The sequence below is a fragment of the Bacillus sp. MAG717A genome, from assembly GCF_036884855.1.
In the GTDB taxonomy this organism is placed as follows: domain Bacteria; phylum Bacillota; class Bacilli; order Bacillales; family Bacillaceae; genus Bacillus; species Bacillus safensis.
Genome location: NZ_CP145733.1, coordinates 285529 through 516214, shown reverse-complemented (window position 1 = coordinate 516214; position 230686 = coordinate 285529). Strand labels below are relative to the sequence as shown.

General features: G+C 40.9%; 237 protein-coding genes, 1 tRNA gene, 3 pseudogenes, 3 riboswitches and 1 other annotated feature (2 of these 245 running past the window's edge). Of the genes and pseudogenes, 149 read left to right on the top strand and 92 right to left on the bottom strand.

Annotation, left to right across the window (positions count from 1 at the left end):
• A protein-coding gene (locus V6Z54_RS02725; RefSeq protein ID WP_041089598.1) for a SpoVR family protein crosses the window boundary here: on the top strand, positions 1–952 show its 3' portion. The gene continues 461 nt to the left of window position 1, outside the view; 952 of the gene's 1413 nt are visible here — the last part of the coding sequence; its start codon lies off the left edge, out of view; the stop codon is at positions 950–952.
• Positions 953–999: 47 nt separating this feature from the next.
• Here the strand turns inward: V6Z54_RS02725 and V6Z54_RS02720 are convergent, their stop codons facing one another.
• A complete protein-coding gene (locus V6Z54_RS02720; RefSeq protein WP_041089600.1) occupies positions 1000–2364 on the bottom strand; it encodes an alkaline phosphatase in 1365 nt (454 codons plus the stop codon).
• 353 nt (positions 2365–2717) lie between these two features.
• Between V6Z54_RS02720 and V6Z54_RS02715 the strand changes: the two genes are divergently transcribed.
• Positions 2718–3548 carry a C40 family peptidase gene (locus V6Z54_RS02715; protein WP_025093318.1) on the top strand — a complete coding sequence of 277 codons (831 nt, stop codon included), beginning with the start codon at positions 2718–2720 and terminating at the stop codon, positions 3546–3548.
• 451 nt (positions 3549–3999) lie between these two features.
• Positions 4000–5400 carry an amino acid permease gene (locus V6Z54_RS02710; RefSeq protein WP_041089603.1) on the top strand — a complete coding sequence of 467 codons (1401 nt, stop codon included), beginning with the start codon at positions 4000–4002 and terminating at the stop codon, positions 5398–5400.
• 63 nt (positions 5401–5463) lie between these two features.
• Here V6Z54_RS02710 and V6Z54_RS02705 read toward each other — a convergent pair whose 3' ends face one another.
• The 3 genes from V6Z54_RS02705 to V6Z54_RS02695 are packed head-to-tail and all read right to left on the bottom strand — an operon-like array spanning position 5464 to position 7284.
• The gene (locus V6Z54_RS02705; protein ID WP_024425288.1) at positions 5464–5754 is read right to left on the bottom strand and encodes a hypothetical protein; all 291 of its coding nucleotides are present in this window, start codon (positions 5752–5754) and stop codon (positions 5464–5466) included.
• Entirely contained in the window at positions 5742–6800 is a 1059-nt protein-coding gene (locus V6Z54_RS02700; RefSeq protein ID WP_041089604.1) for an anti-sigma factor, read from the bottom strand. The genes V6Z54_RS02705 and V6Z54_RS02700 overlap by 13 nt, the downstream gene beginning before the upstream one ends.
• Positions 6793–7284, bottom strand: coding sequence for a sigma-70 family RNA polymerase sigma factor (locus V6Z54_RS02695; protein ID WP_024425287.1), 492 nt, complete (start codon positions 7282–7284; stop codon positions 6793–6795). The genes V6Z54_RS02700 and V6Z54_RS02695 overlap by 8 nt, the downstream gene beginning before the upstream one ends.
• Positions 7285–7654: 370 nt before the next feature.
• Between V6Z54_RS02695 and V6Z54_RS02690 the strand changes: the two genes are divergently transcribed.
• Complete coding sequence (locus tag V6Z54_RS02690) at positions 7655–8257, top strand: 1-acyl-sn-glycerol-3-phosphate acyltransferase (RefSeq protein WP_039177489.1); 603 nt, start codon at positions 7655–7657, stop codon at positions 8255–8257.
• 40 nt (positions 8258–8297) lie between these two features.
• Here the strand turns inward: V6Z54_RS02690 and V6Z54_RS02685 are convergent, their stop codons facing one another.
• Together V6Z54_RS02685 and V6Z54_RS02680 are read right to left on the bottom strand one after the other, a co-directional pair.
• Entirely contained in the window at positions 8298–9629 is a 1332-nt protein-coding gene (locus V6Z54_RS02685; protein ID WP_039177491.1) for a hemolysin family protein, read from the bottom strand.
• A 58-nt stretch (positions 9630–9687) separates the two neighbouring features.
• Complete coding sequence (locus V6Z54_RS02680; protein ID WP_034667702.1) at positions 9688–10128, bottom strand: MerR family transcriptional regulator; 441 nt, start codon at positions 10126–10128, stop codon at positions 9688–9690.
• 335 nt (positions 10129–10463) lie between these two features.
• Between V6Z54_RS02680 and V6Z54_RS02675 the strand changes: the two genes are divergently transcribed.
• Together V6Z54_RS02675 and V6Z54_RS02670 are read left to right on the top strand one after the other, a co-directional pair.
• Positions 10464–11846, top strand: coding sequence for a hemolysin family protein (locus tag V6Z54_RS02675; protein ID WP_075611094.1), 1383 nt, complete (start codon positions 10464–10466; stop codon positions 11844–11846).
• 89 nt (positions 11847–11935) lie between these two features.
• Entirely contained in the window at positions 11936–12328 is a 393-nt protein-coding gene (locus V6Z54_RS02670) for a hypothetical protein (protein ID WP_034282242.1), read from the top strand.
• On the opposite strand, the gene crcB (V6Z54_RS02665) is transcribed toward V6Z54_RS02670, so the two are convergent.
• Genes crcB (V6Z54_RS02665) through V6Z54_RS02655 form a run of 3 tightly spaced genes read right to left on the bottom strand, consistent with a single transcriptional unit; the run spans position 12315 to position 13807 of the window.
• Entirely contained in the window at positions 12315–12689 is a 375-nt protein-coding gene (crcB, locus tag V6Z54_RS02665) for a fluoride efflux transporter CrcB (RefSeq protein ID WP_338527671.1), read from the bottom strand. The two genes, V6Z54_RS02670 and crcB (V6Z54_RS02665), sit on opposite strands and share 14 nt — an antisense overlap.
• Complete coding sequence (crcB, locus tag V6Z54_RS02660) at positions 12690–13085, bottom strand: fluoride efflux transporter CrcB (RefSeq protein WP_041089610.1); 396 nt, start codon at positions 13083–13085, stop codon at positions 12690–12692.
• A gap of 5 nt (positions 13086–13090) precedes the next feature.
• The gene (locus V6Z54_RS02655; protein ID WP_041089612.1) at positions 13091–13807 is read right to left on the bottom strand and encodes a glycerophosphodiester phosphodiesterase family protein; all 717 of its coding nucleotides are present in this window, start codon (positions 13805–13807) and stop codon (positions 13091–13093) included.
• A 304-nt stretch (positions 13808–14111) separates the two neighbouring features.
• Here V6Z54_RS02655 and V6Z54_RS02650 point away from each other — a divergent pair, with 304 nt between their 5' ends.
• The 3 genes from V6Z54_RS02650 (at position 14112) to V6Z54_RS02640 (ending at position 16227) form a co-directional block, all read left to right on the top strand.
• Positions 14112–14213, top strand: a complete 102-nt coding sequence (locus tag V6Z54_RS02650) for a YhdX family protein (RefSeq protein ID WP_008359843.1) — start codon at positions 14112–14114, stop codon at positions 14211–14213.
• A 164-nt stretch (positions 14214–14377) separates the two neighbouring features.
• A complete protein-coding gene (locus tag V6Z54_RS02645) occupies positions 14378–15466 on the top strand; it encodes a mechanosensitive ion channel family protein (RefSeq protein ID WP_338527670.1) in 1089 nt (362 codons plus the stop codon).
• Positions 15467–15480: 14 nt separating this feature from the next.
• The gene (locus tag V6Z54_RS02640) at positions 15481–16227 is read left to right on the top strand and encodes an NAD-dependent protein deacylase (RefSeq protein WP_269104027.1); all 747 of its coding nucleotides are present in this window, start codon (positions 15481–15483) and stop codon (positions 16225–16227) included.
• 40 nt (positions 16228–16267) lie between these two features.
• Here V6Z54_RS02640 and V6Z54_RS02635 read toward each other — a convergent pair whose 3' ends face one another.
• The gene (locus tag V6Z54_RS02635) at positions 16268–17122 is read right to left on the bottom strand and encodes a polysaccharide deacetylase family protein (RefSeq protein ID WP_041089616.1); all 855 of its coding nucleotides are present in this window, start codon (positions 17120–17122) and stop codon (positions 16268–16270) included.
• A gap of 296 nt (positions 17123–17418) precedes the next feature.
• Between V6Z54_RS02635 and dat the strand changes: the two genes are divergently transcribed.
• Entirely contained in the window at positions 17419–18276 is an 858-nt protein-coding gene (dat, locus tag V6Z54_RS02630; RefSeq protein ID WP_305960920.1) for a D-amino-acid transaminase, read from the top strand.
• A gap of 45 nt (positions 18277–18321) precedes the next feature.
• Here the strand turns inward: dat and V6Z54_RS02625 are convergent, their stop codons facing one another.
• Complete coding sequence (locus tag V6Z54_RS02625; protein ID WP_041089619.1) at positions 18322–18828, bottom strand: universal stress protein; 507 nt, start codon at positions 18826–18828, stop codon at positions 18322–18324.
• Positions 18829–19384: 556 nt separating this feature from the next.
• On the opposite strand from V6Z54_RS02625, the gene V6Z54_RS02620 reads away from it, so the two are divergent.
• Together V6Z54_RS02620 and V6Z54_RS02615 are read left to right on the top strand one after the other, a co-directional pair.
• Entirely contained in the window at positions 19385–21142 is a 1758-nt protein-coding gene (locus V6Z54_RS02620) for an ABC transporter transmembrane domain-containing protein (RefSeq protein ID WP_041089621.1), read from the top strand.
• Entirely contained in the window at positions 21139–23154 is a 2016-nt protein-coding gene (locus V6Z54_RS02615; RefSeq protein ID WP_073979241.1) for an ABC transporter ATP-binding protein, read from the top strand. Before V6Z54_RS02620 ends, V6Z54_RS02615 begins: the two co-directional genes overlap by 4 nt.
• Before the next feature lie 117 nt (positions 23155–23271).
• Here V6Z54_RS02615 and V6Z54_RS02610 read toward each other — a convergent pair whose 3' ends face one another.
• The 7 genes from V6Z54_RS02610 to V6Z54_RS02580 all read right to left on the bottom strand — a co-directional run bounded on the left by V6Z54_RS02610 (position 23272) and on the right by V6Z54_RS02580 (position 29550).
• Entirely contained in the window at positions 23272–23889 is a 618-nt protein-coding gene (locus tag V6Z54_RS02610) for an NAD(P)H-binding protein (protein ID WP_041089626.1), read from the bottom strand.
• A 286-nt stretch (positions 23890–24175) separates the two neighbouring features.
• A complete protein-coding gene (locus V6Z54_RS02605) occupies positions 24176–24379 on the bottom strand; it encodes an alpha/beta-type small acid-soluble spore protein (protein WP_024425744.1) in 204 nt (67 codons plus the stop codon).
• Positions 24380–24614: 235 nt separating this feature from the next.
• Positions 24615–25721: a sn-glycerol-3-phosphate ABC transporter ATP-binding protein UgpC gene (gene ugpC, locus V6Z54_RS02600; RefSeq protein ID WP_075611097.1), complete on the bottom strand. Its 1107-nt coding sequence runs from the start codon at positions 25719–25721 to the stop codon at positions 24615–24617.
• Between the two features lie 143 nt (positions 25722–25864).
• Positions 25865–26740, bottom strand: coding sequence for a helix-turn-helix domain-containing protein (locus tag V6Z54_RS02595; protein WP_075611098.1), 876 nt, complete (start codon positions 26738–26740; stop codon positions 25865–25867).
• Positions 26741–26760: 20 nt separating this feature from the next.
• Complete coding sequence (locus V6Z54_RS02590) at positions 26761–26970, bottom strand: YheE family protein (protein ID WP_003211787.1); 210 nt, start codon at positions 26968–26970, stop codon at positions 26761–26763.
• 152 nt (positions 26971–27122) lie between these two features.
• Positions 27123–28481, bottom strand: coding sequence for a YheC/YheD family protein (locus tag V6Z54_RS02585; protein ID WP_338527669.1), 1359 nt, complete (start codon positions 28479–28481; stop codon positions 27123–27125).
• Positions 28438–29550 carry a YheC/YheD family protein gene (locus V6Z54_RS02580; RefSeq protein WP_073979237.1) on the bottom strand — a complete coding sequence of 371 codons (1113 nt, stop codon included), beginning with the start codon at positions 29548–29550 and terminating at the stop codon, positions 28438–28440. The genes V6Z54_RS02585 and V6Z54_RS02580 overlap by 44 nt, the downstream gene beginning before the upstream one ends.
• 214 nt (positions 29551–29764) lie before the next feature.
• On the opposite strand from V6Z54_RS02580, the gene V6Z54_RS02575 reads away from it, so the two are divergent.
• The 5 genes from V6Z54_RS02575 (at position 29765) to V6Z54_RS02555 (ending at position 35657) form a co-directional block, all read left to right on the top strand.
• Positions 29765–30898, top strand: a complete 1134-nt coding sequence (locus tag V6Z54_RS02575; protein WP_073979236.1) for a DUF445 family protein — start codon at positions 29765–29767, stop codon at positions 30896–30898.
• 121 nt (positions 30899–31019) lie between these two features.
• A complete protein-coding gene (locus tag V6Z54_RS02570) occupies positions 31020–31376 on the top strand; it encodes a YlbF family regulator (protein ID WP_024425750.1) in 357 nt (118 codons plus the stop codon).
• A 451-nt stretch (positions 31377–31827) separates the two neighbouring features.
• Complete coding sequence (locus tag V6Z54_RS02565) at positions 31828–32694, top strand: Cof-type HAD-IIB family hydrolase (protein WP_075611101.1); 867 nt, start codon at positions 31828–31830, stop codon at positions 32692–32694.
• 113 nt (positions 32695–32807) lie between these two features.
• Positions 32808–34307: a coproporphyrinogen III oxidase gene (locus tag V6Z54_RS02560; protein WP_075611102.1), complete on the top strand. Its 1500-nt coding sequence runs from the start codon at positions 32808–32810 to the stop codon at positions 34305–34307.
• Between the two features lie 75 nt (positions 34308–34382).
• Positions 34383–35657: a SidA/IucD/PvdA family monooxygenase gene (locus V6Z54_RS02555; protein ID WP_338527668.1), complete on the top strand. Its 1275-nt coding sequence runs from the start codon at positions 34383–34385 to the stop codon at positions 35655–35657.
• 37 nt (positions 35658–35694) lie between these two features.
• Here V6Z54_RS02555 and V6Z54_RS02550 read toward each other — a convergent pair whose 3' ends face one another.
• From V6Z54_RS02550 to V6Z54_RS02540, 3 genes are all read right to left on the bottom strand, one after another.
• A complete protein-coding gene (locus V6Z54_RS02550) occupies positions 35695–36918 on the bottom strand; it encodes a cation:proton antiporter (protein WP_338527667.1) in 1224 nt (407 codons plus the stop codon).
• Between the two features lie 3 nt (positions 36919–36921).
• Positions 36922–37419, bottom strand: a complete 498-nt coding sequence (locus V6Z54_RS02545; protein ID WP_024425442.1) for a cation:proton antiporter regulatory subunit — start codon at positions 37417–37419, stop codon at positions 36922–36924.
• A gap of 63 nt (positions 37420–37482) precedes the next feature.
• A complete protein-coding gene (locus tag V6Z54_RS02540) occupies positions 37483–37809 on the bottom strand; it encodes a potassium:proton antiporter (protein WP_231120144.1) in 327 nt (108 codons plus the stop codon).
• A 181-nt stretch (positions 37810–37990) separates the two neighbouring features.
• Here V6Z54_RS02540 and V6Z54_RS02535 point away from each other — a divergent pair, with 181 nt between their 5' ends.
• Positions 37991–38764 (top strand): enoyl-CoA hydratase, encoded by a 774-nt coding sequence (locus tag V6Z54_RS02535; RefSeq protein ID WP_081378179.1) that lies wholly within the window; start codon positions 37991–37993, stop codon positions 38762–38764.
• A 223-nt stretch (positions 38765–38987) separates the two neighbouring features.
• Here the strand turns inward: V6Z54_RS02535 and V6Z54_RS02530 are convergent, their stop codons facing one another.
• Complete coding sequence (locus V6Z54_RS02530) at positions 38988–39176, bottom strand: YhzD family protein (protein ID WP_039177563.1); 189 nt, start codon at positions 39174–39176, stop codon at positions 38988–38990.
• Between the two features lie 171 nt (positions 39177–39347).
• Between V6Z54_RS02530 and V6Z54_RS02525 the strand changes: the two genes are divergently transcribed.
• From V6Z54_RS02525 to V6Z54_RS02510, 4 genes are all read left to right on the top strand, one after another.
• Complete coding sequence (locus V6Z54_RS02525) at positions 39348–40562, top strand: DNA repair exonuclease (protein ID WP_338527666.1); 1215 nt, start codon at positions 39348–39350, stop codon at positions 40560–40562.
• Positions 40563–40578: 16 nt separating this feature from the next.
• Positions 40579–43365, top strand: coding sequence for an AAA family ATPase (locus V6Z54_RS02520; protein WP_338527665.1), 2787 nt, complete (start codon positions 40579–40581; stop codon positions 43363–43365).
• A 62-nt stretch (positions 43366–43427) separates the two neighbouring features.
• Entirely contained in the window at positions 43428–44375 is a 948-nt protein-coding gene (yhaM, locus tag V6Z54_RS02515) for a 3'-5' exoribonuclease YhaM (RefSeq protein ID WP_024425447.1), read from the top strand.
• A 116-nt stretch (positions 44376–44491) separates the two neighbouring features.
• Positions 44492–44722 (top strand): sporulation YhaL family protein, encoded by a 231-nt coding sequence (locus V6Z54_RS02510; RefSeq protein WP_041089925.1) that lies wholly within the window; start codon positions 44492–44494, stop codon positions 44720–44722.
• Between the two features lie 53 nt (positions 44723–44775).
• On the opposite strand, the gene V6Z54_RS02505 is transcribed toward V6Z54_RS02510, so the two are convergent.
• A complete protein-coding gene (locus V6Z54_RS02505; protein WP_041089657.1) occupies positions 44776–45654 on the bottom strand; it encodes a peptidylprolyl isomerase in 879 nt (292 codons plus the stop codon).
• A gap of 161 nt (positions 45655–45815) precedes the next feature.
• Here V6Z54_RS02505 and V6Z54_RS02500 point away from each other — a divergent pair, with 161 nt between their 5' ends.
• Together V6Z54_RS02500 and V6Z54_RS02495 are read left to right on the top strand one after the other, a co-directional pair.
• Positions 45816–45902, top strand: a complete 87-nt coding sequence (locus tag V6Z54_RS02500; RefSeq protein ID WP_008361129.1) for a YjcZ family sporulation protein — start codon at positions 45816–45818, stop codon at positions 45900–45902.
• Between the two features lie 145 nt (positions 45903–46047).
• On the top strand, positions 46048–46137 hold the full coding sequence (locus tag V6Z54_RS02495; RefSeq protein WP_017360317.1) for a YjcZ family sporulation protein: 90 nt from the start codon (positions 46048–46050) through the stop codon (positions 46135–46137).
• Positions 46138–46188: 51 nt separating this feature from the next.
• On the opposite strand, the gene V6Z54_RS02490 is transcribed toward V6Z54_RS02495, so the two are convergent.
• Positions 46189–46374, bottom strand: a complete 186-nt coding sequence (locus tag V6Z54_RS02490; RefSeq protein WP_072368131.1) for a hypothetical protein — start codon at positions 46372–46374, stop codon at positions 46189–46191.
• A gap of 82 nt (positions 46375–46456) precedes the next feature.
• On the bottom strand, positions 46457–46978 hold the full coding sequence (locus tag V6Z54_RS02485; protein WP_039177576.1) for a DUF3267 domain-containing protein: 522 nt from the start codon (positions 46976–46978) through the stop codon (positions 46457–46459).
• Positions 46979–47211: 233 nt separating this feature from the next.
• Between V6Z54_RS02485 and V6Z54_RS02480 the strand changes: the two genes are divergently transcribed.
• Complete coding sequence (locus V6Z54_RS02480) at positions 47212–47556, top strand: YhaI family protein (RefSeq protein WP_041089661.1); 345 nt, start codon at positions 47212–47214, stop codon at positions 47554–47556.
• Here V6Z54_RS02480 and V6Z54_RS02475 read toward each other — a convergent pair.
• The gene (locus tag V6Z54_RS02475; RefSeq protein WP_041089663.1) at positions 47534–48145 is read right to left on the bottom strand and encodes an HTH-type transcriptional regulator Hpr; all 612 of its coding nucleotides are present in this window, start codon (positions 48143–48145) and stop codon (positions 47534–47536) included. The two genes, V6Z54_RS02480 and V6Z54_RS02475, sit on opposite strands and share 23 nt — an antisense overlap.
• A 187-nt stretch (positions 48146–48332) precedes the next feature.
• Complete coding sequence (locus V6Z54_RS02470) at positions 48333–48689, bottom strand: YtxH domain-containing protein (protein ID WP_024425453.1); 357 nt, start codon at positions 48687–48689, stop codon at positions 48333–48335.
• A gap of 128 nt (positions 48690–48817) precedes the next feature.
• Here V6Z54_RS02470 and V6Z54_RS02465 point away from each other — a divergent pair, with 128 nt between their 5' ends.
• Entirely contained in the window at positions 48818–49009 is a 192-nt protein-coding gene (locus V6Z54_RS02465) for a hypothetical protein (RefSeq protein ID WP_024425454.1), read from the top strand.
• A 48-nt stretch (positions 49010–49057) separates the two neighbouring features.
• Here V6Z54_RS02465 and V6Z54_RS02460 read toward each other — a convergent pair whose 3' ends face one another.
• From V6Z54_RS02460 to V6Z54_RS02450, 3 genes are all read right to left on the bottom strand, one after another.
• Positions 49058–49576 (bottom strand): tryptophan transporter, encoded by a 519-nt coding sequence (locus V6Z54_RS02460; protein ID WP_041089665.1) that lies wholly within the window; start codon positions 49574–49576, stop codon positions 49058–49060.
• A gap of 127 nt (positions 49577–49703) precedes the next feature.
• Positions 49704–50783 (bottom strand): 3-phosphoserine/phosphohydroxythreonine transaminase, encoded by a 1080-nt coding sequence (gene serC / locus V6Z54_RS02455; RefSeq protein ID WP_269104011.1) that lies wholly within the window; start codon positions 50781–50783, stop codon positions 49704–49706.
• A gap of 358 nt (positions 50784–51141) precedes the next feature.
• Complete coding sequence (locus V6Z54_RS02450; protein ID WP_338527664.1) at positions 51142–51570, bottom strand: HIT family protein; 429 nt, start codon at positions 51568–51570, stop codon at positions 51142–51144.
• 487 nt (positions 51571–52057) lie between these two features.
• Here V6Z54_RS02450 and V6Z54_RS02445 point away from each other — a divergent pair, with 487 nt between their 5' ends.
• From V6Z54_RS02445 to V6Z54_RS02435, 3 genes are read left to right on the top strand one after another with little or no spacing between them, the layout of a single operon-like run.
• On the top strand, positions 52058–52798 hold the full coding sequence (locus V6Z54_RS02445; protein ID WP_073979228.1) for an ABC transporter ATP-binding protein: 741 nt from the start codon (positions 52058–52060) through the stop codon (positions 52796–52798).
• Complete coding sequence (locus tag V6Z54_RS02440) at positions 52791–54011, top strand: ABC transporter permease (RefSeq protein ID WP_073979227.1); 1221 nt, start codon at positions 52791–52793, stop codon at positions 54009–54011. Before V6Z54_RS02445 ends, V6Z54_RS02440 begins: the two co-directional genes overlap by 8 nt.
• A 52-nt stretch (positions 54012–54063) precedes the next feature.
• On the top strand, positions 54064–54771 hold the full coding sequence (locus V6Z54_RS02435) for an EcsC family protein (protein ID WP_041089675.1): 708 nt from the start codon (positions 54064–54066) through the stop codon (positions 54769–54771).
• A gap of 27 nt (positions 54772–54798) precedes the next feature.
• Here V6Z54_RS02435 and V6Z54_RS02430 read toward each other — a convergent pair whose 3' ends face one another.
• The gene (locus V6Z54_RS02430) at positions 54799–55986 is read right to left on the bottom strand and encodes a M20 family metallopeptidase (RefSeq protein ID WP_041089677.1); all 1188 of its coding nucleotides are present in this window, start codon (positions 55984–55986) and stop codon (positions 54799–54801) included.
• A gap of 148 nt (positions 55987–56134) precedes the next feature.
• Between V6Z54_RS02430 and V6Z54_RS02425 the strand changes: the two genes are divergently transcribed.
• Positions 56135–56422 carry a hypothetical protein gene (locus V6Z54_RS02425; RefSeq protein ID WP_226015057.1) on the top strand — a complete coding sequence of 96 codons (288 nt, stop codon included), beginning with the start codon at positions 56135–56137 and terminating at the stop codon, positions 56420–56422.
• 64 nt (positions 56423–56486) lie between these two features.
• Here V6Z54_RS02425 and V6Z54_RS02420 read toward each other — a convergent pair whose 3' ends face one another.
• A complete protein-coding gene (locus V6Z54_RS02420; protein WP_041089679.1) occupies positions 56487–56972 on the bottom strand; it encodes an antibiotic biosynthesis monooxygenase in 486 nt (161 codons plus the stop codon).
• 127 nt (positions 56973–57099) lie between these two features.
• On the opposite strand from V6Z54_RS02420, the gene V6Z54_RS02415 reads away from it, so the two are divergent.
• From V6Z54_RS02415 to V6Z54_RS02385, 7 genes are all read left to right on the top strand, one after another.
• A complete protein-coding gene (locus V6Z54_RS02415; protein WP_338527663.1) occupies positions 57100–59235 on the top strand; it encodes a PBP1A family penicillin-binding protein in 2136 nt (711 codons plus the stop codon).
• A 125-nt stretch (positions 59236–59360) separates the two neighbouring features.
• Positions 59361–60419 carry a uroporphyrinogen decarboxylase gene (gene hemE / locus V6Z54_RS02410; protein ID WP_024425464.1) on the top strand — a complete coding sequence of 353 codons (1059 nt, stop codon included), beginning with the start codon at positions 59361–59363 and terminating at the stop codon, positions 60417–60419.
• A 32-nt stretch (positions 60420–60451) separates the two neighbouring features.
• A complete protein-coding gene (gene hemH, locus V6Z54_RS02405; protein ID WP_073979225.1) occupies positions 60452–61390 on the top strand; it encodes a ferrochelatase in 939 nt (312 codons plus the stop codon).
• A 22-nt stretch (positions 61391–61412) separates the two neighbouring features.
• A complete protein-coding gene (hemY, locus tag V6Z54_RS02400) occupies positions 61413–62825 on the top strand; it encodes a protoporphyrinogen oxidase (protein WP_041089685.1) in 1413 nt (470 codons plus the stop codon).
• Positions 62826–62998: 173 nt separating this feature from the next.
• Positions 62999–63577, top strand: a complete 579-nt coding sequence (locus V6Z54_RS02395) for a TetR/AcrR family transcriptional regulator (protein ID WP_024425467.1) — start codon at positions 62999–63001, stop codon at positions 63575–63577.
• Positions 63578–63641: 64 nt separating this feature from the next.
• Positions 63642–65951 (top strand): YhgE/Pip domain-containing protein, encoded by a 2310-nt coding sequence (locus V6Z54_RS02390; protein WP_041089687.1) that lies wholly within the window; start codon positions 63642–63644, stop codon positions 65949–65951.
• 144 nt (positions 65952–66095) lie between these two features.
• Positions 66096–67145, top strand: a complete 1050-nt coding sequence (locus V6Z54_RS02385; protein WP_073979222.1) for a M42 family metallopeptidase — start codon at positions 66096–66098, stop codon at positions 67143–67145.
• Between the two features lie 33 nt (positions 67146–67178).
• Here V6Z54_RS02385 and V6Z54_RS02380 read toward each other — a convergent pair whose 3' ends face one another.
• Positions 67179–68468: a cation:dicarboxylase symporter family transporter gene (locus tag V6Z54_RS02380; RefSeq protein ID WP_041089691.1), complete on the bottom strand. Its 1290-nt coding sequence runs from the start codon at positions 68466–68468 to the stop codon at positions 67179–67181.
• Between the two features lie 339 nt (positions 68469–68807).
• Positions 68808–68945, bottom strand: coding sequence for a protein YhfH (yhfH, locus tag V6Z54_RS02375; RefSeq protein ID WP_008359029.1), 138 nt, complete (start codon positions 68943–68945; stop codon positions 68808–68810).
• A gap of 156 nt (positions 68946–69101) precedes the next feature.
• Between yhfH and V6Z54_RS02370 the strand changes: the two genes are divergently transcribed.
• From V6Z54_RS02370 to V6Z54_RS02360, 3 genes are all read left to right on the top strand, one after another.
• The gene (locus V6Z54_RS02370; RefSeq protein WP_041089927.1) at positions 69102–69845 is read left to right on the top strand and encodes an MBL fold metallo-hydrolase; all 744 of its coding nucleotides are present in this window, start codon (positions 69102–69104) and stop codon (positions 69843–69845) included.
• Between the two features lie 2 nt (positions 69846–69847).
• Positions 69848–70837 carry a lipoate--protein ligase gene (locus tag V6Z54_RS02365; protein WP_024425472.1) on the top strand — a complete coding sequence of 330 codons (990 nt, stop codon included), beginning with the start codon at positions 69848–69850 and terminating at the stop codon, positions 70835–70837.
• Between the two features lie 172 nt (positions 70838–71009).
• Positions 71010–72563: a fatty acid--CoA ligase family protein gene (locus V6Z54_RS02360; RefSeq protein ID WP_305960932.1), complete on the top strand. Its 1554-nt coding sequence runs from the start codon at positions 71010–71012 to the stop codon at positions 72561–72563.
• 80 nt (positions 72564–72643) lie between these two features.
• Here V6Z54_RS02360 and V6Z54_RS02355 read toward each other — a convergent pair whose 3' ends face one another.
• A complete protein-coding gene (locus V6Z54_RS02355; RefSeq protein WP_024426550.1) occupies positions 72644–73051 on the bottom strand; it encodes a hypothetical protein in 408 nt (135 codons plus the stop codon).
• A 177-nt stretch (positions 73052–73228) separates the two neighbouring features.
• On the opposite strand from V6Z54_RS02355, the gene V6Z54_RS02350 reads away from it, so the two are divergent.
• Positions 73229–74512 carry a M48 family metallopeptidase gene (locus tag V6Z54_RS02350; protein ID WP_338527662.1) on the top strand — a complete coding sequence of 428 codons (1284 nt, stop codon included), beginning with the start codon at positions 73229–73231 and terminating at the stop codon, positions 74510–74512.
• 46 nt (positions 74513–74558) lie between these two features.
• Here the strand turns inward: V6Z54_RS02350 and V6Z54_RS02345 are convergent, their stop codons facing one another.
• The 4 genes from V6Z54_RS02345 to V6Z54_RS02330 all read right to left on the bottom strand — a co-directional run bounded on the left by V6Z54_RS02345 (position 74559) and on the right by V6Z54_RS02330 (position 79656).
• Positions 74559–75704 carry a S8 family serine peptidase gene (locus tag V6Z54_RS02345; protein WP_338527661.1) on the bottom strand — a complete coding sequence of 382 codons (1146 nt, stop codon included), beginning with the start codon at positions 75702–75704 and terminating at the stop codon, positions 74559–74561.
• A 386-nt stretch (positions 75705–76090) separates the two neighbouring features.
• Positions 76091–76675, bottom strand: coding sequence for a histidine phosphatase family protein (locus tag V6Z54_RS02340; RefSeq protein ID WP_041089698.1), 585 nt, complete (start codon positions 76673–76675; stop codon positions 76091–76093).
• Positions 76676–76736: 61 nt separating this feature from the next.
• Entirely contained in the window at positions 76737–78032 is a 1296-nt protein-coding gene (locus V6Z54_RS02335) for a globin-coupled sensor protein (RefSeq protein WP_041089700.1), read from the bottom strand.
• A 91-nt stretch (positions 78033–78123) separates the two neighbouring features.
• A complete protein-coding gene (locus tag V6Z54_RS02330; protein ID WP_041089702.1) occupies positions 78124–79656 on the bottom strand; it encodes an FAD-dependent oxidoreductase in 1533 nt (510 codons plus the stop codon).
• Between the two features lie 142 nt (positions 79657–79798).
• On the opposite strand from V6Z54_RS02330, the gene V6Z54_RS02325 reads away from it, so the two are divergent.
• Positions 79799–80659 carry an SDR family oxidoreductase gene (locus V6Z54_RS02325; protein ID WP_041089704.1) on the top strand — a complete coding sequence of 287 codons (861 nt, stop codon included), beginning with the start codon at positions 79799–79801 and terminating at the stop codon, positions 80657–80659.
• A 56-nt stretch (positions 80660–80715) separates the two neighbouring features.
• On the opposite strand, the gene V6Z54_RS02320 is transcribed toward V6Z54_RS02325, so the two are convergent.
• The gene (locus tag V6Z54_RS02320) at positions 80716–80952 is read right to left on the bottom strand and encodes an IDEAL domain-containing protein (protein WP_008348804.1); all 237 of its coding nucleotides are present in this window, start codon (positions 80950–80952) and stop codon (positions 80716–80718) included.
• 290 nt (positions 80953–81242) lie between these two features.
• Between V6Z54_RS02320 and V6Z54_RS02315 the strand changes: the two genes are divergently transcribed.
• The 5 genes and pseudogenes from V6Z54_RS02315 to V6Z54_RS02295 all read left to right on the top strand — a co-directional run bounded on the left by V6Z54_RS02315 (position 81243) and on the right by V6Z54_RS02295 (position 84066).
• Complete coding sequence (locus tag V6Z54_RS02315; protein ID WP_041089706.1) at positions 81243–81821, top strand: competence protein ComK; 579 nt, start codon at positions 81243–81245, stop codon at positions 81819–81821.
• Positions 81822–81846: 25 nt separating this feature from the next.
• A pseudogene (locus V6Z54_RS02310) lies at positions 81847–82029 on the top strand (hypothetical protein); the annotation flags it as partial.
• A gap of 34 nt (positions 82030–82063) precedes the next feature.
• A pseudogene (locus tag V6Z54_RS02305) lies at positions 82064–82402 on the top strand (cupin domain-containing protein); the annotation flags it as partial.
• Between the two features lie 118 nt (positions 82403–82520).
• The gene (locus V6Z54_RS02300; RefSeq protein WP_075611179.1) at positions 82521–83417 is read left to right on the top strand and encodes a nuclease-related domain-containing protein; all 897 of its coding nucleotides are present in this window, start codon (positions 82521–82523) and stop codon (positions 83415–83417) included.
• 166 nt (positions 83418–83583) lie between these two features.
• Positions 83584–84066 carry a hypothetical protein gene (locus V6Z54_RS02295; RefSeq protein ID WP_039177626.1) on the top strand — a complete coding sequence of 161 codons (483 nt, stop codon included), beginning with the start codon at positions 83584–83586 and terminating at the stop codon, positions 84064–84066.
• A 31-nt stretch (positions 84067–84097) separates the two neighbouring features.
• Here V6Z54_RS02295 and V6Z54_RS02290 read toward each other — a convergent pair whose 3' ends face one another.
• Positions 84098–85537 (bottom strand): PLP-dependent aminotransferase family protein, encoded by a 1440-nt coding sequence (locus V6Z54_RS02290; RefSeq protein ID WP_338527660.1) that lies wholly within the window; start codon positions 85535–85537, stop codon positions 84098–84100.
• 145 nt (positions 85538–85682) lie between these two features.
• Between V6Z54_RS02290 and V6Z54_RS02285 the strand changes: the two genes are divergently transcribed.
• The 3 genes from V6Z54_RS02285 (at position 85683) to V6Z54_RS02275 (ending at position 88329) form a co-directional block, all read left to right on the top strand.
• Entirely contained in the window at positions 85683–86852 is a 1170-nt protein-coding gene (locus tag V6Z54_RS02285) for an MFS transporter (RefSeq protein ID WP_338527659.1), read from the top strand.
• A gap of 65 nt (positions 86853–86917) precedes the next feature.
• A complete protein-coding gene (locus V6Z54_RS02280; RefSeq protein ID WP_075612369.1) occupies positions 86918–87196 on the top strand; it encodes a barstar family protein in 279 nt (92 codons plus the stop codon).
• A 176-nt stretch (positions 87197–87372) separates the two neighbouring features.
• Positions 87373–88329 (top strand): LCP family protein, encoded by a 957-nt coding sequence (locus tag V6Z54_RS02275; RefSeq protein WP_075611182.1) that lies wholly within the window; start codon positions 87373–87375, stop codon positions 88327–88329.
• Between the two features lie 62 nt (positions 88330–88391).
• On the opposite strand, the gene V6Z54_RS02270 is transcribed toward V6Z54_RS02275, so the two are convergent.
• Positions 88392–88760, bottom strand: coding sequence for a hypothetical protein (locus tag V6Z54_RS02270; protein ID WP_059374641.1), 369 nt, complete (start codon positions 88758–88760; stop codon positions 88392–88394).
• A 157-nt stretch (positions 88761–88917) separates the two neighbouring features.
• Here V6Z54_RS02270 and V6Z54_RS02265 point away from each other — a divergent pair, with 157 nt between their 5' ends.
• On the top strand, positions 88918–89535 hold the full coding sequence (locus V6Z54_RS02265; RefSeq protein ID WP_024425492.1) for a TVP38/TMEM64 family protein: 618 nt from the start codon (positions 88918–88920) through the stop codon (positions 89533–89535).
• Positions 89535–90047 (top strand): signal peptidase I, encoded by a 513-nt coding sequence (gene lepB / locus V6Z54_RS02260; RefSeq protein ID WP_041089716.1) that lies wholly within the window; start codon positions 89535–89537, stop codon positions 90045–90047. Before V6Z54_RS02265 ends, lepB begins: the two co-directional genes overlap by 1 nt.
• A gap of 39 nt (positions 90048–90086) precedes the next feature.
• On the opposite strand, the gene V6Z54_RS02255 is transcribed toward lepB, so the two are convergent.
• On the bottom strand, positions 90087–91232 hold the full coding sequence (locus tag V6Z54_RS02255; protein ID WP_073979212.1) for an AbrB family transcriptional regulator: 1146 nt from the start codon (positions 91230–91232) through the stop codon (positions 90087–90089).
• 266 nt (positions 91233–91498) lie between these two features.
• Here V6Z54_RS02255 and V6Z54_RS02250 point away from each other — a divergent pair, with 266 nt between their 5' ends.
• From V6Z54_RS02250 to V6Z54_RS02240, 3 genes are read left to right on the top strand one after another with little or no spacing between them, the layout of a single operon-like run.
• Positions 91499–91921 carry a BlaI/MecI/CopY family transcriptional regulator gene (locus tag V6Z54_RS02250; RefSeq protein WP_024425495.1) on the top strand — a complete coding sequence of 141 codons (423 nt, stop codon included), beginning with the start codon at positions 91499–91501 and terminating at the stop codon, positions 91919–91921.
• Positions 91914–92753: a M56 family metallopeptidase gene (locus V6Z54_RS02245; protein ID WP_338527658.1), complete on the top strand. Its 840-nt coding sequence runs from the start codon at positions 91914–91916 to the stop codon at positions 92751–92753. Before V6Z54_RS02250 ends, V6Z54_RS02245 begins: the two co-directional genes overlap by 8 nt.
• A 56-nt stretch (positions 92754–92809) precedes the next feature.
• On the top strand, positions 92810–93220 hold the full coding sequence (locus V6Z54_RS02240) for a DoxX family protein (RefSeq protein WP_039177642.1): 411 nt from the start codon (positions 92810–92812) through the stop codon (positions 93218–93220).
• Positions 93221–93418: 198 nt separating this feature from the next.
• On the opposite strand, the gene V6Z54_RS02235 is transcribed toward V6Z54_RS02240, so the two are convergent.
• The gene (locus V6Z54_RS02235; protein WP_338527657.1) at positions 93419–93865 is read right to left on the bottom strand and encodes a ferritin-like domain-containing protein; all 447 of its coding nucleotides are present in this window, start codon (positions 93863–93865) and stop codon (positions 93419–93421) included.
• A gap of 152 nt (positions 93866–94017) precedes the next feature.
• On the opposite strand from V6Z54_RS02235, the gene addB reads away from it, so the two are divergent.
• The 5 genes from addB to V6Z54_RS02210 are packed head-to-tail and all read left to right on the top strand — an operon-like array spanning position 94018 to position 106122.
• A complete protein-coding gene (gene addB, locus V6Z54_RS02230) occupies positions 94018–97527 on the top strand; it encodes a helicase-exonuclease AddAB subunit AddB (protein ID WP_338527656.1) in 3510 nt (1169 codons plus the stop codon).
• Positions 97505–101209 carry a helicase-exonuclease AddAB subunit AddA gene (addA, locus tag V6Z54_RS02225; RefSeq protein WP_338527655.1) on the top strand — a complete coding sequence of 1235 codons (3705 nt, stop codon included), beginning with the start codon at positions 97505–97507 and terminating at the stop codon, positions 101207–101209. Before addB ends, addA begins: the two co-directional genes overlap by 23 nt.
• 26 nt (positions 101210–101235) lie before the next feature.
• On the top strand, positions 101236–102411 hold the full coding sequence (gene sbcD / locus V6Z54_RS02220) for an exonuclease subunit SbcD (protein WP_058838814.1): 1176 nt from the start codon (positions 101236–101238) through the stop codon (positions 102409–102411).
• Positions 102408–105803 (top strand): exonuclease subunit SbcC, encoded by a 3396-nt coding sequence (sbcC, locus tag V6Z54_RS02215; protein WP_338527654.1) that lies wholly within the window; start codon positions 102408–102410, stop codon positions 105801–105803. The genes sbcD and sbcC overlap by 4 nt, the downstream gene beginning before the upstream one ends.
• A gap of 19 nt (positions 105804–105822) precedes the next feature.
• Complete coding sequence (locus tag V6Z54_RS02210; protein WP_039177660.1) at positions 105823–106122, top strand: hypothetical protein; 300 nt, start codon at positions 105823–105825, stop codon at positions 106120–106122.
• A gap of 47 nt (positions 106123–106169) precedes the next feature.
• Here V6Z54_RS02210 and V6Z54_RS02205 read toward each other — a convergent pair whose 3' ends face one another.
• The 8 genes from V6Z54_RS02205 to V6Z54_RS02170 all read right to left on the bottom strand — a co-directional run bounded on the left by V6Z54_RS02205 (position 106170) and on the right by V6Z54_RS02170 (position 109635).
• Entirely contained in the window at positions 106170–106388 is a 219-nt protein-coding gene (locus tag V6Z54_RS02205) for a spore germination protein (RefSeq protein ID WP_003211468.1), read from the bottom strand.
• Positions 106389–106410: 22 nt separating this feature from the next.
• Positions 106411–106842, bottom strand: coding sequence for a spore germination protein GerPE (locus V6Z54_RS02200; protein WP_338527653.1), 432 nt, complete (start codon positions 106840–106842; stop codon positions 106411–106413).
• Positions 106842–107018, bottom strand: coding sequence for a germination protein GerPD (locus V6Z54_RS02195; protein ID WP_003210893.1), 177 nt, complete (start codon positions 107016–107018; stop codon positions 106842–106844). Before V6Z54_RS02195 ends, V6Z54_RS02200 begins: the two co-directional genes overlap by 1 nt.
• Positions 107015–107629, bottom strand: coding sequence for a spore germination protein GerPC (locus tag V6Z54_RS02190; protein ID WP_047202343.1), 615 nt, complete (start codon positions 107627–107629; stop codon positions 107015–107017). Before V6Z54_RS02190 ends, V6Z54_RS02195 begins: the two co-directional genes overlap by 4 nt.
• Before the next feature lie 30 nt (positions 107630–107659).
• Complete coding sequence (locus V6Z54_RS02185) at positions 107660–107893, bottom strand: spore germination protein GerPB (protein WP_003210877.1); 234 nt, start codon at positions 107891–107893, stop codon at positions 107660–107662.
• A gap of 14 nt (positions 107894–107907) precedes the next feature.
• Positions 107908–108129: a spore germination protein gene (locus V6Z54_RS02180; protein WP_024425506.1), complete on the bottom strand. Its 222-nt coding sequence runs from the start codon at positions 108127–108129 to the stop codon at positions 107908–107910.
• A 127-nt stretch (positions 108130–108256) separates the two neighbouring features.
• Positions 108257–108418, bottom strand: coding sequence for an aspartyl-phosphate phosphatase Spo0E family protein (locus V6Z54_RS02175; RefSeq protein ID WP_039177669.1), 162 nt, complete (start codon positions 108416–108418; stop codon positions 108257–108259).
• 122 nt (positions 108419–108540) lie between these two features.
• On the bottom strand, positions 108541–109635 hold the full coding sequence (locus tag V6Z54_RS02170) for a CotH kinase family protein (RefSeq protein ID WP_338527652.1): 1095 nt from the start codon (positions 109633–109635) through the stop codon (positions 108541–108543).
• A gap of 979 nt (positions 109636–110614) precedes the next feature.
• Here V6Z54_RS02170 and V6Z54_RS02165 point away from each other — a divergent pair.
• Together V6Z54_RS02165 and V6Z54_RS02160 are read left to right on the top strand one after the other, a co-directional pair.
• Entirely contained in the window at positions 110615–111520 is a 906-nt protein-coding gene (locus tag V6Z54_RS02165) for a fumarylacetoacetate hydrolase family protein (protein WP_338527651.1), read from the top strand.
• 92 nt (positions 111521–111612) lie between these two features.
• Positions 111613–111981 carry a YisL family protein gene (locus V6Z54_RS02160; RefSeq protein ID WP_034282135.1) on the top strand — a complete coding sequence of 123 codons (369 nt, stop codon included), beginning with the start codon at positions 111613–111615 and terminating at the stop codon, positions 111979–111981.
• A 38-nt stretch (positions 111982–112019) separates the two neighbouring features.
• On the opposite strand, the gene V6Z54_RS02155 is transcribed toward V6Z54_RS02160, so the two are convergent.
• The gene (locus tag V6Z54_RS02155) at positions 112020–112547 is read right to left on the bottom strand and encodes a DUF2777 domain-containing protein (protein WP_260775745.1); all 528 of its coding nucleotides are present in this window, start codon (positions 112545–112547) and stop codon (positions 112020–112022) included.
• A gap of 154 nt (positions 112548–112701) precedes the next feature.
• Here V6Z54_RS02155 and asnB point away from each other — a divergent pair, with 154 nt between their 5' ends.
• The 4 genes from asnB (at position 112702) to V6Z54_RS02135 (ending at position 118512) form a co-directional block, all read left to right on the top strand.
• Complete coding sequence (gene asnB / locus V6Z54_RS02150) at positions 112702–114543, top strand: asparagine synthase (glutamine-hydrolyzing) (RefSeq protein ID WP_099663130.1); 1842 nt, start codon at positions 112702–112704, stop codon at positions 114541–114543.
• A gap of 147 nt (positions 114544–114690) precedes the next feature.
• A complete protein-coding gene (gene crtI, locus V6Z54_RS02145; protein ID WP_338527650.1) occupies positions 114691–116208 on the top strand; it encodes a phytoene desaturase family protein in 1518 nt (505 codons plus the stop codon).
• On the top strand, positions 116205–117680 hold the full coding sequence (gene crtI / locus V6Z54_RS02140) for a phytoene desaturase family protein (protein WP_338527649.1): 1476 nt from the start codon (positions 116205–116207) through the stop codon (positions 117678–117680). The genes crtI (V6Z54_RS02145) and crtI (V6Z54_RS02140) overlap by 4 nt, the downstream gene beginning before the upstream one ends.
• Positions 117673–118512 carry a phytoene/squalene synthase family protein gene (locus V6Z54_RS02135; RefSeq protein WP_099663133.1) on the top strand — a complete coding sequence of 280 codons (840 nt, stop codon included), beginning with the start codon at positions 117673–117675 and terminating at the stop codon, positions 118510–118512. The genes crtI (V6Z54_RS02140) and V6Z54_RS02135 overlap by 8 nt, the downstream gene beginning before the upstream one ends.
• 26 nt (positions 118513–118538) lie before the next feature.
• Here the strand turns inward: V6Z54_RS02135 and V6Z54_RS02130 are convergent, their stop codons facing one another.
• Positions 118539–119915 carry an MATE family efflux transporter gene (locus tag V6Z54_RS02130; RefSeq protein ID WP_338527648.1) on the bottom strand — a complete coding sequence of 459 codons (1377 nt, stop codon included), beginning with the start codon at positions 119913–119915 and terminating at the stop codon, positions 118539–118541.
• Between the two features lie 113 nt (positions 119916–120028).
• On the opposite strand from V6Z54_RS02130, the gene V6Z54_RS02125 reads away from it, so the two are divergent.
• From V6Z54_RS02125 to V6Z54_RS02110, 4 genes are all read left to right on the top strand, one after another.
• Positions 120029–120895 (top strand): AraC family transcriptional regulator, encoded by an 867-nt coding sequence (locus V6Z54_RS02125; RefSeq protein ID WP_338527647.1) that lies wholly within the window; start codon positions 120029–120031, stop codon positions 120893–120895.
• Between the two features lie 14 nt (positions 120896–120909).
• Positions 120910–121467 carry a GNAT family protein gene (locus V6Z54_RS02120; RefSeq protein WP_058838824.1) on the top strand — a complete coding sequence of 186 codons (558 nt, stop codon included), beginning with the start codon at positions 120910–120912 and terminating at the stop codon, positions 121465–121467.
• A 62-nt stretch (positions 121468–121529) separates the two neighbouring features.
• Positions 121530–121805, top strand: a complete 276-nt coding sequence (locus tag V6Z54_RS02115; RefSeq protein WP_058838825.1) for a hypothetical protein — start codon at positions 121530–121532, stop codon at positions 121803–121805.
• A gap of 34 nt (positions 121806–121839) precedes the next feature.
• Positions 121840–122097 (top strand): hypothetical protein, encoded by a 258-nt coding sequence (locus tag V6Z54_RS02110; RefSeq protein ID WP_039177699.1) that lies wholly within the window; start codon positions 121840–121842, stop codon positions 122095–122097.
• Here V6Z54_RS02110 and V6Z54_RS02105 read toward each other — a convergent pair.
• Complete coding sequence (locus V6Z54_RS02105) at positions 122092–122628, bottom strand: serine acetyltransferase (protein WP_041089754.1); 537 nt, start codon at positions 122626–122628, stop codon at positions 122092–122094. The genes V6Z54_RS02110 and V6Z54_RS02105 overlap by 6 nt on opposite strands.
• A gap of 392 nt (positions 122629–123020) precedes the next feature.
• Here V6Z54_RS02105 and V6Z54_RS02100 point away from each other — a divergent pair, with 392 nt between their 5' ends.
• The 6 genes from V6Z54_RS02100 to V6Z54_RS02075 are packed head-to-tail and all read left to right on the top strand — an operon-like array spanning position 123021 to position 131322.
• Complete coding sequence (locus tag V6Z54_RS02100) at positions 123021–124367, top strand: aspartate aminotransferase family protein (RefSeq protein ID WP_058838826.1); 1347 nt, start codon at positions 123021–123023, stop codon at positions 124365–124367.
• Positions 124354–125841: an aspartate aminotransferase family protein gene (locus V6Z54_RS02095; protein ID WP_338527646.1), complete on the top strand. Its 1488-nt coding sequence runs from the start codon at positions 124354–124356 to the stop codon at positions 125839–125841. The genes V6Z54_RS02100 and V6Z54_RS02095 overlap by 14 nt, the downstream gene beginning before the upstream one ends.
• Positions 125838–127619, top strand: coding sequence for an IucA/IucC family protein (locus V6Z54_RS02090; protein ID WP_338527645.1), 1782 nt, complete (start codon positions 125838–125840; stop codon positions 127617–127619). The genes V6Z54_RS02095 and V6Z54_RS02090 overlap by 4 nt, the downstream gene beginning before the upstream one ends.
• Positions 127616–128170: a GNAT family N-acetyltransferase gene (locus V6Z54_RS02085; protein ID WP_041089763.1), complete on the top strand. Its 555-nt coding sequence runs from the start codon at positions 127616–127618 to the stop codon at positions 128168–128170. Before V6Z54_RS02090 ends, V6Z54_RS02085 begins: the two co-directional genes overlap by 4 nt.
• Positions 128145–129494 (top strand): lysine N(6)-hydroxylase/L-ornithine N(5)-oxygenase family protein, encoded by a 1350-nt coding sequence (locus V6Z54_RS02080; protein ID WP_073979859.1) that lies wholly within the window; start codon positions 128145–128147, stop codon positions 129492–129494. Before V6Z54_RS02085 ends, V6Z54_RS02080 begins: the two co-directional genes overlap by 26 nt.
• A gap of 13 nt (positions 129495–129507) precedes the next feature.
• Complete coding sequence (locus V6Z54_RS02075; RefSeq protein ID WP_338527644.1) at positions 129508–131322, top strand: IucA/IucC family siderophore biosynthesis protein; 1815 nt, start codon at positions 129508–129510, stop codon at positions 131320–131322.
• A gap of 43 nt (positions 131323–131365) precedes the next feature.
• On the opposite strand, the gene V6Z54_RS02070 is transcribed toward V6Z54_RS02075, so the two are convergent.
• The 6 genes from V6Z54_RS02070 to V6Z54_RS02045 all read right to left on the bottom strand — a co-directional run bounded on the left by V6Z54_RS02070 (position 131366) and on the right by V6Z54_RS02045 (position 139408).
• A complete protein-coding gene (locus tag V6Z54_RS02070; RefSeq protein ID WP_269103968.1) occupies positions 131366–132223 on the bottom strand; it encodes a GNAT family N-acetyltransferase in 858 nt (285 codons plus the stop codon).
• Between the two features lie 100 nt (positions 132224–132323).
• Entirely contained in the window at positions 132324–133055 is a 732-nt protein-coding gene (locus tag V6Z54_RS02065; RefSeq protein ID WP_338527643.1) for an anti protein, read from the bottom strand.
• Between the two features lie 55 nt (positions 133056–133110).
• Positions 133111–133263: a hypothetical protein gene (locus tag V6Z54_RS02060; protein WP_338527642.1), complete on the bottom strand. Its 153-nt coding sequence runs from the start codon at positions 133261–133263 to the stop codon at positions 133111–133113.
• Between the two features lie 121 nt (positions 133264–133384).
• The gene (gene metH, locus V6Z54_RS02055; RefSeq protein ID WP_338527641.1) at positions 133385–136813 is read right to left on the bottom strand and encodes a methionine synthase; all 3429 of its coding nucleotides are present in this window, start codon (positions 136811–136813) and stop codon (positions 133385–133387) included.
• Positions 136797–138638 carry a bifunctional homocysteine S-methyltransferase/methylenetetrahydrofolate reductase gene (locus tag V6Z54_RS02050; RefSeq protein ID WP_338527640.1) on the bottom strand — a complete coding sequence of 614 codons (1842 nt, stop codon included), beginning with the start codon at positions 138636–138638 and terminating at the stop codon, positions 136797–136799. Before V6Z54_RS02050 ends, metH begins: the two co-directional genes overlap by 17 nt.
• A gap of 78 nt (positions 138639–138716) precedes the next feature.
• Positions 138717–138835: riboswitch (SAM riboswitch) on the bottom strand.
• Positions 138836–138916: 81 nt separating this feature from the next.
• On the bottom strand, positions 138917–139408 hold the full coding sequence (locus V6Z54_RS02045) for a YajQ family cyclic di-GMP-binding protein (protein ID WP_012009527.1): 492 nt from the start codon (positions 139406–139408) through the stop codon (positions 138917–138919).
• Positions 139409–139633: 225 nt separating this feature from the next.
• On the opposite strand from V6Z54_RS02045, the gene V6Z54_RS02040 reads away from it, so the two are divergent.
• From V6Z54_RS02040 to V6Z54_RS02030, 3 genes are all read left to right on the top strand, one after another.
• The gene (locus V6Z54_RS02040) at positions 139634–140482 is read left to right on the top strand and encodes a S1 RNA-binding domain-containing protein (RefSeq protein WP_041089776.1); all 849 of its coding nucleotides are present in this window, start codon (positions 139634–139636) and stop codon (positions 140480–140482) included.
• A gap of 342 nt (positions 140483–140824) precedes the next feature.
• Positions 140825–141802 (top strand): BMP family ABC transporter substrate-binding protein, encoded by a 978-nt coding sequence (locus V6Z54_RS02035; RefSeq protein ID WP_041089778.1) that lies wholly within the window; start codon positions 140825–140827, stop codon positions 141800–141802.
• Positions 141799–143448, top strand: coding sequence for a methyl-accepting chemotaxis protein (locus tag V6Z54_RS02030; protein WP_041089780.1), 1650 nt, complete (start codon positions 141799–141801; stop codon positions 143446–143448). Before V6Z54_RS02035 ends, V6Z54_RS02030 begins: the two co-directional genes overlap by 4 nt.
• A 41-nt stretch (positions 143449–143489) precedes the next feature.
• Here V6Z54_RS02030 and V6Z54_RS02025 read toward each other — a convergent pair whose 3' ends face one another.
• On the bottom strand, positions 143490–144347 hold the full coding sequence (locus tag V6Z54_RS02025) for a DegV family protein (RefSeq protein ID WP_041089782.1): 858 nt from the start codon (positions 144345–144347) through the stop codon (positions 143490–143492).
• A 139-nt stretch (positions 144348–144486) separates the two neighbouring features.
• Here V6Z54_RS02025 and V6Z54_RS02020 point away from each other — a divergent pair, with 139 nt between their 5' ends.
• Positions 144487–145329, top strand: coding sequence for a YitT family protein (locus tag V6Z54_RS02020; RefSeq protein ID WP_041089784.1), 843 nt, complete (start codon positions 144487–144489; stop codon positions 145327–145329).
• 14 nt (positions 145330–145343) lie between these two features.
• On the top strand, positions 145344–145799 hold the full coding sequence (locus V6Z54_RS02015) for a BsuPI-related putative proteinase inhibitor (RefSeq protein ID WP_041089786.1): 456 nt from the start codon (positions 145344–145346) through the stop codon (positions 145797–145799).
• A gap of 50 nt (positions 145800–145849) precedes the next feature.
• On the opposite strand, the gene V6Z54_RS02010 is transcribed toward V6Z54_RS02015, so the two are convergent.
• From V6Z54_RS02010 to V6Z54_RS02000, 3 genes are all read right to left on the bottom strand, one after another.
• A complete protein-coding gene (locus V6Z54_RS02010; protein ID WP_024425070.1) occupies positions 145850–146041 on the bottom strand; it encodes a DUF3813 domain-containing protein in 192 nt (63 codons plus the stop codon).
• Positions 146038–146187: a hypothetical protein gene (locus V6Z54_RS02005; RefSeq protein WP_024425069.1), complete on the bottom strand. Its 150-nt coding sequence runs from the start codon at positions 146185–146187 to the stop codon at positions 146038–146040. The genes V6Z54_RS02010 and V6Z54_RS02005 overlap by 4 nt, the downstream gene beginning before the upstream one ends.
• An 88-nt stretch (positions 146188–146275) precedes the next feature.
• The gene (locus V6Z54_RS02000) at positions 146276–147088 is read right to left on the bottom strand and encodes a Cof-type HAD-IIB family hydrolase (RefSeq protein ID WP_024425068.1); all 813 of its coding nucleotides are present in this window, start codon (positions 147086–147088) and stop codon (positions 146276–146278) included.
• A gap of 137 nt (positions 147089–147225) precedes the next feature.
• Between V6Z54_RS02000 and V6Z54_RS01995 the strand changes: the two genes are divergently transcribed.
• The 13 genes from V6Z54_RS01995 to V6Z54_RS01935 all read left to right on the top strand — a co-directional run bounded on the left by V6Z54_RS01995 (position 147226) and on the right by V6Z54_RS01935 (position 161697).
• A complete protein-coding gene (locus tag V6Z54_RS01995) occupies positions 147226–148011 on the top strand; it encodes an alpha/beta fold hydrolase (RefSeq protein WP_269773416.1) in 786 nt (261 codons plus the stop codon).
• A gap of 46 nt (positions 148012–148057) precedes the next feature.
• Complete coding sequence (locus V6Z54_RS01990) at positions 148058–148366, top strand: metal-sulfur cluster assembly factor (RefSeq protein ID WP_024425066.1); 309 nt, start codon at positions 148058–148060, stop codon at positions 148364–148366.
• Positions 148367–148489: 123 nt separating this feature from the next.
• Positions 148490–149935, top strand: a complete 1446-nt coding sequence (locus V6Z54_RS01985) for an FAD-binding oxidoreductase (RefSeq protein ID WP_260775786.1) — start codon at positions 148490–148492, stop codon at positions 149933–149935.
• Positions 149932–150480 carry an MFS transporter gene (locus V6Z54_RS01980; protein WP_126682023.1) on the top strand — a complete coding sequence of 183 codons (549 nt, stop codon included), beginning with the start codon at positions 149932–149934 and terminating at the stop codon, positions 150478–150480. Before V6Z54_RS01985 ends, V6Z54_RS01980 begins: the two co-directional genes overlap by 4 nt.
• A gap of 137 nt (positions 150481–150617) precedes the next feature.
• A complete protein-coding gene (argC, locus tag V6Z54_RS01975; RefSeq protein ID WP_058838837.1) occupies positions 150618–151655 on the top strand; it encodes an N-acetyl-gamma-glutamyl-phosphate reductase in 1038 nt (345 codons plus the stop codon).
• Between the two features lie 22 nt (positions 151656–151677).
• A complete protein-coding gene (argJ, locus tag V6Z54_RS01970; RefSeq protein ID WP_039177764.1) occupies positions 151678–152898 on the top strand; it encodes a bifunctional ornithine acetyltransferase/N-acetylglutamate synthase in 1221 nt (406 codons plus the stop codon).
• A gap of 14 nt (positions 152899–152912) precedes the next feature.
• Entirely contained in the window at positions 152913–153689 is a 777-nt protein-coding gene (argB, locus tag V6Z54_RS01965; RefSeq protein ID WP_212040183.1) for an acetylglutamate kinase, read from the top strand.
• A complete protein-coding gene (locus V6Z54_RS01960) occupies positions 153686–154837 on the top strand; it encodes an acetylornithine transaminase (protein ID WP_338527639.1) in 1152 nt (383 codons plus the stop codon). The genes argB and V6Z54_RS01960 overlap by 4 nt, the downstream gene beginning before the upstream one ends.
• Before the next feature lie 70 nt (positions 154838–154907).
• Positions 154908–155969: a carbamoyl phosphate synthase small subunit gene (locus tag V6Z54_RS01955; RefSeq protein ID WP_075611235.1), complete on the top strand. Its 1062-nt coding sequence runs from the start codon at positions 154908–154910 to the stop codon at positions 155967–155969.
• A complete protein-coding gene (locus tag V6Z54_RS01950) occupies positions 155962–159042 on the top strand; it encodes a carbamoyl phosphate synthase large subunit (RefSeq protein ID WP_338527638.1) in 3081 nt (1026 codons plus the stop codon). The genes V6Z54_RS01955 and V6Z54_RS01950 overlap by 8 nt, the downstream gene beginning before the upstream one ends.
• A complete protein-coding gene (gene argF, locus V6Z54_RS01945; RefSeq protein ID WP_075611237.1) occupies positions 159039–159989 on the top strand; it encodes an ornithine carbamoyltransferase in 951 nt (316 codons plus the stop codon). The genes V6Z54_RS01950 and argF overlap by 4 nt, the downstream gene beginning before the upstream one ends.
• A gap of 102 nt (positions 159990–160091) precedes the next feature.
• Positions 160092–160271 (top strand): YjzC family protein, encoded by a 180-nt coding sequence (locus tag V6Z54_RS01940; RefSeq protein ID WP_008348517.1) that lies wholly within the window; start codon positions 160092–160094, stop codon positions 160269–160271.
• Positions 160272–160431: 160 nt separating this feature from the next.
• Positions 160432–161697 (top strand): MFS transporter, encoded by a 1266-nt coding sequence (locus V6Z54_RS01935; protein ID WP_024426491.1) that lies wholly within the window; start codon positions 160432–160434, stop codon positions 161695–161697.
• Positions 161698–161822: 125 nt separating this feature from the next.
• On the opposite strand, the gene V6Z54_RS01930 is transcribed toward V6Z54_RS01935, so the two are convergent.
• The gene (locus V6Z54_RS01930) at positions 161823–162017 is read right to left on the bottom strand and encodes a YjzD family protein (protein ID WP_003211779.1); all 195 of its coding nucleotides are present in this window, start codon (positions 162015–162017) and stop codon (positions 161823–161825) included.
• Positions 162018–162229: 212 nt separating this feature from the next.
• On the opposite strand from V6Z54_RS01930, the gene V6Z54_RS01925 reads away from it, so the two are divergent.
• The 4 genes from V6Z54_RS01925 (at position 162230) to V6Z54_RS01910 (ending at position 164884) form a co-directional block, all read left to right on the top strand.
• Positions 162230–162970, top strand: coding sequence for a hypothetical protein (locus V6Z54_RS01925; protein WP_073979849.1), 741 nt, complete (start codon positions 162230–162232; stop codon positions 162968–162970).
• Positions 162971–163043: 73 nt separating this feature from the next.
• Positions 163044–163619: a nad binding enzyme gene (locus tag V6Z54_RS01920; RefSeq protein WP_073979848.1), complete on the top strand. Its 576-nt coding sequence runs from the start codon at positions 163044–163046 to the stop codon at positions 163617–163619.
• A gap of 91 nt (positions 163620–163710) precedes the next feature.
• The gene (locus V6Z54_RS01915; protein ID WP_073979847.1) at positions 163711–164673 is read left to right on the top strand and encodes a BMP family ABC transporter substrate-binding protein; all 963 of its coding nucleotides are present in this window, start codon (positions 163711–163713) and stop codon (positions 164671–164673) included.
• Positions 164674–164686: 13 nt separating this feature from the next.
• A complete protein-coding gene (locus tag V6Z54_RS01910) occupies positions 164687–164884 on the top strand; it encodes a ComZ family protein (protein WP_024425054.1) in 198 nt (65 codons plus the stop codon).
• Positions 164885–164894: 10 nt separating this feature from the next.
• Here the strand turns inward: V6Z54_RS01910 and V6Z54_RS01905 are convergent, their stop codons facing one another.
• Entirely contained in the window at positions 164895–165128 is a 234-nt protein-coding gene (locus V6Z54_RS01905; RefSeq protein ID WP_039177793.1) for a hypothetical protein, read from the bottom strand.
• 171 nt (positions 165129–165299) lie between these two features.
• Between V6Z54_RS01905 and V6Z54_RS01900 the strand changes: the two genes are divergently transcribed.
• The 9 genes from V6Z54_RS01900 to V6Z54_RS01860 all read left to right on the top strand — a co-directional run bounded on the left by V6Z54_RS01900 (position 165300) and on the right by V6Z54_RS01860 (position 175260).
• On the top strand, positions 165300–166238 hold the full coding sequence (locus tag V6Z54_RS01900; protein WP_024425052.1) for a beta-ketoacyl-ACP synthase III: 939 nt from the start codon (positions 165300–165302) through the stop codon (positions 166236–166238).
• A 21-nt stretch (positions 166239–166259) separates the two neighbouring features.
• Positions 166260–167501 (top strand): beta-ketoacyl-ACP synthase II, encoded by a 1242-nt coding sequence (fabF, locus tag V6Z54_RS01895; RefSeq protein ID WP_039177794.1) that lies wholly within the window; start codon positions 166260–166262, stop codon positions 167499–167501.
• Between the two features lie 77 nt (positions 167502–167578).
• Positions 167579–168382 carry a DUF2268 domain-containing protein gene (locus tag V6Z54_RS01890; RefSeq protein WP_073979846.1) on the top strand — a complete coding sequence of 268 codons (804 nt, stop codon included), beginning with the start codon at positions 167579–167581 and terminating at the stop codon, positions 168380–168382.
• 149 nt (positions 168383–168531) lie between these two features.
• Complete coding sequence (locus tag V6Z54_RS01885; protein ID WP_039177799.1) at positions 168532–169512, top strand: ABC transporter ATP-binding protein; 981 nt, start codon at positions 168532–168534, stop codon at positions 169510–169512.
• Positions 169509–170531: a dipeptide ABC transporter ATP-binding protein gene (locus tag V6Z54_RS01880; RefSeq protein WP_041089820.1), complete on the top strand. Its 1023-nt coding sequence runs from the start codon at positions 169509–169511 to the stop codon at positions 170529–170531. Before V6Z54_RS01885 ends, V6Z54_RS01880 begins: the two co-directional genes overlap by 4 nt.
• Before the next feature lie 85 nt (positions 170532–170616).
• Positions 170617–172251, top strand: coding sequence for a peptide-binding protein (locus tag V6Z54_RS01875; RefSeq protein WP_041089822.1), 1635 nt, complete (start codon positions 170617–170619; stop codon positions 172249–172251).
• Positions 172252–172467: 216 nt separating this feature from the next.
• Complete coding sequence (locus V6Z54_RS01870) at positions 172468–173418, top strand: ABC transporter permease (protein ID WP_034621771.1); 951 nt, start codon at positions 172468–172470, stop codon at positions 173416–173418.
• Positions 173419–173451: 33 nt separating this feature from the next.
• Positions 173452–174351 carry an oligopeptide ABC transporter permease gene (opp4C, locus tag V6Z54_RS01865; RefSeq protein ID WP_080772319.1) on the top strand — a complete coding sequence of 300 codons (900 nt, stop codon included), beginning with the start codon at positions 173452–173454 and terminating at the stop codon, positions 174349–174351.
• Between the two features lie 156 nt (positions 174352–174507).
• The gene (locus tag V6Z54_RS01860) at positions 174508–175260 is read left to right on the top strand and encodes a YjbA family protein (protein ID WP_073979845.1); all 753 of its coding nucleotides are present in this window, start codon (positions 174508–174510) and stop codon (positions 175258–175260) included.
• 34 nt (positions 175261–175294) lie between these two features.
• On the opposite strand, the gene trpS is transcribed toward V6Z54_RS01860, so the two are convergent.
• A complete protein-coding gene (trpS, locus tag V6Z54_RS01855; RefSeq protein WP_305960965.1) occupies positions 175295–176290 on the bottom strand; it encodes a tryptophan--tRNA ligase in 996 nt (331 codons plus the stop codon).
• A 53-nt stretch (positions 176291–176343) separates the two neighbouring features.
• Positions 176344–176564: a binding site (T-box leader), on the bottom strand.
• 482 nt (positions 176565–177046) lie between these two features.
• On the opposite strand from trpS, the gene V6Z54_RS01850 reads away from it, so the two are divergent.
• The 8 genes and pseudogenes from V6Z54_RS01850 (at position 177047) to spxA (ending at position 184375) form a co-directional block, all read left to right on the top strand.
• Complete coding sequence (locus V6Z54_RS01850; protein ID WP_059374935.1) at positions 177047–178684, top strand: peptide ABC transporter substrate-binding protein; 1638 nt, start codon at positions 177047–177049, stop codon at positions 178682–178684.
• A 116-nt stretch (positions 178685–178800) separates the two neighbouring features.
• A complete protein-coding gene (locus V6Z54_RS01845) occupies positions 178801–179745 on the top strand; it encodes an ABC transporter permease (RefSeq protein ID WP_047201795.1) in 945 nt (314 codons plus the stop codon).
• Positions 179746–179748: 3 nt separating this feature from the next.
• The gene (locus tag V6Z54_RS01840; RefSeq protein ID WP_048238483.1) at positions 179749–180666 is read left to right on the top strand and encodes an ABC transporter permease; all 918 of its coding nucleotides are present in this window, start codon (positions 179749–179751) and stop codon (positions 180664–180666) included.
• A 3-nt stretch (positions 180667–180669) separates the two neighbouring features.
• Positions 180670–181757, top strand: a pseudogene (locus tag V6Z54_RS01835) (ABC transporter ATP-binding protein).
• A gap of 1 nt (position 181758) precedes the next feature.
• Complete coding sequence (locus tag V6Z54_RS01830) at positions 181759–182679, top strand: ATP-binding cassette domain-containing protein (protein WP_024425041.1); 921 nt, start codon at positions 181759–181761, stop codon at positions 182677–182679.
• Positions 182680–182782: 103 nt separating this feature from the next.
• A complete protein-coding gene (locus V6Z54_RS01825) occupies positions 182783–183070 on the top strand; it encodes a hypothetical protein (RefSeq protein WP_269103945.1) in 288 nt (95 codons plus the stop codon).
• Positions 183071–183207: 137 nt separating this feature from the next.
• Positions 183208–183786 carry a GNAT family N-acetyltransferase gene (locus tag V6Z54_RS01820; protein ID WP_338527637.1) on the top strand — a complete coding sequence of 193 codons (579 nt, stop codon included), beginning with the start codon at positions 183208–183210 and terminating at the stop codon, positions 183784–183786.
• Between the two features lie 193 nt (positions 183787–183979).
• The gene (gene spxA / locus V6Z54_RS01815; RefSeq protein WP_003211421.1) at positions 183980–184375 is read left to right on the top strand and encodes a transcriptional regulator SpxA; all 396 of its coding nucleotides are present in this window, start codon (positions 183980–183982) and stop codon (positions 184373–184375) included.
• A 39-nt stretch (positions 184376–184414) separates the two neighbouring features.
• Here the strand turns inward: spxA and V6Z54_RS01810 are convergent, their stop codons facing one another.
• On the bottom strand, positions 184415–185080 hold the full coding sequence (locus V6Z54_RS01810; protein ID WP_269103944.1) for a TerC family protein: 666 nt from the start codon (positions 185078–185080) through the stop codon (positions 184415–184417).
• Between the two features lie 259 nt (positions 185081–185339).
• Between V6Z54_RS01810 and mecA the strand changes: the two genes are divergently transcribed.
• The 4 genes from mecA to pepF all read left to right on the top strand — a co-directional run bounded on the left by mecA (position 185340) and on the right by pepF (position 190977).
• Positions 185340–186005, top strand: coding sequence for an adaptor protein MecA (gene mecA / locus V6Z54_RS01805; RefSeq protein WP_024425038.1), 666 nt, complete (start codon positions 185340–185342; stop codon positions 186003–186005).
• Between the two features lie 87 nt (positions 186006–186092).
• Positions 186093–187613 (top strand): cardiolipin synthase, encoded by a 1521-nt coding sequence (gene cls / locus V6Z54_RS01800; protein ID WP_041089842.1) that lies wholly within the window; start codon positions 186093–186095, stop codon positions 187611–187613.
• 162 nt (positions 187614–187775) lie between these two features.
• The gene (locus tag V6Z54_RS01795) at positions 187776–188936 is read left to right on the top strand and encodes a competence protein CoiA family protein (RefSeq protein WP_269103943.1); all 1161 of its coding nucleotides are present in this window, start codon (positions 187776–187778) and stop codon (positions 188934–188936) included.
• A 214-nt stretch (positions 188937–189150) separates the two neighbouring features.
• Entirely contained in the window at positions 189151–190977 is a 1827-nt protein-coding gene (gene pepF / locus V6Z54_RS01790) for an oligoendopeptidase F (RefSeq protein WP_281733681.1), read from the top strand.
• A 106-nt stretch (positions 190978–191083) separates the two neighbouring features.
• Here pepF and V6Z54_RS01785 read toward each other — a convergent pair whose 3' ends face one another.
• From V6Z54_RS01785 to V6Z54_RS01765, 5 genes are all read right to left on the bottom strand, one after another.
• Positions 191084–191257 (bottom strand): hypothetical protein, encoded by a 174-nt coding sequence (locus V6Z54_RS01785; RefSeq protein ID WP_039177829.1) that lies wholly within the window; start codon positions 191255–191257, stop codon positions 191084–191086.
• A 295-nt stretch (positions 191258–191552) separates the two neighbouring features.
• Positions 191553–192464 (bottom strand): ClpXP adapter SpxH family protein, encoded by a 912-nt coding sequence (locus V6Z54_RS01780; RefSeq protein ID WP_269103942.1) that lies wholly within the window; start codon positions 192462–192464, stop codon positions 191553–191555.
• Positions 192461–192859, bottom strand: coding sequence for a thiol management oxidoreductase (locus V6Z54_RS01775; RefSeq protein ID WP_269103941.1), 399 nt, complete (start codon positions 192857–192859; stop codon positions 192461–192463). The genes V6Z54_RS01780 and V6Z54_RS01775 overlap by 4 nt, the downstream gene beginning before the upstream one ends.
• A gap of 275 nt (positions 192860–193134) precedes the next feature.
• Positions 193135–193902, bottom strand: coding sequence for a lytic transglycosylase domain-containing protein (locus V6Z54_RS01770; protein ID WP_218677331.1), 768 nt, complete (start codon positions 193900–193902; stop codon positions 193135–193137).
• 21 nt (positions 193903–193923) lie between these two features.
• Positions 193924–194502: a CYTH domain-containing protein gene (locus tag V6Z54_RS01765; RefSeq protein WP_041089852.1), complete on the bottom strand. Its 579-nt coding sequence runs from the start codon at positions 194500–194502 to the stop codon at positions 193924–193926.
• A gap of 234 nt (positions 194503–194736) precedes the next feature.
• Here V6Z54_RS01765 and V6Z54_RS01760 point away from each other — a divergent pair, with 234 nt between their 5' ends.
• From V6Z54_RS01760 to V6Z54_RS01745, 4 genes are all read left to right on the top strand, one after another.
• Entirely contained in the window at positions 194737–195102 is a 366-nt protein-coding gene (locus tag V6Z54_RS01760; RefSeq protein WP_024425029.1) for a hypothetical protein, read from the top strand.
• Between the two features lie 33 nt (positions 195103–195135).
• Positions 195136–195765 carry a GTP pyrophosphokinase family protein gene (locus V6Z54_RS01755; protein ID WP_039177834.1) on the top strand — a complete coding sequence of 210 codons (630 nt, stop codon included), beginning with the start codon at positions 195136–195138 and terminating at the stop codon, positions 195763–195765.
• A 63-nt stretch (positions 195766–195828) separates the two neighbouring features.
• Positions 195829–196629, top strand: a complete 801-nt coding sequence (locus tag V6Z54_RS01750; RefSeq protein ID WP_041089854.1) for an NAD kinase — start codon at positions 195829–195831, stop codon at positions 196627–196629.
• Positions 196630–196646: 17 nt separating this feature from the next.
• Positions 196647–197540 carry an RluA family pseudouridine synthase gene (locus V6Z54_RS01745; RefSeq protein ID WP_338527957.1) on the top strand — a complete coding sequence of 298 codons (894 nt, stop codon included), beginning with the start codon at positions 196647–196649 and terminating at the stop codon, positions 197538–197540.
• A gap of 39 nt (positions 197541–197579) precedes the next feature.
• Here the strand turns inward: V6Z54_RS01745 and prpE are convergent, their stop codons facing one another.
• Entirely contained in the window at positions 197580–198323 is a 744-nt protein-coding gene (gene prpE / locus V6Z54_RS01740; RefSeq protein WP_073979839.1) for a bis(5'-nucleosyl)-tetraphosphatase PrpE, read from the bottom strand.
• Positions 198324–198485: 162 nt separating this feature from the next.
• Between prpE and V6Z54_RS01735 the strand changes: the two genes are divergently transcribed.
• From V6Z54_RS01735 to V6Z54_RS01690, 10 genes are all read left to right on the top strand, one after another.
• Complete coding sequence (locus V6Z54_RS01735; RefSeq protein ID WP_041089858.1) at positions 198486–200327, top strand: monovalent cation:proton antiporter family protein; 1842 nt, start codon at positions 198486–198488, stop codon at positions 200325–200327.
• 59 nt (positions 200328–200386) lie between these two features.
• Positions 200387–200496, top strand: a riboswitch (TPP riboswitch).
• 78 nt (positions 200497–200574) lie between these two features.
• Positions 200575–201285 (top strand): thiaminase II, encoded by a 711-nt coding sequence (gene tenA / locus V6Z54_RS01730; RefSeq protein ID WP_039177838.1) that lies wholly within the window; start codon positions 200575–200577, stop codon positions 201283–201285.
• Entirely contained in the window at positions 201260–201877 is a 618-nt protein-coding gene (tenI, locus tag V6Z54_RS01725; RefSeq protein ID WP_039183061.1) for a thiazole tautomerase TenI, read from the top strand. Before tenA ends, tenI begins: the two co-directional genes overlap by 26 nt.
• Positions 201861–202973, top strand: a complete 1113-nt coding sequence (thiO, locus tag V6Z54_RS01720) for a glycine oxidase ThiO (protein ID WP_338527636.1) — start codon at positions 201861–201863, stop codon at positions 202971–202973. Before tenI ends, thiO begins: the two co-directional genes overlap by 17 nt.
• The gene (gene thiS / locus V6Z54_RS01715) at positions 202970–203173 is read left to right on the top strand and encodes a sulfur carrier protein ThiS (RefSeq protein ID WP_041089862.1); all 204 of its coding nucleotides are present in this window, start codon (positions 202970–202972) and stop codon (positions 203171–203173) included. Before thiO ends, thiS begins: the two co-directional genes overlap by 4 nt.
• 4 nt (positions 203174–203177) lie before the next feature.
• Positions 203178–203945: a thiazole synthase gene (locus tag V6Z54_RS01710; RefSeq protein ID WP_034282033.1), complete on the top strand. Its 768-nt coding sequence runs from the start codon at positions 203178–203180 to the stop codon at positions 203943–203945.
• Positions 203942–204955 (top strand): thiazole biosynthesis adenylyltransferase ThiF, encoded by a 1014-nt coding sequence (locus V6Z54_RS01705; RefSeq protein ID WP_041089865.1) that lies wholly within the window; start codon positions 203942–203944, stop codon positions 204953–204955. The genes V6Z54_RS01710 and V6Z54_RS01705 overlap by 4 nt, the downstream gene beginning before the upstream one ends.
• Before the next feature lie 16 nt (positions 204956–204971).
• Complete coding sequence (gene thiD, locus V6Z54_RS01700; RefSeq protein WP_305961094.1) at positions 204972–205778, top strand: bifunctional hydroxymethylpyrimidine kinase/phosphomethylpyrimidine kinase; 807 nt, start codon at positions 204972–204974, stop codon at positions 205776–205778.
• 149 nt (positions 205779–205927) lie between these two features.
• Positions 205928–206704, top strand: coding sequence for an enoyl-ACP reductase FabI (fabI, locus tag V6Z54_RS01695; RefSeq protein ID WP_039177844.1), 777 nt, complete (start codon positions 205928–205930; stop codon positions 206702–206704).
• Between the two features lie 114 nt (positions 206705–206818).
• Entirely contained in the window at positions 206819–207505 is a 687-nt protein-coding gene (locus V6Z54_RS01690; protein ID WP_075611253.1) for a CotO family spore coat protein, read from the top strand.
• Positions 207506–207540: 35 nt separating this feature from the next.
• Here the strand turns inward: V6Z54_RS01690 and V6Z54_RS01685 are convergent, their stop codons facing one another.
• From V6Z54_RS01685 to V6Z54_RS01665, 5 genes are all read right to left on the bottom strand, one after another.
• Positions 207541–207984, bottom strand: coding sequence for a CotY/CotZ family spore coat protein (locus V6Z54_RS01685; RefSeq protein ID WP_039177847.1), 444 nt, complete (start codon positions 207982–207984; stop codon positions 207541–207543).
• Positions 207985–208187: 203 nt separating this feature from the next.
• The gene (locus V6Z54_RS01680; RefSeq protein WP_003211658.1) at positions 208188–208679 is read right to left on the bottom strand and encodes a CotY/CotZ family spore coat protein; all 492 of its coding nucleotides are present in this window, start codon (positions 208677–208679) and stop codon (positions 208188–208190) included.
• A 146-nt stretch (positions 208680–208825) separates the two neighbouring features.
• Positions 208826–209329, bottom strand: a complete 504-nt coding sequence (locus V6Z54_RS01675) for a spore coat protein (RefSeq protein WP_073979836.1) — start codon at positions 209327–209329, stop codon at positions 208826–208828.
• Between the two features lie 88 nt (positions 209330–209417).
• Positions 209418–209753 (bottom strand): hypothetical protein, encoded by a 336-nt coding sequence (locus V6Z54_RS01670; RefSeq protein ID WP_041089937.1) that lies wholly within the window; start codon positions 209751–209753, stop codon positions 209418–209420.
• A gap of 44 nt (positions 209754–209797) precedes the next feature.
• Complete coding sequence (locus V6Z54_RS01665) at positions 209798–210193, bottom strand: spore coat protein (protein ID WP_224426357.1); 396 nt, start codon at positions 210191–210193, stop codon at positions 209798–209800.
• A gap of 167 nt (positions 210194–210360) precedes the next feature.
• Between V6Z54_RS01665 and V6Z54_RS01660 the strand changes: the two genes are divergently transcribed.
• From V6Z54_RS01660 to V6Z54_RS01640, 5 genes are all read left to right on the top strand, one after another.
• Positions 210361–210711 (top strand): DUF1360 domain-containing protein, encoded by a 351-nt coding sequence (locus V6Z54_RS01660; protein WP_039177852.1) that lies wholly within the window; start codon positions 210361–210363, stop codon positions 210709–210711.
• A 71-nt stretch (positions 210712–210782) separates the two neighbouring features.
• Complete coding sequence (locus tag V6Z54_RS01655) at positions 210783–210911, top strand: hypothetical protein (RefSeq protein ID WP_254967544.1); 129 nt, start codon at positions 210783–210785, stop codon at positions 210909–210911.
• Between the two features lie 90 nt (positions 210912–211001).
• The gene (locus V6Z54_RS01650) at positions 211002–211223 is read left to right on the top strand and encodes a hypothetical protein (RefSeq protein WP_073979835.1); all 222 of its coding nucleotides are present in this window, start codon (positions 211002–211004) and stop codon (positions 211221–211223) included.
• 84 nt (positions 211224–211307) lie between these two features.
• Positions 211308–211445, top strand: a complete 138-nt coding sequence (locus V6Z54_RS01645) for a YjcZ family sporulation protein (protein WP_024426457.1) — start codon at positions 211308–211310, stop codon at positions 211443–211445.
• 138 nt (positions 211446–211583) lie between these two features.
• Positions 211584–211841 carry a stage VI sporulation protein F gene (locus tag V6Z54_RS01640; protein ID WP_008348417.1) on the top strand — a complete coding sequence of 86 codons (258 nt, stop codon included), beginning with the start codon at positions 211584–211586 and terminating at the stop codon, positions 211839–211841.
• A 16-nt stretch (positions 211842–211857) separates the two neighbouring features.
• Here V6Z54_RS01640 and V6Z54_RS01635 read toward each other — a convergent pair whose 3' ends face one another.
• Positions 211858–214170 (bottom strand): ATP-dependent helicase, encoded by a 2313-nt coding sequence (locus V6Z54_RS01635; RefSeq protein WP_338527635.1) that lies wholly within the window; start codon positions 214168–214170, stop codon positions 211858–211860.
• Positions 214171–214296: 126 nt separating this feature from the next.
• Between V6Z54_RS01635 and V6Z54_RS01630 the strand changes: the two genes are divergently transcribed.
• On the top strand, positions 214297–214554 hold the full coding sequence (locus tag V6Z54_RS01630; protein ID WP_073979833.1) for a hypothetical protein: 258 nt from the start codon (positions 214297–214299) through the stop codon (positions 214552–214554).
• Positions 214555–214636: 82 nt separating this feature from the next.
• Here the strand turns inward: V6Z54_RS01630 and V6Z54_RS01625 are convergent, their stop codons facing one another.
• The 3 genes from V6Z54_RS01625 to V6Z54_RS01615 are packed head-to-tail and all read right to left on the bottom strand — an operon-like array spanning position 214637 to position 216389.
• On the bottom strand, positions 214637–215074 hold the full coding sequence (locus V6Z54_RS01625; RefSeq protein WP_338527634.1) for a GNAT family N-acetyltransferase: 438 nt from the start codon (positions 215072–215074) through the stop codon (positions 214637–214639).
• Positions 215075–215080: 6 nt separating this feature from the next.
• Positions 215081–215596 (bottom strand): YjcG family protein, encoded by a 516-nt coding sequence (locus V6Z54_RS01620; RefSeq protein WP_338527633.1) that lies wholly within the window; start codon positions 215594–215596, stop codon positions 215081–215083.
• Between the two features lie 52 nt (positions 215597–215648).
• Positions 215649–216389: an esterase family protein gene (locus tag V6Z54_RS01615; RefSeq protein WP_073979831.1), complete on the bottom strand. Its 741-nt coding sequence runs from the start codon at positions 216387–216389 to the stop codon at positions 215649–215651.
• Between the two features lie 221 nt (positions 216390–216610).
• A riboswitch (SAM riboswitch) is annotated at positions 216611–216732 on the top strand.
• 78 nt (positions 216733–216810) lie between these two features.
• On the opposite strand from V6Z54_RS01615, the gene V6Z54_RS01610 reads away from it, so the two are divergent.
• The 3 genes from V6Z54_RS01610 to V6Z54_RS01600 all read left to right on the top strand — a co-directional run bounded on the left by V6Z54_RS01610 (position 216811) and on the right by V6Z54_RS01600 (position 219309).
• A complete protein-coding gene (locus V6Z54_RS01610) occupies positions 216811–217929 on the top strand; it encodes a methionine biosynthesis PLP-dependent protein (RefSeq protein WP_305961096.1) in 1119 nt (372 codons plus the stop codon).
• Entirely contained in the window at positions 217926–219104 is a 1179-nt protein-coding gene (metC, locus tag V6Z54_RS01605; RefSeq protein ID WP_338527632.1) for a cystathionine beta-lyase, read from the top strand. The genes V6Z54_RS01610 and metC overlap by 4 nt, the downstream gene beginning before the upstream one ends.
• A gap of 132 nt (positions 219105–219236) precedes the next feature.
• Positions 219237–219309, top strand: a tRNA-Val gene (locus V6Z54_RS01600).
• Between the two features lie 94 nt (positions 219310–219403).
• On the opposite strand, the gene V6Z54_RS01595 is transcribed toward V6Z54_RS01600, so the two are convergent.
• On the bottom strand, positions 219404–219568 hold the full coding sequence (locus V6Z54_RS01595; RefSeq protein ID WP_175297157.1) for a hypothetical protein: 165 nt from the start codon (positions 219566–219568) through the stop codon (positions 219404–219406).
• Positions 219569–219647: 79 nt separating this feature from the next.
• On the opposite strand from V6Z54_RS01595, the gene V6Z54_RS01590 reads away from it, so the two are divergent.
• The gene (locus tag V6Z54_RS01590; protein WP_338527631.1) at positions 219648–220484 is read left to right on the top strand and encodes an SMI1/KNR4 family protein; all 837 of its coding nucleotides are present in this window, start codon (positions 219648–219650) and stop codon (positions 220482–220484) included.
• A gap of 248 nt (positions 220485–220732) precedes the next feature.
• On the opposite strand, the gene V6Z54_RS01585 is transcribed toward V6Z54_RS01590, so the two are convergent.
• On the bottom strand, positions 220733–221071 hold the full coding sequence (locus V6Z54_RS01585) for a helix-turn-helix domain-containing protein (protein ID WP_338527630.1): 339 nt from the start codon (positions 221069–221071) through the stop codon (positions 220733–220735).
• 105 nt (positions 221072–221176) lie between these two features.
• Here V6Z54_RS01585 and V6Z54_RS01580 point away from each other — a divergent pair, with 105 nt between their 5' ends.
• Positions 221177–221560 carry a RidA family protein gene (locus V6Z54_RS01580; RefSeq protein ID WP_041117191.1) on the top strand — a complete coding sequence of 128 codons (384 nt, stop codon included), beginning with the start codon at positions 221177–221179 and terminating at the stop codon, positions 221558–221560.
• 619 nt (positions 221561–222179) lie between these two features.
• Here V6Z54_RS01580 and V6Z54_RS01575 read toward each other — a convergent pair.
• A complete protein-coding gene (locus tag V6Z54_RS01575; protein ID WP_338527629.1) occupies positions 222180–223166 on the bottom strand; it encodes a YhdH/YhfP family quinone oxidoreductase in 987 nt (328 codons plus the stop codon).
• A gap of 112 nt (positions 223167–223278) precedes the next feature.
• Here V6Z54_RS01575 and V6Z54_RS01570 point away from each other — a divergent pair, with 112 nt between their 5' ends.
• A complete protein-coding gene (locus V6Z54_RS01570; protein ID WP_041089896.1) occupies positions 223279–223698 on the top strand; it encodes a MarR family transcriptional regulator in 420 nt (139 codons plus the stop codon).
• A gap of 257 nt (positions 223699–223955) precedes the next feature.
• Here the strand turns inward: V6Z54_RS01570 and V6Z54_RS01565 are convergent, their stop codons facing one another.
• Together V6Z54_RS01565 and V6Z54_RS01560 are read right to left on the bottom strand one after the other, a co-directional pair.
• Positions 223956–224900 carry an acetyl-CoA carboxylase carboxyltransferase subunit alpha gene (locus V6Z54_RS01565; protein WP_269103908.1) on the bottom strand — a complete coding sequence of 315 codons (945 nt, stop codon included), beginning with the start codon at positions 224898–224900 and terminating at the stop codon, positions 223956–223958.
• 32 nt (positions 224901–224932) lie between these two features.
• Positions 224933–225379: a MarR family transcriptional regulator gene (locus V6Z54_RS01560; protein WP_039177872.1), complete on the bottom strand. Its 447-nt coding sequence runs from the start codon at positions 225377–225379 to the stop codon at positions 224933–224935.
• 448 nt (positions 225380–225827) lie between these two features.
• Between V6Z54_RS01560 and hag the strand changes: the two genes are divergently transcribed.
• Positions 225828–226799, top strand: coding sequence for a flagellin Hag (hag, locus tag V6Z54_RS01555; protein ID WP_338527628.1), 972 nt, complete (start codon positions 225828–225830; stop codon positions 226797–226799).
• 228 nt (positions 226800–227027) lie between these two features.
• Here hag and V6Z54_RS01550 read toward each other — a convergent pair whose 3' ends face one another.
• From V6Z54_RS01550 to V6Z54_RS01540, 3 genes are all read right to left on the bottom strand, one after another.
• Complete coding sequence (locus V6Z54_RS01550) at positions 227028–227216, bottom strand: hypothetical protein (RefSeq protein ID WP_059377832.1); 189 nt, start codon at positions 227214–227216, stop codon at positions 227028–227030.
• 194 nt (positions 227217–227410) lie between these two features.
• Positions 227411–227761 carry a hypothetical protein gene (locus tag V6Z54_RS01545; RefSeq protein WP_338527627.1) on the bottom strand — a complete coding sequence of 117 codons (351 nt, stop codon included), beginning with the start codon at positions 227759–227761 and terminating at the stop codon, positions 227411–227413.
• A 462-nt stretch (positions 227762–228223) separates the two neighbouring features.
• Positions 228224–228643, bottom strand: a complete 420-nt coding sequence (locus V6Z54_RS01540; protein WP_305960374.1) for a stress protein — start codon at positions 228641–228643, stop codon at positions 228224–228226.
• Positions 228644–228809: 166 nt separating this feature from the next.
• Here V6Z54_RS01540 and V6Z54_RS01535 point away from each other — a divergent pair, with 166 nt between their 5' ends.
• The 3 genes from V6Z54_RS01535 to V6Z54_RS01525 form a co-directional block, all read left to right on the top strand.
• Positions 228810–229640 carry a sialate O-acetylesterase gene (locus V6Z54_RS01535; protein ID WP_075611267.1) on the top strand — a complete coding sequence of 277 codons (831 nt, stop codon included), beginning with the start codon at positions 228810–228812 and terminating at the stop codon, positions 229638–229640.
• Positions 229641–229752: 112 nt separating this feature from the next.
• Complete coding sequence (gene catA / locus V6Z54_RS01530; protein ID WP_338527626.1) at positions 229753–230412, top strand: type A chloramphenicol O-acetyltransferase; 660 nt, start codon at positions 229753–229755, stop codon at positions 230410–230412.
• A gap of 182 nt (positions 230413–230594) precedes the next feature.
• Positions 230595–230686, top strand: partial view of a Rap family tetratricopeptide repeat protein gene (locus V6Z54_RS01525; RefSeq protein WP_197203151.1) — the beginning only. 1021 nt of this gene lie beyond the right edge of the window; the window shows 92 of its 1113 coding nt (coding positions 1–92); the start codon lies at positions 230595–230597; its stop codon lies off the right edge, out of view.

Genomic DNA, 230686 nt, shown 5'->3' with positions numbered 1-230686 from the left:
GGTATTGGCTATCCAAGAGCATATTGATCCGTCTCTTGTTCGATCAAAATTAAGCTGGAGTATGGACGATGAAGAATATGAAGATGATAAACCAAAACGTCAAACGCCTTATGATGATTTGTGGGGAATGGATGAGCCGAAGAGGCGTGAGAAAAAGAAAGCCGTCAAGCAATTTCCGCCAAAGCCGGAAAAGGATATTTTACTCTTTATTGAGGCGCATTCCCGGGAGCTAGAGCCTTGGCAGCGGGATGTTCTTACTATGCTGAGAGAAGAAATGCTCTATTTTTGGCCGCAGCTGGAAACAAAGATTATGAATGAAGGCTGGGCATCGTATTGGCACCAGCGAATTATGCGGGAGCTTGATTTGGATTCAAGTGAATCGATAGAGTTCGCGAAATTAAATGCAGGTGTTGTGCAGCCATCTAAAACAGGCATCAATCCTTACTATTTAGGGCTGAAGATTTTTGAAGATATCGAAGAGCGCTATGACAACCCGTGTGAAGAATTAAAAAAAGCAGGGGTCACAGAAGGATCTGGCCGTAGCAAAATGTTTGAAGTCAGGGAAATTGAATCGGATATTTCCTTTATTCGAAACTACTTAACGAAAGACCTTGTGATGAGAGAAGACTTGTACTTGTTTCAAAAGCAGGGGAGAGATTATAAAGTCATTGATAAAGAATGGAAGGCGGTACGTGATCAGTTAGTCAGCATGAGAGTGAATGGCGGCTTTCCGTATTTGACCGTGATTGATGGCGACTATTTAAAAAATAATGAACTTTATATCAAGCATTGGTATGAAGGCATTGAACTTGATCTGAAATACTTAGAAAAAGTCCTTCCGTATTTATATCAGCTATGGGGAAGAAGTGTGCATATCGAGTCAGTTCTTGAAGGAAAAGAAGTCATGTTTTCTTATGATGGAAAAGGGGTTCATAGGAAATACCTTGCATAAAAAAGACTAAAAAAGATGTCTGTTAGCAGACATCTTTTTTGCTCGTTTTATTGGTTTTTCAGCAGTTTGAAAATATGTTTTGCTTGATCGGTGTTTTCCATCAGACCTTTTAGCTGCTGGCTTGTTGGGCCATACGCAAAGAATGGAACTTCATCACCGGTATGACCCGATGTGGTCCAGCCTGTATGTGATCTCGTGTTGATGACTTCTTCAATCGCATCATCAATTTTAACAGCATCCTTTGTTTCAGCGGCCTTTTGAATGGCGGCTGTTTCTTCTTTTGTGAAATCAAGATTGATATATTGTTTCAGAGCTGACTCAACAGGCATGCCATTGACAATTTTGTTTGCGATAAAGTCAGGCGTCTTTTTTGCTGCTTTGACCGGTTTGTAATCCCAGCTGCCTGAACCGTCTGCTCCGAAGGAAAGTCCGCCAGTTGAATGATCTGCTGTCGTGATGACTAACGTGTTTTTATCTTTTTTCGCAAAACGAATCGCTTCTTCAAATGCTTTCTCAAAATCCTTCATTTCGCTCATCGCACTGACAATATCATGATCGTGTCCAGCCCAGTCAATTTGACTGCCTTCAACCATAAGGAAAAATCCTTTTTTGTTTTTAGACAGCTGTTTGATGGCTGAAGATGTCATATCTTGCAGGGAAGGAGTCGTTTTATCACGATCGATGGCTTTATCTAGACCTCCATCAGCAAAAATGCCTAACACCTTTTGATTTTTGTTTTTTTGTAAGGCGGCTTTATTGGTGACATAATCATAACCCGCTTTTTTGAATTCTTTCGTCAGATCACGATCCTTCCGGACAAAATCGACAAGTCCTCCGCCAAGCATGACATCGACTGTATGCTGTTTTCCAATTTTCTCATCGAAGAAATCATCAGCGATGGCTGCTGTGTTTTTCCTAGACACATCGTGAGTTGCATACGCAGCAGGCGTGGCATTTGTTAATTCAGATGTCACGACAAGACCCGTCGATTTTCCTTTGCGTTTGGCTTCTTCTAAAACAGTTTTTAATTTTTTGCCGTTTTTATTTACACCAATGGCATTGTTGTATGTCTTTTTACCAGTGGCCATGGCTGTACCAGCCGCTGCTGAATCGGTAATGTTACTTTTAGAGTCGTCAGGGTATGTTTTATGCATGCCAGTGAGGTAAGGGTCAAACGCTGTTTGCTTTGAAAGGTCACCGTTGTGTTTAAATGAGCGGTAAGTTGAAAGATAAGGTGTTCCCATGCCATCTCCAATCAGCACGATCACATTTTGTACATCATTTTTTGGCTTCTTTTTAGCCTCAGCTTTGTCAGCTTGTCCAAATTCAATCCCTGAAAAAATGCCAATCGATAGAACAGATGCTGCTGCCACTGCAGCGATTTTCGTTTTTGAGTTTTTCAACACACTCATTCATTTTGCCTCCTCATTGTTTATGTATCGCTCTTACGTTTACAATGGTAGAGCAGAAGTGTGGATTCCTTTTTACAGCATCGTAAAGTTCACTTTAAAATTGTAAAGGTCCACTTTACATAGAATGAACCAAAAAGAGAAATGAATGTATCATTTATCCATGACAAGATACGATTATTTTGTCATGATTGTGTAATGAAAATGAAATAAAAAGAACCCTAAAAAAAAATAAATTTTGCCGAATTAATAAGCATAATGTCGTAGGAAGTCAAGACTATTTCTTCTGGTATTTGATCCTTATAATAGGGAGTAGATAAAAAATCGGATCAGATAGATACATACAGGAGGAACAAATGAAAAAACAATTGATCACAGCTGCAAGTGCAGTTCTACTTGGGACGACATTATTTGCCGGAGCTGCCTCAGCACAATCAGTAAAAGTTCAAAAAGGTGACTCTCTTTCTGTTCTAGCGAAAAGATACAAAACAAGCGTGAGCAAAATTAAATCAGACAATAAGCTGAAATCTAACGTAATTTATGTTGGACAAACCTTAAAAGTGAATGGCACTTCTTCGAAAAAAGCAGTGAAAACATCAAAAACAACAACAAAAGTAAAAACGGCTTCAGCGACTGCCACTCATAAAGTTGTCAAAGGCGATACATTATCGAAGATTGGCAAAAAATATGGGATGACTGTGAAAGAGCTGAAATCGTTAAATAAACTTAAAACAGACCTCATTAAAATCGGGCAAAAGCTAAAGGTGAAAAAGACGTCTAAAGTAAAGACGAAACCTGTAAAAGAAAAAACAGTCTCTACTTCTTCCTTAAACACGTCTAAGCTCATAGCAGATGCTAAAGCGCAAAACGGTACTCCATATAGATGGGGTGGAACGACACCGAAGGGCTTTGATTGCAGCGGATTTATGTGGTATATCATTAACAAACAAAAAAAGATTTCAAGACAAACAACTGAAGGCTTCTGGGGATCGATGAAAAGTGTATCCAAACCAAAGGTTGGAGATTTTGTCTTCTTTACAACGTATAAATCGGGTCCATCTCACATGGGTGTCTACCTTGGGAACAACAAGTTTATCCATGCTGCTTCTGACGGTGTAACGATCAGTGATATGACGTCAAGCTATTGGAAGCCAATTTATCTTGGAGCGAAAACATTTGTAAACTAATTCATTTTAATAGACTGCTATGAAGCAGTCTATTTTTTCATATATTATTTGTGCCGCATAACTGGTCTTTTATCATAGTTCGCTATCAGTCTAAAGACTTTAAAATAACATAATTGTGGGCCCGTTTTTAAAAAATGGGTCTTATTTTTGTTGCATAATAAGTATACTAAAAAAATATAATCTTCTATGTTGTATAATAAATAGAGAAAGACAAGCTATCAATTGAATAAGGAACGGAGAAAATCTAACCCACTTATTGACAAACATTTCGTTGATATATAAGAATTTCCACTCTATTTTTTAAAAAAGTGTTTTCATTTTTTAATTTTCATATATAATAATTTTACGCCACCAATTTATTGTGCTAAACTTAATCTAAATATTCAGAAAATAATGTTAATTATATGATTGTGGCGTCTTTAGACTGATACTAAGTTTTGGGAGTGATGGTATGAGCAATTCGTTGTTTAGAAAAAAGAGCATTTCAGAGCTCATTGCGGCAACACAAGGGGAAAAAGCGTTAAAAAAGGAATTGGGTTCATTTGATTTAACCATGCTTGGCATTGGAGCCATAATTGGGACAGGGATATTTGTTCTGACAGGTACAGGAGCCGTCACTGCGGGGCCAGGACTTGTTCTATCATTTGTCATCGCAGGTCTTGCTTGTTTGTTTGCAGCACTGTCATATGCGGAATTTGCTTCCACAGTGCCTGTATCAGGATCTGTATATACATTTACGTATGCATCAATGGGAGAATTTCTAGCGTTTATCATTGGCTGGGATTTAATATTAGAATATATGCTGGCCGCTAGTGCCGTTTCAGCGGGCTGGTCAGGCTATTTTGTGTCATTTTTAAATGGGATAGGGATTCATATACCAGTTGAATTAACAGCAGCACCAGGTGGTTTAAAGGGGCAAGTGACATATTTTAATCTTCCTGCATTTATTATTTTAATGGTCATCACCTTCCTGCTGTACTTTGGTATTAAAGAATCAAAACGAGTAAATAACATCATGGTTATTATGAAAATCGCTGTGATTCTGCTCTTTATTTTAGTCGCTGTAAAATATGTAAAACCTGAAAATTGGACACCATTCGTTCCATTTGGGACATCAGGGGTCTTAAGTGCAGCAGCCCTAGTATTCTTTGCATTTATCGGGTTTGATGCAGTAGCTTCCGCGGCAGAGGAGACAAAAAATCCATCACGCAACCTGCCTAGAGGGATTATTACTTCCTTATTGATTTGTACGCTGCTTTATGTTGTCGTTAGTGCAATTATGACGGGCATCGTTCCTTTCATGAATTTTGAAGGAGTATCACATCCAGTGTCTCTCGTTTTACAAGTAGCCGGACAAAACTGGGTGGCTGGTATTGTCGATGTCGGAGCGATTCTAGGGATGACAACCGTGATGCTTGTCATGCTGTACGGCCAGACACGCGTGATGTTTGCTATGTCTCGTGATGGCTTGGTGCCGAAGGTTCTATCAAAGGTTCATCCAAAGCATAAAACACCTTACATCAATACACTGTTTTTCGGTACATTGTCAGCATTAATGGGGGGGTTTATTCCACTTGATGAGCTGGCAAGCCTAGTGAACATCGGGACACTTTCAGCATTCATTTTGATTTCAGTGGCGGTCATTGTGATGAGAAAAACGCAGCCGGACTTACCGAGAGCATTCAGATGCCCAGCAGTTCCGCTTATTCCGATCTTGGCTATTCTATCTTGCGGATTGCTTATTTATAAGCTTGGTGCAATTACCTTTGTTCGTTTCTTAATCTGGCTTGCCATTGGGCTGATTGTGTATTTCTTATATTCAAGAAAGCACTCAGAATTGAATAAAAAATAAATTAAAAAAGCCCGTGCTACTTGGTGCAGTCAAGTAACACGGGCTTTTGCTTTTGAGTACTGATTAAAAACCTAACTGAAGATCGACATCGATTGATACGATCGCATAGACACAAACAATGACAAAGATGTTCAGTACGACACCGAGGAAACCTGGACCCGTACGGCCTTTTTTAATGAACAGTTCAATAATGCCAAATGGAACTGCGGCCATTGCAAAAGGAAGCATTTGAAAAGAATAAAATGTCACGTTGCTGATAATGGCGAGGTTTAGCATGAGCAGAGATAATATCGCTGTGCCGACAGAAATCCAGCCAAATACATTATGCTCTTTAAAGATTCTTACCAATTCCATAATTCCACCTCGCTCACTTTTGCCGTTTTAATGCGTTTTGTCTTCACAAATTTCTCAATTTCTTTAGAAGGTCCAGTGACCACAGAGCCATAAACCGTGACGCCATTTTGATCGATATAGCGTATACGATTAGACAGATCAAGATCAGGTCTGCCAGAGATCGTTGTTGCCCAGGTCGGGTGCTGATTGACATAAGCAAGGGCATCTTTGAATTGATCTACCTCAGTTTTGGATGTGTGCTGAAGCTCTTTTAAAAATTCAGAGTCTTTCCCAGGAAAGCCGATTGGCCGCTGATTTCCACTTAATGAATCCTCTGTTTTAATCGCATTCCACAGCACTTTCATATCGTATTTTTTAGCAAAGGAATAAACATCCTTTGGTGTGTAAGCTTTGTCATAGGATACATACACTTCACTTACTGTTCCTTCAGGAAGCTTGTCTAACGTAGTGAGTGTTTGTTTTTTTGAGGCATCTGCCTGCGCCGAAGGATGAGTAAAGAAACCTTCCGTTTCGCGTGCGCTGTCACCATAATAAGAGATAGTAGGCTGCTTTAATTTATCGAAAAACATCTCGATTTGTTCACTGCCAATGGCTTCTGTTTTATTGCCAATTTGTTTTTGCAGCTTCAATTCGGTGTTCATTCCAAAAAGTTTGACCTGACCTTTTAAATCCTTCATATCTATAGCCACGTTTGGTTTGGTCAAAGCGACGGTGACAGCGGCTGTTTCCATGAAGTGATTGCCTTTGCTCTCGGCTCCGCCAACGCCGTAGTATAGATAACTTCCTAATGTACAAAGCGGTAAAATAATGAGTGTCGATATGACAGCAAGTACGGAAATACGTAAATATGACTTTCTTTTTCCGTATTGTAAAATGGCTTTTTGCTTCTCAGGACTGATGGAAAAATCTGTCCAATCCGAGTCGTTCAGTTCCTGGCTTAAGCGTTTTTCGTTTTCTTCAAGCTCTTCCTCAAACGCTATCATTTCTTCCTCATTCATCTCACCATTATTATATTTTTCCCATCGCTTGTTAAACTCTTCATTCATCATTAACACCTCTGTTGTAAAGTGCTTTTAGGCGCTGCCTTGCACGAAATAAAACACTTTTAAAATTTGCTTCAGTAATATTCATGACCTTGGATGCTTCCTTGTAATTTAGTTCTTTTAAATAATACAATGTCAACGCTTCCTTGTAGTTATCTGGAAGCTGCTCCAAATACATGGTGAGGACTTCCTTTATTTCAACCTGTTCAGCAGGGCTTTGTACAGACGTTTGTAAAAGACCGCCAATGAGGTCATCCGATATGGTCACTTCTTTTTTATGTTTCCTGACATAATCAATAAAAGCATTTCGTGCCACCTGAAATAACCAAGGTTTCACTTTGCTATGGTCGTAGGAATGAATATGTATATACGCACGCATAAAGGTTTCCTGCAATAAGTCCTCTGCCAAATGTTTGTCTTTTGTCATGGAGAGCAGAAACCTGTAAACATCGTTCATATACATTTGATAAATTTCATCGATCGTCACTGATTTTTCTCCCCTCTATGTTATACACGCATAAGAAAGGCATAAAGTTGCACGAAACTTCTCATTACCGTACATTACTCATTTCTTTCGCCGAATCAAAATCATTTCTCCTTATCATAGCGAAATTTGCATCATTTATAAAGTATTTTCAATAGAACAAATCAGGAAAAAACATCGAAAAACGACAAAATTGGACACAATTCCTATTCTATTCTCCCCTAAAACTATGTGCTTGAATACAGTCAGAACGTTCATTTTAAACGAAAAAGACAGGGAGGATTGGGCTGCTCATAAATTTTTAGTACCAGGTAATAAAAAATTTGTTATAATAGAGACAAATCCTTCATTCTTCAAACAAAGGAAGTGCACTATGTATAAATTTTCAGGCTATACCGTCAAATTAATATTTGGTCTCCGAGGTGGAATCAAAGTATATCAAAAAGAGAATCTGCCAACTGATCGGGGGTTTGTCATTGCTTGTACACATGAGGGTTTTGTTGATGTTCTTGCATTAGGCGCAGGAATTCTTCCGTTTGAGATCCATTACATGGCGAAAAAAGAATTGTTTGCGAATAAATGGATCGGTGGATTTTTAAAAAAGATTCATGCCTTTCCAGTTGATCGAGAGAACCCTGGGCCAAGCAGTATTAAAACGCCCATTAAATTATTAAAAGAGGGAAAGATCGTTGGGATTTTTCCAAGCGGAACACGTACAACAGAGGATGTTCCTTTAAAAAGAGGGGCAGTGACCATTGCGCAGCTCGGTAAAGCGCCAATTGTTCCAGCCGCATATAAAGGGCCTTCAAATGCGAAAAGTCTTTTCAAAAAAGGGAAAATGCGCTTAATCATCGGTGAACCGATTGAACTGTCTGAATTTGACCATCTCCCGCCAAAAGAAAGATTAGGTGCCATGACGGAAGTATTAAACACAAGAATCAAAGAGCTAGAAGCTCAATTAATCGAAAAGTCATAAGAAAAACGACCGCTTGCTTAGGCAAGGGTCGTTTTTCTTATTAAGAAGCGCCTTCTTCAGCTGCTTCTAATAATTGTTCATTTAACTTTTTTACTTCGATGTATGCCACATGGTGTCCATCGACTTCATTAATGATAAATTCATAGCCTTGTTCACGAATGGCGTCATTTTTCTCTACTTCATATTTCTGAGTAAGGAACCAGCCACCGATTGTGTCGACCTCTTCATTATCAAGCTGTATACCTAATAGCAGGTTGACTTGATCAACAAGGACCTTGCCATCAAAGATGTAATGGTCTTCTCCAAGTTTACGCACTTCGTTGATTTCATCAATGTCGAACTCATCACGAATTTCACCAACGATTTCTTCAAGGATGTCTTCAACGGTCACAAGACCTGCTGTACCGCCATATTCATCTGATAAAATGGCCATGTGTACACGTTCACGCTGCATTTTGAGCAGTAAATCATGAACAGGAACCGTTTCAATCACATGAATAATCGGATTTACAAACTTTTCGATCGTATCGCTTGTAGAACACTCACCACTAATGCAGGCAGTGAGAACCTCTTTAATGTTTAGAACACCGATAATGTTGTCTTTGTCGCCATCTTCAATTGGATAACGTGTATATTTCTCTACCTTTGTTACCTTCAGCATTTCCTCAATGGTAATATCATGAGGAAAGCTGACAACTTCGGTACGAGGAATCATAATTTCTTTCGCCAGACGGTCATCAAATTCAAAAATTTTATTTACATATTTGAATTCAGACTGGTTAATCTCGCCGCTTTTATAGCTTTCTGATAAAATAATCCGCAATTCTTCTTCAGAGTGCGCCATATCATGCTCAGATACTTGCTGAAGACCAAACGCTTTCGTTAACAAACGAGCAGATCCATTTAATACCCAAATGAACGGGAACATCACTTTGTAGAAGATCATCAGTGGTCTAGCAAATAGAAGGGATACTTGCTCCGCCTTTTGAATGGCGAGTGTTTTTGGTGCAAGCTCTCCAACAACAACGTGTAAAAACGTCATGATACTAAACGCAATAATAAAAGTGACAATAGAACTAGCTGATTGAGGAATCGACAGCTCTACAAATAGTGGAGCAAGCATATGCGCAATTGTTTCTTCCCCTAACCAACCAATTCCAAGAGCGGTAATGGTAATACCAAGCTGACAAGCTGATAGGTACTCATCAAGGTGAGTCGTTACATGCTTGACAGCAACTGCTGTTTTATTACCTTCTGCGATTAACTGATCAATTCTTGAGCTTCTTAAGCGAATGATCGCGAACTCTGATGCAACGAAAAATGCGGTTAAAGCTATAAGTAAAGCAACTATGAGTAAATTAACTATGTCCAATTAAGGCCTTCGTTCTGACTTTGAGAACGAAGGTAACACCTCCTGTTTAGTAAAAATTTTAACTTAACAGCAGTAAAAATGATTGGACAGCCGTCATTTTTTCAGGAGTAAGCTGCTCTTTTAGTTTTTCACGTTGTTCTGGCTGAAGCTGCTTACAACGTGCCAAAATGCGGTCCATATGCTCATTCATCCGATCGATATCAGAGGTTAAATGGACAAGTTCATCATGATCTTCCTTTTGAGAAGGGAATTGTTCATCTAATCTGGATTTGATGTCAGAAAGAGCCAATCTCTGCTGTTTGCAAAGAACGATTAATTGTAATCGTTTTAAAGCATATTCATCGTAATAACGATAATTTGAGCATGATCTAACAGGCGCAAGCAAACCTAGATTTGTATAATAATCTACAGTTCGTTTCGTCACCTGTGCAATCTGTGCTAGTTCACCAATACGATACTTTTTCTCAGCCCCATCTGAACATCTCCTCCTAACCGTCACGTTATAGTTTATGAAAATAGTTTAATATAATTCTAGTCTGAAACACAAGTTAATTGTTCATATTCCTGCCAATAAGAAGAAACAGAGGAGGCTTTCCCTCAATTTAGTCAGTCATGTCAAAAACAGCATGATGATACAGGAATTTTCAGATTATTTATGGTAAGATAAAATGAATACCGTTTCATATATATGTAGAGAGGCGGAATTTTACGTGAACCGGAGGTGGTTAAGTGGGGCCCTCAATGTAGTCTTATTTAATCAGTTAACCGTTTTGCAAAACATAACACATCAATCAGGAGGTGACTCCTTGTTCTTCTAAGAAAGAGCAAGGTTAAATGGACGATATTGTTAATCTGAGTATAGTCGGTGTTTTGATTGCTTTAACAGCTTTCTTTGTTGCATCTGAATTTGCCATAGTAAAGGTGAGAAGTTCAAGAATTAATCAGCTTGTTGCCGAAGGGTCCAAAAAGGCCATCATGGCGAAAAAGGTGACATCAAGGCTAGATGAATATTTGTCAGCCTGTCAGCTCGGTATTACAGTGACATCCCTTGGTTTAGGGTGGATTGGTAAGCCGGCTGTGAAAGAACTTTTGGTTCGAGGTTTTGGTTTGACAAACATTCCTGATTCAGCAATCAGCCTGATCTCAGCAACACTTGCGTTCTCTATTATTACCTTTTTGCATGTAGTTGTAGGTGAGCTTGCACCAAAAACGCTTGCCATTCAAAAGGCGGAAAAAATGACGCTATGGCTGTCAGGCCCGCTGCATGCATTTTATATCCTTATGTTCCCGTTCATTTATGTGTTAAACGGGTCAGCCCGTTTGTTAACTAAAATGATGGGCATCGATATGGGGTCTGAAAAAGAACATTCCCATTCTGAAGAGGAATTGAAGATTTTATTATCTGAGAGTTTAAAAAATGGGGAAATCAACCCATCAGAATATAATTATATGAACAAGATTTTCGATTTCGATAATCGAATTGCCAGAGAGATCATGATACCGCGGAGAGAAATTTGTGCGATTCCAGAAGATATGCCGTTAGATGATATCCTCGCCATCATGACGCAGGAAAAGTATACTCGTTTTCCTGTGTTTTCAGGAGATAAAGACCATGTTATCGGCATGCTGAACAAAAAGCAGCTCTTTGCAGATCTTGTATATCAAGGAGAAAAAGATCAACTGAAAATTCAAGATTATATATATCCAGTGATTGAGGTCATCGACACGATTCCTATTCAAGAGCTTCTCGTCAAGATGCAGCGTGATCGAATGCATATGGCGATCTTAACTGACGAATATGGTGGAACGTCTGGACTTGTCACAACGGAAGATATTTTAGAAGAGATTGTCGGTGATATTCGAGATGAATTCGATGAAGATGAGCAGCCAGTTATTCAAAAAAGAGCCGACCATCATTATGTTTTAGATGGCAAAGTGAGATTAGATGAAATTCAAGATTTGATCGAGATTTCATATTATGATGAGGAAATTGATACAATCGGCGGGCTTATCTTAAAAGAGAATATTGATATCAGAGAAGGACAATCCGTCTATCTTGATGATATTCGAATGAAAGTGCTGGAAATGGATGGACGTTACGTTAAAAAGATTGATTTGAAAAAAGGCATCACATCGGCAGAAAAAGGCAGTGCACGCACTGGGCTTGATATAAAGGAGCCGCTGCTAGTAAACGAAATGACCTTGAGCGAAAAATAAGCTCAAGGTTTTTTAGGTATTTAGTCTCTTTTAAACGAATGTGTGTTCGGTATATAATGAGAACAAACGTTCGATAAAGGGGGATGGACATGCTTTGGTATGAAACAGCAAGTATCACGGAGAAAAAAACATCAATGAAACGAATTGAGTTTCATTTAAAGAATTTCAAAAATTATCAAGCAGCGATCTTAAATATCGAAAGGCAGCTTGAAAAAAGAAGCCCGCATCATCTCGACCACATGACACGGAAAAAGTTAGAAGAGCAAAAAAGTCAGTATGAACTCATCGTTGCTTGTATTGAAACGGCATTAAAAGAGTTGGATGAAATAGAGCAGCAGCTCATCGATTACAAATATTTTCGAGATTGGCGGATGGCAAAATGTGCAATGGAAATCGGCTATAGTGAAAAAACACTCTTTTTGATGAAGCGCCAGCTCATGGATCAGTTGCTCATCAGCTTAGCCGCCATCACCAATATTTAAAAAGATGCTGTCCTATTTGATAAAACGCAGCAAAGAGGCATAAAGACCCGATGATTGTAACCAATAAGTAGACAGCAAGCTGTCCAATTTGCCGCTCATGTAGCATGGACGCAGCCTCTACACTAAATGTAGAGAATGTTGTAAAACCACCGAAAAAACCAGTCCCAATGGTCATAAGCACCGGATCATTGTCAGTCACTGCACCTGTCAGTAAACCTAAACCGGCTGCGCCGAGTAAGTTGATGAGAATAATACTATACGGAAAACGAGTATGAAACTTGGTTTTCTGAATCGATTGACTGAGGAAAAAACGAAGGGCACTGCCCATCCCGCCAGCAACAGCTGTATAAAATACAATCATTTATCTGCTTCCTTTCGGCTGCTCATTTTGTTGAAAGAGGCGCTGAGCGGTAATCAGTCCACATAAGGCAGCGCCCACTCCAGCAATCACTGAGAGTAGAATATACATGACACTTGATGTAAACAGTCCATCCTGTAATAAGAGAACTGTTTCTTTAGAAAAAGTGGACATTGTCGTAAAACCACCGCAAAATCCTGTTCCGATTAAAGCAGCAAGATATTTTTTTCCCTTCCGAAACATAAAATACCCTGTTGAAAAGCCAAGAAGCAGACTGCCTGTAATGTTTTCAATCAGCGTTGCATAGGGGAATGTGTGGCTGACAACGGACTGGCTAAGTTCATATCTGCAAAGGGTACCAACCAGTCCACCGATAAATACGGCGAGATATGCTTTCATTTACATCATTTCTCCTTTAGAAAAAATGGCGGGTGATCCGTCACCACTCCATCAATGGGGTATGTTTTAATCCTGTCGGCTGTTTTTTGGTCTTTCACTGTCCATATAAAGACATCCATTCCAAATGAGTGGATGCGATCAATCCACCATCTGTTGATCATCGTTTTCTTCATATTAAGGCAATCCGCAAAGGAGCTGTACTCCGCTAATTTCCTTTTCGTCAGTTTGAAGGCAGAGGGTTTTATAATAAAAGCTGTTCGAAGAGAAGGGGCATAAGCTTTGACTCTTTGAAGGGCATAGGCATCAAAAGATTGAACCATGATGTGACGGGAATAGGCAAACCGGTTGATGATGTCGACAACTGCCTTTTCAATCCCAATCTGCCGTTTTGGATGCTTGATCTCAATCAGTATCCCGACACGCTGACTGTATCTTTCAAGGATTTCCTGTAAGGTGGGAATTCGTTCGTTGGCGTACTGAGAACCAAACCAGCTTCCTGCATCCAGTTTCTTCAGCCGATCAAGTGTATAACTTTTCACTAATCCGCTTCCGTTAGTCGTTCGATCAACGGTATCATCATGGATGACGGCTATGTGCTGATCCATTGTTAGCTGGACGTCTAACTCAATATAATCCGCACCCTGCTGAACAGCTAAATCAAATGCGGCCATTGTATTTTCTGGGGCAGCGCTTGATGACCCTCTATGCGCGATAATATACACATGCTCCAGCTCCTGACATAAGTTCTGGTCTTATCATATCAAATTTTTGCTGTTTTTCCTTCTTTACTATATGGAACGAGGGAGAGCTGTATGTAATGGAACATGGCATGTGGTGAGAAGCATCGTGTATGAAAGGTGAAAAGTTGCAGGAATATCCCAAGCTCTTATTGAGTAAATCTGAACTACATCATTTTTTCTTCGATCAATTTTGTCCAAATCGTCAGTGTTCGTCAAAATATTAGTGCTTTCGTCATGTTGACTGAAAATTCTGATGTTTTATAATGATGAAAAGGAGGCGAGATGATTGGGTAAAGGGAGAATTAGAGTGGAAGAACGTATTAAGGTCGAAACGGATGCTGAAATGTTTAAAGCGACTCTCCTTGATCAGGCTCAGAAGAAAAAGTAGTTTGCTGCCCGTCGATATGTCTCTAGCCAAAATTTCATATTTGAACATCATGCCTCGGGATCAGTCCCGAGGCTTTTTATGTAGAGGTCAGACATTTAAGAGAGGACATGAACGAAGGTTATATTATAAACTAGAGAGGATTGTTTTAAAGGAGAGAGACAGACATGTTTACACAAAAATGGATGGATACATATTTTACAGTAGATATTGCGATCCAAATTGGAATTAGCCTTTGTATTTTATTGCTTTTTTTATTGCTTCGGAAAGTATTTACGAAGTATTTATTTCAACTTCTGTTTAGGCTGACAAATCGGTCTAAGACGGAGGTCATTAACCAAATCGTTGTGGCATTTGAAAAACCAGCGAGGCTGTTTTTCGTGGCACTTGGTTTATATTTTGCGTTAAGACAGGCACCATACTTTGAGCATCATATGGATGTCATCATTAAATTGTATAGATCCTCCATTATTTTGATGCTGACGTGGGGACTTTGTAATTTAACCGCAGCATCTTCCTTCTTATTTCAAAAGGTCAATTCGAAATTTGAATTAGAAATGGATGATATTTTAGCACCGTTTTTATCAAAGGTACTTCGTTTCATTATTATCGCACTAAGTATTAGTATCATTGCACAAGAATTTAATTATGATGTCAATGGACTTGTGGCAGGTCTTGGTTTAGGTGGTCTAGCCTTTGCGCTTGCCGCTCAGGATACAGTGGCTAACTTTTTTGGAGGGATTGTCATTATTACAGAGAAGCCTTTTACGATGGGCGACTTTGTGGAGACACCAAGTGTTCTTGGGACTGTTGAAGATATTACATTTCGAAGCACAAAGTTTCGAACACCTGCTGAAGCCGTTGTGACCGTTCCGAATTCTACGCTTTCTAAGGAGCCGATCACAAACTGGACGAGAATGAATAAACGTCAGATTACGTTTTCTGTTCGCGTTTCCTACAATACACCAAAGGAAAACATTGATCAGTGTATTAAGCGTCTCAAACAGATGCTTCACGAGCATGATGGTGTGCATAAGGAGACGATTATCGTGAATCTCGATGTATTGGCAGACAGCTATTTGAACTTGTTTTTCAACTTTTATACAAACACGACAGCTTGGTCTGAAAACCTTGATATTAAGCAGGACATTAACTATCGCATCATAGATATTTTCCACGAAGAAGGTGTAGAATTTGCTTTCCCTGGACAGACCATTTATATGAAACAAAAAGGCGAGAAACAGCTGGGTGAATAAAGGAGGAATGGTACGTGGATCAAAAAAAGGTGGAAGCGCTAAGAGAGAGAATATCGCAGGCTTCACATATCACAGTACTCTCAGGTGCAGGTATGAGTACAGAATCGGGTATTCCTGATTTTAGATCAACGGGTGGATTGTGGACGGAAGATACTTCTCGCATGGAGGCGATGAGCCGGTCCTACTTTTTATCAAATCCTCATCAATTTTGGCCGAAATTTAAGGAATTGTTTCAGATGAAAATGAGCGGGGAATACGAGCCAAATAGCGGGCACATCTTTTTAGCCAGCCTTGAGCAACAAGGGAAATATGTGGATATTTTCACCCAAAATATTGATGGTCTTCATAAAAAGGCGGGAAGCCAGCGCGTATATGAACTCCATGGCTCCATTCAAACAGCTACTTGTCCATCGTGCCAGGCGGTATATGATTTGCCGTATTTGTTAAAAGAAGCGGTGCCGGTCTGTCAAAGGGTTTTCTCTGACGGCAGTACGTGTGGACGTGTGCTAAAAACAGATGTTGTTCTTTTTGGAGATATGGTCAAACATTTAGACCAAGTGGAGACATCACTTCAGAAAGCGGACATGCTGCTCGTCATGGGGACTTCCCTAGAAGTAGCGCCAGCAAGATATATTCCAGAAGATGCAGCTCACGATTCTTCCATCTTCATGGTGATGATGAATTTGAGTGAAACAGAATTCGATCCGCTTTTTGATCTTGTCTTTCATGAGCGAATTGGCGATCTCGTGAAAGCTTTATAAATCATTAAAAAACCCGCATCCTAAAGGTGCGGGTTTTTCTTTATTGCTGCAGCGGCTTCATTGTTTCATCAAGAACTTCAAATGTATAGCCTTTTGCCTTTAGCTGCGTGATTAAGCTGCTTAAGTATTTTGCCGTCGCCGGCTGATCATGCATTAAGATGATTTTTGGTTCTTTTGGATATTTTGTCTCCAGCACTTGCAGTTGATTTAATACCTCTGGTACATATTTTGAGCTTTTATATTTCCAGTCAAGACTGTCAATGGTCCAGTCCCAGTACACAAAGCCTTTTTGTTTTAAACGTGCTTTTTGCTGATCGGTTAAATTTGGGGTGCTGCCATAAGGTGTTCTTACAAGATGGGTATACTCACCTGTGACAGAAGCCAAAATGCGCTGATCTTCCTTCATCTCGTTAACAGGAGAATCACTTTTTTGATAAAAGCGTTTCACATCATGGGTAATACCATGAAGCCCTAATTGATGACCTTCTTGATGGAGTCTTTTCACAGCTGCCGGGTGTTCTTTAATCTGCGGCCCGAGCATAAAGAATGTAGCCTTCACTTGATGCGCTTTTAGCACATCTAACAGCTGATTTGAAGTCGCTGATGGCCCATCATCAAAGGTTAAAAAGATTGTTTGATCCGTTATATGTTTATTTGAATCGATCTTAAAATGTGCATCTAATGTTTTCCTAGAAGCATCTTTTGCTTTCATACTAGTGCTTGTGTCCCTAAATTGACTGCTCGCAGACAATTTCGCCGGCTGATCTGCTGCCTGCATATTGGTTTTGGACATATCCCAAATAAAAAAGAGGATCAGTGTCAGGATGACAAAACCAATCGCTTTTGAGAGCAGCATTGTGTTTGAAGGTGTCTGTTTTTTTTTAACCCGTTGCATTACAATCGCTCCAATAAATCAAAAATTTGTGTCGAATCATGTAGTGGATTCTGTCTTTTTCCGCTGTTTTTTGTCATGTTTATATGGTGTCAGTATACAGGAAAAAAGAGCCTATGAATATAGAAGATGCTAAAAAATTGGAATCTTTTTGGTTATGAATCTATATTTGTTACAATAGAAAGTTATCCATTTCATATGATGTGAAATAATTCTGAATAATCATTGAAACGTACTCATTTATCCGCTAAGATAGCATCAGATTCAACCATTATTGTAAAGCGAAGGGGAGATTCCATATGAAAGTATTGTACAATGGAGATTTCGTTGAAAAAAAGGATGCACATGTTGATATTGAGGACAGAGGCTATCAATTTGGGGACGGAGTCTATGAGGTCATTCGTGTATACGATGGTACTTTGTTTACGTTAAAGGAGCATACAGAGCGTCTGTTCAAGAGTGCAAAGGAAATTGGTATTCATCTGCAAGGTACAGTATCTGATATGGAAGAAAAGTTACAACAGCTCGTCGCTCACAATCAATTGGCAGATGGCGGTGTGTATATTCAAGTCACGCGGGGTGTCGCCCCTCGTAAACATCAATATAGTAATACTCTTACTCCTCAAATCACGGCATATACGTTCCAGGTGAAAAAGCCTGTTCAAGAGCAGAAAGCTGGTGCAAAGGCCATATTATCTGAGGATCTTCGCTGGTTAAGGTGTGATATCAAAAGCTTAAATCTTTTATATAACATCATGGAAAAGCAGAAAGCATCTGAAGCTGGTGCGTTTGAAGCAATCCTGATAAGAGACGGTTTTGTGACTGAGGGAACCTCCTCGAATGTATATGCCGTGATTGATGGCGTGATTCGCACTCACCCTGCAAACAATCTCATTTTAAACGGCATTACCCGTAGAAAGCTGCTGGAGGTATGTGAGGAAGAAGGATGTACTGTTGAAGAAAATCGAATAAGCAAAGAAGAACTGCTGCGCGCTCAGGAAATCTTCATCAGCTCGACGACGGCTGAAGTCATTCCGATTGTTGAAATAGATGGTGCGCCAGTAGGGGAAGGTGTTCCAGGCAAGCTGACAAAGCGCGTACAGGAAGGCTTCCAGCAAAAAATTAAACATGAAAGTGAAGCATCGATCTCTTCATAAATAAAAAAGGCTGTAAACATTAGTTTACAGCCTTTTGTGATGCATTTATTTCACAATAAGCACAGGTATATCTGATTTTGCTGATAACTTTTCACTCACACTGCCAAATAGCATTTTTTTCAATCTGCTTTGGTCACGTGCTCCCATGACGATGAGGTCTGCTGATATTTCCTCAGCAAATTCGATAATCGCTTCCGCTGGTTCTCCTTCTACAATTTCAATGGCAGCCTCAAACTGTTCCTCATTTAAAAGCATTCTTGCTTCCGCAACGACCTCTTCTGTATGGTCTTCAAAAATCAAGGGACTTTGCTGTTCATCATGAGGCACATACACAGGGGGTGTTTGAAGATCTGCCGTACCGCCGCCGATATAAGCTCCGCCAGTCATTGGGCGCGGTGCATCAAACACCTGTCTGCCTGTTTTGCCATCATGGGCATAGGCAACGGTCAGCTTGGCATGCAAAGTTTTGGCTAAAGCGATTGCCTTCTTTAATGCTTTCTTACTGTCTTCATGTCCATCAAATGCAACGACCATCCGATCAGCTTGAAACAATGTCCTCATTCCTTTCAAAAGGAGTCTTTACACTCATGGTATACCCGTTAATAGAAAAAGATACACATAAGGGAGATTGATTTTTGTTAGAAAATTTCATTTATTGAAAAATATTTATTGACAAAATGGTGACAGCCACTATAAGATAAAAAAAGATTCAAGAGCCAAAAGGAGGAAATGTCATGTGCAACATTGGAAGAATGAAATCAAACTGCATGAATGGGTTGATTCACGTGACAATTACACCTTCATTGGTCATTGAAAAGGAACTCGTATGTTCCAATTGATCGGATGAATCAAGGCGTATGTTGCGTATTTGTCAACATGCGCCTTTTTACATGACGAAAAGAGGCGTACCAGCCAGCTGGTGGCCTCTTTTTTTGTTGTATTCATTTCGCATTCCGAAATAAAGGGATGGAAAACAACAAGTAAATGAAGAGGAGTGAAAGCATGTGAACATGCCAAAATCAAGACAAATGACAAAAACTCAAAAAACGAAACAAGGTGACTTGCAGGAAAATTTAGAAAGCGGCTAGCTTGAAAAGGAGAGACAAACATGTTTTCAGTATTTGCGAAATTAGGCTGGTTCTTTAAACAAGAGTGGAGGCGTTATACAATCGCTATTACGCTTCTGCTCATTGTGAATGTGCTTGAAATGCTTCCGCCAAGATACCTTGGCCAGGCAGTGGATGACATTCGTTCTGGTCAATTTACAACATCCAGTATTTTGTTTTATGTGACCATTTTTTGCTTACTAGGTGTCGTCGTCTATACACTTACATATTTTTGGATGTATCAGTTATTTGGCGGCGCAAATGTCATGGAGCGTGTGATGCGCGGGAAACTGATGCGCCACTTGCTGAAGATGACACCGACCTTTTATGAAAAGAAAAAAACCGGTAACTTAATGGCATTAGGAACAAACGATTTAAATGCTGTGGCCTTAACGACAGGTTTTGGCGTTCTGACCTTGGTTGATTCCACTGCTTATATGCTGATGATCTTCTTTACGATGGGTCTGACAATTAGCTGGAAATTAACCTTAATGGCGATTCTCCCTATGCCGCTGATGGCGCTCTTGATTGCGTTTTATGGCAGCAAAATCCATGAGCGCTTTACTGTCGCTCAGGATGCATTTGGTGATATGAACGATCGTGTTCTTGAATCAGTGGCAGGCGTTCGAGTCATTCGGTCTTTTGTACAGGAGAAACAAGATGTCGAACGCTTTCGCGAAATGACAGATGATGTATTCCAAAAAAACATGCGAGTGGCGATCATTGATTCCTTGTTTGAACCGACAGTGAAATTACTTGTAGGAATCAGCTATTTAATCGGAATCGGCTACGGAGCCTATCTCGTATTCCAAAGTGATTTAACCATTGGGGAGCTTGTTGCATTTAACGTCTATCTTGGCATGATGATCTGGCCAATGTTTGCGATCGGCGAATTGATTAATATTATGCAAAGAGGAAATGCGTCGTTAGACCGGTTGAATCATACACTCAGCTACAAGCCGGACGTAACAGACGCTGCTCAGCCGAAAACGTTACAAGAGCCTGGAGATATTGAGTTTGATCATGTGACATTCAGGTATCCAACTTCACCTAAAGATAATCTCATTGATGTGTCCTTTACCGTTCGAAAAGGGCAGACGATTGGGATTACAGGCAAAACGGGAAGCGGAAAAACGACCATTGTCAAACAGCTTCTGCGCCAGTACCCGGCAGGTGATGGGCAAATCTTGCTATCAGGTGTTCCAATCCAAGACATTGAATTAGATCAGTTATTTCAATGGATCGGATACGTACCTCAGGATCATATTCTTTTCTCAAAAAGTGTGGAACAGAATATGCGATTTGGTCATCGGGATGCGAAACAAGATGAGTTAGCACAAGCAATCAAGGATGCTTACTTTGAAAAGGATTTACGCCTTCTGCCAGAGGGTCTGGAGACCATGGTTGGGGAAAAAGGTGTGGCGCTGTCAGGCGGACAAAAACAGCGAATATCCATTGCACGTGCTTTATTAATTGATCCAGACATTTTAATTCTAGATGACTCATTGTCTGCGGTAGATGCAAAAACAGAAACCGCTATTTTAGAGAATCTAAGACAAAACCGTCATGGCAAAACGACGTTTATTACGACTCATCGCCTATCAGCTGTTGAACATGCGGATCTTATTCTTGTCATGGAAGAAGGACGTATTGTCCAAAAGGGCACCCACAACGAGCTTATCCAGCAGGATGGGTGGTACAAAGAGCAATTTTTGCGTCAGCAGCTGACAAATCAGCTGGAAGGAGGGGATGAGGCATGACAACAGGAAGAAGACTTCTTGCCTACGCACTCCTATATAAGAAAGTACTGTCTGTTGCCTTAATCTTTCTGATGATTGCAGTTGGTGCTGAGCTGACAGGACCTTTTATTGGGAAGAAAATGATTGATGATCATATTTTAGGTGTAGAAAAACCGTATGTCGAGGTCAATGAAAAGACAGACAAAACCGTTTATTACCAGGGAAATAACTATATACGAAGCGATCGATTAAACAATGGAATGGAATCTGGAAAGCAAATTAATGTGGTGCAAGTCGGGTTCGGTTACTATTTTGTGAATGAGCCGATTCGTTTTGATGGAAACAGAAAGATATCGGGAGATCAGCTCACCATTGAAAATGGGAACGAGCGTGAGACCTACGAGGTACAGCGTTTATCAAAAGAAGAGATTTTTGCTTTTTATCAGCCAGAAATCAGTGGTTTGGTGCAGCTTGTTCTATTTTATCTAGGGCTGCTCATCGTTGCGATTTTCTTTCAGTATGGGCAGCATTACTTGCTCCAGAGGATTGCAAATCGAATTATTCAAAAAATGAGGGTAGACGTCTTTGAGCACATCCAAACGCTGCCGATCCGATATTTTGATAATTTACCGGCTGGAAAGGTTGTCGCGAGAATCACCAATGACACGGAAACCATTCGTGACCTATATGTCACAGTCCTTGCTAATTTTGTGACGAGTGCCATTTACATGATTGGGATTTACATTGCCATGTTTTTATTAAATGTGAAGCTGGCACTCATTTGTTTGGTCGCAGTCCCGATTATTTTCCTATGGTCGATGACTTACAGAAAGTTTGCATCCGTGTACAATCACCGAATTCGTTCGATCATCAGTGAAATCAATGCCAAGCTAAATGAAGCTATTCAAGGGATGACCATTATTCAAGCGTTTCGTCATGAAAAAGCGACGAAAGAGGAATTTGATGAGCTGAACAACAATCACTTTCGGTATCAGCGAAAGATGCTGCATTTAAATTCACTTCTTTCACATAACTTGGTTAACCTGCTGCGAAATTTAGCCTATGTGGCGCTCATTTGGTATTTTGGCGGTGCATCGTTAAGTGCGACAGGCATTGTGTCCATTGGTGTGCTCTATGCGTTTGTCGATTATTTAAATCGATTGTTTCAGCCGATTACAGGTATTGTGAATCAATTCTCCAGATTGGAATTAGCAAGGGTTTCATCGGAAAGGGTGTTCCGATTATTAGATGAACCAGGAACAGAAGTGGAAGAACCAGTTCAGAAGAAGCTGGAGGGACACGTTCAGTTCAAAGATGTCACCTTTGCTTATAATGAAGGAAAAAATGTCTTAAAGAACATTACGTTTGAAGCAAAGAAAGGTCAAACGGTTGCACTTGTGGGGCATACTGGTTCTGGGAAAAGCTCGATCATGAACTTGCTGCTGCGCTTTTATGACATTCAGCAAGGAGACATTCTCATAGATGGCGAAAGCATTTATGATCAGTCGCGTCAAACGCTGCGTAAACAAATGGGCATTGTGCTGCAAGACCCGTATTTATTTTCGGGAACGATTGCCTCCAATGTCAGCTTAGGAAATGAAGAGATCAAAAGAGAAACCATTGAATCCTCATTAAAGCAAGTAGGCGCAGCAGAGTTGTTGAAGCACCTGCCGCAAGGCTTTGATGAACCAGTCGTTGAAAAGGGAAGCACCCTTTCCTCAGGGGAACGTCAGTTGATTTCATTTGCACGCGCATTAGCGTACGATCCAGCGATTTTAATTTTAGATGAAGCCACCGCCAACATTGATACAGAAACAGAAGCGATCATTCAGCGGGCGCTTGATGTAGTTAAAGAAGGACGAACGACTTTTGTGATTGCTCACCGATTATCCACGATTAAGAAAGCCGATATGATCTTGGTGTTAGAAAAAGGTGAGATCGTCGAGCGTGGCAGTCATGAACAACTCATGCAGCAAGAAGGACTGTATGCGCAAATGTATGAACTGCAAAAGGGTGCTGTTGCAAACAGTTGATGAATAGTAGAAAAAAGAGCCTCTTCAAATTGAATGAGGCTCTTTTCATTTGCATGAAAAAGTCGAGGATTCTGTCCTCGACTTTTACTGATTATATTGTTTGGACAGGCTGCACCATTAATAAGCGATGCCGACGCGTTGATGTACAAACTCCTTCGAATTTAACTGCTGATATAAAAAGTGTGCGGTATCTTCAACTGAAATTATCTTTCCATCTATAGGGAGAAAATCTTTCTCATAGCGATATGACCGTGTCACTTCTCCATCTGGTAAATAGGTTGGACAAATAATGGTCCAATCTAGATCAGTCGATTGAAGGATTTCAAACGCTTTCGCATGCTCTTTAGCCGCTCGGGAAGTGGTCCGCCTTGATTCATTTGTTTCAAAACGGAAAAGCTCCGGCTGCTGCCTTGCTTTTAAAATACCTGCTGTACCAATTGTAATAATTCTTGATGTATTTGTTTGCTTCATGGCTTGTACGATATGCTCCATTGAAACAGATAATGTATCATCACCATCTGTTGATAGACAGCTCACAACAATATCTGCTCCTTTGATTGTCTCAAGCACATCTTCTCGATTTCTTGAATTGCCGGTGACTTGAAACATACCCGCAAGCATTTCTTCTCGGTTTGTCCGAATCAATGAACGAACCATGTAACGATCATCTACTTGAACGAAACGAAGAAATGCTTGTCCTACACGTCCATGAGCACCGAAAAGAGCTATTTTCATCTGTTCGATCCCTCCACTACATACTATAAGTGAAAAGAACCCAAAATGGTACAACTTTTATGTGATGCTTTTTTTATAAAGATGAAAGGACCGAATACTATGAGCATATTCACATAATAGAGAGATCCCTACAAATTGTAAAAGTTCAAAGTTCATACCGGAAATAATGTCCATGAAGATCCGCTCCTTTCTATTACATGATATGAGCTGAAAGGAGTTTGGTGAGGGATAAAAACAAAAAAAAGAAGACACCATAAGAGGTGCCTTCTATGATCCAAATATGAAATTAAGCTTTTGTTCCGCCAAGGTTTTGTTGAGCGAAAGACACAAGACGTTTTGTAATTTCTCCACCAACTGAACCGTTAGCACGAGATGTTGTTTCTGCTCCAAGGTTTACACCAAATTCAGAAGCGATTTCGTATTTCATTTGATCGATCGCTTGCTCTGCTCCAGGAACTAGTAATTGGTTTGAACTATTAGAATTTGCCATGATGTGATTCTCCTTTTTGTATATGATTTATTTTTTTGGTTGGGTTTGCTGGAATCGCACCAGCGAAATGATCAAGTCATTTGCCACTTGGCGAAACCCAATGCAGTAACTGCTTTGTACTAAGTATTATGGTTGTTTCCGAAAAAAACATACGAGAAAAGAACATGGTAAATGTTGTGTGAACATACAAAAACCATCACCCAATTATGAGTGATGGCGCTGCTTTTATATCTTTTTATTGTGCTGATCGAATGCGCAACTCAGTATGCGAATCAAAGAAATGGGCTTTGTTCATATTAATCGCAAGAGGGATAGACTGTCCGGCCTGTACATCGGTACGAGAATCAACACGTGCAATAAACGATTGACCATCGATAGAAGAATAAAGCATCGTTTCTGCTCCCATCAATTCAGCTACTTCTACGTCAGCATTAATTTTTGTGCCTTCAGACGCCTCTATAAATACTGGTTCATCGTGAAAATCTTCTGGTCTGATGCCTAGTATGACATCCTTTCCAATATAGCCTTGACTGCGTAATACTTTCATTTTTCCCTCTGGTACACGAATATGTGTTTTTCCAACCGCGATGGCGCCGTCAGAGAGCTTTCCTGTAAAAAAGTTCATCGCAGGTGAGCCGATAAATCCACCTACAAACACATTCTCTGGGTTTTCATATACATCTTTCGGCGCTCCAACCTGCTGAATAAAACCATCTTTCATCACAACAAGGCGGGTTGCCATTGTCATGGCTTCAGTCTGATCATGTGTCACATAGATAAATGTCGTTTGCAGACGCTGATGAAGTTTAGAAATTTCAGCACGCATCTGAACACGGAGTTTTGCATCTAAATTAGAAAGCGGCTCATCCAAAAGAAAAACCTTTGCATCACGTACAATCGCTCTGCCAAGGGCGACACGCTGTCTTTGGCCGCCAGACAGTGCTTTTGGTTTTCTGTCTAAATATTGCTCAAGCCCCAATATTTTAGCGGCATTTCGAACCCGCTCATCAATCTCTGCTTTCGGAAACTTCCGAAGCTTTAATCCAAAAGCCATATTATCGTACACATTCATATGAGGGTATAATGCATAGTTTTGGAAAACCATTGCGATATCCCGGTCTTTCGGTGCTACATCATTCATCCGTTTTCCATCTAACAGAAAGTCTCCTTGTGAAATTTCTTCTAGACCTGCAATCATGCGAAGGGTTGTTGACTTTCCGCAGCCAGATGGACCAACAAACACAATAAATTCTTTATCTTCTATATGTAGATTAAAGTTGTCTACTGCTGTTACCTTGTTATCGTACACTTTATAAATTTGATTCAGCATCATTTCCGCCATTTGATGTCAGCCTCCCCAGCCCTCTTTTTTTGAAAGCGCTTTACTAGTAAATAAAGTGTATAAAATGAGGAAGAGTCTGTAAATGGACAACGTGCACAACATCCTATTTTCATTTTTGGGCAGGATGCTCATGCTTTCGTTCTTTATGAATGATCAAGTAGAGTCATCATCAAATAAGCAGCTGATGCTTCTGGAAAATGTCGTATATCTAGCCCAGTGCGCTCAATAAATTTATCAATTCGATATTGAAGACTGTTTCTGTGAACATATAACGCTTTTGCTGCCTTGGATGCGTTTAAATTACATTGCATATAGGTCATGAGAGTGCGGTAAACATCCCGGTCAAAGACCGCTTCTTTAAAAGCATCTGATATAGCATGAGAGAGGGCGGATGCATCATAACAAATGAACGATGGCAGGCATTGATAAAATGTTGCTACCCCTGATCTAAGCTTTTCTCGCTGCATGTGGCATACAAAGAGCTGTTGTTCATTTAATAATCTTATCTGTAAATGGTCATTTGGCAAATGTAGCTGCCCTTGTATAAAGACTGAGTCTGTTAAAAAATCACTTGTAATAGCCAAAGACAAATCATTTAACTGATCTAATTGACTGTTTTCTGATGTGGCATTTGGTTGAATCAGCATAGCTGTTTTAGGGCCTGTCCATATGAAATGAGTATGTTCGAGGCTGTTATTCACAGCCTCTTTTATTTGCTGTCTTTGTTCTTCTTGATGGATCATTTGAAAATAATAAACACGGACGGGATGTTGGATAGTTAGTGGTTTGTTTTCAAAAAGATAGCTGAACCATCTTTGTTCACCCTCGGTCTGCGCTTTTTGAAATAGATCAATTGGTGTAAGAAAAGAGTTGAGAAGAAGTGTTTCTCTTGCTGTAAGCTCCGATTTGTCTACTCCAAATATTTCGCCTTCGTCTGTTTGATACCAAAGAATTTGTTTGTCATGAGTAGGTGTGCTGATGATATGGTCTCCGTAAACAAGTTTTAATTTTTCTAACATGGCGGGGCTCCTTAAACAGTTTAATCATAGACATGGAATAGCATTAATTCGTGGATTTCTTCTTTTAAGGTTGGTTCAACTTCATGGGGCGGAAGCTGAGAGCCCCATTCAATGTCACCTGTTTTGTGGTAGATGCCTTCATAATGCGCACCATTGTGGAAAAAGGATATTTTCCAGCCTGGCAATTGTGCTTTCTTAAAAAGGGGTTTCCATTGGAAATGAGAAATCATATCATCATTGCCTCCTTGCTTTTATTGATGAAACAATAAACAAACACGACAACACGGAAACAACCTTGAACTTGATTTAATTGTATCTCATCTTATGAAAAGAGCATAGAAAAAGCATAAAATTAAGAGCACGACATGTGGCAAAAATGCAGTCAGTAGACGTTCGCGTGATCTGAAGTGGTGAGTGCCGTTTTTGAAAGGTAAGATGCGTATTCCATGATTCTTTTCCCAATCAGCCATTCTGATTTTTTCAAAGAGACATGCTGGAAAATCTCTCGGCCAGGGCGAGAATTGGCTTCGAACATCCAAATTGCACCTTTTTGATCAATGCCTAAGTCAAAACCAATTTCACCAATATGCCCGGACATTTTTTTATCTATCACCTGGCTAAGCATGATGGCAGTATGAGAAAGCTGCTGTAAAATCTGCAAACACTTCTTTTCTTCTGGAAAGACAGCATAAAGTGTTTTCACCGTTCCCCCGTGTAACTGGTGAGTCGTGATGGTATGATCTCCAGAAACCTTTGCTGCTGCTGCTGTGACTGTCCAATCACCTTCTTTATTTTTATTCGTATGAACTCTGAAATCCATCGGTTGATTGTCTATTTGAAGAAGCTCAATGCCTTGTTGTGCAATAAAATCATGAATTGCATGATCTTTTCGCAGCCTTTGAACAAACTGATCTATTGAATCATATGGAATAGCCCTGCCAAAATTTGAGCATACAGTGATTCCGTGATCTTCCTTTTTTAACCGATAAATACCGTCTCCATGACTTCCGTTCGTCGGTTTTAAGTATATAACTTGATGCAGGTGGAGAAATGTTTCAATTTTACTTAGAGCGTCCACGGGATCTAATTGTACAGAATGTGGGAGAAAGGACCATGTTTTTTCATCTGTTAATAGTTGTTCATGAATCTCCCATTTATTAAAAAAGTAAGGGTTGAACCAAGGGATATCATAGTCTTGAGTGAGTTTTCGCTTCGTTTCTTGAATGAGTGCCGACTGAGCAGCTTTTCTATTTGGAAGCCGGTCATAAATGACTGACGGAAGGGGAAGCTGTTTTTTAACCCATGAATCTTGCTGGTACAACAGTCCTTCTACAATTCCTTTTTCCCAATCAATAGAATGTGACCCAAAAAGATAGGCAAAACCAGCATGCTGTCTGAAAGAATGCAGCAGTTTGATAAAAAATTCTGATCTCGTTCCTAATGGCTGTGTGCTTTGCTCAAAACCTGCAGTGAAAATGCCCATCAACGGCCCTATAAAAAGTGTATGGTCAATGATGATCACATCAGCTTTTGATTGATAAGGAATCAGTAAATCTCTGTATAGATCTTTTGATAATAAAATTTTATTTGGATGTCGGTGATAGGAAATGTTGAAGCCATCTACTAAACGTGACCCTATAGCAAGAGAATAGATGGACTCTTTCTGTTTATAATGGTCGGGAAGATGAATTGTTTTTTCACTTGTGAGGTGTGGGGCGATGATGCAGCGATTTTTGTTCATAAGAAACCTCCTTCGGTTGAGACTTCATCGATTGCGCATGTTCAAGAATGTTATGAATCAATTGATGTTCCTTTTCAGGGTAAGCTTTTAAAAAAGCGTACCGTCCTGGCTTTGATCTGACATTTGATATGAATAGCCTGCCTTCACTTGTATGAAGTAAGTCTACTGCGAATTCAAAGAAAGGAGAGTAGGTTTTATCTATATATACTGGGATTGATGCCTGAATGGATGCAATATCATCTAAAAGGAGCTCCTTAATGTGTGGTTGTAATGTATTAAGATAGTGTTCAAAGCCTATCACAGGAGGTGATTTTTGTGTATGACTTAAAAGAATATTTTCTGCAGGTGATTTTGTGTGAATCCCCATGCGTTTCCATTGATTTTGTGAATCTTTCATAAGAGAAATCCTGATTTCATTGAATAAAAGTTCTTTTTGATCACTCGTGTTGAAAAATTGAAGGAAATACCTGCCTGCATATTTTTTGCACCAGCGCTCAATCTCTGACGCACGAGAAAATGTAATGATTTGATTGGAACTTAGCTGAACGGTGAATGTTGATTTGCCATCAAAGGAAATGAAGTAAGTATATGCTGCATGCTGCTGGGAGAGAGGCTGCATTCTGCAATAACCGCCAGCCCCGTTCTCCTTTACCATATTGATCAGGTCTGCGGGCTCTTTTAATAATGAGCAGCCAGGTAAATATGGATGTAAAGAAGGGAGGAGACGGAGCTGCTCAAATAGCACCATTTTATTTGAAATGCCGGTATTCAAAAAATCTGTTTTTGGATACTTTTTTAGCCATTCCATGATGGGTTTTGCTTTTTTAGATTGTGCGTCATGTCGGTAAAGACATCGGTCGTAAATCAAGTCGGGGATTGGAAACTGTGCGTCAGCAAACCCTTGGTCATGCGTATATGTTTGGCCTTGTATCAAATTTGAAGCCGGTTTTAAATCAAGTGGAGTAAATCGAACAACCTTTAAACGATAAGAAGGGGCAGCTTTGGCGAGCTGACGTGTAAATGCCTCTTCATACTGCGCAGAAAGGGTTACAATACCTAATGTAGTCATTAAAAAACACCTTCTTTTCAACTTCTTTTTTTACCACCACAAAAACATTTTTTTATGATTTTACATAAAGCTTACGCTCCTTTATCATTACGACAGATCGCTTGATCATATGTCTCGCTGCATGCTTCATTTGCTTGGGAACTTGACAACAACTATAATACCTATAGATCAAAACAATAAACATCAGGTGTTGTTTGAAAGGTAGATGACGACTTTGAATATATTCACAACGTTTATCTTTATGATTGTTATCGGCGCAGTCATAGGAGCAGCGACAAACCATCTTGCAATTAAAATGCTTTTTCGGCCTTATAAGCCATATTACTTATTCGGAAAACAGCTTCCATTTACACCAGGGCTTATCCCTAAAAGAAGAGACGAAGTAGCCAAGCAGGTTGGTGTCATGGTTATGGAGCATTTGCTCACGCCAGAAGGTATTCAAAAACGATTTGAATCATCGGAGTCAAAGCAGGAAATCCTGCGTACAGTCCATCGATATATTGACAAAGGCGCAAATATGGAGATCACCGTATTCTCCTTGCTAGAAAAATTTGGCGTTACAGAGGCTGATATCAAAGCAGATGAATGGCTCCATCAGTGGTCTGACCAGAAGCTCGCTTCACTGCTTGAAACATATAACCAGCAAACTTTATCTGAATTGCTCCCGGTAGAAGTGGAAAACAAAATATCATCAAAAATTCCAGATGCAGCAGATTATATTTTAAAGAGAGGCATTCATTATTTTGAAAGTGATGAAGGCAAAGCCAGGCTTGGCAATATGATTGATGATTTCTTAAAAGAACGGGGAATGCTTGGCAGTATGGTCCAAATGTTTCTAGGGAATTCAAGCTTAATTGATCGTGTACATCCTGAAATCATCAAGTTTTTAAGAAACGCAGAAACAAAAAGATTTTTATCAGATTTGCTTGTTAAAGAATGGGACAAGGTGAAGGAATTTTCTCTTCATGAGCTTGATGAAAAATGGAATGTGAAGGAACTTATTTTTAGTGTGAAAAACCAATTGCTTTCTCATTTCTCTACAAAGCTGATATTAGACAAACCAGTTGGAACATATGTCAGTGCTGTCGCGGATGATCTTAAAACACACTTTGTGCCAGTGTTGATTGATAAGGGGATAGGAGCGGCTTCAAATGCTATAGAGGGTCTGCTTGCTAAGCTGCAATTTGAAGAAATCATTCGTGAACAAATTGAACTTTTCCCGCTTGAAAAAATGGAAGAGCTTGTAGTCAGCATCTCCAATAAGGAGCTGAAGATGATTACATTTCTAGGCGGTCTTTTAGGCGGGATGATTGGTGCTATCCAGGCTGTTTTTGTGGCGCTATTCTAAGACGAGTTAGAGAAATTTTGATGAATTCATTGTATATATGTGAAACGAAAGCCATAGTTTGTTATAGTGGAGTGGTGTCCGCCGATCATATCGGTGATAACGGATAGAAAGGAGACATAACATGTCTGTAAATCTTTACGATGTTGCATATGACCTTGAAAAAGCATTACGTCATAGCGAAGAATATTCAACTTTAAGAAATCTTTATGATGAGGTAAACGCGGATGAGTCCTCTAAAAGAATGTTTGAGAACTTCCGTGACATTCAAGTAAACCTTCAACAAAAACAAATGACTGGTCAAGAGATCACACAAGAAGAAGTGGAGCAAGCTCAAAAAACAGTTGCGCTTGTTCAGCAGCATGATAAAATCTCTCAGTTGATGGAAGCAGAACAACGTGTGAGTGTTCTTATCGGTGAATTAAATAAAATTATCATGAAGCCACTTGAAGAGCTTTATGGGAATCCAGAAGAAAACTAATGGAAAGGGCGATGTCATTCGCCCTTTTTTGTTTTATCTTTTCTCTTCAATATCTTTTAAAAAAAGGTTGTCGAAGCACATAAATTCTGCGATAATACTTATATTGAAAGTGCTTTCAAAAAGGCGCTATCAAGGGACAATTGGGTGCGTTTCACTTGGGATTTATGGCAGTGAGCCAAACGAGAGAGAAGCGCTTCTGGGAGAAACGCAAAGCATCATAAGGGGATCTGATATAAGCAATGCTTTGGTGTGTGAAAGATAAGGGGATCATGGGGAGCTTCATCACTCCATTGTAACGCATCCAAACCATACATAAAAAAAAGCCTAGGGGTAGGCTTTTTTTATTTATGAATCATTCATAACCTGTGGCTCTTTCAACTGCATGTTCTAAAGCACCAAGCTAGGGCATATCCTCATCGTAAGTACAGTCATCAAGAAGGGGGATGCCTCAGTGTCAAAAAAACTACTTGCACTCAATATAGATGGGACGTTACTCCGTTCCAATGGTAAAATCCATTCCGCTACAAAAGAAGCTGTGGAATATGTAAAGAAAAAAGGGGTTTACGTGACGATTGTCACCAACCGGCATTTTCGTTCTGCTCAAAAAATTGCCAAGGCGTTGAAGATTCCAACATCAACCCTTGTGACGCATAGTGGTGCATTTATCGCGGATAAACTCGATGAGCCGCTTCATGTGAAAAAATTAACGGAAGAAAAGACATTTAATCTTGTGCAAATCCTTGAAAGCTTCGATTGTAATGTCCGCTTGCTGCATGAAAAATTCTCGATCGGCAACCGGAAAAAAACGCAGTCTCAGCTGATGGGAAAGACGCTCATTCATCCGTCTGATCCAATTTTCTATCCCGTTCAATTTGTTGAATCATTAAGTGATATGCTGATGGATGAACCGGTCAGTACACCAGTGATTGAAGTATATTCGACAGCGGAGCTTCAGCCTGAGATTCACAGGACCATTCAACAAGCATTCCCATCTGTTGACCTTATTAGGATCAGTGATGAGAAAATGAATATTGTCTGCAAAGGGGTTTCGAAAGAAGCGGGACTTTCTCTTTTAACCTCTGCACTCGGTTTTACTTTAGAAGATACGGTTGTCATTGGACATGGAACAGATGATATTCCAATGCTTGAATTGGCTGGTTTAGGCGTTGCTATGGGGAATGCCCCCAATGATGTCAAGCGCAAAGCCGATTGGGTGACGCGCTCGCATGATGAACAGGGTGTGGCTTATATGATCAAGGAATACTTTAGAATGCAGCAAAGAGAAGGATTTTTACATCAATTCGATACTAAACGATAATACAGTGAAGGCTCTGTCAATCAACAAATGACAGGGCCTTCGTCTGTTCCCTTCATTGCTTTTCCTACATGAATTTTGTAAAATGAAACAAGTTTGAAGATAAAGGTGATATGATGCGAATTTTAATTAAAGGGCTGTCAGATGAACGATTTCATCGCCCGCTTGTCAATATAGCCAATTTATTTGAAGAAGATAGTGAAGTGATATTTGAACCAAGTGAATTTGATGATGGTTTGGTCATGGAATTTAGTTGGAAGGAAGAAAATGGAATGGTGGAAGCATCTGGCCATATCGATGGATCAGATATCACCAGTCGTTTTTCACGGGATCTCCCAGAGAACTTGAACGATAAGGAGCGCTGGAAGCAAATCAAAAACACAGTGCTGTCTGTTTATTTACACTTGCTTCAGGAGCACACAGGAATGACACAAAAGTGGGGGATTCTCACAGGAATACGACCTACGAAATTGCTTCATAAGATGCTGAGAGAAGGCATGTCAAAGGAAGATGCACATGCGGCGTTAAAGCGTGATTACTTGATTCATGATGAAAAAATCAATTTGATGCAGGAGATTGTCGACCGTCAGCTTCAAGCCATTCCAGATCTGTATGACCTTCAGCAGGAAGTGAGTATTTATATTGGCATTCCTTTCTGTCCCACAAAATGTGCTTATTGTACGTTCCCTGCTTACGCCATTAAAGGACAAGCTGGTAGAGTGGGAACGTTTTTGTTTGGTCTGCATTATGAAATGCAAAAAATGGGCGAATGGCTAAAAGAACATGGGATCAAAGTGACGACCGTTTACTTTGGCGGAGGCACGCCAACGAGCATCACAGCGGAAGAAATGGATTTGCTGTATGAAGAAATGTATCGCTCATTCCCTGATGTGAAGCATATACGGGAAGTAACTGTCGAAGCAGGGCGTCCTGATACGATTTCGCCTGATAAGCTAGAGGTGCTAAACCGCTACAATATTGACCGGATTAGCATTAACCCGCAATCGTATGAGAATGAAACACTAAAGGCTATTGGCCGGCATCATAGTGTGGAAGAAACCATTGAAAAGTATCACTTATCAAGACAGTACGGCATGAATAATATCAATATGGACTTAATCATTGGACTGCCGGGAGAAGGGCTCAAAGAATTCCAGCACTCCTTGCAGCAGACTGAAGAGCTCAAGCCTGAATCTTTAACCGTGCATACACTTTCTTTTAAAAGAGCATCTGAAATGACGCGCAATAAGGAGAAATACCAAGTAGCAGACCGAGAAGAAATCACACGTATGATGGATGAAGCGGTCACTTGGACGAAAGCACATCATTATCACCCATATTATTTATATAGACAAAAAAATATTTTGGGGAATCTCGAAAATGTCGGGTATTCATTAGATGGACAGGAAAGCTTGTATAATATCATTATCATGGAAGAAGTACAGACGATCATTGGCATTGGATGCGGTGCAGCAAGTAAATTCATTGATCCACGATCAGGAAAAATTACGCAGTATGCCAATCCAAAAGATCCAAAATCGTATAATGACCGCTATGAACACTATACAGAAGAGAAAATTCAATTCCTTGAATCATTATTTGTTTCTCACGTTTAAACACTGCGATGACGCAGTGTTTTTTTCATTTGTAAAAGGGTATATAAGTGATAAAAAGTTAAAGCAGGTGTACATATGATAGATGTGATCGGAATTGGGATTGGGCCCGCCAATTTAGGATTGGCCGCTTTGTTAGAGGAGTATGAGGGTGTCTCATGCTGTTTTTTTGAACAAGAGTCTGAGTTTGCTTGGCATCCTGGTATGCTGATCAAAGGAACGGATTTGCAAGTTTCCTTTTTAGCAGACCTTGTCACAATGGCGAATCCAAGGAGCAGGTATACATTTTTAAACTATTTACATGAATCAAATAGACTTCACCGGTTCTATACATTTGAACAGTTTGATATCCCGCGGAGAGAATTCAATGAGTATTTATCATGGGTGGCAGGAGAATTAGACAGCTGTCAGTTTGGGATGAAGGTAGAAGAAGTGACGGACTGCCAAGAAGGCTACCTTGTGAGAGTCAGACGATTAAAAGATGGTTCGCTTTCTGAATATCGTGCAAAGCATGTCGTGTTAGGCACAGGAAGCAAACCGATGATTCCAGTCGATGTGCCTGAAGCAGCATACCCATATGTGACCCATAGCAGCCGTTATTTAGATCAGCAGAAATCACTTCACGAAGCTGAGTCGGTGGCGGTGATCGGTTCAGGGCAGAGTGCAGCCGAAATTTTCTTAGACCTGCTTCAGCATCAAAAGAAAGGCCAGCAGCTTTCGTGGTTTACGCGTTCTAGTGAATTTAGAGAGCTGGAGACGGCAGAGCTTGGCCAAGAGCTTTTTACACCAAAGTATGTCGAGTATTTTCATTCGCTTCCTTATGAAGAACGTATGAACACATTGCCTAGGCTGACAGGATTAAGAAATGGCATAGATGCATCGACGCTTTCGCGCATTTATCAGGAATTGTATCATCGCTCTGTTTCAGGTGAAGAGCCATCTGTGATCATTCAGCCAATGACCGAGCTTGAAGCGATTCAAATAGGAGAGCAGCAGCCTTTGGAGCTGCACCTCAAACAGTGGCAGCTGAAGAAAGAAAAAAGCATAACTGTAGATCATGCTGTATTGGCTACAGGGTACACACCGAATATTCCTGAATGGTTTGACGCATATGAACCTTTGATTGAATGGGAAAGTGATGAGCATTTTAAAGTGACAGACGACTTCAGGCTTGTGTTTAAAGACAAACGTTCAAATCATTTCTTTACATTCACAAATCTAGATCATTCTCATGGAACGGCGGCGACCAATTTGAAACTATCGGTCTACCGCAACCAGAAAGTCATTCGAACCATGCGCGGGGTCGAGGAAGCGCCAGTCAAGCAAGAAACTGCATTTCAGCAATTTGAATAAGACATAAAAAAGGGCCCAAGCATAGGGCCCTTTTTCATTAGATCGTCGTTTCTTTTTTTACTTTTTGTTTTTCAGGTTTCCATTTGAAGGTTTTGTTGAGGATTTGATAGATTTTCTTAGATTCTTTCGTTACGAGCGGTCCTAAGATCGCAAGGATTAAGACATACAATGCAGCAAAGGGCTTCAAAGTAGCAGCAAGTCCGCCGGCAATGCCAAGCTCGGCAACAATGATTGAAAACTCTCCTCTCGATACGATGGTTAATCCAATATTAGAAGAGGCTTTATGAGAAAATCCAGCTCTCCGTCCAGCAAACATTCCGGCAGTGAAGTTCCCAATTAAGGTAAGAATCACAGCGCCGATCGCAAGCCAGAGGGCATCCCCCAATGTAAACGGATCGATACTGAGACCAAAGCTGAAAAAGAACATCGCTCCAAAGAAATCTCTAAACGGAACCACGAGATGCTCGATGCGGTCAGAGTGCTCTGTTTCTGAGAAAACAAGACCAAGTAAGAGAGCCCCAATAGCCTCTGCTACATGAATCGTTTCTGAGAAACCAGCGACAAAGAACAAAGCGGCAAATATCACAATGATGAACACTTCGTTCGAACGGATATCAAACAACTTGTTTAATAGTTTTGGCAGCTTCCGCGCAATGATAAAGAAAAGCATCATATAACCAAAAGCGATTAAAATCGATAATAAGGCACCGCCAACAGTAGTGGCATCTCCTAGGACAAGACCTGATACGACGGATAAATAAACGGCAAGAAAAATATCCTCAAACATAATAATCCCTAGAATTAACTCTGTTTCAGGATTTGCCGTCCGTTTCAAATCGACAAGGACTTTGGCCACAATGGCGCTGGATGAAATGGTGATCACCCCTGCCATAATGAGAATCTCAAGGAATCCAAACCCTGTGATAAAACCGTAGAGCAGTCCTAAGCTGAAGTTGATCAAAATATAAATAGATCCGCCGACTGCAATGGATTTACCCGATTTAATGAGCTTTCCGACAGAGAACTCAAGTCCAAGATAGAAAAGCAGGAACAGGACGCCCATTCTTCCTAAAAACGAAATAATCTCGGTGCTTTCGATAAATTTTAAATCAATGATCCCGATAGTTGGAGCATGCGGCCCAACAATCATTCCGAGGACGATGAGAAATGGGATGATAGAAAATTTAATTTTATTGGCGATTAAGCTGGCGATGGCGATAAGAATAAGCGCCGTCCCAACTTCAAAGACTAAATGATCCATTCATCACTCTCCCCCTCTAGAAAGAAAATCACGTACCAATCGCTTCAAGTGTTTTCTTTCTCCCGAAATGACCATCGTATCATTTGCTTGAATAATCGAATCGGCACCAGGGTTGAGTAATTTTTCATTTGTATGTTTAATGATCGCAATCACGGTGACTTCATAATTTTGTCTCACATCTAAATCACCGAGTGTATGTCCAACCGCTTTTGCACCTTTTTCCACCTTAAACCATTCAATGATCAAGTCGTTGAAGGCCATTTCAATGGTTTCTAGTGCCTGCGGTTTATACACCATACCGCCGATAATAGCAGCGATTTGCCGGGATTCAGCATCATCGAGTGAAATGGTAGATAGCACTTCATCTGGATCATCATCGTCAAAACGATAAATTTCCCGTCTGCCATCATCATGAATCACAATCGTCATCTTTTCTCTATTTCTCGTTTCAATTTCAAATTTCTTTCCGATCCCAGGAAGATCATTTTCTTTAATGTTCATTTTATCCCTCCGAATTTGATAGGCTGTGTTTTCGTATAGTAAATACGGATGAAATAAAATGAATCAGTAGAGGTAATTAGATTGATACATAACGGGGATCGCACACTTCATTTCCAAAAAACATAGATCAATGGATAATGCAGCTGATGGGGAAGGCTTTGACAGAAAAGCTTTGGCATCTACCATTGATAATCTGTCCTTCAACAGAATGGATGAAGCATGTTTTTTTGAAAATGATGGTGTCTTCACAGCATTGATTTCTTCATCATAGATGGATGGAGAAATAAGGCTAGGTGTGCTCGCTTCTGCTTGTGACGCAAAAACGACATTTGAAAAAGGAGAAAACATGACGATGAAGCTAACCAATATCATGATGGAACATCTGATCAATCATCCTCCTCCTTTCAAATTTATTTTCTTTCTTATTTTACTATATAAAAATATATTTCTTGTTTCAATGATTATGCTTATTTTAGTATCAATTGATCTCGAAATTTTTTGTTTATAGAAAAAGGTTTTACTTGATGGAAATGGAAGTAAGTTATGAGCTTTTAAACAAAAAGGGGGATGGATGATGACATATATCAATTGTCAGTTAGACGGGGATGTTTTTGAAATCGTTTTCAATAGGCCTGAAGCTTATAATTCGTTTCATGTGGACATGTTTGCTGAATTCAAAGAAGCATGTGATGCAGCGGAGGAAAGCAGTGCTAAAGTCGTTATCATCAAGGGAGCGGGAAAAGGGTTTTCAGCAGGCGGAGATATTGGGATGATGCTTAAGCAGGAAAGTGAAGAAGATTTCCATCGTGTGATGGATTTGATCGAGGGAATTACACTTTCACTGGCTAGTATGAAAAAAGTGACGATTGCGCTTGTCCACGGGTCAGCGGCAGGCCTTGCTTTTAGCTTTGCCCTAAGCTGCGACTACTTGTTTATGCATCAGGATGCAAAACTCGCCATGAATTTTAATGGAGTAGGATTAATTCCAGATGGCGGGGGGCATTTTTTCCTCACAAAAAGACTCAGTGAGCAAACCGCTAAACAATTGATTTGGAGCGGACAAAAGCTGCCGGCTGAAGAAGCGTTAAATCTGGGCCTTGCAGACGGGGTGTTTCAGGATGAGGTCGATACGTACCAAAAAGTGTGTGTGAAGCCGTTTATGAACATGCCGCTTCAAGCCTTTATTGAAACAAAGATGATCTATTTCCAGCAGTCAGAATCAAAGCTCTTAGCAGTTCTTCAAAAAGAGAGAGCAGCACAGGCAAGACTGAGAAAAAGTCATGATCATAAGGAAGGTATACAGGCCTTTTTAGAAAAAAGACGACCTGTCTTTCAAAAAGCATAGATGAACATAAGGCCGGCGAAAGCCGGCTCAGCGTGTAGACAAACCCTCGCATTCGGTGTCAGGTCTGCGCGCCGGTGCTCACGAATGTCAAATTCGCTCCGCTCCGGTGCTCGTCCTTCCTAGACTTCAAAGGTTTTCTATCACGCTGAAAAGAAGACAAAGGGCTAAAATCAAGATCATTTTAGCCCTTTGTCAACAATCTGGGCCGGCGAAAGCTGGCTTTTTAACGTTCAAATAAAAGCAGCTTGCCTGCTGGATCAACGAGTCGATGAGAATGCTTTGTGTATTGCTGTTCCATTAAGCGATGACGCCCTAATTCCTTTGCCTTCTCGTCACTATCCGCTGTGATTTTTTCATTTAATAAAGTCTCACCCGACCGGTCAAATACGGTTAAAAAGTATGTCTTCTCCAATCCTCATCTTCCTTTCCTCTGTTTTTAAAGTAATTATACATGGAATAAGACAAAACCTCTTTTTTAGCCCTTAAAAATGTGTTTTGTAGAATGAGAGTGATAGAACGTGCATTCGTAAAAATGGCATGATAAAATATGGACAATGACAGTATCGGACAAGGAGATAGACGTTTGACTAAGCTCACCTTTATTCATGCCGCAGATTTACATTTAGACAGTCCATTTGCAGGAATGTCGACTATACCTAATTCTATATTTAAGCGGCTCAAAGAAAGTACATTTCAAAGTGCTAAGAACATGTTTGATCTTGCCGTTGCGCGAGAAGTAGACTTTGTGCTGCTGAGCGGAGATTTATTTGATGAATCCAATCGCAGCCTGAAAGCACAGCTTTTTTTAAGAAACCAGTTTTTAAGACTGCAAACACACGGGATTAAAGTCTTTATTATTTATGGGAATCATGATCATTTAGGCGGTGAATGGACACCGATTGAGTGGCCTGAGAATGTACATGTCTTTTCGAGCAGTAAACCAAGTGAGCACTCCTATTATCGAGGGAATCAGCTTATCGCGAGTATTTATGGGTTTAGCTACAAAGAGCGGGCTGTCTATGAAAATATGACATCTCATTATGTCAAAACAACAGATGCTGCCTATCAGATTGCGATGCTTCACGGCACATTAGCCGGGCAAGAAGGCCATGATGCCTACGCCCCATTTCAGCTTCAGCAGCTCCTTTCGCAAGATTTTGATTATTGGGCGCTCGGACATATACATAAAAGAGCCCTTCTGCATGAAGATCCATATATTATTTATCCTGGTAATGTGCAGGGCAGACATATGAAAGAAACGGGAGAAAAAGGCTGTTACTTGATTCACCTCTCAGAAGATTCTCACACAGCGGATTTTATCAGCTGTGCAGATATCATCTTTGAGACACTGGTAATAGACATCACAGAAACGGCTCATATGACCGATCTTGTCACACTTGTGGAAGGAAAAATCAATGAGCTGAAAGAGGAAGGCATTCCTCATTTTGTCAGAATAGAATTGATAGGTGATGCGCCTTCTTACTTTGAGCATACACAGCTTGAGGTCCTCGAGGAGCTGATGACTGTTTTTCATGAGCAGGAGGAAGATGAAGACGTGTTCGTTTGGGTGATGTCAATTGACTGCCGAATAAATGAGAATGTGATCTATCCAGAGGATTCTTTTTTGAAGGAACTCACTACAGAAATTGCACAGTTTGAGTCATATGAAGAGCTGCTTTCACCGATCAAACGTCACCCAACCTACAGAAAGTCAGGAAAAGCGCTCACAAAAGAGGATGAAGTGGATATAAAAGAAGAAGCACAAAGGCTGCTGACGGAACAGCTGAAGCAATTATGAGAAAAGGAGAGGTATGATGAAAATACGTTCACTCCATATAGCAAATTTCGGGAAATTTTCAAATCGAACCTTTCACTTTTCTGATGACGGTTTTCAGCTAGTTTACGGCCTGAATGAATCGGGGAAAACGACATTGAAGGCGTTTATTGAGTCGATGTTATTTGGCTTTTCAAAAAATAAGATGTACAAGCCGAAACAAGGATCTTTCTATGGCGGCTCCCTCACTTGCTTAGATGAGGAGTTAGGTGTCATTCACATTGAGAGATCGTCCGATCGAGGCGGTCAAGCACAGGTGTTTTTACCGAATGGTGAAGTGAAAGACGAAGCATTCCTACGGACTCTTTTAAAGGGAACGGATCGCAGATTATTCCAATCAATCTACTCTTTTGATGTGTTTGGACTGCAAAATGTCCAAGCCTTAAACGAAGATCAAATTGGTGAATTTCTGCTTTTCTCAAGTTTATTTGGCTCAGATGCGGCTTCCAAGATGGATAGCAGGCTGCTTAAGCAGCAGGAGCAGCTGTTTAAACCAAATGGACGCAAGCCAGAATTAAACCAGCAGCTTGATCGTTTAAAAGCGCTGACTGGCCAGCTGAAACAAGCTAGATTGGCAGAAGGCCGTTATACAGAAAAAAAACGGGAGCATTCTGAATTAATAGAGACGATCACAGCGCTTCAAAATGAAATGAAGCAGACAGAAGAACAGATTCAGCAGTTAACTGAACACATTCGACTTTATCCCATGATAGAGAAGAAGATGGAGTTAAAAAAAGAATTAGCCCGTTATCCAGACCGAGTCAAACGCTTTAGATCAGAAACAGAGCATGAATTGGATAAGTTAGAATCACACCTTCACCCGAAAAAGGCTCAAATGACTGCACTAAAGCAAAAATTAGATCATTTGCAAACCACGATGGCACAAGTTCAACCGCTTCATGACAAGGATACGTTACTGGAGATGAAGCGTGTCGTTGATGAATCATCTCATGCTGAACGTGTCAAAAATCGCTTAGCTGAATGTAAAGCAGAACGTGATTCATTGAAACAAAAAATGGACGAAGCCACAGCGAAGCTGAAGTGGCAGCGTTCAGTCAAGCTCGATCAGATCGACGACTCCCTTGAATTTGAGTGGGAATTAAAGGAGGCTGTCAGCCAATATGTTCGTTTAATGGACAGAAAGGCACAGTTGGATGACCGGTTTGATCATGCAAGACATGAGCTGGAAGAAGCGGAAACCGCTTTAAAAGGATTAAAGGAACAGCAGACCAAATCGCCGAGTACAGTGGAAACTGGGGAAAAAAGAACAAAAGAGAAACAGGTTCATTCCCGAACGTGGTTATTTCCTGTGATGGTGATGTTTGATGCTGCATTTCTGCTTGTCCTTTTCTTTTTAACAGAATGGTGGATTACTTTCTTATTTGCGGGATTTTCTGTTTTTGTTTTCTTTGCCATTTACCCATTTTTGAAATCAATACAGATGAAACAGGGAAGCGGCGTGGGAACATTCGATTCCTTCCAAGTGCAGGCAGCTTCAGCTGAAACGCTTGTGAGGCAGAAGGAGCTTTTGTACGAGAGGATCATTCGGCAATATGAAGACTGGGAGCTGGAGCTGGAACCTGTCCAGCAGCAAGTAGAGGAAAAGAAAAGACAGCTGGGCTTGTCCTCAGAGCTTTCTTTCCTAGTAGAAGCCTTCCTTATTCTGAAGCAATTAAAAACGGATACAGCGGGATATGAGGAGCTTAGCCGGGAAATAGACGAGCTTGCCGGCCAGCAGTCCAATTATGAGCACAGGGTGGAAGCGTTAAGCAGTCTTCTTCAACGAAAGGAAGGCATCATTCAAGAGAATATCTTGGTCCTTCAAGAGATATTGAAAGATGAGGCGAAAAGAGAAAAAGAACGTCAGACATTGGATGTATCGATTCAACATGTGAAACAGCAGATCACGACGCTAGAAGGGGAAATTGACTATTACGAAAAACAAATGGACGCGCTTTTTCGTCAAGTAGAAGCAGAGTCCAAAAAAGATTACCAAATCCTCTCTCATTTATCGAAAGAATATCGGGAACGGCTTTCCCATTTGCAGCAGCTGAATCAAGAGCTGCATAGAAGCGGCTGCTTTGATGAGGAGGAAAAGATTGTTCGCAAAGGCTTGCGTTTTCTCGAAGAAGAGTGTGCGGAAGCAAAGCAGCACCTGAATAATATACAATTGAATGCGTCGAATATGGAAAAACGTCTGGCAGAACGAGCAGTGGAAATCCGCCAAATAGAAGCTTCAGGTACGGTGTCTGATTTGACTCATCAGCTTGCAGCAGAGCAGGAGCATGCAAAGCACCTTGCGAAAAAATGGGCGGCGATTCAGCTTGTCCGCTCTGTCATTCGAGGAAAATTGAATGAGCATAAAGAAACAAGGCTGCCAGCACTGCTGCAAACAGCTTCCCGCTTTATTCAGCCGTTAACAAATGATCGATATGAAGCCATTTTATTTTCACCCGAGGATGACCGGCTGATCGTGAAAAGGGTGGATGGACGAATATTCCGCCCAGAGGAGCTTTCACAGGCAACATGTGAACAAATCTATCTGGCGATTCGTTTTGCACTCGCCTTGTCTCATCAGCAGGAATGTCAGCTTCCGTTTATGATGGATGACAGCTTCGTTCATTTTGATCATGTTCGTCTAGGAAGAGTGCTGGAGTTGATGAATGAACTCACGCGTTTTGAAACACAGCTGTTTTATTTTACCTGTCATCAGCATATGGCGCAGGCAGCAGAAGATGGACAGATTACGAGTTTAGCAGTTGAATGATTGACAAATAATGACTTATGTTATACTTATATGAGCAGAAACATGGAAGGAGCTTTTATTGAATGGCTAAAGGGATCATGACCTATGATGTCGGCGAACAAGTTGACCTGCATTTATTAATTAAATCATCTACTAAAGGGATTGCAAGTAATGGCAAACCATTTTTAACGCTCATTCTTCAAGATCAAAGTGGAGATATCGAGGCGAAACTATGGGATGCAAAGCAGAATGATGAAATCACCTATGGCCCGCAAACCATCGTGAAGGTAGTAGGCGACATTCATCATTATCGCGGGAGGAATCAGCTGAAGCTTAGGAATATACGCCCTGTTGCTGAAAACGAGCAAATTCGAATTGATGATTTTCTCGAAACAGCTCCTATTCCAAAACACGATATGATGGATACGATTATGCAATATATCTTTGATATGAAAAACCCTAATATTCAGCGTGTTACAAGGCATTTGCTGAAGAAATATGGACAGGAATTTGCTGATTATCCAGCAGCGACAAAAAATCATCACGAATTTGTCTCTGGACTCGCTTACCACGTTGTGTCCATGCTGCATTTAGCAAAATCAATTGTTGACCTATATCCATCACTAGATCGTGATCTTTTATATTCAGGCATTATCCTTCATGATTTAGGGAAAGTAAAAGAGCTTTCAGGTCCAGTCTCTACCACATATACAGTGGAAGGGAATTTAATTGGCCACATTTCCATTATGGTGACAGAAATTGCGAAAGCGGCAGAAGAGCTTAGCATTGATTCAGAAGAAATTCTCATTTTACAGCACTTAGTCCTAAGTCATCATGGAAAAGGAGAGTGGGGCAGCCCGAAACCACCAATGGTGAAAGAGGCTGAAATTCTCCACTATATTGATAATTTAGATGCGAAAATGAACATGATGGATCGTGCGCTTGAGCATGTGAAACCAGGAGAATATACAGAACGTATTTTTGCACTTGAGAATCGTTCGTTTTATAAACCAACCTTCCATCACGAATAATCATGTCAAAACGTCCGTTTATGCGGGCGTTTTTTTCATAACTTGTCTTCTTTTCGCATAAGCATGTAACACAAAGGAAGAGAGGAATGTCCTTAAGAAAAGGAGGCGATGAAAAAATGTTGTTTTTTCCGTGGTGGGTGTATGCCTGTATCATCGGCATTATTTTCTGTGCGTATAAATTAATGACAACAGCCAAAGAGGAGCAAGAAATTGATCAATCCTTTATTGAAAAGGAAGGAGAAATTTTTATCGAGCGAATGGAACAGGAAAGAGAGCGCAGACGTCAGGATCAGCAGGTGAAAAGATCACAGGATACTGCGGCACATGAAGATCATTCGATTGCTTAATCTGGTCATACAAAAACCCCTCTGCACGATGATGGCAGAGGGGTTTTTTGTGATTACTGTTGAGGCTGTTGATTTTGTGCAGGTTGTTCAGATTTTTCTTTGAACGTTTTTTCAAGCTCTTTATCTTTTACTTTCACATCAGCATCTTTTACTAATTTGTTTAAGGTGTTTTGGATTTCATTTGTGTCTGCTTGTTTTTGGTCAAGCAGTTCTTTTTTCAAGTCGGCTTTCATGTCATCATATTTACCGCGTTCTTCGGTCTTTTTAATGATATGGTAGCCGAATTGGGATTTTACTGGCTTACTGATTTCATTTACTTTTAGTTTGAAAGCAGCCTTACTGAAGTTCTCGTCCATTTGGCCTTCTTTTGCGAACCAGCCTACATCGCCGCCTTGTGCAGCTGAAGCAGTATCAGTTGAATATTCAGAGACAAGGGCATCCCATTTTTCACCTTTATCTAATTTCTTTTCCACTTCGTCAGCTGTTTTCTTATCAGCTACTAAAATGTGGCTTGCGCGGATTTTCCCTTTAAGGTCATCGTAATACGCTTTTACTTCTTTATCAGTGATTTTGATGTTAGCTTTGGCAGCCTTTTGAGTCAGCAGCTCATATTTCACTTGATCTTTGATGTAATCTTTACCGAATTCATCTTGAAGCTGTTTTAAACGATCTTCACCAAGTGTCTTTTTATATTCTTCCAATTTCTTATCGATTTCTTTATCGGATACTTTGTATTTGTCAGCAAGAACCTTTTGTTGAACAAGTAGGTTTAGAGCATCGCCACCTGCTTGTTTCTTAAGAGTTGTATAGAGTTCTCCTTTTGTGACATCTCCTGATTTTGTTGTGGCGATTACATCTTTATCGCCGCTACTGCATGCGCCAAGAGTTAAAACACTTACTGCTGTTACAGCTGCTAAAGCCATTTTTTTCATTCAAAAAACACTCCTAATCTTTCCAATTTATTTATCATTGCTTGTATCATAACATATTGTGACATGCTGTAAAAAGAAATGCAAATGGAAGGGCATTCGTCTAGTCAAAAAATTGCACGCGACATACACATATAGTGATCACAAAAAGGAGGCTGAATTATATGGGAGCAGGATATTCTAATGGGTTTGCTTTATTGGTCGTGCTATTCATTTTGCTGATCATCGTTGGTGCAGCATATCTTTACTAATTAAATCGCTGTGACAGATGGGAGCCGTCCTGCCGTGCGTGAGGGCGGTTCTTTTTTCAAACGATGACAGGTGCCTAAACGTTTTTTATTTTTCTGCATACACTGAGCTTAGAACAGAGGAAGAACTGGCAGGAGGTGTTTTCACATGGGAGGAGAAGTCTTTGCTGGCGGTTTTGCACTAGTCGTCGTATTATTCATCTTATTGATCATCATCGGTGCATCTTGGATTTGTTAATTAAAATATACACAAAAAGCTGCCCTCAAACTGGCAGCTTTTGCTTTGATCTTAAATGGAAATGGTAATTTCAACAAATGATGAGATAAGTAAGATCAGTATCGATACATTGATAAAGCGAAACACCTTATCTTGCCGTTCTTCAGGAATCTCTCTGACAAGGCATAATGTATTAGTAAGCCTGTTTATTGAATACACAATAAACGCGGCAAAGACGATGAAGTAAAATAAAACTATCGGAGATCCCCCCTCTCTATGCTATTCCCATACTACATTACCAAATTTTTTATGAAAAAGATAGAAGTTGGCTTTAAAAACCTCATGATGAGGAAGTTTGGTCAACTAATATATCAAACTCGTCTTGAGCTTGATCGATGATGCAGGATTTAGGTGCTTTGAGCAGCTTCCATGCAAATAAAAAGTCAGGCAAACAATAGCCTGCATGTATACTTGCGATGATGATAAAATAGTGTGCGTACATAGGAAACGCCACGCCTAACACAAAGTAAACCGGTGAGATGACACAAAACGGGCTGAGAAGTGAAAAAAGCATCACTTTCTTAGGCACGCGCTGCCAGCAATTTCGTTTCATAAATAGCGTCATTTTTTTCTTATTTTTCATCACTGGGATCAAGTGAACCACACGGTGGACAAGCAATGTCACAAGTAAGAGCACAGCAAAAAGCGGTGCGTTATGGCTGCTTAGCCTCGTTTCAGGATGAGTCAGTTGAAAACATAAAAATGCCATAATGAAAAAAAGGATAGCAAGACTTATGGCTGAAATCATCATTCTCGTATAACCATAATCCTTTTCAAGATTAATGGTCTTCCAACAATTCATTTTTCATCCTTCCAATCTAAAAATCGAATTGAATATCTCCAGATAATTTACTCTTCCTGAGGATAAAAATCAATGGTTTTGATGAAAAAAAATAAAATGCTGCCTTCATATGGAATAAAGAGAGGAAACTTTGGATTTTTCAAGAAAAAAAGAACAGAAGGAGGAGGTTCGTCTCTTTCGTCAATGAGTAATTTCGGCTAAAATAGAAGGACTAAGAGAAAGAGGGAACGTACATGAGTATTGAGGAACGAATGAGCCAGCTTGAATATTATATGGAACTTTTATTGACGGCAACCGATATGAGCCGTTATCCATATTATTCGTTATTGATCAGGCAGCGTGTATCGAAAGAAGAGGCAGAGGAAATTGAGCGTATTTGTGCTGAGCTTTCAGAGGAAATGGATAAGCAAAAAGCACAAGGCTACGTCATGTTTGACGATCTCCTTGCGCTCTTTGCGGGACAGTTAATTGAAAAGCTGGATGTTCATGAGACGATATTTGCTTTGCATGATCAAGGGCTCTTTCAGCCGCTAATGAATGAATTTATAAAGATCATTAAACAATTTGATTTGTTTTAGCCGCTTTTTCTGCTGCCCCTTCAAGTTCCTCAGTCTTTTTCGTGACTTTTCCTCGCTCATTTAAAAAGTCCTTCTCAATGTTTGAAAACGATTTCTCAAAAATCTCCATGAAATCCTCACCATAAATGTTTCGGATAATACACATCATTTCTAAAATCTCAGGGAACTTTCCGTAAATGTCATGTAGCGGCTGTGCGCCTTTGACAATACCAGTTCGGGCCGGGTCATAATCTTCGAGTAGTTTATGGAATGTCTCTTCGCCTTTTGGCGTTAGCTCAATATACGTATTGCGTTTATCGTTTAACTTTTTAGAAAATTTTAAAAATCCTCGTTCCTCCAGTTTCTTGGAGAAGTTAAACGCCGTTGATACATGCATGACGCCAAACTTTGCAATTTCTGATATTGAAGCTCCTTTTAATTGATACGCAATCCACAAAATATGATGTTCATTGATATTTAGGTTATACGGTTTGATCCACTGCTGCCAGTCCTTTTCAATGGATTTCCAAAGAGCTTTGCTCAATTGGGCCATTCTTTGACTGAATAAAAGTGCTTCTTTTACATCGAAAGGCTGTTCCGAATGATTCATCCATTTCACCTACTTCTCTTTTTCTTGTAATTCTATTATGCCAATAAAATAAAGATTAATAAAGCTGAAAATTCAAGAATTTTTAAAAGTCATGAAAAACATTGACAAAATAACCTTTTTTCAACAAAAAAAGTGCGGGATACGCACCCCGCACACTTTTGTAAACGAATATTTTTTTGTGAGTATATTAGTTTTGTAAGGTTTTCTCCAGTTGTTTGAGCTTTTCCTCAATTTCCTGAATTTCCTTTTGTAAGTCCTGCTGATGAGGTTTGATTTCTTCGCGCCATTGCTGAATCGATGTTTGCAATTCAGACCCGACTTCTTTAATCACCTCTGCACTTTCTTTTGCTGTTTCCACAATTTGCTCTTTTAAAGCTTGTCCATCTCTTTTTAATTTTGTCAGCGTATCTTCGAATTTGTCATAGCCATCTTTCACTTTTCCGCGCACATCTCTGCCAGAAGAGGGAGTCGTCAGGAGCACTGCCGCACCTCCGAGGAGACCGCCTACAAATAATCCTGTTAATAAAGAACGTCCACTAGCCATTCAAATCACCTCTAGTCAAATTTTACACATTCGCATGTTCTCTCTGAGCTGACGATCAGCTTCATTGAACTTCCATACATAGCTTGCTTTATTTTAGCATACTTTTGAAGAAAAGGGAGGGGAGAAGGTTGTCTGTCTTTCTGTTCGTTTTTATGTGTATCGTCATCGTTTTTACAGGTGGTTCTATTCATTATGCAAGACAGCTTGGGTATGCAGGGTCTTATCCGCCAAAACATGTCTTAAAGCAAAAAGCACTTGTGTGTGCGGCAGGTGCAGGGATTTCGCTCCTCATTTTGCTGCTGACCCTTTTTCTTTTATAAAAGCATGAAAAAACCTCTTCATCTATGATGAAGAGGTTCGGTTATTCGTTAAGCAACTTCTATCATTCTTGCACGTCTCAGAATGGACTGAGCAATTGGGAAGACAAATACCATAGCGATGGTATTAATCACGGCTGCTGGCAGGACGACGCCTACAAGAAGTGCCGGTAATGCAGCTGGCAGTCCTGTGATCAGTAAAGCGGCAGATAAGAAAATCACGCCGGATACGATGGTTCCAATCGCAGTTAACACAGCGGTCAGCACCACTTTGTTCTTTACCTTCAAGCAAGATAAGAAAAGGGCTAGGAAGATAAAGGCTGTCACTGGCTTATCAATCATATTCGGAATTTGTCCGCCTGGGAATCCCGTTGTTAATGCAGAAATGACACCAGTCACTAGCGCAATCACGACGACATGCTGAACCTTTGGGAAAAGGATGATGCTTAAAAACATCATGACCAGCATCATATCAGGTTTCATTCCGAAGAAGATGGGCGGGAAAATCGTATGCAAAACAGCTCCCATTGCTGCAAGCAATGACATAATCACTAATTCTTTTGTTTTCATTTCTATGCTCTCCTCTGCTAAGCTCTTATAGGACTCTCCAATAATATGGCTCATCATTTATTGCAAGAGTCATGACTTTATATTTCTCGTTATTATAACAAATTTATTTCCCTATAGAAAAGCCTTTTTACTCATTTTCTTGCTGGAACTTTTTCATAAAGTCCGCAAGCTTTTGGCAGTCTTCAATTGAGACCGCATTGTAAATAGATGCTCTGCATCCACCGACAGAACGGTGGCCGGCAAGTCCAACCATTTGCTCTTGTTTTGCATTTTCCACAAAGGAAGAAGTAAGTGCATCATCGCGAAGAGTAAAGGTGACATTCATATGCGAACGGCTGTCAGCACGCGCATGTCCTTGATAAAAACCGCCGCTTTGATCAATTGTATCATAGAGAATGCCTGCTTTTTGTTCATTGCGTTTTTCCGCTGCTTCTACACCGCCAGCATGTTTGACATGCTCGAGGACAAGTGACAGCATATAAATCGCAAAAGTCGGTGGTGTATGATAAAGAGAATTGGCTTTTGCGTGTGTTGAATATTTTAATATTTTCGGCGTGCTGCTTTTCTCTTTTTCTAATAAACGTTTGCGCGCAATCACAATCGTGATACCTGAAGGCCCTAGGTTTTTTTGTGCCCCGGCATAGATGAAATCAAATGAAGAAACGTCTATTTTTTTACTGAGAATATCACTGGACATATCCGCAATGAGCGGGAGTGACGTGTTCGGGAACGTTTTCCACTGAGTGCCGAAGATTGTATTGTTCGATGTGATGTGTAAGTAAGCACCATCTGTTAAACCGGAAGCATCTACTTCTGGAATATACGAGTAGTTGTCATCTTCACTTGAAGCAAGCACAGATGTCTGACCAACCCCTTTTGCTTCTGACAATGCTTTTTCTGACCAAGCGCCTGTTTGAATGAAATGAGCTGTTTCGCCTTCATGTAAGAAGTTCATAGGAATCATCGCAAATTGAAGACTAGCTCCGCCTTGTAAAAAGAGGACTTCATAATCTTCTGGAATGTCCATCAGTTCCACCAAAAGCGCTTTTGCTTTATTGTGGACTTCTTCATATTCACCGCTGCGATGAGAAAGCTCCATCACAGACATACCAGTTTGTTTAAAATCAACAAGTTCTTCCTGTGCTTTTTGAAGCACTTCTAGCGGCAGTGCCGCCGGACCAGCATTAAAATTCGTCGTTCGCTTCATCACAATCTCTCCCTATTTCTCGCGTTAATGGATCAAAAGATAAAACCATCCTATCACAAATTTGAAGCATTTGGTCAAAAAATTTGAATCGTTCAAAATATCTTACTATTAAGAGGTGAAAGCGATGAAAAGGGGCGAAAATAAGAAAAACCTCATCTGTTAAGATGAGGTACAGATTGTTGACAAAGGGCTAAAATGATCTTTATTTTAGCCCTTTGTCTTCTTTTCAGCGTGATAGAAAACCTTTGAAGTCTAGGAAGGACGAGTACCGGAGCGGAGCGAATTTGACATTCGTGAGCACCGGCACGCAGACCTGACACCGAATGCGAGGGTTTGTCTACATGCTGAACCTCATCTGTTAAGATGAGGTAAGCCGCGTGTGGATGGCAGAAGAAATGACTTTTAAATCCTCTGACGTGTATTGATCTTGATGTGATTTCCATACGGCACCAAAGCCATCGCCTTTGCCGTAGCGCGGAATGATATGCATATGGTAATGGAACACCGATTGTCCGGCTTTTTCACCGTTATTGTTCAGGAGATTTAACCCGATTGGTTCAAATTCCTGTTTGATCGCCCTTGCAATTTTCGGAATCGCTTGGAAGTAGTGATTAGACACTTCTGGTGTCATCTCATAGATATTTTCTTTATGTATTTTCGGGATTACAAGGGTATGTCCTTTTGTTACTTGGCTGATATCAAGAAAAGCCAATACATGCTCGTCTTCATATACTTTTGCACATGGAATGTCTCCATCAATGATCTTGCAAAAAATGCAGTCGCTCACGCCATGTCACTCCTCATTATTTTTCCTTTATCGTATCACAAAAAGAAGCAAAAAAGAAAACAGGACAAGCGAACTCCTTTGGTCGCTCATCCTGCTCCTGCAGAAGAAATGCTGATGCTTTCATTCGATATGCCTTTTGAATTCTCTATTTACTAAAATAAAGAATTCATATGCCTGCTATTTCTGCCGTAAACACCTCATTTGACGTTTTGGTTTGTCTTATACATATTGTATAGGACACAAAAATCAAGAATCAGTGAAGCAAAACAGAAGCTAAGGTTTTTAGATGAAAAACCAACTTGTCATGCGGTTCTTTGCCTTTAACAAACACCTCATTTACTTATTGGTCATCAAGTTCATTTCTTCTACATACATTATGATGACCATAGCGCCTATTTTTTATTCATGACTCGTCTATAGGTAAACATTTCAAATTATCATTCGTTTTTGTTACTATAAAGGAAAAAAGAAAGAAAGGAACGAATTCATGTCCCTTCTCACTGTAAAAGATGTAACGGGTGGATATACGAAGAATCCCGTTCTAAAAAATATTTCATTTGAATTAGAAAGAAATCAAATTGTTGGTCTCATTGGCTTAAACGGGGCGGGAAAAAGTACCACCATCCGCCATATTATCGGGCTCATGAAACCGCATAAAGGTGTCATTGAATTGAATGGACGAACCCTTCAAGACGACCAAGAGGCGTATCGTTCACAATTTACATTTATTCCTGAGACACCTGTTTTATATGAAGAATTAACGTTAAAAGAACATTTAGAGCTGACAGCGATGGCTTACGGTCTATCGAAAGAACAATTAGACGAAAGGCTGCCGTCGTTGCTGAAAGAATTTCGGATGGAGAAACGGCTGAAATGGTTCCCTGCTCATTTTTCAAAAGGAATGAAGCAGAAGGTCATGATTATGTGTGCATTCCTTGTGGAACCAGAGCTGTATATCATCGATGAACCGTTTTTAGGGCTTGATCCTCTTGCGATCAATGCACTGCTTGAACGGATGAATGCTGCGAAGAAAAGCGGGGCTAGTGTCCTGATGTCAACGCATATTTTAGCGACAGCTGAGCGCTATTGTGATTCCTTCATTATTTTGCACGAAGGGGAAATCAGAGCGAAAGGAACACTGGCAGAGCTGAGAGAACAGTTCAATATGAGAGATGCGACACTCGATGATCTTTATCTGGAATTAACAAAGGAAGAAAGCTATGAGTAAAACAACGCTTACTATTTGGAAATCAAGATTAGAGGAACACATACAAGAAACAAGAAAATACTTAAAATACATGTTCAACGATCATCTTGTCATTGTGCTCATTTTTTTCCTTGCAGGAGGAGCAAGCTGGTACAGCAGCTGGCTCAAACAGATTCCGGCTCACTTCCCATCCTACTGGGTGATGGCAGTTGTTTTCTCATTAGTACTTACAAGCTCATACGTACGTACGTTGATTAAAGAAGCTGATCTCGTGTTTTTGCTTCCTTTAGAAGGGAAGATGGAGCCTTATTTAAAACAAGCTTTTAACTTTAGCTTTATTTCTCAGCTGTTTCCTCTCATTGCTGTATCCATTGTCGCCCTTCCGCTTTATTCGGCAGTGTCTTCAGGAGACATCACGGTGTATGTGCTGATATTGGCGCAAATGATTTTGATAAAGGGCTTGAATACAGCTATTCAATGGAGAATGACTTATTTTCAAGGAAAACACGTGAGATGGCTCGATGCAGCCCTTCGTTTTCTATTAAATATGATGTTGATCTACACCGTCTTACAGGCAACCTATGTGCTTGCAATCGTTTTTTATCTTATCTATGGTGTCTATCTCGTCTTCTTAACAAATGCGGTGAAAAAACAGCCTTTTCAATGGGAAATGCATATTTCTGATGAATTAAAACGGAAGCAGCGCTTTTATCGTTTGGCAAACTTATTTACCGATGTGCCTCACTTAAAGAAACAGGTGAAAAGAAGAGCATACATGGACTGGATGTTGAAGTTTGTTCCTTACGATCAGCGTAAAACTTTTTCTTATATGTATGTGAGGGCGTTTGTACGCTCAAATGACTATTTTGGTCTGGTGTTTAGATTAACGGCCGTCTTTGTCCTGATTATTTTGTATACAGGTGCAGCAGGCTGGGTGGGTGCGTTGCTTGTCTTGTTCACAGTATTTATCACAGGTGTACAGCTTGTGCCATTAACGAAGCACTTTGCTCATCTTTCATTACAGGCACTTTATCCAGTTTCTCAAAAAGAAAAGGATCGAAGCTTTTTTGTTCTCGTCCGTAATGTGCTCATCATCCAATCGATATTGCTGAGCTGTGCGGTACTTCCAGCAGGAGGCTGGCAGGGAAGCGGACTTGCCTTTCTCATTTCTTTAGCATTTGTGCTTGTCCTCTTTAAGCCTTACGTACAAAGCAGGTTAAAAAAGATGAGATAAGAAGAAATATGTTTTTACAGCGAGCGTAAGATGACATCAAGGAGGGGACAGGATGAATGCAGCTGAACGGGAATTGTATGAAGAAGCCATTCTTTTTCAAACACGTTTTTTAAGAAAACCTTCAAAGATCGAACGGTTTTCAAAAGGAGTTCAGCAGCAGGTGAACCGCCGTATTCCTGCCAGGTTTCATCAAGTCATCACAAGTGCAGTCAAAACAATGGTTGAGTCGACCGTATCAGGATCACACTTCACTTCATTTTCAGTGATTGATGAACAATTATCTATTCTAGAACGAAATGAACTGGCAAAGGATAAAGTGAAGTATTACCAAAAGGCGGCGGCCGTAGAAGGGGTTGGAACAGGTGCAGGCGGTTTATTCCTCGGGATGGCAGATTTTCCGCTGCTGCTGAGCATAAAGATGAAATGCCTTTATGAGCTGGCGTGTATTTACGGCTTTGATTTATCTCAAAAAGAGGAAAGACTCTTTTTGCTCTGTATATTTCAACTCGCTTTTTCCAGCAGTGCACATCGTCAAAAAATGATGAAGATCATAAATGATTGGGAAACGAGCCGAGAGGAAATGGATTGGTACAGCTTTCAGCAGGAGTATCGAGATTATATTGATCTTGTGAAGCTGTTTCAATTAATGCCGGTCGTCGGAGCCGCTGTTGGCGGCGTGGCAAATCATCAGCTGACAGGACAGCTCGGAGAGGTCGCACGCCATGTGTTTCACTTGCGAATATTGAAAGATATGAATTAGAAAAGCCGCTGAGGACAGCGGCTTTTTTTATTCATTGTAGGAAAGAACGGCGTTAGCGAGTACCTTTGCTGCGACAGGCATTGCTTTTTCGTTGATATCAAACTTTGGATGATGATGTGGATACACGTCCTGGCTGTTTTCCGGCATGGCGCCTGTGTAGAAGAAGGTGCCAGGGACATGCTGAAGGTAGTAAGCAAAGTCTTCTCCGCCCATTTGGGTTTCCGCTTCTTTTACTTCTGTTACACCTTCTGTCTGGTTTGCGATGCCAGCTATATATTCAGTCTGCTTTGGATGGTTTTTGACAGCAGGGTATCCTCTTACGTATTCATATGTGTAGGCAGCATCATGCATCTGACATACCCCTTTTACCACCTGTTCAATTTCTCGTTCGATGATATGCCGTGCACTTTCTTCAAAGGATCGTGCAGTACCAGTTAAAACAGCTGAATCTGCAATAACGTTAAAGGCATTCTCCGCTACAAAACCTCCAACAGAAACAACAGCAGAATCAATCGGATTGACTTTTCGGGCAACGACTTGCTGCAGGCTTGCGACGATTTGTGAACCGATGAGTACGGCATCTTTTGTTAAATGAGGCTGGGCGCCGTGTCCGCCTTTCCCTTGGACTTGAATGGAGAAACGATCGGCCGCTGCCATAAAGTTCCCGCTTTTATAAAGAATCGTGCCACAAGGCTCTGAAGACCAAAGGTGCGTACCGAATATCACATCGACACCGTCTAAACAGCCGTCTTCAATCATTGGTTTTGCACCGCCGGGAGCATATTCCTCCGCATGCTGATGAATGAGGACGATCTTTCCTTTTAATTGATCACGATGCGTATGCAAGATTTTTGCTAATACAAGAAGTGTCGCAGTATGCCCATCGTGACCGCACGCATGCATCACACCAGGCTTTGTTGATTTGTAAGGTACATCTTTTTCATCGTGGATGGGAAGTGCATCAAAATCAGCTCTGAGGGCAATGGTTGGTCCCGGAGAAGCTCCTTCAATAAAAGCGAGTACGCCATGACCGCCCACCTTAGTGCGCGTAGGGATTTGTAATGTATCATAGTAGCTGGCGATGAAAGCGGCTGTTTCTTCTTCCTGAAAAGAAAGTTCAGGATTCATATGGAGATGGCGTCTAATTTCAACCATTTCCTCATAATGTTCATCAAGACGTTCATTGATGCTTTTTTGTAAAGTGGATATTGTCATTGAATCGAAAACCTCCTTCATGCTCTTTTACTGATTGTATGGTAATTGTTAGAATCTTTCAACAGAAGAGGATTTCGTGGTCAGTATCAAAAGGTCATTTTACATAAAAGTCGAAGTTGATATGAAGCAGGGAAAGGGAGGAGTAGCGTTGGGAAGCTGTCCAAATTGTTCAAAAACATTTTCTTTCGTCGAAAAATTCCATTTATCACATACGAAAATGATGATGTGTCCAAGCTGCCGGCATCAAATCAAAGAAACATTTGTCTCAAAAATGAGTTTTTTCATGATCTGCTTGATTCCACTATTGGTGCTGCTGATTCAATTGAAAGGTGCTTCACCTATGTTGAAATGGCCGATCTTATTAGGTTGGATATTGCTAAATTTTTATGTGCTTCAGCCGATCATCCATAGGTACGAGCTGAAATCAAGCTCATAAAATGAAGAGCCCAGCGATTGGGCTTTTTTTCATGAAAAAAAGAAGTGCTGAGAGCAGCACTTCCTTAATTGTCTGTGACGGCATGGTAGGATGTGATGTAAGCCGGACGAGAGAAAATGGAGCCTGTATCCTCGTGTGGCTGAAAGAATGCTTCTGATTCTTGAAAGTCTTGAAATAATTCCTCTGATTCCCAAAGTGTCAAAATCAAATAAACTTCTTCATCTTTTTGAGGTCTTAAAACGCGAATAGCCTGGAAGCCGCGCTGATGTTCTGAGATGTTCGTCTTTTTCTGAAAGGTGGATTCAAACAGTGCTCTGCTTTCAAGCTTAACAGGGATATGATTCAAGGTGACGAAACCGGATTGGACAAGCTCGCCTTTCGCATAAATCACATTATAGGCATGAGGGGCTTTAAATACAGTCTCACCCTCCGTTTCATGAAAAAGAGCTGCTTGTTCTTTCCCAACCATATAAAGCAGATTTTCCAGATGGTGTTTTTTTGCGATTTTATGCAAAAAATCTGCTGTTCCATATGTAATATAGAAATTCATCTAAACCGCCTCCTGCTTGATAGTATAACAAAAGAATGATATATAATTCTTTGGCAGTCAATCCATAAAACATATTATGAAGCAATACATCCCATACTATCCGTATAAAGGAATGAGGTGACCTAATTTGAAGAAAAAGAAGATAATCATTCCATTAGTCATTGCAGGAAGTACAATCATACTCTCATTTATTGGCTATCTGACGATTTTATTTTTAGGACATTATGTCATAGATGAAAAGAAGCTTGTTTTTCACGCTTCCTCCAAAATCATTGATCAGAATGGAAAAGAACTCACAAGCATGTATTCAGAAAATCGGGATCCTGTGTCATTAAAAGAGGTGCCTGATAAAGTAGCAAAAGCCTTTGTGGCTGTCGAGGACAAGCGTTTTTATGAGCATCACGGAATTGATGCACAGTCTATTTCAAGGGCGGTATATCGAGATATATTAGCAGGAGGGAAGGTAGAGGGCGGCAGTACAATTACTCAGCAGCTCGCAAAAAATATTTTTCTCACTAATGACAAAACCTTTCTTCGAAAAACGAAAGAAGTCATTATTGCCATTAATTTAGAAAGAGATTATTCAAAGGATAAGCTGCTAGAGATGTATTTGAATCAGCTTTACTTTGGCCATGGTGTTTATGGGATTCAGGCAGCAGCCAATTATTATTTTAGTAAGGATGTCAAAGATTTAACGGTCAGCGAAGGTGCTACACTCGCTGCGATGCCAAAGGCACCATCTTCTTACTCGCCTGTTCTACACCCTGATAAAAATAAACAGAGGCGGGACACCATCCTGAATTTAATGAACGAACAAGGATATTTGTCTTCAACAGAAACAGTAGAAGCAAAAGGGAGAACACTAGGCATTCATTTAAAAAAGAAATCAGAAACGCCTTGGGTGGACAGCTATGTTGATCTCATCATTAAAGAAGCAGAATCAGAGTATGCCATTTCACATGAACAATTGCTTCAAGGCGGCTATACCATTACAGTTCCGATCGATATGAATCTGCAAAAAACCGCTTATGATGCGATGAAGAACAACCGTTATTTCCCGGGAAAAAGCGGTTCTCCGGAAGGCAGCGCCGTATTTATTGATAACGAGTCTGGTGGAGTAAAAGCAGCCATCGGGGGACGAGAATATCAGGCGAGAGGCTACAACAGGGTGACAGCTGTTAGGCAGCCGGGATCTGTTTTTAAGCCGATTGCGGTCTACGGTCCGGCAATGCAGGAGAAAAAATTCAGACCTTATTCACTGCTTGAAGACAAAGAAAAAAGCTATGACGGCTATTCACCTAAGAATTACGATGGGCAGTATGAAGGCAGGATCACAATGGTGGAAGCCCTCATGAAAAGTAAAAATACCGCTGCTGTGTGGACGTTAAGCCAGCTGGGCATTGATACGTCGAAATCATATCTCGAGAAGATGGGGATGGATATCTCGGATAAAGGATTAGCTATTGCGCTTGGCGGTTTAGAAAAAGGAGTTTCGCCATTACAGATCGCTGGAGCCTTCCATACATTTGCCAATGAAGGCGTATATAAAAAGCCTTTCTTTATTCAGAAGATCACCAATGATGAAGGAGAAACTGTAGAAAAGAATCGTGGTAAGCAAGAACGAGTGTTTAGCGTGCAGAATGCATGGAACATGACAAGAATGCTTCAGCAAGTTGTCAAAGGCGGGACAGCCCAGGGCGGTTCATACGCTGGAGATTTAGCTGGTAAAACAGGGACAACCACATATTCGGGTGTGAAAGGTGCAACAAAGGATGCTTGGTTTGCCGGGTATACGCCTAGTACAACGGGTGCAATTTGGATGGGGTATGACAAAACCGATAACAGCCACTATTTAACTGGAGGCAGTCAATACCCAGTGCAGCTGTTTAAAGATATTTTAACAGCAGCTCAAATCACCAATGAAACGTTTGAAAAACCAGAGGGGATTAAAGAGCTCGAGTCGCCCATCCATTTAGAGGGACTATCAGGATTGGAAGCCCGCTATGCGTTTAAAATCAAAGGCTTGTTTACATTAGAGCTGTCTTGGGACAATCAGGAGGATAAACGCGTTGAATACCGCATCTATGAAAAGAGAAATGGAAGCGAGACGCTGATTGACACAGTGACAGGCGTGGGCAGCTATACAATGCCGTATGCCAATGTGTTTTCAAATGCAGAGTATAAGGTTGTTCCATACAATACTCAAACGCAAGAAGAAGGCGAAGGCAGTTCGTATGTCAAACCAGAGGCTTTTGGACGTTAATATTCGGCGATTTTTTGAACATTGAGCCGCTTTAGTATACCGTGCCTTGAAAAAGCGGTATAGTAAAAGCAGGTTTGAGCCTTGTACAAAAAGAGAGTATAAGGCGAAAGGTGGAATGAAAGGTAATGGGAAAAACGAAGGTTTTTAATGACACGTTCTTAAAGGCGTGTAAAGGGGAAAAAACAGACCATGTACCAGTTTGGTATATGAGACAGGCAGGACGCTCACAGCCTGAATATCGTGCCCTTAAAGAAAAATACGGGCTATTTGAAATTACGCATCAGCCAGAGTTATGTGCTTATGTAACAAGACTTCCTGTAGAACAATATGGTGTAGATGCCGCTATTTTATATAAAGATATTATGACCCCGCTTCCGGCTATTGGAGTGGACGTAGAAATTAAAAATGGAATTGGACCTGTGATTGATGCACCGATTCGATCTAAAGCAGATATTGAACGTCTTGGGGAACTTCATCCTGAAGAAGACCTGCCATATGTGCTTGATACCATTCAGCTTTTAACGAAGGAGCAGCTGAATGTTCCACTTATCGGTTTTGCTGGCGCACCATTTACGATGGCAAGCTATATGATTGAAGGCGGTCCATCTAAAAATTATCATAAAACAAAGGCGCTGATGTACAGTGATCCCGAAGCATGGATGCTGCTCATGAACAAGTTAGCTGATATGACGATCACGTACATACGTGCGCAGGTAAAAGCCGGGGTCAGTGCTTTTCAAATTTTCGACTCATGGGTTGGCGCTTTAAATGCAGCAGATTACCGGACATTCATTAAGCCTGTCATGCAGCGAATTTTCACAGAGCTGAAGTCTGAAAACGTCCCAATGATCATGTATGGAGTTGGTGCAAGCCATCTAGCGAAAGACTGGCACGACCTGCCGCTTGATGTGGTTGGACTGGATTGGCGTATGAGTGTAGACGAAGCAAGAAAAGAAGGGCTCACAAAAACGTTACAGGGAAACCTTGATCCAACCATCTTGCTTGCTCCTTGGGAAGTCATTGAAGAAAGAGCAAAAGATATTTTAGATCAAGGAATGAAATCAGATCACTTTATCTTTAACTTAGGTCATGGGGTATTTCCTGATGTTTCACCAGATACGTTAAAGAAGCTGACAGATTTTATTCACGATTATTCAGCGAAACATAAAAAATCATCCATCTAAACTATTTCAAATGATCTGAAGGAGTGTTGGTTGTGGAGAAAAAGAAAATGGGACTTCTTGTCATGGCATATGGCACCCCATATAAAGAAGAAGATATTGAACGTTATTATACACATATCCGCAGAGGCAGAAAGCCGGAGCCAGAGATGCTGCAAGATTTGAAGGATCGCTACAAGGCAATCGGCGGTATATCTCCTTTATCAAAAATTACAGAACAGCAGGCAAATGGTTTGTGTGATCATTTGAACGACATCCAAGACGACATTGAATTTCATGTCTACATTGGCTTAAAGCATATTGAGCCGTTCATTGAGGATGCAGTTGCAGAGATGCACAAAGACGGCATCACAGAAGCAGTGAGTATTGTTCTTGCGCCGCATTTTTCAACCTTTAGCGTGAAATCGTATAACAAGCGTGCACAAGATGAGGCAGACAAGCTTGGCAATCTGAAGATTACATCTGTGGAAAGCTGGTACGATGAGCCGAAGTTTGTGGACTATTGGGTGAAACAAGTGAAGGATACGTATGCATCGATGAGTGAAGAGGAAAGAGAATCAGCCGTACTCATTGTGTCTGCACACAGCCTCCCTGAAAAAATTATTGCAGCAGGAGATCCATATCCTGATCAGCTTGCACAATCTGCCAAAATGATTGCAGAAGGTGCAGGAGTTGAACATTATGAAATTGGCTGGCAAAGTGAAGGCAACACGCCTGATCCATGGCTTGGACCAGACGTTCAAGACTTAACACGGGACCTATTCGAACAAAAAGGCTATAAAACGTTCGTATATGTGCCTGTTGGGTTTGTCGCTGACCATCTTGAAGTGTTATACGACAACGATTATGAATGTAAAGTCGTGACAGATGAAATCGGTGCAGCCTACTATCGTCCAGAAATGCCAAATGCGAAACCAGCATTTATTGATGCTCTCGCAACTGTCGTATTAAAGAAGCTTGACGAAAGCAAGTAATTATATAAAAGAAGGCGATCCTATGCATGACAATCAAAAACACCTTGTCATCATTGGCGGTGGCATCACTGGTTTAGCCGCCGCCTTCTATTTGGAAAAGGAAGTCGAAGAAAAAGGTCTTCCCATTCAAATATCTCTTATTGAAGCGAGCCCTAGGCTAGGTGGAAAAATACAAACATTATATAAAGACGGCTACATCATTGAACGTGGACCTGATTCATTTTTAGAAAGAAAGGTCAGTGGACCGCAGCTGGCGAAGGATGTTGGTCTCGCAGATCAGCTCGTCAATAATGAAACAGGGCAAGCATATGTACTAGTCAATGAAACCCTTCACCCGATGCCAAAAGGCGCTGTCATGGGTATTCCAACTCAAATCAGCCCATTCATCACAACCGGTCTTTTTTCAGTTGCAGGAAAAGCGAGAGCCGCAATGGATTTCGTCTTGCCAAAAAGCAAGCAGACAGAAGATCAGTCGCTCGGTGAATTTTTTAGAAGACGTGTCGGTGATGAAGTAGTTGAGAATTTAATAGAACCTCTTCTATCAGGCATTTATGCAGGTGACATTGACCGTCTCAGCTTAATGTCCACCTTCCCGCAGTTTTATCAAACAGAACAAAAGCATCGCAGTTTGATTCTTGGGATGAAAAAATCACAGCAGCATGCAAAAGCGCACCAAGTGACAGCGAAAAAGCAAGGGCAGTTCCAAACGATTAATCAAGGACTGCAAGCGCTTGTTGAAGCAGTAGAAAGCAAGCTCAAGCTGACAACGGTTTATAAAGGGACAAAAGTGAAGCAGATTGAAAAAACAGATGGGGGCTACGGTGTGCAGTTAGACAGCGGTCAAACGCTTTTGGCTGATTCAGCCATTGTGACAACTCCGCATCAATCGATCTATTCCATGTTTCCAAAAGAAGCAGGACTTGAGTACTTGCATGATATGACATCTACTTCTGTTGCAACGGTTGCACTCGGCTTTAAAGAAGAGGATGTTCATAATGAATATGACGGCACTGGTTTTGTCATCTCAAGAAACAGTGATTTCTCTATTACAGCCTGTACGTGGACGAACAAAAAATGGCCGCATACAGCTCCTAAAGGAAAAACGCTATTGCGTGCTTATGTAGGGAAGGCTGGCGACGAATCAATTGTCGAACAGTCAGACCATCAAATCGTCAGCATTGTGCTGGAGGATTTGAAGAAAATCATGGATATTAAAGCAGATCCAGAACTGACGACAGTGACTCGCTGGAAGACCAGCATGCCGCAATATCACGTCGGTCATCAGAAAGCCATTTCGAACATGCGAGAAACGTTTAAGCAATCATATCCTGGTGTTTATATCACAGGTGCTGCTTTTGAAGGTGTCGGAATCCCTGATTGTATTGATCAAGGAAAAGCTGCCATTTCAGAGGCTGTATCTTACCTATTCTCATAAAACAAACTCCCTTTTCTATCAAGGAAAGGGAGTTTTTCGTGTTCGAATAATTCAAAAAGAGTTGTGAATCATAAAAGTGAACAAAGTTGTTGCATCCTGAGAAAAGGATGTGGTATATTACTTTCTGTACTTAATGACCGAAACGTTCAAATAGTCACTTTGGGAGTGAGATCATGAGTGTTGATAGGAGACAAATGATTTTAGACGGGGCTACGAAGGCATTTACTCAATTCGGGTATAAAGCAACCACAATGGACCTTGTGGCGAAGCTTGCCAATGTCGGAAAAGGAACCATCTATACCTTTTTCAAAAACAAAGAAGAGCTGTTCGATGAAATTTTCACATCCCTTTTAATGGAGATGAGAAAAATTGCGGATGAAGCAATGGATGAGGAGAAAAGTTTCTCTGAAAACCTTCATTTAGCACTCTTTGCAATATTGGAATTTCGAAAAAACCACCAGCTCACAATCAAAATCTTTCAGGAAAATGCGGAGCTTGGCACATCAGCGGTCAAGGAAATGATTGAGAAGATGGAGCAAATGATCATTCGCTATATTAAAACGAAAGTAAAAGAAGCGATTGATAAAGGCGATATTAAGCCATGTGATCCTGAATTGACTGCATTTGTGATGGTGAAACTATATATTGCACTTATTTTTGATTGGGAAAAGCGATACGAGCCTTTAACAAAAGAAGAGGTGGCCGAGTCGCTGGAGCTTTATGTACTCAAAGGACTTTTAGCCGCAACATAATTTTTTTTAAGTTCAAATGACCAAATTCTAAATTTAGTCATTCATCTATGGGAGGAAAACAGCAATGAATTTAATTCGGAATCAATGGAAAGACATTGTAACGAGCAAAAAACTACTGATCCCGATTTTCGCTGTGTTATTTATTCCGCTGATTTACAGCGGCGTATTTTTAAAAGCGTACTGGGATCCATATGGTACAGTCGATCAATTGCCTGTAGCAGTGGTCAACTTGGATGAAGGCAGTCATTATGACGGGAAAAAACTGCATGTCGGCGATGATTTAGTGAAGGAATTAAAGAAAAACGATAATTTCAAATGGAACTTTGTCGATAGTGAAGAAAAGGCAGTGAAGGGATTAAATAACGAGGATTATTATCTCGTCGTGGAAATACCAAAGGATTTCTCGAAAAATGCAAGTACAGTCCTTGATAAACATCCAAAAAAATCGAATCTGAAATATTATACGAATCCAGGCGCCAACTATGCGGCGTCACAAATTGCGAATAATGCCATTATCAAATTAAAAGATTCGGTTTCAAAGGAAGTCACAAAAAATTACGCAGAGGTCATTTTTGATAACTTCAAAACGATTGCAAAAGGCTTAGATCAAGCAAGCGATGGTGCGAAGAAAATTGATGACGGAACAAAAAATGCAAAAGATGGAAGTAACAAATTAAAAGAAAATCTAGCAAAATTGGCTGAAGGAACGTTAACCTATAGCGAAGGTGTTCATCAGTTTGCTGGTAAAATGGGTGAACTGAACACAGGGATACAATCTCTTGACAGCGGTATTGGCCAGCTCTTAACAGGCTATCAAACCATCGATCAGAAATTTGGAGAGCTTGGTACAGGGATTGATACATTGACTGAAGGGTTAAACACAAGCCGTGAAGGCCATCAGCAGCTCGCTTCTAAAATGCCGCAATTTACAGCGGGTATTGAGCAGCTAAACAACAAAGCACAATCTTTTTCAGAAAAAATTGAAGCAGTAGAAAAAGTCTTGTCATCACCAGAATTAGCGAATCTTGAAAAGATGGCGCCTAAACTTGATCAGGTGAAAAAAGACGCAAAAACGCTTAGTACAAAACTTGCTTCATTAAAAGAAGCGTTATCAAATCGAGATGCTAAAGTAAAAAGCATCATCCAAAACAGCTCAATGACGGATGAAGAGAAAAAGGCGGCAATGGATCAGCTTGATAGTCTGCCTAAAATCGAATTGCCTGATCTGTCTGGACTTGAACAAAGCTTAGCGGCCTTGCAGGAACTGCCTGATGCTAGTGAGGTTCAATCTGCGGTTGCTTCTGCAAAAGCTCAGCTGCAGCAAGTCAAACAGCTGCCAAAGAAAACGGAACAGCTGTACACATCTACAGTCGCGATACAAAATGCGATTGATCAAATGACATCTGGTACGAATAAATTGTATCAAGGTGCACTGAAGCTTCAAACAGGTCAAGGCCAATTACAAGATGGTCTGCAAACAGCAAATGGAAAGCTTGAAACAGCGAAAAACGGTGCAGATAAGCTTGCAAATGGTTCAAGCCAGCTGAGCGCAGCGTTAAATAAGCTGGAAAGTGGTTCAACAAATATCCAAAGCAACACATCTAAGCTTGCTGAAGGTTCAAAATCACTCGATAAAGGTTTGGGAGATTTAAAGAGTGGTACAGGTAAGCTGTCTGATAAATTAAAAAGTGCTGCTGATGAAACCGGAGAAATTGATGCGGGTCAAGACAATTACAATATGATTGCGAGTCCCGTGAAAACAGAAAATGATACAGCGAAAAAGATTGATAATTATGGTACAGGGCTCACACCTTATATTTTATCGATGGGACTCTTTGTAGGGGCTCTCATGCTCACTGTTGTATTCCCAATGAAAGACCCTGCTGGACGCCCTAGAAATGCGTTTGAATGGTTTTTCAGCAAATATAGTGTGCTCCTCTTTGTCGGTATCCTGCAAGCAGTCATTGCAAGCTCCATGCTCATCTTTGGGCTTGGTCTTGAGGTGGAAAGCCTCTGGCGCTTCTATCTCTTTGCGATTATCGTCAGTCTGACATTCTTAGCGATCATTCAGCTGCTGGCGACAACTATGGGGAACCCAGGACGCTTCATTGCCGTTATTATCTTGGTTCTTCAGCTTGCAGCAAGTGCTGGTACATTCCCGCTTGAGCTTGTGCCGAAATTCTTCCAAATCATTCATAGTCTGCTTCCAATGACGTATACAATCAACGGATTTAGAACGATCATTGCAAGCGGTGATGACAGCTATTTATGGCACCAAGCAGCGATCCTTGGAACAGTTGCGATCATCATGATGGCGGCAACAACAGCATACTTTGCTTGGAACGTAAGAAAAATGAAACAGGACGAAGCTTAATCCATGAATCCTTTCTCTTTAATAGAGGAAGGATTTTTCATTTGAAATTAGACATCTCGAACCTGAAGCGATATATTTTAAGAAGAGATGCTGAAAAAGGCATACATGGAAGGAATTGCTTTCAGACAAAGGAGGAAATGCCGAATGACTACTGAAGTAAATGAAACCGTTCAGCTGATTCAAAAGCTTGTAACAATCCCAAGTCCATCAGGAAATACAGAAAAAGTGATCGGCTTTGTTGAACGTTTTTTACAAGATTTAAACATTGAGACAAAACGAAATCGAAAAGGCGGTTTAATTGCCACCATTAAAGGAACAGATGACAAAGAACACCGCATGCTGACAGCGCATGTCGATACGCTCGGTGCGATGGTTAAGGAAATTAAATCAAATGGACGGCTTCGTCTTGCACTTATTGGAGGTTTTCAGTATAACTCAATTGAAGGCGAATATTGTGAAATTGAAACAGCATCAGGTCATACATACACAGGTACTATTCTTATGCATCAAACATCCGTGCACGTCTATGCGGATGCTGGAAAAGCGAAACGAAACCAAGAAAATATGGAGATTCGTCTCGATGAAAAGGTGAAAAATGCAGACGATGTCAAAGCACTTGGCATTCAAGTAGGGGACTTTATCTCATTTGATCCGAGAGTGGAAGTGACGTCTTCAGGTTTTATTAAATCAAGACATCTTGATGATAAGGCAAGTGTAGCGCTACTTTTGCGGCTTATCCACCGGATTCAAAAGGAAAAGATCATATTGCCTCATACCACGCACTTCTTAATTTCCAATAATGAAGAGATTGGCTACGGCGGCAACTCGAATATTCCAGAAGAAACAGTGGAATATCTAGCTGTAGATATGGGTGCGATTGGTGACGGTCAATCAACAGATGAATACAGTGTATCGATTTGTGTAAAGGATTCGAGCGGCCCTTATCACTATGGATTACGTAAGCATTTAGCTGCATTAGCAGAAGAGCACAACATTGATTACCGCCTTGATATTTACCCTTATTACGGGTCTGATGCATCAGCAGCCATTAGAGCAGGGTATGATATCATTCATGGACTGATTGGTCCTGGTATAGATTCCTCGCATGCCTTTGAAAGAACACATGAAGATTCACTTGTCCATACAGCAGATCTTCTTTATCACTATGTTCAATCACCATTAATCACAGCATAAAAAAAGAACCCCAAAAGTTGGGGTTCTTTTTCATTAGCTTGAAAGCTGTGTTGGCTCAGGTACATCTTGTCCTGTCATTACGCGATGTCCTTTTTCAGGGTCATACTGCCCTTCCCATTTAGACATCACAACAGCTGCAAGTGCATTTCCTGTTAAGTTCACAACAGTCCGCGCCATATCCATGATACGGTCCACACCTGCAATAAAGGCAAGACCTTCAGCAGGTACACCGATCGTTCCTAATGTCGCGAGTAATACAACAAATGAAGTACCAGGAACGGCAGCCATTCCTTTAGATGTTACCATCAGTACAAGAACAAGTGTTAGCTGCTGGACGATCGTGAGGTCAATGCCATATACCTGTGCGAGGAAAAGCGCAGCAATGGCTTGATACAAGACGGAGCCGTCCAGGTTAAATGTATAACCGATTGGGATAACAAACGAAACAATTCCTTTTGGACATCCGATGCGCTCCATTTTATCCATGACTCTTGGTAAAACTGTTTCAGAGCTGGATGTACTAAAGGCAAGAAGCATTTCGTCTTTCATGTAAGCAAGAAATCTGAAAATATTGACGCCAATCATCTTTCCGATAATTCCGAATACAACGATAAGGAAGAGAGCAAGCGCAAAATAAACAAGACCTACAAGCTTACCTAATGAAATAAGAGATTCAAGACCAAATTTTGATACGGTCACACCAATGAGTGCGAATACACCAAATGGTGCAGCTTTCATCACAACATTGACGACATGGAACATGGCATGTGATACACCTTCGAAGAAGGCGAGCACTGGTTTACCGCGTTCACCAATGGCTGAAACGCCAAGTGCAAATAGCACAGTGAAGAAAATAATCGCAAGCAAATCACCTTCCGCCAATGATTGGAAGAAGTTCGTTGGAACGATATGAAGGAACGTATCAGCAACTGATTTGCTGCTTTGCTCTTTTTCCGTTTCAACATACTGGCTAATATCTTGTTTTTCCGCATGTCCAAAGTCAACGCCTGCACCAGGCTGTACAAAGTTTGCTAGGACAAGGCCAAGGATAATCGCAAATGTTGTGATAATTTCAAAATAAAGAATGGTTCTAAAACCTAGTTTCCCTACTTTTTTACCATCACCCGCACCTGCAACACCTAAAATTAAGCTGGATACGACAATTGGTATGACAATCATCTTGATGAGCCTTAAGAAGAAGTCTCCAATTGGTTTTAAGTATGTCTCGACACCCGGGTTACCGAAAAAGATTGCCCCAACAACGACACCGAGAATAAGACCGATTAGGATTTGAGTAGCCAATCCAAATTTTAATTTTTTCATAGATTTCCTCCCTAACATATTCATTAAAGGAATATTCCCATCATATTAAGTTTTAATATATGAATTAAAGTATAACTAAAATTAAAGAGGTTCGTCCACGATAAAATTATATTAAGAAAATACAAAATTGTTAGAAAAAATAGACATTTAGAACCTCCTTCATTGTTTTTAGTCAATAAAAAGTGTCTTCAGAACTAAAACTCATCATATAAAAATACTAAAAAACCCTTTTGTGACAAGGGTTTTACCTTTTTACCTATTTTTCAGAAAAAATAAAAAGCACTTTTGACTCCAACTGACTGAGGAGGGAAAAAGTGCTTTTTTATTCAATTTATTTCCTTATTTAAGATAACTTACTTGTGAGCATTCCTCACATTCATTACCGTAACACTCGTGCTGTTCCATTAAATCATTTCCACATTTTGTGCATTTCTTTGAGGGCAAATTTCTAAAAAACTCTGTGATTTTTCCTAGCATTTGTCATCCTCCAATACGTTTTGTTGCTATCATTGTATTATAACAGATTAATAATTGTCAATCTGTTTTGTAACAATAGGCAAGAAGAATGCTTTTTCCATGAAAAATGGGTATATTGTAAGAAGGGGATTTTTAGAAAAGGAGGGAAAAATGACGATGAAATTAACCGTAATTGGATGCTATGGAGGGTTTCCGGCAGCAGGTGAAGCGACATCAGGCTACCTTTTTGAATCAAACGATTTTCGTCTTCTTGTAGATTGCGGAAGCGGTGTTCTTTCAAAGCTTCAGCAATACATTGATATAGAAGAATTAGATGCTGTTCTCCTTTCTCATTATCACCACGATCATATTGCAGATATCGGACCACTCCAATATGCGAAGCTAGTGGGATATCATTTAGGAAAAAGCAGCGGCCCGCTTCCGATCTATGGACATACTGGTGATCAAGAAGTGTTTGGACGGATTTCTGATGATGTACATACAAAGGCAAAGCCTTATCAGCCAGAAGAAGGGATTCAACTTGGACCATTTCAAATTAATTTTTTGAAAACGGTTCATCCGGCAGAATGCTATGCTATGAGAATTCAGGCAGAGGATGCTGTTGTCGTGTATACAGCAGACTCAAGCTATCAGGACGCATTTATTCCATTTAGCAAGGGGGCAGATCTGCTCATTGCCGAAAGTAATTTTTACGCTGGACAGGATGGATCAGGTGCTGGACATATGAACAGTACAGAAGTAGGGAAGATTGCAAAGGAAGCAAATGTTGGGGAACTCATCATCACCCATCTCCCCCATTTTGGTCGTCATAAAGACCTAGTCAATGAAGCACAGGCGTTATATACTGGCAATATACAGCTTGCCCATTCAGGGCTTAGATGGAACAAGGAAGGAAGATAGAGATGCTGTTTATCGATAACGAACAACATTATGATCCAATGATTAATTTGGCAATTGAAGAATATTGCTTAAAATATTTAGATCCAGAAGAAACGTATTTGCTGTTTTACATCAATCAGCCGTCAATCATTATTGGAAAGAACCAAAATACAATAGAAGAAATCAACACGAAATACGTGGAAGACAACGGAATCAAAGTCGTGCGCCGCTTATCCGGCGGTGGTGCAGTTTACCATGACAAAGGAAACTTAAACTTCAGCTTTATCACAAAAGATGATGGGGACAGCTTCCATAACTTTAAAAAGTTCACAGAGCCGGTCATCAAAGCGCTTGAAAAACTGGGCGTTAAAGCTGAATTGAGCGGAAGAAATGACATCATGGCAGATGGTCGTAAAATTTCTGGAAATGCCCAGTTCGCAACAAGAGGACGTATTTTCAGCCATGGCACGCTGCTATTTGATTCAGAAATTGAACATGTCGTTTCGGCTTTAAATGTGAAAAAAGAAAAGATTGAATCAAAAGGCATCAAATCGATTAGAAGCAGGGTTGCCAATATCAGTGAACTGATGGATCAAAAAATGACAACAGAAGAGTTTAGAAAAATTCTTTTAAGCTACATTTTTGATACAAATGGGGACGTGCCTCAATATCGCCTGACCGAGAAGGATTGGGAAAAGATTCACGAGATTTCCCGAGATCGCTATCAAAAATGGGAATGGAACTATGGCCGTTCACCGAAATTTAATTTACAGCATTCTAAGAGATTCCCTGCAGGCTCCATTGATTTGCGATTAGAAGTAAAAAAAGGGATGATCCAGGATTGCAAAATCTTTGGTGATTTCTTTGGCGTAGGGGATATTGCCGATATTGAGAAGCGGCTCATTGGACAGCAATATGATCGTAAAACGATCAGCGACGTCTTAGAAGATATGGATATGCGTCACTATTTCGGCAACGTATCAAAAGAGGATTTTCTTGATTTGATTTATTAATGACGGGAAAGCACGGCTAGAGATAGCGGTGCTTTTTTGATTGAAGAAAATGAAAGCGATCTACATTTGATCTTGTGGATTTTTTCAATTGTCTATTATAATAGAAAGGAGGAATGTTCGGCCATAAAATGAATGGTCATTCATTCATTGATGACATGTAAGGGGTGGGAGAATGGATTTGATCAAAAATCTTCAGCAGACGGCGATGACAAAGGGAGAAAATATCGCACTGATCTTTGAAGGCAAGAAGTGGACCTATCGAGAGCTGATGACAAGTATCGAGCGTTTTGCAGATGGATTAGTCAACGAAGGGTTTCAAGCTGGGGATCATATCGCGCTTATTTTAGGAAATTCACCGCATTTTGTCATTTCTTTTTTTGGTGCATTAAAGGCAGGGCTTGTCGTTGTACCTATTAATCCAACATACACACCTAGTGAAATTGGATATATGCTCATCACAGGCGATGTAAAAGGTATTGTTGCGCCTGAACAGCTTCTGCCAGTTTATGAGCAGGTGTATGAGCAGCTTCCGTCCATTGAGAGAGTCATTATTTGTGCAGAAAATGAATCGGCGTGCAGATCAAGCTTCAAGGAAGTAGCTGATCGACTTGTTTTCTTTGGAAAGCTTGTGTCTCGCGCTGCGAATGAGAATGTACATCCTTCCATTCAGCCAGATGATACCGCTGTTATTTTATTTACATCTGGCACGACAGGAAAACCAAAAGGTGCAATGCTGACTCATTTTAACCTTTATTCAAATGCCAGAGATGTCGCTGAGTATTTATCGATTGATAAAAAGGACAAGGTCATTGCCGCTTTGCCAATGTTTCATGTATTTTGTTTAACAGTCTGTATGAATGCGCCGTTGATTCATGGTGCGACAATTTATGTCTTGCCGCATTTCAGCCCGTCAGAACTTTTGCGCATGATGGAAAAAGAGAAGCCAACGCTATTTGTTGGCGTTCCTACTATGTATAACTATTTGTACCATCAGGAGGGGCATGATGAAGCGATGGCATCAGTGAGAATATGTATATCAGGCGGTGCCGCAATGCCTGTTTCCTTACTCCATGGCTTTGAGAAAAAGTTCGGTGTTACGGTCCTTGAGGGCTATGGGTTATCAGAGGCATCTCCAGTGACTGCATTCAATCCTCTTGACGGAAAAAGAAAACCGGGCTCTGTCGGGACTGACATTATGAATGTGAAGAATAAAATTGTGAATGAACTAGGAGAAGAAGTCGGTCCAAATGAAGTCGGAGAGCTGATAGCAAAAGGGCCAAACATCATGAAAGGCTATTATCAAATGCCAGAAGATACGGAAGCTGCACTAAGAGACGGCTGGCTGTATACTGGCGATTTGGCGAGAAGAGATGAGGAAGGATATATTTATATTGTCGACCGGAAAAAGGATATGATTCTTGTTGGCGGTTATAATGTTTATCCAAGAGAAGTAGAAGAAGTGCTTTATCAACATGAAGCTGTAGCAGAAGCCGTTGTCATCGGTGTGCCAGACCCAAACACAGGAGAGGCAGTCGTCTGTTACATTTCCCCTAAGAAACATGCTCACATCAATCAAGAAGACATCATCACACATTGTTCGCGCTATTTAGCGAAATATAAGCAGCCCCAAACGATCCATTTCATAGATGATATTCCTAAAAACACAACAGGTAAAATTTTAAGAAGAGCGCTAAAGGAAAAGTATCAAGCAGAAGAAAGTAAATAAAAAAGGGAGTCTCTGATGAGGAGACTCCCTTAGCATGTAGACAAATTCTCGCAATTCAAGGTTTTCTCTCAAAGATCATTTTAGCTTTTTTGAATGGCTTCTTTTAACTGTCTCTGAAAAGAATTCGACTGTTTTTGATTCAGTTCATAAAATGTTCCATCAACTAAAAAAACGACCTGTGATCGGTTGGTCCAAAGCTGGAAGGTGGTGCCGTTTGTTCGTCCGAACATCACCTTGGCGATATAATCGGGCTTTTTTAAATTTTTCTTGAGATGATTGCTTGTTTGTTTGCCTTTATTTAATTCTTCAATTAAATCTTCTACTGTGTCCTTATCATCTATTTCATAAGAGATGGATTCATTCGCAGGTGAGAGCAGCAATTTTTCTGCTCGATTCTCGTCAAAGATTTCGCTCGTCCGGCTGAACACATAAAAGAAGGTGATTAATAAAAGTCCAAAAATCACAACTCCTGCAAGGATTTTCTTCATTTTGATCCTCCAACTTACTGTTTTACATGTAGCTTCTCCGATTTTTGAGTCGCATAATCATTTTTTTCGCGAAAGCTTTTTCAGATGGGGCATGCTATGATGGAGCCACACGAGACAGGTTCTAAACGAAAAAAAGAGTGATTAGAATAGAGAGAGGGATGGAAAGGAGGCTGACCTGTGCGAGTACGTAAATGGGTAGCTCTTGCAACGGTAGCATACATATTGTACGGTCTTTTTATTTATTCGTATTTGTTTCTAATGGGGGATTCATCGGTACCTGAAAATGTAAAAGGGACAAGTGCAGATCCGCATACTTTTATGACAAGTCATGAGCTTGTGATCAGCGAGAATTTCTCGAACATACGGAACCTGCTTTATTTCATAACCATCCCATTAGATTGGTATGTCTTTTTCCTTTTGCTCATTTCAGGATTTTCACGGAAAATAGCAGACTGGAGCTTGGCAGCAGCTCGTTCCAAGTTTTTAAGCAAACTTGTGTATGTGTTTGTGCTGTCACTTCTAACAATGATCATTACATTGCCAATTAAGTGGATTGGCTATCAGCTGTCTTTGCACTACGGAGTATCTGCACAAAGTACGGCAAGCTGGTTGAAAGATCAAACACTGGATTTTTGGATTCAATATCCGCTCCTTGCTCTTTGTGCTATTGTGTTCTTTTGGCTGATTCAAAAAAGAAGAAAGCGCTGGTGGCTTTATGCGTGGTGTTTGACAGTCCCAGTCACGCTTTTTCTCTTCTTTATACAGCCGGTCGTCATTGATCCGTTATATAACAATTTTTATCCACTAAAGGATCAAGCTCTTGAGAAGAAGATATTAACGCTGGCAGACAAAGCGCATATTCCAGCAGATCATGTATATGAGGTCAATATGTCTGAGAAAACGAACACGATGAACGCTTATGTTACAGGAATTGGTGAAAATAAGCGTATTGTTTTATGGGACACAACACTGCAAAAGCTGAAAGACCGCGAAATTTTATTTATCATGGCGCATGAAATGGGACATTACGTCATGAAACATGTCTATATTGGATTAGCAGGATATCTAGTGCTGTCACTGGCCGGATTTTTTGCGATTGACCGTCTTTATTTTTATCTTTATCAAAAAGGAGCAGCCACATTTCGGCTCAAGGTGTCACACGACATTGCTGCTCTTCCGCTTCTTTTAATCATCGTATCCATGCTGTCATTTGCAGCTTCACCTTTTACAAATGCAGTGTCAAGGCATCAAGAACGGGCAGCCGACGAATATGCGGTGAATATGACAAAAGACGGGGAGGCAGGCGTAACGTCTTTTCAAAAGCTTGCAAAATCAGGGCTGTCTCAGGTGAATCCGCCGTTTCTAGTGAAGATTTTTCGTTATGGACACCCGACCATGATGGAGCGAATCATGGATATGGAAAATGCAGCGGAAAAAGAGAAAACGCCTAAAAAGCAGTAATAAATAAAATCCGGCTTATTCAGCCGGATTTTTTTATCACACTTGGTTAGTTAGAAGCCGCTTGAACGTTGATTAACCCTTTTCCGTAATAGAATGAGTCACCAAGCGGTGTTGCTGTATTTTCTAAGCGCTGGCGAACCTGTGAATTTGTTAGATTCGGGTTTTTAGAAAGAATAAGCGCTGCTGCTCCTGCTACATGAGGAGACGCCATAGATGTTCCAGTATAAGATGTGTATCCGCTGCTTGGGACTGTACTTAAAATAGAAGTACCAGGTGCAGAAACATCTAATTCAGGACCTGCGCTAGAAGATGAGTTTCTGACATTGTTACTGTTTACATTGGCAACGGCAATTGTAGAATCGTATTTTGCTGGATAGCCAACTGTACTTCTAGAGCCACTAGAGCCAGAATTACCTGCGGCCGCCACAACAACGACTCCACGGTTATTCGCTGTATCCACGGCATTTTTAAGCGCTGTTGAACCGCTTGGTCCGCCTAAGCTCATATTGATGACATCCATATTATTAGCTACAGCCCATTCAATACCGCTAATAATCCAGCTGTATTGTCCGTCACCATTACGGTCTAATACTTTCACAGCATATAGGGAAGCGTTTGGAGCAACCCCAAGAACACCAATTGTGTTATCAAGGGCAGCAATGGTTCCAGCTACGTGAGTTCCATGTGATTGAAAGTCTTGGGTGGCATTTGGCTCTGAAGGGACGAAGCTCGCACCGCCTGCAACATTTAAGTCAGGGTGTGCAGCGTGGATTCCAGTATCAAGGACGGCTACTTTGACATTAGCACCTTTATAACCTTGAGCGTGTACAGCTGGAGCTTTGATTTGAGGGATTCCATAAGGAACGGTTTGTGCATATGCTTCTGCTTTATGGTCTTCTTCTACGTAAGCAATGCTAGGGTCATGTTCAAGTTTTTTGGCGGCTTGTTCAGACATTTTCACTTGTGCAGCATTAATGAGGCGGTATTGTTTTTCTAGTTTTCCACCATTTTGAATGACAGCTTGTTTCTTAGAGCTGTTTGTGGTGGCAGAGGCTTTAAAACCAACAATATAGCTTTTTTCACTATCTGTTTTGGACACCGACTCGGCATTTGCCATGGTTCCTCCAAACCCAGCTGAAAACAGAAGGGGGACAGCCAATAAAACACTTGTCATCACATTTTTCTTTTTCACGCACATTCCACATCCTTTTTTCTTATTTCAGAATAATCATCCGTAGTCTATAAGAATGATCCGTTTGATTATTCTGTATATTCAGTTTAAGGGAAGTAGGCAAATAAGAGTAGACCTGAATTTTTGTGAAAGTCCTAGCGAAAATTGGGGAATTAAGTCACTTGGAATTGATGGTAAATTATGTTTATTCTATCATTTCAGCGATCATCTATTAAAAAGGAAGTGTGCTTTTTTTCTCATGATCCATTTCCGGTTAAATATTCGATACCCGAAAAGCCATAAAATAGGTAGAATCGTCTAGCATCTATTTCGAATTTCGATATAAAAAAATATTATTTTATCATTGTTTTTGTCATAAAAAAGAACCTGCTAAGATAACAGGCTCTTTAGGAAGGGGTGGATTGAGTTAAATGACTGACCACGTTGTAATCACGAACCTTCCATTTACCATCTGTCCATTCCACATAATTTAAGCAAGCATTGACAAGTCTCGTGTTCTGTAGACCCATATGTTCATCAGCCAAAGTGGTGAGTAAAGCATGGATAGCAGCGCCGTGAGCCACGATCAGGACATGTTGATCTGGATAGGCGGCTCTGACTTTCTCAATACCTTCTAACATTCGGTTTTGAATCGTCTCAAGTGGTTCCATATTTGGATATTGTTTATCTGGAAACAGCTTTTGACGCTCCTCAAATGACAAGCCTTCAGCGTCACCGTAATCTCGTTCGATGAAATCATCCATGATGACAAGTGGGGCATGGACATGATTTAAAATCAAGTGTGCCGTTTCTTTTGCTCTTGTTAGTGGACTGGAAATGACAACATCCCAATGGACATCCTTTAAGTAAAGTCCAGTTTGTTCAGCCTGCCATTTACCTGTGTCGTTTAAAGGGATGTCTGTCCGTCCTTGAATTCGTTTCGCTGCATTCCAATCGGTTTCCCCGTGTCTGACTAAGCAAATTGTTGTCAATCAAATCCCGCCTTTTCTATCTTTTCTTCTATTATACTAAAGCAGAAGAAAAAAGGCTGTATTAGCGATTTGTCAGGCTAGTTAAGGATTCGACGGAGCTTGCGACTTGAGATACCGTTTGTTTGACTTCCTTCAATTCGTTAAGGAAGGTCTGAAGGTCAATTTCAATTTTTCCGTTTTGGTTTTTGCTTAAGTTCATGCTGCTGACAATATCATCGAAGAGTGAATTGATTTGTGTCATTTTTTCTTTACTGTCTGTCACAAGTAGATTCACGTCCGCAATATGCTGAGAGACAATGGCGATTTGTGAATTGGTATTGTTGACAAGTTCAGATACAGTTGAAACCGTTTTCTTGGTGTCCTCTGATAATTTGCGTACCTCGTTTGCAACGACAGCAAAACCTTTTCCATGTTCACCTGCTCGAGCAGATTCGATTGAGGCATTTAAAGATAACAAGTTCGTCTGCTCTGCAATGCCTGTGACAATCCCAAAAATTTGTTCAATTTGTTTAGCGATTTCTTCAAGGCGTTTAATTTCTGTTTCAATCTTTGTCATACTGCCATCAATTTGATTCATTTGTGTTTGCTGAATTTCTAATTCTTTTTTACCGCCGATTGATTTTTCTTCGACCTGTGCTGAAATTTGTGTTCCAGCTTGTGACATGTCCGCCATCTCATCCGATTTTGAGACAAGCTTGTCAACTGCACTTGTTGTGTTTGAGAAGAGTGAAGCAAGCGAATTTGACGTTTCCGTGATTTTTGTATGAAGCTCCTGCTGCTGCTCTTCTGCTTCATCACGAATTTTAGAATATTCATTTTGGAATGTATCTAGGACAAGCTGCTGCTCTAAATTTAAAATTTTCGTCGTCGCTTTCACTGCTGTCTGATATTCTTTGAAATCTTGGATATGGTTAGCGAATAAATCCATAATTGATAGCAGAAGGTCTTGGAATGCGGCCATGTACCATTTGGGCTGGAGTCCAATCCGTAAATGAACTTGGGCAATTTTAATGCGTTTTGCTACATAGTTTTCGTCAATCACACCTGCAAACATTTCGCTAATATGAATGCGGAGTGTTTTTTTCAAACGATCGACAGAACTATTGTCTTGAATGATATGCATCAAGGAAGACTCGACTTCTAAATTTTTATAAAACTTATCAACAATATGTGCAATATCATCCTGAACAATTGGATTGAGCTGCTTTAATATCAATAGGTCATGCTGCGTCAGGTCGATCATTTTGATTTGTTTAGCGATGTCCGTACTGTTCGAGAAATTGATGCGTTTTATCCCATCATCCTGCTGTGTGAAAAAAGCAGTGTTTTTTCTTTTCGACTCTTTTTTAAATAACAATGTGTTTGTCCCCCCATAATCATCACAAATATCAGACTTTATGTTTTTTATCGGATAATATTGGATTTTTTAAAGGGGAACGAGTGAAATTTTACTGTTCTGCATATGACCTTTTTAGTGGTTTTTTAGCAGGGCCTTCTACTACTTCTCCAGTAATAGAAAAACGTGAACCGTGACACGGGCAATCCCAAGTACGGTCACTATTATTCCAAGCGACTTCGCAGCCTAGGTGAGTACACGTTGTATCGACAAGAAAGACATTCCCATCCTCTGATTTATAGGCACCGCACTTTTTATGTTCATACGAGATAATGCCGCCCTCGCCTGGTTTTAAATCATCAATTGTTTGATCAGTTCGTTTGAATTTACCACTGATCAGCTTGGCAGCGACATTGGTATTTTCCTTTACGAAATCTTTGACGAAAGAGTCAGTAACAGGTCTTGATGGTGTAAAAATTGATTCGTATGGATTCGATTTTCCTTCAATTAAATCACCGATAAGAGTAGCTGCCGCGTGGCTTGTGGTCATGCCCCATTTTCTAAAGCCGGTCGCTACAAAGATATTTTGGTGGTGTTTGGTCAGGCGGCCAATGTAAGGGATTTGATCCATTGTGACCATATCGTGTGTCGACCAGCGATACAGCACTTCTTCTATTCCAAGGGTGGCGTCTCCAAACGTTTCTAGTCCTTCATAGTGAGCGGATTCATCTCCGCCTTGTCCTGTTTTATGGCCTTCTCCTCCAATGAGGACAACTTCTTCACCGTGCCATTCTGCCGTTCTTAAAGAGTGAGCAGGCTGGTCAATTCCTAAGTACATTCCATCAGGGAGCGGTTTGGTTGTTTTAGCTGCTACGACATAGGATTGCTCTGGATGAATTCGGGTGAAGTAAAGTCCTTTCCCATCATAAAAAGGAAAGTGTGAGCATGAAATGACATAGCGCCCTGTCAGATGATGTCCACTTTTTGTGACGACAGCAGGCCGGTTCCCTTCTTTTACATCAACAGCGGTTGTTTGTTCAAAGATACGTACACCTCGCTCTAGGAGCTTGTCGATTAGCGCATTGAGATAATGAAGGGGATGAAACTGAGCCTGATTCGTCATCGCAAGGGCTGCTTTGATGTCAGCGTCAAAAGGAAGCTTTGTTTTCCATTCCCGGTCAATACCAAGCTGTTTGTAGGCATCTAATTCCTTCTTTAACTTTTTTACACCGCTTTCTTCCTTTGTATAAAGGTACGCATCTTTTATCTCTAGCTGACAATTGATGTCGTACTCTTTGATACGAGCTTGGATGAGGTCTTTTGCTTTTTCGTTTGCTTCTACATACAAACGTGCTTTTGGCATGCCAATTTGTTGAATCAGCTCATGGTAGTATACATCATGCTGTGAGGTGATTTTAGCTGTTGTGTGTCCGGTCGTGCCTTGCAGCAATTGATCGGCATCAATGATGATCACATCTAATCCTCGCTCTGTCATTTCAAACGCCGCAGCGATACCGGTAATACCGCCGCCGACAATGATCACATCTGCTGTGAGATCTTCATTGACAGAAGGAAAAGAATGTTTCCGGCTGTCCGACAGCCATAATGATTTAGTCTCTTCCATTCCTTTATGTTCTTGTTCCATGTTGTCGCCTCCACTTAACTTGTTGTGTATAATTTTTCCACAATGATGAAAATCATACATCTGTAATGAAACAAGGGCGTCATACATAAAAAAGGAGCCAGCACATAAAAATAAACAAGATAAAAGGAAGGAGTGGACTAACGTGTCAACAAAGCAGCCGAAGAAAACATTGCCGCCTCAGCACCAAAATGAACGGCCGGGTCTTGAATATAAAATGAACCCTAGACCTGTCTTTGATCGTGAGGTGCAGGACAAAAAGTTAGCAGGAAAAACAGCCATTGTGACAGGTGGAGACAGCGGGATTGGAAGAGCAGTCTCTGTCTTATTTGCGAAGGAAGGTGCCAATGTCGCTATTGTGTACCTAAGTGAACATCGCGATGCCGAGGAGACGAAGGACTATATTGAGAAAGCGGGAGGCCGTGTCATCTTAATTGCAGGTGATTTAGGGGATGAGGCTTTTTCAAATGAGGTTGTCAAAAAAACAAAAGATGCGTTTGGTTCCATTGATATTTTGGTGAATAACGCCGGGGAACAGCACCCGCAAAAAAGCATTGAGCAAATTACCTCGCATCAGCTTCTTCGGACGTTTCAAACGAATATTTTTGCGATGTTTTATTTAACAAAGGCTGTTCTTCCTCATTTAAAAAAAGGAAGCAGTATTATTAATACAGCATCTGTCACCGCCTATAAAGGGCATGAAACATTGATCGATTATTCATCTACAAAAGGGGCGGTCGTGACATTTACGAGATCATTATCCTTATCGCTCATTAAACAAGGGATTAGAGTGAATGGGGTAGCACCGGGTCCCATTTGGACACCGCTGATTCCATCAACCTTTACGGAAAAAGAAGTCTCTGAATTTGGTGGAAATGTCCCAATGGAGCGTCCTGGTGAGCCAGTAGAGCTTGCACCGAGTTATTTATTTTTAGCAAGTGAAGATTCATCTTATATGAATGGACAAATGCTCCATGTGAATGGTGGAACCATTTTAAATGGATAAACAAAAAACTTGCGGTAAAGAGACAAGTTGCTGTCTCTCTGCCGCAAGTAAAATCATCATGATTGATGTAAGCAGTGTTCTGCATATTGAGCTGACAAGTCATTGAATCGCTTTTCATCACGCTGATCCAGTGCCTTATCAATCTCTTCTCTTAGGAAGGTTAAGCGCTGTTTATAAAGCGCCTCATCTAAAACCATTTGAATATAGATGTCTAAAATGGTGACGCCGTTTTCTTCGGTTTTTTGGGTGTTGCGGGACTTCATGAGCTCAGCATACGTTTTTTTCTCTTTCATAAAGAATCCCCCCGATGCCTTTTTTATAGTATATGGATTGGCGGAGAAAAAATCAACAAGAATTTATAATTTTTAGACAATTTATTTTTGAGCAGAATCGACATCACTTGTCCAATCGACAGTATGTGATATATCTTTAAAAAAAAGCTTTTCGATAGATCGAATGGACTAAAAAATATGATAAAAAGATGATTTTTAATAAATTTTGAAAAAATCCTGTCGTTTCTTATATGTTGGTGATAGATTAATAGTATCTTAAATAACCAAATATTAACACAGGAGGAAATGAAGTGTCAGGAATTAGTGAAACACCTTTAGATTCATACGTCATTAATCAAACAACAATGGCGGTCCTTTCAGTTGAAGAAGGAAAAAGAGTATATTCAAAAGTCATAGAAAGAGAGACAAGCTTTTACGTTGAATTAAAGCCCCTGCAAATTATTGAACGCAGCTGCAGATTCTTCGGCTCAAGCTATGCAGGCAGAAAGGCGGGAACATATGAAGTAACAGGAATTTCTCACAAGCCTCCAATTGTAATTGACTCATCCAATCATCTGTATTTCTTCCCAACTTATTCATCCAACCGTCCTCAGTGCGGCTGGATCTCCCACAAATACATTCATACCTTCCAGGAATCATCCCTCGGAGACACGGTGGTCACCTTTACAAATGAGCAAACCGTCAAACTTGATGTCTCTTATAAATCATTTGAGAGTCAGGTGCACCGGACAGCATATCTCCGAACGAAATTTCAAGATCGTCTTGATGGAGGTCTGCCTAAGAAACAAGAATTTATGCTGTATCCAAAGGAACAGCAGCTCAATCTCGTATACGATTTTATATTAAGGGAGCTTCGTAACAGATATTAATCAAAAACCAGCGGCAGAGCAGCCGCTGGAACTCTTAACTAGCGCATATTATTCATTCTTGCAGATGCTGCAATATGCGGATCGTCAGCAAGTCAAAATGTGTTCTCATACGAAAACACCTAAAACACCTACTTTTGCGAAGATGCAGGAGATGGCAGGTGCATTTGGCATTACCGCAGCGAAAGCAGGTGAAGCTGAGGTGATGGCAATTGAGTGCCACAAGTTGAAATTCACTCATTTAAAAAGACAGACTCAAAACATTTACTGAACACTGGTCACCGAAGGTCATTGCAAAAATGAATAATGTGTAATTTAAGCTTGTGAAAATTAAGGCGGTTTCGGTTGGCATCATTATGACGACACGGATGAAGTATTCTCGTCATTGAAGGTCAGGAGGAAATTGAGTTCAGAGATGGCAAGATCGAACTGAAAGCAGGAGAAATGTACGTGATCCCAAAAGAAAAAGAACATAAACCATACCGAAAGAAGAGTGACATGCAATGCTCGTTGAGCCGCCGGTAGTCGTCAACACAGGAAATACCTCGACTGGGCTGTCAGCAGAAAATGTTGTATGGGTTTAATGCAATGCAACCAGGCGCCAAAAGGGGGTCTTTTTTTGTTCGACAAATTCTGCAAAAGTCGAAAAAAATATAAAAAATGCCGATGGTAATAATAGGGATAAAATGGAGGGGGATGTACATGAAGATTTTTGTGATTATGCTCATGATAATTCTTGTTGGAGCTTGTTTACATTTATCAAGAAAAATAAAACAAAACAAGTTATTGTTTAATGATCAATTACAACAAGTTTTAAAAGTAAGCGAAGAACAAACTGCAGCAATGGAAGATATAATTTATGAGAAAGAAAGGTCAATTAAAGAACTTGAACAAGCAAAAAAAATAGAAGCGAAATTCCAAAGAAATAAAGGGGAAGTTATAACGCATCATTTATTATTAAAAATTAAACAAAGTTTAGTAAATGAAGGGCGTATTACGCATGATCAAATGATGATTATGGGAAATGAATTCGTGCCAGATAGTAGAGGCAAGATATTAGGAGCGAGACAAATTGACCATCTTGTCTTGTTACCTACAGGTGTTTATATCATCGAAACAAAACATTGGAGAGGAAAAATTTTATATGATTATACTAAAAATGATTTGGGGGAGTTCAGTTATTTATTCGATATGATGTTTCCAGAGGTAGAAGATCATCATAAGAAAACGCTAGTGATTAGAAACTCAAAAAATCCATTTTCTGAAGACAGTTCGAAGGATGCAGCATTAGAAATTCTATCTTATGGTGATCCAGCACTGCAAGTAAGAAGCACAGCCCAAACACTACAAACATTTCTGAAGGACAAGGTTCCGAGTGTACAATGGGTAAAAGGGATTCTATACTTCGGATATAAGCAAGATCAAATAAACTCTGTACATAAAAAAAACACCGACAATGAAAACCCTCTTGTAATATGTAATGAAAAGGAGTTAGGAGCGTTTTTTCAAGAAGAATTGAAAAAACCTGAAAAACTGTCGCAATACGATATACTTAAGATTACACAATTAATTAGAAACGTTAATGATCTATCATCTTAAAGTTTTTTAAAATGATAAAGTGAAACTATTTAACATAAATCACAGAAGTGACACGAGTCGTCTGTTACAATAAAAGAAATCATTTTTTGCGAAGTATTCTTATGTAGTAAAGGATGCTTATATTTGACCGATATGAACGAATGGGATGAAGAAATGGAGGCTCTGTATGAAAAAACAATCACATTTGGTGCTGCTATTTATCCTAACAGTGACATTACTAGCAGCCTGTCAGCAAGCAGGTCAATCGCCTTCAAAACAAGACGCAAAAGAAGCTGCTTATGAACAATGGGTTCAATCTTATATGGATGAGTTAAATGAATCATATGAAAAGATGACCGATCAGTTTATCTCAGATGGACATGGAAAGATTCAAACAAATAAAAAATTGACAGAAGCGACGAAAGCATTTGATCGTGTGATTCAAAAAGGGCTTGATCATCAAGAAGTTCCAGCCGCTTATCAAAAGGCCGATCAACAATTAAAGACAGGCCTTGCTTCATTTGAAAAAGGGGTTAGTAAGGTGGAGAAGCTCTTGAAGCATCCCGATCAAGAAAAGCTGTTTATATCCGCTACCCATCATTTTCAGGATGGCTTGCAGCAGACAGCCGCATTTATTGAAGAAGTAGGTCAGATTCAGCAATCATCCTAAAAAAGCTTGGAAGGTTTACTTCCAGGCTTTTTTAGATGTGAATTATTTTCTTTAAACGGCGAACGCCCTCTTGAATCATGCTTTCGTCCGTACAGGCGAATCCTAGTAGTAATCCCTTTCGATTACTTTCAAAACAATAAGGACTTAATGGATAAATGCCAACGCCAGCTGCCTTTGCTGCTTCAATGCTTCCTTTTTCATCAAAGTCTGGTGCTCCTTCTAAAAAGACATGAAGGCCCGTATCGGTTCCATAGATATGAAAGTGTTTGTCAAATTGATGTGCCAAAAGGGCTTCCATCATGGCCGCCTGTCTTTTTTTATACAGCTGTCTCATTCGCCTGACATACCGCGTGAATTCTCCTTCTTTGAAAAAAGAAGCGAGTGTGATTTGTTCCATAATGGGCAGCTGTCTTTGAATGAGTGATTGCAGTGCGGCAATTTCTTTTATGACTGCTTTGGTACCGATAATGGCAGCAAGCCGGATGCCAGGCGCCAGCACCTTTGAGAAGCTTAAGATGTAAATCACATGCTCGGGTGCTTCTGAAAATAGGGAAGGGAGCGGCCCGCCATGGTAACGATAATCTCCATCAAAATCATCCTCTAATATATAAGACTGATGGCTGACAGCAAACTTTAGCAGCTGCTGCCTTCTGTTTACACTCATACATACTCCAGTTGGACGCTGATGGGAGGGCGTCACAGCAATCAGTTTTGTTTGCTGGGGCAATGTATTCAACACCATTCCTTCTTCATCAACTGGTGCGGGGTGAATGTTCATTTCGCGATGCATAAACGACAGCCTTGCCCCAGGGAAACCTGGATCTTCAACAGCTACTGTATCCCCTTTTTCAAGCAATACCTGTGAAATCAAATCAATGGCTTGCTGCGTGCCACCTGTTAACACCATTTGATCTTCTTCTACTTCAATCCCGCGCTCAACAGATAAATATTGGCGTATTTCTGAACGCACTTCCCATAATCCATGCGGGGAGGAATAGCCCCAATTCTTCATATCTAACCGCTGTAATGCTTTCATGAGCGAGCGTTTCCATATGTTTTGAAAGTGGTCATCGATCGCCGGTTCCTGATGACGAAAATCAATATCGAGCTTCTCATGAAATTGATTGGCTGACAGCCAATGATCCATTTGTTTTTCGGCTTCTTCAAAGTGAGGTCTTGTCGGAGGTGGGAAAGGTGGTTCACTTTGATGGGGAGTGGAAGCTGTATATTGATCACTTGAAATGACCTTTGTACCGCCTCTTCTAGATGTGCTGACGTAGCCTCTTGCCAGCAGCTCATCGTAGGCAAGCTGGACGGTTGATCTTGATACATTAAGCTCCTGTGCGAGCACTCTTGTCGGTGTTAACTGAACGTCGGGATGCAGTTTTTGTGAATGAATTTTTTGAATGATCTCATTTACGATTTGCTGCCAGAGCGGGGTAGCGCTTGAACGGTCTAAATGAATATACATCGTGCACCTTCTCTCGTTTTCACATCATAAGATGATGATGACACGGAATTATGGACTGGTCAATAGTGCCGTTTTTGGATGTAGGAAGTAAGCCAAATGGTGTGTACACTGTTCTCATATGCAATGACATAGAGGAGAGAGTCAAATGATCCCAGCATCCAAAGAAGAAACGGCACACTTATCCATGATCCCGTTTATTTTCGTTTTACTTGGTCTTTTTATGATTACGATTGCTGTGAATCTGCAAGTGCCCCTTTATACGGAATATGCAGAACAAGCAGGGTACGGAAAGGCGGCAACAGCACTTGTATTTGCCGCGTATGTCTTCGGTCTCATTCCAGTTTTGCTTTTTCTTGGCGGTATTTCTGACCGGGCTGGACGCAAACCGATTTTATTGGTTGCGCTTAGCTTTTCATTATGTGCCACTTTGTTGATGATTGTACATCCTTCCATACAGATGCTTTTTGCTGCCCGGCTGCTGCAAGGTGTCGGTCTTGGTCTTAGCGTTGGAACATGCACCGCATATTTGATTGCTTTATATCCTGAGAAATCAAGCTGGATTCCAACTTTTATTGCATTATGCAGTTCGATTGGATTTGGGGGCGGTGCTCTTTTTACAGCACTTCTTTCTTTTCAGCGTGTGTCGCTCACGCCGCTTAGCTATTGGATTGTGCTGGCCTTTTTATTCTTAACTATTGTGGGTGTCTTCTTTTTCGTGCCGCCTGTCCAAGGAGATTCTGGTAAACCGATGATGAATATGCCAAGATTTCCAAAAGGAACAATGCCGGCGAATGCAGCCATTGCTATCGCGTGGTCGGTGTGCGGCCTTGTCATTTCAATTTTGCCAGCACAGCTTAAATTAAATGGTTATGAATTGTGGGTAGGACCGGCGCTCTTTTTGATTAATATGGCAGGTGTCCTGATGCAGCCCTTTGTGCGCAAGATGAATAGCAGCACAGCGCTTCTTTTGGGGTTTATCTGTCTTCCATGCGGATATGGCCTCTTGCTATACGGTGCAAACAGCGGATCTATCTTCCTTGTGCTTGCCGGAACGATGCTGGCGGGTACTGCCTGCTATGGATTTACTTATTTAGGTGGACTTCAGCTCATTGTTGAGCGGGGGAAAAAAGAGGCGGCTAGAGCCGTTGCAGGCTATTACTTGTTTGCTTATTTAGGTCTTGGTATTCCAAGTGTGTTTGTTGGCCTCTTCGCTGATATTTACGGTACTCAGATCGTATTAACCCTCTTTTTCTTGCTCGTTTTGGCTGCCTGCCTCATTCTATTGATCTCAGCTGTCAGACAGAAACAAAAGTAAGGTGTCCGTCTTTCTCTTTCTCTTCCAATTCGTTTAAAATATAGAGAGGAGAGGGGAAGATGAACATGAAAAAAGTAAAGCTTGACGGCGTAGTGTGCAGGTCGCAAGAAGAGCTTCATGACCAGCTAAAAACCATTTTACACCTTCCTGATTATTACGGGAAAAACCTTGATGCTCTTTGGGACTGTTTGACAGGCGAGGTGACTCTTCCAGTAGAACTGACATGGGTGAATTTTCAAAAGAGCAAAGACGCTCTTGGTGATTATGCTGAGAGCTTGCGTCAGTTATTTCAAGAAGCAGAAGAAGAACTGAAGGGACAATTTCAATTTGATATTCAATCATGATGGAAAAAGCAGCCGCTTCCGCAGGCTGTTTTTTGATTTAAATTTGTATAGGTGAGCTGTCTGAAGTTTAAGATTGTGGATTCATAAAAATATGTTGCATGAAGGAAACTTTCATCAAAATATGTTATAGTGGGACCTACATTAATAGACTAAGATAGAGTGAGGGTTCGGAAAGGATGGAGGAAAAAACAAGATCAAAAAGAAGGCTGAGACCTTGGGTGAAAGCCGTGCTGTTTATGATGGCATTTGTCATGGTGATGGCAGTGTCCGTGACTGGATACGCATATTATAAAATTTCAAAAGCGTCGAATAAGGCGCAAGTATCATTAGAAAGAGGAGACACCTCGCAAAAGCGTGTGAAAGCTTTTGATCCAGGAAAGGACAGCTTTTCGGTGCTGCTGCTTGGAATTGACAGCCGTCCAGGTGAAACGGTAGACGAAGCAAGAAGTGATGCGGTCTTACTGGCGGCGGTGAACCGAACAGACAAAACCATTAAGCTTCTCAGTATTCCTCGTGATTCTTATGTGGATATACCGGGAAGAGGATATGATAAAATTGCTCACGCCCATGCGTTTGGGAGTGCAGATTTGTCAGTCAAAACGGTCGAAAACTTGTTGAACATTCCTGTAGACTATGTGATTTCAGGTAACTTTAAGGCATTTCAAGACATTGTGGATGAGCTAAACGGAATTGATGTAACGATTGAAGATGAAAGCATCGTAAAACAGATGGAAAAGGATTCAAAAGGAAAAGTTCAAGTGCAGACAGGCACTCATAGACTGAATGGCGAAGAAGCTCTAGCCTTTGTGAGAACGAGAAAAGCAGACAGTGATCTCATGCGCGGAAAGCGCCAAATGGAAGCACTTCAAGCCATCTTTGAAAAATCTAAATCGATTTCTTCGATTCCTTCATACGACAACATCATTGATACGCTTGGTGATAATGTCTCAACCAATCTTTCCATGAAACAGTTCATCGGTCTTTTTCCATTACTGAGCTCATTGAAATCAGTAGATACCATTCAGCTAAAGGGACATGATTATCAGCCTGGGAATGTGTATTATTTTGAGTTAGATGGACCAGGATTAAACGAAGTGAGAACAGAGCTGAGAAAACAGCTTGAATTATCATAAATAAGTAGGAGCCTGCCGCCGAAGCAGGCTTTTTTTGCATGGGTACCGCGCAACATTTCAGCCTATAGTTCATTTGTTTGTTGGAGAAAATATCGAGTCAGCAGTTCCTCTACCCGGTGACGTATACGCGGATTAAAGTATTTATGCTTTTCTTCATAGCCATTTATGATAAATAGATACGTTGTAAATCCCTCATCGTGTTCAATTTGCTGTACTTTCATACTTTCTTTACGTAAATGCTGCTTCAGTTCATAAAGTGCTTTCTGTGCTTCCTTTAACACAGAGGTCACAAGCTGAATGTATGGTTCATTTAATTTAAATGTTTGATGTTGTTTTAAGTGTGTCAGATCACGATTGAGGATGGAGATGACCATAGGAAGAAAGATGGCCTGTTCCATCATTTGAAGCTGTACTCTTGATAGTCTCGTCATGTCCAAGCCTGCTTTCTTTATAAATAGAACAAATGTTCTTGTTTATTATATCGAATGAGTCAAAAAATCTCAAGGGGGGCGAGTGGGATTTATTTGTATATTTTTATGTTTTCCATGTAAAATGAAATGTAGACAAACCTTGAAGGAGTCAAACAAGTTGACATCATTTCTTTCTCTATTTACTCATGAAAATATCACATCATTTTTTGAAAGCTACAAGGCCTTTGGACCAATTGTCGCTATCTTGCTTCCTCTGATTGAAGCATTTCTCCCTTTTTTACCACTCGTGGCGTTTGCGGTGGCAAATGCAAATGCATTCGGCCTTTGGGAAGGCTTTTTATTAACCTGGATCGGTGCAAGTGCAGGTTCTATTCTTGTCTTTTTACTGATCAGAAAATTTGGACAGATGAGAATGCTGAACTTTATTAGCAGACACCCTTCCATTAAGAAATTAATGCTTTGGGTAGAGAAACGGGGATTTGGTCCGTTATTTATTTTACTCTGCTTTCCTTTTACACCTTCTGCTGCCGTCAATGTGGTCGCGGGCTTATCAAGAATTAGCATGTGGCAATTTTCATTAGCTGCTTTAGCTGGTAAGTGTGTCATGCTCTTTATCATTAGTTTTATTGGTTATGACCTTTCTGCTTTAGTAAAGAATCCGTTAAGAAGTGTGTTTGCAGTTCTAGTTATCGTTTTATTGTGGTATGTTGGAAAGAGAGTAGAAAATAGGTTGAACATTCGAATGAGCAAGCGTGAGGACAAAGGAGGCTCTTAATGAAAAAGAAGCCATTGCTATGGTTGATGATCATTACATGCATCGTCTTATTGTTCCAGGTAAAGAATTTCCTGTTTGTGAAGTATAAAGTAGAAGGGGTTAGTATGGACCCCACATTTACAGATGGAACAGAATTATTAATCAACAAGTTCTCGCCAAAACTCACGAAAATTAGCCGGTTTGATTATGTGTTATTTCACGGGCCCAAAAATCAAATTTTGATCAAACGGGTCATTGGGCTCCCGGGAGAATCGATCAAGTATGTCGATGATCAGTTATTTGTCAATGGGGCAAAATGGAAAGAACCCTATTTAAAAGAGCAGAAAAAACATAAAATGGGGAATGTCCTGACAGGAGATTTTCAGCTGAAAGCCATCACAGGACATGATAAAATCAAAAAAAACCATTACTTCGTGATCGGAGATAACCGAATACATAGCTTCGACAGCCGGCATTTTGGAACGATTTCAAAGGATCAAGTAGTTGGTGTCAAAAGAAATAAGGATGAATAAAAAAGAGGCGCTCTGCACATGTGCAAAGCGCCTCTTTTTTTATTTTGCGGCTTTATATTCAGGATGTCTTTTTGCCCAGACATGATGTAAGAATCGAAAAAACGGTGGCAGCATAGCTATGACAAGAATGATTCTAACGACTTGTACAGCTACTACAAAGGTTGAGTCCTCATGGAGTGTGACTGCTGTTGTTGCCATTTCTGCAATACCGCCAGGCGAAAAGGCAAGAATGGCTGTAATGACAGAAATCCCTGTGACCTCAGCAATGGCAATTGAACTGAGAACCGTTGCAGCAATCAGTCCAGCTGAGCTGACGACAGCTACAATTAACGTATTTTTAAGCCCGACAAACATCTGTTTATTCATTTTTGAACCGATGGTTGCACCTAGAAATACCTGTGATGCGATATTCGCTTGTGCTGGCCAATAAGGAATCAAATCATGACCTATGAGCGCACCTGCACCTACTTGAAGAGCTGCAACTCCTAACATGCTGCCAATCAGCCAAGGAGCAGGGAAATGAAGACGAACCGCCAGGCGTGACATAAGCCAGGCACCTAAAATAAGTGCAGCAGTCCACGAGATATTTGACAGGGTGAAAACGCCGGATGAAAAGGCGCTCCCTTGAACGCCTGCAGCTGCATCCGCTGGATTTTTTGTATTTAAATAGAACACCGTAAATGGGATGGTGAGTACCACCATTAATACACGTGTTGTTTGTACGAGACTGACAACGGCTGTATTTGCTCCAACCTCTTGGGCAATCCCTGGCATAGCAGATAAACCGCCTGGTGCTGTTCCGACAAAGCTGGTCAGCATATCTGTTTTACTCAGCTTCCATAAGGCAAAGCCAGAGAGCATCGCCAGTAGAATAGAAAAAACGAGCATGAAACTCACAGGGAGCCAATGTTCAGCGAAAATATGAAGAACTTTCATGTTCATTTTCTGTCCGAGTTCGATTCCGAGAATAAATTGACCAAGGAGTAGCCATCTGCTGTGAATACGCAAGGTGTTGTTTCCTTTACGCTGAAACAGGGGGGGACGTCGCATGGCAATAAATGCAGCTGTGATTAATGTACCGATCATCCAGCCAATAGACATTCCTGTTAAAGACAAAAGAAATCCACCTAAACCGCTTATTGCGATCAAAATGAGATCGGTTCGAAGGCTCTTTCCTTGTTTCATCACATGTAAACCTTCTTCCTATAAATTTGTTCAGTAAGTGAAATGTTGTTATCTTCACTATAATACAAAAGTCTCTATAAATAAAATACGAATTTTTTTACCATTTTCATAAGATTATCTTATCGTGAATCTTACCACTTATTTAAATAAATAGGGATATAATTTTTACCTAAAAGAAAGGTAATATACAACGATTTTCCCCTATTTTTGTTATCAGTTGACTATCATTTTCAATTGCACTACAATGCTTAGTGTGAGGTGATAACATGAAAATTCCTTCTTTTAAATATAATGAAAAGGGATTGAATCGTTTTTTTGGTCCTTTAGAGGGAAGAATTATGGAGATCCTTTATCAAGGTGAGGATATGCCGATTAAGGAAGTGCAGCAGAAGCTGTCAGATGAAAAGCCGATTAATTTCAACACGGTGATGACTGTGCTGAACCGCTTAACCGAAAAGGGAATTGTGGAGAAGAAAACAAAAGGGCGTTCCTCTATTTATAATCCCATTTTAACAAAAGAAGAATTTCTAAATGAGCAGACAAAATGGATTACGCAAGGGCTGATGGACGATTTTGGGCCACTGGCAGTGAATCATATGGTGGATGCAATTGAAAGTGCTGACCCTGAATTACTCAAAGTGCTTGAAGCAAGGCTGGCATCCAAAAAAGAGGAGCAGCAAAATGAATAAAATGAAATCGAGCCTGCTATTTTTAGGCGGTATTTTGATTGGTTTAACGATTTTTTATCAGATGGGGTATTACGTGCTTTCAAGCTTTTTTGGCTGGAATCAAGCATATAATCTCATTCATGTATGCCAATCTGTTCTCGAATTCTATGGATTCACTCCTTTAAAATATTTTCTAGATGCTTTAGTCCTCTACACATTGGGATTTGCGATTTTCTATATGACGAAGCAAATCAAAACGTACATTCAATTCAAGCAAAAACTGATGCTTGCAGTCGATGACCAGTCGACCGAATATTTATCTGAGAAATATACAAACGACATTATTGTGTTTCATTGTCATGAACCGCTTGCTTTTGCCATGGGGATGCTTCATCCAAAGGTCTACTTATCAACGTCTCTCACGGACATGCTGGATGAAGAGGAAATTGACGCTGTTGTTCATCATGAATTGCACCACAAATACAGCTATGATCCTTTAAAGGCCTTCACATTCTCAATGCTCACAAAAGTTATTTGGTACATTCCAGTGTTAAAGCATATGAGACAAAGCTATTCCGTTTTTCGTGAAGTGATCGCAGATGACTATGCGATTCGGCAGACAGGCACTGAGCTTGGAGTAGGGCAAGCCCTTTTGAAACTCATTAAAAAGAGAACTCAGTTTCAAAAACAAACGAAGTTTGCAGTATCTTTTGGAGATCGGGCATTGAATTTAAGAATACAAAAGATCTTAAATCCAACATACAATATTCCTTTCAATGTACCCATTATTCCCATTGTCACATCAACCATTCTCATGGTGGTCTTAATGATTATGCTTAATCTAAATTACTAATTTTTTTACTTATTAACATTACATTATGTAGTGTAAAAACAGGAGGAAATCACTATATGAAAACGAATCAAGAAATAGGAACACTTTTCGTACGTGTTATTTTAGGTTTGATCTTCTTTCTACACGGACTTCAGGCATATCAAGGAGGTCTGGGAGGAACAGCGGCATTCTTTGGACAAATCGGTATACCGGAATTTATGGCCTATATTGTAAAGACAATTGAGCTGGTCGGTGGTATCGCCTTGATTTTAGGTCTAGGAACACGTATTTTCGCAGCGCTATTTGTACCAATTATGGCTGTGGCGATTATGACGGTTGGTTTTTCTAAAGGATTTGTTGGCGGTTATGAATTTGAACTATCGCTGCTTGTCATGGCGCTTTATTTAACACTTAGCGGCAGTAAGATGCTGTCCATTGATGGGCTGCTAAAACATCAGCAGCAAAGCAATGAAGCAAAATTTCATTAAACGATCATGAAAAAAACTCCTTCTGCTATGTGTGGCAGAGGAGTTTTTTTATTTATCAAATTGTCATTTTCACGTTTGAAAAAGGGAAAGAGGTGAGAGGTTTGCTGAAAATAGTTCTTTATTTTATAGATTGAATGAACAAAAAGACGATTTCATTTTTTTGACGGAACATACGATCTCCTATTAAAATAGGACTATCTAAGACACATGGTGCGTTAAAAGATATAAAAACCATACAGCATGCTGCTGTTCATCTTGAGCAATACGTTTCATCAGCTCTTTTGTTCCTTGATCCCGGACATAATCTGATATCGTTAAGTAAAAATCGACCGTTTTTTGTTCATCTTTAAATGCGAAATGAAGCCCTTCTCTAAATTGATCTGGACAAGGTTCTGTTACGCTTGGTTTGTGGTTTTTACCTGTTAAAGAATAATATAGCTTTGTAAATAGTTGATAGTGTCTGACTTCATCCTGGCGTATTTCTTGAATGATTTTTTTTGCCTCAGGAGTTTTTGCTCTTTGGGCAAGTTTTTCGTAGCATTGGATCGCAGAATATTCACCATTGATCGCTTTTTCAAGGTCTGAAATGATTCTTGTGTTTTGGCGCATGTCATATGGCGAGTAGTCATAATAACCGTAATACATGATATTGCCAGCCTCCTTTGAGTTCATGATGGTTTATGATATGAGAAGAATAAGGAAAGGTGCCTATATCTTTTTAGGAAGGAGAAGGGGAAAATAGCTATTTACTTTTATTTTCGCTAGAATATGAGTACATAAGAAAGGTGTTGTGGAGCGTGGAGATTCAGTTTTTAGCAGGCAGATCGGGGAGTGGAAAAACGACTGCAATCTTAGAGGAAATCAAAGAACAGCTTCGGCTAGATCCGCTAGGTCCGCCAATCATTTTTTTAGTCCCGGATCAAATGACATTCTTAATGGAATATGAGCTTGCAAAAACGTCTGAAGCTGGCGGGATGATCAGGGCCAAAGTATTTAGTTTCACGCGTCTTGCTTGGTCTATTTTACAGCAGACTGGCGGAGCGAACCGGCAATTTGTGACAAGCACAGGAATTCAAATGCTTTTAAGAAAAGTGATTGAAGAGGAGAAAGAAAAGTTTAAGGTATTCAAAAAAGCGAGTGATAAGCCGGGGTTTGTCGAGCAAATCGAAAAGACGATGGCTGAGTTCAAAAGATACTGCATGCTGCCGGAGGATATTGAAAAAATTTCATTATCGAGCATGCATTCAGAGTATACAGAAGAAAGGCGGGCAGGCGAAAAATTGCATGATCTGCATGTTCTTTATCAGCAGATGGAGCAGCATTTACAAGATGAATATGTGCACTCAGAAGACTATTTGACACTTCTCACGCAGCAAATTCCTTTATCTGAAGAAATAAAAGGAGCACACATTTATATAGATGGCTTTTATCAATTTACACCGCAGCAGCTTCTCGTTATTGAACAGCTTCTGCTTCATGCTGAGAAAATAACGGCTGCGTTCACAGTGGATCGTTCCTATCATGATAAGCAGCCAAATGAACTTGATTTATTTCGTATGACTGGTAAAACGTATTTCCAGCTCTATCAGCTTGCCAAAGAGTGCGGAGCGGCCATTTCCGAGCACATTTTGGAGAGAAATAACCGGCATCTTCATACGCCAGATCTTGCTTATTTAGAACGCCAATATGAGCAAAGACCGGTGCAGCCATATCAGGAAGTAACCCCTCATCTCACAGTGTCTAAAAGTGCGAGTAAACGAGCTGAAATTGAGGGAGTAGCGAGAGAAATTCTTCATTTAGTGAGAGAAGAAGGACTTAGACTGCGAGATATTTCAGTTGTCGCGCGGCATGTAGATGACTATAAAGATACGTTAAAAGAGGTTTTTCGAGATTACGATATTCCTTTTTTTATTGATGGAAATGAATCAATGCAGTATCATCCGCTCATTGAATTGATTCGTTCGAGCTTGGATGTCATTAAAGGAAACTGGCGGTATGAGGCCGTGTTTCGCTGCGTGAAAACAGAGTTCTTATTTCCGCTCGAGCTTGCCAAAAACAAAGCGAGAGAACAGGCAGATCAGCTTGAAAACTACTGTATTGCTTATGGTGTAAAAGGAGAACGCTGGACAAACGGCTCCCGTTTCCACTACAGACGATTCCAATCTTTAGATGAGGATTTTGGACAAACAGATCAAGAAATTGAAATGGAACAGATGCTGAATGATGTAAAGGAGTGGATTGCACCCCCGCTTTTCCAATTACAAAAAAGGCTGAAAAAAGCGCAAAAGGTAAAAGACATGGTGGAGGCAGTCTATGTCTTTTTAGAGGAAATACAAGTGCCGGATAAACTTGAAAAGGCTAGGCTGGAGGCAGAAGAAGCAGGTAGATTAGCTGAAGCCATGCAGCATGGACAAGTATGGGATGCTGTTATTCAATTAATGGATGAATTTGTTGAAATGCTCGGTGAGGAGGAGCTCTCATTTCCTTTATTCCAGCAGATGATGGATACAGGATTGGCCTCTTTAAAATTCGCTTTAATTCCGCCTTCACTCGACCAAGTATTTATCGGAAGTATGGATTTATCAAGAATGTATCAAGTGAAGTGTATGTTTATCATTGGGGTAAATGATGGCGTTATTCCCGCACGCCCTTCTGACGAAAGTGTTTTGTCTGAGGATGACAGGGAATGGTTAAAACGAGCAGGAGCAGAGCTGGCAGAGACAGGAAAGGAACGGCTGCTAGATGAGCAATTTTTAATTTACCAGGCGCTGTCGAGTCCATCTCGTCATTTGTATCTGTCTTATTCAGTGTCAGATGAAGAGGGGCGCTCTTTATTGCCTTCGACTCTTATCAAGTATTGTCAGGAGCTTATGCCAAATCATCAGCATGCTTTGTATGTGTTAGACCCGGAACAGCTGGATGACGAGGAGCAATTAAAATTTGTAGCGAATGAGCATGTCTCGTTATCGTATACTGTCTCGCAGCTGCAGCAATGGCTCAACCAATATCCCATCAGTGGTGTATGGTGGAGTGTTTATAATTATTTGATAAAGTCAACTCATCGTGATGTATCAAAAAACATATTGTCGAGTTTGTTTTTTACAAATCGAGCAAAGCGCTTAAAACCAAACGTCACAAAAGAACTTTACGGTGATCACATTCAAGGCAGTGTTTCAAGAATGGAGAAATTCAATGCGTGTGCATTTTCTCACTTTGCTTCCCACGGCTTAAAACTAAAGGACCGGCAATTTTATAAATTGGAAGCACCCGATATCGGCCAGCTGTTTCACTCGGCTTTAAAGCATATTTCAGATACGCTTGTTGAACAAAAAAAGGATTGGAAAAACTTAACGAAGGATGACTGTGTCAATTATTCAAGACATGCAATCGAACAGCTTGCTCCGCGTCTTCAAAAGGAAATCCTATTAAGCTCTAATAGGCATGCTTATATTAAAGAAAAACTCCAGAAAATCTTGATTCGGGTCTCTTCTATATTAAGTGAGCATGCAAGAGTGAGTGGATTTTCTCCCGTTGGACTTGAGTTAGGCTTTGGCGGCCAAGGACCTCTTCCGCCGTTTACTTTTCAATTGAAAAATGGCTGTACGATGGAGCTTGTCGGAAGAATTGACCGCGTAGATAAAGCAGAAGGTTCAAAAGGGCTGTTGTTGAGAATCGTCGACTACAAATCGAGTGAGAAAGGTCTTGATCTAGCAGAGGTATACTATGGGCTTGCCTTGCAAATGCTCACTTACTTAGATTTAACCATTACGTATTCGAAGGAATGGCTCGGTGTAGAAGCAACGCCAGCTGGCATTTTATATTTCCATATCCATGATCCGCTTATTCAAGCACCGATTCCGCTTGCAGAGGATGAAATTGAGCAGGAAATATTCAAGAAATTTAAAATGAAAGGTCTATTGCTTGAAGATGTAGAAGCGGTAAAGCTAATGGATCAAACGCTTGAATCAGGAAGATCACAAGTCATTCAAGCAGGTTTGAAAAAGGACGGATCTTTCCGTTCTGACTCTGCTGTTTTAAGTGAAGATCATTTCCATATACTCACACAGCACGTTCGGCGCACATTTGAAGAAGCAGGCGAAAGAATTACAAATGGTGAAGTTGCCATTAATCCATATAAATTGAAGGATCAAACACCATGTCGCTTTTGTTCATTTAAGTCTATTTGCCAATTTGATGAATCGATAGAGGATAATGAATTTAGAGTGCTTTCATCTGAAAAGGATGATGTTGTGATAGACCGGATCAAAAAAGAAGGGGATCAGTATGCAAATACCAAAACCGAATAACAGTACTTGGACGGATGACCAGTGGGAAGCCATCGTTTCAGAAGGACAAGATATTCTTGTTGCGGCGGCAGCAGGGTCAGGTAAAACAGCTGTTTTGGTTGAACGGCTGATTCGAAAAATGACCCGTCCAGAAGATCCAGTTGATGTGGATCGTCTGCTCGTTGTGACTTTCACAAATGCATCTGCGGCAGAGATGAAGCATCGGATCACAGAAGCACTTGAAAAGGAATTAGCGAAAAACCCCGGGTTCCTTCATATGAGAAGACAGCTGTCGCTCATGAATCGTGCCAATATTTCTACCTTGCACTCCTTTTGTTTGCAGGTTCTGCGCACCTTTTATTATGAAATTGACCTTGATCCAGGCTTCCGTTTGGCTGATCAAACAGAAGGAGAATTATTAGGAGATGAAGTGTTAGATGAACTGTTTGAGGATGAATATAAGGCTGGAAAGCCATCGTTCTTTGAACTGGTTGATCGCTATACTTCTGACCGTCATGATTTAGACTTGCAATGGCTTGTGAAGAGAATTTATGAGTTTTCCAGATCTCACCCTTCACCTGAGCAATGGATGAGGGCATTTCTTTCTCTTTATGATGTAGATGCTCAAACAAAAGTAGAACGATTACCGTTTTACCCATATATCAAAGAGGATCTTTCTCTCGTTTTTCGAAGCTGTCTCGAACTACTCGAACGAGCTCTCGCCCTATCAAAAGAACCGGGCGGCCCGGCACCGAGAGCAGAAAATTTTATAGATGATTTAGAGCAAGTCAATGAATTAATCAGGCACCAAAATGATTTTGAAAAGCTTTACGAGCTTTTGCCAAACATCAATTTTAAAAGGCTCAAAACATGTAAAGGGGACGAATATGACCCTGTGCTGTTAGAAAAAGCCACAGATGCACGCAATCAAGCAAAAAAACAATTAGAAAAACTTAAAGATGAATACTTTATGCGCAGTCCAGCCCAGCATTTGAAAAGCTTAGCTGAAATGAAGCCGGTGGTCGAAACACTTGTGGAGCTTGTCATCCAATTTGGACAGCGTTTCGAAAAAGCGAAGCAAGAAAAATCAATCGTGGACTTTTCGGATTTAGAGCATTATTGCTTACGCATTTTAGCAGAGCAGGATGCGGAAGGAAATTTGATCGAAACAGAAGCGGCCAAGTACTATCAACAGCAGTTTGAAGAAGTGCTCGTTGATGAATACCAAGATACAAACCTTGTACAAGAAACGATTTTAAAACTTGTATCTAAAGGGGAACATGCCGCAGACGGCAACCTGTTTATGGTTGGTGATGTAAAGCAGTCCATTTATCGCTTTAGACTGGCTGAGCCCATGCTCTTTTTAAACAAATATAAACAATTTACAACAGACGGCAAAGAAACAGGGAAGAGAATTGATTTAAATAAAAACTTCCGCAGCCGTTCAGATGTGTTAGACAGTACGAACTTTTTGTTCAAACAGCTGATGGGGGAAACAGTTGGAGAAATTGAATATGATGAACAAGCTGAATTAAAGCTTGGAGCGAGTTATCCAGAAAGCGAAGATACAACGACAGAAATGCTTCTTGTCCATTTAGATCAACAGGAAGCAGAAACTGACGAAGAGCGAGAAGAACTAGAGACCGTACAGCTTGAAGCGAGAGTCATTGCTAAAAAAATAAGACAATTGGTGGAGCAGCCATTTCAAGTGTACGATGCAAAACAGCAAATGACCCGTAACTTGCAGTATCGGGATATTGTGATTTTGCTTCGTTCTATGCCATGGGCTCCGCAAATGATGGAGGAATTGAAGAAACAGGGAATCCCTGTGTATGCGAATCTTTCTTCCGGTTATTTTGAAGCAACAGAGGTGTCTGTCATTCTTTCTCTGTTAAAAGTCATCGATAATCCATATCAGGATATCCCGCTTGCAGCTGTATTAAGATCACCACTTGTCCATTTAGACGAAAATGAAATGGCACTGATTCGCACGAGTGATAAAAAAGGCACTTATTATGATGCTGTGAAGGCATTTATGAGTGTGACTCATTCAGATCACCCTACATGCAAAAAACTAGAACGGTTTTTCAGGTTGCTGCGTAAATGGCGTGATTTCTCGATGAATCATTCAGTAGCGGAATTGATTTGGGAAGTATACCGCGATACGCAGTATCTAGATTACGTTGGCGGGATGCCTGGAGGCAAGCAGAGACAGGCGAATCTCCGCGCTCTTTATGATCGAGCGAAGCAGTATGAAAAAGCTGCCTTTAGAGGGCTGTTCCGTTTTCTTCGTTTTATCGAAAGAATGCAGGAGCGTGGAGATGATCTTGGTGCGGCAAAAACGTTCAGTGAAACAGAGGATGTTGTTCGCATGATGACGATTCACAGCAGTAAAGGGTTAGAATTTCCAATCGTCTTTACCGCAGGACTCGGCAGGAACTTTAATATGATGGACTTAAACCAGTCCTATTTACTTGATAAAGAGCTAGGCTTTGGAAGCAAGTATATCCATCCTGAGCTGAGAATTAGTTATGCAACATTACCGCTTGTAGCGATGAAAAAAAAGATGAGGAAAGAGCTGTTATCTGAAGAGCTGAGAGTTCTATATGTGGCGCTCACAAGAGCGAAGGAAAAATTATTTCTGGTCGGCTCTGTCAAAAATCAGGTGAAAGCATTAAGCAAATGGCAAAATGCTGCAACCGGAGAAGATTGGCTGCTCCCTGATTTTGAACGTTATCAATCGAAAACATACTTAGATTTTATTGGTCCTGCTCTCATCCGTCACCAAGCAATGTCATCTATTTTAGAAGAAACAGGTGATGTTGTTCTTTCGCATCCATCAGCATTCACAATCTCATTTACTCAAGCTTCCGATCTTCTAAAAGAAGATATGTCACTTGAAAAGGAGCAGCAAGACGAGGTGGTACAAGCTTTGATGGAGGGGCTGCCTGTTGAAGAATATGGTGATGCTGATGAGAAAGTAGCAGAGAGACTTTCATGGAGATACCCATATCTAGCGGCCTCACAAGTCGGCACAAAGCAGTCTGTTTCCGAGATAAAGAGAATGAAAGAAATACAGGATGAGTACAGTGTTCCTTCTTCTCTTCGAAAAGCTCGTGCCACGTTGTATGACCGGCCGGCTTTCATGAAGAAAAAAGCACTCACTGCCGCAGAGCAAGGCACCGCAATGCACACAGTCATGCAGCATATTGCGCTTCCTTTTGACGAGCCCTACGATGATTCACGTATACAGCAGCTGCTCGATTCCTTACAGCAGCGAGACTTGCTAACAAATGAGCAAGTCCAGTCAATTGATCAAGAAGGAATTGCAGCCTTCTTCTCTACTTCTATTGGTCAAAAGCTGCGAAAAGCGGATTGGGTGAAACGAGAAGTGTCATTTAGTATGGTGTTACCTGTTAAAGAGGTATACAGCCATATTGATGCAGAGGGGGAGCCTGTCCTTATTCAAGGGATGATTGACTGTTTATTTGAAACGGACGGAAAGCTATATTTACTAGATTATAAAACCGATAGAGTGCAAGGAAGATTTACAGGCGACCTTGAAGCAGCTGTGCCTATATTGAAAAAGCGCTATGAAACTCAAATAGCGTTATATGCAAAAGCAGTAGAACGTTTAACAAACAGAACATTAGAGGAGAAAATTCTTTATTTCTTTGATGGGAATATAGAAATTTCATTATAAATGTTTCGGAATGAGAGGTGAATCACATGAGAATTCTGCATACGGCGGATTGGCATTTAGGAAAAACCCTTGAAGGCCGAAGCCGGCTTGATGAGCAAGCACAGTTTTTAGATGAGCTGTATCAAATCGTAAAAGACGAACACATTGATGTCATTGTCATGGCTGGAGACGCCTTTGATACAGTGAATCCGCCTGCTAGAGCAGAGCAGCTTTTTTACGAAAGTCTATCCGCCTTATCTGATAAAGGAAAACGTCAGGTCGTGGTCATCTCAGGCAACCATGATAATCCGGATCGACTATCCGCCGCATCTCCTTTAACAAATGATCAGGGGATTCATTTAATTGGATATCCGACAAATGATATCATCCGCGTCGATGTTCCTTCTTCGAGTGAACGTTTATCCATTGCAGCACTCGCCTATCCGTCTGAAGCGAGACTAAACGAGGTACTGGCTGAAACATTTGAAGAGAAAGTGCTTCGTGATCATTACAATTTAAAAATACAGCAAGCATTCCAACATTTAAGCACTCAATTTCAAGCCGATACGGTCAATATCGCAACGAGCCATATTTATGTGGCAGGAGGAAGTCAAACAGATTCAGAAAGACCGATTGAAGTAGGCGGTGCATATACCGTTGCGGCTGAAAGTCTGCCAGAAGCAGCCTGCTATGTGGCCCTTGGTCATTTGCACAGGCCGCAAACCATCAAGCGTGCCAAAACGATCGCCCGCTATTCCGGGTCACCTCTTGCTTACAGCTTTTCTGAATCAGGATATGCCAAATCAGTCACGATTGTTGAAGCAAAACCTAATGAAAAAGCAAGCTGGAAAGAAGTGTTGTTATCAAGCGGAAAACCACTTGTGAAATGGAAGGCTACTGAGGGACTGAGTCAAGTACACGAGTGGCTGGATGAAAAACGGGATCTTCAGGCATGGATTGATTTAGAGATTCATTTAACAGATCAGCTCTCTATAGAAGAGATCCATCAGCTCCGAAAGCAGCATAGCGGGTTTGTCCATATTAGACCAAAATTTAAAGAACTGCAGCAATTGGAAGAACAAAAGCAAATCGAAAAGCTCTCGATCGAAGAGCGGTTCGTGAAATTTTATGAGCGCCAGACAGGCGGCGGACTTCCTGATGAAAAAACAATTAAGCTGTTTTTAGAGCTCGCCAATGAAATGCAAGAGGAGGAAGCGACTTGAAGCCGATTACGCTAACCATTAAAGGACTTCATAGCTTCAGAGAAGAACAAACAATTGACTTTAGCTCATTATGTGATGCAGGTGTGTTTGGCATTTTTGGACCGACAGGAAGCGGAAAATCGTCCATATTAGACGCAATGACCCTGGCACTCTATGGCAAAGTGGAACGTGCGTTAAATAATACACATGGTATTTTGAACCAAGCGGAAGAGAAACTGTCAGTTTCCTTTACGTTCGCTTTGCAGAAGGAACACCATATTTCTTATAAAGTCGAACGTGCTTTTAAGCGGGCGGATGAAATGAAAGTCAGAACGACACTATGCCGTCTGATTGAAATTGGTGATTCGCAGACAGTCCTTGCAGATAAAGCGAGTGAGGTCAATCGTAAAATAGAGGAATTACTCGGGTTAACCATTGATGATTTTACGCGTGCGGTTGTCTTGCCCCAAGGGAAGTTTGCAGAATTCCTTTCCTTAAAAGGAGCCGATAGACGACAAATGCTTCAGCGTTTGTTTAACCTGGAAAAGTATGGGGATCAGCTCGTCAAACGTTTGCGCGCAAAGGCGCAGAATCAGTATGGACAAAAAAATGAACTGCTTGCTGAGCTGAATGGTTTAGGTGAAGCTGGTCCTGAGGCGCTCGCAAAGGCAAAGGAAGCGGCAGAGCAGGCAAAGGCTATTTTTCATGAGAAAAAACAAGCGCGGGATGAGGCGTTCACTGCTTTTACAAAGGCGCAAACAATTTGGCAGTATCAAAAAGAACAAGAAGCTTATGAGACGGAACTAAACCATCTGAATCAACTGGCACCATCAATGGAAGAAAAAAAGGCCAAGCTTCATATTGCTGAGCAGGCAGATGCATTAAAGCCCTATGCGGATGCATTAACAAAGGCTGAAAATCAGCTTTCTCAAGCATTAAAAGAGAAGCAGGAAGCAGAAAATCAGCTTCTGCATCAACGATCGATCTATGATCAAATGACGCAGAACTATGAGCAAGCCAGACAAAAGAAAATAGAAACTGAGCCGGAACTCCTCCAAAAGAAAGAGCAGCTGATTCAGCTAAAGGAAATTGAACGAAAAAAAGAGGCGGCTCTTCAGGAAAAGACGGCAATCGAACAGAGAAAAAATAATACAGCGCAGCAATTATTACAAAAAAAAGAAGAAGCAGACAATCTCCAATCATTGTTAGAACGTGCACTGGCAAAACAAACACAGCTGAAGCGTGAGCTGGAGTCATTACAAGTCTCTGTAAAAGAACGGAAAAGTGTACAGGATGCTTTGCGTTTAAGCGAAAATGTTCAAAGAATACATCAAAGCATACACAAGGAAGAACAAAAGATGGAGGAGCTCAAAAAGCGATCATCACAGACCGCAGCAGCATTTGAAAAGCTTCAAAAACAGCAAAAAGACCATCATGAAAAAATAGACCAATCGTTTCAAGCGATTGAACAGCTCTATTTCTATGTATGTGAATTCGAACGGGCTTTTACAGAATGGAGTAAAAGAGAACAAAGTCAGAAGCTCGAAAAATTAAAACAGCGTGATGCTGTTAGGGCGGCGGAATTAAGAAAAGAATTAGCGGCAGAGCTTGTAGATGGTGAGCCATGTCCTGTTTGTGGATCGGTTCATCATGACTCAAAGGCATTGGAAAACAATGACCATGAAGAAACAGTGGCACAAATCGATGAAGTGATTCAACGGATGGACACAGAGCTTAAGCAGGCAGAGGAATACACAAGAGACATGTATGCCGCCAAGCAGCTATTGGAAACGCACGCTAATCAATTAGTAAAACAATTTGCCTTTTTATCTCAGAAAGCTCCAGGTGCGGAAGTTGCGGCAGCACTAGAAGCAGTGCAATATCCGGAGTCCTTGCAGTATCTCATGCAAGAATGGAAAGGCTTGAAACAAGATATTCAAGAAGTTGATCGTAAACGAGCTCGTTTAATGGATGAAACACATGATCAAGCAGCAGAGATAAACAAGATAAAAGATCAAATGACATTTGAACAGCAGCGTATCGACGAATTAGACGGGCTGATCAAGGAGCTTCAATCTGAGCTTTCAGAGCAAACATCTCAATTTGAACAGGCCTTCCCGCACTTTACATTGCATCAAGTACAAGAAATGCAAAAGCAGATAGATGAAAAGGACCAGCAAGCGGAAGGCTATAAAGAGCGGATTGAGAAAAGTATTTCATTTTTGGAAGAAAAACAGCAGGCAAAAGAACAGCTGCAAACAGCCATATACGATGTGGAGAAGGAACTTGATAAACTAGCGCATCAGCTGGAAAGTCAGGAAAAGCTCATTCATCAATATGAAACAGATTTAGGGCGATATCCATTAAAAGCTGTCTCCATTTCTGAAGAACTGATTGAGGTTGAACACACGCTTGTTCGTCTCAATGAAATGGAACAGCAATCGTTCAAGCAATTACAGCACGCGCAGGAGCTCTTTAGTCAAGCACAAAGCCATTTTTCAAGCAGTGAGCGTCAGCTTCAAGAGGCTGAACGAAGAAAACAAGAAGCACGAGCAGCATGGGATAAAGAATCGGAGTCTTCTCCTTTTGATAAGCCTCAAGAGATTGAATCTGCTTTGCTGAATCAGGCAGTACGTCAATCAGTTAAACAAGAAATTGATGAATTTGAGGATAAAAGAAAGCAATGTGCCGCAAACTTAAAGCGAATTTCTGAACTGCTGAAAGATGAGTCAATAGATGAAGAGCAGTGGACTGATATTCAACTGAGGAAAGAAGCGGCAGAAAAGGCATTAGAAGAAGCAACAGTGATGAGCGGCTCTGCTTATGAACATCTGCGTGTGATGGAAGAAAATCACCAGCGATTTGCAAGTATTCATGAACGCTTAGCGGAGCTGCAGCAAGAAATTGATCGACTTGATAAGCTGCAAACCGTGTTTAAAGGAAATACATTTGTTGAGTTCTTAGCAGAAGAACAGCTGGAAAGTGTCAGTCGTGATGCATCTGCCCGTCTTGGTATTTTGACAAGACAAAGGTATGCGATTGAGGTGGATTCAGAAGGCGGCTTTGTCATGCGCGATGATGCGAATGGCGGTGTCAGACGTCCAGTGTCCAGCTTGTCCGGCGGGGAAACCTTCCTGACGTCGCTTGCCCTTGCACTAGCTCTTTCAGCGCAGATTCAGCTGAGAGGTGAGTTTCCGCTGCAATTCTTTTTCCTTGATGAAGGCTTTGGTACCCTTGATCAAGACTTGCTTGATACGGTCATTACCGCATTAGAGAAATTACAATCCCAAAACTTAGCTGTTGGTGTCATCAGCCATGTGGAAGAATTGAAAATGCGGCTGCCGAAGAAACTGATTGTCCATCCAGCAGATCCAAGCGGGAAAGGGACAACAGTCTCAATGGAATTAATGTAAATATTGAGGTGATGACACGGTGGCAAAGCAAACAATTGGATTATGTGAGCTGTGCGGAAGACAAGATGTCCTGCTCACAGAACATCACTTAACGCCAAGAGAAGAGGGTGGTGCTTTTTTACCGACTGCCTTCTTGTGCATCCCTTGTCATAAACAAGTACATGCCCTTTTTACAAACCAGGAGCTTGCCGCACGTTTGAACACAATTGATGCACTGAGGCAGGATGAAAAGCTTGCTTCGTACATCAAATGGATTCGGAAACAGCCGGCAAGCAAGCTAGTTAAAACAAAAAAATCGAGACAGCGCAGAAAGAAATAAGCATAAAAAAGCGCTCCTCTATTTGAAATAGGTGTAGAGGAGCTGCTTCATGCATTACCTACCATATTCTGATCATTTAAGTCAGGATCCACATAGTTGGTGGCGCTAATGCCATTATTTAATATCAAGAAATCTCCGGTATTCCCCGCTCCAGAGCCTAAAGCAGATTTTGACGAACTTTTAGGCGACAGGTAGAATGAGTCACCGACGTTTACGACGCCTCCAGAAATAGAGTTAATGTAAATGGGTCCGACAATTGCTGGCATAATCGACATCCTTTATTCGAAGTCATATCACCATCATATGCGCAGGTAGGTCCATTTGTGAGTTTTGCGTACTTTCATCATTGCTAAATAGCTCCCTAATATGCTTCACTCGCGCAACGCCATTCATTCGACAAGTAGAGCCGATTTGATAGACAGAGGACGATGATACCCCTTCTACATGGATCGAAGACACTTTGATCACAGGCTTTTCATGGTAAAAGGCTGTTCTCACTGATCGTTCTGGGAGCATCAATGGAATAGGCTCATAATACACTTCAAATTCTTTCGCATCTAAATTTTCTGCTTCATAGCCATAAAACAAACTAATGGTTCGTTGAACAGCTAACACCTTGACTTTCGGGCATAGCTCCTGAGTATCACCGATTTGAACCACACTCGAAATCCCGACAGAATTTACCTTTGAGAACTTCACTTGAGATGTGCGCTTGATCATTATCGAGGTGCTAGAGGAACAAACGGGCCAATAATCAGAGATTCTGGCGGTGTATCGAAAATTGAGGATAATTGTACATGATCTGTGTCCCCGATGATAAATAAGGAAGAAGACGATACCCCGACTACTTTAATGCTTCCGGTCTCAATGTTGCGGTTGACAACTGTGAAATTCATCCGTTTTCCTCTCCTTTCGTTTCACTTGGAATATGGGCTAAAAAGTGCTCAATCGCCCGCTTTACATCATGCTTCACATATTCAGCAATTTGCTCTGAACGCTGCAACGGTGTCATATCTTCCCGGTGTGGTAACTGTCCCGCATAGTATTTGATCCTGCTGTCAATTTGCTTGCGAATGTCCTCAATGATATGGTGTTTGTTGCTTTCATCGAGGGACCCTTCATATCGCTGCTCTAGTTCTTCAAGAAGTTCTGGAGCTTCTTCATTTAGAAATGCATCGACAAGCTGCCGTGTTTGATTGAAAAATTGATCAGCCATTTCTTGTTGCATCATTCCAATTCCCGGGGTTGTTGTTTGGCCCACTTCAAAGTTTTGAACACTGTTTGGATCAGATGGGTTGAGGCCGATATTCAGCGTCCCTTCCAGCCGTTCGATTTTCAGTTGATCAAATTGATAATCAATCCGTTCAATATTCGTTGTCGGTTTATCTTTGATCATTTGCATTTCCTGCTGAAGCTCGTTAAGCCTTTTTTCAAGCATCATGATTTGTTGCGATTGTTTTTGAATGATGCCATATACTTGTGAAGCGTTGCTCTGATAATCATACATTTACCTACACCTCCGGGGATTGCAGATGACTTAAGTTGTTGGTGACTGAAGCGGTACAAAAGGTGCGGTGCTTGCGCCTTGAGATTCTTCAATTCCTTGTGTACCTGCTGCGGCAGGCGCTGCTTCTACGTAGCTTCCCGTGTTATACAGGTTGGAAAGGGCTTTGATGGATCCAGCACTCCCGATTTGCAGAACAGAGGAGTTACTCACAGACTCCACACGTAAATAATTAATTTGTATCGCTTGATTAATATAGAAGTTCAACGGATCCTCACTCCTTACAAGTTACCAACAAGCGGTTGATCTATGACATCACTGTCGTACGTATTTGTCACACTTTTGTAGTTGCTAATTTGCAATTGATCACCTGTATTAAAACTGCCTGCGCCAGCAAACGTTTTAACCTGACTATTTGGAGAAATGGTGATACAGTCTCCAACATGAACGACTCCGCTCGTTCCGACGGCATTTACTTTAAAGGCTCCCACAATAGCCGGCATAGCGGTGCACATCCTTTATAAAATTAGGGCACTTTGTTTTTGGGCGTTTCACCATAGCTTATGATGGGTCTTTTAATGTGTGATTGTCTTTTTGAAAGCTTTTCATGAGAGGAATTAGATGTATGGCTTACCCTTTTTTTGAGCAATCTTTAGAGGTGGATTTGATGCCTTTATTTAAGAGCATGTCAAGCTCTTGACTGCATCTGATGGTTTCTTCGGCATTCATCCCGAATTTTTTCGCAGTCTCAATTAAATGTAATCTTTTTTGTTCAATTTCATAATTGATCATAACGGACGCCAACTCTCACATTTTTTATCAAATAGAAGGATATGGTTAGTATACCCTATTTTTCTATAAAAAAAGCTGTTTCGTCAATATGAGTAATAAAGTGACAAAATTCGAAAGTGTTCTTACGTACCAAATTTCTCTTTTCTGATCTCAGCCTGTAAATAACGTCGTCTTTTGTTGATATACTGCCGGATTAAGTCTCGTTCAGATGGTAGGATGTCTTTTCGATCTTTCGTATATGGATCATCTCCAATTCGGTCCACAATCGATTCATGCCATTTCTCGATGATTGGACAGAGCCGGTCTTCTACAAAATGTGTATCGAGTACATGCTGGAAAAGTGTGTAATAGGCTTCTTTAAACGAAGGGATATCTAGTAGTCTAGCAGTTAATGTATTAAAGCCGTTTACTGGGATATAATCAAACGCCATTTCTTCTCCATGAATGTCACGACCCCATGTTGCATCATAATCCCAAGGAAGTACTTGAAACCGCCCTTGTTCATTCACATAAAGAGCGTAATTATGAACAAAACCATCAAAGTTTTGTGTGCATACCACACCGATGAGCCAGCGGAAATATTGTGTCACATCTAGGTATTGTTCAATTTTTTCTGCAAAAGTCTCATCTCTTGCTGTGTTGAGAAAGTAAATAAATTCGCTCAGCTGCTGATCATGTTGAGACGTCCCCGTTTTTTTCTCGTATCCGAGAAGAAGGTGCTTTTTTGGCTTTTTATCAAAAGAACTCAAAAGGGAGAAGTTCGCGTCGTCATCAACCGCATAATAAATGCCGCCTCCTGAAAGCTGCCGTTTTTGAAGAAAGAACTCATCGACGGATTCTATTTTCAAATAAATGCCTTCTTTTCTTCCGTTTAAGGTGAGAAACACATGAGAAGCGGCTGGACTAAGCACCCCCATCTGCTCAAAGAAATAAAAAGATAGTCTGTTTCGGATAAACGAAGGGTCATTGTACTCTGCATTTAAATGAAAGATGGATTCGCCTTGTCTTTGTTTTGGCTTTCGGTATTCAATTTGATAGGATTTTTTCTTAAGCTTTCTAATGTGTGAACCGCGGTATGAAGCATAAATATGTGATTTGGTTTGGCCTGTTTTCAGAATAGCTTCAACAGGTTCATCGTTCCAAATGTCTTTTTTTAGTTCAATCAGGTCCTTTGGATGAATCCACATATCAATTTGTTTTAAAGGTTCCGTGTTCATACGTTCATCAACCTCCTATATGCTCTTCTTTACAATATGAAAGTGAAGGAATGTCCTGTACCGGCTGGTAGGTATTCATGGAGTTTTAAAGGAAAGAGGCATTCGTCACGAACACTTGTCTACCGAGTCTCGTAACATAAAGCAGAGAAGATAAACAGCTTTGTCTGTTTGTTTTGTCGAAGCATAGACTGGAGGGGAATTGTTCGTGAGTACATTTGATCATTCGCACATTGAACATGCAGTGGCTTCACTTCGAAGTGAGGGACGTGATCATCACTTAGATCGTGAACCAGAATCGAAACGTTCGCATAAGTCAGCTCGTTCTCGTCATTCAAATCGCGGTCATTGGTTCTTTGGCGGTGGTGGACGCCGTAAATCACGCCGTAGTAAAAAAAGCTACAGAAGCTATCGTTCAAAGAAAAGTTATCGCTCTAAGAAAAGCATGAAGAGTAAAAAGTCATATAAAAGCAAAAAATCTTGCAGAAGCAAAAAGAGCGAACCGAAAAAGTCATGTCGCAGCAAACACAGATCGCATCATAAGAAGAGCTGCCGCAAGTCACACCGCAGCAAGCACAAATCGCATCATAAGAAAAGCTGCCGCAAGTCACACCGCAGCAAGCACAGATCGCATCATAAGAAGAGCTGCCGCAAGTCACATCGCAGCAAGCACAGATCCCATCATAAGAAGAGCCGCAAGTCACGCCGTAGCCATCGATCTAAACGTTCTCATCACCATAAACGCAGCCGATCTTGCCATAGATGTGGAAAGAAGAAGCATCGTTCTCAAAGAACAGGAAATGTTGAGCGTAAATGGGATCAAGGAAATATGTGGGAATATCGCCGTTTCCGCTAGGCATTCAATCATCATTTTTGAAACCCTTTTTAAAAGAGAGTATGATAAAAAAGGGTTTTTTTTATTTCATAGAGAAATAAAATGAGACATCATAACTTAGCGAAATGAAGATTGTGAGGGGAAGACATGAAGTTTTTTACAGGTGAGATACATAGCAGCATGTTTATTGGGGTAGTCATTGATGATGAATGGGTGATGGACGTCAAAAAGGCAGAAGCCAAATTATTTGAGCTTGAGACACTGCCAAACTCTTTATCTGAGTGCATCAAAATGGGGGACAAGTTTGTAGAACATGTGGGGCAGCTTCTTGATTGGGCTGAGAAAAAAGAAGAAGACCGCGGCTCTTATGTATATCCGCTTTCGGACGTGAAACTCCATGCCCCGATTCCAAAGCCGTCTAAAAACATCATGTGTGTCGGAAAGAATTATCAAGATCATGTTATGGAAATGGGAAGTGCGGCGGATATTCCTAAAGACGTGATGATTTTTACAAAGGCACCTACTTCTGTCATTGGACACAAAGATGAGATTCTTCTTCATGAAGATGTGACAAGTGAATTGGATTATGAAGGGGAGCTTGCTATCGTGATGGGCAAATCAGGGAAAAACATTGCTCCTGAAGAGGTCCGAGATTATATATTCGGTTACACCATTTTAAATGATGTGACGGCAAGAGATTTGCAGAAAAAACATAAACAATTTTTCATTGGCAAAAGCTTAGATACAACCTGCCCGATAGGACCTTATATCGTTCATAAATCAATGATCGAGGATCATGGTGCGCTCCATGTGGAAACAAAGGTAAACGGAGAGGTTCGTCAGTCTGCCAGTACGGAATTAATGATCTTCACAATTGAGAACATTGTCTCCACTCTTTCAAAAGGGATGACGCTAGAAGCAGGTGACATCATTGCAACAGGTACACCTTCTGGGGTAGGGAAGGGCTTTGAACCGCCTAAGTTTTTAACTTCTGGAGATCGAATTGACATCACGATTGAACCGATTGGGACGCTGACAAATCACGTCAAATAAAGCACATGATGACACAGGATTGTCGCTTTGTGTTCGACTTATTTCGTGGTACGATGAGAAGGTACTTGTTCTGATAAAGGGGGAAATCACAAATGGGAACACATTTACATATCACAGCATGGGTGCTGGGGATTATTTTATTCTTCGTAGCCTTTGCTCTAGCAGGTAAAAACGACAAAGGCGCTAAAATTGTGCACATGATCGTTCGCTTATTCTACTTGATCATTATCGCAACAGGCGTAGAGCTGTATGTTCGCACAGGAATGAAAATTCCAGGTTTCGGGGGCGAGTATATCGGAAAAATGATTCTCGGTATCCTAGTGATCGGTTTCATGGAAATGGTCCTAGTGCGCAAGAAAAAAGGAAAATCGGTGACTGGTGTGTTGATTGGTTTTATCGTATTTGCAATTGTGACCATTCTTCTCGGTTTACGTTTGCCGATCGGTTTCCATATCTTTTAATATAAAAAGGACATTGCTTATACGAAGCAGTGTCCTTTTTATGTGGCATCAAATTGTGAAACGATCCGTTGCCCATCTGAAGTGGTCCATTCAAAACGAATGTGACTGGAGGCAGGGTCATGGTGACATTGAAGTGCAAGTGATTGCGTATCTGCCGAAAACTGAAAGAAAGAGACGCGCTGCAATGAATGAAAGGAAGAGAAGACACAATCATAGACGGAAAAACCAAGCTGCTCTACCTGCTCAAGGATGTGATCAAAGACGTTCTCCGGTACGAACATAAGAAGATCGAGCCAGCCTTTGGCAAGGGACGCCGTATATTGAATTTTTTCTCCTCCTTGTACTTCTATTAGCTGCCCGTTTTCCTGAAGAACCATGGAACCAAGCAATTCTCCTTTTGTCCATCGGTCATTTTCCTTCAAACAGATCATTGTGCTTTGAAGACTTTCTGGCAGCATGATCTCTCCTTCTTCATCTTCAATCAAACAATGCCCGTTTTCAATGAGCAAATACCCGTTACACCATCTTCTGCTACAGCGTTCAAGCTGCTTCATTCGATTCTCCATTTGCAAAAGCTCCTTTCCTCTTTCTTTTCTTACCAAATCAAGCCTGTCCTATACACCGGGAAAAAAGGACAAATCAACTATCAAGGAGACGATGCATAAACTAAGAAAGGCTGAATGAGAACACTTGAGGAAAAACGGATGGGAGCTGATGATGATGTGTGGAATTACAGGCTGGGCAGACTTTAAAAAGCAGCTCATCCAACAGGATCATGTAATCAATCAAATGACAGATACATTATCTAAAAGAGGGCCAGATGATACAAATACGTGGAAAAGTGAGCATGTTCTTTTCGGGCATAAAAGGTTAGCGGTGGTAGATGTAGAAGGCGGAAAGCAGCCGATGACATATACACATCAAAACCATGCTTATACGATTGTATACAATGGAGAGCTCTATAACACGGAGGATATAAGAAAAGAATTGTTAAAAAGGGGGCACCGCTTTCTTGGGCATTCTGATACAGAAGTTCTTCTTCATGCCTATACAGAATGGAAGGAAGAGTGTGTCTCCCATTTTAATGGCATTTTTGCATTTGTGATCTGGGATAGTGAGCGTGAATTGTTATTTGCAGGGAGAGATCGGCTCGGTGTCAAGCCATTTTTCTATACAGAACGTCATCATTCCTTCTTATTTGGTTCAGAGATTAAAGCACTTCTTGCTCACCCTGATATCAAAGCAAAAGTCGATCATGAAGGGCTATCGGAGATCTTTGGCTTAGGGCCGTCAAGAACACCAGGCCAAGGAGTGTTTAAAGGGGTAAAAGAGCTGAGACCTGCACATGCCTTGACCTTTTCAAAAGACGGCCTGCGCGTGTGGAGATACTGGAATGTCAAAAGCAAGGAGCATACTGACTCACTTGATGACACCGCACAGCACATTAAGCATCTCTTTACAGATGCTGTGACAAGACAGCTTGTCTCTGATGTGCCTGTATGTACATTTTTATCTGGCGGCGTCGATTCTAGTGCCATTACTGCCATTGCCGCTAAGCACTTTGAGAAAATAGGGAAAGCACCGCTTCATACGTATTCCATTGACTACGAAGAAAATGATCAATTCTTTGAAGCAAGTCAATTCCAGCCGAATGCTGATGGCCCATGGATTGATCAAATGACCAAAGCGTTTCAAACAAATCATCACAACTGTATCATCGGTCAAAAAGAGCTGGCTGCTTATTTGAAGGAAGCGGTTGAGGTTCGAGATTTACCTGGGATGGCAGATATCGATTCTTCTTTACTTATATTCTGCCGAGAAATTAAAAAGGATTTCGTTGTTGGTTTATCAGGTGAGTGTGCTGATGAGATTTTTGGCGGCTATCCTTGGTTTCACATGGCAAATGAAACAAATAGTTTCCCTTGGATGAGATCGACAGAAGCAAGAACGCAGCTCCTGCAAGACTCTTGGCAAAAAAAGCTGTCACTTAAGGAATACGCACAAAGCAAATATGAAGAAACGGTGGCAGAAACGCCTCTTTTAGATGGAGAAACTGGAGTCGATAAAGCTCGGAGAGAACTTTTTTACTTAAATATGATCTGGTTTATGACAACACTGCTTGATCGAAAAGATCGAATGAGTATGGGTGCTAGTCTTGAGGTACGTGTGCCATTTGCAGATCATCGCCTTGTCGAATATGTGTGGAATATTCCTTGGGAAATGAAAATGCATGGAAATCGTGAAAAAGGGGTTTTACGAAAAGCATTAGAGGGAATTTTACCGAATGAAGTGCTTTATCGAAAGAAGAGTCCTTACCCGAAAACACATCATCCAGCCTATACTCAGGCTGTGAAAGAGATGCTAACAAACTGTCTCGCGCAAAAAGATTCTGTCCTTCACGAATTTTTAGATCCGCATCAATTAAAGCAGCTGATTGAAACGGAAGGAGCTTCCTTTCATGTGCCTTGGTATGGCCAGCTCATGAAGGGCCCACAGTTGATTGCCCATCTAGCACAGATTCATCATTGGTTTGAAACGTATCGAATTGATATAGAAGCGTAATAAAGGGTCGGCTTTCTTGTACTTGTTGAAAGGAAGCCGGCTTTTTTGATACATAACATGAGACTTTTTGAGCACATCAAAAGTTGATCTAATCTTTCTAATTTGTATAATTAACTTAAAGTGAATTAATTTGGAGGAAAAAGGATAATGAAAATCATTGTGATCGGAGCGGGACCAGGGGGACTTGCGGCAGCTATGATGCTTCAAAGCAAAGGACATGAAGTTCATGTATACGAAAAACAGTCCTTTGTCGGCGGACGTAATGCTAAGTTTCAGCTTGGTGATTTCACGTTTGATACAGGTCCTACCTTTCTAAGCATGATTCATATTGCAGAGGAGCTGTTCACCTTTGCTGGTAAAAATCTTTATGACTATATCGATGTGATTGAATTAAAAGAGATGTATAGATTAATTTTTCAAGACAATCAGCTGGATATGATTCGAGATCGCGATGAAATGTACAAACGATTAGAAGCCTTTGCGCCGGGTGAGGGCGAAGGATATCTAAGATTTATGAAGGATACAAAGCGCAAAATGGATCGGCTCACACCAATTTTACAAAGTAAAATGGACCGCTTTCATCATTACCTTCGTCCGAAGGTGATCAAAGCACTTCCACAGCTTTCGCTAAATAAAAGTTTGTATGATGTACTGTCAGACTATTTCTCGAATGAATCAGTGAAATATGCCTTTACATTTCAATCAAAGTACTTAGGAATGTCGCCGTGGGAATGCCCTGGTGCGTTCTCAATCCTTTCGTTTATGGAGCATGATACAGGTGTATTCCATCCGAAGGGCGGTGTCAATCAGCTGTCAGAAGCGATGGCAAAGGCGGCGGTTGAAGCTGGAGCAGAGATTCATCTGTCAGCTGGCGTCGACAAGCTGCTCACCGAGGGAAGGAAAGTAAAAGGCATTCGTTTAGAATCTGGGGAAGAAATACAAGCAGATGAGGTTGTCGTCAATGGAGACTTTGCACATGTGATGACAAGGCTTGTCGAGCCAGGTCTTTTAAAGAAATACAGTGAGAAAAAACTAAAAAAGAAAAAATTCTCATGCTCTACCTTTATGCTCTATTTAGGATTGGATACCATGTATGATGAACCGCATCATACCATTGTTTTTTCCGATGATTATGCTAGATTCGTCAAAGGCATTACGAAAACATATGAGTTGCCAGATGATCCGTCTATTTATATTCAAAATGCAAGTGTAACCGATGACTCACTTGCTCCAAAAGGAAAATCAGCTCTTTATGTGCTTGCTCCAGTTGCCAATAACCAAAGCGGTATTGACTGGGAAGCGCATCAAGATGAATTTAGAGAGCTTGTGCTGGATACATTGGAGCGGAAAACCGGCTTTCAGAATGTCAGGCAGCATATAGAAGTTGAGCGGATGATCACACCGAAGCAATGGGAGGAAGACCTTTACGTATATGAAGGAGCTACATTTAACCTTGGCCACCAGCTCACGCAGATGATGGTTCTAAGGCCGCACAATGAATTTGATGAATTAAAGCACTGCTGGCTCGTTGGAGGAGGAACACATCCAGGAAGCGGACTGCCAACCATTTTAGAATCAGCGCGTATCACGACAAATGCCATTCTTTCAAAAGAGAAACATTCACACAAAACAATGCGGCATCAAGAAAAGGGGAGCGCCTCATGAAACAACATATTTTGATTGCAGGTGGCGGTATTGGCGGAATGATCTCAGCGCTTTATTTGAAAAAAGCGGGACATGATGTCACCCTTGTCGAAAAAAATGAACGGCTTGGTGGGAGACTTGCTTTTGTACGTGAAAAAGGATATAAAGTAGATGAAGGTCCGACCATTGTCCTACTTCCTGACATGTTAAAAGGCATTTTACATGAGGTAGGAATTGACGAATCATCTCTTGATCTGTTGCAGCTTGATCCGCTGTACACAATTCAATATCAAGATGGAACCTCCTATACGAAATACTCTGATGCACGTCGTCAGCTAGATGAAATCAGACGTGTATTTCCAAAAGAAGATCAAGGGTTCCAGAGGTTTATGGAAGAAATGACGGACCGGTTTCAAGAAGGGCAGAAAGCTTTTCTAGAAAAATCATTTCACGAAAAACGTACATTTTTTACAAAAGCCAATATGAAGATTTTAATGAAATTAAAGGCGTATCGAACGGTACAAAGCGCTCTGAAAAAATATTTCTCAGACGAACGCCTGCGAGATGCATACGCACTTCAAACCCTCTATGTTGGAGGAAACCCGTATGAAGCATCGGCCATTTATTCGCTTGTTTCATATAGTGAGCACGCACATGGAATTTACTATTTAAAAGGCGGTTATGCAAGTTTAGTAGATATATTGGAAGGGCAGCTCATCAAAATGGGTGTGCATGTAAGAAAAAATGAAGAAGTTGCGCAATTTGAGTTTGAGGGAAAACGGGCAGTCAAAGCAAAAGTGAATGATGAACATGTAGCCGCTGATGCATTTGTGATCAATGGAGATTATCCAGCTGCGTTAAAACAGTTTGGTTTAGACGAACAAGATCGCCGGAAATACGTGCCGTCCTCTGGCTGTGTGATGGTGTATCTTGGGTTAAACAAGATGTATCAGGAAGCACCTGTTCATCAATTTTTTATGGGAGAACACTTTGAGCAGCATATGAAAGAGGTTTTTCAAACAAAAACGATTCCTCAAGACCCGTCATTTTATATATTTAATCCATCGATCATTGATCCATCTCTTGCCCCAGATGGTTGCAGTGTTCTATACATGCTCGTTCCCGTTCCTTCAGGAGATCATATCAACTGGGAAGAGGAGACAGATTTTGTCGAGAACATGGTGGGTGTCCTTGAAAAAAGAGGTTTTCCAGGATTGCGAGAGTCGATTGTCTGGAAAAAGGTCAGAACACCAAATGATTCCTTGCGAGAAGGATTGTTTGAAGGCGGCAGCTTTGGACTTGCGCCTAATTTGTTCCAATCAGGTGTCTTCCGCCCGCAAGTGAAGGTCAGTGAGACAGACAATCTTTATGCGGCAGGTGCTTCCATCCATCCGGGCGGCGGGGTGCCGATCGTGATGCAAAGTGCGAAGCTCATGGCTTCTGTACTACTAAAAGATTTGAATGATAGAAAGGAAGTGAAACTAAGTGGTTGATGTACAAACAGCATTAAAAGTGTGTGAGGAAACCATTCAAACCCATTCAAAAACGTTTTACCGGGCCTTTTCCATGCTGCCTAAAAAGAAAAGACAGGCCGTCTGGGCCGTGTATTCCTTTTGCCGGAGAGCAGATGACATTGTAGATGAGTCGCCTTCGCCACAAGAGGACCTTGCATCCTTTCGGAAGACGTTTGATCAATTTTTACAAGGTGAGGTAGACCGGAATGATCCGATATGGGTGGCGCTAGAGCATACATTTCAAGAGTTTCGGATGGATGAAGCCCCGTTTCGTGACCTGCTCCAAGGACAGGAGATGGATTTAGAGCAGCAGCGATACGAAACGTTAGATGAACTGCTCATCTATTCCTATCATGTTGCTAGTACCGTTGGACTCATGCTCCTTCCCATTATTGCACCGCGTAAAAAAGAGCAGCTAAAAGAAGCAGCCATTTCGTTAGGGATCGCTATGCAGCTAACCAACATTCTTCGAGATATCGGCGAAGATCAGGCTGAAAGAGACCGTATTTATTTGCCAAAGCAAGTGATGGATCAATTCGGGTACACAGAGCAAGAATTGAAGGAAGGGATTGTCAATCAAGCTTTTCAGCACGTCTGGGAGTACATTGCTTTTGAGGCAGAGGCATACTATGAGGAGTTTTTTGACCATCTTCATGAATTCCCGTTATATTCACGTATACCGGTGAAAGCAGCAGCCCACTTTTATAAAGCCATCTTAGATAAAACAAGAGAAAACGAATACCGCGTCTTTACAGAGCGAGCATTTATTTCAAAACAGGAAAAAGCACTTATTTTAGAAGATATTACGTAAAAAAGGACTGCACCCCGCAGTCCTTTTTATGTGGAAGAAAAACGATACTCCGTCCATACTCTGGAACGCCAGCGCCTATACATAAAGATGCCTCTGACCCATTCATCCACGATAAAAGAAATCCAAACCCCGATGAGCCCCATTTCAAGCTGAATGCCTAACAAGTAAGCGATCGGAAGCCCGATTCCCCACATTGAAATCATCGCCATATACACTGGAAACTTCGCGTCACCAGCAGCCCGCAATGAATTAATAATGACCATATTAAAAGAGCGTCCCGGCTCTAAAATGATCGTCAATAGGAGAAGTGTGGCGGCGATTTGAATGATTTCATGATTGCTAGTGAAAAACGTAAGCAAATGCGTCGATGATAAAGATAAAGCAGTGGAAGAAAGAAGAGAGAGCGCAATGGCCCAGTATAAGCTTTTCATACATCTGCGGTAGGCCGCATCGAATTCTTTCGCTCCAATATGGCGCCCAATTAAAATCTGTGTGCCTTGGCTAATCGCTGCACCAAATAACATAATGAACATCATCAAATTTTGAGTGTAGACCTTTGCTACTAAAGCCTGCGTCCCCATAAATGTAATAAACAGTGTAATGATCATTTGAGAGCCGTTATAAGAAAGCTGCTCTCCAGCAGAAGGAATGCCAATTTTCAGCAGCTTTTTTAAATGCGTATGCTGGATGTGAAACATGCTCTTCAGCGAAAAGCGCAGTCCAATTCGGCGGCGGACAATGAGAATCATCGCCATCAATCCGATCAATCGAGCCAGCGAGGTTGAAAAGGCAACACCCATGACACCTAATACCGGAAAGCCAAACGGACCAAAGATGACCAAATAATTGCCGGCAACGTTTAGCAAATTCATTCCGATGGTGACATACATCGTGTCTCTTGTATATCCGTAGCTTTTTAAAATAGCACTATACGTCATAATAAGTGCTTGAATAAAAGAAAGCAGCCCGACAATTTGTAAAAAGACCGCCGCATCCGGCATGAGTTCACTTGATAAGCCCATCATGTGCAGAATGGGAACAGCTAACATAAACATGAGGAGACTAATGACAAAGCTGATCAAGAAGTTGGTCCCTAGTGAGACATAGGCGACTTGAGTCGCTTCCTGCTTGCGGTCAGCTCCTAGAAGCTGCGCAATCACAATGGTCGTTCCTGTTGTAATGAAGCTGAACATGACAATTAATAAATTCAGGAGCTGGTTGCTTACACCTACTGCGGCCACACTGTTATCAGAGTATTGGCTGAGCATAAGTGTATCAGCGCTTCCCATGAGCATATATAAAGAGATTTCGATAAAAATAGGCCAAGTTAATGCAAATAATGAAGGGTGCGTTTTCTCATCTTTGGCTTGAACCTTTTCATATGACAGGGTTTGAGATTTCATCACAAAGCCCCCTTTCGTATAAATCCGATTTATAGTGTACCTTGCATCGACTATAATAAGAAGAGATGAAACCGAAACTTATTGGAGAAATACGACTTCATAAGGGGATGAATATGAATCGATTTATTACTTTTACTGTACCGCCGTTTCCTATTTATATAGCTTCAGGTAAAGGGATATTTCATCAAGGAGAAAGACATATCTCAAGAACCTTTGCTGTATTTGATCTTCTCTATGTCACAAAAGGTGAACTATGGATGACAGAGGACGAGGAGGCTTTTCACGTAAAAGAAGGTGAATATATGATTCTCTCACCGGGCCTGTCTCATGGCGGACATCTGCCATGTGAAGAGGATACCTACTATGAGTGGCTTCATTTCTCAATTGACCGATTTGAGCTGACGAACCGGCCAAGAGAACACTGGATTGATATGAAACAAAACCAAGCCACCTTCGAAAAGCCGGCAACATATGAATTTAGCCTGCCTCGTTTAGGAAAAGTGAAGGGACGAAGTGTGTTAGAAAAACACCTTTCAGCGATGAGCGCATTAAATCATGATGCATCTGAACTTCCGCTGAAAAAACAGCTTCTATTTGAGGAACTGCTCATTCACCTGCAAAAGGAAGCATTTCATATTCCAAGTGCAAAGGAGACTGTCGCATCAGAAGTGGTTCACTATCTTGAGCATCACTTTATGGAGAAATTGCATATGGAGCAGCTTGCAGAGAAACTGCACTATCATCCTGACTACATGACAAGGTGTATGCAGACGGTGTACGGATTGACGCCAAACCAGTACAGCCATCGTCTCAAGATCGAAAAAGCTAAAAGCATGCTCGCCTCAACAAATGAAAAAATCGCATCCATTGCAGAGCATGTAGGCATTGACGACCCTACTTATTTTTCTAAGCTGTTTCGGCAAAATGAAGGCATGACGCCGATTGAGTACCGTCATCTAGCAAAAAGAACGACAAAGTAAAGGAACGTGAACAGATGAAAAGAGAAAAGGAAGAGCTTGTAAACATACGTCCATTAACCGAAACGGATTTAGAGGCAGTGTGGCATTTAAAATTTAAAGCACCAGACCAGTCCTATCGAAAATGGAATGCCCCTTATTTTTATGAACACGAAATCCCGCTTTCTGCATTTAAGAAACGTTACTTACAGGATGAATCCATTCCCCAAAAGCTATATGGCATTGAAATAGACGGTGATATCAAAGGTACCGTATCATATTATTGGGAGAATGAACGTACACGGTGGCTTGAATGCGGCATTGTCATTTATGACTCACGCTTTTGGAGCGGGGGCATTGGGACAAAGGCATTAAATCTATGGATTGATGTATTATTTACGCATATTGATATCCCTCGAATTGGTCTAACCACTTGGTCAGGGAATGAACGGATGATGCGGTGCGCAGAGAAATGCGGATTTGTCCTTGAGGGGAGACTGAGAAAGGTCCGTTATTATCAAGGAGAGTATTATGATTCGATGCGCTACGGAATGCTGAGAGAAGAATGGCGAAGCCTCCCGCGCAATATCCTCTGAATCATTATTTTTTAGGAAAAAAGCATCGTATAATGGAATGAACTGAAGAAGAAGGGTGGCAGATGAATGTGGGCTGGATCACTGGATGGTTTGTTTCTATTTTAGTCGCAATCTATCTATTGATAGATGCACCAAAACATGGGAAAAATAAATGGTTATGGTCTATTTTAGGTCTTTTATTCGGGCTCTTTGCATTTGGGATATACCTCATCAAAACAGGAAGAAAAGGATTGGGCTGGACAGTTCTGATCGTGTCCATCATCATCTATTCTATTGCTATACTAGCCTATGTCTTTTACTTCCTGTTGCTGATCATCGGATACTCAAACGCATCATAGAGAGCGCGTATACATAATAAGGGGGAGTTTAATCTTGAGAATAACGGGTCTATTCGTTTCACTTGCTGTTGCTATCTATTTATGGTTTGATGCGCCAAAGCATCACAAAGACAAATGGCTGTGGGCCATTTTAGGCGTGCTTTTTAGTACCATCGTACTCGGCATTTATTTGATCAAGACAGAGAGGAAGGGGCTGGGCTGGACGATCTTGATTTTAACCATCTTGTTTTATCTCATGCTGCTCATCTCTGTTTTAATCGGTGTAATTCTTTTTTATCAGGCGCCTTCATGAAGAAGGGCCTTTTTCTTTTACCTTTTGAGCCGGCACACCAGCAATGACGATCTGCTCTTCATGAAAGGAATGATTCACCACGGCATTTGCTCCAATTGAGATATGATTTGCAATATAAATGTCTCCAAACAGCTTAGCACCGGGCCCAATCCATACGTGATCTCCAATGGTTGGTACATCCTTTTCGGAATGGTTTTGACCAATATTCACCCCTTGATGAATATCACAAAATGCCCCAATTTTTGCGTGCTTATTTACAATTAAGAGGCCAGTATGATTGATTCTAAGGCCGGGGCCAAAGACGCCAATTGGGATATCAAAGCCAAGCTGCATCCCTTTCTTTTTATGTAAATAGCGGTAAAACCATTTGCGCAATGTAGCGCCGCTATTAGAATAGTATTCATATTTTCGTAAATACCTTTGATATTTCCATATATCGTCCCCAAACCATTTTGGCCTTCTGCGCGTGATAGCTAATGCTTTCTTATCCTGCGTTAAGTAATGGTGAAGATCGTGCTTTGTTAAAATCATCAAAATTCCCCTCTCCATCCCTTATGTTTCAGAGAAATTATACCACCCAAACCATTTATATCAAGAAAAAACAGTGTGATTTCTTCAATTTTCTACCTTCATTTCATCCAAATTTCTGCATAAAATGAGCGCTTTGAATTGAATAGAACAAATGAACCAGGAAAAATGATTTGTAATTTTTTTCAATGTCAATCCGTCTCATGCGTTCCATCTCCTTATGGCAGTAAGGTTTGTAAAAATTACTCGAAAATACTCATTAAAAAGAGAATATTGTATTCATATGCTTTTCGAATCATCTTTTTGAATACAATTGACTTTCCTATCTCACATCCTCTAGGCTAGTAAATGAAAATGATAATGATAATCTTTATCAATTGGAGGAGTGTTTTATTATGTCCATCAAAACCGTTTCTAAAAATCAGCAATTTTTAGAGCAGCAAAGTCAAAGAGAATCTAATGCAAGGTCTTACCCGAGACGGTTCCCATTAGCCATGCAAAAAGCCGAGGGCATGATCGTGACAGATGCGGATGGCAGAGAGTTTTATGACTGTCTAGCAGGTGCAGGAACACTTGCACTTGGCCACAATCATCCGGTTGTGATAGAAGCTATTGAACGTATGCTTCATGAAAAAAGGCCATTGCATACGTTGGACATAACCTCAGAAATTAAAGAAGAGTTTGTGAATGAAATTTTTTCTCACCTGCCAGAAGAGTTTGCAAAGAGAGCAAAAATTCAATTTTGTGGACCAACTGGCGGTGATGCCATAGAAGCTGCGATTAAATTAGTCAAGACAGCGACAGGAAATCGTTCCATTCTTTCTTTCCACGGTGCTTATCACGGTGCGACACATGGCACGATGTCATTAAGCGGGAATTTGTCTCCAAAGGAAAGAGTGCAAGGGTTAATCCCAGATGTGCATTTCATGCCTTATCCATATGAATATCGCTGCCCATTCGGAATTGGCGGGAAAGATTCACACCGCATTTCCAGCTCTTATATTGAGCGTGTATTAAATGATCCTGAAAGTGGTATTCTTCCGCCAGCAGGTATGATCTTTGAAGCAGTACAAGGTGAGGGAGGCTCAATTCCAGCATCTATTGAATGGATGCAAGAAATGAGAAGAATCACAAATGAAAAAGGTATTCCGCTCATCATCGATGAGGTTCAATCAGGCATTGGCCGAACAGGTAAGATGTTTGCTTTTGAACATGCAGGAATTGTGCCGGACGTCATTGTATTATCTAAAGCCATTGGTGGCAGCCTGCCGCTTTCAGTTGTGATTTATGATAAAGATTTGGATCAATGGAATCCAGGTGCACACATTGGCACATTTAGAGGAAATCAAATGGCAATGGCTGCAGGAACCGCTACGCTTAAATTTATAAAAGAAACGAATCTGCTTGATCATGTTGACCAGTTAGGGAATCGCATGCAGGCTCATCTAAAAGACATTCAAAAAAATGTACCTGCTATCGGTGATGTTCGAGGAAGAGGCTTAATGATTGGTGCTGAAATAGTTAATCCAGATGAAAAGCAGGATGTGGATGGAAGTTATCCAGCAAATCCTGAGCTAGCCAGTCTCATTCAAAAGAATTGCTTCGATAAAGGCTTAATTGTAGAGACAGGAGGCCGTTTCGGCAGCGTCATTCGATTCTTACCGCCATTGATCATGACAGAAGAACAGCTTGAACAAGTTATCGCTATTTTCAAAGAGGCCGTATACGATGCAATCAACTAAAGCTTCTGTGGATTCATTATTTATCAATCAAAGCCAGCTTGGAAGAGAGTCCTTCCAAGCGGCTCTTCATACATCTATCGACAGCTTACAGGACCAATGGCAAAAAGACCAAGGCCCATACAGTGGAATATTGCCTGGGAAATTAGCGGCTAGTGTCGAATCATTATTTCAGTTTCAACCGTCTGGCGAATCAATTGAATCTGTCTTTCAAGATATAAAGCAGCACCTTTTGCCACATCTGGTTGATGTATCGCATCCTAAATGCTTGGCACATTTGCATTGCCCGCCGCTTATACCTGCGCTTGCCGCAGAGGTGATAGTAAGTTCATTTAACCAATCAATGGATTCCTTCGATCAAAGCGGTATTGCATCTTTGGTTGAGGAGGAAATTCTAAAGTGGCTATGTGCGAAGTTTTCTTATGGAAATTTAGCAGATGGGACATTTACGAGCGGTGGAACCCAATCTAACTACATGGGGCTGCTTCTTGCAAGAGATGCTTTTTGTGAAAACACATGGCAATGGAATGTTCAGCAGAAAGGCTTGCCGAGTGAGGCTCACCGCATGAGAATTCTTTGCTCTAAGAATGCTCACTTCACTGTGAAGAAATCTGCATCCCAGCTAGGCTTAGGGGAGCAGGCGGTTGTTCTGATAGAGACAGATGAGCATCACCGCATGGACCTCAACGATTTGAAGAAGAAACTTGTTGAGTTAAAGGAGCAGGATCTCCTGCCTTTTGCGGTAGTGGCGACTTGCGGGACAACTGATTTTGGCAGTATTGACCCGGTTCGAGATGTGTATGACATCGTCAAGCCATATGGTCTGTGGATTCATGCAGATGCTGCCTACGGTGGAGCGCTTGTATTAAGTGAAAACTACCGAGATAAATTAGACGGTGTTGAGCTTGCTGATTCCATCACGATTGACTTTCATAAACAATTTTATCAGCCGATCTCTTGCGGGGCATTTTTGCTGAAGGATAAGAGACATTTCGGCTTGATCCATTATCATGCAGATTATCTTAATCCAAAAGAAGATGAACTGGATGGAATACTACATCTTGTCCATAAATCTGTCCAAACGACGCGCCGATTTGATGCACTGAAATTGCTTCTTTCTCTTCGTCTGATTGGGGAGGAAGGGTTTGGAGACATGATTGACCATACCATTGATTTTGCGAAGGATGTGGCTGCGCTTATCGAGAGCAATGATCACCTTGAAGTGATCAATCCTCAGCCAGAAATCAATGCAGTAGTGTTTCGATTTAAGGGTGCGGATGACATCAATAAAATCATCCATCGAACGCTATTCAAATCAGGAACTGCTGTCATTGCAAAAACAGTGGTGGATGGTCAAACATGCTTGAAATTCACTTTGTTAAATCCGAGAACGACAATCACACATATTGAGGAAATCCTTTCTGACATCGTTGATATCGGGATCGCTCATATTCAATCCGGGAGGGTACTACGTTGAGTCAATATAAACAAATGGCTGAAAATGCAACAATGCAAAGCTTTTTAAACTGTTTTTTACGTGAAACAGGAATCGATCGATCTGCAAAAAAAGAGACGAAAGCAGATGGTTCGCTTGTATTCGTGGCAAAACTAGCAAAGCAAGACCTTGAGCTTGTGATTCCGATCCGATACTTTTCATCTGTAGGCCGCCATTTCTTTGATTTTCCGATTCGCTTTCGTCCGAGTGGCAGCCAGCAAGAGGGGACGATCGTCGATTACACGACACTTGTTGCTTTATGTTCAAAGGAGCTTCTCATTGCATATGGCCGCACAGATGCAGAGGATGAATTCATGCTTCGCATCATTTTAAGCTGCAGAAATATTGAACGATTCTTACGGGAGAGAGAAAGTGATCAAGCTGCTTTATCTCAAGCTGATTTTGAGTACATCGAGGCTGAACAGTCACTTCTCCTTGGACATTTAACACATCCAACACCAAAAAGCAGACAAGGGATGACAGAAGAGGAGGAAGCCGTTTATTCTCCTGAGCTGAAAGGAGCTTTCCAGCTTCATTACTTTAAAGCGCACCATTCGATTGTGCTTCAGGATTCATCTATTTCACAACCTGCGGCAAGCCTCATGTTAGAAGAGCTTTCGCGTCAGGTTCCAGAAGAAACAGAGAGACTGAATAGGTTAACAGAAAACGGAGAATATGTGCTTATTCCGATTCATCCGCTGCAAGTCAAAGTGGTCATGGAGAAGGCATTCGTGAAGCGTTATATAGAGGAGGGGAAACTGACTTATTTAGGACCGCTCGGGTCTGAATACACAGCGACCTCATCCTTTAGAACGGTCTATCAAAAGGATTCTGCTTACATGCTCAAATTCTCTGTTCCTGTGAAAATTACAAACTCGTTACGCATCAATAAACAGAAGGAACTGGATCGAGGAGTAGAGATGTCCCGCATCTTAAAAACAGAATTAGGCGTTTCTTTATATGAAAAATTCTCTGGATTCCGGGTCATTGAAGATCCTGCATATCTCTCTATTCGAGGAGATGAAGCGGAATCTGGCTTTGAAGTGGTCATTCGTCAAAATCCATTCTTGCATCGTGAAAAAGGCGCAAGCTTAATTGCTGGGCTGTGTCAGGATCATGCGTACGGAGGAAAATCAAGGTTAGCAGGAATTATTCATAAACTTGCAGATACAGAAGGCCGGTCAACAGAAGCGGTCAGCCAAGATTGGTTTAAACAATACTTAACCATTTCGTTAAAGCCGATGCTCTGGCTGTTTGAAACATATGGTCTTGCACTTGAGGCCCATCAGCAAAATGCTGTTGTGCAAATGAAGGATGGTTATCCAGAGACTTTCTATTATCGTGACAACCAAGGCTACTACTATAGTGAATCAAAAAAAGATAAGCTCGCAAATCTAGTTCAAAACTTGAGCGTAAGAAGTGAAACCATTTGTGCGGATGATGTAGCCGTTGAGAGACTCCGTTATTATTTCTTCTTTAATCATTTATTTGGTCTCATTAATGGCTTTGGCACAGAAGGACTAGCAAAGGAAGAAGACTTGCTGGCACTCGTGAGAGATACATTGCTTGCTCATGAGGAGATGTACGGAGCTTCTGATCTGACAAACAGCCTTCTCCGTTCAAAAGAACTTCCTTCAAAAGCGAATTTGCTGACACGATTTGAAGATATGGATGAGCTGACAGGATCTCTGGAAACACAGTCTCGTTACACAGCTGTCTTGAATCCGCTCTTTTTACATAAGGAGGCGCTGATTGGATGAGGCATCGTATTAGGTTTATTCGTGCTGAATATGAAAGAGACGTCCAGCTTGTCCATAAGTGGATGCAAGAAGAGTATGTTCACCCATTTTGGCATTTGAATATTCCATTTCCTGATTTTGAAAAGCATTTTTATCAGGCAATACATGATCCGCATCAAACCCTTTATTTAGGCACGATTGATGGGACGCCAATGAGTTATTTTGAGGCTTACAACGTGAAAGGAGATATCATTGAATCCTACTATGAGCCTTCTCCGCATGATCAAGGCATCCACTTGTTAATAGGGGAGCCGGATTATGTGGGAAAAGGATTTGCTGCGCCGCTCCTACAGGCAATGACAGCATTTCAATTTGAGCAGAACAAACGAACAGAAAAAATCGTCGCTGAGCCGGATATTCGCAATGAAAAAATGATTCATGTATTTGAAAAATGCGGCTTTGAACGTGTAAAACCAGTCAATTTACCGGATAAAACAGGTCTTTTGATGTTTTGTGATCGAGAACGATTCGAAAGGAAGTATAACCATGACGCGGTTCAACAAGCAAAATAATATAGTGGATGTAATTGGGATCGGCATTGGCCCGTTTAACCTCGGACTTGCCGCATTATCTGAAGAGGTAAATGAGATCGACGCTTTGTTTTTTGAAAGAAGTGAAGCCTTTCACTGGCACCCAGGGATGCTCATTGAAGGGACGACACTGCAAGTCCCATTTTTAGCGGACCTTGTCAGTATGGCAGATGTGAAAAGCAAATATAGCTTCCTCAACTATTTGCAGGAACAAAACCGTTTGTATTCATTTTACTTTCTAGAGGACTTCCATATCCCGCGCAAGGAATACAGTCATTATTGCCGCTGGGTCGCTGACCAGTTAGACTCTTGCCGATTTGGCATGAATGTCGAATCTGTCTCACTGATTGAAAAGGCAGGGGAAAAGCGGTATGAAGTGCATGTCCGTCATGTGAAGGATCAAGCTGTAGAGGTGTTTGAAAGCAAACATCTCGTCTTGGGAATTGGCACGCAGCCCGCAGTGCCGGCATCGCTCCAGCCAGCTTTAGGAGAGAAGGTTTTTCACTCAGCTGACTATTTAAAACGAAAGAAAGAAGGCTGTTTCAAAGGGAAATCTGTAACAGTTATCGGCTCTGGTCAAAGTGCAGCAGAAGTGTTTTATGACATTTTATCAGATGATGAAGCGAAGGATATTCACTGGTTCACACGGTCAAAAGGATTTTTCCCAATGGAATATTCAAACCTAGGGCTTGAGTATTTCTCCCCTGACTATATTGATTTCTTTTATGAGCTTCCGCAAACAAAAAAGGATGCGTTATTAAAACAGCAAGACTTGCTGTATAAAGGCATCAGTTCGGCGATGATTCGTGATATTTATCATTTGCTTTATGAACGTTCTGCCTGCGGAAAGCAGCTGAACACAGTGCTTCAAGCTATGACGGAGGTCAACTTGATTGAGGAAACAGCGGGCGGATTATCACTTTCCTGCACGCAATGGGTCAACGAAGAATCCTTTACGCATGAGACGGATATTGTTGTATTGGCGACTGGCTATCAATCCGTTCTGCCGCCATTTATCAACCCTATTTCCCACCATATTCAATGGGATGATCAAGGACGTTTCCAAGTGGAACGTGAATATCGTTTGAAAACAAATACGATGGGTGAAAATGATATTTTTGTACAAAATGCAGAGCTTCATACACATGGGGTCGGCGCTCCTGATTTGGGGCTGGGGGCTTATCGAAACAGTGTGATCATCAATGAACTTGCTCGTCAAACCGTGTATCCACTTTATCAAAAGCACGTCTTCCAGACATTTGGTACACACAAGAACGCACACACATTTGAAGAAATCAAAGGTTAAGGAGGATGAAGCGATGAGTGTACAAGATGAATTGAAAAAAGCGGTGAATCCTGCTGCTTGGAAAAAGGCAAACCAGCGTATGGTGGCAAAAATGCTGTCCGAATACATGTATGAGGACATGCTTCATCCTGTCGAGCTGGATCGTAAGGATGGCATTGCCCAGTATGAATTAATCATTCATGAACATAAGAAATATCGTTATCTGGCAAAACCTCGGTTGTTTGATAGTTTTGATACAATCGCTGAATCAATTGAGTGCTGCCAGGATGGAAAATGGTCAAAGGATGTCAGTGCCATTGTGTTTTTACTAGACATTCAGCCGATCATTCCAATGTCCTCTGACACAACAGGCCATCTTATCAAAGAGCTTCACCATACTTTGTTAGCCGATGTCCATTTGCTGTCGAAAAAAGCACTTCGTGCGGATGAGCTGACAGATACGGATTATGCATGGATTGAAGGAGAAATGACAGGCCATCCTTGGATTGTGTATAACAAAGGGCGTATAGGATTCAGCTACGATGATTACTTAGCCTATGCACCAGAACGTCAAGAATGTGTACAGCTGTCTTGGATTGCTGTACACAGGGAGCTTGCGACATTCCATGCAGTCGATCATGAAAACTATGAACAGGTAATCGCCAAAGAATTAGATGAAGTCACGATTCGTCAATTTCAACGTGTGTTAAAGGATGAAGGACTGAATGCAGCTGACTATTATATGATGCCTGTCCATCAGTGGCAGTGGACGCATATGATTATTCAGCATTTCCCGGAAGATTTAGCCTTGCGCCGGATTGTGTATTTAGGAGAGGGGCTGGATCAATATATCCCGCAGCAGTCGATCAGAACCTTTACAAATATCTCAAATAAAGGCAAGCATCATATTAAACTGCCAATGAGTATTTTAAATACACTTGTGTACCGTGGACTCCCATCAGAACGTACGGTCATTGCCCCGCGCATTACAGCACATATTAAAGGGATTGCTGATCAAGACTCATTTTTATCTGATGTCTGCCGCGTCATTTTACCAGGTGAGAATGCAAGTATCAATGTCGATCATCCATACTACAGCAAACTGCCTGGTGCGCCGTATCAATATCTCGAGATGCTCGGTGTCATTTTTAGAGAAAGTATCTATACGTACTTAGAAGAAGGGGAAAGCACTGTTACACTTGCGGCACTCACATATGAGGATCATGAAGGAGAGCCGTATATCAAGCAGCTGATTGAAAAATCAGGTCTCTCCGCAAAAGAATGGATGGCGAAGTTTTTCCATGTCGTGATGCCGCCACTTTTGCACTTTATGTATCAATACGGCACAGTCTTTTCACCGCATGGTCAAAATACGATTCTAGTGTTAAAAAATCATGAGCCGCATCGTTTAGCGATCAAAGATTTTGTTGATGATGTGAATATAAGTGACCAGCCGCTGCCTGAATTAGCTTCACTAGAAGAAGATTTAAAAGAAGTGCTGCGCAGTGAGCCGCCAGAAGGTCTAGTACAATTTATTTTTACAGGATTATTTATTTGCAATCTACGCTATGTATCCAATGTATTAGACAATCACGATCTGTTAGATGAAACGACTCTTTGGCGTTTGCTTGCTGAAGAAATTCAGCAGTATCAAAATCAATTTCCACAGCTAAAAGACCGTTTTGAATTATTTGATCTATTCCAGCCGAAGCTGACAAAGCTTTGCTTAAATCGTAATCGAATGATTGATTATGGCTATGGAGATGGAGATGACCGCCCGCATGCATCAGAGCATGGAAAGGTCACAAACGCACTCGCTCATGTTCTTTCGACAGTTGGAGAGAAGTAATAGAAAAGCTGTAGACATCAAGTGTCTACAGCTTGTTTGTTTTTTAAGAAAATGCTTGAGAGGCAAGGAAATAGAATAGGGAGGGATCATTTAGTTTTTCTTTCCCGCGAATCATCATAAAATGCGCTACGTTTGTTTTCGTAAATCCTGCTTCAACAAGTGTTTCATGCAGACGCTCAGCAGTTTCTTCCTGCATATCTAAACGAATCGCACCTGGATAAGACGAGATGAGTGATTGGATGAGCGCGAGCGCCGTTTGTTCATCGTTTGCTGCAAGCGGTCCAATCATGAGATTAGCAGGGGTTTCGATGCCAAATGCAAATCCAGTTGTTTCATGATGTTCATTCTGTGCGATCAGCCGGAACGATGCTCGATCCATTCGCTTTCTTATAAAGCTTGATCGATTGGTACCTGAACCTTTTTCGTCAAGTGCTTCAATAGACGGAAGGTCCGCTTCATCAGCAGGAGAAAGGTGAATCCCACCTGACACACGAAAAGCCGATGGATTCGTGCTCTGTGCTTTGTATGTATGAATGTAGCCGGCCGTTTGAAATCCGATTTTTTCGTAAACGGGCTGTCCTTGTACAGTAGCAGTTAAAACGACAGGAACGCTTTGATCGCTCCGGCGAAGCAGGGTGTCAATCATTTTCCGTGCAAGGCCTAAGCCGCGATGCGTCTCAGATACAATCACAGCACCAATTGATGCTGCCTTATCATATTGGAAAAGTCCCGCACATGAGATGACTTGTCCATCCGTTGTTGAAAAACCAGTAAAATATCCGTTTGTTAATAGAGATGTAAGCTCATCCGCATTGTAATCAGGCCAATCGACCTCTTTTGACAATGCGATAAGATCGGGTATGTCATCGAGTGTTAATGTTCGTTGTACAACGTTTGTCAATACACGCCACTCCTTCTTAGCTGATTTCATCTATATGTATCGTACCATAAGAAAGCATAAGAAAAAGGAAAAGGGAGATCCTTTTCCTTTTGTCCTCTTATTAATAATTCAGGTCACGGTTGTATTCATATTCAAAGGTGAGCTGCAAGTTTTTAATCGACACGACACCTACTTTAATTAATCGTCCACCGATAAGCTGAGGGACCTCTATGGCGTTGAAAGAAACAAAAAAGCGGTCTTTTGCTGGAACCTGACTTGTTTTATAGGAAGAGATATCGACCTTTTGACCGTTCCAAGGTACATTCACTGCTCCGCCTTTTAAAGAAGAAACGGTGAAAACATAATTGTGTGCGTTTGTACTGCCTTTATCAGCCTCTAATGAAAGACCAGTCACGACAGCATCCTGCGGCAGGCTGCTTAAATCAAAATTAGAATTTGGAGAACCGGCTTCATTGAAGCTGTTGAGTGTGGCTGGCGACCCATATCGTTTGAGTGTTGCTTTTTCAATGCTTTTATCAAAGACAATGCGGTACATTTTATCTTCTTCATTTAGTAATTGTTTAGGCTTAACCGCTAGGTAGTAATCCGTACTGGCGGCAATTTTCGGCATATGAATGATCTCATTTTGGTTGTATGTCCGCACAGAGGAAGACACAAGCGCGCCGTCCTTATTGTAAAGATAGAGATCAAAATCATTTCCTGACTTTACATTCACAAGTTTAATGGAAAAACGACCGTCCGCACCATCAAATTTGGAACTGGTGAAATGGTAAAAGTCGACGTCATCTATAGAAGAAATACTTCCCTCGTGATATAAATAAGATTTATTCAAATAAAGAGAAGGCTGCAGGAACTGAGCTTTTTCCATCGTATCATTGTTGGCATAATCACTGTCTGGATACTGGTGCTTGCTCCAATTCTTCTGTATAATTTTTTGTTTGTTTCGTAGATGCTTCACTTGCTAGTGCAGGTGATTGGAAGAGAGAGGCAGCGATGAAGAGGCCGGCAAGCAGTAAAAAACCAATTTTCTTTTTAAACATGACAAACATCTCCTATTCATTCATTTTCTTTCATTTATATTATCGGTGGATTATTGTAAAAAATTGATATTTATTCCATTTTTATAACGAAAAAGAACCCCCAATCACGGAGGTTCTAGAGTTAATGAACATTAAAATATCGAGCTTCAGGGTGGGAGACAACGATCGCTGAAACAGATGCTTCAGGTTCCATCATGAATCCTTCTGTCAGGTGGATGCCGATTTTTTCAGGCTGAAGCAGCTTGAACAGCTTTTCTTGGTCCTCAAGATTTGGACACGCTGGATAACCAAAGGAATAGCGTTGCCCTTGATATTTCGCTTGGAATCGTTTTTCCATTGTAAAATCGACTGGGTCAGGGAAGCCCCATTTGTCACGAATCACTTGGTGGGTTCTTTCAGCTAATCCTTCTGCAAGCTCAAGTGCCAGAGCTTGGACAGCATGCATTTTTAAATAATCTCCTTCCTGCTTAAATTGCTGCGCGACTTCACGTATACGCGCGCCGGCTGTGACGGCGAATAAGGCAATATAATTTTTCTCGTTTTCATCACTTTTCCGTACATAATCAGAAATGGAGCGGTTCGGGAGCTTCTCCTGCCTTGGAAATTGGAACGTTTCAATGATGCGGTCAGGCTTTTCGGGATCATAAATATGCAAATCATTTCCGTCTGAACTGGCAGGGAAGAATTGATACACAAATGCAGGCGCAAACCAGTTTTTCTCTCTGCCTTCGTTTAGAAGATCTGTGACAAGCTGTTTTAATTCCAATGCCTTTGGGTGCTGTTCAGCTAATAAGGTTTTGACCTTCCCCTTTAAGCCGAGATGATGACCAATGAGCATTTGTTCATTCACATAAGGCATAATATGATGCAAATCGATGTCCCTCACATAATGGCGTGCGGTATCTTCTGGCGTAAATACCGGTGCCTGCGGGAGGGCTGCGCGTTTTTCTAGTAATTCAATGACAGCTTTCGGCTGCTTTCCTTCTTTCTCCTTGAAAGGTGCAGCTGGCTCCTCTTCGGGCTTTGTTTGAAATTGCAGTGGATTCGCTTTTAACTCATTGGCTAATGACAGACCGTCCATGGCATCTTTTGCATAAAGAACAGGTCCATCATAATGAGGCGAAATTTTCATTTTCGTAAATTTACGAGAAAGGGCAGCACCGCCGACCAAAATAGGAACAGAAATATTGGCCTTTTGTAAATCCTGAGCGGTTAGTACCATTTGCTGTGCGGACTTTACAAGTAAGCCTGATAATCCGATCATATCTGGTTTTTCCTTTTGCACAGCTTCAATCAATGTTTGAGGTGTCACCTTGATGCCGAGGTCGACCACTTGAAAGCCGTTATTGCTCAAAATGATGTCGACAAGGTTTTTCCCGATATCATGGACATCTCCTTTTACGGTCGCAAGAAGAATCTTTCCTTTCCCGCTCGCATGCTGCTTTTCCATATATTGCTCAAGGAAAGAAACAGATGCTTTCATGACCTCTGCCGATTGAAGCACCTCGGCGACAATCAGTTCGTTTTGATTAAAAAGACGACCAACCTCAGCCATTCCCTGCATTAACGGACCATTGATAATATGAAGCGGCGATTCATATTGCTCCAATGCAAGGGATAGATCATCGATGAGACCTTCTTTCGTTCCTTCGACGACGTAGAGCGCCAGCCTTTCATCAAGTGATAAGGAGACCTTTGGTTTTTTCTCCGTTTTCTTTTTGCCGCGGTAAAATTGGGTGAATTCAGCCAGTGTTTGGTCATTTGTTTCATAAAGTAAGGTCTCAGCTAGTTTGATTTCTTCCTTTGGAATGGAAGCGAAGCGTTCAAGCTTTTCTGTATTCACAATGGCATAGTCAAGCCCTGCTTGCACGCAGTGATACAAATAAACGGCATTTAAGATTTCTCTGCCTACAGGCGGAAGTCCGAAAGATACGTTGCTGATGCCTAAAATGGTGAGGCACTCAGGCAGGGTTTCCTTGATCATTTTAATGCCTTTGATCGTTTCTTCAGCGGCGCCAATATATTGCTCGTCTCCAGTGCCTACGGGAAAGACAAGCGGATCAAAAATAATGTCACTTGCGGGAATTCCATATTTCTTCGTTAACAAATCATGCGAACGTACAGCAATTTCAAGCTTTCGTTCTGCTGTCACAGCCATTCCTATTTCATCAATTGTGCCAACAACAAGTGCACCGCCATATAGCTTCACAAGGGGAAGAATCTCTTCAAAACGTTCCACGCCATCCTCAAGATTAATAGAATTGATGATGGCTTTCCCTTGAGAATAGGTGAGTGCCTTTTCAATCACGTGTTTATCCGTTGAATCAATGACAAAAGGGGCTTTCACCTTTTTCATGGCTTCTTGTAAAAAGCCTTCCATGTCTGCTGCCTCATCACGGTCTGGATCAGCCAGACACACATCAACGACGTGAGCGCCATTTTTCAACTGAGCACGAGCAATTTCTGCTGCTTCTTCAAACTTTTGTTCCGCAATGAGCCGTTTGAATTTGCGAGAACCAATGACATTGGTCCGTTCACCTACAAAAAGAGGACGCATTGAATCCTCATAAATAAGGGGCTCAATTCCTGATACGGTATGCTGCGGTGATCCTCGAGTTATATGACGCGGCTGAAGCGTGCGTACTTCATCTGACAATGCTTGAATATGTGCAGGTGTCGTTCCACAGCAGCCGCCGACAATATTTAACCAGCCTTCCTTAGCAAAGGCGGCGATTTTTTTAGCAAGAGAAGCAGGGGATTCATGATATTGGCCTTCTTCATCTGGGAGACCAGCATTCGGATAGCAGCTCACCGCTGACTTTGCGATGGAGGAGAGCGTGCGGATGTGGTCTGTCATAAATTCTGGACCAGTCGCACAGTTCAGGCCCACACTGATGGGTTTCATATGCTCAAGAGAGATATAAAAGGCTTCGATATCCTGACCAGCAAGGGTGGTGCCCATCGGTTCAATCGTACCTGATACCATGAGTGGTAATTGAATGCCTGCCTTCTGAAAGGCTTCCTGAATTCCTTTGAATCCAGCTTTTACATTCAGCATGTCTTGGCTTGTTTCTAAAAGAAGGGCATCACACTTTCCGTCAATTAGAGCGCGGGCCTGTTCTTCATAGTTTCTGACGAGCTCACTGAAGGTTGTGCCGCCTGTTACAGACAATGTTTTCGTTGTTGGGCCCATTGCGCCTACAACAAAACGTGGCTTATCCGGTGTGGAGAAACGGTCTGCTTCAGCCTTTGCCAGCTGCGCAGCTCGAATATTGAGTTCATAGGCAAGGTGGCCAAGCCCATATTCATCAAGGACGAGCTTTGTCGCGCCGAACGTATTTGTTTCAATGAGATCGGCACTTGCTTCGAGGTATTCCCTATGGATCGCACGGATGATGTGAGGGGCTGTCACATTCAAATACTCGTTACAGCCCTCATACTCTTCTCCGCCAAAGTCCTCTGCTGTCAGGTTGGCGTTTTGAATCATTGTGCCCATTGCACCATCAAGGACGAGGATGCGTTTTTTGAGCTGTTCAGTGATAGTTGACATGGACGTTAGACTCCTTTTCTTTCTGATGGATGTAGGTGGTCAGTTCTGCTGTTAAATCTGATCGAAGGAAAGGGGTAATTAAATAAATGCCATTAAATAATTCGCAGGCTGTATCTAATAAAGAGCGGGCAATCGCTAAACCTTCTGCTCGCTGCTTTTCTTTATCCTCGCCAGCCTTAGCCATAATGTCACGAATAGAATCAGATAATTTGATGCCTGGAATTTCGTGATGAATAAACTCTGCATTTCGGCTGCTTGTTAACGGCATAATGCCGATGTAAATTGGTTTATCCAAGTGGCGGCTTTCCTCATGAATTTTCACAAGCTGTTCTTCAGAATAAACAGGCTGTGAAATAAAATAATCAGCGCCGTATTCGATTTTTTTCTCAAGACGTTTGACCGCTTTATCAATATGACGCACATTTGGGTTAAACGCGCCAGCCACTGAAAAATTGGTCTTTTTGCCAAGAGGCTTTCCTGAGAAAGAAAGGCCTTCATTAAATTGTTTGATGAGACGAATCAAATCAAAGGAGGTTAAATCATACACAGATGTTGCACCTGGGAAGTCTCCAATTTTAGATGGATCGCCTGTGATCGCTAAAATATCGGTTAATCCAAGGGTGTCGAGCCCCATTAAATGGGATTGTAGCCCAATCAAATTACGGTCGCGGCATGTGATATGAACAAGAGAACGCATATCAAGCTGCCGCTTTAATAATGCGCCGCAAGCGACATTGCTAATGCGCGGAGTCGCAAGAGAATTATCGGCTAACGTCAACGCATCAATGCCAGCATTCTTTAATTCATTTGCAGCAACGAGAAATTTTTCGAAGTTCAGCTTCTTCGGTGGATCGAGCTCTACGATAATCGATCGTTTTTTCACAGCCAGCTCATCAAGACCTGGCTCAGTGCGCTGATCTTGGATGGAAATGATTTCTTCTTTTAACACCTTCACTTCTTTTTCAGTGATCGGTGCTAAATCTTTGACCGCTTCAGCCATGGCACTAATATGCTGAGGTGTTGTTCCGCAGCAGCCTCCGATAATGCGTGCGCCCTGATTTCTAAATTCAAGTGCACTTTTTCGGAAATAATCGTTATCTGTATCATAGACGAGTCTGCCTTCTTCAAAAGACGGAAGACTGCTGTTAGGATAGACAGATAAATGCGAATTTTCTAAAAGTGGAACGCCCTCGAGTGCCTGAATCATGTGATAAGGGCCCAGCCTGCAGTTGATGCCGACGACATCTGCGCCAAGAGATGATAACTCAGATAAACCATCCTTCAGCGGGGTACCATCTTGCAAAACGCCTTGTTCATGCATAGAGACATTCATGACAATCGGGAGAGTCGTTTCTTTGCGAGCAATTTGGAGAACAGCCTTCGCTTCTTCTATGTCATAATACGTTTCAAGCAATAATCCGTCAGGCTCTTCATTTAATAGGATGTACAGCTGCTCTCTAAAGCTTCGTTTGATTTCTTCTATAGAGTAGGCATTTTTGTTAAACGTTCGAATGCCGCCAATTGTTCCGAGTACATAAGCAGAGCCAGCGGCTGCTTTTGCAATTTGTACCGCTTTTGTATTGATGCGTTTCGTTTCTTCCTCTAAGCCGTAGCGAGATAGTTTAATATAATTCGCACCGTATGTGTTCGTTTGGATGATGTCAGCGCCTGCCTGCACATATGCCTCGTGCACGCGTTTCACTTCATCTGCTTTCGATAAATTTAATTCTTCAAAACAGCGGTCAATGCCGTAAGAGTATAAAAGTGTTCCCATCGCTCCATCAGCTATCAGTACGCGATTTTGTAAGTCTTGTAATAGGCCCATTGTATTCCTCCTTATTTCTATATAACAAAAAAAGCCTTCTGATAAGAAGAAGACTTTTTGGCTGTATCGTAATTCTTCTCCTTATCTTCCAAGCAGTTGCTTGCTGGATTTAGCACCTTGGTCATAGAAAATAGATTTCTACTACACCGGTTGCTGAGGCTTCACAGGGCCAGTCCCTCTGCCTCTCTTGATAAGAAAGCAATATGAACATGTCAATGAATTGAACTTCCATCAACTGTAACGAAAAATGCAGAAATAATCAATGGAAAATTTGAAATTTATCGAAAATTTATAAATTGGACATCAATTGGCAAATCAGCCTTACGCATAAGAGAAATAACCTCTTGTAAATCATCTTTATTTTTCCCTGTCACACGCACTTGGTCATCCTGGAATTGTGATTTCACTTTGATGCCGGACTGCTTGATGAGTGCGTTGATCTTTTTGGCGTTGTCTTGATCAATCCCGCTGATCAGCTTCGCACGCTGGCGTACTGTACCCCCTAGGGCATGCTCGGTTTTTCCGTAATCGATGTTTTTAGTTGGAACATTTCGTTTGATCAGCTTTGTCACAAGCACATCTTTTAGCTGCTCAAGTTTGAAGTCATCATCAGAAATGAGAACGAGCTCCTCTTTTTCGAGAGAAATGTCACTTTTACTTCCTTTAAAATCATAACGGTTTTTAATTTCTTTTAGCGCCGCTTGCACAGCGTTTTGCACCTCAGGCAGTTCAACCTTCGATACAATGTCAAATGAGCTTTCTTTTGCCATCACACATGACCTCCAAATTTAGATATTGCGTCTATTTTATCATGCAAATAGGAGAAGAAGAAAACTTTATCAAAGAGTACAGCCACCTGCCGTATAAATCGTGTCTAGTTTGTCCACTTTAGCTAACAGAACTAGAGATGTTCATGCGGGGAGAAGTATAGTAGAATAAAGTGAATCAAAAGATGAACGAACGCTCTTTTATGGGCAGATAGGAAGGAAGAGAACATGAGACCAGGTGAGCAACTGACCTTGCAAATAGAGAACGAAATGGAATACGGCTACTTTTTGACAGATGGTGAAGATTCGGTCCTCTTACATCGCAGTGAAATGACAGAGGATCTTGATGACCGAGATGAAGTAGAGGTCTATTTATATGTAGATCATGAAGAAAGACTCGCTGCCACAATGAAAATCCCTACAATTAACGCACATACATATGGTTGGGTAGAAGTTGTAGACGTGGTAGAAGACATGGGCGCATTTGTCGATGTTGGACTGTCAAAGGATGCGCTTGTGGCAACAGAACACCTCCCGCCATTTGAGGAAGCATGGCCGAAAAAAGGAGACAAACTCTACTGTATGCTGAAAGTCACAAGTTACGGCAGAATGTTCGCAAAACCAGCCACAGAAGACGTGATCAGTGAATTGTTTACTGAGGCACCAGAAACCTTAATGAACAAAGAAATTACTGGAACAATCTATCGTTTAATTGCCACAGGTTCTTTTATGCTGACAGATACAGGCGTGCGTGGGTTTATCCATCGCACGGAACGAAAGGAAGAGCCACGATTAGGATCGACCGTTACAGGACGCGTCATTGCAGTGAAAGAGGATGGAACCGTGAACGTTTCTCTGCTTCCTAGAAAACAGGATGCATTATCTGTCGATGCAGAAGAAATTTTAACGTATATGAGAACAAGAAATGGCGCTATGCCTTATGGAGACAAAAGTGACCCAGAGGATATCCGCGAAAGATTTCAAATGAGCAAAGCAGCCTTTAAACGAGCGCTAGGTCATCTGATGAAAAATGATCTAGTTTATCAAAAAGAAGGCTGGACATACGAGAAAAAGTGAGCATTTGCTCACTTCAGCGTGCAGACAAACCCTCGCATTCGGTGTCAGTCCTGCGTGCCGGTGCTCACGAATGTCAAATTCGCTCCGCTCCGGTACTCGTCCCTCCTAGACTGCAAAGGTTTTCAGGTCACGCTGAAAAGAAGACAAAGTTCTAAAATAAAGTTCATTTTAGCCCTTTGTCAATGATCTAAAAGTGAGCATTTGCTCACTTTTTTATTTTTGTCTTAAATAATGGATTTTTTCTATGAAAAAAGTCATGAAAACCTTCACTATATCATTGAAACAACGCCCCTCAAATCCGATAAAAAAGGAGTAAGGAAGATAAAAGGAGTGTGTTTTTGGATGAAAGTGAAGATTTCATTACTTCTGATGGCAGCCATGCTTATGGTGCTCGCCGCATGCGGTAATCAACAGGAGGGAGCGCCAAAATCAACTGCGAAGCATATTGGCGTTATGCTCACAGATGATGGTCTTGGTGATCAATCATTTAACGATTCATCATTTAAAGGATTAGAAAAAGCACGTGATGAGCTTGGCATTGAATTTGATTATAGAGAAATTGCAGAAACTGATACATATGAAAAAGGGCTGACAGAGCTCGTAAAAGATGGTAATGATCTCATCATCGGTGTAGGTTTCAGTATGCAGGAAGACCTAGAAAAAGTCGCAAAGAAATATCCGAAGAAGCAGTTTCTTCTGATCGATGCCGTATCTGAGCTCAAAAATGTGACCTCTGTGACGTTTAAAGAAGAGCAAGGCAGCTATTTAGCAGGTGCACTTGCTGCAATGACAACGAAAAGCGATGTCATTGGATTTGTTGGCGGTGTTGATGCAGACGTTATTCATCGTTTTGAAAAAGGATTTCAAAAAGGCGCCAAATCAGTCAATCCAAAAATAAAAATCTTATCCACCTATGCCGGTACATTTAGTGATGCGGGCAAGGGTGGTAAAATAGCCAAAGATATGATCAAAAAGAAAGCAGACGTTTTATATGCTGCAGCCGGTTATTCAGGTGTTGGTGTATTAAAAGAAGCGCAATCGCAGGGCAAATATGCCATTGGTGTTGACAGCGATCAGTACTATACTGCTGAAAAAGCGGTCATTTCGTCTATGGTGAAAAAAGTCGATGAAGTTGTCTATCAATTCAGCGAACAGGTCGTCAAGAACAATCAAATTAAAAGTGGGCATGTTGTCTATGACTTAAGCAATGATGGAATCGATATGGCAAAAATCCGGATTCTGACTAATGCAGAAACACTGACCAAAAAATTAAATGGTCTGAAGCAGACGCTTCTAAAAGAAGAGGGGGGCGCATCATGAGCTTACGCGTCAAAATTTTACTCAACTCACTTATCTCACTTCTTTTAGCAGTTGGCGTCATCGCCTTTATCATTGTCAGCATGACAAAGATCCAATCATCAAATGAGACAGATGTCCAAACCTTATTAAACGTACAAAAAACGAAGGCAAGCTTTGAAAGTGTCGAGCAAGCGATGACCAATTATTCGATGACACTTTCAGATGAACAGCTGGAGATCGTTCAAAACGATATTTCTACAGCAAAAAAACAGCTGCAAACGTTAAACAAACATGCAGGAAATATGAACAAAGAAGCATTAACAAGGTTAAATTCAAAATATGACACGTGGACCAAAGAAGCAAACAATGCCATTGGTGAAAAAAACGCCTCTGATGCAAGACGTGTGGCAGCAAGAATTGATGGTGTTTTAAACGATGTGCATACGATGAATAAAAGAGCAGAAGAAGCGTATAAACAAAATTTAGAGGCTGCAGCAGACAATGTACAATGGATTATCACAAGTGCACTCGTCTCAGCCCTCACACTAATTGTCATTGCCGTCTTTATGAATATTGGACTAACACGATCCATCGTGACACCCATCAAATCACTTTCCTATAGAGCAAAACAGATTGCAGAAGGCAATCTTGCTGTGGAGCGGATGGATATTCAGCGTAAGGATGAAATCGGCGGCTTGAATGAATCCTTTAATCAAATGACAGATCAGCTGATTAGTCTGATTAAAGAAATCAGCAATGTCTCAAGCCGAGTAGAGACATTCTCGATACACCTGAATGATGAAAATAAAAAGATGATGGAATCTGCCAATCAAGTATCTGTCTCAACAGACGAAATGGCCAATGGGTCACAAGCGATTTCAGAAGATCTCCAGCATGGCGTCAGCTTGATTGAGAAAATGGACCAGCATGGACGTAAAAATTCCGAACGCTCACAAACGGTCATCCGCAGTACAGAGGATGCGATCGAAGCCGTAGAAAGCGGAAAGCACACGTTAACAGAAACAAAATCAGCGATTGAAAAAAATACACATGCCACGAGACAAATCGAAGAATCAGCAGGAGAATTCACGCAATATGCCAGCGGAATCTCGGCCATGGCCAAAACAGTTTCTGACATTGCGGACCAAACAAACTTGCTTTCCTTAAACGCAGCCATTGAAGCGGCAAGAGCAGGCGAAGCTGGAAAAGGTTTTGCCGTTGTAGCAGATGAAATTCGTAAGCTTGCCGATGAATCGTCTAATGCAACAAGACAAATTTTTGACATGGTCAGTCATATTGAAAGAGGCATTCAATCCATTAGTCAAACGGTTCAAGAAGGGGTCAAGCTTTCACTTCAGCAGCAGGATGCGATGGACAAAACTTCACACTCCTTTGAAGATATAGAAACAAAAGCGCAGCATATTAAACAAGAAATGGCGATCTTAAATGACCAAATTATCCAATCAACAGAACTTGGCGGACAAGTGCTGCACTCGATTGAAAATATTAGTGCAGTAGTAGAAGAAACAGCAGCTGGCAGCGAAGAAATTTCTGCCTCAGCCAATGAACAGCTGCAATCGTTCCATCAAATGAACAAACAAGTTGAAGAATTGATGAGTATGACGGCAAGGTTAAATGAAACCGTCCAGCGATTTAAACTTTCATAAGAAAAACACCCTTCCCGTGTTGTGTCAGGGAAGGGTGCTTTTTATGATCGTTTGCCTGTAAAAAAGATCGCAAGCGTGCTAGGTCCTGAATGGGACCCAACAGCGGCGCCGATGATATGAATCTCAATTTCTTTAGGGTGGAATTCGTCTTCAATCAGTTGTTTCATGTCTTCTGCAAGTGCAGGATCATCACCATGACTAATGCCAACCGTTTGATTAGGCCAATCCGTTCCGCGTTCTTTCATTAGTTCAATAATGCGTTTCAGCAGCTTTTTACGTCCGCGGATTTTTTCTAGTGGGATGAGTTTTCCATCTTCGACATGTAAAATGGGTTTAATGCTTAACAAACCGCCAACAAATGCGGACGCTTTACTAATCCTTCCGCCTCTTGCTAAATACGTTAAATCGTCTACAGTAAAAATATGTTGTAAAGATTCACAAAAATGCTTTACAGACGTTTCAATTTCTTGTATTGTATTTCCGTCAATGGCAAGTGACTGAGCGTGTTTGACAGCAAGCCCATAGCCGAGTGAAGCACATTTAGAATCAATGATTCGTAAATCAAAATCAGGGTATTCTTCCTTCACTTCGTTTGCCATCATCACAGCTGTCTGATATGTACCTGAAAGCTCTGATGAAAAAGCGACATAGATGGCAGATGTATGAGTTTGAGCGGCAGAAACAAAGGCTTCCTTGATCCGGTTTGGTGAAGCCTGTGACGTTTTTGGACTGGCTCCTTGTCTCATCGCATCAAATACTTGTTTTGGTTCAATGGTGATCAAATCCTCAAATTCCTGCTCGCCAAGCAACACACGGAGCGGAATGAGTGTTATGTTATGTTCATCATAATAAGAAAGAGGCAGATCAGCAGCACTGTCTGCTATGATATGAACAGTCATATAAATCCCTTCTTTCTAAAAAATAAGCCATATTTTACATCTTTTTAGCCTAACTATATCATAGAAATCATCTTTTCGTGTTCAAATTCTAAATTTTAGGGAAAACCATAGAGAGAATGGTAAGTGGAGGAATGACAACATGTTCATTGGAGAAGCAAAAAAACTCATTGTCGTCGTAATTGGTGCATTACTGAATGCGATTGGACTGAATTTATTCTTAATCCCAGCTGACGTATATGCGAGCGGTTTTACAGGGGTAGCCCAGCTGCTATCCAGCTTAATCGATCAATATGCGCCATTTTATGTATCAACAGGGATTCTATTATTTATTTTAAACATTCCAGTCGGCATTTTAGGCTGGATGAAAGTTGGCCGTTCCTTTACTTTGTACAGCATCATCAGTGTTGCACTAACAACCATTTTCCTTGGCGTTTTACCAGAAACGAGTGTTTCCCAAGATATTTTATTAAATGCTGTGTTTGGCGGTGTCATATCCGCAGTAGGGATTGGGATCACCCTCAAATACGGGGCATCGACAGGCGGTCTCGACATCGTTGCTATGGTGTTAGCAAAATGGAAAGACAAACCAGTTGGCACGTATTTCTTTATTTTAAATGGAATCATCATTTTTACAGCAGGATTATTACAAGGTTGGGAGAAAGCATTATATACCCTTGTCACATTATATGTGACCACAAGGGTCATTGATGCCATCCATACAAGACATGAGAAGCTGACCGCGATGATTGTGACGAAGAAAGCAGATGAAATTAAAGAAGCCATTTATGGAAAAATGGTCAGAGGCATTACGACTGTACCTGCAAAAGGCGCATTCACCAACGAGCAAAAGGAAATGATGGTGATCGTCATTACAAGGTATGAGCTGTATGAACTTGAACAAATTATTAAAGAAGTCGATCCAAAAGCCTTTACAAATATTGTGCAGACAACCAATATTCTTGGATTTTTCAGACGAGATTAAAAGGTGGGTAGCAGATGAAAAAAAGGTTGGTGCTTCTTCTCATTCTATTGTTTTTAGCCGCTTGTGGACAACAGAAAAAGGATGAACCAGACAAGGAGGTTTCCGGTCAAATGGGAGAAAAAACGGTTGTACTCACAGTAGACCCCGTCCAGAAAGGTTCCTCAGTTCAATTTAACATGTCACTGAAAAATGAATCAGATCGAGATATTGAATTTACCTTTAACACAAGCCAAAAATTCGAGCTCAGTGTGTATGACGAAAACGGGAACGAACAATATCGCTATTCGAAAGACCGTATGTTCACACAGGCCATCCAAACTTTTGTGCTGAAAAAAGGCGAGGCCTATGATTTTCAAGACACGTGGTCAAACGGTGTAAAGCCCGGAACATACGAAGCGGTTGTAACGTTTAAAGGAAAAGCAGAAGGGCTGAAACAAATCACGGAGAAGAAAACATTCCAAGTCAAATAAGCAAGGGAATTAGAAAAAGCTGTCCATCAAATGTGGACAGCTTTTTTATGTCAGAGATCATCAAGCAAGTCTTGGAAGGTATGCAGCTGGTTTCTTTCTGCATCTGTTGAATTGGCAAATGCAGAGGATACGGCATTTTTCGCTCGTTTGACTGCCTGTTGACGCTCTAACCCAGATGAAAATGAAGAAGTAAGAGCCTCTTCAGTAAATGATTTGGCTTGATCAAAAAGTTCGTTTCTCACAATGAACCTCCAGAAGCATCAGTCTTCATATTTCCTCTGTCTGACGCTTCTTCAAGTGTCGAACGGTAAGGAAAACGTGCGTCATGAAGACTGACTGAATCTTTACCTTGTTGTATAAAGCGTTTCGATTTGCTTCTTTTACCCATTCGGAATCCGCCCCTTTACACAAGCTGACAGGACAACCTGTCTAACGGTAGTATGCCCGCTTCCATCTGCTATGTATGAATGGAAAAATTAAAGCGAGAAGTAATTCGTTAGAAACTTAGCAATCCCGTCTTGTTCATTCGTATCAGTGACTTCATTTGAGACACGTTTCACGGCATCAATTCCGTTGCCCATTGCCACACCACATCCAGCAAATTCAAGCATTTCTAAATCATTGTCTTCATCTCCGAATGCCACAATCCGCTCCTTAGGAACACCGTAATAATCACTGATCTTTTGCAGTCCAACAGCTTTGTTCATGCCTGTTTTAATGATTTCAATCACGTGCCACGGGGCAGCCCAGCGTCTGTGATCAATCACTTCTGCATGAACATCTGATAAATAGCTTCGAATAGCTCCGACGTCCTCTTCTTTTGCATGAATTAACACGCTCGTCACATTTTCTCCAAGGTTGTCCCTTAGGTCTCCAACAGTGACTTTGTTTGCATTCATATTAAAGATATCAATGAGTTTTTCATCATGATAATGGAAATACAAATCGTCTAACACTTCAGCTAACACATTGTGCACTTTATACTCTTCACTAATGTCTACAAGCTGTTTGACCACTTGAAGATCAAGTGACGTATGAAATCTGCCCCATTTTTCATCGAGAGGATGATGGACAAACGCTCCGTTAAAATTCACAATTGGTGAATCAAGCTGTAATTGCTGATAATAAGGAGAGCTGGATCGAAATGGCCGGCCTGTTGATATACAGACGTGATGCCCGCTGTCTCTCACTTTTTGAATGACGTCAAGTGTGTGCGCAGAAATGGTTTTATCATCTTTTAATAATGTGCCATCCAGGTCAAGTGCGATTAGATAAGGTTTAGTCTCCATAAAATCTCCTTTGATCTGTAAGTGATAGGAGGCAATCCATGTTAGCGCCTCTTTCTATAGTGTATCTTTATCACATCTTTGTTGTCTACATGTTAAAATAAACAAAGACGGGAATGATAAAGGAGGATTCATAGGCTGTGATCACCATTGATGAGCAAATTACGCGCGATATTCCATTTTTACATATCGTAAAAGCTGAAAATAAAGACAAACCGCTGCCGCTTGTATTTTTTATTCACGGATTTACAAGTGCACGAGAGCATAATTTACACTTCGCCTTCCATCTGGCGGAAAAAGGCATGAGAGTCATTTTGCCTGACTGTGCTTATCATGGTGTAAGATCAGAAAACCTCAACTTAGAGGAACTGGCATCAAAGTTCTGGGAAATTGTCCTGAACGAAATTCGTGAAATCGATATACTCAAAACATACTTTCAAGAAAAGCAATTGATTGAAGCCGATTTGATAGGCGTTGCAGGTACTTCCATGGGCGGCATCACCACCTTTGGCGCACTTGCCAAGCATGATTGGATCAAAGCCGCTGTCAGCTTGATGGGAAGTCCGAACTATACGACGTTTCTAAAAGCACAGATCATGGACATGCGTCACAAAGGGTTGATGAAAGACATTACAGACGAAGAGGTTCATCTGCAATTAGACGCCCTGCGCCCATATGATTTAACGCTGCAAACGGATCGATTAAACAAAAGACCGCTGTTATTCTGGCATGCAGAAAATGATCCTGTAGTCCCTTACCGGCACGCAAAATCCCTATACGATGAGTTAGCGGCCACACAATATAAGCAGGATCCGCACCTGATTCGCTTTATCACTGATGGACAAGCTGGCCATAAGGTCTCAAGACAAGCGATGTTTGAAACGATTGACTGGTTTGTGACTCATCTGAAAAGCACAAACGTTTAGTCATAAGAAAAAGTACGTTATACTAATGGAAAAAGGAGTGGATATCATGGATGAAGCATTGAAAGAAAATATTTTAGGTGCCCTAGAACAGGTGATTGACCCTGAGCTGAATGTTGACATCGTCAACCTTGGACTTGTCTATGATGTCGATCTTGATGAGAATGGAAAAGCGGATATCACCATGACCTTAACATCAATGGGTTGTCCTCTTGCACCAATTATCGTGGATGAAGTCAAAAAAGCATTAAGTGATCTTCCAGAAGTAAAAGAAACAGAAGTTCACATCGTATGGAATCCGCCTTGGACACGAGACAAAATGTCAAGATACGCAAAAATCGCGCTCGGTATTCAATAAGCACAAAATGAAAAATGCCTGGTATGAGATAAACTCATGCCAGGTTTTTTTATGAAAAATTAAGGTGGAAGAAGAGAATGGCTTGATATAATGGATGTAATTTTATAGAACGGAGTACCTATCATGAAACGAAAATGGCTATGGGTCGTTCTTTTGATCGTATATGCTACTGCATTTTTTGTATCAATCACTATACGAGAAGGCCAAACACACAAAAAACAGGATCTTGAGGCTTTTACTGATGTTAGTCATCTCATGCCTGTCAAAATCAAAAAAGTTGTTCAAGGGAAAGAAATAGACACGTTAAAAGAAGTATTGAAAGAAGCAAAAGCAAAACACCTGCCGATTTCTATTGCCGGTAAACAGCATAGTATGGGCGGCCACACATATTATGAAAACGGCATCGTGCTCGATATGACGGAATTCCGCCAGATTTTAGCGTTTGATCCTAAAAAGAAAACGATTCGGGTTCAAAGCGGTGCTACATGGGATGATATACAAAAATATGTGAATCCATATGGTCTTGCTGTGAAGGTAATGCAATCGCAGAATATCTTTACAATTGGCGGATCTTTAAGTGCAAACGCACATGGACGTGACATTCGTTACGGGTCACTCATTGACACAGTTCGCTCATTCAGGCTGTTAAAAGCAGACGGTGAGATTGTCACAGTAAAGCCAGGCGATGATTTATTTACTGCCGTTATTGGGGGATACGGTTTGTTCGGCGTCATTTTAGATGTGGAGCTTTCTTTAACAAAAGATGAACTATATAAAATGGAGACAACCTCTCTCGATTACGATGAGTATACGGATTATTTTCAAAAGCATGTCAAACACAATAAAGAAGTACGCATGCATCTTGCCAGAATCTCAACAGCGAAAACAAACTTTTTGAAAGAGATGTATGTGACGAATTATTCACTTACTTCACAACAAGGGATTGAATCATATCAAGAACTGAAAGAAGATCAACTCGTCATGCCTTTGAAATTTATGCTCGGCCTTTCAAGAAGATTTGATATGGGAAAAGATCTGCTCTGGAATTTGCAAAAAAAGTATTTCTTAAGTCAAAATGATCAGCTGATCACAAGAAACAATGTGATGCGTTCTGACTCTGCCTTTTTAGAATATGAAAATGAATCTGACACAGATGTGCTGCAGGAATATTTCGTCCCAGTTGACCGTTTTCGTGCGTACATCGATGACATGAGATCCTTTTTACAACAAGAAGATTTGAATCTAATGAATATCACAATACGTTATGTACAAAAAAATGAAAAAGCGGATCTCTCCTATGCGAAACAAGATATGTTTGCACTTGTGCTTTTAGTGAATTACGGGTTCGAAAAAGAAGAGAAGGCGGAAGCCGAGCGAATCATTCGAAAAATGACAGATATCACGCTGCAGCACGATGGAAGCTATTACTTACCGTATATGCCTTATCAAACGAAAGCGCAAATGAAGCGGGCGTATCCTAAAACCGATGTATTCTTCCAAAAGAAAAAACAAGCAGATCCAGATGGCACGTTCACCAACTACTTTTATGAGAGGTACAATACACAATGAATGCAAAAGCAATGAAATGGTTCGTCTACTCACAAAGTCTGCTGTTTTTCGCCAGCAGTTTGATTTTCCCTTTTTACATTCTTTTTATTAAAAATGTTGGGTCAAGCTATTCACAGTTTGGTCTTGCCTACGGCCTGTTTGGTTTAAGCGGAGCATTTATTCATTTACTCTTAGGGAAACTGCCCGAAACCACCGACAAGCGGCTCTTTTTAATCATTCATTCGTTCGGTATGGCGTTTCTTTTGCTGCTTTTTCCGCATATAACAGAAGTGGAGCAAGTGTATATGATTCAGCTGGCACTTGGTGCGCTTGGCGGCTTTCAAAAGCACGGAGAGAAACTGCTCGTCACGGACCTCACAACAGAGAACAAAAGAATGAAAGAAGTCGGTCACTATCATTTTTGGACAGCTCTTTTTTCATCCATCGCCATTATGCTTGGGGGCCTGTTTGCTGATTTCTTTACCGTTTACTTCATTTTTTATGCAAGCTCTATATTATATTTATGCAGTGCGCTCATGGTCATCTATATCAAAAACGAAAGATAAATCCGCATGTCTCATGAAGATATGCGGTTTTTTTGTTGAAAAAAAATGAAAACAAATATTAAATATACAATTGAATTAATTTTTATACATGTTATAATGTTAAATAATTTCACAAAGATCAAGAGGGTGTATTGACGTTGAAAATAGGTATTATAGGTGCTACAGGGTACGGTGGTGCGGAATTGGTTCGTATCTTCAAGCATCACCCGCATGTGGAGGAATGTATATTGTATTCATCAAGTGGTGATGGGCAATCATACAGTCAATCTTATCCACATCTAACAGCGATTACTGACCAAACATTAAAAACCATTGACCCGGCTGCTATTGTGCAAGAGACAGATGCTGTGTTTTTAGCGACTCCAGCAGGCGTATCAAGTGAACTGACGCCAAAGCTTATGAATCAAGGAGTGCCGATCATTGATTTATCAGGTGATTTGCGCATTCAAGATGGAGACACCTATGAAGCTTGGTATAAACGAAGGGCAGCGGATGAAGCATCTGTTCAACAAGCGGTGTACGGTTTATCCGAACTGAATCGTGACAAAATTCAACAAGCTGAAGTGATTGCCAATCCGGGCTGCTTTCCTACCGCAGTTCTTCTCGGTTTAGCACCGCTCATCAAACAGAATGTCATCGATGAATCTATGATTATAATAGATGCAAAAACAGGGGTGTCCGGTGCCGGACGATCTGCCTCACTTGGAACGCATTTTTCAGAACTAAACGATAACTTTAAAATTTATAAGGTGAATGAGCATCAGCATACGCCAGAAATAGAGCAAATATTAAGAGAATGGAATCCGCAGACGGCGAACGTCACATTTTCTACGCATCTTGTCCCGATGACAAGAGGGATTATGGCGACGATGTATACACAATTAAAAACCGATGTCACAAAAGAAGAATTGATGAAGCGAATGAAAGGCTTTTATGAAGATTCCTATTTTGTCAGAGTGAGAGATCACGGCGTTTATCCACAAACGAAAGAAGTATACGGCAGTAACTTCTGTGATATTGGCTTTCATTTAGATGAGCGAACAGGGAGACTTACAATCGTGTCGGTCATAGACAATCTCATGAAAGGCGCGGCCGGCCAAGCGGTTCAAAACTTCAACATCATCAAAGGCTTACATGAAGAGGCGGGCCTCACAATGACACCTCTTTATCCATAAGAGAACAGGGGAGACAACAAACATGATCGAATTGAATGAAAAAAGCATTGTCAAAATAGACGGTGACGTATCATCACCAAAAGGCTTTGAAGCGAAGGGGATTCACATTGGCTTGCGCTATTCAAAAAAAGACCTTGGCCTCATCGTCAGCGAAGTACCAGCAGCAAGTGCAGCGGTCTACACACAAAGTCACTTTCAAGCTGCGCCTCTCAAAGTCACACAACAAAGCTTAAAAAAGACAGGACAATTAAAAGGTGTCATTGTCAATAGTGCCATCGCCAATGCATGTACTGGTGAGCAGGGATTAAAAGACGCATACGACATGCAGGCAGCCTGTGCAGATATGTTAGGTGTAGCACCTGATTACATTGCTGTTTCTTCTACTGGTGTCATTGGGGAATGTCTGGAGATGGATAAAATCAAAAAGGGCATCGCCGAGTTAAAAGAAGCAAAAGCCGAAAAAGGCCATTTTGAAGAAGCGATCTTAACGACAGATACTGTCATTAAAAATACAACATACACCCTTACGATAGACGGAAAAGAGATCATCATTTCAGGCGCAGCAAAAGGCTCTGGCATGATTCACCCGAACATGGCGACAATGCTTGGCTTTGTCACAACAGATGCAAATGTCGAACAGGAAGCGTTACAGCAAGCGCTTCGTGACATTACGGATGTGACCTTTAATCAAATTACCGTCGATGGAGAAACGTCGACAAACGATATGGTGCTCGTGATGGCAAATGGCATGGCAGAAAACGATGTACTCAATGAAGAGCATCCAGAATGGCCTTTGTTTAAAGAAGGATTAAAACTAGCTTGTGAGGATTTAGCCAAAGAGATTGCGAGAGATGGAGAAGGTGCAACGAAATTAATCGAAGCGAAAGTCGCTGGTGCTAAAAATAATTTGGAAGCCGGCATCATTGCGAAAAAAATCGTTGGTTCAAGTCTTGTCAAAACCGCCGTATATGGTACGGATGCTAACTGGGGTCGAATCGTTGGAGCCATTGGTCATAGCGCAGCTTCCGTCACTCCGGAAGAGGTAGAAGTTTATTTAGGCGGACAATGTTTATTCAAACACAATGAACCGCAGCCATTCTCAGAAGAGGAAGCAAAAGCATATCTAGAGCAGGATGAGATTACGATTTTCATTCAAATGAGTGAAGGGAATGGTGAAGCAGCAGCTTGGGGCTGTGATCTCACCTATGATTATGTGAAAATTAACGCGAGCTATCGCACATAAAGAAGGAGATAGGCATGGATAAAACGATCGTGTTCAAGTGTGGAGGCAGTGTCATTCGAGAACTTTCAGATACATTTTATGAAAATGTCCGCTCACTTCAAGCTGCTGGATTTAAGCTGGCTATCGTGCATGGCGGAGGACCTGAAATCACCGACATGCTGCAAAAATTAGAAGTGAAAACAGAATTTGTTGACGGTCAGCGTAAAACAACGAAGCCTGTGTTAGAAGTAGCCGAAATGGTTCTCTCGGGAACAGTCAATAAATACTTTGTGTCAGAGCTCGCAAAGCATGATATATCATCTGTCGGCGTATCCGGTAAAGATGGGCAGATGTTAGTCGCCGATTTCCTTGATCAAGAGGTTTATGGGTACGTTGGCGAAATCAAAGAAGTTCATCCAGAGATGGCGGAAGCACTCATGGAGAAACAATTCATTCCTGTAATTGCGCCGCTGTCTATGACGGAAGAATGCCAAACCTTAAATGTGAATGCTGATTTAGCAGCATCAGCTGTCGCCGGAGCCATGAAAGCTGATAAGCTCATGTTTGTCACAGATGTTGAAGGCATTTTAAAAAATGGTGAACTATTAGATGTCGTCACCGAACAAGAAGCCCTTTCACTCATTGATGAAGGCATTATTTCCGGGGGAATGATTCCAAAAGTACAATCAGCTTTGAGTGCTTTATCAGGTGATGTGGATGAAGTGATGATCGTAAATGGCAAAGGCAGTATCTTTACAGGAGAAACCTTTAAAGGCACAAGAATCGTAAAACAAAAGGAGGCGGTCCTGTGAGTCATCTTTTTCAAAACTATGGACGGTGGAATGTTGAGATTAAAGAGGCAGCAGGTTCTTGGGCAGTCGATACAAATGGAAAAAAATATTTAGACTTTATCCAAGGCATTGCAGTAACAAATTTAGGCCACAATCATCCAAAGGTCAATCAAGCCATTAAGGAACAGCTTGATCACGTCTGGCATGTGTCGAATCTGTTTGAAAATGGACTGCAAGAAAAAGCAGCAGAAAAGCTGGCAGCAAACAGTTCAGGGGATCTCGTATTTTTCTGCAATAGCGGAGCAGAGGCAAATGAAGGTGCCATTAAATTAGCACGTAAAGCGACAGGGAAAACAAATATCGTCACATTTTTGCACTCTTTCCATGGGCGCACGTATGCTGGTATGGCTGCTACGGGTCAAGATAAAATCAAAACTGGCTTTGGTCCTATGCTAGAAGGCTTTCACTATGTACCGTTTAATGATCCAGACGCTATGTCAGCCTGTGCAGTCGATGATGTGGCAGCGGTGATGCTGGAGGTTGTGCAGGGTGAAGGTGGAGTGAATCCAGCGACACCAGAATTTCTAGAAGCAGTTCAAGCATTTTGCACAAAGCATGAAGCACTGCTGATTGTAGATGAAATTCAAACGGGCATTGGTCGTACAGGAACAGCATTTGCGTACGAAGAGACGTGTCTTGATCCTGATATTATCTCTGCGGCAAAAGGGTTAGGAAACGGCTTTCCAGTTGGTGCAGTTATAGGGAAAAAAGCTCTAGGAGATGCATTTTCCCCAGGTTCACATGGTACAACATTTGGTGGAAATATGCTTGCCATGTCCGCTGTGAATGCAACACTCGATGTAATTTTCCAAGAAGAGTTTCTTTCAGAAGTGAAAGAAAAGGGCGATTACTTGTTAGAAAAGCTGCAAAATGTCAAACAGCTGAATATTGTAAAAGAAGTGCGGGGAAAAGGATTGATGGCAGGTATTGAATGTGATCAGCCAGTTGGTGATTATATCACAGCTCTTAGAGAACAAGGGTTGCTGGTGCTTCCAGCTGGTCCAAATGTCATTCGTTTATTACCTCCGCTGAATGTGAAGAAAGCAGAGCTGGATCAAGCGATCGAAGCAATTGTTCAAGTATTAGCCAATAAAACAGTTTCGGTGTAAATTTTTTTACAAAGAAACGTATAAAAATACATTTATATCATTAATTATTCAATTTTGGGGTGACATAAGCATGAAAGGTTATTTAAATTTAGAAGATGGAGCCTCTTTTGAAGGAGATCTGACAGGAGAAGCTGGCATCACAGGTGAAGTGGTCTTTTTTACAGGTATGACAGGTTATCAAGAGGTGCTCACAGATCCTTCCTATAAAGGTCAGATCATTGTTTTCACATATCCGCTGATCGGAAATTACGGCATTAATCATGAAGACTTTGAGAGCAAAAAGCCTCAAGTAAAAGCGGTGGTTGTTTACGAGGCAGCAGAGCATTTTTCACATCATCTTGCAGCGGTCAGCTTAAAAGATTATTTACAAAAGTGGAATATTCCGCTTCTGACACATACAGATACGCGTGCAGTCGTGCAAAACATCCGGGCAAATGGAACGATGAACGCTGTGCTTAGTGTAGACGAAAACGAAACGCCGCCTGCAATGAAACAAGACAATGTCGTCGCACAGGTGACAGATAGCGAGATCTACACACAAGGCAGCGGTGAGGAACATGTGGCGCTCATTGATTTTGGCTTTAAAAAATCAATTGCAGATTCGCTTGCAGCGCGCGGCTGTAAAGTAACCGTCATTCCATATAAACAAATGGAAAAGGTGTTTGAGATCCAACCTGATGCGATCCTGCTGTCAAACGGACCTGGAGATCCGAAAACCATGACACCGTATTTAAAAACGATTCATGACATCATGATGACATTCCCGACACTTGGAATCTGCTTAGGTCACCAATTAATCGCTCTTGCACTTGGCGGAGATACGTATAAGCTGCCATTTGGCCACAGGGGAGCGAATCATCCTGTACAGGATACAGAATCCAAACGTGTCTTTATGACAAGTCAGAACCACAGCTATGTGGTGAATGAAAAAAGCATGAATGACAAAGAAGTGGATGTGAAATTTCTTCATGTCAATGATGGATCTGTAGAAGGATTCATTCATAAAGAAAAGCTGATTATGTCAGTTCAATTTCATCCAGAAGCACACCCAGGGCCTGCTGAAAGTGAATGGGTATTCGATGATTTTATTGAGAAAGTGAAACAAGCAAGGAGAGAAGTCGCACATGCCTAAAGATCAAAGCATACAAACCATTCTAGTCATCGGGTCTGGTCCAATCATCATTGGTCAGGCAGCAGAATTTGATTACTCAGGAACACAAGGATGTATGGCCTTAAAAGAAGAAGGCTACAAAGTCATCTTAGTGAATAATAACCCAGCAACCATTATGACAGATGAGTCATTTGCTGATGAAATCTATTTTGAACCGCTTTCAGTTGATTCAGTGACAAGAATCATTGAAAAGGAAAAACCAGATGGTCTTTTAGCCAACCTTGGCGGACAGACGGCTTTAAACCTTGCTGTCGAGCTAGAAAAAGCCGGAGTGCTGAAAAAGCATGGGGTGACTCTGCTCGGAACGTCAGTTGAAACAATTGAAAACGGTGAAGATCGAGAGAAATTCCGTGCTCTCATGAAGCATTTGAACGAACCTGTGCCAGATAGTGAAATTGTGGATAATGCGGAAGATGCTCTGCAATTTGCAAAAGAAGTCGGCTTCCCAGTTATCCTAAGACCAGCATACACACTTGGCGGTAAAGGCGGCGGAATCGCTCTAACAGAAGAGTCATTTAAGCCGCTCATTGAAGGAGCTCTTTTAGCGAGTCCGATTCACCAGTGTTTAGTTGAAAAAAGCATAGCTGGCTTTAAAGAAGTCGAATATGAGGTCATGAGAGACCGTCAAAATACGTGTATCACGGTATGCAACATGGAAAATATCGATCCAGTTGGTGTGCATACAGGAGACTCAATTGTCGTTGCACCTTCCCAAACATTAACGGATCAGGATTACCAAATGCTCCGTTCAGCGAGCCTTAAAATCATTTCAGCGCTGGATGTAGTCGGCGGCTGCAACATCCAATTTGCCCTTGATCCACTAAGTAAAGAATACTTTGTCATTGAGGTGAATCCTCGGGTCAGCCGTTCATCCGCTCTTGCATCAAAAGCAACAGGCTATCCGATTGCGAAAATGGCAGCTAAGCTTGCGGTGGGGTATACGCTAGACGAATTGAAAAACCCGCTCACAGGCACAACATATGCTAGTTTTGAGCCGGCACTTGATTATGTTGTCGTAAAATTCCCGCGCTGGCCATTTGATAAATTTAAACAGGCAGACCGTCAATTAGGCACAAAAATGAAGGCCACTGGCGAAGTCATGGCGATTGACCGAAATTTAGAATCAGCCATCCAAAAAGCAGTTGCATCACTTGAAATTAAAACGAAGGGCTTCCACCTGCCAGAACTGAAAGAGCAATCGACAGAACAATTATTTGAACTCATCAAAACACCAGACGATCGCCGGTTTTTCGCTGTCATGGAGCTTCTTTCAAGACAAGAAACGGTTGAAACGATTCATCAAACGACGAAAATCGATCGATTCTTCTTACATGTGTTCCAGAATATGATTACGCTCGAGCAAGAATTGAAAGATCATAAGGGGACGCTATCAAAAGATACCTTGAAAAAGGTAAAAGAAAAAGGCTTCCTTGATGAAACGATTGCTCTTCTTACGGGTCAAACGGAAGAGTCAATCAGGCAGCTCCGTCAAGAGTACGGGATTGCTGCTTCATTTAAAATTGTCGACACATGTGCGGCGGAATTTGATGCAAAAACGAATTACTTCTATTCCACCTACTTTGGCAAAAGCGATGGTGAGCATCAAGAAAAAACAAAGCAGCGTGCCCTTATCATTGGCTCTGGTCCGATTCGAATCGGGCAGGGGGTCGAGTTTGATTATAGTGCCGTTCATGGCGTTCTTACTTTGCAAAAGCTTGGATTTGAAACCATCATGATGAACAACAATCCAGAAACAGTCAGTACTGATTATGAGATTGCAGATCGTTTATATTTTGAGCCGATTACATTAGAGCACATCCTAAACGTTGTGGAAGCAGAACAAATTGATTTTGTCATTGTCCAATTTGGCGGACAGACTGCGATTAACGTCGCAGAAGGCTTAGAAAAAGCCGGTGTCACGTTGTTAGGTACGTCCTTTGCTACGCTGGATGCACTTGAAGACCGTGATTTATTCTATCAGCTTCTTGATGAACTGAATCTTCCTCACGCAAAAGGAGATACGGCTCATTCAAAAGAAGAAGCACTCGTACATGCGAAAAGCATCGGTTACCCTGTATTAATTCGCCCATCGTATGTCATTGGTGGAATGGGAATGATCGTTGTTCAGTCAGAAGCACATTTGGCGTCACTGCTGGATCAGCCAGATCATTTGCCATACCCAATCTTAATTGATGAGTACGTTACTGGAAAAGAAGTTGAAGTGGATCTTATTTCTGACGGAAAAACAGCCTTCATTCCAACGATCGTAGAACATATTGAGAAAGCGGGCGTGCACTCAGGTGACAGCTTTGCCATTTTACCAAGCATCTCGATCAGTGAAGACATCAAACAGCAGGTGCATACCGCGTCTGAACAAATAGCGAAGAAATTAGCGTTCAAGGGCATTATGAATATCCAATTTGTCATCAAAGGTGATCAGGCGCTTGTATTAGAGGTGAATCCGCGGGCAAGCCGGACTGTTCCAGTCGTCAGTAAGGTAATGGGCATTGATATGATCCCAATGGCCACTCAATTATTAGCTGGTGCGGCGCTTGAAGAGCTAAACCCTGCAACGAAAAACAAAGGGGGGACAGCGGTCAAATTCCCAGTGTTCTCATCCCATGCCATTCAAGATATCGACCTCAAGCTGACACCTGAAATGAAAGCGACAGGAGAAGGAATGTGTGTAGGCAAGAACGCCGAAAGCGCCTTGAAAAAAGTATTTGCGCCGATCTGGAAGAAAAAAGGAAGCCTCTTTATACAAGGCAGTGAGCAATTGATAGATGAAGCAAAACAAGCAGGCTTTGACATCTGGACTGGTAGCTTTGAATCCTGGCTGCAGAATGAAGATAAATCCCTTCATATTCATTTAGGAGAAGATGAAGAGGCAAAAGAGCAGCGTGTAAAAGCACTCACACACAGCGTTCAAGTCCTAACCGAATATGAAACTGTTCAAGCATTCCTGCAAGGAAAAAATGGAGATGTGTCACCAGTATCGCTCCATGAATTATATAAAAAGGAAGTGACGGCATGAGTCAAGTCGACGTACAACCGACATTATACGGAAAAGACTTTTTATCGTTAAAAGATTTCTCAATCCATGAGATTGCTTATTTAATTAAAAAAGCGGAAGAAATGAAGCAAAACCCATATCAAGATTTATTCAAAGGGAAAACGTTGGCAATGATCTTTGAAAAATCTTCGACTAGAACCCGTGTCTCGTTTGAAGCGGGAATGACGCAGCTAGGAGGACATGCGCTCTTCCTCAGCTCAAATGATTTGCAAATTGGCAGAGGTGAAACCATCAGTGATACAGCGCAGGTGCTGTCTGGCTATGTCGACGGTATTATGATTCGAACCTTTGAGCATGAGAAGGTTGAAGAGCTTGCACAATACGCGTCCATTCCAGTCATTAATGGATTAACTGACTACTCACATCCATGTCAGGCACTTGCTGATTTATTAACGATTAAAGAAACAAAAGGGACGTTAAAAGGAATCAAAGTCGCCTATATCGGTGACGGAAATAACGTGGCTCACTCCTTAATGGTCGGCTGTGCGCAGCTAGGCTGTGACATTGCTATTGCATCACCAAAAGGCTATGAACCACTTCAAGAAGTAACAGACACTGCCCGTGAGTTTGCGAAACAATCAGGCACAGAAGTGACCGTGACGACAGATCCTGTCGCAGCTGTAAAAGATGCAGATGTTATTTATTCAGATGTGTTTACAAGCATGGGGCAGGAGGCAGAAACAGAGAAACGACTTGCTGAATTTAAAGAATATCAAATCAATGACGAACTGATGAGTCATGCAGCAAAGGACTATATTTTTCTTCATTGTCTCCCGGCACATCGCGGTGAAGAAGTGACGGCAGATGTTATTGACGGGCCGCACTCAAAAGTATTTCAGCAGGCAGAAAACCGCCTGCATGTGCAAAAAGCGTTAATGAAAGAACTCATGTATCAACCATCCAAATAATTCAAAGTGTCCCTGACTCGTATGAGCAGGGACTTTTTGCATAAAGGATTGGAGAGGCAAGGGACGGGACATAATAACATCAATCGAGAAAGGAGGATGAAAATGGGTCAGCAGCATCAATTTAAATCAGGGAATAAAGCACCTAATAATGGTGTGTATATCGAGATCGGTGAAACTGGCAGTATGGTGAAAGATCCTTTAAAGATTAAGCTTAAAGCAGGCGATGTCTTTCCTGATAACTCGAACCATAATCGGGTTTGGACTTACCAAAGAAAGCCGTAAGCAATTGACTAAGAGTCATAAGGAATAAGTCTTTAGAGGCATGTGTCATGCCTCTTTTTTCTTTATAATAAAAAGCAATTAAGTTCCAATTTTCAAATAAATAGTATGGAAATTAAACTAAAATGTATAATTGGAAAATATTGTTGAAAGGATTTGTGTGATGGAAAAGATGAATCTCAGTGAAAGTGTTTGGAATAAACGCTTCACCTCATTATTCATATCAAGACTCATTAAAAACACAGGGGAAAGTTTTGCTTTTACATCCGTCCTTTGGCTATTGATTTTAAGAGGGGATGGAGCGCTCGGTACAGGACTTCTTCTAGCAGTAACTGTTCTCCCTTCATCATTGTTAGCCCCAATATTAGGACCTCTTATGAAAAAGCACCATTTGTCTAAATGGATGTTCGCTTCAGATGTTGTTCGAGCAACAATTGTACTCATTATTCCACTTTTGCACTTTTCGCATCTATTGCCTCTATGGTTATTGATTTCATTAATGGTTATTCAATCGGCAACAGGTGCAGCGTATAATCCAGCTTCTGTAGCGATCTTACCGCAGATTGTTCCAAAGCATCTCATTCAAAAAGCAAATGCGATTCTGCAATCTTCCTTTGAGATTGTCGCACTTGCAGCAGTCATGGTGGCTGGTCTTTTGGTTAAATTGATTGGACCTGCTGATACCCTGCTGATCACCACTGCTTTATTTGTGATTTCTGGCCTGTTTATTATCGGGGTCAAGCTGAAGAAAACCGATGAGGAAAAAGCAGCAGGCATTAAACAAGCGAAGAATACATATTTGTATAACTTAAAAAGAGGGTTTCTCGTTGTCAAAAACCATCACATTTTATTTGCACTCACACTGTATTGTATCTTAATGAATGTCGCAGCTGCTCCGTGGCAGGCGCTCTCAGCGGTATACGTAGCAGAAGCGCTGCAAAGCGACTCCATGGTGTATTCCATTTTAAGGGGCGTTGCCGCAGTTGGCGCGTTTATGATGGGCTTTGCTCTAGCGAAGGTCAAAATTAAGAGATTTGGTTTGTTCTTTATTGTCGCTGGCATGATTGAAGGGGCTGCGTTCTTTATTACAGGGATGAGTACATGGCTGCCGGTCGTTCTGCTTGCTTCCTTTATTTTCGGAGCTGCTGTCAGTGCGATTAATGTACCGGAAATGGTCATTATTCAAACGTCTGTTGACCAAGAGGATCAGCCGCAAGTATATGCTGTGATCAATGCTTCATCAAATGTCTTTCTCCCGCTTGCAGCTGTCGTATCAGGCGTTCTGGCAGAAAGATTTGGAGCGGGACCTGTCATTGCTGGCGGAGGAATCCTTGAGATTTTATCAGGTATCGCGATCTTCCTGTTTACAGGGCTTGCGAAAAGCCATTTGACAGCGGACAAACAAAAGTCCGAAACCGTCGAGGTGTAAACGATAAAAAACCCCCTGTATGTTTAGACAGGGGGTTTTAGCATGCCGCTTTTTAATCACGCAGAAAAAAAGAAAAAAGAGCTAAACATCATTTTAGCTCTTTTTTCACAAATCGTTTTTGCATATTAAGAGTGTTTTGTTGAACTTTCCGTTTCTTTCATTGGACTTACTTCAGCAAAGATGAATAAAATAACCGTAAACACAACTGCAAGAATGGAAGTGAGCGTAAAATCATAAGCAGCTCCATTCATAGAGGCAACGATGTAACCAGCCATATGTGTCAGCAGAAAAGTCCAAATGAGGGTGATAATATAATGCATAATCCCACCGTCCTTTATGTAACAATCTATTGATTATCATACCATAGATGCAAGTGAAGGGAAAAGACTGTTTTCCGCCTTTATGTGACCATTTTGAGACCTTCTGCTATAAAAATAAAAAGAATTCTTCTGTCTTTAGGGGATTTCCTTATTCCTACAAGAGTAGTTGTTCATATCATAGAAAGCAGAATCACTGAAAGGAGGCTGGCCATATGGGTGTAAGCGAACGTTTTTTCCAGCTTGGTTCCCAGTGGAACATCATTCATCTTCCTCAAAAACCAAATGGCTTTGGCATTCTAATCCTCGGTGACCGAAATCACTTTGTGCAGGAAAATACATCATTCTGGCTTCAGCATTATGGAAGAAACCAGCTTTTAACTGCCTTAAAGGATGAAGGATATACATTGTTTAATAGTCATCTTCATGGGAATCACTGGGGATGCGAAGATGCTGTTTTTAGTGCCAAGCAGCTCGTGCATCACACACTAAAACAAGAAATATTAAACCGGGAAATTCATGTGCTCGCAGAGGGAATGGGTGCACTTGTTGCCATGAGCCTCGCTGAGGAGATGCCTGAAGTGCTAAGGTCCATTGCGATGGTGAATCCATGTCTGCATCTGGGTGCACAACGAGACAGAGAAAAGGAGCACAAATTCTTTTATAAGCAGCTGATCAAAGAGTTAGCAGAGAGCTATGGCTGTTCTGAAAAGGAAGCTGAAACGTATCCACTGCCTTCTTGCCCTGTTCATTCTGCTCATGTGCCGATTCATATATGGCAAAGACTAAACGGCGCACCTTATGCATATGAACTTCACGCAAAGCCTTTTATTGATCAGCATATGAAGAATCCAGAACATTGTCAGATCGATCTCACACTGCATATGTTTGATCATCCGAGAAGAATCTTTCAATCCATTCACAAGTTTTATAAATCGCATGAAAGAGAATTGTGATGAATAGGATGATAACAGCCCTTCATAGAAAGGGCTCTTCTTTTTATTCGATATTAAAAAAGGGGACATGAACATGGAAACAGGACTGATCATAGGGGCAGATGAGTTTTTTGGCCTGACACTTTGTGAATATATGATGAAAGAGGGCATCCAAGTGGATATCACGCGTCCTCATGATCTTAAAGAAGAGCAAAAGGGACTGTTAGAAGAGCGGATGATGTGGCTAGGCAGAAATGATCTCGTACGTGTCATTGACCTTCAGGATAGCAAAGACACGTATGACCTCATTTTTATTCAATCAGAGGAACCACATAACAGGCAGGAAGACATCAAAGCAAAGCATGGCATGTACCGGATTCTTTTTGATAAACCTGAAAACGAATCAGCAAAACAGAATATGCCGGCAGTTATTCTTCCTCACATGTTCGGACCATGGACATTCAATGAAGATCAAACAAAGCGTGCTGATTCATTTTTTGTAGAAGATGTGGCAAAGGACTTGTTAAAATGGGCATCGGACACAGGTCAAAGACAGGACATGACGCATGAATTGAAGGTAGAAAGCGAAACAGATGTCAAACAGGCAGAAGACATGATTGCGGAATGGAAAAGACAAAACTCAACATTTTTCGACAAAAAGCAAGAATGATCTTCCATCTTATCTTTTTTCAGTATAAAATAAACCTATATTTAACATACAGGTTCATCACTGCATGTTGCAAAAGGGAGTTGAACATGGCATGAAGTACCAGCGGCTTGTCATGATCTTTTCGTTCCTTCTTCTATTATCTGCCTGCTCGCAGGCACCTTTAAAAGGAAAAATTGAGAAGGTGGGTTTACTCGTCCCCGATACGATTAATGATCAAGTTTGGGGAACGAAAGGTTATAAAGGCTTATTAAGTATCCAATCAACATTTGGTGTAGATGTTTATTATAAGGAAGGAATGGTCGACAAGGAGAAAATCGTTGATGCCATTGAAGAATTCCATAAAAAAGGAGTCAATTTAATTATTGGCCATGGCAATGAATACAGTGAAATTTTTAACTTGATCAGTGAAGATTATCCAAACATACAATTTATTACGGTCAATGGAAACAAGCCTCAGGCGGGCAATGTCACAAACGTGACGTTTAAAGGTGAAGCGATGGGCTTTTTCGGAGGCATGACAGCTGCACATATGTCAAAAACCAAAAAGATTGGTATTCTTGCTACATATGATTGGCAAAGTGAGGTAGACGGCTTTATCAAAGGGGCAAAATATCAAGATGAACATGTACAAGTGTTAGCAGAGTTTGTCGAAAACTGGGATGATGCTGACAAAGCGGTGGAGCTCTATCAAAAATTAAAAAAGCAGGGCGTTGATGTTGTGTATCCAGCAGGTGATGGTTATAATATCCCTGTCATTGAACAAATCAAAGCCGATAATTTATCAGCGATCGGGTATGTCACCGATCAATCCAACCTTGGAAGTCATACGGTTTTAACGAGCACTGTCCAGCATGTTGATAAAGCGTACAGCATCATTGCAAAGAAATTTAATGAAGGCAAGCTAAATGAACAAGGTGAGTACTCCTTTGATTTTAAAGAAGGAGTGATCGAGATGGGGAAATTTAGCACCACCATTGACGACGCTTTTGTGAAAGACATTGAAAGTGATATTGCGTCTTACAAAAAAACTGGCAAACTGCCAAATGAAAAGTGAGGAGACGACGATCATGCAGCACGAAAAATCGATGGAATTTTTACAAATTGCCATGAAGTATTTTCCGCAGGCAAAGGAAGAATTAGATAAAGCAGGGATTCAGCTTGAGCCTGAAGCGCTTCAGCCGCTGCTAACATTATTTACATCTGTCATGCAGGAAGCATACGAGCTTGGAAAAGCAGATGCAGAATCAGAAAAAGCCACAGAATAGTGGCTTTTTTTTATGATAATTTTTTCTTGAAGGCACTAATCATAGGACCAACATCTTTAAACACAGGCTTCAACTCATCGATGGAGTTCATAATGTTTCCAATTTGATTCATGACATGCATGTAGTCAATTGAGTCATCACTTGAAGATGTCTCCGCACGTTCCTCCTTTGCCTCTGACTTACTTTTCTCCTTTTCAATCGGCTGTCCAAACATCATTGCTGAGAAAATATCTTTTTGCGCCATATCACATGTTCCTTTCTACTATTGGTATATATCATTAATCTATGAAAAAAGTGAGAGGAAAGGTTAGACGTTTGTATTGCCAAGAAGAAAAAAATAAGGTAAAATTAGTACCAGATACTAATATAAGATCACAATATCACATGCTCGTATGAGTAAAAGGAGTCTTATTCAATGAATGCTGGAATTATTGGCCTTGGCCGCTATATACCTGAAAAAGTATTAACAAATCATGATTTAGAAAAAATGGTTGAAACTTCTGACGAGTGGATTCGTACTAGAACAGGTATAGAAGAAAGAAGAATTGCATCTGATGATGTCAATACATCTCATATGGCGCTTGCTGCTGCAAAAAAAGCATTAGCTGACGCAGATGTGGCTGCAGAAGATATCGATATGATTCTTGTGGCGACAGTCACGCCAGATCAAGCATTTCCGACAGTCGCTTGTATGATTCAAGAGCAGCTCGGTGCACATAAAGCATGTGCAATGGATATTAGCGCTGCGTGTGCTGGCTTTATGTATGGGCTTGTTACTGGAAAACAATTTATCGAATCAGGAACTTACAAACACGTGCTTGTCGTCGGTGTTGAAAAACTTTCTCGCATTACCGACTGGGATGACCGCAATACAGCTGTTTTGTTTGGAGATGGAGCTGGAGCTGCTGTGCTGGGAGAAGTCAGCGAAGGCAAAGGAATTCTATCATTTGAACTCGGAGCAGATGGAAGCGGCGGGAAGCACTTGTACTTAGATGAAAAAGATCATACAATCATGAATGGACGAGAAGTATTTAAATTTGCTGTAAGACAAATGGGCGAGTCAAGTGTAAACGTCATTGAAAAAGCTGGACTATCAAAAGAAGACGTTGACTTCTTGATCCCGCATCAAGCAAATATTCGCATTATGGAAGCAGCACGCGAACGCTTAGAGCTGCCAGTTGAAAAAATGTCGAAGACTGTCCATAAATATGGAAACACATCAGCAGCTTCTATTCCAATTTCACTATGTGAAGAAATCGAAGCCGGAAAAATTCATGACGGCGATGTGATTGTAATGGTTGGTTTTGGCGGCGGATTAACTTGGGGCGCAATCGCTATGCGATGGGGCCGATAAAAGAGTGGGGTGCACAAATTAATGGATAAGAAACGAGTAGTTGTTACAGGATTAGGTGCTTTGACACCACTTGGCAACGATGTAGAGTCAACATGGAAAAATGCTTTAGCGGGTGTATCAGGGGTTGGACCGATTACACGTGTCGATTCAAGTGAATATACCGCAAAAGTAGCAGCAGAACTAAAAGATTTTAACATTGAGGATTACATGGAGAAAAAAGAAGCGCGAAAAATGGCACGCTTCACACAATATGCTGTCGTTGCTGCTCAAAAGGCGCTCGAAGATTCACGTCTTGAAATCACAGATGAAATTGCACCGCGTGTTGGTGTATGGGTTGGATCTGGTATTGGCGGACTTGAAACATTTGAAGAGCAGTTCGAAGTGTATTCAAATAAAGGGGCAAGACGCGTCAGTCCATTCTTCGTCCCAATGATGATTCCTGATATGGCGACAGGCCAAATCTCTATTGCACTTGGTGCAAAAGGAGTTAACTCTTGTACAGTGACAGCATGTGCAACAGGTACAAACTCAATTGGTGATGCATTTAAAGTCATTCAGCGCGGAGATGCAGATGCAATGATCACAGGCGGAACAGAAGCGCCGTTAACAAAAATGTCGTTTGCGGGTTTCTGTGCGAACAAAGCCCTTTCGACAAATCCTGATCCAAAGACAGCAAGCCGTCCGTTCGACAAAAACCGTGACGGATTTGTCATGGGTGAAGGTGCAGGGATTATTGTACTTGAAGAACTTGAGCATGCGTTAAAACGTGGTGCGACCATTTATGCTGAAATCGTTGGATATGGTTCAACTGGAGATGCCTACCATATTACGGCGCCAGCTCCAAACGGTGAAGGCGGCGTCCGTGCAATGCAAGAAGCGATTCGAGATGCAGGTTTGTCTGTGGAAGACATTGATTATATCAATGCCCACGGAACAAGCACACCTTACAATGATAAATTTGAAACAATGGCGATTAAAGAAGTGTTCGGAGAGCATGCGAACCAGCTTGCAATCAGTTCAACAAAATCAATGACAGGTCACTTACTTGGCGCAGCAGGCGGAGTAGAAGCTATTTTCTCTGTTCTTGCGATTAAAGACAGCGTCATTCCTCCGACCATTAATCTTGAAACACCGGATGAAGAATGTGATCTTGATTATGTAGCAAATGAAGCACGTTCAAAAGAAGTACAAGTTGCTTTAAGTAACTCACTTGGTTTTGGCGGGCATAATGCGACAATTATTTTCAAAAAATACGAAGCGTAATACTTCCTGAGAAAGCGGCGGTCGATAAACAGATCGCCGCTTTTTTGCATATGATGAAAATGGAGGTGTTCAGCGGTATGGGTCTGATCAATACACAATATCTCATTCATCAATCATCATCATTTCAGGAGCTTGCGGCGCGCTTTGTTCCTTATTTTAAAGGGGCAGAGGAAAAAGAATGGTCGTCTATCCTCGCTCACCTGCAGCATCACGGGATGGTTCGGTCTTGGAGCTCGTGCAAAAACATGATCGACAAGCTCAAGGAAAAAGGGTACTTCAAGCTTGTCATGAAAGAATACCAAACGCTTCAAAAGCAGTGGAAAGGCCCTGACATTCCCGTATTTATTTTACCTGTCAACGAGAACAGCAGAGAAATCAGAGAGCAATTTTATTATCAATCCGGCATGGCATTTGATGACAAGGTCTTTCTTTTTTTGTCTCCAAATACCCCGAAGGAGCGAATCGGTACATTGCTGACTCACGAGTATCACCATGTATGCAGGCTGCATTTTCTCTCAAAAGAAGAAAAAGACTTTACATTCCTCGATACAATCATGATGGAGGGGCTCGCTGAATATGCTGTGTATCATAGATATGGTGAAAGCTATACAGCGAAATGGACCACCTTCTATAGCGAATCCCAGCTTCAGCGCATGTACAAGAAATGGGTATCCAGTCATCTTGATCAAAAAGTCCAGGACGACGAAAGGCTGATACAGAATCTTCTTTATGGAAAAGGAAACTACCCTAAAATGCTTGGTTACGCCACCGGGTTTTATATCGTGAAAAAATATTTTAATGAGCACCGAATCAGCGAGGAGTCTATGATTGCAGAGCCGTCAGAAACTTTTTTAAAAGCGATAGAATCAAAAAGTGAGTAATTCATATAAAAAGAGACATATTACAAATTTACTAAATACTTCTTGATTTCGTCATAGCGATGTAATAATATACAAATAATTCTTTTTATTTTAAAAAGACGGAATATTCAGGTTCAATTCTATTGATCTATGGAGAAAGGGGCGAATGAATGAGCACGCTGCTTGAAGTGCAAAACTTAAAAACATATTTTTTTCGAAAAAAGGAACCGATACCTGCTGTTGATGGCGTTGATTTCAGCATCAACAGAGGAGAAACTGTCGCATTAGTCGGTGAGTCTGGATCTGGCAAAAGCATTACGTCCTTATCCATTATGGGTCTGATTCATGGAACTGGTGGGAAAATTATGGACGGTTCTATCAAACTTGATGGAAAGGACCTTGTTACATATAGTGAAAAGGAATTATGCAGCATCCGTGGTAATGAAGTATCTATGATCTTTCAGGAACCCATGACCTCACTTAATCCCGTCTTAACCATCGGAGAACAAATAACAGAAATCCTCATCTATCACAAAAAATTTTCAAAAAAAGAAGCGGTCAAAAAAGCGGTTGATCTGCTGAAGCTTGTTGGTTTTTCCCGTCCGGAGCAAATCATGAAAGATTATCCGCATCGATTATCAGGCGGCATGCGGCAAAGAGTAATGATTGCCATAGCGCTCAGCTGTGATCCGAAGCTTCTCATTGCAGATGAACCGACAACAGCCCTGGATGTGACCATTCAAGCACAGGTCCTCACATTAATGAAAGATTTATGCTCTACCTTTGGTACTTCTATTCTTCTTATCACACATGATTTAGGTGTCGTGTCTGAAGTAGCAGATCGAGTGATTGTCATGTACTGCGGACAGGTTGTTGAAAATGGAACCGTGGAAGAGTTGTTTGAACAGCCGCTTCATCCTTACACAGAAGGGCTGCTTGAATCAATTCCTGTCATTGACGGAGACATCCAGCCGTTAACAGCCATCAAAGGAAATGTTCCTGCGCCAGATCAGCTTCCAGCCGGCTGCCGCTTTGCTCCTAGATGTCCGCAAGTGAAGGAACGCTGCCTGGGTGAACTGCCTAAGCTGAGAACATTTGAAGATGGCAGAAGCGTCAGATGTTTCTTATATGAGGAGGCAGATCAAACATGACCCTTGCTCAAAATCAAACACAAATAACGGAATTACCAGAGAAAGAAACGATTCTTGAACTGAAACAGATTCGAAAACATTTTCCGATTAAAGCGGGTGTCTTTCAGAAAAAAGTCGGTGCAGTAAAAGCTGTTGACGGCATAGACTTGAAGATTTATAAAGGTGAAACGTTAGGTATTGTCGGGGAGTCAGGATGCGGTAAATCCACATTAGGACGGACGATGATTCGTCTATATGAACCAACTGACGGTCAAATCTTTTTTAAAGGGCAAGACATCACGCGCGTATCAGAATCAAAGCTAAGACAATCTACACGAAAAAACATCCAAATGGTTTTTCAAGATCCCTTTGCATCACTCAACCCTAGAAAAACACTTCGAAGCATCATCAAAGAACCCTACAAAACACATCACTTATATTCCTTAAAAGAAAGAAATGAAAAAGTAGAACAGCTTTTATCAAAGGTAGGCCTTCATCCAAGCTTTGCGAACCGCTATCCCCATGAATTTTCAGGCGGGCAGAGGCAGCGAATCGGCATCGCTCGTGCGCTTGCCATGAATCCCGACATGATCATCGCAGATGAGCCTGTATCAGCACTTGATGTATCCATTCAGGCGCAGGTCATTAATCTAATGGAGGAGCTTCAGGAGGAATTTGACCTTACCTATCTATTTATCTCTCACGATTTAAGTGTGGTCAGGCATATTAGCGATAGAGTCGGCGTCATGTATCTCGGCAAAATGATGGAGCTTGCCGATAAACATAGTCTGTACGATGAACCGCTCCATCCATATACACAGGCTCTGCTTTCTTCCGTTCCTGTCACCCGTAAAAAAGGGCAGGTGAAAAGAGAACGCATTATGCTGCAAGGCGACCTGCCGAGTCCTGCAAATCCGCCAAAAGGCTGCGTCTTTCACACAAGATGCCCGCATGCGAAAGAAATCTGTAAAGAAAAAGTACCAGCATTTCAGGAGTTAAAAACGAACCACTTTGTTGCCTGCCACCTCTACAACGCTTGATCAAGCTTGTATGATCTCATCTTTGAGAGGGGGGATGAAACAGGAATCGGTCATTATTTTTAAAAAAAGATAGGGGGAATTGTCTATGAAAGTTAGAAATAGAAAGTCCATTATGATCAGTTTACTGCTGATTTTTACATTAATCCTTGCTGCTTGTTCTAGTGGAAATAAAACGTCAGGAGACAGTGGAAAGAAATCCACAGGTAAACCTGTACAAGGCGGCGATCTTGTCATCGGTTCTATTGCAGAGCCAACATTATTTAACTCGCTGTATTCTACAGATGTGGCAAGCTCTGATATTGAAGAAAGAATCTACAGCTTCTTACTTCAAACAGACGGAAAGCTGAACCCTCAGCTATCGCTGGCAGAGGATATTAAAGAATCGGATGACGGCAAGCAGTTTGATGTCACCATTAAAAAAGGTGTGAAGTTTCATGATGGTGAAGAACTGACTGCTGATGATGTTGTGTTTACATACAGCATTCCAATCAATAAGGACTACAATGGGGAGCGCGGATCAGGCTTTGAAGTATTAGAGTCTGTTAAAAAGACAGGGGACTACTCGATCGAATTCAAGCTCAATAAAAAAGATCCTTATTTTTATAATGTTACATTAGGAAGCTACGGCATTTTACCTAAGCATATTTTAGGTGATGTGCCTATAAAGGATCTCGGTGAAAACGAATTTAACCGAAAAAAACCAATCGGTTCTGGTCCATTTAAATTTGCAGAGTGGAAAGAAGGAGACTACGTCAAACTAGAAGCCTTTGACGATTATTGGGATGGACGCCCATACCTTGATACCGTCACGATTAAAACGATTCCTGACCAAAATGCAGCCATTGCTCAGCTGTCAGCAGGCGATATTGATTTCTTTGCTGTACCAGGAGCAGAGCTGCAAACAGCTGAAAAAGTCAGCAACATTAAAATTGAATCTGACCTAGGCCTGAATTATTCATACATTGGCTGGAACCAGAAAAATGAACTTTTTAAGAGTAAAAAGGTTCGCCAAGCGCTGACGCATGCCATTGATCGTCAAACGATTGTTGACCAAGTGTTAGATGGAGACGGCAAAGTAGCTAACATTCCAGAAAGTCCGCTGTCCTGGAACTATCCAAAGGATGAAAGTGTTCCAGTATTTGAATTTGATCAAGAAAAAGCCAAAAAGATGCTGAAAGAAGAGGGATGGGAGGATACAGATGGAGACGGCTATCTTGATAAGGATGGCAAGAAATTCTCCTTTGTCATAAAGACCAACCAAGGAAATAAAGTTCGTGAAGATATCGCTGTCGTTGTCCAGCAGCAGCTCAAAGAAATTGGTGTGGAAGCGAAGCCGCAAATTGTGGAATTCAGTGCACTCATTGAGCAGACGACACCGCCTAAATGGGATTATGATGCACTGCTGCTCGGCTGGAGCCTTGCGACATTCCCTGATCAATTTAGCATCTTCCACTCAAGCCAGTCAGAAAAAGGCTTAAATAACATCTGGTATAAAAATAAAGAGGTCGATAAGCTGTTAGTCGATGCTAAAAAATTAAGCGATCGAAAAGATTATTCAAAGGCATATGAAAAAATTTATAAACTGATCGCAGAGGATCAGCCATATACGTTCCTTTACTATGCTAACTCACATCGCGCTATGCCATCTAATCTTCAAGGCTATTCTTACCACCCGAAAGATGAGTATTACAAAATCGAAAAATGGTGGCTTGAACAGTAGGCTGATAGTGAAGAGGGGGAGGATTCTCCCCTTTCACCGTGAGAACAATTCCTTGCATTTGGTGTCCGGTCTTTGCGTGGTGCTAATCGCGCTCTGCATCAGCACGAGAATTCAAGGAGGGTTATATCACGCTGAAAAGAAGACAAAGGGCTAAAATAACTTCATTTTAGCCTTTTTTTCACAGAATGGCGATCCGATGAAAAAGGAGTTGTGCATATGGTTACATATATCATTAGAAGGACATTGCTCTCTATTCCTATTTTATTAGGGATTACCATTTTGTCCTTTGCCATTATGAAAGCAGCACCAGGCGATCCGATGTCACTCATGATGGACCCTACCATTAGTGCGGCAGACCGGGAAGCCTTTATTGATAAGTACGGCTTGAATGATCCTGAATATGTGCAATATATGAAATGGCTTGGCAATATGCTTCAAGGTGACTTTGGCACATCCATTGTCAAAAAGGGAACGCCCGTGGCAGATTTGATTTTTGCCCGGCTGCCAAATACCCTCATCCTCATGATTTTTTCTACATTAGTTGCCCTGCTGATCGCCATCCCATTTGGTGTTCTTTCAGCAAAACGTCCGTATACAAAGCTTGACTACGGGATTACGGTTACATCTTTTATCGGACTGGCTATTCCAAACTTTTGGTTTGGTCTTATCCTCATTATGGTTTTATCCGTGAACCTAGGGTGGTTTCCGACTGGTGGAGTCTCTACCTTGAATGCCGATTTTAATGTGTTTGATCGGCTCCATCACATTATTTTACCTGCCTTTGTTTTAGCAACGGCTGATATGGCAGGGCTGACCAGGTACACAAGGTCAAGTATGCTTGATGTCATGAGGCAGGATTACATTCGCACCGCAAGAGCGAAAGGCTTTAGAGAGAACAAAGTTATTTTTAAGCATGGTTTAAGAAACGGTCTTATGCCTGTCATAACGATTTTCGGATTGATGATACCATCCTTTATTGGCGGCGCAGTTGTGGTGGAACAAATCTTCACATGGCCTGGACTTGGAAAGCTTTTTATTGATTCTGCCTTTTCGAGAGATTATCCGGTCATTATGGCGATGACCGTTATTTCCGCAGTGCTCGTGGTGGTGGGAAATTTAATAGCGGATATTTTATATGCGATCGTTGATCCGCGTATTGAATATTAGAAGGGAGCTGAAGTACAATTGGCACAGCCTAATATGGGAACACCTCCTGTTGATATCAAATTAAAGGAGGGCCTTCCGCCAAAGCCAGAGACGATGCTGCGTTTATTTTGCGAGAAATTTTTCAAAAATAAATTGGCGGTTGCCGGCTCCGTGATCTTATTGGTCATTATTTTTTCTGCCATTTTTGCTCCAGTGATCGCTCCATATGCACCAGAGCATCAAGATTTATTGAAGCGGCTCCAGCCGCCAAGTGCTGAGCATTTTATGGGCACAGACAAGTTTGGCCGCGATATTTTCTCAAGGGTGCTATATGGCGCGCGCGTTTCTTTATTGGTCGGTTTCGTCTCGGTGGTTGGTGCAATCACTATTGGAACTGTCGTTGGCGCGGTCGCGGGGTATTTCAAAGGGTTTGTTGATTCCTTGTTAATGAGGTTTGTGGATGTCGTGTTGTCGATTCCAGATATTTTTCTATTGATCACGCTCGTCACCATTTTCAAACCGGGCATTGATAAATTGATTTTAATCTTTGCTCTGACTGGCTGGACAACAACCGCCAGGCTCATTCGCAGTGAATTCTTATCACTTCGAACAAGAGAATTCGTACTCGCGGCAAGAACCATTGGAACGAAAAATCATGTCATCATCTTTTCGCATATTTTACCGAACTGTATCGGTCCTATTATTGTGTCAGCTACATTAAAAGTAGGCTCTGTCATTTTAGCTGAATCAACGCTCAGCTACCTTGGCTTTGGTATTCAGCCACCAACGGCAAGCTGGGGCAACATGCTGCAAGATGCACAAAATTTCTCGATTATGGTGCAAGCGTGGTGGTACCCGCTTTTCCCAGGTTTACTCATTTTGCTGACTGTTTTATGCTTTAATTTTTTAGGAGATGGGCTGAGAGATGCGCTTGATCCTAAAAAGCTGAAGTAAAGTTTTTAGGGCTCTGCGTGCGCTCTCCGTTTCCTGAATGAAATAAAGACACGAAGCCGTCATTCATCCAGTTTTAAGTTTTGATAAAGTTGGAATAATTTCTCTATCCCTTGCCCATACTGTGGACAACAGTTTTTATAAAGTGAGGGATTGGTTATGTTATTTCTTCATGACGTATGGGTGAATTGGTTTGAAGGGGAAGAAAATGGCTACAATGTGTGTCATTTTCATGAGTGGCGTAAGGAGGACAGCGTTGAGCTGTTAGATCAAGTGCCTTTACTTAAGGTGCAGAGTCCTTTGTTTGATTACATAGAGAATGATCTTTCAGAGCTGCCAAAGACGCTGCTAGAGTCTGTATTTGAGAAATCATATATTCGAAAAAATCATGAGCGCCGTAAATTAGAGTATTGCTTTGTAGTCACAGACGGCATACGAATCATTGCCGTGGATACGATTGGCTATTCCATTCCAGTGAGAAAAAGCCGCTTGATCCCAAGGCAGGAGCAATTGGTCTATGAAATGGTGAAAGATGTGAAGGCAGAAGAATATGAATTCTCTAAGGGCAGTCTTGAATCGACGAAGGAGTACCACATTCTATCACTGCCGCCGCAGCATATCAGCGGATTAACGAGAAAAGAAAGACAGCTGAAGCAGCTGATGTTTATGGCGCTCGATCAATTAAAGGGGCTCCAAAACAGGGCGGAGATTGCCTATTGGTATACGGAATGGAACCCGCGCATGTACAACCAAATCAAACGAATGTCATTCGAAGAGATTTGGAACATGCTTTACAATGAAACGATTGATGGATGGTCAGAAAATCATTTAGCCTTCTGTGAAAAAATGATTAAAGGACAGCCGTTTTTCGAAAAGCTTTGGGAAATGGAAAACGAATCAAAAGTAAATTAGAAAAAGCTTGCAGCGGGAGTGCTGCAAGCTTTTTTTATTTGCGTTTTCTGCCAAGACCCATCGCATTCTCCATTTTTTTCAGCATTTTGTTTGCTGTGCGGTTTGCTTTTTCAGCACCTTCGTCTAGAATACGGTCAAGCTCGTCTGATTCAATGAGTTCATAGTATCGATCTTGAATTGGTTTTAAAGCATCAACGACAACGTTCGCAAGATCTCCTTTAAACTCACCATATCCTTTGCCTTCGTACTTTTGCTCCAGCTCTGCAATGGATATGTTGCCTAATACAGAATAAATTGTCAGCAAGTTGGCAATTCCAGGCTTGTTCTCTTTGTCATATTTGACGATGCCTTCTGAATCCGTCACAGCACTTTTAATTTTCTTTTCAAGCTGCTTTGGTTCATCTAATAAGGTAATGAAGGATTTTTGGTTCGGATCGGATTTGCTCATCTTTTTCGTTGGATCTGTTAAAGACATAATCCGAGCGCCTTCTTTTGGAATCTTCACTTCAGGCACAGTGAAAATGTCATTGTACTTTCGGTTAAAGCGTTCAGCAAGCGTTCTAGTCAATTCAAGATGCTGCTTTTGGTCTTCTCCAACAGGAACTAAATCAGTACTATATAATAAGATATCGCCAGCCATTAAAGGAGGATATGTTAATAGGCCTGAAACAACCGCTTCCTTACCAGCGGATTTGTCCTTAAATTGGGTCATTCTTTCTAATTCCCCAATATAAGCAACACATTGCAGCATCCATCCTGCCTGGGCGTGAGCAGGTACTTCTGATTGGATAAACAATGTCGCCTTCTCTGGATCAAGTCCAACAGCTAAATAAAGAGCTGCTAAGCTTCTAATATTTTGGCGGAGAGCTAATCGGTCCTGACTCACCGTAATCGCATGCTGATCCACGACACAAAAATAGCCATCATAGTCATGCTGCAAATCGACAAATTGCTTCATTGCTCCAATATAGTTCCCTAATGTGACAGAACCGCTCGGCTGAATGCCTGAAAAAATTGTCTTCTTTGTCATACTAAAACCTCTTTTCTTCAATATAAAAAGGCCCACCCGTCACTTTTCAACAGAAAAGGGACGAATGAACCGTGGTACCACCCTTGTTATTTCACATAGAAATCACTCAAGACGTTGATAACGGAGACTGCTCCGTCTAAGCCTACTCACTTTTTTAATAGTGTTCGGTTAGCTGCTCCAAAGCCCATTCCATACATGCCATTATCTGCTCACACCGGCCGCAGACTCTCTGTCAATGGTGAATATATGTACTCTTCTTTTTCATCGCAACAATATGTCTATCTATTATAAAGGATGACCATGAAAAAGTCACGAAACCATTATGTGACCTTCTCATCATGCCTATAGACACTTAAAATTTTAGATAAAATAACAAATATCTGTCAGAATTTTTTAAAAAAGGATGATTAATTATATGTATAAAACATTATTCCTGCTCAATTTGTTTAATTATTTTAATCAATTTACGCTTTAATTTGTTGAAGTGATTGAGACTTTAGTTTATAAAAATCCCTCTTTATCCCCATTTACGTTTTTAAAAAATATATGAAATTGATATTGCAATAAATTATTCTATTCATTATAATGAATTTGTTCACACGTTTGTGCTAGGCTCTTTACATAGTGAAAATTCAGAAAAAACAAAAGAAATAGAAAGTAAGCTATTTAGGGACTTTTTTACGCTATTTCTTAAATCTGAATCTCATCTTCTATCGAGACCTTTGAACTAAAAACATATTATAAGGGGGAATACAGTTGAAAAAGCGTTGGTCTGTTGTTACTTTAATGCTTATTTTCACACTTGTATTAAGCGCTTGTGGTTTCAGCGGAAACAAATCAGGCGACAGCACGAGCAGTTCTGGAGAGGCTAAAACAACATTAAATGTGAATATCTCCACTGAGCCTTTTTCTCTACATCCGGGATTGGCAAATGATTCAACTTCAGGTAGTGTCATCCGTCAGACTTTTGAAGGATTAACAAGAATTAACGCTGAAGGAAAGCCAGAAAATGCAATGGCTTCTGATATCAAAACAAGTGCTGATGGTAAAACTTACACATTCACACTTCGTGATGCAAAATGGTCTAATGGTGACCCTGTTACAGCTAAAGATTTCGAATATGCTTGGAAATGGGCATTAGATCCTAAAAATGAATCTCAATATGCTTACCAGCTTTACTATATTAAAGGTGCTGAAGCAGCGAACAAAGGGAAAGCGAAAGTTGCTGATGTTGGCATTAAAGCTAAAGACGACAAAACGCTTGTAGTTGAGCTAGAGAACCCAACACCGTTCTTTACTGAACTAACTGCATTCTATACGTATATGCCAATCAACAAAAAAGTGGCTGAAAAGAATAAAAACTGGTACACAAATGCTGGTGAAAACTACGTATCTAACGGACCATTCGTTCTTTCTAAATGGAAACATGGCGGTTCTATCACTCTTGAAAAGAACAATGAATACTGGGATAAAGATACTGTGAAATTGAAAAAAATCAACATGTCTATGATCAAAGATACAAACACTGAGCTTAGCATGTTCAAAAAAGGCGAGCTTGACTGGGCTGGTTCTCCAACTGGAAGCCTTCCAACTGAGTCTTTAAAAACATTGAAAAAAGAAGGCGGTCTGAAAATCCAAACGATCGCTGGTATCTATAACTACAAATTCAACACAAAAGTAAAACCTTTAAACAATGCAAACATCCGTAAAGCCCTGACATACTCAATCAACCGTCAAGCGATCGTTGACAAAATTACGCAAGGTGAGCAAGTGCCAGCAATGGCAATCGTTCCTCCAACAATGGAAGGATTCACTGATAACAAAACTGGCTACTTCAAAGATCACGATGTAGCAACTGCTAAAGAGCTTCTTGAAAAAGGTGTGAAAGAATTAGGTTATAAGTCTGTTTCTGATCTTCCAACATTGAAACTTTCTTACAACACTGATGAAGGCCACCAAAAGATTGCACAAGCAATTCAAGAAATGTGGAAAAAAGATTTAGGTGTGAAAGTTGAACTTGATAACTCTGAGTGGAACGTATACATCGACAAAATCCACAGCGGAGACTACCAAATCGGACGTATGGGCTGGTTAGGTGACTTCAACGATCCAGTGAACTTCCTTGAGCTTTACAAAGATAAAGACGGTGGAAACAACGACACTGGATGGGAAAGCAAAGAGTACAAACAATTGTTGAATGATTCTGCAAAAGAAACAGATAAAACAAAGCGTGAAGAAATGCTGAAAAAAGCAGAAGAAATCATCATCAACGATATGCCTGTAGCACCAATTTACTTCTACACTCAGCTTTGGGTACAAGATCCAAAACTTAAAGGTGTAGTTGTATCTGGACTAGGTGATGTTCAATACAAATGGGCACATTTCGAAAAGTAAGAGTCATAGTGTAAGAGATCTACGGCAAGGATCTTAAGGTATATGGAGGATGTCTCTCCATATACCTTTCTTGCTGATTAGAGAAATTGTTGTAAAATCATGGAGGTGCAATTCCGTTGCTTAAATATATCGGTAAGCGATTAATATATATTTTAATCACACTGTTTGTTATTGTAACTGCAACTTTCTTTCTCATGCAGGCAGCACCTGGTGGTCCATTCTCTGGAGAGAAGAAACTTCCTGCTGAAATTGAAGCAAACTTAAACGAGCACTACGGATTGGACAAGCCCTTATTTGTTCAATATGTAAGCTACTTAGGTTCAGTTGCAAAATTAGATTTTGGTCCCTCATTTAAATATAAAGGACAAACCGTAAATGACTTAATCAGTTCTGGATTCCCCGTTTCCTTTACCCTCGGAATTGAGGCAATTCTCCTCGCATTAGCATTTGGTGTATTGTTTGGGGTCCTTGCAGCGCTCTATCATAACAAGTGGCAAGACTATACGATTGCCATTTTAACGATCTTTGGAATCTCAGTTCCAAGTTTCATTTTAGCGGCGCTACTACAATATGTATTTGCATCTGAGGCAAGCATTATAGCGATCTTCCCAGTTGCAGGATGGGAGTCTTGGGCCAGCACCGTACTACCTTCTATTGCACTTTCCTTCATGCCAATGGCATTTATCGCTAGACTTGCACGGTCAAGTATGCTTGAAGTACTAAATAGTGACTATATTAGAACGGCTAGAGCGAAAGGATTAACAAAATCAGCTGTGACGATCAAACACGCCATCCGAAACGCATTGTTGCCTGTTATCACATACATGGGACCAATGGCTGCTTCAGTTTTAACAGGTAGTTTTGTCGTTGAGAAGATATTTGGTATTCCTGGATTAGGCTCTCACTTTGTCACAAGCATTACAAACCGTGATTACACCGTCATCATGGGTGTTACAGTCTTCTACAGTATTATTCTATTAGTCAGTATTCTAGTCGTTGACGTTCTCTACGGTATTATCGATCCTAGAATTAAACTGACGAAGGCGAAGAAAGGGGTCTAACACATGGAAGAGATGAGAAAAGATTTATTTGTGCCTGCGACAGCTGACGCAGCAGAATCTGAAAAAATTTCTAAACCTAGTCTATCTTTATGGAAGGATGCCATGCTTCGCTTCCGTGCCAATAAACTTGCAATGGTTGGACTCACAATCATTTTTATTATTGTGATGCTGGCCATCTTTGTTCCGATTTTTTCTAAATATGATTACTCCACGACTGATTTGCTGAATGCTGACCAGCCGCCTTCAAAAGAGCACTGGTTTGGTACAGATGATTTAGGACGTGACATGTTTGTCCGTACATGGGTCGGGGCAAGAATTTCGATCTTCATCGGTCTTGCTGCAGCGCTCCTTGACGTGATCATCGGTATAATCTGGGGAAGCATTGCTGCATTCAAAGGCGGCCGTACAGATGAAGTGATGATGCGTATTGCAGACGTTTTATGGGCAATTCCAACACTATTAATGGTCATCTTAATGATGGTTGTTCTTCCTAAAGGATTATTAACGATTATCCTCGCCATGACAGTCGTAGGCTGGATTAACATGGCGCGTATTGTTCGGGGACAGGTTTTACAATTAAAGAGTCAAGAATACGTTCTTGCAGCACAAACATTAGGTGCGAAAACATCTAGACTTTTATTTAAACACTTAATTCCAAACTCAATGGGACCAATTCTTGTGACAATGACATTAACGATTCCTTCTGCTATTTTCACAGAGGCGTTCCTAAGCTATCTAGGGCTTGGTGTACCGGCTCCGTTAGCGAGCTGGGGAACAATGGCGTCTGACGGAATTCCAGCCATGACGTACTACCCTTGGAGATTATGGTTCCCAGCCGCATTTATCTGTATTACAATGTTTGGTTTTAACGTGGTTGGAGACGGACTAAGAGACGCTTTAGATCCGAAGTTGCGTAAATAAGGAGTGATTAGGATGGAACGTGAACGTATTCTAGAGGTGAAAGACCTTGCAATCTCATTTAAAACATATGGTGGAGAAGTTCAAGCCATTCGTGGTGTGAACTTCCACTTAAATAAAGGCGAGACACTTGCTATTGTAGGTGAATCTGGCTCTGGTAAAAGTGTGACATCACAAGCGATCATGAGACTAATTCCGATGCCGCCGGGTTATTTCAAGCGCGGACAGATCCTGTTTGATGGCCAAGATATTGTCAAGAAAACCGAGAAACAAATGCAAACCATTCGAGGAAAAGACATCTCAATGATCTTCCAAGATCCGATGACGTCTTTGAATCCAACGATGAAAGTCGGGAAGCAAATTACAGAAGTGCTGTTCAAGCATGAACAAATTTCAAAAGAAGCGGCTGAAAAAAGAGCCATTGAACTATTGGAGCTTGTAGGAATTCCAATGCCTGAAAAAGAATTAAACAATATCCGCACGAATTTAGTGGCGGGATGAGACAAAGGGTTGTCATCGCCATGGCGCTTGCAGCAGATCCAAAGCTGTTGATTGCTGATGAGCCGACGACTGCGCTTGATGTAACAATTCAAGCACAAATTTTAGAATTAATGAAAGAAATTCAGCAAAAGGTTGAAACTTCGATTATCTTTATTACGCATGATCTAGGTGTTGTTGCCAACGTCGCTGATCGTGTAGCTGTTATGTATGCAGGACAGATTGTGGAGACAGGGACTGTTGATGAAATTTTCTACAATCCAAAGCATCCGTATACATGGGGACTTTTAGCATCAATGCCGAGTCTTGACACTGATGGCGGAGAAGAAGGAAAGCTGACTGCCATTCCAGGAACACCACCAGATCTGACAAACCCGCCGAAAGGAGATGCATTTGCACTCCGCAGCGATTATGCAATGAAAATTGACTTCGAACAAGAACCGCCAATGTTCAAAGTATCAGATACGCATTATGTGAAATCATGGCTACTTCATCCAAATGCACCTAAAGTTGAACCGCCTGCTTCTGTAAAGGCGAGAATGCGTGAACTAGAAGGTAGCTACGAAAAACCTGTATTAGTAAAAGAGGGTGAATAGCATGGCAGAAAAACTGTTAGAAATCAAAAATTTGAAGCAGCATTTCCATACAGCAAGAGGAACTGTGAAAGCAGTAGATGGGGTTTCATTTGATATTTACAAAGGTGAAACGCTTGGTCTTGTAGGTGAGTCTGGTTGTGGTAAATCCACTACGGGCCGTTCGATCATTAGACTTTATGATGCGACAGATGGTGAAGTTCTTTATAAAGGGGAAAATGTACACGGGAAGAAATCAAGACAAAAAATGCTTGAGTTCAACCGTCAAATGCAGATGATCTTCCAAGATCCATATGCTTCACTCAACCCTAGAATGACAGTGCTTGATATCATTGCAGAGGGCATCGACATTCATGGTCTTGCGAAAACAAAACAGGCGCGTAAAGAGCGTGTGTATCAATTACTTGAAACTGTTGGATTGAACAAAGAGCATGCGAACAGATACCCGCATGAATTCTCAGGCGGTCAAAGACAGCGTATCGGAATTGCACGTGCATTAGCAGTAGAGCCTGATTTCATCATCGCCGATGAACCAATCTCTGCATTAGACGTGTCGATCCAAGCGCAGGTCGTCAACTTATTGAAAGAGCTTCAAGAGGAAAAAGGTTTAACGTACTTATTCATTGCCCATGACCTGTCCATGGTAAAATACATCAGTGATCGTATCGGCGTGATGTATTTCGGAAAATTGGTTGAGCTGGCACCAGCGAATGAATTATACGAAAACCCGCTTCATCCATACACAAAATCATTGTTGTCTGCGATTCCGCTTCCAGATCCTGATTATGAGCGTAACCGTAAACGAATCAAGTATGATCCATCTGTTCACAAAGGAACAAACACCGAGTTCCGTGAAGTAAAGCCAGGTCACTTTGTGAGCTGCACAGAGGAAGAATTCAAAGAGCTTCAGGCGAAACAATCATAAAAAGAGAGAAGCACTGCTAATGCAGTGCTTCTTTTTATATTTTACAAAAAAACAAGATGATGGTAATTTTTAGTTAAGTACAAGCAGAACCGGAGGAAATCAAATGTCCAATTGGAAAACCTATCGTTATTCATTGCTTCATGTTCTCATTGTATTCATACTATTTTCAACGTCTTTTTTCAGGAAACCAAACGGAGGAAAGTGGATGCTCTTGTTTATGGTGCTCGTTGGGATTGTGTCTTTTTCAGTGGAATATATGCTTAACCGAAAGACAAGGGGGCAGAAGCAAGAAGCACGGCGTGTAAAATATCTTTATTTCATCATGTTGCAAATCACGATGACACTGATCTTGTTTGTCTGTATTCAACTCGTCATGAATCGTTCGTTATAAAACTTTTTTTACGTTAATTGAAAAAAAGTGAAACTACTGAAGACTTTACTGCGTCTTACTAGTACAGGCGTTTAAATAGCAGGAAATCGGGAATATCTAAGGAAGTGGTTCTTAACTATAGCATAAGGAGCAGATCCATGAATTGGTATGAAAAGCTCAGTGAATACTTCCCGATAGAAGAAATGAAGTCAAAAGAGCATATGGAAGCTTTATTAAAGGAAAGAAGTGATATTTATCATAAGGAGGAAGGACCTCATCATGTGATGATGTACGCCGAATTTGATTCTTTCATCTTTATTGATTATTTATTTGTTTCCAAAGATGCAAGAGGTGAAGGCCTCGGGTCAAAGCTTATTCATAAGCTGAAGGAAAAAAAGAAACCGATCTTGCTTGAAGTCGAGCCTGTAGATGAAGATGATGCAGATACTGCAAAACGCCTAAAGTTTTACCAAAGTGAGCACTTCAAGCATGCAGAATCAATCGGTTATAAACGCAGGTCACTTGCAACAAATGAAGTGAACCGCATGGAAATTCTTTATTGGTCGCCTCTTACAAATCATGAGGAAGAGATCATGGAAGCCATGAGGAAGACCTATGAACGAATTCATACGTATAAAGATGAAGAATGGTATGGACAATCGTATGAGGATGTTGATGATGTATTGAAGATCATTGAAAATAGAAAGCAAAAAAATATTTTCGATCATCTCGACTAAATGAGAATGTTCTGACATCAAGCAGCACCACAAAATGAATGAAATTGTCTAGTTTTTGTCACAAAAATTGCAAGAAAATCTGTTCACACTTACTTTTTTATAGTATAATCACTATAAAGATTACTTATTTAGAACAATTTTAATTTAAGAATACAGATCAATATTCATTCTACAAATTGAGGAGTGAAGATTTATGGTAACATTATACACATCACCAAGCTGTACATCATGTAGAAAAGCAAGAGCGTGGTTAGAAGAGCACAATATCCCGTATCAAGAGAGAAACATTTTTTCTGAGCCTCTTTCAATCGATGAAATCAAAGAAATTCTTCGAATGACAGAAGACGGTACAGACGAAATTATCTCAACACGTTCAAAAGTATTCCAAAAACTAAATGTCAATGTTGAGACAATGCCGCTTCAACAATTGTATAAACTAATCAATGAGCATCCAGGTCTTTTACGTCGTCCAATTATCTTGGATGAAAAAAGATTACAAGTTGGGTACAATGAAGATGAAATTAGACGTTTCTTACCAAGAACGGTTCGTACATTCCAACTAAGAGAAGCTCAGCGACTTGCTAACTAATAAAAACACGAAAAGCTGCCGATCATTTGGCAGCTTTTTTTATTTGTTTTCAGCCGTTTGCTCGTAAAAGAGGCTGGCTAATATGACCACTATGACGGTTAAAAACGGAAGCATCAATTCAAGCGCGGCATGCTGTGACATAAATTCAGTCAATTTCACATCACGCACAATCATTTCTCCGCCAGTAAAGGCCAAAAGCGCACTTCCTCCGTATAAAAGAAACGGAAATTTGGTTAAAACTGCATGAATCAGCTTGCTTCCCCAAATAATAATCGGTACAGAAATCATGAGGCCAAAAGCGGTCAGAAGCATGTTGCCTTTTGCTGCACCTGCAACTGCGATGACATTATCAAGTGACATAAAGAGGTCGGCAATCACAATGGTTTGAACTGCACGCCAAAGGGAGCCGCTGCTCTTAATCCGAATCGATTCCTTCTTTTGTTCAATTAACAGATTGTATCCTATATAAAGGAGAAAAAGACCGCCAATAAACTGCAAATAAGGGATAGTCAATAAATAAACGGCGGCACCAGTCATTGTAATTCTCATCAGCACGGCTAAAAGTGTGCCGATCCAAATGGCTTTATTGCGTTTATCATGTGATAAATTTCGACTGGCCATTGCAATGATGAGCGCATTATCTCCGCCTAAAATCAGGTCTATGCCAATAATCATCAGTAAGGATACGATCCACTCTGTTTCCATCCAATTCACCTCTTGTCCTAATAGAGCTCGTACAACCAATATATGAGGACAATTCAAATATATGTTTCTGCAAGTTTTCTCTGCAAAAAATGCGTTTTTATTTCTTTTATTCATGTTTTATCATAAAATAGACAGTACGAAGCAATACCTCAATTCAACGGTTAACATGTAGACGGAACGGGTAAAGTGTAGTAAAGTACTATTAATTGGGAGCTTGTATGTCCCTTCAACATCTTATATAGAAGGGAAGGTTGGCAAAATGGAAATCGAAAGAATAAATGAACATACAGTAAAATTTTATATTTCCTACGGTGATATTGAAGATCGCGGATTTGACCGTGAAGAGATTTGGTATAATCGTGAGCGCAGTGAAGAGCTGTTTTGGGAAGTAATGGACGAAGTGCACGAAGAAGAAGAATTTGCAGTAGAGGGACCGCTTTGGATTCAAGTACAGGCACTTGACAAGGGTCTTGAAATTGTCGTGACAAAAGCCCAACTTTCTAAAGATGGACAAAAGCTCGAATTGCCGATTCCAGAAGATAAAAAAGATCAAACAGATGAAGAAAGCTTAGACGCACTGCTTGATGATTTTCATAAAGAAGAGCAAGATCAAGAAGACCATAATGAGAAGGACAAAAAACTTCAACTTCAATTCGTGTTGAAAATGGATGATTTTGAAGATTTGATTGCACTTTCTCAATTAAATATGCAGGATTTTACCACAAGTTTATATTCGTTTGAAAACCGTTATTATCTATATGTTGACTTCCACGAGGATTTGTCAGATGAGCAAGTGGAGAATAAGCTCAGCATTTTGCTTGAATATGCTCATGAATCAGTTGTCAGCATCTACAGACTGAAAGAATACGGTCAGCTGATTATCGAAGGGAATGCCCTTGAAACGATTCAACAGCACTTCTCGTAACTAACAAAAAGTCGATTTCTATAGAGGAATCGGCTTTTTTATCTGAATGAATAGATAAATAAAGAGATCGGCAAGGAGAAAAATGAAATGAGAAATTTAGTCAAAGTTCTATTTTTTCTAATCATTACGATAGGTGCTTATATAATCATCCAATTGATTGCCGGTGATTTAGCGGTAAGTGTATTAAGTTCTGTCAGTGTTCTATTTACTTTATCGATTATTTTCATCGGATTTGTTATTTTCTTGGAGAACCGGAATCCATCTCAAACGATTACATGGCTTGTCCTGCTGGGTAGCTTTCCATTATTCGGCTTTTTGTTCTACATTTTCTTTGGACGCAATATTAAAAAGCGCCGGCTGTTTGAAAAGAAAGCGGTATTGGACGAGCAGTTAATCCAGGAAGATGAACGTATTCATAGAGAAGCGATTGAAAAAATGACACATATGGGTGATCATCAGCAGCTTTTATTTAAGCTGGCCCACAGACTTGGACATACTCCTATTACATATCGCACGTCCTCTAAAGTCTTAACCAATGGTGAAGAAACATTCTCTCATATTTTTGAAGAGATCAAAAAAGCAACACATCACATTCATTTAGAATATTACATTCTCCGCCACGATGACCTTGGCCAAGAATTAAAGGAGATTCTAATTGAAAAAGCGAAAAATGGCGTGATTGTCCGTTTTTTATATGACGATGTAGGAAGCTTAAAGCTCTCTCGTCAATATATTGCTGACCTAGAAAATGCTGGCGTTCAGATCGTTCCATTTTTACCAGTAAGGCTCCCCCTTTTAAATAATAAAATTAACTTCCGAAATCATAGAAAAATTGTCGTAATTGATGGAGAAGTGGGATTTGTCGGCGGGCTTAACATTGGAGATGAATACTTGGGCCGAAGCAGACAATATGGATTCTGGCGTGATACACACCTGATGATTAAAGGCGAAGCTGTTCGTGACCTCCAGCAGATTTTCATGCAGGATTGGTATTATATGACGAATGAAAGATGCTCAGGTGTGGACTATTTCAAAGATTTCAGCCACCTTGAGAGTACAACAGAAGGCGTACAAATGATTGCTGGCGGGCCTGACAAGCAGTGGGAGGTCATTAAAAATCTTTTTTTCTCTATGATCATCTCCGCTAAAAAGTCCATCTGGATCGCTTCACCGTATTTTGTCCCGGATGATGATATTTTGTCCGCTTTGAAAATTGCCGCATTGAGCGGAGTAGATGTCCGGATTATTGCTCCAAAGAATCCAGATAAACGGATTGTGTTCCATGCGTCTCGTTCATACTTCCCGGAGCTTCTTGATGCAGGGGCGAAGGTGTACGAGTATGATCAAGGCTTTATGCATAGTAAATTTATTATTGTGGATAATGAACTGGCTTCAATTGGAACGGCAAACATGGATATGAGAAGCTTTCATTTGAACTTTGAAGTGAATGCCTTCCTCTATAAAACGAAAAGCACAGAAAAGCTCGTCAACGATTTCTTAGGTGATTTAGAGCAGTCACATGAAATTGTGTCAGAAGAGTTCGCAAAGAGACCTTTGAGGGTCAGACTGTTTGAATCAACCGCAAGATTATTATCACCACTTTTATAAAGATTGTATTTCCCCTCTTTTCTATAAGGGGGATTTTTTATTTTACTGAAGTTATGATTAGTAAAATCATCTTTTGACACGGTAAAAATTCATTTTCCCTTTTCGCTTTCTTATAAACGAACAAGCTATAATACAGTCATCAAAGAGCGAGGGGCGAACTGAATGAATGCAGCAATGATGGATAACGGTAAGCTTATCCGAATTACACATCATCTATCGAAAAGTCGGCTGGAGCATGTAAGAACGACGTGCAAATTTTATTGTCCTGAATGCAGGGAGGAGGTGCAATTAAAGCTAGGGGAGCATCGTGTCTATCATTTTGCGCATAAACAGCTGACAGCATGTTCGTTAGCCTCAGGCGAAACGGCTTATCATCAGGCGGGAAAGGAAGCCATTATGAATTGGTTGAAGCGGCTTGGACATAAACCGGCGCTGGAAAAGTATATGTCAAAGGTTCATCAGCGTCCTGATGTGACCGTCTCTATAGGAAATGAAGCCTATGCAATCGAATTTCAATGTGCAAATATTTCCCGGCAGGAGCTACGCAGAAGAACAGCAGGTCTCCGTGAAGCAGGTCTCTTTCCTATATGGATGATAGGGGCAAATCGTTTGAAACGAAAATCTGCCCAGCTTTTTTCTTTCTCCTCCATTCATTGGGGAATTTTAAGGGAATCAGAGAAAAGGCGGTTGATTTTTTTCTGCCCGATCCACAATAGATTCATCCATCTTGATCAATTTCTCGTGTTTCAACCAAAGAAAATATGTGCGGCAATGACTGTCAGACCACCTTCCACATACAGCAAAATTCCGGCACTCCTATCTCCGCCCTCAAGCAAGCGTCAAGTAAACCAACAATGGCTTAAATGTATACAGCAATTTAGGCAGCGTCCTCCTCGCATTTTATCAAATGAAAGCAAACGTTTGAGAGATATTTTTTATGAGCATCATCAAACAGCATTTCCTTTTTTGCCGACTGCATTATTTATCCCGGTGCAAGAAGCCTATATCTTTACAAGTCCCGTATATGTTTGGCAGGGATGTCTCTATGATTGGATGATGAGGAAAAAAGGAAACAGGCGAGTAACGATTCAACAGCTGATGAAAGAAATCAACCGGTGTGTGCAGATGAAAGAAGTGAAACTCCGATATAGTGATGTGTCAAGAGAAGAAATAAAAGTGGTAATCACTGAATATGTAAAGGCGCTTGTAAGACAAGGGTTTTTACATATGACAAAAGAGGGTAATTATGAAGTATCGTCGAATCAAATGCCAATACAAACACTTGATGAAGTGTTAAAACGAGATGCTTTCTTATTTCATTAGCATGTTTCATGACCACTTTGATCATGATAAGAAAAAGGTGGTGCTGCTATTGAATCGAAAGAAACGCTTTTTTCTCATTTTTTTAGTCTGTTTGGTATTTATTTCTGCATATGATTTGACAAATATAGTTCAAAACAAAGAAGATAAATACAACACCAATTTCTTTCACTTTCCGAAAGGTTGGTTCAACACAACTCATGCAAGGGGGATTCATATGACTTCACAAAACAAAAACAATCATCTACCAGACAGAAGCGAAGTAAAAGAAGAAAACAAATGGCGCCTTGAAGATATTTTTGAAAGCGTCGATGCATGGAACAAGGAATTCGAAGCGGTCAAAAAAGAAATTCCGAAGCTGGCCCAATTTAAAGGCAAGCTGGCCCATTCTGCTGATGTCCTGTATGAAGCCCTAACCTTTCAGGATCAACTTTCTGAAAAGCTTGGCAAGCTTTATACATATGCGCACATGAAATACGATGAAGATACAACGAACTCATCCTTTCAGGCGTTAAATGATAAAGCCTCGAATCTATTTACACAGTTGTCTAGTACATCTGCTTATATTGTTCCAGAGATTTTATCAATTCAAGAAGATAAATTGCAGCAATTTATTCTGGAAAAAGAAGAATTAAAACTGTATTCACATGCTCTCGAAGAAATTAATAAAGAGCGTCCACATATTTTAAGTGAGGAACAAGAAGCTTTATTAGCTGAGGCCTCTGAACCACTTTCATCTTCATCTACTACTTTTAGTATGTTTAACAACGCCGATATTTCATTCCCTTCTGTAAAGGATGAGAATGGGGAGGAAAAGAAAATTACCCACGGCAACTTTATCACATTTTTAAATAGTGACGATCGTGAAGTGAGAAAGAATGCCTTTAAAGCTGTGTATAAAACGTATGATCAGTACAAGAACACACTTGCTTCTACACTAAGCGGTTCAATTAAAAAGGATAACTTTTATGCAAAAGTACGAAATTACAAATCAGCAAGAGAAGCAGCATTATCACGAAACAGCATCCCAGAAGAAGTGTATGACAATCTAATTGATACAGTTCATCAATATTTACCGTTATTACACCGCTATATTGAATTACGCAAAAAGGTATTAAAGCTTGATGAAGTGCACAATTACGACTTGTATACACCACTTGTGAAAGATGCTGGCATGAAGCTCACCTACGATGAAGCAAAGGATTATATGCTGAAAGGGTTAGCGCCATTAGGAGAAGAATATGTGTCTGTGTTAAAAGAAGGACTCGAAAATCGCTGGGTAGACGTTTATGAGAATAAAGGCAAACGAAGCGGTGCTTATTCATCAGGAAGCTATGGTACAAATCCATATATCCTCATGAACTGGCAGAATAACATTGATAATTTGTTTACGCTGGCTCATGAATTTGGGCACTCTGTCCACAGCTACTACACAAGAAAACACCAGCCATATCCGTATGGAAACTATAGTATCTTTGTAGCTGAAGTGGCTTCCACTACAAATGAAGCGTTACTAGGCGAATACCTGCTTAATCATTTAGACGATAAAAAACAGCGCTTGTATGTATTAAACCACTTGTTAGAAGGGTTTAGAGGAACAGTATTCAGACAAACGATGTTTGCTGAGTTTGAGCATCTTATTCATGTGAAAGCACAAGAAGGAGAGGCTTTAACGCCAGAATTTATGACGAACCTTTATTATGACCTGAACAAGAAGTATTTTGGTGACGGCATGGTGGTTGATAAGGAAATTGGATTAGAGTGGACGAGAATTCCTCATTTCTATTACAACTATTATGTGTATCAATACGCAACAGGCTATAGTGCGGCGCAGGCATTAAGCAAGCAAATCTTACAAGAAGGAAAACCAGCGGTAGAGCGCTATACAGATTTCCTTAAGGCAGGAAGCTCTGATTATCCAATCAATGTGCTGAAAAAAGCTGGTGTTGATATGGCTTCTAAAGAACCAATTGAAGCAGCATGCCAATTGTTTGAAGAAAAACTAAAAGAAATGGAAGAGCTCATCTCCAAAACAGGTGAGTAATGAAAAGACTTCTGTCAGACGTGTGAGTGCCAGCTCATCTTTTGACAGGAGTTTTTTTCTCATAAAAAAGACCTCTTCAGATGTAGAGGCCAATCCTTTTTAATGATCAACCTTTAAAACCTCTAAAGGTCTTACGATGATTCATTCGATAAAGCGTAAAAAGAATCGCAGCAAATAAGAGTGGAGACGTCAAATAAAGAGGAAGCATTTTCATTAAGCCTAATATATTTAAAAAGAAACATAAGCCAATGGCAACAAGTCCAATAGTTGTGCTGCGCATGCAGATCCCCCCATTTTTTTGTTACTTTTACTATATGAAAGTGACAACCCTCTTATGTTTTGTGACAAAAATATGAACATATAGTATATCTGTTGTCATAAGTCGACAAAATTTGATATACTACAGATGTGAAATTAATCACATACAAACATTACCCCTTTGTTTGACCGTGAAAAATTTCTCCCATCCCCTTTGTTGTCGTTAAGACATAGTGAAACCGCGCTTATCCCGGCGCGGTTTCTTCGTGTTTATAAATAGAACAAACGTTCCTTTTTAGGGTGAAGAAAAACATGGGTCAGCACCCATGTTCATTTTCACAGCGATAGACATCAAGATCTGTATGGTGGTCATTCTCTTTATAGCGCCAAAACATTTCTTGCTGCACTTGTACACGTTCTACCTTTTGAGCAAAAGCCAGCTTCTTCATTTCTCGTTCAACTTCTTCAAGCGTCAGGTCATAGACAACGGCTATCTCTTTTGCGGAAGCAAATTGAAAGTAAGCAATAAACCATTCAATTGGAGGCCGTTCTGAAGGTGTTGGTTTTTCACCAATCATTTCAAAAAGGATTTCCTCGTATATATCATAAGAGTAGGCACCTGAAATTTTTAATCCTTCATCTCCATTTACGGTATTAAAAAAGGCGAAGGTCGGAAGCTCAGATACGTCCATTTCAGCTGCAATTTTCATATCACATTGTAGTGCTTTAACAGCACTTTGAGAATGAATGTCGCGCTGGAATTCCTCGATGTCCAGACCAGCACCTTTTGCATTTTCTATCAGCACCTGCTCACTTGTAACATCTTGCTGATGGCAAAAAAGCGATTCTTGAATGAGACGCAAAAATTTCATTCCGCATTTTCTTCCTTGAAGCTCCGCTGCTTTTAGTGCGAGTGAGGCGAGGTAGGGTGATGTCACAATTTGTTCAGACAGCATTTGTTCTTTTTTGGTCTGCGTTTTAGTGGCGAATTTCCCCCATGCTTCAGTTAGTAAATGTTTCTTTCTTTTCCGATTCAATGCATTAATACTAGAACTTGTTACCGTTCGTAAAGTGAAAAAACGGCCATATTTCATTTTCAATTTTTTAATGGATGGCTCTAATAACCAGCAGTCTGGGCTTAGAGGATCAATGAATACATAGATTTCAATCGGCTTTTGAGGATGTCCGTGACAGTGTGAGAAATATTGATCGTGCGAATTGCAGCTCAAGATCGTCCATCCTTCTCAGTTGTTTGGTTGACCATATGACGAGCCGTCAGAGAAAGCCGTTCAAATAAAAAGTCACGAATATCGCCGGTTAGTCCTACTTGATCCATTGCATCCTCCATGCATTCAAGCCATGCGTCCGCCCGCTCCTCAGTAATCGGAAAAGGGAGATGTCTCGCCCGCAGCATTGGGTGGCCATGCTCCTCTGTATAGAGCGGTGGTCCGCCTAAATATTGCGTTAAAAACTGTTTTTGTTTTCTTGCTGTTTCTTTTAAGTCATCCGGGAAAATAGGATGAAGCAAAGGATGACACTTTACATTTTCATAAAAAGTATCAACAAGTTGCGATAGAAGTTCCTCTCCAACCGCTTCGTAAGGTGCGTTAAACGATTGTACCATGTTGACTACTCCTTTTACTCGTAGTTAATAGGATGACTCACCCTATTGCGCATTTCATTTATTTCAAAAGTGATATTCAGTTTGTTCTATTTTATTGTTTCTATTCTTGTACTTATTTTAACAACCTCATCTCAATTCCACAAACAAACAGCTTTGGTCTGCTCGAAATAAAGAGTGGGTTGGGTTCCGTGATCAATTGACCATATCATAACACATTCAGTCAAAAAAGGGGGAAAAGCGACATACAAAAAACCGAAGAGGTTATTCTCTTCGGTTTAAGCGAAATATTGAGCTGTGATTTTCTTTACATAATTTTGTGTTTCTTTAAATGGAGGAATGCCCCCGTATTTATCTACATTTCCTGAACCTGCATTATAGGCAGCTAAGGCGAGTGAGATATTTCCGTTATATTTTTGGAGCATTTGTTTTATATACTTCGTTCCGCCTTCAATGTTTTGGGCCGCATCAAAGGCATTATTTACACCAAGTGACTTAGCCGTAGATGGCATGAGCTGCATGAGACCAAGCGCACCTGCATGGCTGACAGCATTTGTGCGATAGCCGGATTCCTGCTTGATGACCGCGTGAATCAGCTTTTCAGGAACGCCATGCTTTTGAGCCATTTGTGACACGATTTGATTAATCTCATTTGATGATGAGCCGCTGGAGACAGCCTTTTGAAGCGGCGGTGTGTAGCTGTTGTTTAAGACATTTCCAATGCCGTTCGCTGTATTTAATTGATTGTCATTTCCATACAAAGATTGAGCTGGAAGCTGATCACTGCCGGCAATCGCAGATAAATATGGGTTTGTACGCGCATATTGCGTGTTCGGAGCCGTTGATGGGTCCGTGCCCATAAAAGCAGAAATGGATAGCGGGAGACGTGATAATTCTGATCCGCCTAAAAAATCTTGCAGCAGCGACTGAAATGAAGCTTGGGCATTCGATTCTTGACCCGCAGACATTTGCGTTTGTGCTGGATCTGTTTGTAACGTTTTAAGCGCTTGAAGCTGCATAAAGGATTGAAGTTGATTAACGTTCATCATGTTCCTCCTTCAAGGAATTCATCTATTCTGTGATTTCATTTTTTCTTCATAAAAACGAACGACTTTGTTTTTCGTGTTTCGTACTGGGATATGAAATTTGCGGAGCAATGCGGAGAAAGCGGCTTGTCCGATTTCCAGGTCGCTCACTTCAAATTCAAGTTCATAGTCCTCTACTGTTAAATATCGGCTGTGATCCAAAACAATTAAGCCTTCTTGGATCATTTTTTCTGCTCTTGACGTTTCAAGTGAACCAAAGTACACAATTTGATCCTTTTGAATGTTCAGGTGGTCTAATCTGTCCGCAACTTCACCTTCTGGCAGCTCAAAATCGTTAAGTTGTGATGGGGGAGCAATCGTTTGGTGGGTTTCAAGCAAGCCTATTTCGTGCGGCTCCTTTAATGTGAGCACCCATTGACCGCTTTTTTCTCTCATTCTTAATGCAGCCAATTGAGATTTTATATCAAATTGAGGTGTATCAAAATAATAGTTGGTTTGCTTGTGGAAATCCGCATCCTTCAATTGAAAATGCTGTTTCAGCTGTTCAAATTCTTCTTTCATTAATAATTGTTTTAGTTCTATTTCAATTTCCTGTGCCATTTTGACATCAACCTTTCATTTAGAGGAAATATGATTATTGTACATGAAGTGTGTTCACCATGTAAAAGACTGTTTTTTCTCTTTATTTTCTTTAGGTGTGGATCAAAAAGAATGAAGAATCGTGAGAAAGGATCGTTTAAAAGAGAAAAACAGGTTTTCTCCAAAAGTTCGGTTTATCAATATTGAACTTGATATGATAAAATAAAGCTGTACTTTGTTGTAAAGGAGATCATGATGCAAAACAGAATTGAAATCACAGAAGCAACTTTAAAAGAAGACAGGCTGATTTTGACAATCCAGTCAGAAGAGCAAATCCAAAAAGCAAAAGCATCAGGACAAATGCTTGTTGATTCTGATCACTTTGCGTTCGTTTACATACTTGAAACCGAGGAGTCCTTTTCGTATCTTATTTTAGGGGAACATACATGGGCTCCGTTAAAAGAAGCAATGAATCGTGACATCCCTGTCTATTTGGCATCGGATGAATATTCGCTGGAACTCATTCAGCTTCAACAGGAATTACATTATTTAATCGACAATATTAAAGACAATGCCAATTACGGAGATATGGAAGAGAAAGTGAAAAGCACATTCCTCTGAAATAATTAGGTATATGGAATTGGGGGAAGTTTCATGGACAAAAAACAATGGGATCAATTCCTCGCACCGTATAAACAAGCAGTCGAAGAATTAAAAGTGAAACTAAAAGGCATTCGAAAGCTGTATGAATTCGAGGATGACCATTCACCAGTAGAATTTGTCACAGGCCGAGTGAAACCCGTTGCCAGCATATTAGAAAAGGCAAAGCGTAAAAACATCCCGATGCATGAGATTGAAACGATGCAGGATATTGCTGGGCTTCGCATTATGTGCCAGTTTGTAGAAGATATACAAGTCGTGAAAAAAATGCTCCAGTCACGTAAAGATTTTGTGGTTGTAGATAAACGCGACTATATTGCAGAACATAAAGAAAGCGGATACCGCTCTTACCACCTTGTTGTGTTATATCCGCTGCAAACGATCAACGGAGAGAAGCAGCTCCTTGTCGAAATCCAAATTCGTACGCTTGCGATGAACTTTTGGGCGACCATTGAGCATTCTCTGAATTATAAATATAGTGGGAATATCCCGGAGAAGGTCAAGCTGCGCCTTCAAAGAGCATCTGAGGCAGCATCTCGTCTCGATGAAGAAATGTCCGAAATTAGAGGGGAAATTCAAGAAGCACAAGTGGCATTTTCCCGGAAAAAGAAAAACGACAGCTGAGCCAGTTTGATCAAATATGATGCTGCCCTCTCATAGCAGCAAGGTGAAAAAGGAGAAGAATTCATGAAATTTGCAGTTTCTTCAAAAGGGAATTCTGTATCTGACACGCTCAAAAGTAAAATTCAGACCTACTTATTGGATTTTGGCATGGAACTAAATGAAGAGGAACCGGATCTTGTCATTACGGTTGGTGGAGACGGCACCCTTCTTTATGCCTTTCACCGCTACAGCAGCCGTCTGAATGAAACAGCCTTTGTCGGTGTTCATACAGGTCATCTTGGCTTCTATGCTGACTGGGTGCCGAGTGAAATTGAAAAACTCGTCTTAGCTATTGCAAAAACGCCTTATCATATTGTGGAATATCCGATCTTAGAAGTCATTGTCAGATACAACGACGGCGGCAGAGAAGAGAAATATTTAGCAATGAATGAATGTACGATTAAAAGCATGGAAGGGACACTTGTGGCCGATGTTGAAATCAGAGGCCAGCTGTTTGAAACATTCAGAGGTGACGGCCTTTGTTTGTCTACTCCATCAGGCAGTACGGCCTATAATAAGGCACTTGGAGGCGCCATTATTCATCCTTCCATTAGAGCCATTCAGCTGGCAGAAATGGCTTCAATCAACAACAGAGTGTTTCGGACGGTCGGTTCACCGCTTATTTTGCCTGACCACCATACTTGTGTGATTAAGCCGAGAAATGATGTCGATTTTCAGGTGACCATTGATCATTTGACGCTGCTCCATAAAGACGTCAAATCCATTCAATGCCGGGTGGCAGATGAGAATGTCCGTTTTGCTAGATTTAGACCGTTTCCGTTTTGGAAAAGGGTGCAAGATTCCTTTATCGGAAAAGGAGAATAAGAAAGAGGTTGTTCCCGCTGGAATACTTTACGTTAAACAAAACCATGACAGCCAAAGAAGAAGGGCTGCTTTTAAAGGAATATTTAATTGATCTTGGCATTTCGAAAAGAATGCTGACGGATATTAAGTTTGATGGCGGTGACCTCCTCATTAATGGAGAGCATGTTACCGTGAGATATGAGCTGCATGAAGGGGACAGGCTCACCATTTTATTTCCCGAGGAAAAAGTGAGTGAAGGGCTGAAGCCTGCACCGATTCCGCTAGATATTATATTTGAGGACGAGCATGTCCTTGTGCTGAATAAAAGGCCGTATATTCCATCGATCCCCTCTCGGGAGCACCCCGAGCACAGTATTGCGAATGGATTACTGCACCATTATGCTAAGCAGTCTGTTCGGCATACGGTTCATTTGGTGAACCGCCTTGATCGTGATACATCTGGTGTCATGCTTGTGGCAAAGCATCGCTATGCCCATAGCCTTTTATCAAAGGCGCAAAAGAGTGGAGCGGTTAAGCGCACATACAGAGCGTTTACACATGGCATGATCACAGAAAAACATGGAACCATCGCTGCAAAAATTGCCCGAAAAGGGGATAGTATCATCGAGCGTATGGTTGATGATACTGGGCAGGAGGCAGTGACGCATTATACCGTGCGAGCGGTAATCGCTGAGTTGAATATGTCAGATGTGTCTCTCTCGCTTGAAACCGGGAGAACACATCAAATTCGTGTGCATATGCAATTTCTTGGGCATCCGCTCATCGGAGATACGCTGTATGGCGGAAGGGCCGAGCGTATAGACCGGCAGGCACTGCATAGTGAGACCCTTGTGTTTCCTCATCCGATGACAGGTGAGCAAATGACATTTTCAGCTCCGCTTCCTGATGATATGAAATCATTGCTTTTTTAACAAGAGAAACCCGGTCACCTGCAGCGCAGGGCCGGTTTTTTATGATGTGAAATGCTGAAATCTTGACTCATCATAAGGCATGGATGAAGGAACGGATACCGTTTTAAGCTCAGGGTATGTGAGGGCAGACAGCTTGTTGCCAAATACGCAGCCTGTATCAATATTGACCGTTCTGCCAACGAATCGAGGCTCTTTCACAGGTGTATGACCGTACACAATCCACGGTTTTCCGTGATACTCCTTTGCCCAGTCCTTGCGAACAGGCCGTCCATCTGGCCATGTTTCTCCTGTGACGGCACCAAATAATAGATAGGACCGCATCTGTTTATTCGGCTTTTTCCCAATATCCTTTTCCTTCATCGCTGCATGTGCAATGATCAGCTCATCAGGAATGAGGACATCATAAAGCGGAGCCTTCTCGAATAACTGCCTAAATTCATGTGACAATTTGTTTTGTTCATGAATGGGCAGTTTTTTCATTTCGTTCACTGTCGTTTCGATGCCATGAAGCAATTTGACGGGATTTCCTTTTAAATAGCGATAAAGCTTAAAGCAATGGTTGCCAGGCACATAGCGGATTGCGCCGTGTGAATAGGCATGAATGACAAATCGCATGACGTCTACTGACTGAGGCCCTCGATCTGTTAAATCACCGACAAGGGCCAGCGTTCTCTTATCAGGATGGACGGGTAATCCCTGTTTGAGTTCGTATCCTAGTTTGTGTATGAGGGTAAGCAGCTCTTCGTAGCAGCCGTGGATATCGCCAATGATATCAAATTTCATAAGGTTTCCTCCTGATTTTTTTCATCCATTCGTCGGATATAAAGAAGTTTGAATTTTAGAAAATATAACGAATGGCTTTCATTTCATTTAGGCAATTGTTAGAATCAATGCTTTAACGTAAGACTTATAAAATTAAACATGAATGTTAGGAGGCTTTAGCCAATGGAGCATACATCTGTTTCATCACTCGTTGTCGTGATTATTGTCGCCTTTTTCACCCCTATTTTATTGCACCGATTTAAGCTGACCATTCCTGTCGTTGTAGCTGAAATCATCATGGGGCTCATCATTGGAAAAAGCGGTTTTCAATTGGTTGTCGAACATGATGCGTGGTTAGATACATTATCCATGCTCGGTTTTATTTTTCTGATGTTTTTAAGTGGACTTGAAATAGATTTTTCTTCTTTTGAGTCAAAGAAGAAAGCACGAGAACTTCCAAATGGTTTAAAAGAACCAAATACATTTAAAGCAGCCACCATTATTTTTCTTGGGGTATTTTGTATTTCTTTTATTCTGTCCTATGCGTTTGTACTCGCAGGGTTTATCCAAAATGCCTTTTTAATGACGCTCATTATCTCTACCATCTCATTAGGCGTAGTGGTTCCAACCTTAAAAGAGGAAAAGTTGATGCAGACGAATATCGGTCAAATCATTCTGCTTGTAGCTGTCATTGCTGATTTGGTCACGATGATTTTACTTGCAGTGTTTTCCTCCATTTATGGAGATGGAACAGGGAACATGTGGCTTCTGCTCTTATTATTTGCCGCAGGCATTCTTCTTTATTTATTTGGCCGCGTATTTAAGACAAAGTCAATTTTTCAGTCGATGTCAAAAGGAACCGTGCAAATTGGGACAAGGGCAATCTTTACTCTCATTATAGTCTTAGTTGCCTTATCTGAATCACTCGGGGCTGAAAATATTCTAGGGGCGTTTTTAGCTGGCGTGCTTGTGTCCCTTCTTTCGCCAAATAAAGAGCTCGTTCAGCAGCTGGACTCATTTGGCTACGGATTTTTAATCCCGATCTTTTTTGTAATGGTCGGAGTGGATCTGAATATATGGGCACTGTTTAAGGACCCAACGATTATGATCATGATTCCGCTGCTGTTTATTGCATTGCTTATGAGTAAACTCATCCCGATTCTTTATTTGAAAAAATGGTATGACATGAAAAAGGTCATTGGCTCCGGCTTTTTATTAACTTCAACGCTATCACTTGTCATTGCAGCTGCAACGATTGGTGAGCGGCTCGGTGTCATTGATCATAAAATGTCTGGAGCGCTGATTTTAGTTGCTGTGCTAACGAGTATTTTAACACCTGTTTGGTTTAAAGCGCTCTTTAAAAAAGAACAAGCGGCGAGCCATAAGAAGCGTGTGACCTTTATTGGCGCAAATCAGCTGACTTTACCTGTCACACTTGATTTGCATCAGGATGAATATGACATTCGGATTTTGCATGTGTTTCAAGAAAATAAGGAAGCACTGCTGGCAGACTCTATCTTTGAAGTCGAATCAATAGAACAATACGACGATGAGACGCTAAGAAAGGCAGGCGTCGGCCAAGAGGATGTCCTTGTCGTCGCAACAGGCAGTGAGACGAAAAATAAGGAAATTGCTTTATTTGCAAAAGAAGAAGGAGCAAAACAAGTCATTGCAAGTGTCAATAAAGCTGAGGCAGAGCTGACTTTGAAGGAAGCAGGTATTGATACGTTTTCTACTTTCCTTTCATCTAAAACGGTGCTAAGAGCTTTGATTGAAGCACCTGATGCGATTCGATTGCTAACAAATGAGGATTCTTCTTTGTATCAAATTCAAATGAACAATCATCGTTATCATAATGTCATGCTGAGAGAATTTCCTTTTACCGGTGATTTGGTATTTGTTCGGATTTTCAGAGGGGTAGACAGCTTAGTACCGCATGGAGATACGACACTTAGAAGCGGCGACCGTGTGCTTGTATCGGGCTCCCGGGAGTATGTGGCAGGACTAAGAGCCCAATTAGAATGACAATGAACCCTTGACCAATGAACAATTCCTGATTAAGATAGAGGTACAACATCATATATTTGATCCACTAGGGGAGTCCTTTAAAAGGGCTGAGATAAAAGTGTCGACTTTTAGACCCTCATTACCTGAACAGGTTCATACCTGCGTAGGGAAGTGGTGCGGTTTTTGACTATGCTTTTTACAAATTCCAAGCCACTTTCCACGCGGAAAGTGGCTTTTTTATATGGAAAAACAGGAGGAGAGGAACATGACGTTTTCAACAGAATGTAAAGAGGCTGCAGCAACATGGTGGAATGGAAGCTTTACGCATCCTTTTGTCAAAGGGATTGGGGATGGCACACTTTCACTCGATCGTTTCACCTATTACGTGATGCAGGATTCGTATTATTTAACTCATTTTGCAAAGGTGCAGGCATATGGAGCGGCGATTAGTGAGGACTTACATACGACGGGCAGAATGGCGTATCATGCACAGGGCACGTATGAAGCAGAGCTGTCGCTGCATAGGAAATTTACAGAGCTTCTGCAAATTTCTGATGAAGCCATTGAGAACTTTAAGCCTTCCCCCACTGCTTATGCGTATACCTCTCATATGTACCGGTCTGTAAAAAGCGGACGGTTTGAAGAGATTTTAGCCGCGTTATTACCTTGTTACTGGCTCTATTATGAGGTAGGTGAAAAGCTGAAACAAACAACACCTGACCATCCAATTTACCAAGAATGGATTTTGACATATGGAGGCGATTGGTTTAAGGAACTCGTTTTCGAACAGGTGAACCGCTTTGATGAACTAGCAGAAAAAGCACCAGAACATGTACGCGCCAATATGAAAGAAAATTTTGTGATTTCAAGCTATTACGAATATCACTTTTGGGAGATGGCGTATCAAAAAGAATTGTGGCAAACAGCATGCTTAGATGGGGTTGGTGCAAATGGAACTCCACGCAGTGACAAATGATTCGCTTCCTGCGGGTGAACTGATCAAACAAATAAAAGCCATTGCGTCTGAAGTGGATTTTATTCATATTCGGGAACGGTCTAAAACAGCAGGTGAGCTTGTTGATCTCGTGAAGAATCTCCTTTTAGAAGGTGTGCCGAAAGAAAAGCTCGTGATCAATGACCGAGTAGACGTGGCGCTGCTAACCAATATTCACAGGGTGCATCTTCCGGGCCATAGCTTTTCGCCAAAAGAGCTGCGAAGAAAATTCCCTCACCTTCATGCAGGGGTGTCCGTCCATTCGATAGAAGAAGCGAAAGCAGCAGAGAAAAATGGAGCAGAGTATGTCATGTTTGGGCACGTATATGACACCTCTTGTAAACCAGGACTTCAAGCAAGAGGTGTACAGCTTGTGAAAGAACTGACTTCTGCTCTAACAATTCCAGTGGTGGCCATCGGCGGGATGACCCCAGAACGAGTTCCAGAATTGAAACATGCTCATGTGAAAGGAATCGCTGTCATGTCTGGGATATTTACTCATCATCAGCCGCGTATGATGGCACAAGCATTTTCTGAAAAGGTAAAGGAGAATCCTTATGAAAAAGCATTATGACGTTGCAATCATTGGTGGTGGAATCATAGGGATGTCAATCGCCTATCACCTTGCAAAAGCAGGAAAACAGGTGGTCTTATTTGAAGCGAATGAGATAGGGAAGCAAACGACAAGTGCGGCTGCCGGGATGCTCGGTGCACATGCTGAAGGAGAGGGGCATGAGGATATTTTCTTTCAGGCAGGCAGAGCAAGCCAGGCATTATACGAAAAATTAAAGGTCGATCTTTTGCATGAATCAGGCATTGATATTCGGACTTCAGCAGGCGGCATCATGAAGGTCGCCTTTACTGAAGAAGAGAAGCAGGCCCTTTGCCGGATGCAGCATTTGTCTACATTTAAGTGGCTTGACGCAAGCAGCGTAAAAAAATGCATGCCTCAAGTAACAGATCACATGCTGGGAGCGGGTTTGATTGAAGAGGATGTGCATGTGGAGCCTTACGCTGTATGCAGGGCTTTGTGGCAGGCAGCGGTCCGCTACGGAGCAGATGTGAAAGAGTGTACACCTGTGATCGAAGTGAAGCGGGACAAAGAAGTGTTAACTGTCAGAACAACGAAGGGCACATTCACATGTGATGACCTGACAGTCGCAAGTGGTGTATGGTCTGGCCGTTTTTTTGAAGAGCTCGGATTATCGCATTCTCTTTATCCAGTAAAAGGGGAATGTGTGTCTGTATGGAATAATGGTCCGGCGCTCGCACACACCATTTATCATGATCATTGTTATATCGTTCAGCGAGATAGTGGAAAGCTTGTTATCGGTGCAACGATGAAGCCAAACGAGTGGCAGGCTGTTCCAACGCTTGGCGGAGTGGAAACTGTGATTCAAAAGGCGTCTCAGCTTATGCCTTCTATTAAAGAGATGCCGATTGAAGAGTGCTGGGCAGGCCTTCGTCCGGCGACAAACGACCGGCATCCCTATATCGGAAGACATCCAGAAGACAAGCGTATTCTTTTTGCTACAGGGCATTACAGGAATGGCATTTTACTTGCGCCGATTACTGGAGAAATCATTCGTGACCTCATATTAGACAAACCGGTCAAAGAGGAATGGCTTCACGCATTTCGTATTGGACGAAAGGAGGCACTATTCGTATGAAGATTCAATTGAATGGCAGAATCGTTGACTTCGATCAAGAGAATGGAACGATCTATGATCTTCTATCAGCCTATCAGCTTGAAAACCGTGTGGTGATCGTTGAAAAGAACCAAGAAATCATTGATAAAGAAGCGTTTCAACAAGAAGTAATTCAACCAAATGACACGATTGAAATCGTTCATTTTGTAGGAGGAGGATGATCCAATGCTGCACATTGGCGGAAAAACATTCACATCAAGACTATTACTCGGAACAGGGAAGTACCCATCATTTGAGGTTCAAAAAGAAGCGGTGAACGTATCGGAAGCCGAAATTTTAACCTTTGCTGTCAGAAGAATGAACATATTCGAAGCATCTCAGCCTAATTTTTTGGAGCAGCTTGATTTATCAAGATATACGCTGCTTCCGAATACAGCTGGTGCAAGTACAGCAGAAGAAGCAGTGCGTATTGCCCGTTTAGCAAAGGCTTCTGGGCTGTGTGACATGATCAAGGTAGAAGTCATTGGCTGTTCAAGGTCTCTTTTGCCAGATCCAGTTGAAACATTAAAAGCATCTGAAATGCTGCTCGAAGAAGGATTTATCGTACTGCCATATACATCAGATGATGTGGTGCTGGCAAGAAAATTAGAAGAACTCGGTGTCCATGCCATCATGCCTGGTGCTTCTCCAATTGGTTCAGGCCAAGGCTTACTAAACCCTTTGAATCTCTCATTTATTATCGAGCAGGCGAAGGTGCCGGTCATTATTGATGCTGGCGTAGGTTCTCCGAAGGATGCAGCTTATGCGATGGAGCTTGGAGCTGACGCAGTATTACTAAATACCGCTGTCTCTGGTGCAAAGGATCCTGTGAAAATGGCAAAAGCAATGAAACTGGCGATTGAATCAGGAAGACTAGGCTATGAGGCAGGACGTATTCCGCTGAAAAACTATGGGACAGCGAGTAGTCCACAGGAAGGAATGCCTTCATTTTGAGCACTCGTTATTCACGCCAAGAGCTTTTTCAGCCTATTGGAATAGAGGGACAAAAGCGGCTAAATGACTCAAAGGCGGTCATTATTGGAGCGGGGGCACTTGGAACGGCTAGTGCAGAAATGCTCGTTCGTGCCGGCGTTGGATCTGTCACTATTTTGGACCGAGATTATATTGAATGGAGCAATCTTCAGCGCCAGCAGCTTTACACGGAGCAAGACGTGAAGGATCGGCTGCCAAAGGCTGTGGCGGCTGAAAAAAGACTCAAGCAAGTAAACAGTGACGTGCACGTCAAAGGCATCGTGATCGATGTGACTGCTCACAATATTGACGAACTGGTCAGCGGAGCTTCGATCATTGTCGATGCAGCGGATAATTTTGAGGTAAGAATGATTGCAAATGATGCCGCTGTCAAACACCAAATTCCGTTCCTTTATGGGGCCTGTGTAGCCAGTTATGGTATTCAATTTACTGTGATTCCTGGTGAGACGCCGTGTTTACACTGTCTGCTTGAACATTTACCTGCACAAGGTATGACTTGTGATACAGCAGGTATCATTAGTCCAGTTGTGCAGCAGGTGGCCGCATATCAAGTGGCAGATGCACTTAAATATTTAACAGGACATCAAGTGACGCCAATATTAAAATCCTTCGATTTATGGAAAAATGAACGGTCTGACATTCGGTCGACTGCATCTTTAAAGAAGAAGCAATGTCCAAGCTGTGGACTGAAGACGTATCCATTTCTTTCATATGACAAGAGAGCGAAGGCAGATGTACTATGCGGCCGCAATACGGTACAAATTCGCAGTGCAGCAGAAACCCCGCCGCCTTTACATGAAGTAGCTCTTCGGTTAAAGAAAGCAGGGATGGATGTGCTTGAAAATCCATATTTGCTTTCATGTCAAAAGGATGAATTTAAGCTTGTCTTATTTAAAGATGGCAGAGCGCTTGTTCATGGAACCAATGATATTGCCAAAGCAAGAACGATTTATCATCAATGGATTGGCTAATGAGAGGTGTGAAGAAATGACGATCAAAAAAGCATTCACAATCGCGGGTTCTGATTCTGGCGGCGGAGCAGGCATTCAGGCAGATTTGAAAACTTTTCAGGAGCTCGGTGTGTATGGAATGTCTGCAATCACAGCGATTACTGCGCAAAACACACTAGGTGTTCACGGGATATACCCGCTTTCAATTGAGGCGTTAGAGCGTCAAATAGATATAGTGGCAGAAGATTTACTGCCAGATGCCGTCAAAACAGGGATGCTGTGGAGTGCAGACATGATCAAGATCGTAGCGGAAAAAACGGTTCAATATAATATGAAGCTGATTGTAGATCCAGTCATGATCGCAAAAGGAGGAGCCTCTTTATTAAATGAAGATGCGGTCGCTGCGATGAAAACACACTTGCTGCCTGTGAGCTATGCTGTAACGCCGAATCTTCCTGAGGCAGAAGTACTGTCAGGTTTACGTATTCAGACGAAAGAGGATCGCTATCTGGCAGCAGAGCGCCTTTATGAGCTCGGTACGAAACATGTCGTGATCAAAGGCGGCCATGGTCCATCTGAGGGGATGATTACAGACCTGCTGTATGATGGAAAAGGCTTTATTGAAATCACAAATGAACATATTGATACACCACATACACATGGCACAGGCTGCACGTTTGCAGCAGCATTAACAGCTGAAGTTGCGAAAGGTTATTCGATAAAGGAAGCCTTTGAAACAGCAGAAACCTTTGTCCATGAAGCGATCAAATTCCCTTTACGAATTGGATCTGGACACGGGCCTACGAACCATTTTGCTTATCAGCAAAACAGAATCAAACGTTAAGGGAATCGAACCGTCTTCCTTGTGAGGGCGGTTTTTTTGCGAAAATGAAACTTTCTTTCAGAGGAAATTGTCATTCTCTTATGATCTGTGATAATATTATGATCAGGTACTAATACTATGTCTTGAAAAAATAGGAGGCTTTATTACATATGAACTTTTCTTTAGAAGGCCGTAATATCGTGGTGATGGGTGTTGCCAATAAACGAAGCATCGCTTGGGGAATTGCCCGCTCACTTCATGAAGCTGGAGCTCGTTTGATTTTTACTTATGTTGGAGATCGTCTTGCTGAATCGGTAAAAGAGCTTGCAAGCACACTTGAGCGTGACGATTCAATTATTCTTCCATGTGATGTGACAAGTGATGAAGAAATCGAAAAATGTTTTGCTGAAATTAAAGAAAAAGTACAAGTCATTCATGGCGTTGCGCATGCCATTGCATTTGCAAATAAGGAAGAGCTTGTTGGCGAATACTTGAACACGAATCGTGAAGGTTTCCTTTTGGCGCACAACATTAGTGCATACTCATTAACTGCTGTAGCAAAAGCAGCACGTCCATTAATGACAGAGGGTGGAAGCATTGTGACGCTTACATACCTAGGCGGAGAGCGTGTTGTATCTAACTACAACGTAATGGGTGTAGCGAAAGCATCACTTGAAGCAAGTGTGAAATATTTAGCAGCTGATTTAGGCGCAGAAGGCATCCGCGTGAACAGTATTTCTGCTGGTCCAATTCGTACGTTATCTGCAAAAGGCATCAGCGGCTTTAATACCATTCTGAAGGATATTGAAGAGCGTGCACCGCTTCGCCGTACAACAACTCCTGAAGAAGTTGGCGATACAGCTCTATTCTTATTCAGTGATCTATCTCGCGGCATGACAGGTGAGAATCTGCATGTTGATTCTGGCTTCCATATCATTGCCCGCTAAACGAATACATGACTTGCAGCATACCGATGAAGGGTATGCTGTTTTTTTATTTTTCTTCTGATTTGAGCCCTCCGTTCATATATATAAGGAATGAATCATTCGGGAGGGATTAGTATGTCAAATAAAGGTGATGAGAATCAAAAGCCGCTGATGTATATTGTTCAGCCGAGCTATCATGAATCAAAGCCGGCCATGCAAAATATTGTGAGAAAGCGAAAAAAATCAGAAAAACAGTCAGAAAGTGATCACAATGCAAAAGGCGAGATCGAAGAAAGCACGCAGCAGGAGCCTGCGGTTCAAGAAATAGAGCAGAAAAAAGAAGCCGATCCGCCTGCACTTCAGCAAGATCGAGATATAAAACAAGAAGCCGAGTTTACAGAAGAACGAGAGATCGCACAAGAGGCTGAGCTTGCAGAGGAACAACAGAATACACAAGAAACCGAGCTTACACAGGAACAAGAGAACATACAGGAACCAGAGCTCATACAAAAGCAAGAGCCTCAGCAAGAAGAGGGGAACCAGCCAGAAGGTGTCTTTCATGAAACAAAAGAAGAACCAAGAAGAAAACGAGTGAAAAAGCCTTTAAGTCAGATGAGTATTGATGAAAAAGTCGATTTTCTCACAAGGCTGCCTCATAATATGCCAAGAGCTCTTTGTCTGATTGAAGCTGATGGTAAAACATATAGAGGAATCATTATGGATAGAAAAGATGATAATGTGATCATTCGTACAGCAGGCGGGGGGAATCCAGTCGAATTAGCGATTGCTGAGATTTCTTCCATCCACCCGCTTGGTTTTTAACAAAGAAAAAAAGTCCCATATAGGGACTTTTTTTGTTAGCAGTTACGGTTGATGAGTCTTGGGTTTAGGCATTCGATTGCGCAGAAGCAGTCAAGGTCTACTTCAATGCAATATTTTGATTTTTCTAATCGGAACACATCACATAAGGAATCTTTATCTGTAAAATCTAAAATATGACGGTCTTTGTCAAATGCGATAAGCAAGCTGAGAGTTGCGCAGTGATCAGAGATGTGTTCGACTCTGAAAAATGCAGTGCTGAAGCAAGGGCCTGGATCTACTTCTCCGACGTTTCCGAATGCGACGAATGGTTTTGATTTGGATGTAAAGAGAACAAATGGGACAGTGTCACCTAAAGAATGTGATGGAGAAAGGAGATTGCTGTAACAGCTGGTCGGGCAATCTTCTTCGACGGCATTTTGTAAGTCGTGAATGTTTTCAACAGCCTCTGCTACACAGTTCCATGAATGTTTGCGGCTCATATTCAACCCTCCTATACTAGGAAATTTGTTTGAGTGTTTGAGCACTGTTATCATCTACAAGCTATTTTTGCCGGTTCGCGCATCTACTTTTAACCAATGCGGAAGCGGCCGCTACTTCTGCCGACTGCTCCGCATAATTGGCTGTCATTCGTAAGGAAGGGGATGCTTTGACTCATGACAAGTTAGATGATCGGCCTGTTGATTTAGCCGTGGTGATGATGCTTTTTATCTTTCGATGGCATGACTCTGTCGACAAGCTCTGGGTTTAAGCATTGGATTGCGCAGAAGCAGTTTAAATCAACCTCAATACAAAAGTCCGTTTTTTCTAGACCAAAGAAGTCAGGGTCACAAGGGTGACACACGCTTAGCGTATGTCCGTGTACATCAACAGGTCTTAATACAGATAACGTAGCACAGCAGTCGTGTAATTTTTCAACCCGGAAGAAAATAGATTCGAAGCATTGGCAATCGTCAACGAATCCTCCAATGTTTCCGAAAGTAGAGAACAACCCGCCCTTTTTATCAAAAAGTAAAAACGGAATCGTATCTTTTCCAGAAACTGTTGGGCTTAATAAATTACTGTAGCAGCTCGTAGGACATTTATCTTCTACAGCTTCCTGCTCTGCTAAAATCTTATCAACCGCATCGCATACACAGTTTTCATCATGTCGGCCATGGTGTTTTCCGCAGCTCATGGATTTCAGCTCCTTTAACAAGGTATTTGACTTTAGTCCTTAACAACATATGTATGCGCCCTCTAGTTGGTGTGGGTAAATGACCATTTATATTTGCTGTATTTTTATAAAAGGAAAAGCAGAGCTTTTCGCTCTGCTTTTGGACATTAGAGGATACCGATTGCAACGATTGTCGCAACAAGAGTTTGTGTAAGTGTTTGGATTGCGATAGAGATGTCCGCATCGATTGTAGATACTGTAACGTTTCTTGAATTTTCGATGACAAGTTTTTGGCGGTTTGTTTGTTTGTGAGTAGCAGCTTGTAAGAGATCCTGCGTGACGCGGTCTGCCAAATCACCGTCTGCGATTGAGATGTTTGTAATCGTGATGATCGCTGTTTGAATCGCTACTTGGATAGATGCTGCAACCTGTGCATCGACAGAAGATACGTTAATGTCACAAGAGTCCCTAACGATAATGACCTCTTCAGATGTCTGCTTTGTGAAGCTTACTTGATCCAAATCTTGTAAGACATCTTCGTCATCATAATAATCGTCACAAAGTGCTTTTCTTTCATAGTTGCAATCGTCGTGGTATCTGTGGTGTCCGTGGTGTCCGTGGTGTGTACAGTTACGATCTAGAGCGACCCAAGAATATGGTTTAGAATCCATTTCTATTCCTCCTTCCGTTTACTTTATTAAATGCTGGAATGCGTTGTTTTGTCTCGGGCATTTACCCTAGCAGGCAACCCATTTTTATTTAATCGTTATTACGCTGCGCATTACGACGCTGCTGAATACGATTTCGAAGTGAATTTCGATTTGGACGTACTTTTGGTTCAGGCACTACTTCTTCTTGCTGTTTTGCTGCCTCAGCCTGCCTTTTTTTCTCCTGCTGCTGTTCTACGAAATCATTTGCTTTCTTTTGTAAGTCTTCGACTAATTTCAAAATCATTTTTCTTTGATCATCTGAAATTTTTGCTTTCTGATCATCAGTGATATTGTTTTTGTTTAACACATCACTGACAAGAAGACTTGTTAATGGATCAATATCCGTATTGATTTGAAACTCCTTTTTTTCGTTCTCTTCAGCCACGATGATTTCACCTCTTTCATACGTCATGTTAGAAAAAGAAAGGGTCAAAGAATGCCGGCTTCAACCAAGAGTACATTCAATGTTTGAGTGAGGATTTGGACGGAGTTCATAATGGATGCATCTGATAATGTAATCGTAATGTTATAACAGTTGATGATTTGAATCACAGTTTTCTTTTGGACTTCCACTTGTTGCACAGCTAAAAGCTGATCTGTGATGTCAGCAGCCAATTCATCGTCTGGTACAAGAATTTGGATTAAAAGAGTAATGATTGTCGTTACGGTCGCTTGAAGGGAGAGTGCAGCTGTTACATCTGTTTTATGAATTGTGACATTTTCGGAATCTTTGATCTCAATGAAATCATCATAATTGCTGATTAATTCGTTTAACAGTTGTGTATATAATATTTCAGCACTTTCTTCAATAGACAATACTTTCACTCCTTTCTTATCTATACATTATTTAATGCAGCAAGGACTCAAGTTGGAATCGGAAAGTGTGAAAAAGTACAACCCAATTTTATTTCCGCTCGATTCATCATGACGGTCTTTTTTCTTGCATATATAAAGAAAGGACGGAAAAAGAAGAAAGAAGGAGGTGGAGGCTTCTGAGCGGTGCTTTGTCATTTGTCGTGTTTGCCCTCGCATCCTTTAGACTGACGAGACTGATTGTGTTTGATACCATTACTGCCCCTTTCCGACGTCTATTTCATGAAGAACAGGAAGAGGTAAATGAACAAGGTGAGGTCGAAACATATATCATCATTAAAGGTGAAGGACTGCGGTCTTGGGTTGGAGAACTGTTAAGCTGTTATTGGTGTACTGGCATGTGGTGCACTGCTGCCTTACTTCTGATATACATACTTTTTCCTGTCATCAGCATGTGGCTTAATTTACTATTAGCGATTGCCGCCGCAGCAGGCATCATTGAAGCGGTCGTCTCGAAGCTTGTGAAATAAACAGGCATTCTGATCAGACACGCTTTCAATAAATGCATATACTATCATGGAACAGGAAAGGAAGGGTTGCGATGAAACCAACTGAAACGCCGTCACATATGCTTCAAGGTTATCCAGCGCAGTCAAATCAACAATCTGTATATACGAAAAAAATCAAGAAAACTGGCTGCGGCTGTGGTAACAAAAAGAAACCTCAATAATAGAAGAGAAAAACAAAAGCCGGATTTATCCGGTTTTTTTGTTGCCCTTTTTTTGAGTGGTGCATATGTAAGAGAGAAGGGGTGACCAGAATGGATGCATTCGAACAATTAATCGGTTCCTTGTTTACTAAACCCCATGATGGGAAAGAACAAGCGCACGAAAAGGCTGAAATGGATCTAACGGATAAAGCGCATGATCTTGAGGAGCACTTAAAAGCATTTGGCGTGAAGATGGAGGCTTTTGCAAAAGAAACAGAAACATTCATGATGCGTCATACAGAGGCAGATTACGTCTTTAAACAGCAGAAATAAAAATTCCGCACTTTTTTATGTGATCGTCCAAACCATTTCTTGCATTTTTCATACTTTGTAAGGGAGAAGAGGAGGTGCTTAAATATGAGTTACGGTTACGGTGGCGGTTCTTGCGGCGGCTACGGTGGTGGCTACGGCGGCGGATATGGATCAACATTTGTTCTTGTTGTCGTGCTTTTCATCCTTCTAATTATCGTTGGTGCTTCTTTCTTTAACTACTAAACAGTAAGAAGGTGAGGGAAGCAAGGGGGAAGCCTTTTGCTTTCCTTTCTCTTTGGTCAAACAAGGTTTTAGGATAGGCACATATCCCGCCTATTTTCATATAGTAAGGTGATTACTCCACAAAGAGGAGGCAAATGAATGGATAATAAATTCTTTAAAAGCGTAGAAAACAAAACCGGTGTGAATATGAATGATGTGTTTAAACTTGCAGGTTCTTTGCAAAATGCCAACTTTAAAGATGAGAATACTGTTCGAGGTGTCATTAAAAAAGTAGCGCAGCTTGCGAACAAACGTGTACCTAAAGAAATGGAAGACAAAATCGTTCAATCGATTACAAGTGGAAAAGAAAAGCTTGATTTCAATACAATTGCTAAAATGATGAATAACAAAAAATAAACAACAGGCTCTCCGTTTAAAGGGGGGCCTGTTGTTTTTGCGCAAATAATTCACGGTTTTTCTTTAGAAGAGGATACAAAAATCGAGAACGATGAGCCGTTTTTCCTCGTCTAAATGAAGGAACAGACAGATAAAGAGATTGTTCAGCTCTTGTCATGGCCACGTATAATAAACGGCGCTCTTCTTCCAGCGCTTCTTCATCACCGTTTCTGAGTTCATCCAGTGAGAAATCATGAGGCAGTGCTCCGTCGACTACACAAGTGATGTATACTGTCTGGAATTCAAGTCCCTTTGCGCGGTGGATCGTCATGAGCTGAACACCAGGTTCATCTGTTTTTTCCTTTTCAGCAGACTTCATATGTTCGGCATGTGCGAGAAAGGCTTCAATCGTTTCAAAGCGTTTGGCAGCTGTTTTCACATCACGTACATCATCTGTCCCTTTTTCAAGTACATTCGTATCGTTCACCCGTTTTTTTAAGTAATCACCGAGTCCCATTTTTTGTTCGATAAATGTCACCGCGTCCGATGGCTTTAATGTTCGTAACGTTCGGAACAAAGGAACGATTGATTGCAGCTTTTTCCGTTGAAACGGCTGTATATCTGTCAGCTTTCCGAGCGCATCTACCATTGAACAATCCTCTGTGATGGTCAGTGCCTTTAGTGTATTCAGCGTTTGCTGCTTTAAAAAGAAAACCGGCAGCAGCTGTTTCATGGCGGCCACATCATCTGCATCCTGACTTAAGGAAAGAAAGGCGAGGAGTACCCGAACAATTCGTCTGCTGTAGAAGGCTTTGACGCCAGCATCCGTTTCATACGGAATGGCCGACTGATGCAGCCGTTCATAAATCGCACGGCCGCCTGTATTCGTTCGAAACAGCACGCAGAAGTCATTCGGATTTGCACCATTTTTAATTTTCTCCTGAATATCTGCGACAATCATCGTCGCTTCCTCTTCTTCATCATATGGATAAAAGAGCGTCGGCGGAATTTTCTCTGCCCGAACGGCTTTTAACGTCTTCTCATAGCGATGCTGATTTTTCTTAATAATCGCATCTGCACTTGCGACAATTGTATGATGAGAGCGGTAATTCGCATGTAAATGGACGATCTGAGCCGAAGGATAATCCTGTTTGAATTCAAGGATGAAAGCAGGATTGCTACCCCTAAATGCGTAAATGGCTTGATCATCATCCCCTACACAAAATAACTGCTCTGATTCTCCGGCTAAAAGCTGAATCAAGCGATATTGCACTGGATTAATATCCTGAAATTCATCCACTAAAATATACTGGAATCGTTCTTGATACCGTTTTAGCAGTTCAGGTTGTTCTGTAAACATATGTAAGCAGGCAATCGCCATATCATCAAAGTCAAATTGCTGATTGTCTCGTTTTTGCTGTTCATATGATTGATAGATCGTCCACATGTGTTTTTCCTTTTCATCCTTCAAATCAGGAAGTTCACCTGGTAAAAAGGCATTTTTCCAATAGCCGATGGATTGCAGCACTTGATCAGTAGGGTAGTCTTTCTCATCAAGCCCTTCATTCATTATAGCTTTTCGAATGTATTGTTCCTTTTGCCAGTCAAACTTGATCAGATGCTGGCCGTTCCATTTATTTGTGTCATCGTGAAGCAGCATTTTATAAAAAAGACTGTGGAAGGTACCAGTCACCACTTGGCTGGCTTGTGAAGGATGAAGCTGGTATTGCTTGCGTAGTCTATCTTTCATCTCATTGCTCGCTTTTGTAGTAAAAGTTACGAGTAAAATATGGTGAGCAGGAATATGATGATGGGACATGAGATAAGCCGCTCTAGCCGTCAGGACTCTTGTTTTTCCGCTACCGGCACCAGCCAGCACAAGCATCGGACCATCTAAATGTGTGACAGCTTGGAGCTGCGGTGTGCTAAAGGTGATATGCGGGAAGAGGTCGATCGTATGAACTTGTTCATTCTCTTCTAAATGTAAGGCGTCGCTAAATTGAATCGACTTTGGTTCCTGCCAGTCATATGATTCGTTAGTTTGCGAGATGATCTGTTTGCCGGTTGGAAAACGGAAGCCGCCAAGTTCTTTATAGGAAGCCTTTTCCTCCTGTTCAGCCGCTTGATTATGATCTGCTTGCTCTTCAGCTTGTTCACAAATCGCTTGCTGAGACATATGTTTATGAATAAAGGCAGGTTCATCATGTATATTTAATCTAAAAAAGACCGGTTGTCCGCAATATGGGCAGAATAATTGTCCTTTTTTTCCCTCGTCATGGAGGAATTGATAATGTTCTCTCGAATACGTATGTAATGAGATCGTTCGATCATGTCGTCGTGCGCATTTCAAAGCTAGTCCTCCAATAGTCAATCAATCTTAAAATGAAACACATCTAATCATATCAAATAAGGCGTGTTTCAAACAGTCATAATTAGGGAATAGTAGAATAGAAGAGAAGCAAAGGAGGCGTTCTTGATGGGATATATAGCCCCGATTCAGCCGGATCTGTATTTTCAATATATCAATCGTCCAGCTCCTCAGGATAAAGAAGACTATGCGAAAGTAACCAAGGTTACTCGCACCTTTCATGACAAGATTTACAGAGAGCTGGAGAAAAAAGAGGACTTAATGACAGAAGCGGAAACGAAAGTACAGCAAAAAAAGCGGGAACGCTTTGTACGAGATATGTTTATGGAGGAAGGCAAGGGCGTTCATATCAATACGTATATATAAATGATTGCGCTTTCTTCCATTGTCGAACGATAATGAAAAAGAAAAAGCCAGGGCATCTTGAATGCTCTGGCTTTTCTTTTGGTCAAACAGACAGTGTTTTTGTCATTTTGACATGTGTGATTCCCGCTTCTTCAAAAGGTTCAGAAACCGCTTTGTAGCCTTTCTTTTCGTAGAACGGAAGAGCATGGACTTGCGCATGCATCACCGCTTCTTTTGCCCCATTTGCAATTGCTTCTGATTCTAGCGCTTCTAATAGCTTGTGGCCAAGGCCGAAGGAGCGCGCCTCTTTTAACACGCAAATTCGTTCAAGCTTTGCCTTTGATCCCTCATCAATGATCCGCAGTCTAGCGGCCGCCTGAGGCTTTTTGTCATCATTGTAAATGACAAAATGGGTGGCTTTGTCCTCTAGTTCATCTATTTCGATCTCTACTGGAACTTCTTGTTCTTTGACGAATACTTCTTTTCGAACGTAATATGCATCTTCTCGTTGTGTTTGTTCTGTTGCGATGACTGTTTTCAAATGTCTTTAACCCTCTTCTCCTAAAATAAATGTTTCATAGACGGTCCAAGATCCGTTTTCTAATTGATATAAAAGGTGGAAGCGATCCACTGTTTCTTCATGGTCAATCTTTCTCAGCTTTAATGTGCCAAGTACGTCTGAATGCTCATCATCTGATAGTTTTTGAGCCACTGTCACATGCGGAACAAAGGCATATTCAGGTGTACCAGCAAGTGGCTCTGTGTACAATCTTTCATTGAGCGCCATGATGTCCTCGTTCGGTTCTACTTTCATATAAATGACGTTGTTTACAGGAGCGAATGAACTGAATTTTTTAATACGTAACGTAATAGGAGAAGCATTTTTTGCATAATCTCTTAACGTTGAGACGACCTCAGCCGCTTCTAGATCCGTTAATTCAAAAGGTGTTCTTAATGTTAAATGAGGCGGTATGAGTGCATAGTTCGGATCATAACGCTTCCGGTAAGAGTTCGCAATATCTTGCAATTTTTTCGATGGAAATATAACAACTCCGTATTTCATCATGTTCCCTCCTGAATAAGAAAGTATTTATTATTGTTTATTATAACAAAATTCAGTTGATTAACGAATATGGGAGCATTCTTTTTAACGAAGGCACAATGAGCGGCTGCCAAAACGTCCATTTATGATCCCCTTCGAATGTCTCAAATAAATAATCTGCTCCAGATTGTTCAAGAAGGGCCTTTAAATCTTCGTTCGGCTGAACAAAATCAAGCACCTGGCCATCTGTTGTTTTTACAGCGGTCTCCTCCAGCCCAATTTGATGGATAATGGCATAATGAGAAAGAGCTGTCGACTGTTTGACGGCTTCTAGAACCGACTCGTCAACGTAAGGGGACTGCAAAATCAGCCCGCCAAATAAAGAAGGATAATCAATGGCTGTCATGAGGGAAATCGTCGCACCCAGTGAATCACCAATAAACGTACGTCCTGAACCAATTTGATAGGTTGGATAGTGTTTATCAATATAAGGAACCAGTTCATTGGCTAAAAAGCGTTTATACGCTTCAAACTTTGTGCCGTCTGGATGATACGTGTTCCGTCTTTCCGTGACATTTTCATAAGGGACGCCAATGATAATCGAGCGTTCCATTTCTTTGTTCTGCATCAATTCTTCTGCCTGTCTGCCTATTTTGCCTAGGCGGAAATAATCATGACCATCCTGGGCAATGATGACATGATATGTATAAAGGGGGGAGTAATTGACTGGCAAATAGATCAAAATGGTCATGTCCGCCCCAAGTTCTTTTGACTGTAAGGTTTCTTCTTGAATGATTCCTGTTTTCTTCACCATAATCCATTCCTCCAGCTAACCAAATTCATCATAAAGTGAAACGTTTCCATTCATTGTAACACGAAAAACAGCGTTGTTCCTATATGCTAACATGCAATCAAACCGTATAACATTGATTCTGTTATAAAATACAGAAAATTTTAATTAATCATGACATTTCCCCTTGAAAAATGAGATTTAATGGGTTACAGTATTAAGAATTAGAACAGACTGACAACACATTCTTATCGTGAGAGGTGGAGGGACTGGCCCTTTGAAACCTCAGCAACCGGTATGCATCACTTCATGTGATGTACCAAGGTGCTAAATCCAGCAAGCAGCTTTTTTGCTTGGAAGATAAGAGGAAGCGATTAAACCCCTTCTTCTTATGAAGAAGGGGTTTTCTGTTTTGAAATCAGATTTTTACTTAGGATGGTGTCAAATGACAGAACATGTGGAAACGAAATTAGCGCAGATTGGAAACCGTAGCGAAGAGGTGACTGGTACGGTCAGTCCTCCCGTTTATTTTTCGACAGCATACAGACATAGAGGTATAGGGGAATCTACAGGATTTGATTACATTCGAACGAAAAACCCAACAAGACAGCTCGTAGAGGATGCAATTGCTTCACTCGAAGAAGGGACGGCCGGTTTTGCCTTCAGTTCGGGAATGGCTGCGATTCAAACGATCATGGCTCTATTTGAAAGCGGAGATGAACTCATCGTCTCATCAGACCTATATGGCGGTACATACCGTTTGTTTGAAAACGAATGGAAAAAGTACGGCTTGCGTTTTCTTTATGATGATTTTTCAGATGAAGACTGTTTACGCTCTAAAATTACGTCAAACACAAAAGCGGTCTTTATTGAAACACCGACAAATCCATTGATGCAGGAAGCAGATATTCAAAAAATAGCGAAGATTGCAAAAGAGCATGGCGCTTTGGTGATTGTCGATAATACCTTTTACACACCAGTCTTGCAAAAGCCGATTACGCTTGGAGCAGACATTGTCATTCATAGCGCAACCAAATATTTAGGCGGACATAATGATGTTCTTGCAGGGCTTGTCGTGACAAAAGGAGAGCAGCTGTCTGAAGACATGTTCCAGCATCAAAACGCGATTGGAGCGGTTCTATCACCATTTGACTCATGGCTTTTAATGAGAGGAATGAAAACACTGGCTCTTAGAATGCGCCAGCACGAGGCAAATGCGAAGGAGCTGGCACAGTTTTTAGAGAAGCAGCCAGAAATTCAAGATGTGCTTTATCCAGGAAAGGGAGGCATGCTGTCATTTCGAGTAGCCAAAGAGGACTGGGTCAATCCATTTTTAAAGCAGCTAAAAACGATTTGTTTTGCTGAAAGCCTTGGCGGAGTCGAAAGCTTCATTACGTATCCTGCAACGCAAACGCACATGGATATCCCAGAAGAAATTCGCATTGCAAACGGTGTATGTAACAAGCTGCTCCGTTTCTCTGTTGGCATCGAGCATGTAGATGACCTGAAAGCAGACTTGAAACAGGCACTATCACAAGTAAAAGAGGAGGTACACGCCAAATGACCACACACGATTGGACACTCGAAACACAACTCGTTCATAATGTATTTAAAACAGACCGTTCAACAGGTGCAGTCAGTGTACCGATTCAGCATGCATCTACCTTTCATCAAAGCAGCTTCGATGAATTTGGCCAATATGACTACTCGAGATCGGGGACTCCGACACGTCAAGCATTAGAGGATACGATTGCAGCGCTAGAAGGAGGAACGAGAGGGCTTGCCTTTGCATCAGGCATGGCAGCCATTTCGACCACTTTTCTTCTCTTATCAAAGGGAGATCACGTTCTTGTCACAAGAGATGTGTATGGCGGGACTTTCCGAATGATCACTCAAGTTCTGTCGAGATTTGGAATTGAGCATACCTTTGTGGATATGACGGATTTGAATGAAGTCAAAAAAGGCATTCAATCAAATACAAAGGTCATTTACATGGAAACACCGTCAAATCCAACACTAGGCATTACAGATATTGAAGGTGTCGTACAGCTTGCGAAAGAGCATGACTGTTTGACTTTCTTAGATAATACGTTTTTAACGCCTGCTCTTCAGCGTCCGCTTGACCTTGGTGTTGATGTTGTTCTGCATAGCGCAACGAAATTTTTAAGCGGCCATAGTGATGTGCTGTCAGGCTTAGCCGTTGTGAAAGATGAGAAGCTGGGAGAGAAACTCTATTCACTGCAAAACTCCTTCGGTGCGGTCCTTGGAGTGCAGGATTGCTGGCTCGTGTTAAGAGGGTTAAAAACCCTTCAGGTTAGATTAGAAAAAGCCAGCCAAACGGCATTTGAACTCGCTACATTCCTCAAAGAACATCCTGCGGTCAAAAAAGTATACTACCCAGGCTTAGATGATCACCCGGGTGCAGATATTCAGCGCAAGCAGGCAAGCGGAGCAGGAGCGGTTCTCTCATTTGAACTAGAAAACCAAGCGGCAGTCAAAGAATTGGTGGATGCCGTCACATTACCTGTATTCGCCGTCAGCCTCGGCGCCGTCGAATCCATTTTGTCCTACCCAGCCAAAATGTCACATGCCGCTATGCCAAAAGAAGAAAGAGAAAAAAGAGGGATTACAGATGGGCTGCTTCGATTAAGTGTAGGAGTCGAAAACGGAGAAGACCTAAAACGCGACTTCAAACAAGCACTCGATCAACTAAAGCCCGTTCTTGTGAACCAATCATAAAGAAGGAGAGAAAAAAGCCGGCACGGCCGCCGGCTTTTTGACCTTTTTTGAACAAAACCATTGACGGCTTATGATGATGGTTATATAATAGAGACTGTCAGTAACAGAAAGCCCAGAACTGATACATAACCCGATTCCGTAGCTCAGCTGGGAGAGCGCTACCTTGACAGGGTAGAGGTCGCTGGTTCGAGCCCAGTCGGAATCATCGTTGAAACCCTTGCATAGCAAGGGTTTTTTGTTTTTTAACAACGAATATTTGTTCTGTTTATTTTGATGGGGCGACGAATTGGGGACGAACTTTATCCTCCAGATTGTTTCTCAGTTGGCAGGAGGTTTTTGACTGATTGCCTAACGATCTTCTCGGTTTTACCTGTTTTTCTTTTCAGGTCATCAATTGTCGGGTTCTTACGGAAGCGACTCATATTATAAATAATTCGATAAATCTTTCTCTCGAGATCAGACATACAATCACCACCAAAAATAGTTTAACAGAATATAAGTTCGTAAGGGAGTCTTGTTCAATGACACTAGGAGGAAAAAACTTTGAAATCTTTTTGGGAAATAGACGAGGAAGGTTACTATACGTTAAAAAAGATCACTGCAGAAGAAGTAGCTAAGGCTGAAAAGAAACTAGGAGTCACTTTGCCAGATACATATAAAAAGCTCATATTTCAACAGAATGGCGGTTATATAGTGCATAATGCTTTTCCAACCACTCACTCTAATTCTTGGGCTGAGGATCACATTCAATTTAATCACCTGCTGGGAATTGCAGAAGATGAGGGGATTATGGATAGTGCCTATTTAATAAAAGAGTGGGAGCTGCCAGAAGGGCTTGTTTTGATTAACGGGGATGGCCATATTTGGGTAGCGATGGATTATCGAAAAACGAAAGAGAATCCTGCAATTCATTATTTTGATGTTGAGATGGAAGAAGACTTTAAATTAGCAGATTCCTTTGATGAATTCATTGAGGGGCTTTATACAGTTGAGTGCACTATTGATGAGGAAGTAGCAGAAGGTGAATATGAACTTTCTGAAGTTCATTTAAGTAAAGAAGAACTTGAAGCCATATTTGAATTGGACGTCCTTGATGAAGATAATTTGTATAAAATTCAATATTACCCAATGGTTGAATTGGGTGAAATAGATTGGTTTTTTAAAAAGATGCAATATCATATTGAAAAAACAAAAGATGAAGATGATCTTTATGAAGTAGCTTCTACGATTAACAACGTTCTTTTATTGAATCCAAATATGCCAATCAACGATAAAATTAATAAAAGTCTAAATCAAATTGCTAAATTTTTAGAAAAAAATAAAGATCCACTTATAGTAAATCAAGGAGAACAAATAGCTATGCGAACAAGTTTCCTTTAATAAGCTTTGAGCATGCAAAGACAGGCAATAATAGTGGAAGATCTATCTGGGGTAATATGAAATAGAATGAATATCATTATGCCGTCCAAATGGACGGCTTTTTGTTAACTGTAAATACAACACCTCAAAACGTATAGACAAGATAGATAGGGGCTATTCATTCCTATAGTATTCATTAGATTAGAAGTTCTCTATCCGCTCCATTGCCCTTCATAGTCAATACTTTGAATTATGTATACAAAAAGAATTTAATTACTTCGATTTTTCTCTCCCCAATCACATAACTGTTCTAAAATTGGTAAAAGTGTTTCTGCCTTATTTGTAAGACTGTATTCCACTTTGGGGGGGACTTGTGGATATTCCTTTCGTATAATCATCCCATCTGCCTCTAAATCTTTAAGTTGTGTACTCAATGTTTTAAAGGTAATCGTTCCAAGTCTCCTTTTCATATCATTAAAGCGAACGGGTTGATTTTCCGAAAGGAGATACAGAATTAGCATTTTCCATTTGCCTCCTATAACTGATAAAGTATATCCAAAAGGTGTCTCTTGGATATTACCCGTTTTTCTATAATCGGCCATACTCATATTGACACTATCCTTTCTGGTAGTAACTATCTAAATAGTGCGTACTTTTTTTCTCTCTATATTCATTTTATACTTACTTTACTTTGAAATAAAGGAGAGAAAACGATGACTAATATTAAAACCTACAATCACAATCTATGGGATCACGGTATTACCCAAGGATATAGCGTTAAAGGAACAATCTACATTTCAGGTCAATTTTCATACGATAAAAATGGTATGTTCGTTGGTAAGGAGAATATTGAAGCTCAGACTCTGCAAACATTTGAGAACCTTGATCGGGTATTGGTGGAATTGGGAGCTACGAAAAACAACATTGCATATGTGGAAATTTTTCTTACAAATCCACAAGAACACTCAGAAACGGTCATAGATCTATTCAAGGAATACTTAGGTCAACACAGACCAGCTGGCAGTCTCATTGGTGTGACATATCTGGCTTTCCCAGAGCAATTGATTGAAGTCAAGGCTATCGCACACACTGATTAAATATGTTATCAGATTAATTTGACCAATTCTCTCTACAAGGGAAAGAGTAGAATCTTTATCTGGTTTATTATCTTATAATTTAAGCAGAATTGCTCAAGGTGTAACCAATAAAAGGGCAGAGGATGAACAGCGCTATTAAAGCATATGTGGGAAAAATTGAACTACAAAGTTATGTGCAGATAAAGGCTTCTCATAAGATAATTTAAATTAAAAACAGACCTTTAGGGGTCTGTTTTTTATGGGGACGGATTGGGGACGAACCCTTTCAGTTTTCTTCAGAAATGCACATTTTTTATCAGAAAGGCTCATCATAGAATCTTATTAATTCAGTCTTTTTAAGAGAACATCTGGTTGCTTCTGATAAGGGCATTCACCTTGACAGGATAGAGGTCGCTGGTTCGAGCCCAGTCGGAATCATCGTTGAAACCCTTGCCTAGTGTTCTGCAGTGTTAAATTCTAATTTGTTTGTGACATGACTATAAATACCTGAGGTTGTTTTAGCACTAGCATGTCCTGCTCTTTTTTGAATAGATGTACCCCACCTGTTTGGGATGGGGTATCTGCATCAATACATTCAATATTTGTCTGGTGTAATTTAAATAAATAAAGTTCGTTTATCTTAATATTTAATAATGGTTCTTCCTAAATGTTGGCCATTTTTAATGGCTTCAATTTTTTCAGGTAACGTATCGAGCGTAATCTCATTGACTAGAGTCGTTTGGGAGATATTCCATTCGTTTGCTATCTCGTTCCAAATTACTTTACGTTTATTGATTGGTACATTTACAGAATCGATCCCTAGAAGGTTGATCCCTCTTAGAATAAAAGGTAACACAGTTGTTGTTAATTTAATTCCACCTGCATTCCCGCACATGCTCATGCTTCCACCATAAGAAATTTGAGGAATGATCACAGAAGCCACATCTCCTCCTACGGTATCTAAGACGAAGTCAAATTTTTGCTTGTTTAATGGTTTTTTTAGCTCTCCTAATTCGTTTGCAAAAATGATATCAGCTGCTCCTAAAGATTTTGCTATATCAACTTGATTATCTTTACGCACTAAAGCAAAAATATTGTTGTACCCAATTTTAGATAATAATTGTATAGCAATGCTACCAACTCCACCAGTTGACCCTGTAACGAGTATATTAGGTTGATTTTTCGTACTCATACCATTTTCCTGTAAAGCCATGATAGAAAGAGCTGCGGTAAAGCCTGCTGTTCCAAAAATCATTGCTTCTTTTAAAGTCAAGTTATTTGGCAAAGGAACAATCCAATCCGCAGGTACTCTAGCATATTCAGAAAAACCTCCAGTGTGGCTCATGCCCATAGCGAAACCTGTGACAATCACTTGTTGACCCTCTACGAAACGATGATCTGTTGTATGAACGATAGTCCCACTTAGATCAATTCCAGGAATCATTGGATAGTTACGAATAACACCTCCATTTTTTTGAACAGCCAGCATATCTTTATAATTGATTGAAGAATATGCTACTTTAATTAATACTTCTCCTTCAGATAAATCATTAACACTTACATTTTGAAGATCATAACTAACTTGATCATTTTTTTCTGTAACTAGAATCGCTTTAAATGAATCCATTGTGTATATTCCTCTCTAAAAATATATTACAACAAAATATTTCTGGTCCAAAAGTATTTCAATTAAAAAACTACCATGATATTATAGGTGAAGTCAATGTGGGGGAGATAAAATGGAATTATCAGAGTGCATAAATTTTTTACTAAGTGTTAGTCAAAATAAAGTGTTCAAGTACTTTAGTAAACTTTTAGAGGAAAGTGATTTGACACCCGCTCAATATGGTGTGTTGAACTGTCTATGGAGAGAGGGCCAGCTATCTCCTAAACAAATTGGAGAACTTGTATATTTAGAAGCCTCAACCGTTTCTGGAATATTAGATAAAATGCAAAAAGCTGACTTAATTGAACGCACAATAGATCCAAACAATCGAAGAAATATTTTAGTAGAGGCTACTCAAAAATCTTTAGACATTAGAGATCAAGTTGAAGCAGCAACAATTGAGCTGAACAAGACAGCGCTACAAAACTTGTCAAATGATGATAAGGTTGTACTAAAGAAAGCATTAAGTACCATTATAAATAATTTTCAATGATGTACTTTTATAAAAAACTGAGAGATAGAGGAATCTCAAAACATATAGGCAAAATGAAAACAGACCATGTAGGGTCTGTTTTTTTATGAGGAATTATTTGAGGACCATCAGAAAAAGTATTGATGGAAGAAATCCTTTTTCATACTGATCACACATCTTTTAATAGTATAAGCATATCCAGTTAAAGAGGTTACTTACAAAATATTTAGAATTTTTTGTAAGAATCCTCCTAAATGTAATACGGTCTTTAAATATTTTCATTTATAATTCTCTATTTGTCTATACTTTTCATATCGCTGTTGTAAAAGCTCTTCCGAGGATAATGGTATCAATTTTTTTAGAGATGATTCGATCACAGATTTAATCATTTGTGCCTGTGATTTTATATCATTTTGTGCTCCACCTTTCATTTCAGGGATGATTTCATCAATCATTCCTAACTGTTTTAAATCTTTTGCTGAAATTTTCATATGTTCAGCAGCTTCTGGAGCATACTTAGCGTCCTTCCATAGGATAGATGCTGCTCCTTCTGGCGAAATTACCGAGTACCATGAATACTCTAACATATGGATATGGTTACCGACACTAATGCCAAGAGCTCCACCACTTGATGCCTCTCCAATTACAATACAAACAATTGGCACTTTAAGCGTAGCCATTTCAAATAGATTTCGAGCTATTGCTTCATAAATTCCACGTTCTTCAGACCCTTTCCCTGGATAGGCGCCTATTGTATCAATAAATGTAATAATAGGGCGATTAAATTTATCAGCTTGTTTCATCAGTCTTAGCGCTTTTCTATATCCTTCTGGATGAGCCATTCCAAAATTTCTTTCTATATTTTCCTTTGTACTTCTACCTCTTTGATGACCAATAACCGTAACGGGCATTCCTTTAAATTTTGCAATACCACCTATCATTGCTTTATCATCACCATATAATCGATCACCATGAAGTTCGAAAAAGTTTGTAAACAATAAAGGTATATAATCCAATGTCGTGGGCCGGTTACGTAGCCTTGCAATTTGAACTCGTTGAAAAGCTGTAAGATTAGAATAAATTTCATCTTGCATTTTATTTAAACGTTTTTCTAATAAATGAATTTCTGACGATAAATCTACATTATTTTCTTTCATCATTTTCTTTAATTCATCAAATTTCTCTTTTAGTTCAATAATAGGACGTTCAAAATCCAAACTCATTTTATCCTCCAAAGGTTATGATTTACCTCACTCTAATCAAAAGACTTAGAAATAGAATCAATAAATAATTCAAAACCATCCACAACTATTTTTTGTTCTGATTCTGATAAATTATTGAGGATACGTTGATAAAATGTAAGGGATTGTTCTCTTAAGCGATTAACAGTAATGTGACCCTTTTCTGTGAGGTGCAGAAAAAGTTCTCTTCTATTTTTTTCATTTACTTCACGATAAACAAGCCCCATTTTTACTAACTTATCTACCAACCTACTTACAGTTGAAGTCTCTAATCTAAGTTTATTGGATAGTTGCCAAACAGTTAATTTTTCCATCTCTAGTTCCTCTAACGCCATCATTTGAGAAGTTGGTAGAGGTTTTTCAAATGGTCCATTCGGCAAATTTTGAGATTCAAAAACCCCAGTTAATATAATCATTTTCTTAATATCTGTTCTTAGTTTTAAGGCATCTTCTCTTTTCAAAAAGGTCAACCTCCTACAATTCATGCATCATACATCAATTGTATTATACATCAATATGGTTTTTTCACAAGCTTAACATAAGCCAATGTGACAACATGGACGAGGTATTTTTTCTTGTTAAATGTGTCTAATTTGTGAAATTAACAATTTCCACAAACTAAAATATATGGAATTTCAGTCTATAGTAGGTAACATAATACTCATTGTTATGGCGGGTATCTAGTCTCGTAAAAGTGACAAGACTAATCATTTTGAACGAATAGAAGGAGGTTTCATAATTATTGCCATAACTGATGTTACATACGGTAGTAAAGTTTGAGAGCCAAAAGGTGCTCTGCGTTACTACTATACACATGCCTTAGAAATCGAAAATTCTAAGGAAGAGCTTTCATCTAAATGGACTTTACAGATAAGCTCTCTAAAAAAAATTACACGGAGGTAATAGGAAATGAGAATTAACCACAATATCGCAGCACTTAACACATTAAACCGTTTATCAGCAAACAACGGTGCGAGCCAAAAGAACATGGAGAAACTTTCTTCTGGTCTTAAAATCAACCGTGCAGGAGATGACGCAGCAGGTCTTGCAATCTCTGAAAAAATGCGTGGACAAATCCGAGGATTAGAAATGGCGTCTAAAAACGCACAAGACGGTATCTCTCTTATCCAAACAGCTGAAGGTGCATTGACTGAAACTCACTCCATCCTTCAACGTGTTCGTGAACTAGTCGTTCAAGCTGGAAATACTGGTACACAGCAAGGTGAAGACTTAGCTGCAATTAAAGATGAGATCACAGCGCTTGTTGAAGAGGTCGATGGTATTTCTAATCGTACTGAGTTTAACGGAAAAAAATTATTAAATGGTACGTTTAATGGAGTAGGCACACCTGGCACACCAGCAACTCCGCCGACAGATCCAGATGATCCAAGTACAGGTACACCTGCAGTCCCAGCAACTCCTGGTGATGCTTTAGTATTCCAAATTGGTGCAAATGCTACACAACAAATTAAAGTCAATATTCAAGATATGAGCGCTGCTGCTTTAGGCGTTACAGACAACAATGGTGCAGTTGAGACAGGTAAATCTGTGAAAGACATCGATGTTTCTAAATTTGAAACAATCGCAGCTGATGACGATGGTGGATTTGATGATCAGTTAGCAATCGTTGATGGAGCTATTAAGCAAGTTTCTGCACAACGTTCTAAACTTGGTGCAGTTCAAAACCGTCTAGAGCATACAATCAACAACCTTGGTGCTTCTGGTGAAAACTTAACGGCTGCTGAGTCTCGTATTCGTGATGTTGACATGGCAAAAGAAATGAGTGAATTCACTAAGAACAACATTCTTTCTCAAGCTTCTCAAGCTATGCTTGCACAAGCGAATCAACAGCCACAAAACGTACTTCAATTATTACGTTAATAAATCAAAAGCCCCTTTATATAGGGGCTTTTTTGTTAGTCTTTATTCGGTTCGATGCCTCATTTTATTGATCGTTCTAAAAGATACTTCAACGCCAATAAATACGACAAAGAATATTACTATCCAACTGACCAAATATTCGAGAGTGGCTTTTGTATTTCTCAGTGTTGGTTATTATCTTGTTTTTAACAAACAGGGAGCTACATAAAGCAGCTCCCTGACAAGTAATCAATCTTTCTTTTTTTTGTAGTCTTTTATTAAGCTTGAAACAGTTAAACCCATTACACCAAAAGCTACTACATAAAATAAAATATTTGTTACAGGTGTATCAATTTTTCCTAAAATCAACACAATAGCGATAATAGCGGCGGGTAAAGTAATTAACAAACCTTTGGATGCCTTATTTTCCTGTGTCACTAACCAAGCACCTCCTTGTTGTTTTCCATTTAGGTGTGTTTTAGTTCATTTTAAAAAACGAACAACATGATGGTTTTAGCAACCCACCATGCTGCATTTTCACTTCCAGTCACTTTAAGAGCGCCTAAGTAAATACCATGTCCCAAGAGCGCCTGTATAGTGTTCGAGAGTGATTAGAATGGTTTCTAACCCTGTTACCCGCCTATCATTACTTTCAGTTTAGTTGGTAATTGGTCATAAGCTCCTTTTATTGCTTTTATAGCCGAAGTGAATTTACCGTGTAAAGTAGCTTCTCCGTATGTTTTTGACTGAGCTTCTTTTATTACTTTTTTGAACTTTACTGTTTCTTCTTCATTGAGTTTCCAATACTGTGCAATCTCATCTATTGTAGGCTCTTTTGATTGTTCAACAGATGAATAAGAAAAGGACTGTTCTTTTTCGAGAGCTTTAGTAGCATTTGCTTCTGCAAAAAGTGACAATATAAAAACAGAAATTCCTGCAACCGTTGATAAGATTAAACCTTTAGGAGAACTTAGTTTTTCCATAATAAACTCCTACTTTTGAATATATTTTAGACATTAGGCTTTCAAGGAATGTAAGGCTTATTTAGTAATGCAATATTTTGTTTTAGCTGTTAGAAATATTCCTCCTACTCTAATGAATGTTATCATTTGTAAATAAAAGAAGTAAATGGGTTATTTGTTATAAGGTTTGAACGGTACAATATGTATGCATATTGATGAAAAACATGATTAACAAAGAATCAACAAAGATTTAGAATAAAGAGGTAACATTTTTAGTTCTTAAAAAACGAAGGAATACCGGAGGATAAAAAGCTTCTGTAGTAACGGTAGAAGTGAATTAGAGGGTGTCACTGGTAATGACAGAATTCTATACCTCTACCTTGACTGGGTAGAGGTGACGGTTCGATCCAGCTTAATTAGAGACCATCGTAAAGAACTCTTCTCTGTTAAAGATTAAAGAAGCAAAAAGTAAAAAATATAAAACTATTTTATTTCCTCATCCATCACTTTCTTATATTTTTCAAATTCAGAATCCTTCATTTCTCCGTTCATTTGAAGCAGGAAGTTTCCTTTTGAAAATGTGTGAGAGAAGAACATAGAGCCAGCATTGCCCAACTCATCATAATAAGATTTGGCTTGGTTAAGGTCAGTTTCATTTCCAAATTTAAAAATCCTTCCACCTGCATTTTCTCCTAAAGAAGGAATGAGAATCCTTTTTCCTTCTTTTCTTATATTTCCAAACTCTTTTTGTTCAAGATCAGTTGGTTTTTCTGCTTCAAGTCCAGCACTTTTAAAAGCTTCAATCACGTTGTCTGTTGTGAGCTGTTTTTTAGTAGATGCTGCACTGCTACAAGCTGTTAGCAATAATAAACATGTAAAAAATAATACAAAATATTTCTTCATAGTAGATCCTCCCGATTGATAGATGCATAAGGATCTTACACTAAGTAATTACTTTTTACTATCATTTCGACAAAAGTAGACAAATATGAAAAATAAAGGAAGAATAAAATGATAACGTTCAGGTGAATACACATTTGATAAAATAATTAGCGAGGGGGAGAAAAATATGAAGTCATTTTTACTAATTGGACAATCAAATATGGCGGGGCGCGGCTTCAAACATGAAGTGCCTCCGATTTATAATGAAAGAATTATGATGCTGCGAAATGGTAGATGGCAAATGATGACTGAGCCCATTCATTTTGATAGGCCGGTAGCTGGCGTAGGACTAGCGGCTTCCTTTGCGGAGGCTTGGTGTAAGGATCATGAAGGAGAGAAGATTGGCCTTATTCCTTGTGCAGAGGGTGGAAGTTCCATTGATGAGTGGTCACAGGATGGAGCATTATTTCGTCATGCTATAAGTGAAGCTAAATTTGCAAAAGAAAATAGCGAATTGGTCGGGATATTATGGCATCAAGGAGAAAGCGACAGCCAAGATGGGAAATACAAAGAATACTATGAAAAAATAATAAGATTATTTCATGAACTAAGAACTGAATTATCTGTACCTAACATTCCGCTTGTAATAGGAGGCTTGGGCGATTTCTTGGGAAAAACAGCATTTGGCGCAGGGTGTGTGGAATATCAACTGATGAATGAAGAACTAAAAAAATATGTACATCATCATGAAAATTGTTATTATGTTACTGCCAAAGGCCTTGCACCTAACCCAGACGGAATTCACATCAATGCGATGTCTCAGAGAATATTTGGTATAAGATATTATGAAGCATTTCGAAAAAAAGAACATATACATGAACCATTACCAAATGAATATGAGTTAGTGAATGAATGTCATAATAGAATGAATACCTCAGCGGAGAAAACATATATAGCACTAGAAAAATTCACGTTGGGCAAGATGACTTACGAAGAGTTGCTGAAGGTTTTATCGTAGGCTAAGTGATAGACTGAAATATAATATATCTCTTGAAAGGATGATTGTGGTGGTGAAAACAGATAAAGTCTCCTCCTGAATACAGTAAATCACATTCAGGAGGAGATAAAAAATGTTTAATAAAATAGATGGAAATTATCCGAGAAAAGAGCACTTTCATCATTATATGAAGGTAACCCGATGCTCATATAGCCTAGTTATCGATTTAGATATCACGAAATTGCATTCAATATTAAAAGAAAAAAAGCTAAAAGTATATCCTGTGCAAATTTATTTGTTAGCAAGAGCTGTGCAAAAAATACCGGATTTTCGGATGGATCTAGTGAACGATGAACTTGGTCACTGGGATCTTCTCCATCCTAGTTATACGATTCTAAATAAAGAAACAAAAACATTTTCAAGTATTTGGACGCCTTATGACGAAAATTTTGCTCGGTTTTATAAAAGCTGTGTAGCTGACATTGAAGCTTATAGCGAAAGTAACAAACTATTTCCGAAACCTCATATGCCAAAAAATATGTTCAATATTTCAAGCCTGCCTTGGATTGATTTTACTTCTTTTAACCTTAATGTATCTACAGATGAAACTTATTTGCTGCCGATATTTACGTTAGGAAAATTTAAGGTGGAAGAAGGAAAAATCATCTTGCCAGTCGCCATTCAAGTACATCATGCTGTTTGTGACGGCTTTCATGTCGGTCAATATGTGGAATATTTGAGGTGGCTGATAGAACATTGTGAAGAGTGGTTAAACGAGTCATTGTATACTTAATTTTCAAAAGGTGAAAAAGGCAGACTTTTGCAGAGTCTGCTTTTTCTGTCGTGAGAAGAAATGTGTAAAATCACGTTATGTTACTCAACTGTTCTTTTTGCGGTTTCTTTTCGGTGATTTGTAAACTCATGCATGTGATAATAAATGTAATATAAGGGAAATTAGTGGAAGGGGAATAAGGGATGGAGAAAGTTCTTTCTTCACATGTTGGTGTGAAAATAAATGAATGGTATAAAATGATTCGGCAATTCAGCGTTCCAGATGCAGAAATTTT

Coding starts and splice junctions, on each gene's coding strand:
- V6Z54_RS02495 (WP_017360317.1), top strand. CDS start 46,048: ATGGGAGGAGAAGTCTTTGCTGGCGGTTTTGCACTAGTCGTCGTATTA.
- V6Z54_RS02270 (WP_059374641.1), bottom strand. CDS start 88,760: ATGACGAGACTATCAAGAGTACAGCTTCAAATGATGGAACAGGCCATC.
- V6Z54_RS02240 (WP_039177642.1), top strand. CDS start 92,810: ATGAAAACGAATCAAGAAATAGGAACACTTTTCGTACGTGTTATTTTA.
- catA (WP_338527626.1), top strand. CDS start 229,753: ATGTTTAATAAAATAGATGGAAATTATCCGAGAAAAGAGCACTTTCAT.
- V6Z54_RS02085 (WP_041089763.1), top strand. CDS start 127,616: ATGAGGCATCGTATTAGGTTTATTCGTGCTGAATATGAAAGAGACGTC.
- V6Z54_RS02555 (WP_338527668.1), top strand. CDS start 34,383: ATGATAGATGTGATCGGAATTGGGATTGGGCCCGCCAATTTAGGATTG.
- V6Z54_RS02250 (WP_024425495.1), top strand. CDS start 91,499: ATGAAAATTCCTTCTTTTAAATATAATGAAAAGGGATTGAATCGTTTT.
- V6Z54_RS02175 (WP_039177669.1), bottom strand. CDS start 108,418: ATGATCAATTATGAAATTGAACAAAAAAGATTACATTTAATTGAGACT.
- V6Z54_RS02510 (WP_041089925.1), top strand. CDS start 44,492: ATGTTGTTTTTTCCGTGGTGGGTGTATGCCTGTATCATCGGCATTATT.
- mecA (WP_024425038.1), top strand. CDS start 185,340: ATGGAAATCGAAAGAATAAATGAACATACAGTAAAATTTTATATTTCC.
- V6Z54_RS02550 (WP_338527667.1), bottom strand. CDS start 36,918: ATGGATCATTTAGTCTTTGAAGTTGGGACGGCGCTTATTCTTATCGCC.
- yhaM (WP_024425447.1), top strand. CDS start 43,428: ATGGCTAAAGGGATCATGACCTATGATGTCGGCGAACAAGTTGACCTG.
- V6Z54_RS02355 (WP_024426550.1), bottom strand. CDS start 73,051: ATGAAGAAAATCCTTGCAGGAGTTGTGATTTTTGGACTTTTATTAATC.
- V6Z54_RS02060 (WP_338527642.1), bottom strand. CDS start 133,263: ATGTTTAAAAAGAAAATTGGTTTTTTACTGCTTGCCGGCCTCTTCATC.
- V6Z54_RS01830 (WP_024425041.1), top strand. CDS start 181,759: ATGGCAGAAAAACTGTTAGAAATCAAAAATTTGAAGCAGCATTTCCAT.
- V6Z54_RS02505 (WP_041089657.1), bottom strand. CDS start 45,654: ATGAAAAAAATGGCTTTAGCAGCTGTAACAGCAGTAAGTGTTTTAACT.
- V6Z54_RS02485 (WP_039177576.1), bottom strand. CDS start 46,978: ATGAATTGTTGGAAGACCATTAATCTTGAAAAGGATTATGGTTATACG.
- V6Z54_RS02440 (WP_073979227.1), top strand. CDS start 52,791: ATGAGTAAAACAACGCTTACTATTTGGAAATCAAGATTAGAGGAACAC.
- cls (WP_041089842.1), top strand. CDS start 186,093: ATGAGAAATTTAGTCAAAGTTCTATTTTTTCTAATCATTACGATAGGT.
- V6Z54_RS02500 (WP_008361129.1), top strand. CDS start 45,816: ATGGGAGCAGGATATTCTAATGGGTTTGCTTTATTGGTCGTGCTATTC.
- hag (WP_338527628.1), top strand. CDS start 225,828: ATGAGAATTAACCACAATATCGCAGCACTTAACACATTAAACCGTTTA.
- V6Z54_RS02120 (WP_058838824.1), top strand. CDS start 120,910: ATGAAAAGAGAAAAGGAAGAGCTTGTAAACATACGTCCATTAACCGAA.
- dat (WP_305960920.1), top strand. CDS start 17,419: ATGAAAGTATTGTACAATGGAGATTTCGTTGAAAAAAAGGATGCACAT.
- V6Z54_RS02115 (WP_058838825.1), top strand. CDS start 121,530: ATGAATGTGGGCTGGATCACTGGATGGTTTGTTTCTATTTTAGTCGCA.
- V6Z54_RS02320 (WP_008348804.1), bottom strand. CDS start 80,952: ATGAAAGAGAAAAAAACGTATGCTGAGCTCATGAAGTCCCGCAACACC.
- argJ (WP_039177764.1), top strand. CDS start 151,678: ATGATCGAATTGAATGAAAAAAGCATTGTCAAAATAGACGGTGACGTA.
- V6Z54_RS01535 (WP_075611267.1), top strand. CDS start 228,810: ATGAAGTCATTTTTACTAATTGGACAATCAAATATGGCGGGGCGCGGC.
- V6Z54_RS01765 (WP_041089852.1), bottom strand. CDS start 194,502: ATGGCACAGGAAATTGAAATAGAACTAAAACAATTATTAATGAAAGAA.
- V6Z54_RS02370 (WP_041089927.1), top strand. CDS start 69,102: ATGAAATTAACCGTAATTGGATGCTATGGAGGGTTTCCGGCAGCAGGT.
- V6Z54_RS02360 (WP_305960932.1), top strand. CDS start 71,010: ATGGATTTGATCAAAAATCTTCAGCAGACGGCGATGACAAAGGGAGAA.
- V6Z54_RS01690 (WP_075611253.1), top strand. CDS start 206,819: ATGTCAAATAAAGGTGATGAGAATCAAAAGCCGCTGATGTATATTGTT.
- V6Z54_RS02635 (WP_041089616.1), bottom strand. CDS start 17,122: ATGCAACGGGTTAAAAAAAAACAGACACCTTCAAACACAATGCTGCTC.
- V6Z54_RS02545 (WP_024425442.1), bottom strand. CDS start 37,419: ATGAACATTAAAGAAAATGATCTTCCTGGGATCGGAAAGAAATTTGAA.
- prpE (WP_073979839.1), bottom strand. CDS start 198,323: ATGAAATTTGATATCATTGGCGATATCCACGGCTGCTACGAAGAGCTG.
- V6Z54_RS01885 (WP_039177799.1), top strand. CDS start 168,532: ATGAGCACGCTGCTTGAAGTGCAAAACTTAAAAACATATTTTTTTCGA.
- V6Z54_RS01650 (WP_073979835.1), top strand. CDS start 211,002: ATGGATGCATTCGAACAATTAATCGGTTCCTTGTTTACTAAACCCCAT.
- V6Z54_RS02595 (WP_075611098.1), bottom strand. CDS start 26,740: ATGTTAGAAAAATTAAAACTTGTTTACGGAGACCATATCATCAGCACA.
- V6Z54_RS02255 (WP_073979212.1), bottom strand. CDS start 91,232: ATGAAACAAGGAAAGAGCCTTCGAACCGATCTCATTTTGATCGCAATA.
- V6Z54_RS01950 (WP_338527638.1), top strand. CDS start 155,962: ATGCCTAAAGATCAAAGCATACAAACCATTCTAGTCATCGGGTCTGGT.
- V6Z54_RS01775 (WP_269103941.1), bottom strand. CDS start 192,859: ATGGTACAATCGTTTAACGCACCTTACGAAGCGGTTGGAGAGGAACTT.
- V6Z54_RS02160 (WP_034282135.1), top strand. CDS start 111,613: ATGGGAACACATTTACATATCACAGCATGGGTGCTGGGGATTATTTTA.
- V6Z54_RS02605 (WP_024425744.1), bottom strand. CDS start 24,379: ATGGCAAATTCTAATAGTTCAAACCAATTACTAGTTCCTGGAGCAGAG.
- V6Z54_RS02130 (WP_338527648.1), bottom strand. CDS start 119,915: ATGAAATCTCAAACCCTGTCATATGAAAAGGTTCAAGCCAAAGATGAG.
- pepF (WP_281733681.1), top strand. CDS start 189,151: ATGACTTCACAAAACAAAAACAATCATCTACCAGACAGAAGCGAAGTA.
- V6Z54_RS02715 (WP_025093318.1), top strand. CDS start 2,718: ATGAAAAAACAATTGATCACAGCTGCAAGTGCAGTTCTACTTGGGACG.
- V6Z54_RS02015 (WP_041089786.1), top strand. CDS start 145,344: ATGAAAAAAAGGTTGGTGCTTCTTCTCATTCTATTGTTTTTAGCCGCT.
- argF (WP_075611237.1), top strand. CDS start 159,039: ATGAGTCAAGTCGACGTACAACCGACATTATACGGAAAAGACTTTTTA.
- spxA (WP_003211421.1), top strand. CDS start 183,980: ATGGTAACATTATACACATCACCAAGCTGTACATCATGTAGAAAAGCA.
- V6Z54_RS02520 (WP_338527665.1), top strand. CDS start 40,579: ATGAAAATACGTTCACTCCATATAGCAAATTTCGGGAAATTTTCAAAT.
- V6Z54_RS01910 (WP_024425054.1), top strand. CDS start 164,687: ATGCAGCACGAAAAATCGATGGAATTTTTACAAATTGCCATGAAGTAT.
- fabF (WP_039177794.1), top strand. CDS start 166,260: ATGGATAAGAAACGAGTAGTTGTTACAGGATTAGGTGCTTTGACACCA.
- V6Z54_RS02705 (WP_024425288.1), bottom strand. CDS start 5,754: ATGGAATTGGTAAGAATCTTTAAAGAGCATAATGTATTTGGCTGGATT.
- V6Z54_RS01770 (WP_218677331.1), bottom strand. CDS start 193,902: ATGAACGTTAATCAACTTCAATCCTTTATGCAGCTTCAAGCGCTTAAA.
- crcB (WP_041089610.1), bottom strand. CDS start 13,085: ATGAAAGCATATCTCGCCGTATTTATCGGTGGACTGGTTGGTACCCTT.
- asnB (WP_099663130.1), top strand. CDS start 112,702: ATGTGTGGAATTACAGGCTGGGCAGACTTTAAAAAGCAGCTCATCCAA.
- V6Z54_RS01615 (WP_073979831.1), bottom strand. CDS start 216,389: ATGGTGAAGAAAACAGGAATCATTCAAGAAGAAACCTTACAGTCAAAA.
- V6Z54_RS01675 (WP_073979836.1), bottom strand. CDS start 209,329: ATGGATTCTAAACCATATTCTTGGGTCGCTCTAGATCGTAACTGTACA.
- trpS (WP_305960965.1), bottom strand. CDS start 176,290: ATGACAAAGAAGACAATTTTTTCAGGCATTCAGCCGAGCGGTTCTGTC.
- V6Z54_RS01900 (WP_024425052.1), top strand. CDS start 165,300: ATGAATGCTGGAATTATTGGCCTTGGCCGCTATATACCTGAAAAAGTA.
- lepB (WP_041089716.1), top strand. CDS start 89,535: ATGAAAAAGAAGCCATTGCTATGGTTGATGATCATTACATGCATCGTC.
- yhfH (WP_008359029.1), bottom strand. CDS start 68,945: ATGCTAGGAAAAATCACAGAGTTTTTTAGAAATTTGCCCTCAAAGAAA.
- V6Z54_RS02395 (WP_024425467.1), top strand. CDS start 62,999: ATGAGTGTTGATAGGAGACAAATGATTTTAGACGGGGCTACGAAGGCA.
- V6Z54_RS01680 (WP_003211658.1), bottom strand. CDS start 208,679: ATGAGCTGCGGAAAACACCATGGCCGACATGATGAAAACTGTGTATGC.
- V6Z54_RS02590 (WP_003211787.1), bottom strand. CDS start 26,970: ATGATTTCTCATTTCCAATGGAAACCCCTTTTTAAGAAAGCACAATTG.
- V6Z54_RS02535 (WP_081378179.1), top strand. CDS start 37,991: ATGATGACATATATCAATTGTCAGTTAGACGGGGATGTTTTTGAAATC.
- V6Z54_RS02040 (WP_041089776.1), top strand. CDS start 139,634: ATGAGACCAGGTGAGCAACTGACCTTGCAAATAGAGAACGAAATGGAA.
- V6Z54_RS02205 (WP_003211468.1), bottom strand. CDS start 106,388: ATGCCAGCAATTGTCGGACCCATTTACATTAACTCTATTTCTGGAGGC.
- V6Z54_RS01735 (WP_041089858.1), top strand. CDS start 198,486: ATGGAGCATACATCTGTTTCATCACTCGTTGTCGTGATTATTGTCGCC.
- V6Z54_RS01620 (WP_338527633.1), bottom strand. CDS start 215,596: ATGAAATACGGAGTTGTTATATTTCCATCGAAAAAATTGCAAGATATT.
- V6Z54_RS02385 (WP_073979222.1), top strand. CDS start 66,096: ATGACTACTGAAGTAAATGAAACCGTTCAGCTGATTCAAAAGCTTGTA.
- V6Z54_RS01585 (WP_338527630.1), bottom strand. CDS start 221,071: ATGAGTATGGCCGATTATAGAAAAACGGGTAATATCCAAGAGACACCT.
- V6Z54_RS02365 (WP_024425472.1), top strand. CDS start 69,848: ATGCTGTTTATCGATAACGAACAACATTATGATCCAATGATTAATTTG.
- V6Z54_RS02300 (WP_075611179.1), top strand. CDS start 82,521: ATGAAGATTTTTGTGATTATGCTCATGATAATTCTTGTTGGAGCTTGT.
- V6Z54_RS02675 (WP_075611094.1), top strand. CDS start 10,464: ATGGACGATATTGTTAATCTGAGTATAGTCGGTGTTTTGATTGCTTTA.
- V6Z54_RS02190 (WP_047202343.1), bottom strand. CDS start 107,629: ATGTATGATTATCAGAGCAACGCTTCACAAGTATATGGCATCATTCAA.
- ugpC (WP_075611097.1), bottom strand. CDS start 25,721: ATGGCGGAAATGATGCTGAATCAAATTTATAAAGTGTACGATAACAAG.
- V6Z54_RS02570 (WP_024425750.1), top strand. CDS start 31,020: ATGTCTGTAAATCTTTACGATGTTGCATATGACCTTGAAAAAGCATTA.
- V6Z54_RS02420 (WP_041089679.1), bottom strand. CDS start 56,972: ATGAATTTCTATATTACATATGGAACAGCAGATTTTTTGCATAAAATC.
- V6Z54_RS01840 (WP_048238483.1), top strand. CDS start 179,749: ATGGAAGAGATGAGAAAAGATTTATTTGTGCCTGCGACAGCTGACGCA.
- V6Z54_RS02165 (WP_338527651.1), top strand. CDS start 110,615: ATGAAGTTTTTTACAGGTGAGATACATAGCAGCATGTTTATTGGGGTA.
- V6Z54_RS01990 (WP_024425066.1), top strand. CDS start 148,058: ATGGATGAAGCATTGAAAGAAAATATTTTAGGTGCCCTAGAACAGGTG.
- V6Z54_RS01925 (WP_073979849.1), top strand. CDS start 162,230: ATGGGTGTAAGCGAACGTTTTTTCCAGCTTGGTTCCCAGTGGAACATC.
- tenI (WP_039183061.1), top strand. CDS start 201,260: ATGGAACTCCACGCAGTGACAAATGATTCGCTTCCTGCGGGTGAACTG.
- V6Z54_RS01685 (WP_039177847.1), bottom strand. CDS start 207,984: ATGAGCCGCAAACATTCATGGAACTGTGTAGCAGAGGCTGTTGAAAAC.
- V6Z54_RS01820 (WP_338527637.1), top strand. CDS start 183,208: ATGAATTGGTATGAAAAGCTCAGTGAATACTTCCCGATAGAAGAAATG.
- V6Z54_RS02180 (WP_024425506.1), bottom strand. CDS start 108,129: ATGCCGGCTATTGTGGGAGCCTTTAAAGTAAATGCCGTCGGAACGAGC.
- V6Z54_RS02075 (WP_338527644.1), top strand. CDS start 129,508: ATGAGTGTACAAGATGAATTGAAAAAAGCGGTGAATCCTGCTGCTTGG.
- serC (WP_269104011.1), bottom strand. CDS start 50,783: ATGAAGCGAACGACGAATTTTAATGCTGGTCCGGCGGCACTGCCGCTA.
- thiO (WP_338527636.1), top strand. CDS start 201,861: ATGAAAAAGCATTATGACGTTGCAATCATTGGTGGTGGAATCATAGGG.
- V6Z54_RS01645 (WP_024426457.1), top strand. CDS start 211,308: ATGAGTTACGGTTACGGTGGCGGTTCTTGCGGCGGCTACGGTGGTGGC.
- V6Z54_RS02030 (WP_041089780.1), top strand. CDS start 141,799: ATGAGCTTACGCGTCAAAATTTTACTCAACTCACTTATCTCACTTCTT.
- V6Z54_RS02390 (WP_041089687.1), top strand. CDS start 63,642: ATGAATTTAATTCGGAATCAATGGAAAGACATTGTAACGAGCAAAAAA.
- V6Z54_RS01655 (WP_254967544.1), top strand. CDS start 210,783: ATGAAACCAACTGAAACGCCGTCACATATGCTTCAAGGTTATCCAGCG.
- V6Z54_RS02005 (WP_024425069.1), bottom strand. CDS start 146,187: ATGGGTAAAAGAAGCAAATCGAAACGCTTTATACAACAAGGTAAAGAT.
- V6Z54_RS02050 (WP_338527640.1), bottom strand. CDS start 138,638: ATGGGCCTATTACAAGACTTACAAAATCGCGTACTGATAGCTGATGGA.
- thiS (WP_041089862.1), top strand. CDS start 202,970: ATGAAGATTCAATTGAATGGCAGAATCGTTGACTTCGATCAAGAGAAT.
- metC (WP_338527632.1), top strand. CDS start 217,926: ATGACCACACACGATTGGACACTCGAAACACAACTCGTTCATAATGTA.
- V6Z54_RS02290 (WP_338527660.1), bottom strand. CDS start 85,537: ATGTATATTCATTTAGACCGTTCAAGCGCTACCCCGCTCTGGCAGCAA.
- V6Z54_RS02155 (WP_260775745.1), bottom strand. CDS start 112,547: ATGGAGAATCGAATGAAGCAGCTTGAACGCTGTAGCAGAAGATGGTGT.
- V6Z54_RS02585 (WP_338527669.1), bottom strand. CDS start 28,481: ATGAACAAAAATCGCTGCATCATCGCCCCACACCTCACAAGTGAAAAA.
- V6Z54_RS01565 (WP_269103908.1), bottom strand. CDS start 224,900: ATGAGTTTGGATTTTGAACGTCCTATTATTGAACTAAAAGAGAAATTT.
- hemE (WP_024425464.1), top strand. CDS start 59,361: ATGGGAAAAACGAAGGTTTTTAATGACACGTTCTTAAAGGCGTGTAAA.
- sbcD (WP_058838814.1), top strand. CDS start 101,236: ATGAGAATTCTGCATACGGCGGATTGGCATTTAGGAAAAACCCTTGAA.
- V6Z54_RS01580 (WP_041117191.1), top strand. CDS start 221,177: ATGACTAATATTAAAACCTACAATCACAATCTATGGGATCACGGTATT.
- V6Z54_RS01870 (WP_034621771.1), top strand. CDS start 172,468: ATGGTTACATATATCATTAGAAGGACATTGCTCTCTATTCCTATTTTA.
- crtI (WP_338527649.1), top strand. CDS start 116,205: ATGAAACAACATATTTTGATTGCAGGTGGCGGTATTGGCGGAATGATC.
- V6Z54_RS02025 (WP_041089782.1), bottom strand. CDS start 144,347: ATGACTGTTCATATCATAGCAGACAGTGCTGCTGATCTGCCTCTTTCT.
- V6Z54_RS02295 (WP_039177626.1), top strand. CDS start 83,584: ATGAAAAAACAATCACATTTGGTGCTGCTATTTATCCTAACAGTGACA.
- V6Z54_RS02000 (WP_024425068.1), bottom strand. CDS start 147,088: ATGGAGACTAAACCTTATCTAATCGCACTTGACCTGGATGGCACATTA.
- V6Z54_RS01570 (WP_041089896.1), top strand. CDS start 223,279: ATGGAATTATCAGAGTGCATAAATTTTTTACTAAGTGTTAGTCAAAAT.
- crtI (WP_338527650.1), top strand. CDS start 114,691: ATGAAAATCATTGTGATCGGAGCGGGACCAGGGGGACTTGCGGCAGCT.
- V6Z54_RS02020 (WP_041089784.1), top strand. CDS start 144,487: ATGTTCATTGGAGAAGCAAAAAAACTCATTGTCGTCGTAATTGGTGCA.
- V6Z54_RS02330 (WP_041089702.1), bottom strand. CDS start 79,656: ATGGAACAAGAACATAAAGGAATGGAAGAGACTAAATCATTATGGCTG.
- V6Z54_RS02460 (WP_041089665.1), bottom strand. CDS start 49,576: ATGAAAACAAAAGAATTAGTGATTATGTCATTGCTTGCAGCAATGGGA.
- tenA (WP_039177838.1), top strand. CDS start 200,575: ATGACGTTTTCAACAGAATGTAAAGAGGCTGCAGCAACATGGTGGAAT.
- V6Z54_RS02480 (WP_041089661.1), top strand. CDS start 47,212: ATGAGTATTGAGGAACGAATGAGCCAGCTTGAATATTATATGGAACTT.
- V6Z54_RS01935 (WP_024426491.1), top strand. CDS start 160,432: ATGGAAAAGATGAATCTCAGTGAAAGTGTTTGGAATAAACGCTTCACC.
- V6Z54_RS01880 (WP_041089820.1), top strand. CDS start 169,509: ATGACCCTTGCTCAAAATCAAACACAAATAACGGAATTACCAGAGAAA.
- V6Z54_RS02125 (WP_338527647.1), top strand. CDS start 120,029: ATGAATCGATTTATTACTTTTACTGTACCGCCGTTTCCTATTTATATA.
- V6Z54_RS01825 (WP_269103945.1), top strand. CDS start 182,783: ATGTCCAATTGGAAAACCTATCGTTATTCATTGCTTCATGTTCTCATT.
- V6Z54_RS01545 (WP_338527627.1), bottom strand. CDS start 227,761: ATGGAAAAACTAAGTTCTCCTAAAGGTTTAATCTTATCAACGGTTGCA.
- V6Z54_RS01575 (WP_338527629.1), bottom strand. CDS start 223,166: ATGGATTCATTTAAAGCGATTCTAGTTACAGAAAAAAATGATCAAGTT.
- V6Z54_RS02200 (WP_338527653.1), bottom strand. CDS start 106,842: ATGATCAAGCGCACATCTCAAGTGAAGTTCTCAAAGGTAAATTCTGTC.
- V6Z54_RS01755 (WP_039177834.1), top strand. CDS start 195,136: ATGGACAAAAAACAATGGGATCAATTCCTCGCACCGTATAAACAAGCA.
- V6Z54_RS01710 (WP_034282033.1), top strand. CDS start 203,178: ATGCTGCACATTGGCGGAAAAACATTCACATCAAGACTATTACTCGGA.
- V6Z54_RS02560 (WP_075611102.1), top strand. CDS start 32,808: ATGCGAATTTTAATTAAAGGGCTGTCAGATGAACGATTTCATCGCCCG.
- argB (WP_212040183.1), top strand. CDS start 152,913: ATGGATAAAACGATCGTGTTCAAGTGTGGAGGCAGTGTCATTCGAGAA.
- V6Z54_RS01940 (WP_008348517.1), top strand. CDS start 160,092: ATGGGTCAGCAGCATCAATTTAAATCAGGGAATAAAGCACCTAATAAT.
- V6Z54_RS02615 (WP_073979241.1), top strand. CDS start 21,139: ATGACAACAGGAAGAAGACTTCTTGCCTACGCACTCCTATATAAGAAA.
- V6Z54_RS02475 (WP_041089663.1), bottom strand. CDS start 48,145: ATGAATCATTCGGAACAGCCTTTCGATGTAAAAGAAGCACTTTTATTC.
- V6Z54_RS02285 (WP_338527659.1), top strand. CDS start 85,683: ATGATCCCAGCATCCAAAGAAGAAACGGCACACTTATCCATGATCCCG.
- metH (WP_338527641.1), bottom strand. CDS start 136,813: ATGTCAACTATCACTGAACAGCTCAAAAAACGCATCCTCGTCCTTGAT.
- V6Z54_RS01860 (WP_073979845.1), top strand. CDS start 174,508: ATGTTATTTCTTCATGACGTATGGGTGAATTGGTTTGAAGGGGAAGAA.
- V6Z54_RS01985 (WP_260775786.1), top strand. CDS start 148,490: ATGAAACGAAAATGGCTATGGGTCGTTCTTTTGATCGTATATGCTACT.
- V6Z54_RS02380 (WP_041089691.1), bottom strand. CDS start 68,468: ATGAAAAAATTAAAATTTGGATTGGCTACTCAAATCCTAATCGGTCTT.
- V6Z54_RS02690 (WP_039177489.1), top strand. CDS start 7,655: ATGTATAAATTTTCAGGCTATACCGTCAAATTAATATTTGGTCTCCGA.
- V6Z54_RS02100 (WP_058838826.1), top strand. CDS start 123,021: ATGTCCATCAAAACCGTTTCTAAAAATCAGCAATTTTTAGAGCAGCAA.
- thiD (WP_305961094.1), top strand. CDS start 204,972: ATGACGATCAAAAAAGCATTCACAATCGCGGGTTCTGATTCTGGCGGC.
- V6Z54_RS01785 (WP_039177829.1), bottom strand. CDS start 191,257: ATGCGCAGCACAACTATTGGACTTGTTGCCATTGGCTTATGTTTCTTT.
- V6Z54_RS02275 (WP_075611182.1), top strand. CDS start 87,373: ATGGAGGAAAAAACAAGATCAAAAAGAAGGCTGAGACCTTGGGTGAAA.
- V6Z54_RS01890 (WP_073979846.1), top strand. CDS start 167,579: ATGGGTCTGATCAATACACAATATCTCATTCATCAATCATCATCATTT.
- hemY (WP_041089685.1), top strand. CDS start 61,413: ATGCATGACAATCAAAAACACCTTGTCATCATTGGCGGTGGCATCACT.
- addA (WP_338527655.1), top strand. CDS start 97,505: ATGCAAATACCAAAACCGAATAACAGTACTTGGACGGATGACCAGTGG.
- V6Z54_RS02620 (WP_041089621.1), top strand. CDS start 19,385: ATGTTTTCAGTATTTGCGAAATTAGGCTGGTTCTTTAAACAAGAGTGG.
- V6Z54_RS02170 (WP_338527652.1), bottom strand. CDS start 109,635: ATGAACACGGAACCTTTAAAACAAATTGATATGTGGATTCATCCAAAG.
- V6Z54_RS01955 (WP_075611235.1), top strand. CDS start 154,908: ATGAAAGGTTATTTAAATTTAGAAGATGGAGCCTCTTTTGAAGGAGAT.
- V6Z54_RS01920 (WP_073979848.1), top strand. CDS start 163,044: ATGGAAACAGGACTGATCATAGGGGCAGATGAGTTTTTTGGCCTGACA.
- V6Z54_RS01905 (WP_039177793.1), bottom strand. CDS start 165,128: ATGGCGCAAAAAGATATTTTCTCAGCAATGATGTTTGGACAGCCGATT.
- V6Z54_RS01630 (WP_073979833.1), top strand. CDS start 214,297: ATGGGATATATAGCCCCGATTCAGCCGGATCTGTATTTTCAATATATC.
- V6Z54_RS02280 (WP_075612369.1), top strand. CDS start 86,918: ATGAAAAAAGTAAAGCTTGACGGCGTAGTGTGCAGGTCGCAAGAAGAG.
- V6Z54_RS01750 (WP_041089854.1), top strand. CDS start 195,829: ATGAAATTTGCAGTTTCTTCAAAAGGGAATTCTGTATCTGACACGCTC.
- V6Z54_RS02045 (WP_012009527.1), bottom strand. CDS start 139,408: ATGGCAAAAGAAAGCTCATTTGACATTGTATCGAAGGTTGAACTGCCT.
- V6Z54_RS02580 (WP_073979237.1), bottom strand. CDS start 29,550: ATGACTACATTAGGTATTGTAACCCTTTCTGCGCAGTATGAAGAGGCA.
- V6Z54_RS02445 (WP_073979228.1), top strand. CDS start 52,058: ATGTCCCTTCTCACTGTAAAAGATGTAACGGGTGGATATACGAAGAAT.
- V6Z54_RS01595 (WP_175297157.1), bottom strand. CDS start 219,568: ATGTCTGATCTCGAGAGAAAGATTTATCGAATTATTTATAATATGAGT.
- V6Z54_RS01610 (WP_305961096.1), top strand. CDS start 216,811: ATGACAGAACATGTGGAAACGAAATTAGCGCAGATTGGAAACCGTAGC.
- V6Z54_RS02080 (WP_073979859.1), top strand. CDS start 128,145: ATGACGCGGTTCAACAAGCAAAATAATATAGTGGATGTAATTGGGATC.
- V6Z54_RS01810 (WP_269103944.1), bottom strand. CDS start 185,080: ATGGAAACAGAGTGGATCGTATCCTTACTGATGATTATTGGCATAGAC.
- crcB (WP_338527671.1), bottom strand. CDS start 12,689: ATGATTGTATTTTATACAGCTGTTGCTGGCGGGATGGGCAGTGCCCTT.
- V6Z54_RS02430 (WP_041089677.1), bottom strand. CDS start 55,986: ATGACAATATCCACTTTACAAAAAAGCATCAATGAACGTCTTGATGAA.
- fabI (WP_039177844.1), top strand. CDS start 205,928: ATGAACTTTTCTTTAGAAGGCCGTAATATCGTGGTGATGGGTGTTGCC.
- V6Z54_RS02435 (WP_041089675.1), top strand. CDS start 54,064: ATGAATGCAGCTGAACGGGAATTGTATGAAGAAGCCATTCTTTTTCAA.
- V6Z54_RS02710 (WP_041089603.1), top strand. CDS start 4,000: ATGAGCAATTCGTTGTTTAGAAAAAAGAGCATTTCAGAGCTCATTGCG.
- V6Z54_RS01930 (WP_003211779.1), bottom strand. CDS start 162,017: ATGCATTATATTATCACCCTCATTTGGACTTTTCTGCTGACACATATG.
- V6Z54_RS01875 (WP_041089822.1), top strand. CDS start 170,617: ATGAAAGTTAGAAATAGAAAGTCCATTATGATCAGTTTACTGCTGATT.
- V6Z54_RS01980 (WP_126682023.1), top strand. CDS start 149,932: ATGAATGCAAAAGCAATGAAATGGTTCGTCTACTCACAAAGTCTGCTG.
- V6Z54_RS02035 (WP_041089778.1), top strand. CDS start 140,825: ATGAAAGTGAAGATTTCATTACTTCTGATGGCAGCCATGCTTATGGTG.
- V6Z54_RS02670 (WP_034282242.1), top strand. CDS start 11,936: ATGCTTTGGTATGAAACAGCAAGTATCACGGAGAAAAAAACATCAATG.
- opp4C (WP_080772319.1), top strand. CDS start 173,452: ATGGGAACACCTCCTGTTGATATCAAATTAAAGGAGGGCCTTCCGCCA.
- V6Z54_RS02610 (WP_041089626.1), bottom strand. CDS start 23,889: ATGAAAATAGCTCTTTTCGGTGCTCATGGACGTGTAGGACAAGCATTT.
- V6Z54_RS02700 (WP_041089604.1), bottom strand. CDS start 6,800: ATGAATGAAGAGTTTAACAAGCGATGGGAAAAATATAATAATGGTGAG.
- V6Z54_RS01540 (WP_305960374.1), bottom strand. CDS start 228,643: ATGAAGAAATATTTTGTATTATTTTTTACATGTTTATTATTGCTAACA.
- V6Z54_RS02235 (WP_338527657.1), bottom strand. CDS start 93,865: ATGTATTACGGTTATTATGACTACTCGCCATATGACATGCGCCAAAAC.
- V6Z54_RS02645 (WP_338527670.1), top strand. CDS start 14,378: ATGTTTACACAAAAATGGATGGATACATATTTTACAGTAGATATTGCG.
- V6Z54_RS02470 (WP_024425453.1), bottom strand. CDS start 48,689: ATGGCTAGTGGACGTTCTTTATTAACAGGATTATTTGTAGGCGGTCTC.
- V6Z54_RS02245 (WP_338527658.1), top strand. CDS start 91,914: ATGAATAAAATGAAATCGAGCCTGCTATTTTTAGGCGGTATTTTGATT.
- V6Z54_RS01640 (WP_008348417.1), top strand. CDS start 211,584: ATGGATAATAAATTCTTTAAAAGCGTAGAAAACAAAACCGGTGTGAAT.
- V6Z54_RS01915 (WP_073979847.1), top strand. CDS start 163,711: ATGAAGTACCAGCGGCTTGTCATGATCTTTTCGTTCCTTCTTCTATTA.
- V6Z54_RS02105 (WP_041089754.1), bottom strand. CDS start 122,628: ATGATTTTAACAAAGCACGATCTTCACCATTACTTAACGCAGGATAAG.
- V6Z54_RS01795 (WP_269103943.1), top strand. CDS start 187,776: ATGAATGCAGCAATGATGGATAACGGTAAGCTTATCCGAATTACACAT.
- V6Z54_RS02095 (WP_338527646.1), top strand. CDS start 124,354: ATGCAATCAACTAAAGCTTCTGTGGATTCATTATTTATCAATCAAAGC.
- V6Z54_RS01760 (WP_024425029.1), top strand. CDS start 194,737: ATGCAAAACAGAATTGAAATCACAGAAGCAACTTTAAAAGAAGACAGG.
- V6Z54_RS02720 (WP_041089600.1), bottom strand. CDS start 2,364: ATGAGTGTGTTGAAAAACTCAAAAACGAAAATCGCTGCAGTGGCAGCA.
- V6Z54_RS02195 (WP_003210893.1), bottom strand. CDS start 107,018: ATGAATTTCACAGTTGTCAACCGCAACATTGAGACCGGAAGCATTAAA.